The organism is Glycomyces rhizosphaerae, from assembly GCF_042647865.1.
Taxonomy (GTDB): Bacteria; Actinomycetota; Actinomycetes; order Mycobacteriales; family Micromonosporaceae; genus Glycomyces; species Glycomyces rhizosphaerae.
This window is the reverse complement of record NZ_JBHRWO010000021.1, coordinates 213090-439893: the sequence shown is the minus strand read 5'-3', so window position 1 is coordinate 439893 and position 226804 is coordinate 213090. Positions and strand designations below refer to the sequence as shown.

Genomic DNA, 226804 nt, shown 5'->3' with positions numbered 1-226804 from the left:
ACCTTGGACAGGAAGTCCTGGGCGCGCTCGGTCTGCGGGTTGTCGAAGAACTCGTCGGGCGTCGCGGTCTCGACGATCTGGCCTTCGGCCATGAACACGACCCGGTTGGCCGCGCGGCGCGCGAAGCCCATCTCGTGGGTGACGACGACCATCGTCATGCCCTCGCGGGCGAGGTCCTGCATGACGTCGAGGACCTCGTTGATCATCTCGGGGTCCAGCGCGGAGGTCGGCTCGTCGAACATCATGAGCTTCGGGTCCATGGCCAGGCCGCGGGCGATGGCCACGCGCTGCTGCTGGCCGCCGGAGAGCTGCGAGGGGTAGACGTCGGCCTTGCCGGTCAGGCCCACGCGCTCCAGGAGCTGGCGGGCGCGGGCGTCGGCCTTGGCCTTGGGCACGCGGCGGACCTTGATCGGGCCGAGCGTGATGTTCTGCAGCACCGTGAGGTGCGCGAAGAGGTTGAAGTGCTGGAAGACCATGCCGACGTCGGCGCGCAGGTGGGCGAGCGCCCGACCCTCGGCCGGGAGGGGCTTGCCGCCCACGGTGATGTCACCGGAATCGACGGTCTCGAGCCGGTTGATCGTGCGGCACAGGGTGGACTTGCCGGAGCCGGAGGGTCCGATGAGGACCACCACCTCGCCGTCCTCCACGGTCAGGTCGATGTCCTTGAGCGCGTGGAGGTCTCCGAAGTGCTTGTTCACACCGGAGATGCTGACCATCGGAGCCTTCGGCTGCGTTGATTCCATTCGTGTCCCTGTTGTCGTGTGCAACCCTCGACTGCTGCGGGGCGAGCGGATTGTCTTGAGTACCTGGAAATAGTAGTGTGACAGCTCACGCGCGGTTAGCGGGGCGGCCAGAGCCGCAACTAGTCGGCAATTAAGTAACAGCATCATAAAGAACGACCTGCGCATAACGGGTACGACGCTTCGATGGAACAACGGTGACGCATACGGCGTCCGGTGGCCGCGGGGGCGCTCGGAGGATTAGGGTCGATCCATGACCGCAACCGTGGGAATCGCGAGCGTCGCAGGCGGGAAGATCACCGTCGAACGGCGCGGCCTGGTGGACTACCAGGAGGCCTGGGACTACCAGAAGGAACTGCAGCAGCGGCGGATCGACGACGAGATCGGCGATACCGTGCTGCTCCTCCAGCATCCGAGCGTGTACACCGCCGGGAGGCGCACCGAGACGTGGGCGCTGCCGCAGGACGGCACGCCGGTCGTCACCGTCGACCGCGGCGGGCAGATCACCTGGCACGGGCCGGGGCAGATCGTGGGCTATCCGATCATCAAGCTGCGCAAGAAGACCGACATCGTCGGCTATGTGCGGCGGGTCGAGGACGCGATCGCGGCGGTCTGCCACGAGTTCGGGGTGGCCTCGGCGCGGGGCCGGATGCACGACCGCACCGGCGTGTGGCTCCCGGCGGACGACAAGGGCCCGGAGCGGAAGATCTGCGCGATCGGCGTGCGGGTGCGGTGGGCGACGACCATGCACGGCTTCGCGCTCAACTGCAACCCGGACATGAGCTACTGGGAGCGGATCGCGCCGTGCGCGATCACCGACGCCGATGTCACGAGCCTGTCGCAGGAGCTGGGCCGCGAGGTCACCGTGGAAGAAGCCATGCCGGTGGTCGAGAAGCACCTGGGACTGCTGCTCGAAAGCGAGTAGCGAGCGTTTGACTTGGCGGGCGCGGCCTTTGGGTCGCGCCCGTTTCGCTTGCCCGGGCGGCGTTTAGGAGCAGCCCTCGTAGGCTTCGGGCTGCTCGTCGGCGAGCTCGGGGGTCTCGTTCATGAGGACCTTGAAGATGTTGTTCCAGGCGTCGGACTCGGGGTAGAAGATCTCCGAGTGCGAGTGGACCCCTTCGACGGCTTTGCCGGAGAGGCCCTGGTCGGCGAGGCTCAGGCCGTAGTCGTCGACGGCGTCGGGCGCGTCCGAGAGGTAGCCGGTGACCAGGTTCCGGTTGCCGGGGAAGTCGTCGGGGTCGGCGCCGTGGCCGAGGAGCGGCACGTAGGGCATGCCCTGGACGTAGGAGATCGGGTCGCCGGGCCCGGTGATGGAGTAGCGGGGCCGGCAGGGCTCGGTGTAGTCCTCCGGGCTGTAGACGTCGTTGCCCATGCCGGCCGAGGCGATGTGGAGGACCTGGTCGGCCTCGACGTCGTAGGTCTCGGCGTAGCCGATGACCGCGCCGCCGTATGAGTGGCCGGCGAGGGTCAGCGGGGTGTCCTCGCCGATCTGGGACCGCAGGTCGGTGGTGAAGGACGCGAGGCTCTCGGCGGCGACCTGCGACCAGGAGGCCCAGGACTCCTCGATCCAGCCGGAGGGCCAGGAGGCGGCGGCCCAGACGACGATCGCGAGCTCGCCGTCGGCGGCATCCACAAAGGATTTCGCGCGGTTGTAGTAGAGCTCGAAGTTCTCGCTGGAGAGCACGGCGGAGCCGCCGGGGACGAGGACGGCGACGTTCTCGGCGGTGTCGAGGTCGCCGACGACCTCGATCCAGGAGCCGTCGCCGTTGTTGTTGTAGGGGTCGAGGTACAGGAACTGGCGGTCGGTGCCGACCAGCGCTTCGAGCTCCTCGCGGGCGGGGCGCTCGGCTTCGTCGGTCCAGGGCCGGTCGGGGCTGTCGTACGTGGTGGAGGTCGCGGTGGTGGCTTCGAGGATGAGCTTGTTCGCGGTGATGCGGGCGTCGAAGGGGGCGCCGGGCATCTCGGCGACGACCGAGGGGTAGAGGACGGCGAGCCACGCGGTGGCGTCCTCGCCGAGGTCGGTGAAGAAGTCGTTGACTTCGAGCGGGTCGAGGCCGCCGCCGGCGTCGTAGAGCGAGGCGAGCGCGGCGCCGAGCTCGCCGGAGTCGGCGGTGGGTTCGGCGGCGACGAGGGAGGCGGCGGTCGCGGGGTCGGCGAGGGCCGTTTCGAGGGCGGCGGCGGGGTCGTCGCCGGGGACGGGGGCGTCGGCGCGCAGGGCGGCGAGCTCGCCGGCCGGATCGGCGGCGAGGACGGGGACCGCTTGGAGCTGATCGGCCTCGGCCTCGCCGAGGCGGGTCAGGCCGACGAGGTAAACGAGCGCGAAAACGGCGACGGCCGTCACAACCGTCGATCGCCACCACCGAAATCTCACCGAGTCAGCCTAACCGAGGACGCCCAGGCCCGGCGAACGCTGCGCGTGTGAGCGCAGCCTCCGGCAGGTGAAAACGAGGGCAGGAGCCGAGCCGCTGAGGGCCGTGTTTCGGGCCCGGCTTCGGCGAAGCTTGCGAGCCGTAAATTGGCACGGTCGAAACCCTGACGCTCGAGTCCGACAGTTTCGTCCGGATTCGGGGCGAGGGTGGCGCGGTTCACGCCTGGTGGGTCAGGCCGCGGTGGCGGTGAAGCGGCTGCCGTTCGCGGTGAGGGTGAGCGGGAGGCCGAAGGCCTTGGAGAGGGTCTCCGAGGTCAGCGCCTCCTCGATCGGGCCCGCGGCGATCACGCCGCCGCCCGAGAGGACCATCGCGTGCGTGAACCCGGGCGGGATCTCCTCCACGTGGTGTGTCACCAGCACCAGGGCCGGGGCGGCCTCGTCTCGCGCGAGACCGGCGAGGGTCGCGACCAGCGCTTCGCGTGCGCCCAGGTCGAGTCCGGCCGCCGGCTCGTCGAGCAGCAGCAGCTCGGGGTCGGTCATGAGCGCCCGGGCGATGAGCACGCGCTTGCGCTCGCCCTCTGAGAGCGTCCCGAAGAGCCTGTCGGCGAGCTGTGCGACGCCGAGCCAGCGCAGCAGCGAGGCGGCGCGCTCGTCGTCCTGAGGGTCGTACTCCTCGCGCCAGCGGCCCATCATGCCCCACGCGGCGGTCCGCACCACGTCGAAGGACTTCTCGTCGTTCGGGATCGCGTCGGCGACCTGCGTGGTGGTCAGGCCGATGCGGGGCCGCAGTTCGAACACGTCGACGCGTCCGAGGCGCTCGCCGAGGATCTCCACCACGCCGGAAGTGGGGTGGTTGCGCGCGGCCGCTAGGTTGAGCAGCGTCGTCTTCCCGGCGCCGTTGGGGCCGAGGACGACCCACCGCTGGTCGGCGTCGACTTGCCAGTCGACACCGTCGAGGAGCTGGTTGCCGCCGCGTCGGACGGTGACGCCGGACAGGTCGAGGACGCGTTCAGACTGAGCCACGGGTCAATGAAACCACGGGCCCCGGACGAACGGTCGCGGGCGGCCCTCGGCGGCGGGAGTACGACACACGGACGAACGACCCGCCCGCGTCCCCAGCGCGGATCTCCGGATCGTGCAACGGCGCCGCGTCCGGCGGCGTCTGAACAAGAAACGCCGAAGGCGTCCCGCATACGGGAAACGTCCCGGCGCGCCGCGTAAGCGGCCGGTCACCCCGACCGATTTCCTCCTAACTGGAATGAGCACATGCCCCCCATCATCGAGATATCGGGGTTGAGGAAGACCTATTCGAGGGCCTTCCGTCAGCCGCACAACGCATTGGACGGCCTCGACATGGAGGTCACCGCGGGCCAGGTGCACGGTTTCCTGGGCCCCAACGGCTCCGGCAAGACCACGACCCTGCGGGCCCTGCTCGGCCTCATCCGCGTCAACGGCGGGACCATGCGGATATTCGGCGAGGAGGTGCCGCACCGGCTGCCCGAGGTGGTCCCGCGGATCGGCGCCGTGGTCGAGTCCCCGCAGTTCTTCAAGCACTTCTCCGGACGTCTGACGCTTCAGCTGCTCGCCGAGAGCGCGGGCGTCTCGAAGGCGCGGGTCGAGGAGGTCCTGGAGCAGGTCGGTTTGCGCGACTCGGCCAAGGGTGCCGTCAAGGGCTACTCGCTGGGCATGCGCCAGCGCCTCGCGGTCGCGCAGGCGCTGCTGAAGCAGCCGCAGCTGTTGATCCTGGACGAGCCCGCGAACGGGCTCGACCCGGCCGGGATCCACCACATGCGCGAGCTGCTGCAGTGGCTCGCGAAGTCCCAGGGCGTGACCGTGGTCGTCAGCTCGCACCTGCTCTCCGAGGTGCAGCAGTTGTGCGATTCGATGACGATCGTCTCCAGGGGGCGGCGCATCGTCGACGGCAAGGTGGCCGACATCATTGCCGGACATGGCGAGTCGAGCCTGAGCGTCCGTTTCCCGGACGTGGCTTCGCTGCCGGAGGCGGCCGAGGCGCTCAAGGCGGCTTCGGGGACGCTCGATGCGGCGAATGCCGCGGTGGAGGCCTCGGTCGACCGCGACCGGCTCGTGGTCAAGGGTGCGCCGGAGCCCGCGTGGGTGACGAAGACGCTCGCGGACGCGGGGATCTACCTGTCCGAGTTGCAGACCGAGACGAAGAACCTGGAGTCGGTGTTCCTGGAGTTGACCGGCACCGCGCCGGTCCCGGGCCAGACCGTCCAGATCGGGCAGTCGATCGAGGTGCCGCAGGCGCCGCCCGTGCCGGTCACCAGCGGTGAAATGACGATCGAGGTCGAATCGGAAGGGGCCGAGCGGTGAACCTGTTCAAGTCCGAACTGCGGCGCATCGCGCGCCGCCGCCTGTCGCTGGTCTTCGGCATCATCGCCGCGGCGGGGCTGCTGGTGCTGGCCGGGGTCTTCTGGTTCACCTCGAGCAAGGGCCCGACGGAGGCCGAGCTCGCTGAGGCGCAGGCCGAGGCGGACCGGATGAACGAGGAGAACTACGACTACGACGAATGCGTCGACGACGAGGCGTACTTCGAATCCGAGGAGTACAGCTGGATCGAAGGCGAGCCGTACTACGAGGACATGACCCACGAGGAGCTCTGCGCCGACATGTTCGGCATGTGGACCGCCGAGGACCTCATCTGGACTTACACGTTCGTGTTCGCCGACGAGAGCCCGCTGATCCTCATCGGCGTGGTGATCATCGCGGGCCTGATCATGATGATGCTCGGGTCCTCGGCGATCGGCGCCGAGTGGTCGAGCGGCGGGTTGTCGAACCTGCTGCTGTGGCACCCGAACCGGTTGAAGGTGTGGGGCGCGAAGCTCGGCGCGGCCTCCGTGGTGTGCGCGGCGGCGGTGATCGTGCTGCTGGGGCTCGCTTTCGGGTTGCTGTACGTGACCGCGGCCGCCCGCGGCGAGATCGGTGAGTTGAACTCGGCGTGGTGGGACGAGAACCTGCCGAAGTTCGCGCGCGCCGGACTGCTGTCGGTCGGCATGACCGTGCTCGGTGCGTCGCTTGCGATGCTGGGGCGGCACACCGCGATCTCGGGCGGCATCATCGCCGGCTATCTCATCGTCGGCGACATGCTGGTGCGGTTCGCGGGCATGGCGATGCAGATGCCGTTCTCTGAGCGCTTGTCGCTGTACACGTGGGTGACCGCGTGGATCGACGGGAAGATCGAGCTGGAGGACTGGAGCGACATGTACGCGCAGCAGCCGGAGATCATGGTGATCACCTCGAGTGAGGCCGGGCTGCTGCTGGGCGGGATCGTGCTCGCCTTCGCGGCCTTGGCGACCTGGGCGTTCCAGCGGCGCGACGTGTCGTAGCCGCCTAGGCGCGGTAGCGCGTGACGCGTGATATGCCACTGCGTTCCAGCGATTGAACCCGTTGGAGCCGTTCGAAAGTGGTGGTGCGTGATGCGTGCCGCGTGACATATCACTGTCTGAGTGAAGCGTGAGTAGACGCAGCACCGCCCGCGGCGATCCGCGGGCGGTGCTGCGTCGTGCTAATGGCGAGCGCGGGCGACGTTGCGCCTCTGGGAGGGCGAAGGCGGGCGAAGCGACAGCATGCGTCACCGCGGCACTCAATCGAAGCGAGTGTTTCGACGCGGGCGGCGCCGCGGCGGTCAGTCGAGGAGGCTTTCGCGGACGGCGTCGAGTCCGTGGAGGATCGCGCCGCGCATGACCGGTTCGTCCGTGACCGAGCCTGCGACCACCGAGGGGTTGACCGGGGCGAGCTGGGAGGTCTGGGCGGCGACGCGTCCGGCGAGTTCGAGCCCGCCCGAGTAGCCGACGGGGCCGCCGAGGACGACCACAGTGGGGTCGAGGAGGACGCAGACGGCGACGATGCCGAGGGCGATGCCGCGCGCGATCTCGTCGAGGCAGGCCGCGCCGTCCGGGCCGGCGGCGATGGCCGCGGTGAGGACGTCTTCGGGTTCGGTGGCTTCGAAGCCGTGCTTCGTGCCGATGTCGATCACCGCGTCGCCGCCGATGACGCGCTGGTAGGAGCCCTTGGAGAGACGGGTGACGACGCCGCCGGTGGGCAGTTCGCCGCCGGGCACGGGAAGGAACCCGATCTCGCCGGCCGCGCCGCTGGCGCCGCGGTAGAGCTGGCCGTTGAGGATGACGCCGAGGCCGAGGCCGCCGCCGAACCAGGCGTACACGAAGTCCGTGGCCCCGCCCGCGCCGCCGGAGCGCTGCTCCGCGAGGCACGCGAGGTTGACGTCGTTCTCGATGGTGACGGCGGGAGTGAACTCCTCGTCCAATGCGGTGCGCAGGCCGCGGTGCCAGGCCGGGAGGTTCCAGGAGAAGCCGATGTCGCCGCTGGCGGGGTCGATGACGCCGGGAGTGCCGAGGACGATCCGCTGCACCTTGGCCATCTCGACGCCGGCGTCGGCGACGGAGTCGGTGACGACGCGGCGGACCACGGCCACCGGGTCGGTCGAGTTCTCGACGTCGATCTCGGCGCGGCCGACGATGCGTCCGGTGAAGTCGGCGCAGGCCGCCTTGGTGGTCACGGGCCCGACTTCGACGCCGACGACGTACGTGAAGGTCGGCACGGCGGCATACAGCGACGCGTTGGGGCCGCGCCCGCCGGACTTGGAGCCGACGACTTCGACGAGGCCGCGGGACTGGAGTCGCTCCATCATCTGCGAGGCGGTGACCTTGGACATCGAGGTGCGCTCGGCGAGCTGGGCGCGGGTCTGGGGGCCGTCCTCCAGCAGGAGTTTGAGCGCGGCCTGATCGTTCAGGACGCGCAGCAGTTTCGGCACCCCGGGGGTGTGGCTCTTCGGCATTCGTACTTCCTTCTCCTCCGAGCCCACATTATCCACGGGGCCCCACAGGGCACGACTCCAGCTAGCGCGCGAAAGCCGAACGGGTGATCGGTAAACGCCCAGCAGACCACTCGAACGATCCACCACGGCCCGGCCGACCGAAGCCGACCGGACGAAAATGTCAGACCCTATGTCAGGGTTTTGACCGTGCCAATTGACGGCTCGCAAGCTTCGCCAGGGCCGGGCCTGCGATACGGCCTTCGAGGTCTCAGTCCCTGCCCATCAACCGCCGGCCATTATGGCCCGGCTCACGGTCGGGACCAAACTGTCGTACCCCCATGTCAGGGTTTTGACCGGGGGCCTGCGATACGGCGCTCAGGGCCTCGGCCCCTGCCCGCGAAACCCCCGGCCGCCAACGTCATTCGCCGTCGGTTTCGACCAGGCCTCGGATCTGGCGCAGCGACACCGACAGGACCGCGAGCTTCTCGTCCGATCGCTCGGCCTCATCCGTCGCCTCATGGATGCGCTCGATCTCGGCGGCGTTCCGCTCGGCCCACGAGTCGACCGCCTCGGCCGGGTCCGTGCCCGGCTTCGCCTGCAGCACACTGGCGGTCAGGCCCGCCATCGCCCCGTACAGGTCGTAGCGCAGCGCCGAGCGCGCGAGCGTCTGCCACCGGTTCGTGCGCGGCAGCGCCGAGATCTCGTTGAGGATCTCGTCGAGGTGCACCCGCGCCGCGATCCCGTAGTAGACCTCCGCCGTCTGCTCCAGGTCGGTGTCGTTCACCCGGGCGCACTCCACCACGTCGACCAGGCCGAATCCGAAGATCGGCGCCGAAGCGTCCCGCGCGATCTCGGCGGGCATGCCCTGCTCCTCCAGCTGTTCGCAGAACCGCTCGAACCCGACCGCCTCTGAATCGGTCAGCAGCTCCGGCAGCCGCGGCTGCAGCACCGCGAGCCCCGGGCGCAGCCGCTCGGTCTCGGCGGACACGTCCAACGTCCCGCGCCGGTGCTGCACGAGCCAGCGCACGCCCCGGTCGAGGAGCCTGCGGATCACCAGCATGCCCGCGATCTGCGCGTCCTGCGGCACCTGGTTGTCGAGCGCCTCGATGCGCCGCCACAGGCCCGGCAGGCCGAAGGCGTCGCGGATGATCACGTAGGCGCGGACGACGTCCACGACGTCGGCGCCGGTCTCGTCGGCGATGCGGAACAGGAACGTGGTGCCGGCGCGGTTCACGGCCTCGCCCACGACCGCGGTGGTGATGATCTCGCGGCGCAGCGGGTGGTCGTCCATGAGGTCGGCGTACGGTTCGCGCAGCGGCGCGGGGAAGTACTCGCGCAGGACCGGCGTGGTCCAGTCCTCGTCGGGCAGGCCGGAGTCGAGCACGGCGCGCTTGGCCCAGATCTTCACGTACGAGAGCAGCACGGAGAGTTCGGGTTCGGTGAGCGCAGTCCCGGTGGTGGTGCGTTCCTTGAGCTGCTTGTCGGTCGGCAGGCCCTCGATCTCGCGGTCGAGGCCGACGGTCTTCTCCAGGTGCTTCATCAGTCTGATGTGGACGGGCAGGAGGCGGGTGCCGAGGCGTCGGGCGTTGGCCAGGGCCATGTTCTGGCCGTAGTTGTCCGCGAGCACCGCGTCGGCGACGTCGTCGGCCATGTCCATGAACAGCCGGTCGCGGCTGCCGGGGTCGACGCGTCCGGTGAGCGCGGCCGAGCGCAGCAGGATCTTGATGTTCACTTCGTGGTCCGAAGTGTCCACTCCGGCCGAGTTGTCGATGAAGTCGGTGTTGCAGCGGCCGCCGACGTCTTCGGGGCCGCCGGCCAGCGCGTACTCGATGCGGCCGAGCTGGGTGAAGCCGAGGTTGCCGCCCTCGCCGATGACCCGGCAGCGCAGCTGCTCGCCGTTGACGCGCACGGCGTCGTTGGCCTTGTCCCCCGCGTCCGCGTCGGTCTGGACCGTGGCCTTGACGTAGGTGCCGATGCCGCCGTTCCAGAGCAGATCGACTGGGGCGGTGAGGATCGCGCGGATGAGTTCGGGCGGGGTGAGGTCCTTGACGTCGGCGTCGATGCCGAGCGCGGTGCGGACCTCGTCGGAGACGGGGATCGATTTCGCCGAGCGTTCCCACACGCCGCCGCCCGCGGAGATGAGCGTCGGGTCGTAGTCGGCCCAGGTCGAGCGCGGCATGTTGAACAGGCGGTTGCGTTCGGAGAAGGACGCGGCGGCGACGGGGTTCGGGTCGATGAAGATGTGCATGTGGTTGAACGCGGCGACGAGCCGGATGTGCTCGGAGAGCAGCATGCCGTTGCCGAAGACGTCGCCGCCCATGTCGCCGATGCCGACGACGGTGAAGTCCTGCGTCTGCGTGTCCAGGCCTTCGGCGCGGAAGTGGCGTTTGACGGATTCCCAGGCGCCCCTTGCGGTGATGCCCATCTTCTTGTGGTCGTAGCCGACCGAGCCGCCTGAGGCGAACGCGTCGCCGAGCCAGAAGCCGTATTCGGCGGCGACGGCGTTGGCGATGTCGGAGAAGGTGGCCGTGCCCTTGTCGGCGGCGACGACGAGGTAGGGGTCGTCGCCGTCGTGGCGGATCACATTGGGCGGGGGCACCACGGTGTTGTCGGCGTCGCGGTTGTCGGTGATGTCGAGCAGTGCGGAGATGAACTCCCGGTACCGGGCCACGCCTTCGGCCTGGTATTCGGCCCGGTCGGCGAACGCGCTGCGTTTGAGCACGAACCCGCCCTTGGCGCCCACCGGTGTGATGACGGTGTTCTTGACCTCCTGGGCTTTCACGAGGCCGAGGATCTCGGTGCGGAAGTCCTCCTTGCGGTCGGACCAGCGCAGGCCGCCGCGGGCGACCCGCCCGTATCGCATGTGGACGCCCTCGAAGTGGGGGGAGTACACGAACACTTCGAACATGGGGCGGGGCTTGGGCAGGAAGTCGATGGCGCGGGCGTCGAACTTGAACGCCACGTACTCCTTCGGGCGTCCTGAGGTCGCCCGCTGGAAGTAGGAGGTCCGCAGGGTGGAGCGGATCAGGGTGAGGAAGGCGCGGAGGATCCGGTCGGCGTCGAGGTTCGGGACGGCGGCGAGGCCGTCGGCGAGCGAGGCGTCGATGCGGGCGACGGCGGCTTCCCGGTCGGCGCCGACGCGCGGGTCGAAGCGGGCTTCGAAGAGCCGCACCAGGTTCGCCGCGATGGACGGGTAGGCGCCCAGTGTGGAGGCGATGAACGCCTGGGAGAACACGAACCCGCACTGGCGCAGGTATTTCGCGAGGGCGCGGAGCACCACGACCTGGCGCCAGGTGAGGCCGGCGGCGATCACGAGCTCGTTGAACCGGTCGGATTCGGCCTCGCCGGTCCAGGCGGCGCGGAAGGCGTTCTCGAAGCGGTTGCGCAGCTGCGGCACCGATTCGGCGGCGCGGCCGGGCAGTTGGAGCCCGAAGTCGTGCAGGTGGATCGTGCCGTCGTCGCGTTTGATGTGGTAGGGGCGCTCTTCGGAGACTTTGACGCCGAGGTGGCGCAGCACCGGCAGCGCTTCGGAGAGGCCGATCGCCTGCTCGAACGCGTAGATCTTGAAGTGGACGTCGTCGTCGTCGCCGCGGCGGCGGAACAGCTGCAGCTCCATGTCGCCGCGTTCGCGGAGCATCTCGAGCTTCGCGATGTCCTTGGCGGCGTCGATCGGCGGGTGCTCGGCCTTGTACGCGGGCGGGTAGGCGCCCGCGTAGGCCTTCGCGAGCGTGCGGGCCTGGCCTTCGCCGATGTGATGGTCGAGCTGGAGGACGAGGTCGGCGTCCCAGGAGCGGGTGGCGTCGGCGAGTTCGGCCTGGATCGACTCGACGTCGACGGGCGGGTGGTCGGCGAACGGGTCGATGCGCACGACGAAGTGCAGGCGGGCGAGCACCGACTCGGTGACGCGGGCGTCGTAGTCGATCTGGGCGCCGTGCAGGCGGCGGCGCAGGATCTCCTCGATCTTCTGGCGGTTCTCGGTGTTGTACCGGTCCCGAGGCAGGTAGACGAGGCAGGAGTAGAAGCGGCCGTATACGTCTCGGCGCGCGAACAGGCGCAGGCGGCGGCGGCCGGCGAGGCGCAGCACGCCCATCGCGGTGGTGTACAGGTCGTCGGTGCGGGCCTGGAACAGCTCGTCCCGCGGGTAGGTCTCCAGGGCGGTGACCAGGTCCTTCCCGGAGTGGGAGGAGAGGGTCACGCCGGAGCGGGCGAGCACGTCCTGCACTTTCCGTTTCACCACGGGCAGTTCGGTGACGCTGGAGAGGTATGCGGCGGAGGTGAACAGGCCGAGGAAGCGCAGCTCGCCGTCGGGTTCGCCGTCGGCGCCGAAGGTCTTCACGCCGATGTAGTCCATGAAGGACGTGCGGTGGACGGTGGAGCGGGCGTTGGACTTGGTGATCACGAGCAGGCGCTTCTCGCCGATCTGGGCGCGCGCGTCGGCGTTGAACGACGGGATCGGGCGCGGCGCGGCCGGGGCCTTGCGCAGCAGGCCCAGGCCGGTCTCGGCCAGCGGGGTGAGCGCCTGGTCGTCGCCTTCGCCCACGAGCCTGTACTGGCGGAACCCCAGGAACGTGAACTTGTCGTCGGCGAGCCAGCGCAGCAGTTCGACGGTGTCGTCGATGTCTTTGGGCGGCACCGGGATCGGGGTGGTGCCTTCGGCGCCGACGGCGGCGCGGTCGAGGTCCTCGGCGATCGAGAGGGCCTTGGCGCGCATGGCCTGCCAGTCGGTGACGCACGCGCCGACGTCCGAGAGGACTTCGCGGATGTCCGCTTCGAGCTCGGCGAGGAAGTCGGTGTCGGCGACGCGCTGGGTCTCGATGTGCATCCACGACTCGGTGCGGCCCTCGGCGGGGACTTCGAGGAGCACGCCGTCGTCGTCGCGCCGCACGGGGACGATGGGGTGGACGAACACGGAGATGTCGATGCCGTGCTTGTTGAACAGGCCGGTGAGAGAGTCGACGAGGAACGGCGAGTCGTCGCAGACGATGTCGACGCGGGTCGAGGAGGCGGCGTCGGGGCCGTCGGCGTCCTCGGGGCAGTCCAGTTCCAGGGCGACTTCGCCGGGGGCGCGGACCTCGGCCATGCGGCGGTGGTGGGCGGTGGTCTCCAAGAGCTGCTGGGCGCTGCGTCCGACGAGGTCGTCGTCGGCCACGAGACTCCAGTAGAGCTCGACCAGCCTCGCCAGCGATTCGTCGGAGCCGGCCAATCGGGCGGCCTCCTGGAGTAGTTCCTCCCGGTCGGGGAGGGTCTCGCGGAACTCTTCGTCGCCGATGAACGCCAACACGTCTCGATCTCCAGTCCGAATCGACTCGGTCCACCTCATCGTGGGCCGTCTACAGGCTAGATCTTAGGGATCCGAGTCGGCAGCTTAGGGTTCGCAGGTGACACGGCGGTTACACCACCGTTGCCAAGTTGGCGGTACAGTGACGTCAAGGAACCATCCCGCACTCACCATGTGAAGGCACCGCCATGACCCTCGTCGTCATCCTGCTCATCGTCGCCGCCGTCTTCGCCGGCTGGTGGCTGTGGCGCAAGAACTCCCGCAAGAGCGAACCGGCCCCGCCGCCGGGCCCCGTGGACCCGTTCGCCGACGCCGACACCGACGTGCTGCGCGGCGACCCCCGGCGGATCAAGGCAGCCGACCTCGTCGAACTCTACGGCAAGACCCTCGCCGTGCGCGGCACTCTGCGACTCTCCGAGGGCGACTACCAGTGGGCGGAGCACTTCCTCGACACCGGCACCGGCGTCAAGCGCTGGCTCTCGGTCGAGGCCGACCCTGACATCGAGATCGTCCTGTGGGAGGAGGTCACCGACACCGACCTCCAGCCCGGTCCGCGTGAACTCAGTCACGAGGGCGTGTCGTTCCGGTCGGACGAGAAGGGCAAGGCGAAGTACGTCAGCGAGGCGACGACGGGCCTGGCGCCCGCCGGCACGCTGCGCTACCACGACTACGCCGGGCCGCAGGGGCAGAAGCTCTCCTTCGAGGCCTACGGGGACGACGCCAAGTGGGAGGTGGCGAAGGGGCTTACCCTGGACCGCAACCAGATCACGATCTACCACCAAAGCGAAGCCTGACCCTCCGATCCCCCGTCCCCTTCAGGGAGCACACGCTGATAGCGCACATCGAGGTGCCGTACGCCGACGTCTCGGCCGCCTCGCTCACCTTCCGGCCCGACGCCCCGTCGATGCCGGTCCTCGACCTGCTCGAGCGCGACGCCGGGCCGCTGCGGCTCTCGCTGCGGCTGCTCGGCGCCAGCCACCAGGCCGTGGTCGCCACCCCCGACGGGCTCATCAGTGAGACCCTCGCCTACCGGACCGACCTCGCGCCGGACCTCCCCGAGGCGTTCAGCCAGCGCGTCGGCTCCTGGCGGCACCGCTACGAGTGCACTGTGGAGAAGCTCACGGTTCCCGAACTGCGCCAGCGGGTCCGGTCCTTGCGGGACCGGGCGGTGCTGCGCACCGTCGAGCCCGACCTGCTCGTCGGCGTGTTCGGCGAGGACCCGGACGCGCTCACCGCGCTGGAGGTCACCGGTACGGCGCCGCTGTCGTGGCGGACCGTCCACACCTACCCGCAGTACGGCGAGGTCGTGACCACGACCAGCACCGTCGCCTCCACCAGCGCCACCGGCACTGGCGTACCCAGGTAGCGGCAGCGCGACCGTAAGCTGAACCGACTCCCCGACAGGACGACCCGAGGACCACCGATGAGCAACCACCAGCAGCCCCCGCCGCCGCCCGCCACGCGCGGCCTGAACTGGAAGCACTGGACTGCGATCATTGTCGTGCTCGCCCTGTGCTGCGGCGGCGTGTTCCTGATGAACACGAACTTCTCGAACCCGACCGACACGATCCGCGACCACTACACGCGGGCCGCGAACCTCGACGAGGGCGGCGGGAAGGCGTACACCTCGAGCTCGTCCCCGGCGACGGTGGCCGACGAGATCGACGACGACGCCGAGGCCCGCGAGGAGCGCTCCTCGGGCGGCGTCTACTACCTCCAGTACTCCAAGCACATCGTCGCCGTCTCGCCCTACAACGGCGGCTCGAAGATCCTGCTGCACGATTACCGCAGCGGCTACAACCACTACTCCTCGGTGTTCATCCTGTGGGGCTGGTCGTCCTCGCCCCCTTCGCCGTTCCGCGGCGGCGGCCCCGGCTCCGGCAAGTAGCCCGAACCCAATCCAGAGAAGGAAAGGCAGCCCATCATGCTCGCACAGGTTGAAAATCAGCTGGGAGGGTTCGGGGGCGACGTCGCCGGCGCACTCGCCTACAGCGTCATCGGCATCGTGCTGATGGTGTTGGGGTTCTTCATCGTCGACTGGCTCACCCCCGGCAAGCTCGGGGAGCTCATCTGGACCCAGCGCAACCGCAACGCCGCACTCCTGTTGTCCTCCAACCTGCTCGGTGTCGGCCTCATCGTGGTCGGCGCCATCTGGGCCTCGGAGGGCAACCTCGTCGGCGGCGTGATCTCGACGTTCGTCTTCGGCGTCATCGGCCTCGGCGCCATGGCCGTGGCGTTCCTCATCCTCGACGTGATCACCCCCGGGAAACTGGGCGCGCTCGTCGTCGACGAGGAACCCCACCCGGCCGTGTGGGTCAGCTCGGCGATGCACGTCGCCCTGGGCGGGGTCATCGCGATGGCGCTGTCTTGACCACTGAGGTCGCCCCTCGAGCTGTGATGTCGGCGCGCCGGGTCCGCCTGGCGCGCTTCGGCCTGCTCGCCACCGCGTTCGCGGTCTCGGCGTGCGGCCTCGTGTACGAACTGGCGCTCATCACCTTGGGCGCCTACCTGGTCGGGAACACCGCGAAGCAGGCGTCGATCGTCCTGGCGGTCATGGTGTTCGCGATGGGGCTGGGGGCGTTGGCCGCGAAGCCGCTGCGCCGCTGGCCCGCGCTGTCGTTCGCCGCCGTGGAACTGGCGCTGGCGCTGCTCGGCGGGTTCAGCGTGATGCTGCTGTACGCGGCGTTCTCGTGGACCAACCTGTACAGCCTGCCGCTGGTGGTCGTGGCCGCGGCGATCGGTCTCCTGATCGGCGCCGAGATCCCGCTGCTCATGGAACTGCTGCAACGCATCCGGGAGCAGGCTGCGGGCGCGGCCGTCGCGGACCTCAACGCGGCCGACTACCTGGGCGGGCTCATCGGCGGCCTGGCGTTCCCGTTCCTCCTGCTGCCGTTCTTCGGGCAGATCCAGGGCGCGCTGCTGGTGGGCGCGGTGAACGCGGTCGCCGGGGTGCTGCTGGTCTGGATCCTGTTCAAGAACGACCTTTCCAAAATGGCGAAGCAGCTGCTCACGCTCGTGGCGGCGTTGACGGCGCTCCTCCTGGTCGCGGCCTTCGCCTACACCGACAAGTTCGAGACGCAGGCGCGCCAAGCGCTGTACGCGGCCCCGATCGTCTACAGCGAGGACAGCCGGTACCAGCAGATCGTGATGACCGAGGCGGCCTCGCCGTTCGGCGAGCAGGACCTGCGGCTGTACCTCAACGGCGACCTCCAGTTCTCCTCAGTGGACGAATACCGGTACCACGAGGCGCTCGTGCACCCGGCCATGAACGGCCCCCACGAGAACGTCCTGGTCCTCGGCGGCGGCGACGGCCTCGCGGTGCGCGAGATCCTGCGCTACCCCGACGTCGAGACGGTGACCCTCGTCGACCTCGACGGCGCCGTCACCGACCTGGCCCGGGAGTTCGACGACCTGGTGGCGCTCAACGACGACGCGATGAACGACCCCAAGGTCGAGATCGTCAACGCGGACGCGTTCACCTGGCTGCGGCAGCAGACCGGCACCTGGGACACGATCATCGTCGACATGCCCGATCCGGACGCGACGGAGACCGCGAAGCTGTACTCGGTCGAGTTCTACGGCCTCGCCACCGATCACCTCGATGACACCGGCAGGATGGTCGTCCAGAGCGGGTCGCCCTACTTCGCGCCCAAGACGTTCTGGACCATCAGTGCCACACTCGAAGCGGCCGGACACGCGACGAGCCCGTACTGGGTGAGCGTGCCCAGCTTCGGCGACTGGGGCTACCATCTCGTCCAGGCGGACGGCGAAGCCCCGGCCCTCGGCCTCGACACCTCGGTCGGGCCGTTCCGCTCCCTCACCCCCGAACTCATCGAAGCCGCCCAGGTCTTCGCGCCCGACCGGGCCCGCATGGACATGGAACCCTCGACCCTCATGCACCCGGTGATCCTGGACCGGGTCGAATCCGAGTGGCAGAACTATTGAGGCCGTCATGCACCCGCACGTGATCACCGTCCGCCACAACCCGGCCGTCGCCGGACTCCTCAGCGCCCTCGGTGCCGTGGTGCTCATCGGCGGGCTCGCGTTCATGTCGGGCCCGTCTGGGGTGATCGGCACGCTCGGGTTGGTGTTCTCGGGGGCCGTCTCGCTCACGATCGGCATCCTCCAGTTCGCGAAACCGTACTGCGTCTTCGAACCCGCCTCAGGGACCCTGCGGCTCGTCGACGTCTTCGGCTACAAGGACAAGCTCCACGGCGCCCCGGTCGACGAGCGCCTCTATTACAACGGCCGCAACATCATCTGCGTCCTCCCCGACGGTGCCCACCGTGCAGTGAAGACCTGGCCGGGCCACACCGCCGACCTCCCCCGCCTGTACGCGTCCGTCCCCTTCCACCCGGCCTGAACCGGACCGGGCGGGGGCGAGCCGGCCGACGGGTCGAATCAGAGTGGTAGCACTACTGAGATACCCTGACGCCCCCATCCCCGATAACTACAGGAACAACATGTCGCAACAGCAGAACCCCTACCGCATCGACGTCAAGTACAGCACCGCCCTCTCGGTCCTGAATGTGGTCGCCGGCGGCCTCCTCTTCCTGCTCGGCGTTCTCGCGCTCCTCGGCGGGAGGATCAGCTTCTGGCTCATCCTCGGACCGCTGCTCCTGATCATGGGGATCCTCTCGTTCTCCAAGCCCTACTGCACCTACGACACCGCGACCGGTGCCCTGGACCTGTTCCACCCCTTCGGCTACCGCATGCGCTCCTACGGGGCCCCGAAAGGCGAGCGCATCTACTTCGACCCGGCCAAGTCCAAGATCATGCGCGCCCGTCAGAACGGCGGCCCGCGCAAGGTCAGCATGGTCGGCATGAACAAGGACGAACTCGCCCGCCTCATCTCGGTCCTCCCCCAGGCTTAGACGCCGAATCCCCGACAACAGAAGGGCCCGAACGCCTCCGCGCTCGGGCCCTTCGTCGTTCACTGCCGCTATGCTGAAGGCCCTCCTGCCCCTCCCCCACAGGAGACGCGATGCCGTCGTCCCATGCCTCCCGCCACCTCGAGATCCGCTTCGCCCGCCGCTGGTCGGTCGTCATGTGCGCCATGGGCGTCGTGCTGCTGATCTGCGCGGCCCTGTCGCTGCTGATGCCGTTCGTGCCGACCATGGGCCCCTTCGCCCTCGCGGGCCTGGCGTTCCTGGCCGGCGGTCTGCGCTCGCTGTGCAAACCCCGGTACCGGTATGACACCGAAACCCGTGCGCTCACCGTGTACATGGCCGTCGGCCCCGGTACGAAAGGCATCGGCGCGCCGAAAGGCGAACGAGTCTATTTCGACGGCAAGAGGATCATGCGTGAACTCCCGGACGGAAGCCGCCGCCGCGTGAGCACCGTGGGCGCCAATAAAGACGATCTCGCACTGCTCATCGCCGCGCTTCCCCAGGGATAAGCCCGAATCAACACCCCAAAGTGGATCTTGGCACGAAATGTGCCAATCATCGATCCCGCCTGTCAAGGACCCGACAAACGCCATTCCTTGTACCGCCGCAGCGTCGCTTGCCGCCGACACTGAAACGGGTTCAATCGAATCCATCACCAAGCCCCAAACAAAGGCGATCAAGGCATGAAGAAGATCATCTTCGCAATGGCGGCCATCGCGGCCGCCGTCCTGCTCTCCCTTTCCTCGTCCGCCACCGCCTCGGCGGAGACCACCCCGGTGCCCACCGCTCCTGCGGGCACCTCGGTCTCGCCGACCGACGTCGACGTCCAGCAGACCTGCCGGGCCCGCTTCGAGCAGGCCGTCAACCACCGGGCCAGCCCGAACACCGGCTCCACCCGTCTCGGCATCGTCACCGCCAACACCTGGGTGCCCGCCGCGTGCAGCCGCACCGCCGGCGGCAGCTACACCGCCTGCGGCACCACCAGCACCTACTGGGTTCGCGTCTACTGGAACGGGGCTTGGGGCTACGTCGCCTGGTCCTGCATCCTCGACTGGGAGTACACCTCCTAGCGGATCGTCTTGACCGACACTGAACAGAGCACCGCGATGGGCGCCGACTCGGTCGACGCCCATCGTCGCGCCCGCCGAGTGTCGCCGCCGGTGTTCTCCACGGCCGCTTCCCGCCCGGCCTCGTCCATCCCCGACCAGGCCTCGGGAAGCTCGTAGCAGAGGCGCGCAGCCTCGCCTGTGGGACTCGCCCTCGAAGCAGCTCGATCCGCAACGGGCCCAAGGCTGCCAGACCAAGACCGCGATCCCCGAGGAGCATCGCGACGACCGCCGCGACACCGAGCGGCACCCACGCATCGTGAACCTGGCCACGAGCCTGCTCACCCGGCACTTCCTCATGAAGGGCCGCCAGGCCACCGAAGCGGTCATCCACGAGATCCTCGGCCAGATCGTGATGCCCCTGATCACCCCGGACCGCACCGCGACATGACGAAGGACCGGACGGCTTTCCGTCCGGCCCTTCGTCTTTCGATCCCTCGCCGATCAACCCTTGACACAGATGACCTGGCGCAGCCGCGCCACGATCTCCACAAGGTCCGACTGGGCCGCCATGACTTCCTCGATGTCCTTGTACGCGCCGGGGATCTCGTCGAGCACACCCGCGTCCTTGCGACACTCCACGCCCTCGGTCTGCGCGATGAGGTCTTCGACCGTGAAGCGCTTCTTCGCCGCGTTGCGACTCATCTTCCGCCCCGCGCCATGCGAAGCCGACTCGTAGGCCTCGCCGTTGCCCAAGCCGCGCACGATGAAGCTCGAAGCGCCCATCGAACCGGGGATGATCCCCATGTCCCCGAACCCGGCGCGGATCGCGCCCTTGCGGGTGACCAGGAGGTCCTGCCCGTAGTGCTTCTCTTCCGCCACATAGTTGTGGTGGACCGAGATCTCGGGCTCGAAGCGCGCCGTCGGGAACCGCTTCTTCACCACTCGGCGAAACAGCGCCATCATGACGGCCCGGTTCCGGCGCGCGTACTCCTGCGCCCAGAACAGGTCGCGCCGGTAGGCCTCCATCTGCGGCGTATCGGCGATGAACACCGCCAGGTCGGGGTCCGGCAAGTCCAAGTTGTGCGGCAGGCCCTTCGCCTTCTCGATGTGATGCTGCGCAAGGGCATTGCCGACGTACCGCGAGCCCGAGTGGAGCATCATCCAGACCTGTCCATCATCGGATAGACACAGCTCAATATAATGATTTCCAGATCCTAGCGTTCCGAGCTGCTTCATCGCCTTCGCCTCGGTCCGACGCGCCACCTGAGGCGCCAGTTCGCCGAAGCCCGACCAGAACTCGTGCCACCCGTGCAAACCCGTCTTGACGTGGCCGGTGTCGACCGAGCTCTTGTGCATCGCCTGGCCGACCGGAATGGCGGCCTCGATCGCCGAACGGAGCCGCCCGAGGTCGTCGGGCAGGTCGTCGGCGGTGAGCGAGGTCCGCTGCGCGGTCATGCCGCAGCCGATGTCGACACCGACCGCCGCGGGCGATACCGCACCGCGCATGGCGATGACCGAACCGACCGTGGCGCCGATCCCGTAGTGCACATCGGGCATGACCGCCACACCGTGGACCCAAGGGAGCTTGGCGATGTTGTGGAGCTGACCGAGCGCCTGCGGCTCGACCGAGTCGACATCGCCCCACAGGCGGATCGGAGCCGCATTCGACTTGAGATCGGTGAAGGACATGGAGGGGCTCCTCTCAGAGAGAACATTGTGGACAACCGGCCGAGCTGCGGTGTCAATGTTCCTACGAGAGAAGCCGAATGATCAACGCATTTATTGGAGGCTACTCGAGCCTCCAGGTGCATTCCCCGCTGAACTCCACGCCCGCATCCGAATCGGCGATCTCGATGCGGCCCTGGGAACCGCCGTCGATGTTGTCGTTCGCGATGATCTCGTCGAAGTCCATGCCGAAGCCCGCCAGCCGGGCCACGTAGCAGCTGTCGAGGATCCCGTCGCCTTCGGCTTCGGTGACATAGGTTCCCGGCGGCACTTCCGTGCCGACCTCCCAGACGCCGGGCCCCACTTCGCCTTCCGTTGCCGCCAGGGTCGCCTCCGTCGCCGGCAGCCACTCGCACCCGCCGGAGAACTCCACTCCGGCATCGTCCTCGGCCACCGTGATCCGGCCGCGGGCATCCGACGAGAGATTGGTGTTCGCGATGATGTCGTCGAATTCGCCGCTGAAGCCGGACAGCCGGGCGACGTAGCAGCCCATGAAGCCGTCTTCAGCCCAGGTCACGTAGGTTCCCGGCTCGATCTCCTCGCCGACCTTCCACTGGCCGTCCCCGATGCCGGCCGGTTCCGGCGGCTCCTCACTCGCCGTCTCTGCGGCCTCAGCCGGGTCCGCATCGGATGGTGCGGCCCCATCGGAGGCGCCGGTGATCTCGCCCGCATCGGTCTCCACCGAGCTCGAGGCGGTGTAGGTGACGAAGTTGACGAGGACGCCGAGGAGCAGCGCCGCGATGCCGAGACTCAGGCCGGCGATGGCTGAGGTCCGGTTCGTGGCCTTGCCGCCGTTGGCGTTCGCGATGCCGATCGCGCCGAAGACGATGGCGATGACGCCCGCGATCGCCCCGATGCAGCCGATGTAGGGAATGAGGGCCAGTGCGGCTCCGGCGATGCCGAGCACGAGTGCCGTCAGGCCCATGCCGTTCTTGGGGGCGAACGCCGGCGCCTGGACGACGGGGTACTGCGCGCTGGGCGAGAGGTACGGGTACTGCGGGACCTGGATGGTCGGCTGCGGATGCGTCGGCTCGGGCGCTGCTTCCGGTTGCGGCGCTTCGGGAGCGGGGTCGTTCGGGGCATCACCGCTGGGGGTGGGGTCACTCATCTCGGGCTGCTCTCTTCAGAGGAGTGCGGGGAGGGCTACTCCCTGTAGCGTAATGGTTTCCCTTCGCCGCCATATGGTCCGGACGGATCGAAAGCGACACCGTTTCGGTTGGAGGACTTCAGCAAAGGGTCGCTACTGCAGGGCTTCGACGAGGAGGTCGGCGAGGGCCTTCGCGTATTCGCCGTCGGGATCGTAGTCGGGGTCGAAGACGGTGAGGTCCATGCCGGCGCAGCGGTCGTCGGCGGCGCAGGTGGTGATGATCTGGCTGAGCTCGCCGAGGGAGATGCCGCCCGGGGCCGGGCCGTCGACGGCGGGCATCACCGAGGGGTCGAGGACGTCGGTGTCGACGTGGAGCCAGAACGTCGCCACCTCGCCCAGCGCGTCCAGCGCCCACTCCGCCGAGCGGCCTATCCCGTTGGCGCGCAATGCCGGGACGGTGCGCATCGACACGCCGGAGGCCTCCAGTTCGACCCGGTGCGCGTCGTTCGCGCGCAGGCCGAGCACCACGAGGTGATCGGTGTCGACATAGGGCCGCAGGCCGCCGATGTCGGTGAGGTCGGGCTGGCCGCGGCCGGTGGCCAGCGCCAGCTCCTCGGCCGCCGCGGCACCCACGTACTGCGAGTTCCCGGGGTGGCGGAAGTCGGAGTGCGCGTCGATGAAGACCAGGCCGCGGTCCCTGCGGTCCCGCTCGGTGCGGCGCCGGGCCGCGAGCGCGGGGCCGAGGAGGATCGAGCAGTCGCCGCCGAGGACGAGCGGGAAGCGCCGCTCCTGCCACAGGCGTTCCACGCGGTCGGCGAGGCGCCGCGTGTACTCGGCGATGGCCTTCGCCTGGCCGACGCCGTCGCCGGGCCGCCAGGCGGAGGCGTCGAAGCGCGGCGGGGTGAGGCATCCGGCGTCGACGGCGTTGAGGCGCGAGAGGAGCCGGTGGTCGCGCAGTGCCCCGGGGGCTTTGGCGCAACCGGGCACAGTGCTCGGGGTGGGCGGGCGCAGGCCCAGGTTGGAGGGCGCGTCGAGGACCGCGATGCGTCTCGCTCGAGTCGCTGGCAACGCTCACCTCCCACACTGCACCGGCCACGCTAGCTTGTCACAGCGGACCGCCCCGGCACCAGCTCTGGCCGTCCACCGAACGGCCGAACCTCCACGTCACGACGTGACGTGGAGGTTCGAAGTGCCTTGCGGCGCTGACTATCGGTGCAGTTAGAACAGGACGGCGCTGAGCTTGCGGCGGGCCTTGGCCACGACCGGGTCGTCGACGCCGGCGACGGTGAACAGTTCGACCAGACGCTTGCGCAGGCGCTCGCGGTCGTCGCCGAAGTTCGTTGCCACCAAAGCGATGAGGCGCTCGTAGGCGGCCTCGGCCTGGCCGGACAGGAGCTGGAGGTCCGCGGCGGCGAGGGCCGCGTCGATGCTGGTGGGGTCGGCGTCGGCGATGGCGACGGCGTTGTCGGGCAGGGCTCCGACGCGCCGCAGCATCCGCACCTGCGCGATCCCGGCTTCGGCCTCGCCGGAGGCCGGGTGGTTCTTGAGGTACTTGTCGTAGGCCGCTTCCGCGGCGTCGAGGTCGCCTTCGACCATGAGGTTCTCGGCGGCGGCGAGCTCGGGGTCGGTCGGCTGGGGCACGTCGAGCCCGGCGGCCTGGGTGACGCGGCCGAGCCACTGGCGCAGGCCCTGCTCGGACTGCGGGCCCTGGAGCAGGTCGAGCGGCCGGCCCTGCGCGAGGGCGACGACGGCCGGCAGCGACTGGAGCTGGAGGGCGGCGGCGAGCTGCTGGTTCTGCAGGACGTCGGCCTTCGCGAGGACCCACGCGCCGCCGGCCTCGGCGGCGAGGCGCTGGAGGGCGTCGCGCACCTGGAGGCTCTCGGGCACCTGGTCGGCCCAGAACGCGACGATGACGAGCGCTTCGAGGGAGCGTTCGAGCACTTCGCTCTGGACGGTCGCGTCGGTGACGTCGATCGCGAGGACGCCGCTGGGCACACCTGCCTGCTGCTGCGCGGCCTGCTGCTGTTGCGCGGCGGCGGCGAGGGTGCTGAGGTCGACGCCTCCGGAGAATCGTGACGGTACCTGGTCGCTCATGGTGGTGATTGTTCCATTCTCATCGTGGATCGGGAGCAGGGGCCGGGCGCGATGTGGGCCGCGCGGCTCGTGTTTCAGCGGCGTCCGGCGGCCTCGTCGCGCCCCTTGCCGGCGAGGCGGTCGGCGCGTTCGTTGCCGGGGTCTCCCGCGTGGCCCTTGACCCAGCGCCAGTCCACGTTGTGGCGGGCGGCGGCCTCGTCGAGACGGCGCCACAGGTCGGCGTTCTTGACCGGTTCCTTCTTGGAGTTGATCCAGCCGTTGCGCTTCCAGCCGTTCATCCAGGTCATGATGCCGTTGCGGACGTATGAGGAATCGGTGTAGAGCACGACGTCCATGGGGCGCTTGAGGGTCTCGAGCGCCTGGATCGCGGCCATGAGCTCCATGCGGTTGTTGGTGGTGGCCTTGTCGGAGCCGTACAGCTCCTTCTCGTGCTCGCCCCACTTGTAGTACACGCCCCAGCCCCCTGGCCCGGGGTTGCCGGAGCACGCCCCGTCGGTGTAGATGACGGCGGTGTCCACGTTCGCGTCCGTTTTCGGCATGACCGCCAGCTTAGTCCGCCAGCGCCGAGACGGCCTCGATGCCCAGCAGGACGCCGATCACGAGGAAGAGCGCGGAGGCGACGTAGCGGACGACCTTCGCGGGGATGCGCTTGGCGATCCAGGCGCCGGCGAAGACGGCGAGGAGGTCGGCGGCGAGCATGCCGGCGGTGCCGCCGATCCAGACGCCCCACGGGTTGTAGCTGGAGCCCATGCCCATGGCGATGATCATGGTCTTGTCGCCGAATTCGGCGAGGAACATGGCGGCGACGACGGTGAGCAGGCCGGTGCGGCGTTCCTTGATGGGGCCTTCGGCTTCGTCGTGCCCGTCCTTCTCGGGTTTGAGGCCCCAGAGGCCGAAGCCGATGAACATGATCGCGGCGGCGAGGCGGATCCAGTCGGTGGGGAGGAGGTTCCCGGCGGCGGCGCCGAGTCCGACTGAGATGCCGATGAGGGCGCCGATGGCGATGACGAGGCCGAGGATGACCGTGCGCATCCGGTACTTCGTGGCGAACGACAGGGCCATGAGCTGGCTTTTGTCGCCCATTTCGCCGAGGAATACAGCGCCGAAGGCGATGCCTGCGGCGATGAAGAGTGCGTCCATTGAGGGTGATCCTCCCAGTGTTCATGCCGGGAGGAGAGCAGTCGCGGACCTCGACCCCGGCGCATGCCAAAGACGAAGTCTCGCTCGTCTCGACGATCCGCGACCATGCGGAAGGATCTTGTGTGAGGTCGACACGGCGGTCCCAGCGTTGGGAGCTACTTCGTTCAAGCGAGGTCCACGGCGGCCCTCTTCACGAGGTTCCGCAGGTTGTAGGCAGCGTTGAGGTCGCGGTCGAGGACCGCGGCGTAATGCTCGCAGGTGAAGATCCGCTCGGACAGGCGCAGTTTGGCTTGCACCACGCCGCAGGCAGAGCAGGTCTTCGACGACGGCAGCCACCGGTCGGCCACCACCAGGTTGCCGCCGTTCCAGGCGGTCTTGTACTCCAGTTGACGACGGATCTCGCCGAACGCGGCATCGGCGATCCGCCGCGCCAATCGCCGGTTGCGGAGCATCCCGGCGACATGGAGGTTCTCGACCACGACCGTGCCGAGCGCCCGTGCGAGATCGGCGCATCCGGAGGCATATGCCTCCTTCGAGTTCTCACCCCACCACGGCGCGGTGTCGTCCCTGCGGGCGTTCCACTCCTTTCGAAGCCCGTAGGCCGACCAGTCCACGGACGGCGCTAGGTCGACTTCGGCGACGCCGTAGGACCGTTCGGCCTCCTGCTGCGACAAGTTCGCCTCCACCAGCGCGAGCATGTGATTAAGCGCGAACCGCTTTCCCCGCAATGCGACAGGAATGCCCGCTCTTGCCTTGCAGTGGGATCGAGCGCATATCGGCACGTCCGCACGACCTTCAAGGCCATATCCCCGTTCACTCGTGGTTCAGACGTTTCCTTCCTTGTTGCTTGTGCTAACGAGTCAGGCCCACAGGAGGTGACGGGTATTCGGAAGAAGTTCCCGCGGCCGGCCGGTTCAGGAGGCGGCGCAGAGTGAGCGGTCCGGCGAAGGCGGCGAAGGCGGCGAGCACCGTGGGGACGAGCAGGCCGGTCGTGATGCTGGTGGCCTCGCCGATGTACCCGATGGCGGCGGGGCCGATGAGGAGCCCGGCGGAGCCGGACATGGAGATGAGGGCGACGTTGGAGGGTGTGCCTCCGGCTTCGCCTATGGCGCTGAACAGGACCGGGACGATGATGGCGATGCCGCTGCCGGCGAGGAGCCAGCCGGTCCAGGCGAGGGGGAGGCCGCCGACTGCGCCTCCGAACGACGTGTCCGAGACGAGGACGAGGACGTAACCGGCGGTGGCGAGGGTGCCGGCCCACAGGAGGGTCGGGCCGGGGCCGAGCTTCGCGCGGATGGGGTCGCCGAAGAGCCGGAAGACGGTCATGGCGACGGCGAAGACGGTGTAGGAGAGGGGCGCGAGGGCGTCGTCGGCTTCGAGGGCGTTGGCGGCGTGAAGGTTCGCCCAGTCGATCGCGCCGGACTCGATGAGGTGCCCGCCGAGGCCGAGGATGAACATGGCGGCGAGGAGGATCGCGCCGATGCGGCGGACGGGGGCTCCGCTGCTGCCGCCGGAGTTGTCTCGACCCGGTGGCGGCAGCAGCGGACGGGTGAAGGCGGCCATGGCGACCGCGCTGATGAGGGCGACGGCGACGAGCACGCCCTGGCCGCCGAAGCCAATCCCCAGGGCGAGGGCGGTGACGGCGCCGGCGAGGGCGCTGCCGAGGCTCCAGAGGCCGTGGAACGCGGAGATGATGGGGCGCCCGTAGCGCTGTTCGAGCTCGACCGAGTGGGCGTTGATGCCGACCTCGATGAAGCCGACGCCGATGCCGTAGAGCGCGGCGGAGGCGAGGAGCGTCGTGTAGTTCGGGGCGAGGGCGGGCGCGATGAGCACCAGCTGCGTGGCCGGGGCGGTCCACAGGAGTAGCTTGCGGCTGGTCACGCGGTCGGCGATGCGGCCCGCGAGGACCATCGAGCCGAGGCCGACGAGCTGGATGAGCAGGAGCGCGGTGCCGAGTTTCGCCTCGCCGAGTCCGAGCCGGGCGTCGATGCCGGGCAGTGAGGCGGCCCAGGCGCCCATGACGAAGCCGGAGGTGGCGAAGGCGCCGTGGAGCCCGATGCGGGCGCGGCGCAGGACGAGCGGGTCCAGGATGTTCGTTGCGGTGGGCACAGCGGTTGGGGTCCTTGCCGTCTCGAAGGAGGCGGACCGATGGCGGCCCGACATTTTTGTTCTTGACACGAACATAACAAGGCTTCGACGGTGCCGTCAAGATTTATGTTCGAGCCGAGCACAAAAATTCGGCGTGACTGGCATAATCCCTGCATGCCCCAGACGATGACGAGCGCCGACCTCCGGATCCGCAACCAGGTCCGGCTGCTGCGCGCCGTCCACGACGCCACCGAGCCGTTCACCAGGGCCGAGGCGGCCCGGCTGCTCGGCATCGGCCGCAACACCGCCGCAGCGCTCGTCGGCGAACTCGAGCACGCCCGCCTCCTGCACGAGGTCCCGGCCGAGACCAGCGGGCGCGGGCGTCCCACGACACTGCTGGTCCCCCACCCTGAAGGGCCCCTCGCGTTCGCGGTCGACTTCCGGGAGGACGCGTGGACGCTCGCGTCGGTCGAGTTGGGCGGCACGATCACCGAGCTCGAGTCCGGCGAGCACGACCGCACCCCGGCGGCCTTCATCCAGATCCGCGCTGCCGTGGCGCGGCACGAGACGCCGCGGCTGGCGATGCTCGGGTTCGCCACTTCCGGCCCGATCCGCGACGGCCACCGGCTCCACATCTCGCACCTCGGCTGGGACGAGGTGGAGCTCGACTCGGTCCTCGGCGCGGGCTGGCCCCCCACGGTGATCGACAACGACGCCCGCCTCGCCGGGCTCGCCGAATCCCGTCGGGGGGCATTGCGGGGCATGGGGACCGCGATGCACTTCCACATCGATTTCGACATCGGCGGGACGCTGCTGCTGGGCGGTGACGCGCAGCGGGGCGGGCACAACATCGCCGGGGAGTTCGGGCACATGCCGCTCACCGGGTCCCCCCTGGAGTGCATGTGCGGGGTGCGCGGCTGCTGGAGCCTCGACGTGGGCGCGAACGCGCTGGTGCGGCGGTTCGGGAAGGAGCCGGGCTACGGCACCGGACGCGACCTGGCGCAGGAGATCCTGCGGCGGGCCGAGACCGGCGAGCGCGAGGCCGTGGCGGCCCTCGACGACAACGCGGCGGCGCTCGGCAAGGGGCTCGGCGCCCTCGCGAACGCGCTCGACCCGGAGGCCATCAGCCTGTCGGGCCTTGGGGTGGATCTGATCCGGCTGCGCCGCAACCTGATCGAGGAGAGCTGCCGCGAGCACTTGATGGCCTTCAGAAGAGACGAGCCGCCGCAGATCGTTGCGGGAACCGTCGGCGCGGCGGGACCCCTGACGGGTGCCGCCGAGATCGCCTGGGACGCGATCCTCGACCCCGTTTGGGTGAAGAACCGGATGTAGCGGCCGCGCGGCGGCCCATGTTGTCGGACCCCCCTGCCACGATCGGCCCAGGCTTCGGTCCCCTTTGGGTGGGTGGGGGCTCGGGATGGACGACCTTCCCGAACCCCCACCCTCCCCGGGGGTCCCAGCCTGGCATCGCGGTCCGACAGAAAACCGTGCCGAAGCCCCCGCCCTCCAAGAAATGCACCCGAACGAGTGAGGGGCGGGCCCCTGCGGGCCCGCCCCTCGGCGTCTCGTCTTGCGGCGCTTGCTAGATGCCGCCCTCGAGGTGGTGGTAGACCTGGTTCCAGCGGAGCTCCTGCTTGAACTCGCGCACGTTGGTGCCCTCGCCGATGGTCACCAGTTCGATCCCGGCGATCTCGGCGAAGTCCTCCATGACCTCGCGGCCGAAGGCCTGCGTGAACGAGGTGTGGTGGGGACCGCCGGCGGTCAGCCAGGACTCGGCGGAGACCTCCAGGTTCGGGCGGGGCTCCCAAACGGCGCGCGCCACCGGCAGGTTCGGCAGGTCCTCGTCGGGCTCGACCGCGTCGACCTCGTTGGCCACCAGGCGAAGCCGGGTGCCCAGGTCCATCATGCCGACGGTGATGCCGGCGCCGGGCGGGGCGGTGAAGACCAGGCGCACCGGGTCCTCCTTGCCGCCGATCCCGAGCGGGTGGATCTCCGCCTTCGGCTTCTCGGCCGCGATCGTCGGGCACACCTCGAGCATGTGCGCGCCCAGGATCTGCGGGGACTCCGCGCCCAGGTTGTAGGTGTAGTCCTCCATGAAGGACGTGCCGCCCTCAAGGCCCGTGGCCATGACCTTCATGAGGCGCACCAGGATCGAGGTCTTCCAGTCGCCCTCGCCGCCGAAGCCGTAGCCGTCGGCCATGAGGCGCTGCACCGCGATGCCCGGCAGCTGCTTGAGCGTGCCCAGGTCCTCGAAGGTGTCCGTGAACGCCTTCGCCCCGTGCTCCTCCAGCACCGAACGCAGCGCCAGCTCGATGCGCGCGGCGTCGCGCAGCGACTCGTGCCGCTCGCCGCCGACCCGCAGCTCGGGCACCACGTCGTAGGCGGTCTCGTACTCGGCGACGAGGCCGTCGACGGCCTTGTCCTCGATCTCGTCGACGCGCGCGGCCAGCTCGTTGATGCCGTAGGTGTTGACCTCGACGCCCAGCTTGATCTGCGCCTCGACCTTGTCGCCCTCGGTCACACCGACATAGCGCATGTTGTCGCCGAAGCGGACCAGCTTGAGGTTCTGGACCTCGTTCCAGCCCAACGCGGCACGCGCCCAGTTGCCGATGCGCGCCTGCACCTTCTCGTCGCCCCAGTGGCCCACGATCGTCTTGCGGCGGTGCCGCAGGCGGGTGAGCATGTACCCGAACTCGCGGTCGCCGTGGGCGGCCTGGTTCAGGTTCATGAAGTCCATGTCGATGTCGGCCCACGGCAGGTCGCGATTGTGCTGGGTGTGCAGGTGCAGCAGCGGCTTCTGCAGCACGCCGAGCCCGCCGATCCACATCTTCGAGGGCGAGAACGTGTGCATCCAGGCGACCACGCCGATGCACTCGTCAGCGGCGTTGGCCTCCAGCAGCACCCGCTTGATCTCGTCAGGCGTGGTCAGCACCGGCTTGGCGACCACCTTGACCGGGATCGCGGAGGCGCCGTCGAGCCCCGCCACGATGTCGGCCGAGTTCTGCGCGACCTGCTCGATCGCGTCGGGCCCGTACAGGTGCTGGCTGCCGGTGACGAACCACAGTTCTTTGGTTTCCATATGCTTACTGCTCCTTGGAGGACGGCTGCTGGCCGTAGACGTTCTGGTAGCGGTCGTAGAGCTTGTCGATGTCCGCCTGCGGGATCGGGACCGGCTCGCCGAGCTGGCGCGAGAGGTGCACGGTGCGCGCCACGTCCTCGGCCATCACCGCGGCCTTGACGGCGGCCTTCGGGTCCTTGCCGATCGTGAACACGCCGTGGTTCTGCATGATGACCGCCGGGGAGCGGTGCCCCTGCAGGGTCTCCACAATGCCCTTGCCGATGGCGTCGGAACCGATGCGCGCGAACGGGCCCAGCGGGATCTCCCCGCCGAACTCGTCGGCCATCGCCGTGATCACGCACGGGATCGGCTCAGCGCGAGCGGCCCACGCGGTCGCGTACGGGCTGTGCGTGTGGACCACGCCGCCGACCTCGGGCATCCGCTGGTAGACCACATTGTGGCTCTCCGCGTCCGAGGACGGCGCGAGCTCGCCGTCGAGGATCTTGCCTTCGAGGTCGGTCACGACCATCAGCTCGGGCGTGAGGTCGTCATAGGAGACGCCGCTCGGCTTGATGACGATCAGGTCGGTGCCCGGGACACGGCCCGAGACGTTCCCGCTCGTCCAGGTCACCAGGCCCCAGCGCAGGAGTTCGGCGTGCAGGTTGCACACCTTGACCTTCATCTCCTCGACGGCCGCGGTCGTTTTGAAACTCATCTGTGTTTACTCCGATTCGGGGAAGCGAGCGAAGCGAGCGGTGGGCGGGGCGACGGGCGCGGGCCTCATTTCGTCGCCTCCGTGGCGATCTTGTGCAGCTTGTGCAGTGCTCGCGAGCCGCCGCGACCGAAGTGGTCGTGCAGCTCCTCGTAGACGGCGTACAGCTCGTCGTACGCGTCGGCGCGGGCCTCGTCGGGGACGTAGGCGCGGCGCTCGACCTTGCCCATGGCCTCCGCGGCCGCGTAGATGTCCGGGTAGGCGCCCGCCGCGACGGCGGCGTGGATCGCCGAACCCAGGGCCGGGCCCTGCTCGGAGGTGAGCACCGTGATCGGCATGCGCAGCACGTCCGAGTAGGTCTGCATGAGCCACTTGTTCTTCAAGAGGCCGCCGGCCGCGACGAACTCCTCGATCGGGACGCCCGCCTTGACGAGGGTCTCGACGATCATGCGGGTGCCGAACGCGGTGGCCTCCACCAGCGCCCGGTAGATGTCCTCGGGCTTGGTCTGGAGGCCCAGGCCGAGGACGACGCCGTGCAGGTCGTGGTCGACCAGGACCGAGCGGTTGCCCGAGTGCCAGTCGAGCGCGACGAGGCCGTGCTGACCGACGGCCTGCTGCTCGGCGAGTTCGGTCAAGTACTGGTGGATCGAGATCCCGCGCTTCTCGGCCTCGGCGGTGTACTCGCCGGGGACGCCGTTCTTGGTGAACCACGCGAAGATGTCGCCCACGCCGGACTGCCCGGCCTCGTAGCCCCACAGGCCCTTGGTGATCCCGTCGCGGACCACGCCGCACATGCCCGGGGCCTCGGTCAGGTTCTCGCCGTTGACGACGTGGCAGGTGCTGGTGCCCATGATGGCGACCATCTGGCCGGGGCCGACGGCCTTCGCGGAGGCGGCGGTGACGTGCGCGTCCACGTTGCCGGCCGCGACCACGGTGCCGGCGTTCAGACCGGTCCACTCCGCGGCCTGGGCCGTGAGCTCGCCGGCCTTGTCGCCGAGCGGCAGGAGCGGGTGCTCCATCTTGGCGTTGAAGTCGACGAAGTCGGGGTTGAGCGCGGCCAGGTACTCGCGCGACGGGCGCTCGCCGTCCTGCACGATGCCCTTGTATCCGGCGGTGCAGGAGTTGCGGGTCTCCTCGCCGCACAGCTGCCACACGATCCAGTCGGCGGCTTCGATCCAGCGCTCGGCGCGGTCGTAGATCTCGCGGTCCTCCTCGAGGAGCTGGAGGCCCTTGGCGTAGGCCCACTCCGAAGAGATCTTGCCGCCGTAGCGCGGGAGCCACGACTCGCCGCGCTCGGCGGCGACGGCGTTGATGCGGTCGGCCTGGCCCTGGGCGGCGTGGTGCTTCCAGAGCTTGGGCCACGCGTGCGGGCGGGCGGCGAACTCGTCGAGCTCGCACAGCGGGGTGCCGTCGGCGGTGGTCGGAAGGATCGTGCAGGCGGTGAAGTCGGTGGCGATGCCGACCACCTGGTCGGCGCTCACACCGGCGGCGGCCAGCGCTGCGGGCACGGCGTTGCGGAGCACGTCGACCCAGTCCTGGGGCGACTGGAGCGCCCAGCTGCGCGGCAGGCGGACACCGGAGCCCGGGAGGGCCTCTTCGATGGCGCCGTGCGCGTAGACGTGCTCGGCACTGGCCAGCTCGCGACCGTCGGCCACCGATGCGACGACGGCGCGACCCGAGAGGGTGCCGAAGTCGATCCCGATAGCAACGGCATCCTTGTCGCTGCCAGTCATTGCGCCTCCTTGGGGGTGCTCGTTTGCAACTCGTTGTCGAGGTCGTTCAATAGTAAAAAGTGACCGCTCACATGCTGCTGTTCCACCACGTGAGGGCGGCGTATGCACAGAGTTGGATCCCCAACAACCTAACGCATTCACACGTTCGGTACCAGCAGCGGTCCGGGAAACGGGCGCCGGAACCGGAAATACCGGATCGAACGGACGCGGCCGAACCGGGCCACCGGGCTGGAATGTGACCGAGGTCCCTTCGAGTTTCGCACGCAGTACTTCGTACACCGTATTTCGTACGGCGCGCAAGAGGGCGGCCACCCTTGCACACTGTACGGCGTACGGGATTATCGGCGATCGACGGCGGGTATTCGATCGCCCGGGACTCGGTCGAGCCGCGACCGGGCGGAGCGAAAGGAAGGACCGATGGGAAAGCCGGGACAGCAGCAGGAACCTCCGGGCCTTACCGAGGCGATGAGCCCGAAGCCCAAGGACGCCATGCAGGGCTACGAGGGCCGCGGACTCCTCAAGAACCGCCGGGCGCTCATCACCGGTGGGGACTCCGGGATCGGCAGAGCCGTCGCGATCGCCTTCGCCAAGGAGGGCGCCGACGTCGCCATCGCCTACCTCGAGGAGCACGAGGACGCCGAACGCACCGCGGAACTGGTCGAGGCCGAAGACCGCAAGTGCGCGCTGCTCCCGGGCGACCTCGGGGACCGGGACCACTGCGGCGACGTGGTCGACCAGACGCTCAAGGCGCTCGGCGGCCTCGACCTGCTGGTCAACAACATCGCGACGCAGACGCCGGTGGACCGGCCCGAGGACATCAGTGATGAGCAGTGGGAGCACACATTCAACGTCAACATGCACAGCTTCCACCGCGTGACCAGGGCAGCGCTGCCGCACATGGTCGAGGGCGACGCGATCGTCAACTGCGCCTCGGTGAACGGGCTGCGGGGCAACAAGAGCCTCATCGACTACTCGGCGACCAAGGGCGCGATCATCGCCTGGACGTATTCGATGGCGCAGGCGCTCGCGCCGAGGGGCATCCGCGTCAACTGCGTCGCACCGGGTCCAGTGTGGACACCGCTCATTCCTTCGACGCTGTCGGAGGACCATGTGGAGGGCTTCGGCGAAAACGTGCCGATGGGCCGTCCGGCGGAACCGGACGAACTCGCGCCGTCGTTCGTGTTCCTGGCGTCCAACCGCATGTCGTCCTACATCACCGGCGAGGTCGTGGCCGCCCTCGGCGGCGAGACCATGCCCGGCTAGCAAGAGCGTTCAGACAGAGGCGGACCGGCGGGCCATGGCCCGCCGGTCCGCCGTTCTTGTGCCGCCTCAGCGGTGCGTCATGCGGCGCATGGCCTTCTTGCGCTGCTTCTGCACCGTCATTGCGGCGGAGCCGAAGGCGTCCTTCGCGGCGGCCCAGCGCTTGCGCGCGGCCTTCCGTGCCGCCTTGCGGCGGCGTTCGGTGGCCTTGATCGCTTCCCGCGCCGCCTCGCGGGCGGCCTTCGAGGACTTGCGGTGGTCGCGGAGGACGCGCACGCCGACGACCGCCGCCGTGGCCGCGCCCGCTGCCGCGATGGCCACCGTGAGCGGGTGGCGCCGCACCGGCGCGAAGGGCCCGTGCGCGTGCGCGGCGTCCGGGTCGAGGCCGAGCCGCGACCGGAGTTCGCGCACCGAGTCGTTGACCCGCGCGCGGGTCTGCTCGGCGTCCCGCTCCAGTTCCCGAGTGGACTTGTGCTGGTCCGCCTCGGCGTCCTCGACGGCCCAGTTGCGTTGGCGCGCCAGGTTCTCCTCCTCGGTGGGCAGCTCCACGTTCGGCAGGTACGGCATCGACACCGAAGGCGGCGGGGCGAGCCCGACCCCGGGCGGGATCCCTCCGGGCGGCTGCGTTTGCATACCGGTCATCGGTCCATCCTCCCTCGAAGCGCCCGGGCGTCTTCCCGGGCGTGCTCCATCGTCTCTTCGGGGATCGGCGGCATGGCGCTGCGCAGCTTGGCGCGACCCACGAGCGCGAAAATCCCCGCCACGGCGAGCAGCGCCACACCCATCACCAGCGCGGCCAGCCAAGCCGGCCACACGAGTGCGAGGGCGATGCCCGCGGCGAGCGCCAATGCGGCCCCGCCGTAGATCGCGATGACGCCGGCGAGGGCGAACATCCCGCCGCCGAACGCGCCGCGCTTGGCCTTGTCGGCGACTTCCCGCGCGGCCAGCTGGGCCTCGACGCGGGCCAAGTGCGCCACCTGCGACGTCAGGTCTCCCACGATCTGGCCGACCGAGCGGTCCTGCTCGTCCCAGTCGTGGCGGCGGCCCCAGCCGCGCCTGCTCCGTTGGGACCAGTCGCGGGCGTCTTGGTCGGCATCGGCCCATTCGCCGCGGTGCTCGCGCTCGGCTTCACGCATGGCCCGGGCCTCGGGGTCGTGTCGAACCTCCATGTCCTCACCTCTCTCCGCCGGGCTCAAGAGCGCTTCTCGAGGGCGCGTTGGAGCTCGGCCTTGTTCATCTTGGATCGGCCTTCGATGTTCTTGCGTCGGGCCTCCTGGTAGAGCTGCTCTTTGGTGCGGCCCTTGGGCCCCGAGTGCGACCGCTGGCCACCTCGTTTGGAGGACGACATGTCCTTGATGGAGGTGCGGCTCGCCGTCTTGGTCTCGCCTTTGCGGGCGCGTTCCTTGTTGACGGTGCGGGCGGCGAGTTCCTGAGCCCGGTCGTGGCCCATGCCGCGCAATTCGGCCTGGTGCCGAATGTGCCCGTACTGGCGTTCTTCCTTCTCGGTCCACTGCTGCTGCGGCATCGTTCCCTCACCTCCGCGGTGTCCGGTTTCGACCGGGTGCGATGGGGATCGGGTTCCCCGCCCGGCTCGGTGGAAACCTCGCAGACGGCGAGCGACCCCTGGTGGGAGGCGGCGCGCATACTTCCGCGGGCTCCGGGTAGCCCCCTCCGGCAGGCGAACGCCTGCGGGGACTCCCGTCGCCCGGTGCGGTTCGTAGAGGGCTGCCGTGCCGGGTCGGCGGAGAACCGCATGCGAGCGGTGCTTCGGGAATCCGTCCCGAAGCGCCGCTCCGCTTCGTGTCCGCGCGGTCAGCGGGCCGCGCCGCGGTTGGTCTCGCCGAAGTCGCCCTCCCCGCGGGCTTCGCTCTCGGCGGGGAGCTTGTTGTGCAGGAACAGGCCGAGCGCGATCATCGTCAGGCCGAGCACGAGGTGCAGCCAGTCGTCGGCGGTGTTCGCCGGCAGGAAGTTCCCCACGTGGTGGTCGGCGACGGGGAAGCCGTACATGCCCAGGAGGGTGTACAGGACGCCACCGCCGACGAGGTACCAGCGGGCCTCCTTCACGAACCAGGCCATGAACAGCCCCAGTAGGCCGAACGCGATGTGGATCAGGTTGTGCAGCACCGAGACCTGGAAGATCCCCAGCACGGCGGCCTCGGAGTCGGCCCCCGAGAAGGTCATGCTCGAGAAGTCGGTCGTGATGCCGGGCAGGAATCCGAGGACGCCGATCACCACGAACAGCAGGCCCACGGCGGCGGCGCCGTCCTGGACGGCCGTGGTGCGGCGGCGCTCGGCCTCCCACCAGTGATGCCCGCTCGCGGACATCGGGTGCGCGTTCATCGTTCACCCCTCCTTCAAGGACGTTGAAGCGCACCGCAGTGCCCCCTATGGGCATCGCCACCAGACGAGGCGGCACGCCGCGAGCCCCCTGGACCCGCAGTCGTCGGATACCCGCGAGAGCCGCTGCGACACGCGGTTTCGGGCCGGTGAGCGCGGGTAGCCCTGGCTTTCAGAGCCGAACGCCGGCACCGGACAACCAGGAGGAGCCGTGAGCGTCATCGAGGCCCGCACCAGCGACATCGCCGAGCTCGGGCAGCAGCTGCGCGTCGACGCGGTGCGCGCGTCGGCCCGCGCCGGCTCCGGTCACCCCACGTCCTCGATGTCGGCCGCCGACCTCATGGCCGGTCTCCTATCCGGGCACCTCCACTACGACTTCGATCATCCGCACCTGCCGGGCAACGACCGGCTCGTGTTCTCCAAGGGCCACGCCTCACCGCTGCTGTACGCGATGCTGCACGCGGCGGGCGCCATCGACGAGGAGCACCTGCTGACCTACCGCAGGCTCGGCTCCGACCTCGAGGGCCACCCGACACCGCGGCTGCCGTGGGTCGACGTGGCCACCGGGTCGCTCGGGCAGGGCCTGCCCATCGGCGTCGGGATGGCCTTGGGCGCCCGCCTGTCCGGCTCTCCCGCGCGCGTGTGGGTGCTGTGCGGGGACGGCGAGATCGCCGAGGGCTCCATGTGGGAGGCCTTCGCGGCCGCCGCCGACTTCGGGCTCGGGAACCTGTGCGCGATCGTCGACGTGAACCGGCTGGGCCAGACCGGGCCCACCCGCTACGGGTGGGACACCGGGGCGTACGCGACCCAGATCGGCGGGTTCGGCTGGCACACCGTCGAGATCGACGGCCACGACCCGGCCCAGATCGACCGGGCCTTCGCGGAGGCCGAGCACGAGGGCTCCCGGCCCACGGTGATCCTGGCGCGCACCCGCAAGGGCAAGGGCGTCGCCGCCGCCGAGGACAAGGAGGGCCTGCACGGCAAGCCCCTCGACGAGTCCGAGAAGGCCGTGGTGGAGCTCGGGGGCGTGCGCGAGGCGCGCGTCCACGTAAACGGGCCGCGTTCGAGCGAACCGCGGCAGAGCCGGCCGTCGACGTCGGTCCGGCGGCCGTCGTTCCCGGTGGGGAGCATGGCCGCGACCAGGGACGGCTTCGGTGCGGCCCTCGAAGCGCTCGGCGAGGCCAACCCGGACGTGGTCGTCCTCGACGGCGAGGTCGCCGACTCCACCCGCACGGCCGCGTTCAAGAAGGCCTTCCCGAACCGCTTCTTCGAGTGCTACATCGCCGAGCAGCAGATGATCGGCGCGGCCGTCGGGCTCCAGACCCAGGGGTGGATCCCCTACGCCTCCACGTTCGCCGCGTTCCTCACCCGCGCCCACGACTTCCTGCGCATGGCCGCCATCGGCGGCGCCGACCTGCGCGTCGTCGGCTCCCACGCGGGCGTCTCGATCGGCGCGGACGGCCCCAGCCAGATGGGCCTCGAGGACCTCGCCATGTTCCGCACGCTGTGGCGCAGCGTGGTCCTCTACCCGTGCGACGCCAACCAGTGCGCACACCTGACCGCGACCATGGCCGACCTGCCGGGCATCAGCTACCTGCGCACCACCCGCGCCGAGACGCCGGTGATCTACCGGGGCGACGAGCTGTTCCCCGTGGGCGGCAGCCGGACCCTCGTCGCCTCCGCGCACGACAAGGTCGTGATCGTCGCCGCCGGGATCACCGTCTCCGAGAGCCTCAGCGCGGCCGAGCGCCTCGCGGACGAGGGCCTCCCGGTGCGCGTCATCGACGCGTATTCGGTCAAACCGCTCGACGCCGCCGCGATCCGCCAGGCCGCCGCCGACACCGGCCGCGTCCTCACCGTCGAGGACCACTGGCCCGTCGGCGGGCTCGGCGACGCCGTGCTCGACGCCGTGGCCGGGCACATTCCCGACGTGCGCTTCCACAAGCTCGCCGTCCGCGGCATGCCCGGTTCGGCCGGGCCCGCCGAGCAGCTGGCCGCCGCCGGGATCGACGCGGCGGCGATCTGCAGGGCCGCGCAGCGGCTCATGGCCTGATGAGAACTCGCATAACGCCGCGCGAAACGAAGACGCGAACGATACTCGTGGCAACAGTACGAAAAAGGAGATGAGCAGCATGGCAACCGCACGCGACCTCATGCACACCGGGTGCACCTGCATCAAAAGCAACGACACGGCCGCGAACGCGGCCCGGCTGATGGCGGAGATGGACGTCGGTTCGCTCCCGATCTGCGGGGCGGAGGACGACAAGCTCCACGGCATGGTCACCGACAGGGACCTCGTCCTGCGCGTCATGGCGATGGGGCACGACCCCGAGACGTACACCGTCGACCGCCTTCCGCAGGGCCACCTGATCCTCGCGAAGGCCGACGAGGACGTCGACATCACCGTCGCCAAGATGAAGGAACACCAGATCAACCGGCTTCCGGTGCTCGACCAGGGCCGTCTCGTGGGCATCATCTCGCTCGGGGACATCGCCCACCACCTGCCGCAGTCGGTCACCGGTGAGCTGGTGGACCGCATCAAGTCCTGACCCCGGACGGGCCCGGCATCATCGGGCCGCAGGGCCACAGGGGGTGGAGGCGCCGCCGCGGGTACACCGCGGCGGCGCCGTATCCGTGCCCGGTCCGCGGCGCGCCCGGCAGGAGTCGCCGACCCGGTGCGCGGGTTTCACTCGCACCGCCCCGGGTATGCCGGGGGTCTAGCCGAGGAGGCAGCCATGACGCACGAGAACAACCTGATCAAGGTGCTCACGGAGGAGCACCGGACGATGGAGGGGGTCTTCGGGGAGCTCGAGTCCCACCACGGCTACTCGCGCGACCGGAAGGGCCTGGTCGACCACGCCCTCGCCGAGACGGTCCGCCAGTGGACCGCCGAGGAGCGGTACGTGTTCCCCGAGCTCCGACGGCAGCTGCCCGACGGCGAGGCGCTGGTCCGCCACGAGATCGACGAGCACCACCGGATCGACAGTCTCATGAAGGACCTCGAAGTGTTCGGGACCGGACACCCGCATTTCGAGCAGAAGCTCCGCGAGTTCATCGACGACTACCGCCACCACGCCCAGGACGAGGAGCAGAACCTCGTACCCCGTCTCCAGCAGTCATGCACCGAAGCGAAGCTCGAAGAGCTCGGCGACAAGCTGGTGCACGTCAGGGAGACCGCCCCGACCCGACCGCATCCGCAAGCGGCCGATGCGATCCCGGCCGACCGCATCCTCGAGCCCGGAGCGGGGTTCATGAACCGCATCCGCGATTCGATCCGCCCAGGCGCGATGTGATCACGACAGTCGGGCCGGTCCTCCCGGACCGGGCCTGACGCGTGCCGCACCAGGGTTTTGCCCCGCATCGCCCGGGTACGCCCTGAATCCGATCGATCGCACCAAGGAGGACCGATGCCGCATAACGAGGCAGACACCGACCTGATCGATGTCATCGTCAAGGACCACCGCGAGTTCGAGGCCGCCTTCGTCGAGCTCGAAAGCCACACCGGGCACGCAGTCGGCCGCAAGGAACTCGTCGACCACGTCATCGCCGAGATCGTCCGCCACGAGGTGGCGGAGGAGCAGTTCATGTACCCGGCCGCCAGATCCCGTATCCCCGAAGGGGACAGGATCGTCGACCACGAGATCGAGGAGCACGCCGAGGCCGAGGAGGTCATGAAGGACCTCGAAGGGCTCGGGCCGGAGAATCCGCACTTCGAGCAGCTCGTCAAGCAGATGATCGAGGACGTCCGGCACCACATGGACGAGGAGGAGCGGACCCTCCTGCCGCGGCTGCGCGAGGCCTGCGACGCGGAGGAGCTCCAGGACCTCGGCCACAAGGTGCTGGCCGCCAAGGAGTTCGCGCCGACCCGGCCGCACCCGAACGCACCCGACGAGCCGCCGGGCAACCTCATCCTGGGGCCCGGGATCGGCTTCATCGACAAGATCCGCGACACCCTGCGGCAACGCGAGGTCTGACACAGCCCTTCGGGGACGCAGCCTTCCGGGGGCGGAAGACCGGAGCGGCGGGCCTTTCGGCCCGCCGCTCCGGCGTGGTACTCCATTCTTCGGACAGCGTCCCTAATGGTCCCTAATGGGCGGTCCTGTCCAGTCCGTCGCGCAGATCCTCCAACGTGCGGTGGAGGAGCCGGGAGACGTGCATCTGCGAGATGCCCACCTCTTCGGCGATCTGCGTCTGCGTCATGTCGCCGTAGTACCGCAGCGCCAGGATCTTCCGCTCCCGTTGCGGGAGCTCCTGGATGAGCGGCACGAGCGACTCGTGGTTCTCGACGAGTTCGAGCGCGGCGTCCTCCTCGCCCACCGACTCGGCGAGCGTCGAGCGCTCCCCGTCGGCGAACGGCGGCTCGTCCAGCGAGACCGCCCTGTAGGCCTGCCTGGCCTCGTAGCCCTCCTGCACCTCGGCGACGGTGATGTCGAGGTGCTCTGCCATCTCCTCGTCCGTCGGCGGTCGACCGAGGCGCTGCGACAGCTCGCCGCCCGCCTGGTTCAACGCGATCCGAAGTTCCTGCAGCCGGCGCGGCACGCGCATCGGCCAACTCGTATCGCGGAAGTGACGGCGCACTTCGCCCATCACCGTGGGGACCGCGTAGGAGAGGAAGTCCGCCCCCTGGTCGGGGTCGAAGCGGTCCACGGCGTGAATGAGGCCCACGGAGGCGACCTGCACGAGGTCGTCCTTCGCGATCCCCTTGCCCGCGAACCGCTGTGCTATGTGCTCCGCCAGAGGAAGATGCCCGGTGACCAATTGCTCCCGGACCTCCGCCCGGCGCGGGTCGCCCTCGTCGAGGGAGGCCAGCTCCCGGAACAGCGGCGCCAGGTGGCCGTACTCGTCCGAACCCTGCCGCTTGCCTTCTGATCGATTGTCTGCCATGCGATCGCCCTCCTGCCCGTGTGGACATCGGTTGAAGCATGTCGCCCACTCGGGGCCCTGACGCTTCTCATTGTAAGACTGCTTGCGGGCCAAAGGCAATGATAGAAGGTAAATTCTGGATCACTAGGGAGATATAGCAATACATGGGACACTACGGCCGAATATCGGCGTAACCACTCGCTCGGGTACCCGCGGGAGCCCGATCCGAAACGTCGCACTGTGCCCATCGTCACCGGAACCAGAAAAACGTTGGCGCGCAGCCGAAACGTTCAGAGACCGGTGGTCTCGCGGTACTCGCCCCACTCCTCGCGCAGCGCGCCGCAGATCTCCCCGAGGGTCGCCTCGGCGCGGGCCGCCTCCAGGATCGGCTCGATGAGGTTCGCCGAACCCTTTGCGGCCGTGACGATGTCCGCTAGCGCGCGTTCGACGGCGGCGTTGTCGCGGCCCTCGCGGCGGCGTCCGAGCACGGCGTTCTGCTCGCGTTCGATGTCGCCGGAGATCCGCAGGATCTCCAGGTCGGGGGTGACGGTGTCGTGGAGTTCGGTGACGCCGACGATGTGCTTGGTGCCGTCTTCGAGCTGCTGCTGGTAGGTGAAGGCGGCCTCGGCGATCTCGGAGTTGAACCAGCCGTCCTCGATGCCGCGCAGGATGCCGGAGGTGACGGGGCCGATCTCGTGGCGATCGGCCGCTTCCCTCGCTACGGCGGCGGGGTCCTCCCCCGCTTCGCCGCCGAGGGCGAGGATCTGGAGGAAGATCTTCTCGGCCTCGGCCTCGATCTTGTCGGTGAGGGCCTCGACGTACCAGGAGCCGCCGAGCGGGTCGGCCACGTTGGTCACGCCGATCTCGTCGCGCAGCACCGACTGGGTGCGCAGGGCGATCTCGGCGGACTGGTCGGTGGGGAGGGCGAGGGTCTCGTCGAGGGCGTTGGTGTGCAGGGAGTTCGTGCCGCCCATGATGGCCGCGAGCGCTTCGACGGCGGTGCGCACGACGTTGTTGTAGGGCTGCTGGGCGGTGAGGGAGACACCGGCGGTCTGGGTGTGGAAGCGGAGCCATTGGGCGCGGTCGGTCTGTGCGCCGTAGACGTCGCGGAGCCAGCGGGCCCAGATGCGGCGGGCGGCGCGGAACTTGGCGATCTCCTCGAAGAAGTCGATGTGCGCGTCGAAGAAGAACGAGAGCCCGGGGGCGAAGGCGTCGACGTCGAGGCCGCGTGACAGCCCGAGTTCCACATATGAGAAACCGTCGGCGAGGGTGAACGCGAGTTCTTGCGCGGCAGTGGATCCGGCCTCGCGGATGTGGTAGCCGGAGACCGAGAGCGGCTTGTAGCGCGGGATCTTCTCGGCGCAGTAGGCCATGAGGTCGCCGATGAGGCGCAGGTGCGGCTCGGGCGGGAACAGCCACTCCTTCTGGGCGATGTACTCCTTGTGGATGTCGGTCTGGAGCGTGCCGTCGAGCTTGCCGATGTCGACGCCCTGCCGTTCGGCGGCCGCGAGGTACATGCAGAAGATGGGGATCGCGGGCCCGGAGATCGTCATGGAGGTGGTGACGCCGCCGAGGTCGATGCCGTCGAAGAGGCGGTCCATGTCGGTCGTGGAGTCGATCGCGACGCCGCAGTGGCCGACCTCGCCGAGGGAGGCGGGCTCGTCGGAGTCGCGGCCCATGAGCGTGGGCATGTCGAACGCGACCGAGAGGCCGCCGCTGCCCGATTTGAGGAGCATCTTGTAGCGGGCGTTGGTCTGCTCGGCGTTGCCGAAGCCGGAGAACTGGCGGATGGTCCACTGACGCCCGCGGTAGCCGGTCGGGTAGAGCCCGCGGGTGAAGGGGAATTCGCCGGGCCAGCCGATGCGCTCCATGCGGGGGTCGGCGACGCCGTCGGGCGGGCCGTAGACCGGTTCGGTCTCGAGCCCCGAGAGCGTGGTGAAGTCGGCCTCGCGCTTCGCGGCCGACGCATAGCGCTTCGCCCAGCGCTCTCGGCCTTCGGCGATCGACTCAGCGTCCACGGTGACACCCCATTTTTCGCTCGTTCCTGCCGCATCCGCCTCGCCGCGGCCGCGGGCTCGTGGCCCGCGGACTCCGATGAGACCGCTTCGGCGAGCCCGGTCGGGCTCAAGGCCCATACTAGTCAAGTGACCTCCGGTTAATCTGGAGGTTTGTACCTCGTCCGTCGTCGCTGGCTGCGACGTGGTCGGGTAGATCGCAGCCGCCGTCAGGCGGCTGCTCGGGACCCTTCACAAACGGCCCAAGCCATCCGTCCACGTCTTCGGACGTTGACGGCGGCTATGACGTCGGCCGGTCCAGCGAGACCGCACCCACGACAACAGAACTCATCTCTTGATCTTCGATTGGCGCGTTCGGTGTGGTGGCACAGCGGGCACATCTGGCTCGTGTGTCGGGCGTCGACGGTGACCACCGCGACCCCGGCGCGCTTCGCCTTGTACGCGATGTGCTGCGCCAGTTGATGGAACGGCCATTGGGAGATCCTGCCGCGCTGGGACCGGGTGAGCCGTACCCGCTCGCGGATGCCCTCGAGGTCTTCAAGGGCGATGCCGCGACCGGTGCGTTCGGCCGCCGACACGATCTCTTTCGCTATCTTGTGATTCACATGCGTCGCATGCCGCGCCTCCCGACGCGACCGCTGCTTCAGCTTCTGCTTTGCGGCCCTGGACCCCTTGGCCTGCAACTCGGCCCGCGCCCTGGCCATGCGACGTCGGTAACGCTCGAGGTCCTTGCCTTGGAAGTTCACGCCGCCCGAGGTGGTCGCGAGGTTGACGATGCCGCGGTCGACACCGATGAAATCCACCGGGTCGACAGGCTCGGCCTCGGGAATCTCGACCGTCGCGGCCAGATACAACTCGCCGCCACGCGCGAACAGGTCCGACTCGCCTTTCCGGTACGCGCGAAGGGCCGCCAGATCCCGCTTCGAGCAGGCGAAGGCGATCTCCTTGACCCGCCCGGCCACCGTCCGGATCGACACCGTCCGGACATCGAGGTCCCACGACAGGCACCGGTCGTCGAACGGTTGCGCGGCTCCTTCCTCGAACGCGACCGGCTTGCCAAGCGCCTTTGCCGCCCGCGCCCCACGCAGCATCCCCGTTCGGCATTGGGCGTAGACGACCGTGTAAGCATCACGGACTTTCTTGACCGCGTGCTGGGCAAGTTGCGACCCAATCCCGGTCGCCTTCGCCTCGGCGTACACCCGGCCCCGCAGCGCGTACTCCCGCTCCACCTGCCCGGTCGCCTTGTCGCGGTGCGCGAACGCGACTTTCGCGATCCGGTTCGCCTCCGCATTGCAGACCCGCAGCGTCTCGACCAGTGCCGCACGCGATACCGCGTCCGGGACCAGTTTCACCACCACAACCTGCTTCACACCAACGACGTTAGGCCACGGGTACGACACTCCCCGGACACGACACGCACTCAAGGTGAAACGTGATCAAACCCATGCTCACGTAACGCCAGTCGACCGTGCCCGAGGCTCGCCCAGCCCCGCTCCGCGGGACGGCGAACAGGCAATCGCCCCGAACTCCTCCGAAGGCTGAAGCCCCGGGGCTCCTCCGGGAGGACTACTGAACGATCGTTCAGGCGCACAGGATCGAGAAGGTCAGTCGATGTCCCTCCATGCGCGGAACGCTTCGAGCTCGACGGCCACGATCTGGCCGGGGTGGAAGAGGCCGCTCACGATCACCACGGTCGCGGTCGGGCGGACGACGCCGAAGAATTCGCCGTGGACCCGGCCCACCGGGTCAGCGTGGGCCTGGTCGGTCACGTAGAGGCGCGAGCGCACGACGTCCGAGACGCCGGCGCCGGCGTGGACCATCGCGTCCAGGGCGGTCCGGAAGGCCTCGCGGGCCTGCCCGGCGGCGTCGTCCTTCAGGTGCGGCCGCGCCTCGAGATCGGCGGTGCAGGCACTGGTGAGCACCAACGGCCCCACAGCGACAGCGCGCGAGTAGCCGTAGAGCTGCGCCCATGGACCGGTCTCCGGTACCCGTTCGACCAATGCCATGCGCGCCTCCCCGGTGGTTACAGTCCCTTCAACAGGTTCAACGCCTCAGCGACCGTGAAGTTACGCTCGTACAGCGCCGTTCCCACAATGGCACCTTCGACGCCGATGCCCGTCAGGCCCGCGAGGGCGCGCAGGTCGTCGAGCGAGGAGACGCCGCCGGAGGCGATCACGGGCTTGTCGGTGACCTCGCAGACCGAGCGCAGCAGGTCCAGGTTCGGGCCCGAGAGCATGCCGTCGCTGTTCACGTCGGTCACGACGTACCGCTCGCAGCCGGCGCGCTCGAGGCGCTCCAGGACCGCGAAGAGTTCGCCGCCCTCGCGGGTCCAGCCGCGCGCGGCCAGGTGCCCGCCCTTGACGTCGAGGCCGATGGCGACACGGTCGCCGTACTCGCCGCAGATGCGGTCGCACCATTCGGGGTTCTCGAGCGCGGCGGTGCCGATGTTGACGCGACGGGCCCCGGAGTCCAAGGCGCGCTTCAAGGTCTCGTCGTCGCGGATGCCGCCGGAGATCTCCACCCGCATCTCGACCTTCGACGCGACCTCGGCGAGCAGCTCGTGGTTCGTGCCGCGCCCGAAGGCCGCGTCGAGGTCCACGAGGTGCAGCCATTCGGCGCCCTGGCGCTGCCATTCGAGGGCGGCCTCGATCGGGTCGCCGTACTGCTTGCCGGAGCCCGCGACGCCCTGCACGAGTTGAACGGCCTTGCCGCCGGTGACGTCGACGGCGGGCAGGAGTTGGAGTTCGGTCATTTTATGCCTTTCAAGCAGCAAGGTCCTTGATCCAGTTGGACAGCAGCGCGTACCCGGCGTCGCCGGACTTCTCGGGGTGGAACTGGGTGGCCGCGGCCGAACCGCGTTCCACGGCGGCGATGAACGGCTCGTCGTGCGTGCACACCGCCGCGAGCGCGCCCGGGGGCGTCGCCTTGGCGGCGTAGGAGTGCACGAAGTAGAACCGCTCCTCCGGGTCGATGCCCGCGAACAGCCGCATGCCCTCGTCCACGGCCACGGTGTTCCAGCCCATGTGCGGGACGCGCTGGGCCGCGAGGAGTTCGACACGGCCTTCGAAGACGCCGACGCCTTCGGTCTCGATGCCGTGCTCGACGCCTTCGGTGAACAGCACCTGCGCGCCGACGCACACGCCGAGCACCGGGGCGTCGGCGGCGACGCGCTCGCGGATCACCGTGTCGAGGCCGTGCTTGACGACCCCGGCCATGCACGCGGCGAACGCGCCCACGCCGGGCACGAAGAGCCCGTCGGCGCGGCGGGCCGCGTCCAGGTCGCTGGTGAGCTCCACTTCGGCGCCGGCACGTTCCAAGGCGCGGAACGCGGAGCGGAGATTGCCTGAGCCGTAGTCGAACAGGGCCACACTGGGTTTGGACATCAGGCCTCCCTAGCCGTAGATCAGGTAGGCGCCGCCAAGGAAGGCGGCCACCGCGAGGACCGCGACGACGATCGCGGCGGCGTACTTCTCGCTCTTGCGCAGGCTCATCGAGCCGCCGAGGAGGATCCCGGCGAGCGCCATGAGCAGGATCGGCCCGGCGTAGCTCACAGGATGCCCTTGGTCGACGGGATGTCGGTGCCGTCGATCCGCGTGGCGTACTTCAGGGCCCGCGCGAGGGCCTTGAACTGGGCCTCGATCACGTGGTGCGCGTCGGGCTTCTGGCCGGGGTTCGCGGCGCGGAGCACGGTGACGTGCAGGCAGATGCGGGCGTGGTAGGCGAAGGACTCGAGGATGTGGCGGGTCATCGAGGTCGGGTAGTTCGTGTTGATCATCGGCGCGATGTCCATCGGCTCCTCGTGCACCATGTACGGGCGGCCCGAGAGGTCCACGACGGCGCGCGCGAGCACCTCGTCGAGCGGCACCGAGGCGTCGGCGAAGCGGACCACGCCGGCCTTGTCGCCCATGGCCTCGGCGAAGGCCTGTCCGAGGGCGATCGCGGTGTCCTCCATGGTGTGGTGGGCGTCGATGTGCAGGTCGCCCTTGACGGCGATCTTGAGGTCGAAGCCGCCGTGCTTGCCGAGCTGGTGGAGCATGTGGTCGTAGAAGCCGACGCCGGTGGCGATGTCGACGACCTTCTCGGTGCCGTCGAGGTCGACGTAGACGTCGACGCTGGTCTCGCCGGTGGTGCGGACGATGTGCGCGGTGCGGCTCACGGTTGTTGCTCCTGTTGCAGTTCAATAGCGCTGTCGAACAGCTCGGGTCGTTGCTGGAGCGCCTGGTCGAAGGCGTCGAGCAGCGCGGTGGTCTCGTCCTCGGTCCCGGCGGTGATCCGCAGGCGGCCGGGGAGGCCGACGTCGCGGATGAGGACGCCCCGGTCCAGGATTGCGCGCCAGACGCCCGCCGCGTCGCGCAGGCCGCCGACGAGCACGAAGTTCGCGTCGGAGTCGGCGACGGGGAGTCCCTTGGCGCGCAGGTTCTTGACGATGCGGTCGCGCTGGTGCTTCAGTTCGTCCACTTCGGCCTGGAGCTGGGCGGCGCACGCGAGCGCGCCGCGCGCGGCGGCCTGGGTGATGCTCGACAGGTGGTACGGCAGGCGCACCAGCAGGAGCTTCTCGACGAGCTCGGGGTCGGCGGCGAGGTAGCCGACGCGGGCGCCGGCGAACGCGAAGGCCTTGCTCATGGTGCGGGTGACCACGAGGCGCGGCCGTCCTTCCAAGCGGCCCAGCGCGGTCGAGCGCGGGTCGCGCGCGAACTCGGCGTAGGCCTCGTCGACGATCACGATGCCGCGGGCGGCCTCGTAGGCGGCGTCGATGACCGCGTCGTCGAGTGCGGTCCCGGTCGGGTTGTTCGGCGAGACGAGGAAGACCAGGTCGGGATCGTGCTTCGCGATCGCCTCGCGCACGTAGGCGGGGCTCAGCGTGTAGTCGGCCTCGCGCCCGGCGTCCACGAAGGTGGTCCCGGTGCCGCGGGCGAGCAGCGGGTGCATCGAGTACGAGGGCATGAAGCCCAGCACGGTGCGCCCCGGCCCGCCGAAGGCCTGGAGCAGCTGCTGCAGGATCTCGTTGGAGCCGTTGGCGGCCCACACGTGGTCGACCGTGAGGCCGTGGCCACCTTCCTTTTGAGCGAGGTACGTGGCCAGGTCGCTGCGAAGCAGCGTCGCGTCCCGGTCCGGGTAGCGGTTGAGGCCGCGCAACTCGCGCCCGATGAACTCGGCGACCTTGGCGGCCACCTCGTCGGGGATCGGGAACGCGTTCTCGTTGGTGTTCAGCTGCACCGGCACCTCGAGCTGCGGCGCACCGTACGGCGACTGCCCGCGCAGGTCCTCGCGGAGCAGGTTCTCGATCTCGCTCATTTCGCCTCGAATCTCGCCGAGACCGCTTCGCCGTGCGAAGGCAGGTCCTCGGAGTTGGCGAACGCGACGACGTCCGCGGCCACGACTTCGAGCGCTTCGCGCGAGTAGTCGATGATGTGGACCGCGCGCAGGAACGTGTGCACGCTCAACCCGGCCGAGTGGCGGGCGCAACCGCCGGTGGGCAGCACGTGGTTCGACCCGGCGCAGTAGTCGCCCAGGGACACCGGCGAATAGGCGCCGACGAAGATCGCCCCGGCGTTGCGCACGCGCAGCGCCACCTCGCGGGCGTTCACGGTCTGGATCTCCAGGTGCTCGGCGGCGTAGGCGTCGGCCACGGCCAGCGCCTCGTCCACGTCGGCGACGAGGATCGTCCCGGACTGCTCCCCCGCGAGCGCGGTCGCGATGCGCCCGGAGTGGCGGGTGTCCGGCACGCGGCGCACGAGTTCGGCGTCCACCGCGTCGGCTAGGGCAGCCGAGCTCGTGATGAGCACCGAGGCGGCGGCCGGGTCGTGCTCGGCCTGGCTGATGAGGTCGACGGCCACGTGGGCCGGGTCGGCCGTGGCGTCGGCGATGACGGCGATCTCGGTTGTCCCGGCCTCGGCGTCGATGCCGACGAGGCCGCGCACGGCCCGCTTGGCGGCGGTGACGTAGATGTTCCCCGGGCCCGTGATCATGTCGACCGGGACGCATTCGTCGGTCCCGTACGCGAACATGCCGATGGCGGCCGGTCCGCCCACGGCGTAGACCTCGTCGATGCCGAGCATCCCGGCGACGGCGAGGATGCCCTGGTCGGGCAGGCCGCCGTTGTTCTTCTGGGCCGGGGAGGCGAGGGCGATCGAGGCGACTCCGGCGATCTGGGCCGGGACGGCGTTCATGATCACGGAGGAGGCGAGCACGGCGAGGCCGCCGGGCGCGTACAGGCCGACGCGGCCCACGGGCAGGTACCGCTCGGTGACGGTGCCGCCGGGCGCGACCTCGGTGACGACCTCGGGGAGGCGCTGGGCCTCGTGCGCGGTGCGCACCCGGTCGATGGAGGTCTGGTAGGCGCGGCGCAGCTCGGGGTCGAGCTCCTCGACGGCGGTCTTGATCGCGTCGGCGGGGACACGCAGGTGCTCCAGGCGCACGTGGTCGAAACGCTCGACGATCTCCACGACCGCGGCGGTCCCGCGATGGGCGATGTCGTCGATCAGCGGCTGGACCGAGCGCAGGGCCTCGTTGACGTCGAAGGCGGCGCGCGGCATCAGCTCGCGCAGGGCGCGGGCCGAGTAACCGGGTACTTCTCCTGAAAGATCGATGCGTCTGAGCACGGTCCAAGCGTAGTTGCCCGGCTTTCCAGCTCAAAGGGCATACCGCTATTCGGGAGTGTCCGTTCGAAGGCTGGGCCGACGTGACCAGCCTGCGCAGACGGTGTAAGTGAAGGTCGCGGCGAGGGCCATGACCGCCAGGGCCCCGAGTTGGAGGGCGTCGAGGGCCGTTGTGAAGTTCCCGACCTTCAGGGCGGCCCACGCGGCGGCGGGGTCGAGCTGGACGAACAGGACCGACGGCGGGCGCCACATGTGGGCGCCGACGGGGGCGCGTTCGACCCCCTCCCAGAACTGCTCCCATTCCTTCGCCCCGATCTTCCAGGCCACGACCTGGCAGCCGACCGAGCCGATGACGAGGCCGAGGAGGAGGAGCGGGCCGCGCCGTGCACGCATGGCGTTCCAGGCGACGAGCGCGGCGAGGATGCCGAGGACCAGGCCGATCCCGGCGAACATGAGGTCGCCTTCGACGTAGCCGCTCGGGTAGGTCTCGGTCGAGGCCCAGCCGCCTTCGACGATGACGAACTCCACGCGCGGGGTGATGATCTGCCACAGCATCGCGGCCGGGAACCCGGTCGCGGTGAGGATGACGGCGAGGACCCCGGCCGCGAGCAGGTCGCGTCCCACGGTCCGTTCGGAGCGGCGGGCGCGGCCGTACACGTGCGGGTCGTCCTGGTGCCCGGTCTGCCCGCCGGGGGGCGGGGCCACGCCCGCACCGGGCTGGACCGGACCGTCGTCCGGACGGAGGTTCACGGTGCGCTCGGCGTCGTCTGTCACGACTGGAATCCTGCCACAGCGGTGCCAGGCGCCATCGGGGATGTGCGGGAGCGGACTGCCCGAAAGGCTTTCGCTACAGACCGTCGACAATGGTCGCGGCGGCCTCGAACCAGGCCGCGCGGGTCTCCGGCCGCAGCGCCGAGAACTCGATCTTCGCGCCCGGTTCGAGCGACGGGTCGTACGGGACCACCGCGCAGGCGCGGGTGCGCTGCGAGAAGTGCCGCTGGAGGTCGTTCAGGAGCGGCCCCGGGTTCGGGGTCGGCATCGACAGGAGCGTGACCGCGTTCTTCACGAGGTTCCCGTAGCCGCCCTCTTCGAGGTGGTCGAGCATCCAGTCCGCGGAGAACGCGGCGTCCTCGCGCGGCACGGTGGTGACCACGAGCCGGTCCACCGAGGAGACCACGGTGCGCCAGTTCGGGGACTCCACGTTGTTGCCGGTGTCGATGCAGACGATGCCGTGGGTGCGGGTGAGGATGTCGAGCACCCGCAGCACGGTGGTCGGGTCGAGGCGGCGCTGCAGCTTCGGGTCCTCGTCGCCGGCGAGCACGTCGAAGGAGCCGTCGGCGGAGTGGCGCAGGAACTCGTCGAGGTGCTCGGGCAGGTGGACGCCGGCGGCCTCGACCTGGTCGAGGTGCTCCACGAGGTGGCGTATGGTGCGCCCGTGCCGGGCCGAACCGGCGCGCAGCCCCAGGGTGCCGCGCAGTTCGTTGTCGTCCCAGGCGATCACGCCGCCGTTGCGGGCGGTGCCCATCGCGGCGGCGGAGAGCACGGTGGCGGTGGTCTTGTGCACGCCGCCTTTGGGGTTGATGAAGGCGATGACCCGGCTGCGGCCCAGGTCGCGGCGCAGGCGCTGCAGCGCGACGGGGCTCGGCTCGGTGTGCTGCGGCTGGCGGGGCTGGGGCGGGAGCCCCTGCTGCGGCGCACGCACCTGACCGGTGATCTGGGCGGCGCTCGGCGGGGTCTGCGTGGCGACCGGAGGGCGGCGGCCCGCGGTGGGCACCGAGTAGTGCGCCTGGCCGGGCGGGGGCCCGGCCGACGGCTGCGAAGGAGGGTGGGCCTCGCGCGGCGGGGGCGTCGGGGTCTGCTGTGCGCCACCGGCGCGGCCGCGACCGCGTCCCAGGAGCTTCTGCCACCGGGAACCGTCTGACCGGTCGTTGTTCCAAGCTTCGGGCGTGTTCACTCGCAACCTCCTCTCGGGCGGACCAATCCGCGGCCTGCAGCTGCGCTGAAGCCGACTGAAGCGTCGCCACCCCGACCGGAAACCAATTACCACCCGCGACTATTAGATCACGACGATCCCTCAAGGCCCGTTGCGAATCGCGGGCCCTCTGGCCCGGGGGTGAGGCGTGCGTTACGCCCGAAGCCTCTCTGCGGCGAGCGTCTTCTCAGAGTCTAATGGCTAACTAGGAGTCGGCTCGCAACCGCGCCAGTGCCGTTTCGAGGTCGGCCGGGTATTCACTCGCGAAGGTGACGGTCCCGCCGCGGGTCGGATGGACGAACTCCAGCCGGTACGCATGCAGCCATTGCCTGGTCAAGCCCAGTTTCTCGGCCATCGTGGGGTCGGCGCCGTAGGTCAGGTCGCCCACGAGCGGATGTCCGAGGGCCGAGAAGTGGACCCGGATCTGGTGGGTCCGGCCGGTCTCCAGCCCGACGTCCAGCAGGGACGCGCCGGGGAAGACCTCGATCGTGTCGTAGTGCGTGACGCTCGGCTTGCCGTCGGCCACGATCGCCCACTTGTAGTCGTGGCGCGGGTGCCGCCCGATCGGCGCGTCCACGGTCCCCGACAGCGGGTCCGGGTGCCCCTGGGCCACAGCGCGATACCGCTTGGAGACTCGGCGTTCCTTGAAGGCGCGCTTGAGTTCGGAGTACGCGGCCTCGCTCTTGGCGACCACCATCAGACCCGAGGTGCCCACGTCGAGGCGGTGCACGATCCCTTGGCGCTCATCGGGTCCGTGGCTGGAGATCCGGTACCCGGCGGCGGCGAGCCCGCCGGTGACGGTGGGACCCGACCAGCCCGGGCTCGGGTGCGCCGCGACGCCCACGGGCTTCATGACCACCACGATGTCGTCGTCGTCGTAGAGCACGTCGAGCCCTTCCACGGGCTCGGTCGACTGGACCAGCAGGTCCTCCGGCGGCGGCGGGAGCACCACTTCGATCCAGGCCCCCGCGCTCACGCGCTCGGACTTGGTCTGGCAGGGCTTCCCGTCGATCTCGACGTCCCCGTCCGCGACCAGCTCGGCCGCGACGGTCCGGGACAGGCCCAGCAGGCGCGAGACGACCTGGTCGATCCGCTGGCCCTCGAAGCCCTCGGGGATCGGCAGCGAGCGGGTCTGGCGCGCGGCTGCTGCACTCATGCCGCAGCCTCCTGCTGCTTCGCGCCGTTGCGGGATTCGGGAGAGAAACCGTGCCCGGTCAGTTCGAGCAGCACGATGAGCACCACGCCGCAGCACAGCGCCGAGTCGGCGATGTTGAAGATCGGGAAGACCTCCGCGAACGGCCTGAACACGCTGATGAAGTCGATCACGTGCCCGTGCGCGAACCCCGGCTCGCGGAAGTACCGGTCGACGAGGTTGCCCGCGGCGCCGCCCAGGACCAGGCCGATCGCGATCGACCAGGCCGGGTAGACGATCTTGCGCGACAGGACGATCAGGAAGACCACCACCGCCGAGGCGATGATCGTGAAGATCCACGTGTAGCCCGTGCCGAGGCTGAACGCCGCACCCGAGTTCTTGGTCAGGCTCAGGTAGACGAGCCCGCCGAGGATCCGCACCGGCTCCTGCGGGTCCAGGTTCGCCACGGCCAGGAACTTGGTCCACTGGTCCAGGCCGATCGCGAACGCCGCTATCAGCAGTGCCGCGATCATCAACCCGGGCCTGGGGGCGGGATTCTCAGGGGTGGTCGTCTCGTCGGTCCCGGGTCCGTCCGCGGGGGCGGTCCCGGGCTGCGTGTCCTCGCTCAGCGTCGCTCCTCCAGCTGTTTGCAACCGACGTCGAGCGTAGCCGACGGGAACGCGGCCAACCGCGCCGCCGGGATCGGTTTACCGCACTTCTCACAGAAGCCGTAAGTGCCTTCGTCGAGCCGTTCGAGCGCGTGGCTGACCTGCCGGATGCGCTCGGAGAGCGAATCGGCCACCGCGACCTCGTGCTCGTGCTCGACGGTCTTCGAACCGGAGTCGACCTGGTCGTCCCCGGCGGTGTCGCTCAACCGCTCGCGCTGGGCGAGGGTGATCGAGTCGCTGTACCGCTGCTGCTCCTCGACGAGCTCGTCCAGGCGCTCCTTGAGAGCGGCGCGCAGTTCGGCCTGCTCGCTCTCGGTGCGCAGCTGCTGGGCCTCGGTCTCCTCCGCGGACGCCGGCGCTGCGGGCGCCGCCTTCTTGGCGGCCTTCTTCGCCGCGGGCTTCGCGGCGGCCTTCTTCACCACCGCCTTCTTGGCCACAGCCTTCTTGACCGCCTTCTTCGCGGCCTGCTTCTGGGTCTTCTTCGCTGGACTCATGACGCGCCTCTGGAGGGGTATAGCGGCTCGGGTTCCGGTGGCGTCAGGGCACGGCGGCGCCGCTGCTGCGGCCCCCATCGGGTGTTCGGCATGGCGGCTCCCGAAATCACGTAGTCCTGACGACCTCGTCGAAACGAGGACAATGCGCGTCAGGCCCCGCCGAGGCGGGGGCCTGCCGCGCAATTAAGCACACAGGATACGCAAGTCCTGCAAGTAGGTCAATTACTTCGGGAACTTGTGTCCGGACAGCGGGTAACTGTGCCGAATGATGGCTCGCAAGCTTCGCCAAGACCGCCGATCAACGGCCCGCAAGCTTCACAAAGGCCGCAAAGGTGTGGCGCGCAGGTCAGCGGCCGGCCACGGGCACCAGGAGCAGGCGCGACACCGGTTCGCAGATGGCGCAGGGGGTGAACCCCAGTTCGAGGGCCTCGGCGACGGGCAGCGGTTCGAACTCGCGTCCGGACAGGTGGGCACACGCCGGGTGGTGGAAGCGGGGGCGGCCGTCGACGACCGCGACCTCGGTGTCCAGGCGCATCAGGGCCGCAGCCTCGATGCTGGACATCCGCTGCTGGGACGGCTCGTCGGACGTGGAGTCAGGGGCGCGGTGGCGGCGGTTGACGGCCTCGCCGCGGCTCTGTCGCGGCGGCGCGTCCTCGAACCGGAGTTCGGGATCGCGGTCCACCGCGTAGTCCATGGGCTCGAAGACCTTGCCTTCGAGGAGCGGCATCTCGGTGGTCGGGGTGTCGTCCATCCCGATCCGCCGGAATTGCTGGGTGTCGTCATCGGCGACGGCCTGGCGCGGGGTGAGGCGGGGGCGCTTGGCGCCCCGGCCGCGGATCCCGACGTACAGGGCCACGCTGGCGGCCAGGCTCGCCGCGATGGACGAGACCAGCAACTGGTTGTTCCCGGAGATCATGCCGATGACCAGCAAGACCGCCGCGGTGACGAGGATCAGCAGGCTGCTGACGATCACGTCGAGTCCTCCCCTGCGCGAGATGCGGGGCTCTCGCGCGGTTCTACGCGGTCCCTGTGGGGACCGCAGCATCGTTGAAGCATGGTGCGGCGGTGAGGGCGGCGGTTCGACCCGCGCCCTCACCCGCTCAACCATGATTAACGAGGCGATCCCCGTTCAGGTTATGGCTCGGCGCAACCATTCTGTGCGGTGCGCCGCGCCTACCGGAGGGAGTGTCCCGGGGAGGAGCGGGAGGGGTTACCCGCGGCCGCCCTGCATCACGAACGCCGACCTGGCACCGGTGCGATCGTTCGCTGTCTGCTGCGGGGCCTCCTCGAAGGCCTCGTCCTCGGTGCGTCCCTGCTGACCGTTGAGGTCGCGCAGCTGGCTCTCGAGGTAGAGCTTGAGGCGAGTGCGGTACTCGCGCTCGAAGGTCTTCAGCTCCTCGATGTTCTTGAGCAGCGACGAACGGGAGTCCTCCAGCTGGCCGATGACCTTCTGGCGCTCCTGCTCGGCTTCCATCTCCATGCGCTCGGCCTTGTCGCGGGCCTGTCCCACCAGGTCCTCGGCCGCCGCACGGGATTCCGAGACCATGGTCTCGGCCTCGCGCTGCGCTTCGGTCATCATGGTCTTCGACTCGTGCTGGGCCTCGGCCATCATCGACTTCGACTCGCGCTGGGCCTGCGAGACCATCGTCTGCGCCTCGCGCTGGGCCTCGGTGACCATCGACTGGGCCTCGCGCTGCGCCTCGCCGAGCACGGAGTCGGCCTCCCGGCGGGAGTCCTCCAGGTGCTCGTCGGCGGTGCGCTGGGCGACCATGAGGAGGCGCAGGGCCTCCTGCTCGCCGCCGCCGGCGGGGGCCGGGGCCTGCTGCTCCGGTCCGCGCTGCGCCAGTTCCTGCTGGAGCTGCTGTGCCTGCTGCTGCGCGGCCACCATCTGCTGGTGCATCTCGTGCAGTTCGGCGTCGAGCTCCTGGAGCTGCTGCTCCATGGCGTGCTTCTCCCGCTGCACTCGGTCGAGTGCGGCGGCCATCTCGGCGTGATCGGCGGCTCCGGGGGGAGCACCGGCGCGGAGACTTTCGAGCTGAGAGCGAAGTTCGCCGTTCTCATCGCTGAGGCGGGCGAGTTCTCGCTCGACCTCATCGAGGAAACCGTCGACCTCGTCCTCGTCGTATCCGCGCTTTCCGAGCATGGGTTTCTTGAACGTGACGTTGTGAACGTCTGCTGGGGTCAGCGGCATTCGAAACTCCTTCTCAGCTGTTCGCCTGGCGCACAAGGCTGCTCAACACGATAACCCTGTCTCGCACCCCCGCCCGGAGCTGCTCAGGAGATGTTTCTCCCGACGACGAAGTCCATCAGGATCCACACGATCAAGAGCAGCGCCAGGAACGCCAGATCAATCGATACAGTACCAAGCCTGAGAGGGGGAATCACCTTCCTCAACCCCTTCAGGGGAGGGTCGGTCACGCTGTAGACCGTCTCCAGAAGGGCCGCGGCCCTCGGTCCGGGCTCCCAGCGGCGTGAGAACTGCACCACGACGCTGCTCACCAGACGAGCGAGGAGGAAGAGGTAGAAGGCGAAGAGCGCCAGATAGATCAGCTGTAGTGCCAGGTTCACGGTTCGCAGTGTATCCCTCAGGTCAGGACTGGTTGAAGAACCCGCCCTCGGCGATCTTGGCCTTGTCCTCGGCAGTGACTTGGACGTGCGGCGGCGAGAGCAAGAACACGCGGTTTGTCACCCGCTCGAAGGACCCGCGGGTGCCGAAGATGAGGCCCGCCGCGAAGTCGACCAGACGCTTGGCGTCGGCCTCTTCCATCTCCGAGAGGTTCATGATGACCGGGGTGCCGTCGCGGTAGCGCTCGCCGATGGTCCGCGCCTCGTTGTACGTGGTCGGGTGCAGCGTGGTTATGCGGTAGTTCGCGTGCGACTCCTCCTCCGCCGGGACCGGCCGCACGGTGGCGGGCTCGGCCAGGGCGAGATTGTCGCGGGTGAGATTGTCACGCGACAGCGGGGTCACCGAACCGGAGCCGCGGTTGAGCTGGCGGACGGGGCTGCGGTCCTCGACGCTCCGGCCGACCCGGCCGGTGGTGCGCTGCGCGCCCCGCACCCGCTGGGGTGCCTGCTGCTCCTCGGCGAACTCGTCGCTCTCTTCGTAGCCGTTGCTGTAGCCGCGATCGTCCTCGTCCTCGATGAGGCCGAGCCAGATGCCTGCCTTCCGCATCGCGCCCATCGATCGTGCTCCCTCCTCGGGCCGCCCCTGTTGAGTCAGGTACGCGGTCTCATCCTAGCGCCGACTCCTTACACGGATGTGTTTTTGCCCGACTAATCAGACGTCGTCGTGTGGCCGTATTCCCACTTCTGCCCCATACCTTACGCCATCGATTCACGTTCGCCGAGCACGTTTCTGCCCAGTCTGACCATTGTGGCCCCAGCCGCGATGGCGGCCTGGTAGTCGCCGCTCATGCCCGCCGAGATCTCGACCGCACCGGGGTCGGTGCGCTTGACGGTCTCGGAACATTCGGCAAGCAGCGCAAAGGCTTTGGCGGGCTCCCAGCCGATCGGGGCCACCGCCATGACCCCTTTTAGGTGAATCGAGGGCGCGTCGGCGATCCGCTCGGCGAGGCCTTCGAGGTCGGCGACGAGCACCCCGCCGCGCGAGACGTCGCCGTCGAGGCTCACCTGGATGAGCGCGTTCAGGTTGCGGCCGTGAGCGGTCGCCGCGGCGTCAAGTGCACTCGCAAGGGTGATGCGGTCGACCGAGTGGACCCAGTCCGCGTAGGACGCCACGGACCGGGCCTTGTTGCGCTGGAGCTGCCCGACGAAGTGCCACACCGGTTCCAAGCCTCGGGCGGCGAGGTCGACGGCCTTCGGATGGGCCTCCTGGTCGCGGTTCTCGCCGAGATCGGTCTGGCCGAGCTCGACGAGAGCGGCGGCGTCGGAAGCCGGGAACGTCTTGGTGACGGCGATGAGGCGGACCGAGTCCGGGGAGCGGCCGGCGTCGACGCAGGCGGCCGCGATGGCCTCGCGCGTCCGGTTCAGGTTCTCCTGCAACTGGACTCGACGCGATTGGGTGGTCAAGAGAGTGGTCCTAGCCGGTTGGCGGTGGTGTCGGCTGCGGGCGACGGTCCGTCGAGATCGGTACCCCCTTGAGGGCCATATCGTCTCGACGGTCCGTCACCGCTAGAAGCCTTCTTTGAGGAAGGAGGGAACGTCCACGTCGTCGAACAGGACCTTGCCGTTGCCCGACTCGCGCTCGGGCTCGGGCTTGGTCTCGCGCACCGGCTCGGGCTTCTGCTCGGGCAGCGCCGTGATCCGGGTGGGCTGGGCCAGTTCGAATTCGGCCTCGTCCTCCACGTCGAACCCGGCGGCGATCACCGTCACGCGGGCTTCTTCGCCGAGGGCGTCGTCGATGACCGCGCCGAAGATGATGTTCGCGTCCGTGTGCGCGCAGTCGGAGACGAGCTCGGCCGCGTCGTTGATCTCGAACAGGCCGAGGTCCGAACCGCCTGCGATGGAAAGGAGCACGCCGCGCGCGCCCTCCATGCTCTGCTCCAGCAGCGGCGACTCGATCGCCGCGCGGGCGGCCTCGACGGCGCGGTTCTCACCGCGGGCCGAACCTATGCCCATGAGCGCCGAACCCGCTCCGCTCATGACGCTCTTGACGTCCGCGAAGTCGAGGTTGATGAGGCCCGGTGTGGTGATGAGGTCCGTGATGCCCTGGACACCGGACAGCAGCACCTGGTCGGCGAGGCGGAACGCGTCCATCATGGAGATGGTGCGGTCGCCGAGGTGGAGCAGGCGGTCGTTCGGGATGACTATGAGGGTGTCGCACTCATTGCGCAGATCCTCTATTCCCGACACGGCCTGGGTCTGGCGGCGCTTGCCCTCGAAGGCGAACGGCCGAGTGACCACGCCGATCGTGAGCGCGCCGAGCTTGCGGGCGATGTTGGCGATGACGGGCGCGCCACCGGTGCCGGTGCCGCCGCCCTCGCCGCAGGTCACGAACACCATGTCCGCTCCCTTGAGGACTTCTTCGATCTCGTCGCGGTGGTCCTCGCAGGCCTTGGCGCCGACCTCGGGGTTGGCGCCCGCGCCGAGCCCTCGGGTCAGTTCGCGGCCCACGTCGAGCTTGACGTCGGCGTCACTCATCAAGAGCGCCTGAGCATCGGTGTTGATGGCGATGAACTCGACGCCCTTGAGGCCCGCCTCGATCATCCGGTTGACAGCATTGACGCCGCCGCCTCCGACTCCAACGACTTTGATCACGGCGAGGTAGTTGTGCGGTGGTGTCATCGCTGCTGCCTTCCTTCCCCTTCGGCCCTGGGTACGGCAAACGGGATGTGCGTGCACACCCGCTCCCCCCTTAACGCTAACTCACAGTGGGGGCATCTGGTGCGCTGACATCGACATGTTCGTACCCCCCTGCCAACAATCGATCGGCGACCTCGGCTTTCTGCTCGCTTTCAGAGCCGTCGCCCCATCGCAGCGTCCGTCCATCATCGAGATACAGGGTGACCCCGGCCGGGGACGGCGAGGCCACGTGTTCCACCTCGTCGGCGATACCGGACGGGAGTGCCTGCAGCACTGTGAGGGTCTCGATCGTGGCCAGGTCGTCGGGTCCCGGATCCTCGAGCTCGACCCTCCAAATAGTTCCCGGAGCGGACGCGGTCTCGTCGAATACCACACCTTCTGAATCGACCATGAGAAAAGTCTCGTCATCCACCGGAACGGCCATATAAGGCTCGCGTTCGGTGACGGCGACGCTGACCGCATCGGGCCACGAGCGGGTCACGTCCACGGATTTGACGGGAGCGAGTGCGGCGACCGCGTTCGCGATCGCGTCGAGATCGGCGCCGAGCACCGAGCGCCCCAGCGAGTCCCTGCCGAGCGCGGCGACCTCTTCGGGTTCGAGCACAGAGGTGCCGGTGACCTCGATCCGCTTCACCTCGAACAGGGGCGTGGTCCACACGATCACGAAGGCCAGCACGAGAACGGCGAGCATGCCGATCGTGATCCACCGCAAGCGCCGATTGGGCAGTCTGCGGCGCATCACGTGGACGAGCCGCCAAGGGCCGGGCTCGGAGGTGTTCTCTGGGCCGCGCATGGGTCGATGATTCCACGTCCCGGCCATGCGACGGTGGCGGCACGCCCGACCCTTCAGATAAGGTAAGGCAAACCTTATTACCGAGGAGGAGTGCCGAGTGGCGACACAGACTGAGGAACAGACCGGGACCGCCGTCCGACCCTTCGAGCTGTTCCCCGTGAAAGTGCAAGCGCTGCAACGGTTGAGCCCCTCCTTCATACGGGTCACCTTCGCGGGCGCCACGCTCGCCCACTTCGCCGACAACGGCTACGACCAGCGTTTCAAAGTGATCTTCCCGGCCCCGTCCTGCGGCTTCGACAAGATGCCCACGAGCGACCGGTGGTACTCGGAACTGCGCGCGCTGCCAGAGGAAGAGCAGTGCGGCGTCCGCACGTACACCGTCCGCGCGGTCCGCCGGACCCTCGGGGAGGTCGACGTCGACATGGTGGTGCACGAGGCGCACAGCGACGACGAATGCGGCCCGGCGCTGCGCTGGATCCGGGACGCGGCGGTCGGCGACGAACTGCTCCTGCTCGGCCCGGACGCCCGCTGGGACGGCCCGCACGGCGGCATCGACTTCTATGCGCCCGAAGGGGCCCAGCTCCTCATCGCCGGCGACGAGACCGCCGCTCCCGCGATCGCGGCGATCCTCGAAGACCTCCCGGTCACCGCGCGTGGCAAGGTCTTCATCGAAGTCCCCGAGGCCGCGGACGCCCTCGAGCTCGACACCCCGGCCGACGTGGAGGTCGTGTGGCTCCCCCGCGAGGGCGCGGTGTGGGGCGACCGCCTGATTCCCGCGGTCACCGAAGCGGCGCGCGCGATGGACTTCGCCAAGAGCTCGCAGTTCGAAGAGAACGAAGACGAGATGATCTGGGAGGCACCGGAAGCGGTCGCCGAGAGCGACGCCTACGTCTGGATCGCCGCCGAGACCGGCGTGGTCAAGACCCTGCGCTTCACCATCCGCAAGGAACTGGGCCTGCCCAAGGAATGCGGCGCGTTCATGGGCTACTGGCGCAACGGCCGCCCCTGGGACTTAGTCAGACCTGATTGCGTTTGAAGGCAGTGTCGAGTTCGAAATCGAAAGGTTCGGGAATGCGGACGGACAGACCGAATTCAACGGCGACCTGCGTCTGATAGCCCCGCCGCTCCGAGGGATCGGAATAAACGGTGAGCACCTGTTCCTTCATGTCGAACAGCAGGTAGACCGGTACGCCCGCGCGCCCGTAGATGGCGACCTTCTCATTGAGATCATTGTCGCGCGTGGCAGGCGAGGTCAATTCTCCGACCAGAGACAGAGCCTCGCCGGGCAACCGATTCGAGTCGATATCGATCAGGTCGACATCGGCGACCCAGATGTCCGGACCGAAAGCGCCCGCGTGCTCCGGGAAGACGAAGAGGAAGGGTTCGGTACCGGCTTCGTACCCCTCGGACGCGTGCCGGTCCAACTGGCGGGCCACCGATCGTATCGGCTTGTGGTACTTGCCCTTCGACCACGGGCTGTCACCGACATGCCACGTCAGGTTGCGCGGGACCGGTCCCGCGCGATCGCATTGCGCCCGAATCGGTGACGGCCCGGTCAACGGCTCGAGATCGCTGCCGTGAACCGGGCCTGTCCGCAGCTCAGCGCAGCAGGTCGTCCGGCATCAGCTGAACGGGCGGGGCGCCCATGGTGACGACCACGTCGCCTTCGGCCGCGAGGGCCTTCACTGCGGCGGGCACGTCGTCCCATTCGGCGACGAAGACCTTGTCCTCGTCGGGGAGGTCGATGATGTCGGCGAGCTTCTGGCCGCCTTGGCCTTCGGGGATGGCCTCGCCGGGGCCGAAGATCTCCATGACCACGGCCTTGTCGGCCAGGGCGAGCGCTTCGGCGATGTCCTCGCGCATCTCGACGGTGCGGTAGACGCGGTAGGGCATGAAGACCACGATGAGCTTGCCGGGGGCGGCGACCTCTTTGAGGGTCTTGATGGCCTCGGTCATCGCCGTCGGGTGGTAGGCGTACTCGTCGAAGACCGCGTAGCCGTCGATCTCACCGCGCTTCTCGAAGCGGCGCTTGACGCCTCCGAAGGCGGCGATGCCTTCGGCGACGGCCTCCGGTTCGAGGCCGACGTACAGGCCCACGGCGATCGCGGCGGCCGAGTTGAGCGCGATGTGCTTGCCGGGCATCGGGAGGTGGAAGCGGCCGAGCAGCTGGTTGTGGGCGAGCACGGTGTAGTCGACGCCGTCCTTGCCCGATTCCACTTCGCCGAGCTGGATGTCGGCGCCGTCCGAGAAGCCGTACGTGGCGACGGTGCGGCCTTCGCCGCGGAGGGTCTTCGCGAGCGCGAGCGTGCCGGGGTTGTCGGCGCAGAGGACGAGCAGGCCGTCCTTGTCCGTGTTGCGGCAGAAGCGCTCGAAGGCCTCCGTGAGGGAGTCCATGTCGCCGTAAGTGTTCAGGTGGTCGACGTCGATGTTGGTGACGATGCCGATCTCGGGGCGGAAGCGCAGGAACGAGCGGTCGGATTCGTCGGCCTCGGCCACGAAGTACTCGCCGTTCCCGTGCGCGCCGGTGTGGGCGCCGATGTTCTCGCCGCCGTTCACATAGGACGGATCGAGACCGGCGTGCGCGAGCATCTGCGAGATGATCGCCGTCGTGGTGGTCTTGCCGTGGGTGCCGGTGACGACGATGGAGCGGCGGCCGGTCATCGCGGCCGCGAGCGCCTCGGAGCGGTGGTAGACGCGGATGCCGCGCTCACGGGCTTCCACGACTTCGAGGTGCTTGTCGTTGATGGCAGTGGAGCGGACCACAGTGTCGATGCCGTCCAAGTTGGACTTGACGTGCTCGCGGTGGAGCGTGACACCAAGGCGTTCGAGTTCGGGCAGGCTCGGCCATTCCTTGGTCTCAGAGCCGGACACGGGCAGGCCGCGGGTCGCATAGAGCCGGGTCAGGCCGTTCATGCCGACGCCGCCGACACCGATGAACAGCGTGCGGCCGAGGTCCTCTGCGGTGATGCCCTCGTCGATGGGGCTCGTCAGGTCGTTTGGATCGCTCATGCCTGCTCCAGCACTTTCAATGTGTAGTTGCGCAGCGCCTCGTCGCCGGTGCGGCTGCCGAACGCGGCCGAGGCCCGGGACATCGCCGCGACCCGGTGCGGGTCGGTGATGACCGGGATGAGGTTCGCCTCGATCCAGGAGGGGTTGAGCGCTTCGTCGTCGCAGAACATCGCGCCGCCGGCCTCCACCACGGGACCCGCGTTGCGGTACTGCTCCTTGTTGCCCCAGGGCATCGGGACGAAGACGGTGGGCACGCCGAGGGCGGAGACTTCGGCGACGGTCATGGAGCCGCCGCGGGCGAGCACCATGTCGGCGGCGGCGTAGCCGAGGTCCATGCGGTCGAGGTAGGGCAGCGTCCGGTACGGGACGGGCAGGCCCTCGGGGATGTGGATCGGTTCGTCGCGGCGCGCGCCGGTGATGTGCAGGACCTGGACGCCGCGGTGCGTGAGCGCTTGGGCCGCACCGGAGACGGCGTTGTTGATCGACGCCGCGCCTTGGGAGCCGCCGTAGACGAACAGCACGGGGCGCCGCGGGTCGAGCCCGAAGTACTGGCAGGCCTGGGCGCGCATGGCGTTGCGGTCGAGGTGGCTGATCTCGGGTCGCAGCGGCACGCCGGTGACGGTGCCGTCGGCGAGGATCGGCGAGGCCTGCGGCAGGTGCGGGAAGCCGAGCGCGAGGTTGTCGCTGAACTTGAGGGCCATCTTGTTGGCGACGCCGGGCGGGTCGTTGAACTCGAAGATGACCATGGGGGTCTTGCGGCGCCAGGCGGCGAGGTAGGCGGGGACGGCCACGTAGCCGCCGAAGCCGATCACGACGTCGGCCTGGACCTCGTCCATGACGTCGCGGGTGGCCTTCATGGCCTTGAGCATGCGGGGCGCGGTGAGCAGCAGGTCGATGTTCACCTTGCGGGGCAGCTGGTGGGCCGGGACGTTGCGCAGGTCGTAGCCGGCCTTGGGGATGAGGTCGTTCTCCAGGCCCTTCTCCGTGCCGAGGCACGTGACGCGGACGTGGGGGTCGTGTCGGCGCAGGCAGTCGGCGAAGGCCAGGAGCGGGTAGATGTGGCCGCCGGTGCCGCCGCCGGCGAGGACGACCGATCGAAGCTGAGGCAACGTCATGTCTTTCTGGTCGTAGTTTTCTTGGAGGTCTCGGAGTCGGACTCCGAGCGGGGTGCGGGCGGCAGGGGGGCCCACAGCAAGCGTACGAGACGCGAGGGATTGCGGGCCCGCAGCGCCTGGGCCGCGTCGGGTTCGGCACGCGCGAACCCGGCGAGCATGCCCACGGCCGCGAGCACGACGACGAGCGCGGTGCCGCCGTCGGAGATGAACGGCAGCGGGACCCCGGTCATGGGGATGAGCCCGAGGACGCCGCCGATGTTGATGAAGGCCTGGCCGGCGAGCCAGATGGTGACGCCCGCGGCGACGAGCGCCCGGAACGGGTCGTCGGAGCGGCGCGCGATGCGGAAGCCCGTGTAGACGAGCACGGCGAACAGCGAGAGGATCACCAGGCAGCCGACGACGCCGAGCTCCTCGGCGATGAGCGCGAAGATGAAGTCGTTGTGGCCGTTGGGGAGCCATTCCCATTTCTGGCGGCTCTCGCCGAGCCCGACGCCGAACCATCCGCCGTCGGCGATCGCGTAGTAGCCCTGGATGGCCTGGTAGCCCCAGGTGTCGGCGAAGTCCTCGGGTCGCGAGAAGGAGATGATGCGCTGCATCCGGTAGCCCTCGAACGCGATGAGGACGGCGGAGCCGAGCAGGCCGATGCCGAGGAGGACGCCGAGGATGCGCAGCGGCACGCCCGAGGCCCACAGGAGTCCGATGAACATCGCCAGGATGATGAGCATGGTGCCGAGGTCGGCGTAGCCGATGACGATCATCAGGGCCCCGGCGATCGGGAACATCGGGATCGCGAGCTCGCGCCAGGAGGCGATGCGCGGGCCGAGGCGCACGAGCGAGTCGGCGGCCCACAGGAGCAGCGCGAACTTGGCGATCTCGGCGGGCTGGAACTGGACGGGCCCCAGGTCGATCCACAGCTGGTCGGTGGCGAGGCCCCCGGTGCCGTCCCCGCCGGCCGCCTCCTGCTGCTTCTGGCGGATCGACATGACGACCAGCACGAGGCCGAGCAGCATCGAGACGACCAGGAGCGGCCGGGATATGGCCCGGTAGGTGCGGGACGGGAGGCGCTGGGCCACCCAGAAGCAGACGAGGCCCACCACGGCCCAGATCACCTGCTGGAGGATGATCGCGAACGCGGTGCCGGTGGCCCGGTACGACTCGACCATGGTGGCCGAGAAGACCATCACGAGCCCGATGGTGAGCAGCAGCGCCGAAGAGGAGAGCAGCAGGTAGTACGAGGCGAGCGGCCGGTCGAGCAGGCCGCGCAGCAACTCGGTGAACCCGCTCCTCACTCGGCCTCACCCTCAAGCAGTGCCCTTGCGGCGGCGGCGAACGCGTCGCCGCGGTGGGCGTACGAGGTGAACATGTCGTAGGAGGCCCCGGCCGGGGACAGGAGCACCGTGTCCCCCGGTTCGGCGAATTCCACGGCGCGGGCGGCGACTTCGGTCATGACCGCATCGTCGCGGCCGTCGAGCACGACCACCGGGAGGTCCGGGGCGTGTCGCGCCAGCGCGTCGGCCACGAGCGCCCGGTCCTGTCCGATGAGGACGGCGGCGCGCATCTTGGGGGCGTACTGGGCGACGAGGCCGTCGACGTCGACGCCTTTGAGCTGGCCTCCGGCGACCCACACGATCGAGTCGTACGAGGCGAGCGCGGCGGCGGCGGCGTGCGGGTTGGTGGCCTTGGAGTCGTCGACCCAGGTGACCCCGCCGGATTCGGTGATGGTGACGTTGCGGTGCGGTTCGGGGACGTACTTGCGCAGGGCGTCGCCGATCTCCTGATGGGAGACGCCGACCTGGCGCGCGAGCGCGGCGGCGGCGAGGGCGTTCGCGACGTTGTGCCAGCCGGCCGGGCGCACGTCGTCCACGGAGCAGATCTGGACCGGTTCGGGGCCGGTGTAGTCGACGAGGAAGCCCAGGGCCACACCGAACTGGCCGGGTTCGGGGTGGTTGAGGGTGAACCCGGTGACCTCGGCGTCGACGTGCTTGGCGAGGGCGACGACGGACGGGTCGTCGAGGTTGACGACGGCTTTGCCGCCGCGCCAGACGGCGGCCTTGGCTTCGGCGTAGGCGTCGAAGCTGCCGTGCCAGTCGAGGTGGTCGGGCGCGAGGTTGAGCACGGCCCCGGCGGTGGGGGCGAGCTCGGAGGACCAGTGGAGCTGGTAGCTGGAGAGTTCGACGGCGATGACGTCGAAGGGGCCGTTGGCGGCACGCACGAGCGGGACGCCGATGTTGCCGAGCGCGGCGGTGCGCAGGCCGGCGGTCTCGAGCATCGCGGCGAGCATCGTCGTGGTGGTGGTCTTGCCGTTGGTGCCGGTGACGGCGAGCCAGCGCGCGGCGCCGGGTTCCCTGAGGCGCCAGGCGAGTTCGGGTTCGGAGAACGTCTCGATCCCGGCGACCGCGGCGGCGCGGGCGATGGGGTGGTGCGGCGGGAAGCCCGGGGAGAGGACGACCTGCTCGATGCCGTTGAGCAGTTCGATGTCGAACTCGTTGGCGATGATGCAGGTCGCGCCGCGGGCGGCGAGCGCGTGGAGCCGTTCGGAGTCGTCGCGGTCGTAGACGGTGACCGAGGCGCCGCGTTCGAGGAGGACTTCGGCGCACGCGGACCCGGCGACGCGGGCCCCGGCTACGAGCACGTTGTCGGCGATCCTCATCCCTAGCCCGCAATCCGCAGGAAGTCGGCGAAGAAGAAGCCGAGGGCGAGCGCGGTGCAGATGCCGGCGATGATCCAGAAGCGGACCACGATGGTGACTTCGGACCAGCGGTTCTCGCCGATTTCGAAGTGGTGCTGGATCGGCGACATCCTGAAGACGCGCCTGCCGGTGAGTTTGAAGCTCGTCACCTGGATCATGACGCTGGCGGTGGTGATGACGAACAGCGCGCCGAGGATCGGCAGGAGCAGGATCGTCTTGGAGGCGAACGCGAGTCCGGCGATGAGCGCGCCGAGGCTAAGGGACCCGGAGTCGCCCATGAAGATCTGGGCGGGCGAGGTGTTCCACCACAGGAAGCCGAACATGGCCCCGGCCGCGGCGCCGGCGATGAGGGCGATCTCAAGGGGATCGCGCACGTCGTAGCAGAGGTTGTCGGCGGGCTGGGCGCCGCCGCACCAGTGGCGGTACTCCCAGAAGCCGATGACCACGAACGCGACGAAAGCCATCATGGAGGCGCCGGTGGCGAGGCCGTCGAGGCCGTCGGTGAGGTTGACGCCGTTGGCGGTGGCGTTGACGAGGAGGACGATTAGCACGACCATGCCGACCTTGGTGAGGTTCGGGCCGATATCGCTGGTGAAGGAGAGGTACGGGGTGGCGACGGTCTCGGAGATCTCCTTGGAGTCGATCGAGCCGGTGTAGTAGACGGCCATGAAGCCGAAGGCGGTGGCGGCAATGGTGAGGCCGACGACCTTGGCCTTGCCGGAGATGCCGCCGGAGTGCTTGCGGCGGATCTTGAGCCAGTCGTCGATGAAGCCGACGAAGCCGCAAGTGACGAACAGTCCGATGAGGACGATACCGGTGGCGGTGAATCCGGTCGGGCGGTTGAGGGTGATCCCGTCGACCTCTTCGGGCAGCGCCATGAGGACGAGGTGGCCGGCCACGTAGGCGAGCACGGTGGTGAAGATGAAGACGACGCCGCCCATGGTGGGGGTTCCGGCCTTGGCGAGGTGGGTCTGGGGGCCGTCGCTGCGGATGGGCTGTCCCGCCTTCAAGCGGCGGAAAAGCTTGGCCGCGAGGGGCGTGAGCGCCATGGTGAGCGCGAACGCCACGAACGCGGCGACGATTACTGCTCTCACTGGTCTTGGTCCTCCTTGGCGCGCAGGTAGTCGGCGACGTCCCAGGTCCGGTATCGGGAGCCCTTCACCAGGACGGCGTCGCCGGGGCGCAGCCGGCTGCGCAGCAGCGCGATGGCTGCGGCTTGATCGGGTACGTGGGTAGCGGTGACGCCTTCGGCACCTTCGACGATGGGTTCGGTGCCTTCGGCGACGGCGATGACCTCGTCGATGCCGGCTTCGCGGGCCTGTTCGCCGAGGCGGCGGTGGCAGGTCTCGCTCTGCTCTTCGAGGTCGGCCATCAGGCCGAGGACCGCGATGCGGCGGCCCTCGGTGGGGAACTGCCCGAGGGTGCGGACGGCCGCGCCCATCGAGGCGGGGTTGGCGTTGTAGGAGTCGTCGATGACGGTGGTGCCGTCGGGGCGGGTGAAGACGTCCATGCGGCGCTCGGAGAGCCGACCGGCGCGGGACAGGCCCTCGGCGATCTTCTCGGCGGTCTGGCCGAGCTTCCACAGGACGCCGGCGGCGGCGAGCGCGTTGTAGACGTGGTGGTCGCCCCACAGCCGCAGTTGGACGCGGGCGCGGCCGTCGGGGGTGACGAGGGTGAAGGCGTGGCGGCCGTCGCCGGGTTCGACCTCGACGGCGGTGATGTCGGCGTTTCCTTGGAGGCCGTAGCGGTAGGCGGTGGCGCGGGAGACGTCCGCCATGCGGTCGACGCGCGGGTCGTCGGCGTTGAGGAACACCGTGTCGTCGGCGCCGAGGAAGCCGGGCAGCTCCGACTTCGCCTTCGCGGTGGTCTCGATGGAGCCGAACCCGTCGAGGTGGGAGATGCCGACGTTGAGGACCACGCCGATCGTGGGCGGGGCGATCTCGCACAGCTGCGTGATGTGGCCGAGCCCGCGGGCGGCGAGTTCGAGGACGAGGTACTCGGTGTCGGGCGTGGTGCGGCAGACCGTGTACGGGTGGCCGAGCTCGTTGTTGAAGTTGCCTTCGGTGGCCACGGTGGGCCCGAGGTCGGCGCACAGCTGACCGATGAGGTCCTTGGTGGAGGTCTTGCCGTTGGAGCCGGTGATGCCGATGATGGTCGCCTTCGACGCGGCGGCGACGTGCTTGGCGAGTTTCGTCAAAGCGTCGATGCCGTTGTCCACGTAGATCGCGGGGCTGTCGATCGGGCGGGTGGCGATGGTCGCGAGCGCCCCCTGGGCGCGGGCCTTCGCGGCGAAGTCGTGGCCGTCGACCTTGTCGCCGGGGATCGCCAGGAACAGTCCGCCGGGCCCGGCTTTGCGGGAGTCGTACTCGACGCCGCCGGTGACGACCGCTTCAGGATCGGCCGTCTCGCTGAGCTTGCCGTCCATGACGGCGGCGACCTCGGCCAGGCTCATGGGGATCACGCGGCTGACTCCTCCTGTTGTGGGTGCGGGCGGTGTACGGGACTATCACGCTTCAACGTTGTGCGCGGGTTTCAGTGAGACGTCCCGCAATGCGTCGGCCAGGAGCACCCGGTCGTCGCTCGCCACCGGCCCCGCGGCGGTCTCGGTGACGGTCTCGTGGCCCTTGCCGAGGAGGGCGATGGTGTCGCCGGGGCGGGCGAGGGCGGCGGCCTCCAGAACGGCGGCCTCCCGTCCCGGGATATTACGGCAGGGCACGCCCTGGACGGCGGCGGCCACGTCGTCGCGGATGCACGCGGGGTCTTCGGTGCGGGGGTTGTCGTCGGTGACGATGACCAGGTCCGCGGCGTGCGCGGCGGCGGCGCCCATGAGGGGGCGCTTGGAGCGGTCGCGGTCGCCGCCGGCGCCGAGGATCGCGATGACCTTGCCGGGGGTGGAGTCGCGGAGGGTCTCGAGGACGGCGGTGATGGCCTCGGGCTTGTGGGCGTAGTCGACGACGCCGCGCACCGGGTTGTCACCGGAGACCAGTTCCATGCGGCCGGGCACGCCGGTGCAGGAGGCGACCCCGGCGAGGGCGGTCTCGGTGTCGACGTCGGCCGCTTCGAGGAGGGCGACGGCGAGCGCGGCGTTGGCGACGTTGTGGCGGCCGGGCATGTTGACGAATCCGTCGCCTTGGCCGCTCGGGGTCTTGAGGTGGAAGGTCTGGGTGAAGCCGTCGGAGACGAGGTCCGATACGAAGTAGTCGGCGCCCGGGTCGGTCAGGGAGAAGTCGAGGTTCTCCCTCGTGGCGAGGGTCGCGACGCGCTTGTCGTCGGCGTTGAGGACCTCGATCTCGGCGCGGCCGTCGAACAGCCGGGCCTTGGCCTCGAAGTAGTCGTCGAGGTCGGAGTGGAAGTCGAGGTGGTCGGTGCCGAACATGGTGAATCCGGCGGCGCGGAAGCGGCAGCCTTCGACGCGCCCGAGCACGAGGGCGTGGCTGGAGACCTCCATGACCACGTCCGTGACGCCCTTCTCGACGGCGACGGCGAGCAGCGACTGCAGTTCGGGGGCTTCGGGGGTGGTGCGCGCGGACTCGATGCGCTCCCCGGCGATGCGGGTCTCGACGGTGCCGATGATCCCGGTGGTGCGCCCGGCATAGGACAGGCCGGCCTCGACCAGGTAGGCGGTGGAGGTCTTGCCGTTGGTGCCGGTGATCCCGAGGAGGTTCAGGCGCTCGGACGGGCGGCCCCAGACGCGGGCGGCGACCTCGCCGGTCAGCGTGCGCGGATGCTCGGTGACGAGGACCGGAAGGAGGCCGCCGACGAGTTCGGCGCCGCGTTCGTCGGTCAGCACGCACACCGCGCCGCGTTCGAGGGCCTGTGCGGCGAACTCGGCGCCGTGCCGGTTGGCGCCGGGCAGGGCCGCGAAGAGGTCGCCGGGCTCGACGGCGCCGGCCGCGAGGCTCACCCCGGTGAGGGCGAAGTCCAGGTCCTTGGCCTCGGGGAGCAGGTCGGCGAGGCCGTCGACTCGGTAGGGGACGGTCGTCTCAGGACGCGGAAAGCTCGGCACGGCCTGACCCTACACCGGCACGCACCGTCTGCGAGTCTTACACCGGCGGGGCGCACCGAAAGCGTTTACGCGCTCTCCGGGCCCCGATGGCCGGGATGGCCGATCGGGTTGCGGTCGTGGTCGTCGAGGTTGTCCGACCAGGTGCCCAGGAGCTTGTCGAGCTCGGCGGCCTGGTCGCAGTTGATCGCGTCGAGGAACAGCTCGCGCACCAGCGTGAGGATGCACGGGGCGGCCTTCTCGAGGCGCTCGGCACCGGCCGCGGTGAGCTTGACCCAGACGCCGCGGTTGTCGCGGTCGCACTTGTGCCGCTCGACCAGGCCCATCTCGGAGAGCTTGTTGACCTGGTAGGTGACCGCGCTCTTGGCGGTCACGATGCGGTCGGCGAGGTCGCTCATGCGCGCCGCGCGTTCGTCGCTGTCGGCCAGGCGCACGAGGATCTCGTACTGGGTGTGGGTGATGCCGTGCTGCTCCTGGAGCCGCCGGTCGATGTGGTGCTCGAGGCGGTGGGTGACCGTGAGGAAACGGGTCCAGACGGCGTTCACGTCGGGAGCGAGCCAGCGGCTCTCGAAATCGCCCGCGCTCATCGGCGGCCCCTCCTCTCCTCGTGTTCGGCACCCGCCCGGACGGCTGGTTCGAATTCGAACAATCCTAGCAGGCGGAACGAAGATGAACGGCCCGCAAGTTAGCCACGCCATAACGCAAACCGAATACCGGTGATTCGACGACTACCAGCGGTAACGTCGAATGACCCGATGCGACTGAGGAATCTTCCCGTTCTACGCTGTACGCCGACCATCCCGTCCACTCGGCTCCGAGCAACCGAAGGACCTCAAGCCTTGAACGCCGGTACTTCCTCCAACGCGCGCGGCAGCGGCGCACCCTCGTTCCTCAGCGGCGCGAAGCGGGTGCTCTCGCTCCCCATCGTCGCACTGGCAGGCGTGGTCTTCCTGGTCGCGCCCGCCTCGCAGTCCGCCGCGCAGGAGGGCGAGGAAGGCGCCTCGGCCGAGCTCAGCGACGCCATCGCCGCTTACCTCGACGCGCAGGACGAACTGGACTCGCTGAAGCAGGAGCAGGAAGACCTGGAGCAGGAGCTGGCCGACTCCGAAGTCGAGGCCGCGGCACTCCGGGTCGAGCTGGAGGAGTACGCCTACGTCGCGTCCACCACCTCCGACCTCCAGTCCACGACCGCGCTCATGGCCTCGGGTAACCCGCAGGACGCCATCGCCGCCATGGAGCTGCTGCAGTTCCTCGGCGAATCCCGTGCCGTCCGGCTCAAGGACCTGCTCACGCGGCTCGAGGAGATCGAGGCGACCCGCCAGACCCTCGCGGACAACATCGAGCAGCAGGAGGACACCGCCGCGGAGATGGAGGACGCCCGCGACGAGGCTGCCCGCGAGCTCGCCGCCAGCGGCGGCGACGACGCCAACGGCCCGACCGCCTCCGACGCCCCCGCGGCCGAGCCGTTCGAAGGCGACGACGGCGGCTGCACCGAGGACGACCCCACCCCGGCCGACGGGTGCCTCACCCCGCGCACCCTCCACGCCTTGGAGCAGGCCCAGATCGCCGGGTTCACCCGGTTCGTCTCCTGCTACCGCCCGTCCGGCTCCGGCGAGCACCCCAAGGGCCGGGCCTGCGACTTCTCCTCCGAACCCGGCGGTTTCGGCGGCGACGCCGGAGGCGACGACTACGACTACGGGCAGAACCTCGCCGCCTGGCTCATCGAGAACTCCGACGCACTGGGCGTGCAGTACGTCATCTGGTACCGCCAGATCTGGTTCCCCGGGAACGGATGGAAGTCCTATACCGGCGCCTACGGCGACCCCTCCTCCGACCACACCAACCATGTGCACCTGAGCATGCGCTGACCTGCGGCCGCTCCGCGGAGCCGCAGAACTCACAGGTGCGAAGTAGACAGCGTGTCGCCGCCCCTGTGTAACTTGGGTTCATGACGTTCGGACGATCCTCTCTCACCCGCCGCGGCGCGCTGGCCGCCGGCGGCCTCGCAGCTGTGGGCCTCGCGGCGGCCTGCACGAAGGAATCCGGCACCATCGGCGGGGACGGCGAGTCCGCCGAGGAACCGCAGAGCGCCGCGAAGGTGCAGATCACGCCCGCCGACGGCGCCACCGACGCGACCGCGGCGACCGAGATCGCCTGGACCGTCGAAGCCGGCGAGTTCAAGGAGTTCAAGCTCACCGACGCCGACGGCGCCGAGGTCGAAGGGGCCATGCACCCCGACGGGACCACCTGGGTCCCGAGCAGCCCGCTCGCGTGGGAGGGCACCTACACGGCCACCGTGACCGCCGACGACGCGGAGGGTCTCACGGCCACCGCGACCTCGACGTTCACCACGATCGCCTCTCCGGGGAACCGGGTCACGATCGAGAACTACCTGCCCGGGCAGGACTCCACGGTCGGGCAGGGCGCGATCCTCGCGTTCCGCTTCAGCGACTACGAGATCCCCGAGGACAAGCGCGCCTCGGTCGAGCGGCGCCTCTTCGTGACCTCCGAACCGGCGCAGGAGGGCTCCTGGCACTGGATCACCGGGCGCGCCCTGGAGTACCGGCCGAAGGAGTACTGGCAGCCGAACACCGCCGTCTCGGTGCGGCTCGCCCTCGGCGGCCTCGACCTCGGCGACGGCCGCTACGGCGAGTTCGACGCCGAGACCTCCTTCGCGACCGACGCCGAGGCGCGGTACCTGGAGGCGGACGACGAGACCAAGCAGATGCGGGCCTTCCGCGACGGCTCCATCGTGCAGACCATCCCGATCTCCTTGGGCGCCAGGGAGATCGACGGGAACGACGCGCGTTCGTTCTCCGGCACCATGACCATCATGAGCCGCGAGGAGGAGTCGACCTTCGTCTCCGACCTCTACGACTACGAGACCGACGTCAAGTGGGCGATGCGCCTGACCTTCTCGGGCCAGTTCATCCACGGCGCGCCCTGGGCGGCCGACCGCCTCGGCGTCTCGAACGGCTCCCACGGGTGCCTCAACGTCTCCGACGAGATGGGCGAGTGGCTCTACAACTTCGTGCGCTGGGGCGACCCGGTCGTCGTGAAGAACACCGGCATCGACGTGCCGCAGGGCGACGGGTTCACCGCCTGGAGCCTCGACTGGGACACGTTCAAGGCCGGGTCCGCCCTGCAGGTCTGAGAGAACGAGTAAAGCCCGGCGACCGTTCGCCGGGCTTTTTCGCTGCCGCTCAGACGCTCTCTTCGGTCCGGATCTTCGGGTCGGCGGCCTGCGGGTGCTCCGCGAGGATCTTGCGGTGCGCCCAGCGCTCCACGAAGAACGAGTAGACCGGGATCGTGCCGCCGAGCATGAGGCCCACCGTCTGCGGCCAGAACTTCCAGCCCGCCTGCTGGGTGAGGTGGAAGGCGAGCACCAGGTAGACCATGTAGCAGAGGCCGTGGATCGGGCTGATCGCCGTCACCAGGAAGTCGTTGCCGCCGAAGTACTTGAGCGGCATCGCCACGAACATCAGCAGGATCAGGAACGTGCCGACGATCCAGGCGACGATCCGGAAGCGTTTCAGAGCGGCGTTCATGCGTGGCTCCCCTGGGATTCGATTTCGGTGCGGGCCTTGAGAATGTCGCTCTCGAAAGGCGAGATCATCGGCGGCGGCTCGGGCTTCCCGCGGCGGGGCCCCTCGTCCTCGGGACGGTCCTTGCGCAGTTCAAGGCGCATCTGCCGAATCCACAGCGCGAGCGTGAACAGCGCGAACAGCGGCCACTCGAAGGCGTAGCCCCAGCTGATGGCGTTGCCGCCCTGGGCGCGGGAGAGCTGCCACCAGCCGAGCAGCCCGAAGGCGACCGTCAACACCACCGCGAAGAAGTGGAGGACGAGCCATGGGGGCGTCAGCAACCGTCGCACAAAGCCCAGACTAAGGTGACCGACCCGATGTTGCCGCCGGGGGTCTCGGCGTGGTGACATAGGCCGGTGACTCAGGACCTGCCGCAGCCCGGCGCCGTCAAGGCGTACCCCGAGCCCGACGCCGCCGACGTTTCCGAACTCCTCCTCGGCTGGTGCGGGGCCGACGCAGAAGACGCCGACGACGCCGTGAAGGCCCTCGGTGCGCTCGACGACGACGCGCGCGAACTGGCCGACCGGCTCTACCAGTCGATCGCCGCCGACATGGGCGGGAAGAAATGGCTCTCGTGGCCCAAGGTCACCGAGCCGCACTCGCTGCTGGGCCTGTACCCGCTGCTCGCGGCCGTCCCCGACATGCTCGCGTACCACCGCGAACGCGGCATCGACGAGGACCTCTCGCGCAAGGTCCTGGTCGACGTCGGCGAGAAACTGCGGCTCAACCGGCGGATCTACGGCAGGGCCGGGCTCGACGTCGCGAACTGGTTCACCGGTCACGTGCGCGGGGCGCTCTACCAGCTCGGGCGGCTCCAGTTCTGCGTCGAGGGACCCGACCCGGAGCCGTTCGTGGGCATGCACATCCGCGGCGAAGGCGGACCGCTCACCCTCGACGCCGTACGCGACTCGACCGAATGGGCCCTGGAGTTCTTCCCGGCGGTCTTCCCCGAGCGCTACGACGGGCCCGAGGAGCTGGTGTTCAAGTGCGACTCGTGGCTGCTCGACCCGCAGCTGCGCGACTGGCTGCCCGAGCGGTCGAACATCCCCGGTTTCGGGGCCCTGTTCGACCTCGAAGGAGACGGCGGCCCGGTGGGCAACCGGACCGACCTGTGGCGCTTCGTGTTCATGCGAACCGAGGACACCCCCGTCGAGGAACTGCCGCAGGACAACACCCTCCAGCGCTCGGTGCTGGCCGGGATCAAGGCCGACGTGCCGTGGCGCAGCCGCCTCGGCACCTTGAACCTCAACAGGCTGGGTCTCTAGAGCTAAGCCAACGGCCGCACCACTCAAGTTGGTGCGGCCGTTCGGCGTCTACTCCCCCGAACGGGCGCGCTGCCATGCCTCGCTGGCGACGTAGTGGTTGTCGTACCGCTCGCCCGAAGCCGGGATCTCGGCCGGGTCTGCTTCTCCTGCGTTGACGCGTTCGAGGAGCCGGTAGTAGTCGAACCGGTCGGCGGCCGGGGTGAACACGGCGAGGACGTCGGCGTCGTGCCCGGCGGCGGCACCGAAGGCGTGCGGCAGGCCCGGCGGGATCGTCACGAAGTCCCCCGCCTCCAGGACGATGACCTCGTCGCCGGTGAGGACCTGGAGCCGCCCGGAGATGACGAACAGCGATTCGCTGGCGTCGGTGTGGAAGTGCGAGGGCGCGCCGTCGCCGCCGTTCGGGAAGGTCGAGCGGTGGACGGAGAGGGCCCCGCCGGTCTCCGAGGAGTCGGCGAGCAGGGTCATGACCGACTGCTGGGCGTGGGCGAGCCGCTCGGCGGTGGCGGCGCGGGCGACGACGGGCGCGGGGATGGTGCTCATGCTGTGCTCCTCTGGTGCTGTTCCGGCATCCGCCGGAACTCATATCTAGATATTACATGTCTAGATAAAGATCCGCAACCGAGGGCCGCATGCCGAAACTCATGCCCAGACAGGGAACACTAGACAGGCACCCACCCCTAACCAGGACAGCTAAGATCGAGATTATGAAGATCAGCGAAGGCGTCGAATGGGCCGCGCACTGCTGCCTCCTCCTAGACTGGATGGGCGTCGACGCGCCCGTCTCCACTGCCCGGCTCGCCGCCGGGTACGGCCTGCCGCCCGCATACCTCAACAAGCAGCTCCAACCGCTCGTCAAAGCCGGGATCCTCACCTCCACCGCGGGCAAGAAGGGCGGCTTCCGCCTCGCCAAGAGCCTCAAGGACATCACCCTCATGGACGTGCTCACCGCGATCGAAGGCCCCGCCGAGGCGTTCCAGTGCGCCGAGATCCGCCAACACGGAGTCTGGGGCGACGAACCCGCCTCGACCTTCCGCGCCCCGTGCGCGATCGACACCGCCATGCGCGGCGCCGAACTCGAATGGCGGCGGGCACTGGCCGCGCAGACCCTCGCGGCGATCCAGCAGAACGCGGAACTGCAGGCGCCGAATCTCCGCACCCAGGTTCAAGACTGGTACCGCGAGCCGAGGCCATAGGCTGTGGGTATGCGGATCGTCATCGCCGGGTCGAGCGGCTATCTCGGCAAGTCCCTGATGAAGGCCCTCGAAGGCCTGGGCGAAGGCCACGACCTCGTACGGCTGGTGCGCCACCGTCCCGACGAGGAGAACGAGATTCGCTGGGACCCTTATAAAGAGGCCCTCGACCCGGAGGTCCTCGACGGGGTTGACGCGGTCGTGAACCTCTGCGGCATCAACGTGGGCGGCCAGCGCTGGAACGCCGCCTACAAGAAGCGCATCGAGGCGAGCCGCGTGATCCCGACCAGGGTCCTCGCCGAAGCGGTGGCGGCGGCCAAGGTCCCGGTGATGGTGAACGCCTCGGCGGCGGGCTGGTACGGCGACCGCGCGGACGTCGAAGTGGACGAGTCCACCCCGGCCGCGGCCGACTTCCTCGGGCGCCTCTGCCTGAAGTGGGAATCGGCGACGGCCCCTGCGGAGGAGTCGGGCGCCCGAGTCGCGCGCCTGCGCACCGGGCACGTGCTGGGTCCGGAGAGCGTCCTCCTGGATCGGTTCGTCCCTTTTTGGAAGTGCTTCCTAGGAGGCCGCTTCGGCAGCGGACGCCAATATCTGCCGTGGATCTCCCTGCGCGACTGGGTGGGCGCCGCGGTGACCGCGATCGAGGACGAGACGATCCGCGGCCCCGTGAACATGGTCGGCCCCAACCCTGCGACGAACCGCGAGTTCACCAAGGCCCTGGGAGCGGCCCTCCACCGCCCGACCCCCTGGATCATCCCCGGCTGGGCGGTCAAGATCGTCGCCGGAGAGGCCGCCGTCGAGCTCCTGCGAGGCGCGAAGATCAAGCCAGGAGCCTTGCAGGCCAACGGCTACCAGTACCAAGACGAGACGGTCTTCGAGGCCTTGAGGTACGCCCTCAGCTCCTGACCACCGCACCACCCGAACGGCTCCGCCCAGGCGCGGGGCCGTTTTGGTGTGCCCGCCAGGAGGCGGGCGCAGCTCACAGGGATCCACTCTTCCCACTAAGGGCCGACACGAGCTAAGTTGAACATGTTCAATCTTGAACACGTTCAATTAGCCTTCATGAACGGACCCCCATGGAACCAACGCCCCCTGCCCCAGACCCCGACCGCGAGCCGGAGACGGCCGCATTCGATCCCGAGTCGCCGATCCTGCTTCGGCCCGTACCCAGTCCCGATTGGCCGAAGGCCATCAGCACCATGCGGGTCCTCACCGGGGTGCAGGTGGTGCTGGTCATGATCTGCGGGAACTGTTCATTCGGATTTCCGCTCCTCGCCGCGATCTCCTGGGCTGCCGAGCGATTCAACTGGAATGAGGATGCCGCCGGGTTCGCGATCCCCTTGGCCTGGGCCGTCGGCTTCGCCGCGATCTTCACCTACGCCTACTTCACCAACCGCTGGGCCGGCCGGGCGGACCGCCGAGCGCGGACCACGATAATCATCGGAACGTCGGTGCTGGTCGGCTTCACCGCTGTGACCATTCCATTCACGACTTGGGCGCCGGGCCTGATAATGATCATCCTCGGCGCCGCCGCACCTTCCCTCATCATCCAGGCGATCGTCCTACGGTGCGTCTACGGCCGGGAGGGCCGCCGCTGGTTCGACAGCGGCGAGGCGGCTCGGATGGACGGGTCTGCTTAGACTGGGTGACCCCGCCTTCGAAGGACCCGCCCATGTACACGCCGCCTGCCACGCCGCTGCCCCCCGACTTCCTGCACCGCAAGCCCGGGACCGTGACCGCCGCGCAGGTCATGCTCTGGCTGCAGTTCTCGTTTCTGATCTGCTGCGGGGCGGGCGGGGGGATGACCGCGTTGTTCTGGTCGTCGGCGCTCGATCTCGAGGACTTCGAGCTCACCCGCGACTTCTCCGAAGGCATCGAGGACCTGGCCGCGGTGGTGACCGTGGTGGTCGCGGCGACCATCGCGGCGGTGATCCTCATCGGGATCCTCGCTGTGAAGATCGGCGCTGGCCGCCGCTGGGCGCAGGTGACCACGATCGTGATCATGCTGCTGGCCTTCGTGTTCGGCTTCATCGGGATCTACACCGGGTTCGAGGCGGGCAGCCAGGCGGGCGCGCCGGCCGACGGGTCGCGCCTGATCTGGACGCTGCTCAGTCTCACGATGCCGCTGGTGACGCTGCTGTGCCTGTTCACGGGCTCGGCGAACCAGTGGTTCCGTCAGAAGGGCCGCGAGCCCCTCAAGTCGATGCAGCCGCCGCTGCCGTTCCAGCCGTACCGCTGAGCAGCGCGCCGAGCGCGGCGATGTTGTCCCCCACCGCTTCCGGGTCCCCGGTGCCTTCGACCATGAGCAGTTGCCTGCGGACGCCGGTCTTCTCGGCGGACGCGGCGAGCCGCTCGGCCACATGGTCGGCGGGCCCGACCGCGTGCCGCTCGATCATCCAGTCCACATAGGCGGCATGGTCGCGGGCACCGCGCCCCGGCTTGAGACTCACGTACTGTCCGACGCCCCTGGTCAGCAGCTCGGTGAGCGAGGTCCGCAGGAGATCGACCGTGGCCGGCCGCTCGGCCACCTGCGCCAGATGCGTCGAGACGTGTTCGGCGGCATCGGGATCGAACCCCGCAGCCTCGGCCTCATGCCGCCAGGCGTTGACGAGCGCCACGTGGTCGTCGTCTTCGGCGTGCATGCCGAGCAGAAGCGGCAGGCCGAGCCGCCCGGCGAGCCGGGCCGTGCCTTCGCCGGTCGCCGCGACCCACAAGGGCCCTCCGGCCCCGGGCGGCATCACGCGCACGGGCAGGACGTCGAAGAACTCCCCGGAGTGGGCGACCTCAGCGTCACCGGAGAGCCAGCGCGTCAGGAGCGCCAGTCCCTCGTCGAATCCGCGTTCGTAGCGGTCGAGGCTGGAGCCGAAGACGTCGAGGTCGATCCAGGGGCCGCCGCGGCCGACGCCGAGGCGGAAGCGCCCGGGGGCGAGGGCGTCCAGGGTGGCGGCCTCCTCCCCCAGCGCGACGGGGTGCCGGTTCGAGAGGACCGCGACGGCGGTGCCGATCTGGATCCGCTCGGTGGCGGCCAGGAGGTGGGCGGCCATCAGCGTCGCGGAGGGGCTGGCGCCGTATTCGATGAAGTGGTGCTCGGCGGTCCACACGCCGTCCAGGCCGGCCGCTTCCGCTTGCCGCGCGTAGGAGACGACTCGGCGGAGCGCCGCCGCCGGCGCGATGCCGGGGAACACTCCGCCGAGGAGGAACAGATCGTGTGCGCTCATGCGCTCACTCTATGGCTTTTCGTTAGTGGCGCAGCATCTCCGCGACGAGGAACGCGAGTTCGAGCGACTGCTGCGTGTTCAGGCGCGGGTCGCAGGCGGTCTCGTAGCGGTCGGAGAGCTGGTCGTCGCGGATCTCCTGGGCGCCGCCGACGCATTCGGTGACGTCCTCGCCGGTGAGCTCGATGTGGATGCCGCCCGGGTGGGTCCCGGTCTGGCGGTGCACCTCGAAGAAGCCGAGGACCTCGTCGACGACCTGGTCGAACGCGCGGGTCTTGTAGCCCGAGGCGGCCTCGTAGGTGTTGCCGTGCATCGGGTCGCACTGCCACACGACCTTGCAGCCGGCGGCCTGGACCTTCTCGACGATCGGGGGCAGGACGGTGCGGACGTTCTTGTGGCCCATGCGGGTGATGATGACGAGCTTCCCGGGGACGTTGTCCGGGTTGAGCTTCTGGCACATCTCGACGACCCCTTCGGGCGTCGCGGTCGGGCCGATCTTGCAGCCGACCGGGTTCGCGACGCGGGAGAGGAAGTCGACGTGGGCGCCGTTCAGCTGACGGGTGCGTTCGCCGTTCCACAGCATGTGGCCGGAGAGGGCGTAGGCCTTGCCGTCGTAGATGCGGGTGAGGGCCCGGTCGTATTCGATCGCGAGCATCTCGTGGGAGGCGAAGACCTCGGCGGTGTGGAGGTTCTCGTCTTCGACGCCGCAGGCGGCCATGAAGCGCACGGCGCGGTCGATCTCGCGGCCGATGGCCTCGTAGCGTTCGCCGGCCGGGGAGTTGCGGACGAAGTCCTTGTTCCAGTCGTGCACGGCCATGAGGTCGGCGAGGCCGCCGCGCAGGTAGGCGCGGAGCATGTTCATGGTGGCGGCGGAGTTCGCGTACGCGCGGATCATCCGCTGCGGGTCGACGACTCGGGCCTCTTCGGTCGCTTCGAGCGAGTTGAACATGTCGCCGCGGTAGACGGGCAGGCCGAGCGAGTCCTTGGCGGCCGAGCGCGGCTTGGAGTACTGGCCGGCGACGCGGCCGACCTTGATGACCGGGAGGGAGGCGCCGTAGGTGAGCACGACCGCCATCTGGAGGAGCGTGCGCATGTTGGCGAGCACGTGGTGCTCGGTGTTGTCGATGAAGGTCTCGGCGCAGTCGCCGCCCTGCATGAGGAAGGCGCGGCCTTCGCAGACCTCGGCGAGGAGTTCGCGGAGGTGGTCGACTTCGTACGGAGCCACGATCGGCGGGACGCCGGCGAGCACCCCGGCGACGTCTTCGACCTCGGCGTAGTCCGGCCACGGGGGAACCTGCTCGCGGGGCAGGTTCCGCCAGGCGTCGAGCTGATAGCGCTCGGCTTCCTCCGCGTCGGCGACGACGGGGACGAGGCCAGGGTTTCGCAGATCATGCCATTGGCGGTTCACGCGATAATCGTACGTGGCGGCGCCTCGAAGGCACCACGATGATTTGCGTGTCTCAATGGGTGAACCCTCACAGTCCCGGTCGGGGCGGCGGCGCCCGATGCGACACACCGGGACGTGCGCAGACATCCCACGTTTGGGGACGCGTCTAGGCTGGCCGGGTGCGTAAGACGACTGTTGAAGACTGGCTGACCGACCTCGCCTCGGAGCTTCCGGCGCCCGGCGGCGGCGCCGCGGCGGGAGTGAGCGCGGCCATGGCCGCCGCCCTGGTGTCGATGGTGTGCAACCTGACCATCGGCAAGCCCAAATTCGCTGAACACGAGGCGGTGATGCGAGAGGCCTTGGCCGACGCCGAGCGGCTGCGGCTGGAGGCGCTCCAGCTGGCGGAGGACGACGCGGAGGCGTTCTCGGGCGTGATCGCGGCCTACAAGCTGCCGAAGTCCTCGGACGAGGAGAAGGCGGCGCGGACCGCGGCGATCCAGGCGGGCCTGGTCGACGCCGCGGCGGTGCCGTTGGCGGTGGCGAAGGTGTCGGCCGAGGTGATCCGGCTGTCCGGGCGGATCCTGGAGGGGTCGAACCCGAACGTGCTCTCGGATGTGGCCGTGGCGGCGTCGGCGGCGAAGTCGGCGCTGGAGTCGGCGGCGCTGAACGTCGACATCAACGTGGTCGCGATCAAGGACCCGGCCGAGCGGGAGCGGCTCGCGAGCACGCTCAACGAGGCGCTTCAGTCGAAGGTGCAGGCTGAGGCGATCATGCAGATCGTGGCGAAGAGGATTCGGGCATGAGTGACATCGACGGGCGCGCGGTCGCCAAGGCGCTGCGCGCGGAAGTCGCCGCCGAAGCGGCGCGGCTGCGCGCGGAAGGCATCGTGCCGACTCTGGCGGTCGTGGTGCCGACGGACGACGAGGGCACGGCCTGGTACGTGCGCTCGATCAGGAAGGCCGCCGAGAAGGAGGGCATCGACTGCAGGGTCGAGCACCTCAAGGCTGCGCCTCCGAACAGCGTCGGCTTGGACGAGATCGTCGCGAAGCTGCAGGAGCTCTCGGCGGATCCGGCCGTCCACGGCGTCATCTGCCAGACGCCGCTGCCGGAGGGCGTGACGCTCTCCCAGGTCGGCGGGTACATCAGCCCGTTCAAGGATGTTGACGGGGCGAACTCGGAGAGCTTGGGGCGCCTCGCCGCGGGCCTGCGGACGTTCGCGCCCGCGACGGCGGCGGCGGTGCTCGAGCTGCTCAAGCGGGAGGATCTGACGCTTGAGGGCGCGAAGGCGGTCGTGGTCGGTCGGTCCACTGTGGTGGGCAAGCCTGCTGCGCTGCTGCTGCTGAACGAGTCGGCGACGGTGACCGTGTGCCACTCGCGCACGAAGGACCTCGCGGCAGTGTGCCGCGAGGCTGACGTGCTGGTCGCGGCCGTGGGCCGCGCGGGCATGATCGGCGCGGACTTCGTGAAGCCGGGCGCGACCGTGATCGACGTGGGCACCAACCCGACCGAGGACGGCGGCCTGGTGGGCGACGTGGACTACGAGGCGGTCGCCCCGATCGCCGGAAGGCTGACCCCGGTGCCGGGCGGCGTGGGCCCGGTGACGACGGCCCTGCTGCTGCGCCACACGGTGGTGGCGGCCGAACTGACGAAGACGCACGGCTGAGCGCAAGCGCCCCTAGAACTCGAGCGAAGGCCGGCCTCCGGACATGGAGGCCGGCCTTCGCCGTGCACGCCGAAAGCACCTCGCACCTCTGGGTTTGGGTCCCCGGTTTTCCAAGGTAGCGGGCGGTACCTGAATGGGAGCTGAATTGTGACCCGTTCGGCCGCACGCCGAAAGCTCGCCACACCTCTGGGTAAGGGCCCTCGGTTTCAAAGCTAGCGGAGGAAACCTGAAGGGAAGCTGAAGCACCCGCCGCCTCGTGCCGTCTCAGACGCGGTCGAGGCAGTCGGCCAGTGCCGGTAGGAAGTCCATGAAGCGGGCACGCTGCTGGTGGGTGTCGGCGCCGGTGCCGTCGCTCTTCCAGGTCACGAGCCAACCGTCCTTCGCGGCCCACGACCAGCGGAACAGGTCCAGACCCGCGATCTCCGCGGTGGCGGCGACCGCCGCTGCGAACGCCGGGTCGTCAGTGTGGAGCCGCCGCGGCACCGGCCGGAAGAACCGGTCGAGGGCGTCCGCAGTGAAGCGTCCGATGCGGCCGCGCTGGCGCGCTTGCGGGCGCGGCAGGTCGGGCAGCGCGACCGTCCGATAGCGCACCCGGTTCGGATGCCAGGTCCCGGCCATCGACGAGTCACCGTCGAGGAGGCGGTGCTGCACCACGTCAGGTCCGTTGCGCCGCAGTCGAACGGCGTTGCACCGCAGCTGGTAGATCGAGCCCGCCGCGGTCGCGTCCAGCGCGTTGAACCCGAAGCACGGCCGGTCGCCCCAGTCCCCCTGCGTCCATCCACGCACGCGCGCAACCGGGAGTCCCAGGCGCCCAAGGGAAGCCAGGACCTCCGCGGCCTCGCCGCCGAGGTCTTCGGGATGAAGCTCAGCGCGGAACGCGAGCCGGTATTTGCGAGCGAACTGCTGCCAGCCCGCGAGCGCGACGCGCGCCTCGCGCTCGGCCGCGGGATCGAGCCCGCCGTCGGGCTCGAGTAGAGCACCCGCCCAGTCGATGCCGCTCTGGCCGACCTGACCCACCACAGGTTCCTCCCACCGTCGATTCACGAGCACTGTATGGCGGCGCGGCAAGGCCGGCCTCCCCCAATTCGTGCCGCGATCCGGCCCGCCGCGGCCCGCCGCCCCGCCCCTGCCCGGCACTGGCGCCGTGGCCTCGGGAAACAACTCCAAGTGGCGGATACCCGACAGACATGCACGATTACTGGACGTAACGTTAAGGCTTCCACGCAGAGGAGGTTGCGTATGACACGTCGACTCGCATTCGTGGCGACCGTCGCCGCCATGATCGTCTCGGTCTCGAGCCCGGCCATGGCATTCCAGCACGACAGGGTCCAGAACCCGGTGGTGCACTGGGCACTCGACATCGCGATCCTCGCCATAGTGGTGGCTCCGATCTGGACAGCGCTGCTGTGGGGCAAGGGCCGCAGCACGTGGTTGCTGGTGGGGCTGATCGGCCTCGTCCAGTTGCCGGTCGCGATCCTGGGCTTCTCACCGACCGCCTCGGCACTGTTCGCCGGCAGCGGGCTGTTCCTCGGCCTGGCGATCACGACAGCCGCGATCGTCTACACCCGCCGCCTGGCGCGTCAGGAGCTGGCGCGGGCCCGAGAAGAACTTCCGGGCGAGACCGCCTGAGCCGAGCTCGAATCCGCGGAGTCGGCTGCCTTCGAGCAGCAGCCGGATTTCGGGGCAGCCGCGGAAGGGCCCGTCGAATCCACCGGTCGCGGGGTTGCGGTAGGCGTGCCATGAGCAGTGCGCCTCGCCGACCCAGCCCCAGGCCCGGTGCGTCTCTTCCCCGCCGAAGCGGTACACGCCGACGCTGAGCAGGCGGGGGCCGACCGGGCGGCGGTAGAAGTCGGCGTCGAGGCCCGGGACCGGGATCGCATCGAAGTCGATGTCCGGCAAGGTTTTGTGATACGTGAAATCGGCGAGATGCGGGATCTCGCCGATTTCCTCTTGATAAGCCAAGGGCACGCCCGGTCTAACGACCGGGCGTGCCCTTGGTTGCGCGATTCGGACAGTCGTTACACGCCGAAGAAGACCTCGGCGTCGGCGTAGCGCTCGACCGGAACGGTCTTGAGCACGTCGGTGCCTTCGTGGATCGGGATGCGGACGACATTGGTGCCCTGGATCGCCATCATCTTGCCGAAGTCGCCTTCCTGGACGGCCGCGGCGGCCTCCAGGCCCAGGCGGGTGGCGAGCACGCGGTCGAACGCGGTCGGGGTGCCGCCGCGCTGCAGGTGGCCGAGGATGATCGCGCGCGTCTCGATGTCGGCGCGCTCCTTGATCTCCTTGGCGACCCAGTCGCCGACGCCGCCGAGCTTGACGTGGCCGAACGCGTCGACCTCGCCGTCCTTGAGGACCATGCCCTCCTGGGCGTGCGCGCCCTCGGAGACGGCGACGATGGTGGCCTTGCCGGCCTCCTTGCGCTCCGCGACGAAGTTCGCGACCTTCTCGATGTCGAAGGCGACCTCGGGGATGAGGGTCACGTTCGCGCCGCCGGCGATGCCCGCGTGGAGCGTCATCCAGCCGGCGTGGCGGCCCATGATCTCCACGACGATGCAGCGGTCGTGCGAGTCGGCGGTCGTCCACAGGCGGTCGATCGCCTCGGTCGCGATGTTCACCGCGGTGTCGAAACCGAAGGTGTAGTCGGTGCCCGAGAGGTCGTTGTCGATGGTCTTCGGCACGCCGACGCAGTTGACGCCGTCGGCCGTCAGCTTCGTCGCGACGCCCAGGGTGTCCTCGCCGCCGATCGCGATGAGCGCGTCGACGCCCAGCGCGGCCATGTTCTTCTTGATGGCCTCGACGCCGCCCTCGATCTTGTAAGGGTTGGTGCGCGAGGAGTGGAGGATCGTGCCGCCCTGGTCGAGGATGTTCTCGACCGAGTCCCAGTCCAGGGGCTGGGTGATGCCCTCGATCGGGCCCCTCCAGCCGTAGCGGAAGCCCACGAACTCGTGGCCGTATTCCTTGGTGCCCTTACGGACCGCGGCACGGATGACCGCGTTGAGACCGGGGCAGTCACCGCCGCCGGTGAGCACGCCAATGCGCATGTGATTACTCCCTGGAGTGAGGACTCTGTTAACTGGGCGGCCTCATTGCCGAAACACCGCCCACCCTATATCGGGGTCGGACCGCGGCTACCAGGGGTTCCGGGACGTGTCTAGCGGTGGGAATCGACCGGTCCGTACGCGGAGCGCTCACGGCGGGCCGATTCGAGGGCCTTCCAGCGCTCGAGGTTGAGCTTCGCGTCGGTGAGGGCGTCGTGCATGTCCGCGTCGGGGGTCGTCGGCAGTTCCGGCTTGCCGAGGTCCTCCCAGCGCTGGCGCAGGTCCTTGGTCATGCGCGGCAGCGCCCGCGGCAGGTCGGGCATCGTGCCCCACAGCTGCGCGAGGACGACGTGGTCGTACGCGCCGATCCAGGCCCAGAGCTCGACACGCTCCCCCGGGTGCGTGCCGGTCTTCCTGCGCACCGGCGACACCAGGAACTCGTACAGCTCGTCGCGGATCGTGGCGCGGTCCTTCCACAGCGGGCTGGCCGGCGCCGGGAGTTTGTCGAGGACGTTGCGGCGCACCCAGTCGATGGCCCGGGACGGGTCGAACTCGGTCGACACGGCGTAGTACTCGCGCCCTTGCTCATCGACGACCGCGATCGAGACCAGTTCGATCGTGCGACCGTCCTCGATGAACTCGCAATCGTAGAAGTATCGGTACGCCACGCATCGGCCTTTCGTATGATCACGGGCGGTCTTTTCGACCGTTCTTGGACCCCACCCGTATGTCGCCGGACTGGAGTCGACGCTACGCCATACGATCATGCAGCCAGAATCTGACCTCGCGGTCCGCACGCGGGCGCCGCGATACCGGACAATCGACGCGAAAGCACGTAGACTTGATCGTACATTCGACCGAGTGACAAGTGCGCCGTCTGGACACACGGCCCAACGGAGCGTGAAGTTTCCGACACTGGGCTCTGTACAACGACGGAAAAGACAGCGATCATCGGAGGGAACCCGCGGACCCGGGACCCACCGAAGGGGGAGAACTATGGGTGTCAGCCCATCTGAAGACCCGCTTGCAGGCGTCGCCATGTTCGCCGGCCTCGACCCGCAGGCACGGCGGCAGATCGCGGGGGTGGCGGTACAACGCCACTACCGGCGTGGGCACCTCCTGTTCTTCGAAGGCGAGCCGGGCGAATCGCTCATCATGATCCGGTCGGGGGCGGTGAGCGTCTTCCGGACCGCGGCGACCGGCGAGCGCGCGATGCTCCATGTCGCCCGTGCGCCCGAAGTGCTCGGTGAGGTCTCCCTCCTGGACGGATCGCCCCGGTCGGCCAGCGCGGAGGCGCTCGAGGACACGTCGGCGCTGGCGCTGGCGCGGTCGTCGTTCCTCGAACTGGTGCATGGGAACCCCAAGATGCTCGACGCGGTGCTGCGTTCGATGGGCATGATCGTGCGCCGGTTGACGGAGCAGTCCTCCGACCACGTGTTCCTGGATCTGCCGGGACGGGTGGCGAAGACGCTGGTGCGGCTCGCGGAGCAGCACGCTTCGCCGATGACGACGATCGAGTTGAACCAGACACAGCTGGCGGAGATGGCCGGCGGTTCGCGTCAAAGCGTCAACCAGGCGATCGGGATCTTCGCGAACCGCGGCTGGCTGCGCACCGAGGGCCGCAAGATCGTCGTGGTGGACCTGCCGGCGCTCCGACGGAGGGCCGGCTTCGGGGGACCCGAATAGATGGCGGAGTGGGGGACCCGAATAGATGGCGGAGTGGGGGACCCGAGTGGTTACTGCTTTCCCTGGTCCTTGAACTTCGCGGCGTACTCGTCGACGTAGTCCTGCCCGGACAGGGCGCGGAGGGCGTCCATGACCTCGTCGGTGACGGCGCGTTCGATGAAGCGGTCGCCCACGAGGTCCCGGTAGCGGTTGAAGTCGAGCGCGGGCCCGAACTTGATGCGGACGCGACCCATGCGGGGGATGCGCCTGCCGATCGGCTGCAGCTCACCGGTGTTGAGCATGGCGACGGGGACGACCACGGCCCCGGTCTGGAGCGCGAGGCGGGCGACGCCGGTCTTGCCGCGGTAGAGGCGGCCGTCCGGGGAGCGCGTGCCCTCGGGGTAGATCCCGAAGAGGCGCCCTTCGGACAGGACGCGCTTGCCGGTGTCGAGCGAGGCGCTGGCGGCGTCGCCGCCGGCCCGGTCGACGGGGATGGCGCCGACGGCGCGCATGAATAGGCGCACGAACCGGCCTTTGAAGCCCGTGCCGGTGAAGTACTCGTTCTTCGCGATGAACGTGACCCGGCGCTTGACGACCAGGGGCATGAAGAAGGAGTCGGTGACGGCGAGGTGGTTGGAGGCCAGGATCGCAGGGCCGTCTTCGGGCACGTGTTCGAGCCCTTCGACCTGCGGACGCCACACGGCCCACAGCAGCGTGCCCAACGTCGCCTTCAACACCCAGTAGATCACGGACTCAAGCGTATCGGTACCGGTCAATCCCCAGCGCGTGGAACGCTCGCGGCTGCTCGAACCTGCGCGGTGGGGCCCAACAGCGGTGGCAGCGGTCGGCCGCCGCGTGCGAGAATGGGCACGCAGCGCGAAACGGGACCGTCCGGGCGGCGGCGGAGCTTGCGAGCCGTCAACGAGCCCATGCGGTTCCCGTGCCCCTTCATTCAGCTAGCCGGGAGGCGACGTGACGAACGATTCCGAGGAGTTCACGTTCGACCTCGGTCCCGATGCCAAGGCGACCATGCTGCTGTGCCACGGGTTCACCTCGGATCCGGCGAGCATGCGGCCGTGGGGCGAGCATCTGCGGGACGCGGGGTTCAACGTGGTCTCCCCGCTGCTGCCGGGCCACGGCGAGACGTGGCAGGTGCTGGCGAAGGCGACGTGGCAGCAGTGGTACGCCAGGCTCGAAGAGGCCTTGGACGCGGCGCTGGCGCTGGGTCGGCCGGTGTTCGCGGGCGGCCTGTCGATGGGCGGTTCGCTGTCGCTGCGGCTGGCGGAGCAGCGCGGCGGGGATCTGGCGGGCTTGGTGCTGGTGAACCCGGCGATCTTCGACGACAAGCCGCACGGTTTTCTGGCCCCGGCGCTGCGGTATGTGATGCCGAGCGTGTCGTCGATCGGCTCGGACGTGAACAAGCCCGACGTGCGGGAGAAGACGACGTCGCGCACGCCGGTTGCGGCGTATGCGTCGCTGCGGCAGTTGTGGAAGGTGACGCGGCCGGAGCTGGCGCGGATCACGGTGCCGCTGCGGATCTTCACGAGCGCCGAGGACCATGTGGTGAGCCCGCGCAACAGTGCGGTCATCCGGGCGGGTGTGCGTTCCAAGGACGTCGAGGCGACGGTGCTGCCGCGCAGTTTCCATGTGGCGACGCTCGACTACGACGCCGAGACGATCTTCTCCGGGAGCGTCGAGTTCATGAACCGGCAGTTGGCCCGGGCGCGGAGCGGCCCGCAAGCGCAGACCCGAGGTGTCCATGACTGACCGCAGTGAGCAGGAGGGCAACGGCGAGCCCGACAGCAGCGAGCAGGACGACGGGAAGCACGAACCCGAAGAGCTGCGCCCTGAGGACGTCGACCGTCGCTTCAACGAGCTCGTCAAGGGTCTGGGCGCGCCCGATCCCGGGATCGTGAAGGGGCCGGGCGAGGAGTACCCGTCGGAGCCCGTGCCGCCGCCGGTGGCGTCGTCGACGACGGATGACGAGCCGACGCTCTTGGAGTTGTGGGACGCGGAGCTGCCGGACGACGAGGAGGACGACTACGAGCCTCCGGAACCGCCGCCGGTGCCGTGGCCGAGCCTGCCCGCCGTCGCCGGGGTGCTGCTCATCATCGGCGGTCTCGCGCTGCTGGTGAATCCGAGCATCGCGCCGCTGGGGACGAGCCCCGGCCGGCTGGTCGGGTTCGTGGGGTTCCTGCTCGGCGTGTGGCTGCTCATCAGCCGCCTGCGCCCGGACAAGGAACCGGACGACACCGACGACGGCGCGGTGGTCTGACCGCAAGGCCCGACCCGAACGGGTGAACCGCCGGGGCGGTACGCCCAGCCGGATGCGGCTTCAGCTTGGCTTCAGGTTCCCCGCGCTAGCTTCGAAACCGGGGGTCCTTCCCATCGCCGACACGGACACTCGGCGTGCGCCGGAACGGTTCCCGCTTCCTGTCGCCTTCAGCTCGGCTTCAGGTTCGCCCCGCTACCGTGGAAAACCGGGGAACCGAACCCAGCCCGCAGCAGGGCTTTCGGCGTGCGCCGCGGCGATCACTTCTGGCCGTCGAGCCAGGACAGGATCGCGTCGAGCAGGCCTTCGGCGGTGCCGCCCTTGAACACGTCGTCGGGTGCGCCCGCGAACGTCAGCGGCGTGACGCCGTACGCCTCCGAGACCGCCTGGACCTCCTTCGACTGCGTCTCGGACTCGCTCACCACCAGCAGGACCGGCGGGCCGCCGACCGGCTTCGGAGACTGCTTCGGGAACCGCTGCGGCGACACGAGCACCAGGCCCGCCGCCGGGTAGCGCCCGGCGGCCAGGGCGGCCCAGGCCGCGCCCTCGCCGTGTCCGATGAGGACCGCTTGGCGGGGCACGGTGACCGCGGCCTGCACGACGTCGTGGGCGCGGGCCTCGGGGCCGCCGTCGGCGGCGGGCGTGCCGCCCTGGCCGCGGACGCTCACGGCCGCGGCGTACCGCCCGGAGGTGGCGATCCGCTTGAGCCACAGGGCGTTGAAGGCGGCGGCGCCGGCCGGGTCGCCGGTGCAGCACAGCACCGGGTTGGTCTCGGGGTTGTCCTTGATCTCGATGTCGAAGAGGTCGGCGGGCTCGAAGACGGCGATCTCGCGTCGGACCGGGACCGGCTCGGGGGTGCGGGCGCGCCGGACCCAGGCGGTGAGGCTCATTTGGCGGGCTCCTGTTCGAGGGTGTCGATGATGCGGCCCAGGCTGGCCAGGTACTCCTCGGCGTCCACGGCGAGCCGGTGGCGCGGCGAGGACCCGTCGGGGCGGGCCGTGTCCTGCTCGGCTTCGCTGCGCACCTGGCTCTTGAAGTTCGTGGCGCGTTCGGGGTCCTCCTTGCGCACCTGCAGCCAGTGGGAGATCGCGTGGGTCTGCCAGTGGACGATCGGCAGGACGCCGACACCGGGTTCGACGAGTCCGGCGACGGCGAGGGTCTCCATCATCGGGGAGAACATGCGCGCGAACAGGTTCGGGTGCGGCGCCTCGTCGGTGCCGCCGAGCAGGTGCGGGGAGACGCAGGTGATCTTCGGGTGGTAGCCGGTGGCGAGGACGACCAGGTCGGGTCGCATTTCGGTGCCGTCGGCGAACGCGACGTCGTAGCCGTCGAAGCGGGCGACCTCGCCGCGGCGCCGGATCGATCCGTCGCCGACGTGCTCGAGGTAGCGGCCGTTGCGGACGGGTTCCTCTTCGCCAGGGCGGTGGCCGGGCGTCTCGATGCCCATGCGCTCGGCGAGTCGCTTGGGGCCCTTGAGGATCCGGTCGGCGAGGAAGCGGCGAAGGAACTTCGGGCGGGAGCCGAGGCGGGCGAGCGCGTAGTCGGCGGGTTCGCCGCCGAGGTACTTGGGCAGGTGCCAGGTGCCGCGGCGCACGGAGTGGACGCAGCTGGCGGCGTTCACGGCGGCTTCGCAGGCGATGTCGACGCCGGAGTTGCCGCCGCCGATGACCAGTACGTGCTTGCCGCGCAGGCGCGAAGGGTCTTTGAGCTGCGAGGAGTGCAGGACGGTGCCGCGGTACTCCTCTAGGCCGGGGTAGGTCGGCAGGTTGGGCGCCCAGTGGTGGCCGGTGGCGATGATGACCGCGCCGTAGCGCAGGCGCCGGGCGGCGTTCCCCGCGGCGGGCTTGACGACGACTTCGAAGCGGGAGCCCTCGACCGGTTCGAGGTGGGAGATCTCGGAGCCGTACCAGATGTGCTCGGAGAGGCCGAAGTGCTTGGCGTACGCGGTCAGGTAGTCGAGCATCTGGGCCGCGGACGGGTAGTCGGGCCAGTCGTCGGGCATCGGGAAGTCGGGGATCTCGGTCTGGGACCGGGAGGTGACGAGGTGGGTGTTGGGGTAGAGGGGGCTGTGCTGGTTCTGGGGGTTCCACAGGCCGCCGAGAACGGTGTCCCGCTCGTAGCAGTCCACTTCGAAGCCGTTCTCGCGGAGGTTCTTGACGGCGATGAGGCCGGACGCTCCGGCGCCGATCACGCAGACGGCCTCGCCGCGGTCGTAGGCGGCTTGGGAGGAGTACTCCTGCAAGGGACGGTCTCCTTCGGTGGGCATTCAGTCAGGTGCCGGACGGCTCTCCGCGATGCGACCGCCAGGGACGGTTGCGGTGCGGGGCGCCGAAAGACTGAGAGCAGATTACCGTGAACGGGACTCGTACTTTCGGGGGAGGTAGGCTGCGCGCGTGCTCTTCGAGCTGTGGAAACATCCCCGACCCACTGCCGCGGTATTCCGCCGCGACGGGCAGGTCGTGGTGTCTTCGCACCGTCTCGCCAAACAGGTGCTGGCCGATCGGGAGCGGTTTTCGGCGGCGAACGCGCTCGACGCGGTCACTCCGATCCCGGCGGCCTCGCTGCGGGAGTTGACGCGGCACCGGTTCCGGCTGCCCGCTACGTTGGCGAACAACGACACCGAGTCACATGAGCGGTTTCGGGCGGGTTTCGGGGAGGTCTTCGCGCCCGCGAAGGTGGAGGCGCTGCGCCCTTGGCTCCACGGCCTCTCCCGCCGTGCCGCGGCCGGGGTCGCATGGCGGCTGCGTGCGGGCGAGACGGTCGACGTGGACGCGGCGGTGTCGTCCGAGATTCCGCTGGCGGCGCTCGCGCGGCTGCTGGAACTGGACGTCGATGCCACCGGCGAGGTCAAGCGGTTCAGCCGGGCGGCCCTCGAACTCTTCTGGGGCGACCCGAGCGCCGAACGCCAGCGCGAACTGGCGGCGGTCGTGGGCCCGTTCCACACGCTGCTGCGCGGCTGGGCGCGCGAATCGACCGGTGCGACAAGGGAACTCCTGGACTCCTACGGAGAAGACGCCGCGACCGCGGCGCTGTTCTTCCTGCTCGTGGCGGGCCAGGAGACGACTTCGCAGTTCTTGACGCTGCTGCTGCACCGGTTGGTCGAGGAGCCGGACCTGCTCGCTTCGGAACCGGCCGCGATCGTGGAGGAGGGCCTGCGGCTGCTGCCGCCGATCACGTCGTGGCGGCGGGTCGCGAAGCGGGACACCGATATCGGCGGCTTCGAGGTGCGGGCGGGCGAGTCGGTCCTGGTGTGGCTGGCGGCCGCGGGCGTCGATGAGGACGTGGCCGAATGCCCCATGAAGATGGTCCCGGGCCAGCGGGGTTCGCGGCGGCACTTGGCGTTCGGCGCGGGTGCGCACCGGTGTCTGGGGAGTCAGTTGTCGCGCATGGAGGCCGAGGTGGTCGTGGCCGAGCTGGCGCCGCTGCTCCCCCGGTGCGAGGTCGTGCAGGCGCCGGTGAGCGAGCCGAACCTGTCGTTCCGGATGCCGAGTCCGCTGCTGGTGGCGCTGCGCTGACAGGCCGGGTCGCGTTGTGGACGCGGTCGAAACCCGATTGCCGCCGTTGGCTTTCCTTGCGAGGCTGGCGGGATGCGCGAATTCCTGGACTTCCGTCAACGTGCCGCCGCCTATGTCCTGCGGTGGCTGCCTGAGCGCCCCGAGATCGAGGTCCTGGTGATCCTCCACCGCGACGCCCCTGAAGCGGGCGTGCAGATCCCCGGGGGCGGGGCGCTTGTGCACGAGACGATCGGTGAGGCCGCCGTGCGCGAAGCGCGCGAGGAGACCGGCGTCGAGGAGCCGGCCTTCGGAGAGGCCCTGGGGAACTTGCTCTTTCGCGGCCCGATGTACGAGTACGGTCACCAGGTGACGAGTTACTGCTGGCTGCGGACCGCGGACACGCGGGACGTCTGGGACCACACGGTGGTCAGCCATGACGAGGACGATGGCCTGCGGATGCGCTGCGAGTTCCGTCCGGTCGGGGCAGCGGACATCGGCTTCGGCATGGACCGCTTCCTGCCGATGGCCGCCGCTCGCTTTACCGCCGCGCTTCCGGTTGCGGCCGGGCCGGAGGCTCCTGCGGAGACCGCGATGCGGGCGCCGGGGGTAGGGGCGCCCGCATCGCGGTGATTCGGCGCCTATTGGGCCGATTCGCAGCCAATGTATTGGAGTGTGTCCACTGCGGTGGGCGGGCGTGGGGGCCGGTGTTCAGAAGCGGCGAAGGTCCTCGTCGAGGTCGAACCATTCTTCGGCGCTGAGGCGGAAGACCTCGGGCGGGAGGTCAGCGGCACCGGCGGGGATCCAGCCGATGCGCTGGCCCGGCAGGTCTTTGAGGTTCTCGTACTCGGCAAGGCCCGGTTCGATCGGCCACGCTCCGATGAGGACGGCGGCGTCGATGCCACGGCGTTCCAGGGCTTCGAGGGTCAGGGCGGTGTGGTTGAGGGTGCCGAGCCCGGCCCGGGCGACCACGACCGCCGGGCAGCCGAGTTCCACGGCGAGGTCGCGGGCGGTCCAGCCGCCTTCGCCGAGCTGGACGAGCAGGCCGCCGGCGCCTTCGAGCAGGACCACCTCGGACTTCGCTTCGAGGATCGTCTCGGCGACCTTGTGGAGATTGAGCAGCGGCAGGCCGCTGCGGCGCGCGGCGGTGAAGGGCGCCAAGGGATCGGGGTAGAAGGCAAGGGTGCGGGCCGGTGCGCCGGAGAGGCGGGTGACCTCGGCGGCGTCGTCATCGTCGCCGGTCTGGGCGAGCTTGACGACCTCGACGCTACGGCCCTGCCGCATCAGGTAGGCGGCGAGCGCGGCGGTGGCGACGGTCTTGCCGACCCCGGTGTCGGTGCCGGTCACCAGGACCGGTCCTTCGAAGGCGATCACGGGTTCAACCTAACTGCCGCAGCAGCGGCGCTTCGGGCCGCGGCCGGTTGACCGCGCGTGCGTGACGAGGACCAACTATGTGACATGTGATATGGCACAACGCTGCAGGCGCGAGGCGCGAGGCGCGAGGCGCGAGGCGCGAGGCGCGAGGCGCGAGGCGCGAGGCGCGAGGCGCGAGGCGCGAGGCGCGAGGCGCGAGGCGCGAGGCGCGAGGCGCGAGGCGCGAGGCGCGAGGCGCGAGGCGCGGCAACCGGATTGTCGGCACCCCTGGCCATCATTGAGTCGGGGGGTTCTGCGAACCGACACACCCGACCTCGGGCGCGGCCTCGCGCCGGCGATGTCGGACCCGCCGGGCACCCTTGTGATCGGGGGCGTCCGATGGCGACTCACCCGACCTCGGGGGCCGGTCGCGTCGCTTCGATGACGTCGAGCGCCCGCTCGAAGTCGGCCGCCGGGACGCCGGTGTTCACGGTGATCCGCAGCCGCGACCGGTGGTCCGGTGTCGACGGCGGGCGGAAGCAGCCGACCGCGATGCCTTCGGCCGCACAGCGTTCGGCCCAGGCCGCGGCGGCGCGGGCGTCGCCCGCCGGCGGCGAGAGCACTCCGGCAGCCGGGATCGGGGCGTCGAGCAGCTTCGCGGCGCGGGCGGCGCGGCGGACGAGTTCGGTTCGGGCGCTGTCGGATTCGCGCGCGATCGCGAGGGCGGCGCCCGCCCCGGCGATGACCGCGGGCGGCGGCGCGGTGTCGTAGATGAAGGTGCGACCGGTGTCGTGCAGGTGGCGGCGCAGCACGGCCGGACCGGCGATCACACCGCCCGCCGCACCGAGGGCCTTCGAGAGCGTCGCGGTGAGGACGATGCCGGGATCGCCCGCGAGACCGGCGGCGGCGACGCCGCCCGCGCCTTGCGGGCCGATCGTGCCGATGGCGTGGGCCTCGTCGACGAGGAGCAGCGCGCCGTGGGCGCTCGTGAGAGCGTGGAGTTCGCGGAGCGGGGCCGCGTCGCCCAGGACCGAGTAGACCGACTCGACGGCGACGAGCGCGGGCCGCAGCGTCCGGAGCCGGTGTTCGAGGTCCTCGAGGTCGTTGTGCGCGAATGTGTCCGAACGGCCTCCCGAGAGGCGGGCCGCGTCGTGCAGGGACGCGTGGGCGTGGGCGTCGAGCAGGACCGGTCCGGCCAGCGCGGCCACCGCGCCGAGGTTGGCGAGGTAGCCCGAGGAGTACAGGACCGCGGTCTCGGTGCCGGTGTGGCGGGCGAAGTCCGCTTCGAAGGCCTCGTGGAGGCCGGTGGTGCCGCGCACGAGGCGCGAGCCGCCGGCGCCGAGCCCGTGCTCGGCGAGCGCGGCAGCGGCGGCGGTCAGGACGCCGGGGTGGCGGGAGAGCCCGAGGTAGTCGTTCCCGGCCAGGTCGATCGCGGTGGAACGGGGTCGGGCGGTGCGGGTGAGTCCGGCCTTGGCGCGGAGGTCCGCTTTGCGCGCCAACCGGTTCCAGATGGCGGCGGCATCGGGATCCGACACGGTGCGGCCGGAGTCGGACACCGCATCGCCGGCGAGGCCTGGCTCCGGCGCTTCGCCATCGGGCGCACGCTTCGCCGTGGCGGCCGCCTCCGTTTCAGCGTCGCGGGACCGGCGGATCGGTTGCGCGCCTTGCCCTGTGCTCATGCGGTGACCTCGTCGACCGCCTCGGCGAGGGCGTTCACGAGGAGGTCGGTCTCGTCGTCGCCGAGGGTCAGCGGGGGCATCAGCACGACCGTGTCGCCCAGCGGTCGCAGCCACACGCCGCGCTCGCGCGCGGCCTGGCAGACCGCGAAGCCCGTGCGGTCGCCGCGCGGCGCCACCTCGACGCCGATCATCGTGCCGAGCTGGCGGATCTCGACGACGCCTTCCTTGGCGCCCACCGGTTCCAGGAGCTTCGCGAGCCGTTCGCCCAGGCGGGCGGCCTGGCCGATCACGTCCTGCTCCCCCATCACCCGCAGGTTCGCCAGTGCGGCGGCGCAGCACAGTGGGTTCGCGGTGTAGGTGTGGCCGTGGAAGAACGTGCGCGGCGTCGTGTCGCCGGGCCGGGTCAGGAAGGCCTCGTAGACGTGCTCGGCGGCGAGCACGGCCGACAGCGGCAGGTACCCGCCGGTGATGCCTTTCCCGCAGGTGAGGAGGTCGGGGACGACGCCGGCGTGCTCGGCGGCCCACATCTTCCCGGTGCGGCCGAAGCCGGTCGCGACCTCGTCGAAGATGAGGAGCGCGCCGTAGGCGTCGGCGAGTTCGCGGGCGGCGCGCAGGAACGAGGCGTTGTAGTCGAGCATGCCCGCCGCGCCCTGGATCATCGGTTCGACGATGATCGCGCAGACCTGTTCGCCCGCACGGCGCATCACCGATCCCAGCTCGGCGATGGCGATCGCGTTGCGGTCCTCGCCGAGGGCCCGGTCGCCTGGCGAGCTGACGCCGATCGTCTCCAGCAGCAGCGGCTTGTACGCCTGGTGGAACAGGTCGTGGCCGCCGACGGCGACTGCGCCGAGGGTGTCGCCGTGGTAGGCGTGGTTCAGGCGCACGAACGTGGGTCGGGATTGGCCGGTCTGGGTCGAGTACTGGTAGGCGATCTTGAGGGCGGCCTCGACCGCGGAGGAGCCGTCCCCGGCGTAGAAGACCTTCGTCAGCTTGGGTCCGTCGCCCTTGGGCGCCAAGGCGATGAGCGCTTCGGAGAGTTCGATGCCCGGGGTGTGGGTGGTGCCGAGGAACGTGGAGTGGTCGAGCTTGGCGAGCTGCGCGGCGATGGCGGCGTTGATGTCGGGGTGGCCGTGCCCGAGCGTGGTGGTCCACAGTGAGGAGACGCCGTCGAGGAGGCGGCGGCCGTCGACGTCGATGAGCCAGGGGCCTTCGGCGCGGTCCACGACGACGGGCCGGTCTTCGGTCCAGGCGGCGTGCTGAGTGAAGGGGTGCCACACGGCGGAGGCGTCGCGGGCGATCCATTCGGCGCTGGCGGTCATCGCTCGACTCCTTAGACGGTTCCTACAAGGCGTATTGGAGGATACCGTCAGCGCCGGTTGATCTGACAAGGGCGCGCGGTCGTCCCGAGACCGGCCGTACCCCTCGGCTTCACCGTTATACGACCGAGGCCGCCGCAGTGTTCTTGATACGTGAGGCGTACTTTTGTGCGATCGCAACGGACCCACCGGCTCCGTCCTGGTTTTTACACTTTGAACACAGTGGGACGCTTGACAACCACTAACGCCACGGGCAGACTGGTGACACTTGCGGCAATCGCGGAGGATTGTCACTTACCGCCCTTCCGGTATCGCATCCTCGGCAAACCCCCTGCGCCGATGCGGCCACGCCCGTGCTCGACGTCGGCGGCGCCCTACCCGACCCCGCGGTGGTCACCTGCAACGATGCCGGTCGGCACCCAAGGCGGACGCTCGCGGAGCCGAGAACGAGGAAGGCCCTGTGTCGAACCAGAACCCCCCACCGGCTCCCGCCGAGCCCGCCGACGACGCGACTGAGGCCGACCGCAAGCCGAACTTCTCGGAGGTCTTCGGCAACAAGGAGGCCGCCGGCTTCCTCCTCGCGTTCTGCATCTCGAACGCCGGCGCGATGCTCAACCGCGTGGCGGTCACGTTCCTCGTCTTGAACAGCACCGGGTCCGAGGCGCTCGCCGCCGCCTCCTTCGCCATCAGCTTCGCGCCTTACCTGGGTCTGGCCCAAGTTCTCGGCGCCATTGTGGACCGATACGCCTACCGCAGCGTCATGATCGTGTGCGACCTGCTGCGCGCCTGCCTCATCGCGCTGCTGCTCATCCCGGACCTGCCGGTGTGGGCGATGATCGCGGTGGTCTTCGCCGTGGCCGCCGTCCAGCCCGCGTACAACGCCGCCCGCGTCGCCACCCTCGCCCAGATCCTCACCGGCGACCGCCTCTCGGTCGCGATCGCGCTCACCTTCAGCGCCGCCGCCGTCGCGCAGATCATCGGCTACCTGGCCGGGGGCCTGCTCTCGGCGCTCGACCCGCACACGGCCCTCGCGATCAACGCGGCCCTGTTCGCGTTCAGCGCCGTCGCGATCACCGGCCTGGTGCGGCACCGGCCCTCGGTGAACAAGCGCGACGAGCGCCGCCACGTGCTCACCGAGACCGGCGACGGCATCAGGATGCTGCGCGACAACAAGGTCCTGCGCACCGTGTCCTTCGGGATCTGGGGCCTGTTCGCGCTCTCCGCCGTCCCCGAAGGCGTCGCGGTCCTGTGGTCGGCGCACCTGGGCGGCGACTCCAAGACGCAGGGCATGATCATGGCCGTCGACGCCGCCGCCGCGGTCGTCGCGACCCTGCTCTTCACGCGTTTCGTACGGCCTTCGGTGCGCGACAGGCTCATCCGGCCGCTCGCGTTCATCGGCCCCGTGGTGCTGACGGCCGCGCTGCTCGACCCGCCGCTCGCCGGCGTCCTGCTCATCGCCGTCGGCGCGGGCGTCGCCAACATGATCATGGCGCCCATGAACGCGACCCTCGCGCAGTGCATCCCCGACGGCTGGCGCGGCCGCGTGGTCTCCGCCGTCAACTCCGGGCTGCAGCTGTGCCAGGGCGCCGCCATCGCCGGGGTCGGCCTGGTCGTCCAGTTCGGGGTGCCCGTGCCGTATGTGGTGGGCGCCTGGGGACTCGTCGGCTTCCTCATCCAGTTCCTGGTGACCCGCAACTGGCCCAGCACCGCGGAGATCGACGCGGCCAAGGCGGCCGCCGCCCCGCCGCCCGTCGCCACCACCTGACCACTCGTCCCCCGCACGGCGGAGTCCGCCACTGCGCTCCGGTCCCGAGAGCTAGGCTCGTCTCGGCGTCGCCGGACCGCAGCGCGGGCCGACGGGACGCCACCGAGGCCGGGAAGCAACAGGAGCACCAAACGTGGAACACGCAAAGACCGTCGAGCTGCGCGGACACCTCATCGACCAGGGCGTCTTCGCCCGCGTCATGGACGACGTCCTCGAATACTCGGGGGCCTACACGATCGACCGCTTCGACGTGGGACGCCACCACACCGACGAGTCCTACGTCCAGCTCACCGTCTCCGCCGAGACCCCCGAGCTGCTCGAACGCATCGTCATGCGCCTCCAGACCCACGGCGCCAACCCGCAGGACCCCGGCGTCGCCACCCTCAAACCGGCCCCGCGCGACGGCGTCTTCCCCGAGGACTTCTACTCCACCACCAACTTCGACACCCAGATCCGCCTCAACGGCGCCTGGATGGACGTCCAGAACTCCGAGATGGACTGCGGCATCATCGTCAGCGAGGACCGCGCCTCCGCCTGGACCCTCCCGGTGTCCGACGTCAAGGCGGGCGAGCTGGTCGTCTGCGGCGGCGAGGGCGTCAAGGTCCTCCCGCTGCCCGAGCCCGAGCGCAAGAGCCCCGAGTCCTCGAACTTCGAGTTCATGAGCGGCGGCGTCTCCTCCGAACGGCCCCAAGCGCTCCAGGTCCGCCAGATCGCCGAGCGCATGCGCGAGGTCAAGGCCCGCGGCGAGAAGATCCTGTGGGTCGGCGGGCCCGCCATCGTCCACACCGGGGCCGGGCAGGCCCTGGAGGCGCTCATCAACGAGGGCTACGCGGACGTCATCTTCGCCGGGAACGCCCTCGCCGCGCACGACATCGAGTCGAACCTGTTCGGCACCTCGCTCGGCGTCGACCTCGACAAGGGCCACGGCGTGCCCCACGGCCACGAGCACCACATCCGCGCCATCAACAAGATCCGCACCTGCGGGTCCATCGCCGAGGCCGTCGAACAGGGCGTCCTCAAGGGCGGCATCATGCACGCGATGGTCAAGAACAAGAAGGACTTCGTGCTCGTCGGGTCCGTGCGCGACGACGGCCCGCTGCCCGACGTGTACACCGACGTCATCGAGGGCCAGCGCGCCATGCGCGCCGCGCTCCCGGGCGTGGGCTTCGCGATCATGGTCGCGACCATGCTGCACTCGATCGCGACCGGCAACATCCTGCCCGCGAAGGTCCCGCTGGTGAGCGTGGACATCAACCCCGCCACGGTCACCAAGCTCGCCGACCGGGGCTCGGCCCAGGCGATCGGCGTCATCACCGACATCGGCCTGTTCTGCGAGCAGCTCGCCGGTGAGCTCGTGGTGGGTTACAAGCGCGAGTAGCAGAGTGATCGCGAAGGGCGGCCTGGTTCCCGGCCGCCCTTCGCCGTGTCGTCCGGAAATGGCCTGATTCGGGCGGGGGTAGCGCTTTCCAAATCGGCATCCGCCCGCTATGATCCCATTAAATCGATTCATGTCGATGTATTAATTGAATCGTTTCACCGGCACCACTTTCTAGGAGCAGCAATGTCCCTCTCCCCCAAGCGAAGACTCCGCGTCCTCGTCGCGACCGCCGCCGCCGTCATCGCGGGCGCCGCAGGCGCCGTCGCCCTCCCCGTCCTCGACGGCGCCGCCGTCGCCCAGACCGCCTGCGGCGCCAACTCGCCCCACGCCACGGTCACCGGCTCCAGCGGCGCCTACGTCACCAAGGAGGGCTCGACCACGGTCTACTCCGGCAGCGACTACCGCGCCGCCGTCCAGGCCGGGGTCGACACCATCTCCAGCGGCCAGCGCGTCGCCGTCATGGCCTCGGGCAACATCGGCGCGAACACCATCACGATCCAGAGCGGCAAGACCTTCGAGGGCTGCGGCATGATCACCGTGGGCAACCGCTCCGGGCGCGGCGCGATCGAGGCGATCAACACCACCGACGTCAACATCGCCTTCCTGAAGATGAGCGGCAACCCGTACTTCGGCCTCCGGTTCTCCGGCACCAACGGCCTGAAGCTCGGCGACATCGACCTCACCCTCAGCGGCGGCCTGGGCATCCGCTTCGACCGCGACGCGGCGTGGAACTACAACGTGACGATGAACGACGTCTACGTGTCGGGCGCCGGCAGCCATGCCGTGGAGACCTGGAACATCGACGGTTTCAACATCACCAAGGTGACCGCGCGGAACGTCGGCGAGTCGGGCCTGCTGATCCAGAACTCGAGGAACGGCTGGGTCGGCACCGTCGACGGCAACAACGTCGGCGCCGGCACCGGCTATGCGACGTTCCGGATGGCCAACACCAACGGCAAGACCGCGAGCGGCGGCTACGCCACCAACATCTGGGTCGACAACGTGATCTCCCGAGGCGGCGGGCGCGGGATCTTCTGCGTCTCGCAGTCCGGCGGCGTGGTCATCAAGAACGTGGACCTGGCGAGCAACGGGAACAACTCGGTCCTGATCGAGAACTGCTACAACGTGTCGATCAGGGGCGGGACCGTCAACGGCGGCGGCGAGGTGCGCCTCGCGGCCCGCACGGAGTTCGCCAACAACAAGGACATCTGGATGATCATGACCGTGAACAACACGTCGGTGCGGGAGTCGCCCTGCGGCGAGAACACCAACTGGACGATCAGCGGCAACGCGTCCGTGAACGTGTGCTGACAGGGGCATGGCGAAGGGCCGGAGTCGTCACTCCGGCCCTTCGTGCGTTCGGTGTCTCTAGGGGACGACCTCGCGGTGGCGGGCGAGGTCGGACGCGCCGATGACGCCGGCCTTGGAGCCGAGCTCGGCGGCGCGGACCTCGGCGACGGGCACCTTGGCCCGGTTGCCCAGGGCCTCCTGGTAGTGCCTGCGGATCGGGTCGAGGAGCAGGTCGCCCGCGTCCACGACGCCGCCGGCGATGAGGATGACGCCGGGGTCGATGAGGTTGACCATGTCCGCGGCGGAGTTGCCGAGGTAGTAGCCGATGAAGTCGAAAGCGCCCAAGGCGACCTCGTCGCCCTGGCGGGCGGCCTCGGTGACCTGGCGTCCGGTGATGGACTCGGGGTCGCCGCCGGCGAGCTTGAGGAGGATCGCGGCCTTCGCGGGGTGCTCGGCGGCGCCTTCCTGGGCGGCGCGGGTCAGGGCACGGCCGGAGGCGTACTGCTCCAGGCAGCCGTGGCGTCCGCAGCCGCACTGGCGGCCGTCGGGCATCACGGAGCGGGTGTGGCCGATCTCGGCAGCGACGCCGTTGGTGCCGCGCAGGAGGTTGTCCTTGACGACGATGCCGCCGCCGACGCCGGTGCCGATCGTGTAGAGCACGGAGGAGCGGTGGCGCTTGGCGGCGCCGTACTTGTGCTCGCCCCAGATGGCGACGTTGGCGTCGTTCTCGACGACGACGGGGAGGTCGATGGCCGCGGCGACCTTGTCGCGCAGCGGCTCGTTCTGCCAGGAGAGGTTGGGGGCCAGCATGACCGTGGAGCGGTCGGAGGAGATCCAGCCCGCCGCGCCGATGCCGACGGCCTCGATCTCGCGGCCTTCGCGCAGCTCTTCGACGACTTCTTTGACCGCCTGGATGACGCCGGGCGTGTCCTCCGCTGGGGTGGGGCGCCGGGTCGTGGCGAGGACGTTGCCGTTCTCGTCGACGACGCCGCCGCCGACTTTGGTGCCCCCAATGTCGACACCGATAGTCAGACTCACTGCTGTACCCTCCAGCGGTTCACGGTTTGAGGCGTTGGATGCCGCGCGACGCTGCGGGCCTCCGAGGACTTTACAGCGCGATGACCTGGAGATGAAATCGGCCGTTCCGTCCTACTCGGCGAAGGTATCACCGAGGGGCTGCGGAGAGACCTTCTCGCGTGACTGCGTGCAACGGTCGCTCGCCATTCGAACCCCTGCTCCGCTAAGCTGCCCTTAGCATCATGGTCTGCCTCACAGTCCCTCTTCCATCGGAAGTTGACCCACCGGTAACATGATCTGTGAGCCACTTTACAAAGCCGTGAACATGGCGTCTTGAACGGAGCCTTATCCATGCGCGAGTTCGCCGTCCCCCCCGTGGTGACTGTGCCCGACGAAGACAACACCCTCTCCGCGCTGTGGGACGCGGCCGAGAACCACCCCTCCTCCATCCTTTTCATGCGCACCTTCGATGACGGCGCCACCTGGCAGGACGTCACCTCGGTCGAGTTCCGCGAGCAGGTCATCGCCGCGGCCAAGGGCTTGGCCGCCGCCGGGATCCAGCCCGGCGACCGGGTCGCGCTGATGTCCGCCACCCGCTACGAGTGGACCCTGCTCGACTACGCGATCTGGGCCGCCGGGGCCGTCACCGTGACGATCTACGAGACCTCCTCGGCCGACCAGGCGAAGTTCATCCTCGAGGACTCCGGCGCCGTCGCGGTGATCGTCGAGGACGCCGAGATGACCGCGATGGTCGAAGGCCTGGGCACCCAGGTCAAGCACGTGTGGACCATCGACGGCGACAAGGGCGCGATCGTGTCCCTCGACGAACTGGGGGCGGGCGCCGACATCGACATCGAGGAGCGCCGCACCTCCCGCAAGGCCGACGACCTCGCCACGATCGTCTACACCTCCGGCACCACCGGCCGCCCCAAGGGCTGCATGCTCACGCACCGGAACCTCTTGGCCGACATCCGCAACGTCATCCCCGAGGTACCCGGCGTCCTCTACGACGGCGCCCGCATGCTGCTGTTCCTCTCTCTCGCGCACGTGCTCGCGCGCATCCTGCAGCTCGCCGGCATGGAGTCGCGCACGACCATCGCCCACGCCGACCGCACCAAGCTCACCGCCGTCATGCCCGTGGTCAAGCCGACCACGCTGCTGGCGATCCCCCGCGTGTTCGAGAAGGTCTACGCCGGCGCGTACCAGAAGGCCGTCGACGGCGGCAAGGGCCACCTGTTCGAGAAGGCCACGGTCTGCGCCAAGGAGTACAGCCGCGCGCTCGACAAGCCCGGCGGGCCCGGCCTCGGCCTCAAGCTCCGCCACAAGCTGTGGGACGTGCTCGTCTACTCCAAGATCCGAGCCGCGATCGGCGGCGAGTGCAACTCCGCGGTCTCCGGCGGCGCGGCCCTCGGCCCCGAACTGGGCCACTTCTTCCGCGGCGCGGGCGTCACCATCTACGAGGGCTACGGCCTCACCGAGACCTCCCCGGTGCTCTCGCTCAACCTCGAGACCGCCATCAAGGTCGGCTCCATCGGCCGCCCGACCCCGGGCACCGCCCTGCGCGTCGCCGACGACGGCGAACTCCTGGCCAAGGGCCCGCAGGTCTTCCCCGGGTACTGGAACAACGACGCCGCCACCGCCGAGGTCCTCGACGCCGACGGCTGGTTCTCCACCGGCGACATCGCCGAGATCGACGACGACGGGTACGTCACCATCACCGGCCGCAAGAAGGACATCATCGTCACCGCGGGCGGCAAGAACGTCGCCCCCGGGCCGCTCGAGAAGATCCTCGACGCCCACCCGCTCATCGCCTACGCCATGGTCGTCGGCGAGGGCCGCCCGTACATCGGCTGCCTCATCTCGGTCGACGGCGACATGCTCCCCGACTGGCTCTCCCGCCACGGCAAGGACCCGAAGACCCCGATCGAGGACCTCACCGAGGACCCCGAGCTCCTCGCCGAGCTCCAGGAGAAGGTCGACGAGGCCAACCTGACGGTCTCCCGCGCCGAGCAGATCAAGCAGTTCCGGGTCATTCCTGTTGAGTTGTCCGAGGATGCCGGGGAGATCACCCCCTCAGTCAAGGTCAAACGGCACGTTGTCATGGAAAAATACTCAAGCGAGATCAACGCGCTCTACGACACGGCGAAGGCGCGACGAAACGAGTAAGCGAGGTGCCCGCATGGGCGATGAGGCGGTGCTGGAGCGCCAGTGGCGACTGCCCGCCGTCGCGCTGCGAGGCGTGCTGTTCGCGCTGGTCGCGGTCTTCGGTTGGGCCTCGGAAGGGCTCGCCGACGCCGCGACCTGGTGCGGCATCCTCGCCCTCGCGGCGCTCCCCGGCGTGGTCCTTCCCCGGCACCGGCTCCTGGCACCCGCCGGGCAGCTCGCCGAGGTCGTCGTCGTCGTCCTCGGCACCCTCGCCACCGACGGCCTCCCCGCCTGGATGCTCCCCTACCTGATCGCGCCCTTCGCGACCGCCGCGTTCGACGCCGCCGAGCAGGACGAGGGCCGCTACTCGCGGCTGCGCTCCTGGGTGCCGCCCGTGCTCGTGGCCGTCGCCGCGGTCGGCCTCATCGCGCAGGCCCCGCGCGTGTCCGCGTACGACCGCGGTACTTACGTGACCACCGTGGCCGTGGCGCTCGCCTTCGGGCTCGCCTCGGCCGTCGGCGCCTGGTGGCTGCGCCGCTCCCGGTCCTCGGACCTGCACCACTCGCAATTGCCGTACGCGGAAGCGGCCGCGCTGCTCACCCAATTGCGCGTCGTCGCCCGCCAACTCCCCGGATCCACACTGGACCCGGGCGGGATCGCGACCGAGATCGTCGACACCGCTTCGCGCATACCGGGAGTCGCCCGCGCCGCCGTGCTCTCCGCGGCCTCCGGGCGGCGCCTGGTCGTGCTCGCCCAGCACGCCGACGAACGCGTCGACTGGGAGACCTCCCCCCAGATGAACTCGCTCCTGGCCGACGCCTGGGCCGGGCAGAAACCGCAGGCCGGGCAGGTCCCGCTCTCGCGCTCCACCCAAGGACCCGTCGCCTCCCTCGTCATCCCCCTCGTCGCCGAGGGCCGTACCGTCGGCCTCGTCGCGATCGAATCCGACGACCCGGCCGCGTTCGGCCCCGAGGCCATCACCGCCGCCGAGGACCGCACCAAGGGCGCCGCGCTCCGGCTCGAGACCGCGCTCCTGTTCGAGGACGTGCGGTCCATGGCGACCACAGAGGAACGCCAGCGCCTCGCCCGCGAGATCCACGACGGCATCGCCCAGGAGCTGGCGATGCTCGGCTACGGCATCGACAACGCCATGGCGATCCTGCCGCCCGAGGCCGACGAGGCGAAGGGCGAGCTGGAGGACCTGCGCTCCGAGGTGACGCGGCTCGTGACCGAGCTGCGGTTCTCTCTGTTCGAGCTCCGCTCGAACGTCGACCGTCAGGGCGGGCTGGCCTCGGCGATTGCGGACTATGCTCGTACTGTGGGCGCTTCCGCCGGCCTCAGGGTGCATTTGTCGCTCGACGAGGGCGGGGCGAGGCTCCCCGCCAGTACCGAAGCGGAGCTGCTGAGGATCGCACAGGAGGCGATCACCAATGCCCGCAAGCATGCCCGGGCCGAGAATCTGTGGGTGACGTGCGAGGTGGACCCGCCTTACACGCGCATCGAGGTGACCGATGACGGCCAGGGCCTCTCAGGCGAGGCCCCGGAGGGACGCTACGGGCTGGCGATCATGAGCGAGCGGGCCGAGCGGATCCGCGGGTCACTGGAGATCCGCCCGCACCAGCCGCACGGGACGACGGTGGCGGTGGTGCTCAACGCGGGGGCACGGCCGACGCCGCGGGCGGAGACCCCCCGCCCGGGATCGGCGGCCTGGGCGGCCGCCGACCGCACATCGAGAACTGAACAGCCGGCACGACGGCCCGGCCGCGAGAAGAATTTAAGGCTTGCAAGCTGCGCCTTGAGCGGCCGTGGCAGCCAACGAGGAGAGAGACGACATGAACGCTGAGGCCCAGGAGACGACCGGTCAGACGACCGTGCTCATCGTCGACGACCACGACCTGATCCGCAAGGGTCTCCGGCATGCCTTCGACCGCGACCCCGAGTTCGAGGTGGTCGGCGAGGCCGACACGGCCGCGGACGCGCTGCGCCACGCGGCTTCGCTCATGCCGTCGGTCGTGATCATGGACCTGCGCCTGCCCGACGGCTCGGGGCTGGACGCGACGCGCAAGCTCCGCAAGGCCCACCCGAACATGGGGATCGTGGTGCTGACGATGTACGCGGGCGACGACCAGCTGTTCGGCGCCCTGGACGCGGGCGCTTCGGCGTTCGTTCCGAAGTCGGCCCCGGCGAACGACGTGGTCTCGGCGGCGCGGCACGCGGCGGCGAACCCGACGGCGTTCAGCGCCGCGGACCTGGCCGAGGCGATGCAGCGGCGCCTGACGCCGACCGGCCCGCAGCTCTCGCCGCGCGAGTCCCAGGTGCTGAAGCTCCTCGCGGACGGCCTCTCGGTGGCCGGCATCGCGAAGCAGCTGTACGTGTCGGAGTCGACGGCGAAGACGCACATCTCGAAGCTCTACGAGAAGCTCGGCGCCGGCAACCGCGCCCAGGCCCTCATGACCGCCCTGAAACTCGGCCTCCTGGAAGCCCCCGACCAGCCGAAGTTCTAACCGGCGCGGGCACCCGCGCCCGCGTCGAGTTCCGCTCGGAGCGGTCCCTCCGGCTGAACCGGTCCTTGACCAGCGAAGACACCGGACTGCCGGACCCTCGCGAGCGGGTGGTCCTTTTCGGTTGGTCGGAGGCGGACGCGGGTTGGAAGGGCCATGCCCTATCTCGCGTCGGCGGATCGCCGACGCCTTCGGCCCGCGCCGTTCAGACCGTCTCGCCGTAGAGCATGCCCTCGAGCCTGCCGGCCTGGCGGTCCCAGGTCCATTCGCTCAGGGCCCATTCGCGACCGGCCTCGCCGAACTTGCGCGCCAGCGCGGGGTCGGCGAGGACCTGCGTGAGCCGGAAGGTGAGTTCGCCGAGGTCGCGGCCGTCGACCACCCAGCCGGACCGGTCGTGCAGCACCGTGTCCGGCGCCCCGCCCGAATCGCCGGCGATCACCGGCAGCCCGGTGGCGGCCGCCTCGAGGAACACCGCGCCGAGTCCTTCCACGTCGAGACCGCGGCGCCGGGTCCGGCACGGCATGGCGAAGACGTCCCCGGCCGCGAAGTGCGCGGCCAGCTCGGATTCGGGGACGCCGCCGGTGAAGACGACCTGCTTCTCGACCCCGTGCTCGCGTGCCATGGCGCGCAGCCGCGCCTCATAGGGGCCCTGGCCGACGATGAGGAGCCGCACGTCCCCGCCCACCTGCTCTCTCACGTGCGGCAGGGCCGCGATGAGCATGTCCTGGCCCTTGCGGGGCACCAGGCGCGAGACGCACACGATGACCGGCAGGCCCGCGAGGCCGTGGCGTTCGCGCACCGGCGCGCCGTCGACGCCGGGGTGGAAGGTCTCGGCGTCGATGCCGAACGTCAACTGCTCCAGCCGGGTCAGGTGCCCGGCGACCGGTGCGATGCGCCGGTGCGTGTAATCCCCCAGGTAGGTCATGACGTCGAGCGATCCGGCGATGCGCTGCAGGGCGCTGCGCGTGCCCGGCATCATCGCCCAGCCGACCTCGTGGCCGTGGGTGAGGGCGATCGCGCGTTCGATGCCGGTGTCGTGCTTCAGGCCCGCGGCGAGCAGGCCGAGGGGGGCGGCGGCGCCGAACCAGACGCGGTCGCAGCGGTGCTCGCGGGCGAGGTCGGTGACGGCGCGGGCGACCCTCGGGGTGGGCAGCAGCATCGCGGAGCGGTCGCGGACCACGGTGAAGGGCTGGGCGGCGTCGAACGCGGCCCAGTCGGGCGAGGTAGAGGTGTAGACCACCAGGTCATCGGAGGGCAAGCGCAAGGCCATGCCGTGCACAAAGGTCTGTATGCCGCCCCGGCGGGGCGGGAAGTCGTTGGTCACCAGCAGCGTCCGGCTCATCATGACCCCCTTCATGATCCGACCAGTCTGACACGCGGGCCCGGTCGTGCGCGGGGATCCGCGATGACCGGCGGTGGAACACCTGCGGTCGGCAGTTTCGGTCTGTGACCACGGTGGCACACTGGTGCCTATGTTGAGCGGCCAGGCAAGCGGCGACGAAGGCCCTGAACCCGGCGCTGCCGGGGACGGCGGCACCGCAGAAGGACCCTCCGAAGAGGACCCCGCCGAACCGGGTCCGGCCGGGGACGGCGCGGCGAACGCCGACGGCGTCCCGGCCGTGTTCCTCTCAGAGCCGGTGCGGCGCAGGGCCGTCGAGATCGCCGCGGTCGCCATGCCGGGGCTCGGGCAGGGGAAGGTCCCGGCTCGGCTGCGCCGCTTCCTCAAGTTCAGCCCGGTCAAGCGCGCGAAGCTCGCGAAATCGGAGCTCGCGGTCGCGCTCGCCTCCGACGCCGCGTTCCGCGAGGGCCTCGCCGAGGTGCTCACCGCGACCGACTCGCCCCTCATCGAGGCGATCGCCACCGGCGGCGAGGTCTCGCCGATGGCCGACCCGGCCGAGGTCGCCGCGCTCGCCTATCTGCTGCGGCCCGAGGGCTGGCGCGAGCTCATCGCCACCGCGGTGCAGGCGATCCCCGAGCCCGCCGAGGCCCCGGCCGCGGAAGCGCCCGACGAGGCCGGCCTGAAGCGGTTGGCGGCGTTGGAGAAAGAGAACGGAAAGCTCCGCGCGGCCCTCGCCGAGCAGCGCTCGGCCGCCACGGTCCTGCAAGAGGACGTGCGCCGCGCCCGCCGCGAACTCAAGGAGATCGAGGAGCGGGCCGCGAAAGCGGCCGGTGACCTCGCCGCCGAACGCGGCCGTCTCAAGCACCTCGACGCGGAGCGGCGTTCCGAGCGCCGCCGCCTCGAATCCGAAGTGGAGTCGCTGAAGGAGCAGCTCGATCGGATCCGCAAGGCCGACCGGGAGCACGAGCGGCTCGCCTCCTCGCGGTTGTGGCTGCTCATGGAGACCCTCTCGGGGACGACCACGGGCCTGCGCCGCGAGCTCGGGCTCGAACCGGTCCCCGACCGTCCCGCCGACTACATCTCCGACGAGCTCTGCGCCGAACCCGAGCAGCGCACCGCCGAGGGTTCACGGGGCCTGGAGCAGACCGACCCGCAGCGCCTCGACCATCTCCTGTCGCTGCCGAACCCGCACCTCATCGTCGACGGCTACAACGTGACGATCTCAGCCTGGGGCGAGACACTGACGCTCGAGCAGCAGCGCAACCGGCTCGTGCAGGGACTGGGCACCGTCGCGGCGCAGACGAACGCGGAGATCACGGTGGTCTTCGACGGGGCGGACGCGATCTTCGGCGCCAAGCCGAGCGCCCGCGGCGTGCGGGTCCTGTTCAGCGCCAAGGACCAGATCGCCGACGACGTGGTGGTCGAGCTCGCCCGGGTCGAGCCCGAGGGCCGGCCCGTCGTCGTCGTGTCCTCGGACCAGGAGGTCGCGATGCGGGCGCGGCGCGAAGGCGCGTTCCCGGTGCCGTCGCCGGTCCTCGTCCGCTGGCTGCAGCGCAGCTAGCGGACTTTCAGCATCACCGAGCCGGCCGCCAGGTCGTGGAGTCCGCGGTGGTACGGGTGGGCCAGCGCGGTCAGGGCCGGGAGCAGGAGCGAGAGCAGCACGGCCCGCACCAGCGCGCGGACGAAGCCGATCCTGCCGCCGTGGTCGGACGAGACGCAGGCGATCCGCATGAGCGCCATGCCGAGGGTCTGGCTGCCGGCGGCCAGCGCGAGCGTGTAGTAGACCGCGAACAGGACCGAGGTGACGAGGTTCGCTCCGGCGACCACGAGTTCGAAACCGGTGGCGAATTCGAGGAGGTAGGAGAAGACCAGGCAGGCGGTCCAGTCGATGAGCAGCGCGACGAAGCGCGAGCCCAGCGCTGCCAGATCTTGGCCGGAGCCGGTGGTTTCGGGGGTGTTCGCACCGCGTTCGCTGGTCATGGAACGAGTCTACGGGTGAGCCCGATTGGCGGCGTGTGCACCGTCCTGAGCAGTGGTTTCGATCAATGTGGAACAGACCTGAACAATGCAAGTAACACGCATGAAACATTTGATTTACGGTGGGGCAATTGACCGGGGCTAGCGTTTCGGCTAATAAGCTTAGGTGTCGACAGCGAGGTCGGCCTGACTTGACCAGAGGGCTGCAGTACGGGTCCTCCGGCACTCACCTACCGAGAGGAATACCTTCGTGTTCTCCAGCCCTGAAGAGCTCCTCGGCTACGTCCGCGACAACGACGTGAAGTTCATCGACGTCCGGTTCTGCGACCTGCCCGGCGTCATGCAGCACTTCAACATCCCGGCCGAGTCCTTCGACAACGACCTCCTCGAGGAGGGCCTCGCGTTCGACGGCTCCTCGATCCGCGGATTCCAAGAGATCCACGAATCGGACATGCTGCTGCTGCCCGACGTCGCGACCGCGTTCGTCGACCCCTTCCGCGAGCAGAAGACGCTCGCCCTGAACTTCTTCGTCCACGACCCGTTCACCCGCGAGGCCTACAGCCGCGACCCGCGCAACGTCGCGAAGAAGGCCGAGCAGTACCTGGCCGGCTCCGGCATCGCCGACACCGCGTACTTCGGAGCCGAGGCCGAGTTCTACATCTTCGACTCGATCCGCTTCGACCAGACCGCGAACCAGGCGTTCTACGAGATCGACTCGATCGAGGGCGCGTGGAACACCGGCGCCGACGAGCCGGGCGGCAACCTCGGCTACAAGCCGCGCCACAAGGGCGGGTACTTCCCAGTCGGCCCGGTCGACCACTTCGCGGACCTGCGCGACCGCATGGTCACCAACCTCATCGACGGCGGCCTCACCATCGAGCGCGCCCACCACGAGGTCGGCACCGCGGGACAGTCGGAGATCAACTACCGCTTCGACACGCTGCTGCACTCCGGCGACGACGTCCAGAAGTTCAAGTACATCATCAAGAACACCGCCACCCAGGCCGGCAAGACCGTGACCTTCATGCCGAAGCCGCTGTTCGGCGACAACGGCTCGGGCATGCACACCCACCAGTCGCTGTGGGCGAACGGCGAGCCGCTGTTCTACGACGAGACCGGTTACGCCGGCCTCTCGGACACCGCCCGCCACTACATCGGCGGCCTGCTCAAGCACGCCCCGAGCCTGCTGGCCTTCACCAACCCGTCGGTGAACTCCTACCGCCGCCTGGTGCCGGGCTTCGAGGCCCCGGTGAACCTGGTCTACTCGCAGCGCAACCGCTCCGCGTGCACCCGCATCCCGGTGACCGGCTCGAACGCGAAGGCCAAGCGCGTCGAGTTCCGCGTGCCGGACCCGTCGAGCAACCCGTACCTGGCCTTCTCGGCCATGCTCATGGCGGGCCTGGACGGCATCAAGAACAAGATCGAGCCGCCGGCGCCGGTCGACAAGGACCTGTACGAGCTCGGCCCGGAGGAGTACGGCGACATCGCCCAGGTCCCCGGCTCGCTCGACGAAGTCCTGAACCACCTCGAGGCGGACCACGACTTCCTCACCGAGGGCGGCGTGTTCACGCCCGACCTCGTCGAGACGTGGATCCAGTACAAGCGCGAGAACGAGATCGACCCGATCCGCCTGCGCCCGACGCCGCACGAGTTCGACCTGTACTACGAGGTCTAAGGGATTAGCGCGCAAGGGGCGCGACCGGTGTGATGCACCGGTCGCGCCCCTTGAACGTTTGTTCACCACAGGAGCCGCGAGGGATACTCGCCCGGTGCCTCCCCGCTTCCTTCCCGAACGCGATCGGGACCTCTACCGCGACGCGTCCGCGATGTCGATCGGCATCTGCATAGTCGGCGTCTCCTTCGGCGCCCTGGCCACCTCGGCCGGGCTGCCCTGGTGGATCCCGGTCGCCATGTCCTTCCTGACGTACGCGGCCACCTCCCAGTTCGCGATGCTCGCCGTCGTCATGGCCGGAGGCGGCGTCCTCGCCGGGCTCGCGGCCGGGGTGCTCGTGCACCTGCGGCACATCCCCTACGGACTGGCCGTCGGCAACCTCTACTGGGACAAGTGGTGGACGCGCGTCCTCGGCACGTTCACGCTCATCGACCAGTCGACCGCGTTCGCGCTGGCGGCGGGCGACGACCGGCGGCGTGCGAAGGCCGCGTACTGGATCACCACGACGATCATGTTCGTCGCCTGGAACGTCGGCACCGTGATCGGCGTCCTCGCGGGCGGGTTCATCCCCGACCCGAACGTGTTCGGCCTCGACGCGGCCTTCCCGGCGCTCCTGCTGGCGCTGGTGATGCCCGCGCTGAAGGACCGCGACACGCTCCTGGCGGCCCTGGTGGGCGCGGCGATCGCCGCCGCCACGGCGCCGTTCCTGCCCACGGGCATCCCGGTCCTGCTGGCGCTCGCCGGGCTCCTCGCGACCTGGCCGCGCCGCAAGCCGAAGGAGGACGCGGCATGACCATGACCGCCGTACTCGCCCTGGCCGCGGGCGTCTTCCTGGTCCGCCTCGCCGGTCCGCTGATGCGCAGCCGCATCGACGTCTCCGAGCGGACGGAGACGCTGATGAAGCGCGGGGCCATCGTGGTGCTCGCGGCGCTCGTGATCACCGGCGCGCTGTTCGCCGACGGCGGCTTCGCGGGCTGGGCCCTCCCGGCCGGCGTCCTCGTCGGCGGGCTCCTGGCCTGGCGTAAAGCCCCGATCCTCGTCGTCGTCGTCGCGGCCGCCGCGACCACGGCGCTGCTGCGGCTGGGCGGGATCGCTTAGCGGGCAAGGGAAAGGGCCGCACAGTTCGCACTGTGCGGCCCTTCCTCTACTCAGCTAGGAGTCCTTGTCCCGCAAGGGGTTCGGACCCGGCATGCCGATCTACCAGTCCTGCGCGGCGCGGCGGCGGCGCATGATCAGGAAGATGGCGGCGGCGGCCACGATGAGCGCGGCGGCCGAGCCGATCATGATCGTCATCGAGCTACCGGTGGTGGGCAGCTGCGGCTGAGCGGACGGGGTCTCGCTCGGCGAGGGGGTCTCCTCGTCGCACGGGATCCACTGGACGCCGCCGTAGGTGGCGTCCTTCTGGGTCTCGATGTAGTAGTCGACCCAGAGTTCCTCGTCGCCCTCGGCCTTGAAGGTGTGGGTCTCCGACTCGCCCGGGGCGAGCTCGACGGTGATCGGCTCCTCGCTGAGGCTGGTCCAGAGCTCGAAGGTGGCCGCCTCGCCGTCCGCAGGCACGGTCAGCGTGAAGATCAGGCCCTCGCAGTCGGCTTCGACCGAGACGTAGCTGCACAGCTCGTTGCTGGTCCACTCGATGGTGTCGAGCAGTTCCTCGCCGGCGTAGACCTCGACGGACAAGGCGTCAGTGGCTTCGTCCAGAAGGAAGTAGTGGCTGAAGATGTCGCCGACCTCAGGGGTGCCGGAGACCTCTTCGCCGTCGCTGGAGACGAAGGTGAACTCTTCGAGCGCCTCGGGGTTCTGGTTTTCGGCCCAGACCCAGATGCCCACGCAGTCGACCTCGCTGCCGACCGCGGTCACGGGCTCGGGGTCGGCCGGCTCGCCTTCGCAGCCGCCCTCGGGCTGCGAGACGGTGACCGGCGTGCCCTGGTTGGTCTGACCGTTGTCCCAGCGCCCGTTCAGGCTGAGCGTGGCGGTCTCGTCGTCGAGGCTCAGCACCTGGGTGCCGGTCAGCGGCGTCGACGAGCCGAACTCGGGCAGCTCGGCGTCCGGCACGGCGAGGTCACCGGTCAGCTCGCCGTTGGCGACATAGTCGACGACGTAGCCTTTGCCGACCTCGGCGGGCTTGCCCTCCCAGTCGGTGGCCTCCCACTTGACGATCCAGCCGTCGTCGGTGCATTCGGGAACGCCCGAGTAGGTGACGTGGTGCGCCTGCGCCGCAGAGGCGAAGGTGACCGCTCCGGCGAGGCCGAGCATGACGCTTCCGGTCAGCCCCAGCACCCGCTTGAGGGTACGGTTCATGGTTCTCCTAAGGATGGCATTGCATTGGGGGGATTCAGGGCCGGGCGATCAAGGGTGTGAGGGCTCGACCGACTTCGGCAACTTACCAAAAGAGACACGCCGCCATGCGAGGAGAGGTCGCATAACAATCGGGTAACGGGGCTACTGCATACGGAAGTGCCGCAATGAGACTCGAAGACGAGAACCGAACGGCACAGCGAAACGGCCGGGCGTTCGCCCGGCCGTCGCCGTAAGTCACCGCGTGCTCAGCCCTCGTCCGGCGGGGCGTTGTCGATCGCGTCCTCGGTGACGTAGCCCGAGTCGACGACCACCTCCTGGTAGTTCTCGACGGTCACGTCGACCGGCGGCAGCAGGAAGGAGGGGATGAACTTGAAGCCGTTGTCGTACGTGCCGCGGTCGTTCACCTCAGGGGTCGAGCCGTCGACGATGGTCTTCACCATCTCCACGGCGACCCCGGCGAGGAGGCGGGTGTCCTTGAAGACCGTCTCGGTCTGACCGGTGTTGTTCTTGATCGCCTTGAGCGACAACAGCTCGGCGTCCTGGCCGGTCACGACCGGGAAGTCGGCCGTGCCGGGCTCGTAGTCGGCCTCGACCAGCGCCTCGACGATGCCGCGGCTGATGCCGTCGTAGGGGGAGAGCACGGCGTGAAGCGGCTCGTCCTTGTAGTACGTGTCGAGCAGTTCGGCCATGCGATCGCGCGCGATCGTGCGGTCCCAGCGCTCGGTGGCGGTCGGCTCCTGCTCGGTCTGGCCCGAGGGGATCACGACCGAGCCGCCGTAGATGTACGTCTCGAGGGTGTCGAGGCCGCCTTGGAAGAAGTACTGGGAGTTGTTGTCGTCCAGGGAACCCGAGAACAGCTCGATGTTGTAGGTCTCGGTGGTGTCCGAGGAGAGGCCGAGCTGCTTGATGATGTGCTTGGCCTGGAGCACGCCGACCTGGTAGTTGTCGAACGAGGCGTAGTAGTCGACGTCGGGGGTGTCGAGGATGAGGCGGTCGTAGGAGATGACCGTGACGCCCTTGTCCTTGGCGTTGCCGAGGACCTCGCCGAGGGAGGTGTTGCCGATGGCGCCGACGATGAGGAACTCCACGCCCTTGTCGACCATCGCCTGGATCTGCTGGATCTGGGTCGGGATGTCGTCCTCGCCGTATTCCAGGATCGTCTTGTAGCCGAGGTCCTTCAGCCGCGCCTCGAGGTCGGCGCCCTCGACCACCCACCGGTCGGAGGTCGTCGTGGGCATGGCGATGCCGGTGTAGCCGGTGAGCTGATTCGGCGACTCGCCCACGCCGCAACCGGCGAGCGATACGGCTCCGACGCCTGCCGTTCCGTACAGCAGGCCGCGACGACTGAGGTGCATGGGGGAGGTACTCCTTCGTACATGTGCGGGGTTCATTTCACCCTCGAAACTTACACGAGTGGAAAGTTCGCCAACCGGGTCATTCCGTGACCGAACCGTGTCCTGGAAGGAATGACGAAACGGGATTCCAGGCGCATTACGCCTGGTCCCCCGGTGCGCTCCAGGATCGTGATCGAACATTCTGCAACCATCCTCAACGAACGTAGAACGTGAGGGTAGCGCGCTCTCCGGCGGCCCCTCACCGAAGCGACGCGTCTCGCTCCCGGAATAACGCGTCGATCACCGTCGATATGAGCGCGCGCGGTCCGCATACCATTGCGGGCATGAGCAATCGATGGATCGAAGTCGCCCCGCGGGTGTGGGTGCGGCGTCTCGAAGAGCTGGACCAGACCCTGGGACTCGTCATCGGCGACGACAGCTGCCTGGTGATCGACACCGGCATCAACGCCGAGGCCGGGTACGAGTTCGCGACCGCGATCCGCGAGAAGACCGACCTGCCGTGGCAGGTCGTCTACACGCACGACCACTTCGACCACTGGTTCGGGACCTCCGCGTTCGGCGAGTCCGCGATCTGGGCGGTGGCGGACGGCGCGCACTACGTCGGCTTCGGCGACGAGCAGCGCAAGGCCTGGGCCGCGCGGTACCGCCGGGACGGCCGGGAGGAGGACGCCCGCCGCATCGCCCGGACGAAGCTCGTCCCGCCGAACTGCCGCGTGAACGGCGCGGTCGGGCTGAACCTGGGCGGGCGCACCGTGGTGCTGCGCCAGGTCGGCTTGGCGCACAGCGACAACGACCTGGTCATCGAGGTGCCCGACGCGGGCGTCCTGTTCGCCGGCGACCTCTTGGAGAACGGCGCGCCGCCCTCGTACGACGGGGCGTTCCCGTACGAGTGGCCGCAGGCCGTTGAGTACCTGCTGAGCTGGAAGCCCCAGGTGGTCGTGCCGGGCCACGGGGACCCGGCGGACTACTGGTGGGCGCGGGCGCAGGCGCGGGACCTGGCCGAGATGGCGCGACTGTGCAGCGAGGTGGCGCAGGGGTTCCTCACCGAGGCGGAGGCCTTGGCGCACAACCCGTTCGGCGAGGCGACCATGAAGTCGGCGCTCAAGCGCTGCAAGGAGTTGACCCCTCCCCCGCCGGAGCCGGCCCCGCAGGCGTCCGCTCCTGCGTCGGCGGCGACCCTGCCGCAGCCGGTGATCGTGTACGACATCTTCGACTACAACGTCGACTTGACAGGGCGCTGATTCACGGCCCGGCCCTTCGGCGGATCACTCGTCGAATGGCTGGTCCTCGAACCCGTGGTGCAGCTTGCGCAGCAGCGCCCCGAGCTGGGTCCGCTCCTCCTCGCTGAGCACCGACAGCGTCTCGAGCTGTAGGTCGATCCCGGTGCGCACCGCTTCCTCGATGACCTCGCGCCCGCGTTCGGTCATGCGGACCTTCAGCCCGCGCCGGTCCGCCGGGTCGGGCAGCCGCTCGACGAATCCCGCGGCCTCGAGCTTGTCGAGCCGCCCCGTGAGCCCGCCCGAGCTGAGCATCAACGTCGCGCCGATCTCCTTGGGCGACAGCGTGAACGGCTCCCCCGACCGCCGGATCGAGGCGAGCACGTCGAACTCGTTGCGGCCGAGTCCCTGCTGAGCCCGGAGCCGGTGCAGGCGCGCGCCGAGCTTCTGCGAGATGCGGTGGATGCGCCCGTAGAGCGCCATGGATTCGAGTTCGAGGTCGGGCAGCTCGCGGTGCCACTGCTCGACGATCTTGTCCACGGCGTCGCGGTCCGCGGCGTCTTCGGTCATGGGAGACATTCTGGCCCACTTTCCGGCGTAGAAGTACCTCAGAGTGATCTAACTCAAGAACAAGTATCTTGACATTAAGTAGCTTGAGACTAAGCTACTTGTAGACAAGCTACCCCAGGGAGTCTCGATGAACCGCAGCACGAAGGACCTCCTCCTCACGGCCCTCGCCCCCGTCATGTGGGGCACCACCTACGTGGTGACCACCGAATTCCTTCCCGCGGACCGCCCGTTCCTCACCGCCATGCTCCGGGCGCTCCCCGCCGGACTCCTGCTCATCCTCCTGTCACGAAGGCTGCCAAGGGGTTCCTGGTGGTGGAAGTCGGCCGTGATCGGCACGTTGAACATCGCCGCGTTCTTCGCCCTGCTGTTCATCGCGACCTACCGCCTGCCCGGCGGCGTCGCGGCGGTCGCCAGTGCGGTCGGTCCCCTCGTCACGGCCGCCGCGACGATGCTCGTCCTCCACCAGAAGGTCCGCCTGCGCACGTGGCTGCTCGGCCTGACCGGGGTCGCGGGCGTGGCGATGGTGGTTCTCACCGCCGAAGCGAAACTCGACCTCATCGGCGCTCTGGCCGGCATCAGCGGCGCGGTCTCGATGGCGATCGCGGTGGTCCTGACGAAGCGCTGGGGCATCCCGAAGGAGGCCGGGCCGGCGGCCCTGGCCGGCTGGCAGCTGACCGCGGGCGGCCTCCTGCTCATCCCCCTCGCGTTCGCGGTCGAAGGGGCCGTCCCGGCCCTCACCGGCACCAACGTCCTCGGCTACCTCTACCTCGGCCTGGTGAACACCGCGCTCGGCTACTGGCTCTGGTTCCGCGGCATCGGCCGGCTCTCGGTGGTGCCCTTGAGCTTCCTGGGACTGCTCTCCCCGCTCACCGCGGCGACGGTCGGCTGGATCGCCCTGGGCGAGACCTTCACGGCCTGGCAGAGCGCGGGCTTCGCGGTGGCTTTGGCGGCGACGGTGACCGCCCAGCTCCAGGCCCGGCCGAAGACCCCCGAGCGCACGCCCGCACCGAAGAAGACTCTCGCCCACGTCTGACCCGCGAACCAACCGTCTTTGAGAGGACACCATGCGCATCATCATCTTCGGAGCCGCAGGCAGCGTCGGATTCCGCACCGCGGTAGAGGCCCTGTCCCGGAGCCACGACGTCACGGCGGTCGTCCGGAGCCCGAACCGCGAACTCCCCCAAGGTGTCGCGGTTGCGATCGGGGACGCCGGCGACCCGGCCCAAGTCACTGAACTGGTCCAAGGCCACGACGTGGTGGTGAGCGCGGTCCGAGCCCCGAACGGCCGCGAACACGAACAGGTCGAGGCCACCGACGCTTTGCTCAAGGGAGTCGCCAAGTCCAGTGTGCGACTCCTGATCGTGGGAGGCGCCGCAACGCTTCGAGTCCCTGACAGCGGCAGGCAGGTCCTGGACGACCCCCGGTACATCTCGGAGGAATGGCGGGCAGTGGCCGAAGCCAGCGCGGCCCAACATCGCCGCTGCATGGAGGAACAGGAAGCCGACTGGACCTACCTGAGCCCGCCCGCGATGCTCGTCCCCGGGGTGCGAACCGGCGAGTACCGCTCGGGGACCGACGAGCTCCTGGTGGACACCGAAGGCGTCTCCCGGATCTCGGTCGAGGACCTCGCGGTGGCCATCCTGGACGAACTTGAGGTGCCGAAGCACCGAAGGGCCCGCTTCACTGCGGCCGCTTGACGAAGGGTCGCCCGATCGGTTGGGCGGCCCTCAACGATGCCAGGGCACGGCTGATCGAATTCGACTCGAACCACAGCAGCCGCGGCTTCGAATCAGGCCACCTGATGCTGCGAAAGCCTGAGACCACCGAGGAATTGAGCTGAGCATCGTCCGCCCGCGGGACCGACGCGCACGCAAGACCCAGACCTGGCTCTCATCGCGGCAGTCAGCGGAGTGTGGGTCGAGCTTAGAGCGGGCAGCGACAAAGGGGTCTGATGCTCCTCGGGGTGCGCAGTGCGGCTGTCGGGCGTTGGATTCCCGAGGCGCGGAACGCCGAGGAACGAGCGGTTCCCTTGCGGCACAGGCCGACTGTGACGGAAGATCGATACACCTCAATGGACTATTCACCCTATTGGGCGATGACAACACCCTTGTCATGTGTCACCATTGAGATACGAACAAGGAAGCGAAATCAGCTAGATCATTCGAGAACAGCGGAAGGGAGGCGAGACCCCGATGAGCCACTGCACCACCACCCCGATCACCACCCCAGTCACCGCCCCAGTCGCATCGGACCGCCGCTCCCAGGCCCAGGCCCTCCGCTCCACCCTCGACCAAGCCGCCGAGGCGATCAACTCCCACCACGCCCAGGTGCTGGCCGCGGTGATCGAGATGAAGACCTCCGGGCTGCATCGGTCCGAGTTCGGGTTCTCCGCCCTCCGGGACTTGTTGTTGTCGCAGTTCGACTTCACGTTCAACACCGCAGGATCCATCGCCGCCATCGCCAGGCTTGCAGGGAAGTTCCGTCTCCTGGCGCAGGCGGCTACGACGGGGAAGGCCCGGATCGACCAGGTCGCCTTCGCCGTACGCCAGTTGGACAAGACCCCCGCGATGCGCCTGTTCGCCCGCACCCCCTTCACGACACCAGTCCCCTCCCCCTTCGACCCCGAGACCCTGTGCGCGACACCTGAGGCGATGGTCGCCCAGTACTGCGCCCATGCTTCGTTCAAAGACCTGCAACGCCACCTCGACGAACTCTGGGCCTCCATCGCCGAAGAAGCCGAACTGCTGGACGAGTTGGGTGCACAGTCCCTGCAGCGCCTGGAGTTGATGCCGCAAGACAACGGCATGTGGAGCCTCTCGGCGGAACTCTCCGACACCACGGGCCGGTTGTTGGACAAGTACCTGCAGACCGCCTGCCCGCCCCCGCGTCAAGAAGACCAAGACAGCGACGGCCTGCTCCCACCCCAGGAGCACCGGCACGCCGAAGCCCTCCACCAGTTGCTCGCCGGCTACGGTTCCTCCCCACAGGCAGCGACCCGCCACGGGCACACCGCCACCCTCGATCTCACGGTCGATATCGAGACGCTGCAGGGCAAGGACACCGGCCGCCTACCCCTGCTGGAGGGCGACCCGATCTCGGTTCCCAGGGCGCGCCTCCTGGCTTGCGAAGGCGTGGTGATCCCCTCGGTGTTCAACTACGCCACAGGCGAAGCAGTCGAACTCGGCCGGGCACTGCGCCTGCCGAACACGGCCCTGCGCAGGAAGCTGGAGCTTGAGCAGCCAGGAGGTTGCGCCTGGTCCGGGTGCGGGCGCCCGGTCGCCTGGACCGAAGCCCACCACATCCAGCACTGGGCCGACGGCGGCCCCACGATCGCGGAGAACCTGATCCTGCTCTGCCGGTTCCACCACGGCCGCATCCACACCACCGGCTGGACCGTGGAGAAGACCGGACCCGGCCAAGCCATCATCACCCACCACGACGGCCACCACACCTCCAGCATCGCGAGCGCCCCCGATGGCAACACCGGGTGCGGCTGCTCCGACTGGCGCACCGACCACGACATGGACACTGAGCACCACGGCACCGACTGGGATGTCTTCCCCACCGGGCTCTACCGGACCGAATGGTCCGAGACCATGAAACCCGACCTCGATGCCCTGGCCGAGGCCATCGACCGAGACCGCGCCCTCAAAGCCATGAAGGCAGCGAGAGCGAAATGCCGAGCGAAGTTCACGACACCGAACCAGGCAACACCGACACCGACACCACCGATCACGCCACCGATCGGCAAGGCCCCCAAGCCTTCCGAACCGATCGAAGCACCCAGGACCCAGAAGGTGATGGCTGGTGAGACCGGTGAGGTCGACTACGGGGAGCCTCCGTTCTTACGCTGCCCTCAGCGGGCGACTGCTGAGGGGAAGCGCCGCAACACCAAGCAGCGCAGCCCGACACCCGCAAGGGTTCGGGCCCCTCGCCATGCCCAAGGAAGAAACCCACCCAGGCAAGGACCCGAAACAGGCACCGCCTATAGCCGAAGAGCGAGCCCAGCCCGCCACGCACCCCTTTGTCGCTGCCGGCCTGAACCAGAACCCAATCGACCCCGCAGGCCGAAGAACTCGCCCGGGTCGACACCACCTCGTTGTCGCTGCCCGCCTGAACCAGAACCTGATCACGCCCCGAAGGTCGAAATCACGGTCCCGACAAGAGAAGACCTATTTATCGCTGACTGCCTGAACCGCAAGAGAATCGGCTCGCGAAGGTGAGCACCGGGTCTGACCGGGGCGGCGGGCGGCCGTGCCTGGTTCAAGCGGCAGCGCGGTAGGCGGATACAAGCCAGCTTCGGACCTCGGCGTCGACTTCTCCAGGCTCGTGGAGTTCGAGGTGGTGCATCCAGCTCTTCGGCGACGGATGCGCCACCTCCTTGAACCGCTCGGAGTCGAGACGTTCCGGTAGTGCTATCGACAGGACCGCCGGCACTTTGGAGTCGATGTATTGGCCGGGCCGCCACACGAATGCGAAGCCTTTGCGGCGGCGGAACGCGATCTGGCTCTTGGTGGTCCGCACCTCGGCCTCACCGATGGCGGCGACCGCCGCGGCCACGGCTTCGTAGAGCGCGAATCCGTCCGGGTGGCCCTCGAAGAGGGCGCCCGGGTCCGTCCCGCCCCCGACCAACGCGTGGTCCTCTCAGACCATCTTCCGTCGGTAGGCGCGCATCGCCAAGGGAGCCGTGATGGCGAAGATCGCCACGGCCCAGACGAAGGTCCACATCAGCGGTTCGGTGATGGGGCCGAATGAGAGGAGGCCTCTCATGGCGTCGGCGAGGTGGGTGATCGGGTTGACCTTGGCCCAGGCCTGCATGAAGCCGGGCATCGTGTTGATGTCGACGAAGGCGCTCGAGGTGAAGGTCAGCGGCATGATGATCACGAAGGCGTAGATCTGCACCTTCTCCTCGGAGTCGGCCACCACGCCCATGAGCACCGAGATCCAGGAGATCGCCAGCGCGAACACCACGAGGACGAGGGCCGCGAGCAGTGCGCCTGCGACGCTGCGGAGTTCGAAGCCCATGAGGAGGCCGAGCCCGAGCATGACCACGATCGACCAGACCTGCTTGAACATGTCCGCGAAGATCTTCCCCGCCAAGGGCGCGGAGCGCGCGATCGGGAGGGATCGGAAGCGGTCGTAGACGCCCTTGCGGAGGTCGGCGTTGATGCCGGTGCCGGTGTACATGGTCAGGAAGATGGCGTTCTGGGCGATGAGGCCGCCGAGGACGTACTGCAGATATTCCGAAGTGGATCCGGCCATCTGGCCGCCGAAGACGTAGACGAACAGCAGCAGGAACATGATCGGGCTCAAGCTGAGGTCGACGAGTTCGAACGGGTTGTGCTTGATCCGGACCATCTGGCGCCAGGCCATGGAGAGGGTCTGGCTGACGGTGGATCCGAGGCCGGGACGTCCGGTCGTGGGGACGGGTGCCTCGATCGTCGCGGCGGTCATTCGGCAGGCTCCTCGGTCGCGTCGGGCTCTTCGGTTTCGGTGCGGCGCCCGGTGAGGGTCAGGAAGACCTCGTCGAGGCTGGAGAGGCCGAGGTGGAACTCGGTGAGCGCGATGCCGCGGTCGCGGAGGTCGGCGGCGAGGGCGGGCATGATGCCGTCGTCGTTGACGCCGATGGTGATCGCTCCGGCCTCGACGACGGGGTCGAGGTCGGGGAAGCGCTCGGCCACGAGGTCGCGCACCGGGTCGAGTTGGGCGTGGTCCTCCGGTTGGATGCGGAGGGACTGGCCGCCGATCTTGGCTTTGAGCTGGGTCGGCGTGCCGGAGGCGATGGCCTTGCCGTGGTCGATGACGACGATCTCGTGGGCGAGCTGGTCGGCCTCCTCAAGATATTGCGTGCAGAGCAGCACGGTGGTGCCGTCGGCGACGAGGCCCCGGACGAGGCCCCAGAGTTCGCCGCGGGCGCGCGGGTCGAGGCCGGTGGTGGGTTCGTCGAGGAAGAGGATCTTCGGCCGGCCGACGAGGCTCGCGGCGAGGTCGAGGCGGCGGCGCATGCCGCCGGAGTAGGCCTTGGCGGGCTTCTCGGCGGCGTCGGAGAGGTTGAACTGCGCGAGGAGTTCGCGGGCGCGGGCCTTGGCGTCCCTGGTGGGCATGCCGATGAGACGGCCGATGAAGCGCAGGTTCTCCTCGCCGGTGAGCAGTTCGTCGACGCCGGCGAACTGGCCGGTGAGGCCGATGAGGGTGCGGACGGCGGCGGCGTCGCGCACGATGTCGTAGCCCCCGACGCGGGCGGTCCCGGCGGTCGGCTCGGAGAGGGTGGCGAGCATGCGGACCATGGTGGTCTTCCCCGCGCCGTTGGGGCCGAGGACGCCGAGGACGGTGCCGGTGCGGGCGGCGAGGTCGACGTGGTCCAGGGCGACCAGGTCGCCGAAGTTCTTGGTCAGGCCCTCTATTTCGATGGCGTTGTCTTGCGACACTTCGTCCTCCTTTGGAGTGGTGTCGATGCAAAGGGTTCTGGTTTCCGGGACACAGCTGTGCCCGAAATCATGATGTCACACTGATGCCCACTTGACATCACCTCTGTGTGGACGATGCGCCGTACCGTGCGCGGCGTACGCCAGAACTCGATCATGCACCCGGGGTCCGACATTCGCGATCGCTTTACCCCAACGAAGGCCCGCCGCCCGGCTTCACGCTCGCGCGGACGGGAGTGTCAGCGCACGTCGGGACGCGGGTGGCCCGCGGCCTCGCACCGGTCCTCGAAGCCGATCGGCAGCCAGTCGCCCGAGCGCCAGCGCGGGTGGTTGGGAAACGTCGTGTGGGCCGCGAGCGCGAAGATCAGCACCGCCCACATGGTCTGGAACTGCACCACGGTGTCGCGCCCGTTGTCGACGCCCTTGTAGCGGAACATGACGGTGTCGGGCCCGGTCAGGTCGATCATGTCGAGCCCCGCCCAGTAGAGGCTGTAGGTCTCGGTGTGGCTCCAGAACAGGGCGCGGGTGGGCGAGACCATGACGACGCCGGGCGGGGCGGGCATCCAGCGGCGCTCGAGGTCGGCCTGGGCCTTGCGCTTCGCGGCGCTGTTGGCGATGGCGTTGACGGCGAACGCGCCTGCCACGAATCCCGCGCTGCCGAAGGCGAACATGCCGGAGGTGGTGTAGCTGCCGTCCCCGGCGGCCTGGAAGTACATGGGGACCGCAGGGCCTTCGGCGAGCGGCAGTTCTCCGGGGTCGGTGCGGGCCATCGTCGGGATCGGGTTCCAGCCGCGGAGGCCGGTCTGGCGGAGGTCCTGGATCGCGGCGCAGGCGTAGTGCAGGTGGGCGTCGTAGGAGGTCCATTCGACGACCGGCTGGTCGTCACCGAGGGGTTCGAGTTCGTTCGCGGGGCTCATGTGCGGACTTCCTGGGCGTCGAGTGGGTGCTGCCGTGACCGGTCGCGCCCATTCTAAAGCAGCCCGGCACTGTTGCGGCCGTAAGCGATCCCTCGTCAGAGGGACTGGAGGATCTTCCGGATGCGCTTCTCGCTCACCTGGTAGCGGGTGCCGAGCTGCTGCGCGAAGAAGCTGACGCGGAGTTCCTCGAGCATCCACCGGACCTCGCGGCCTTCGCCGGCGCGAAGCGCCGCGGGGCGGGTGCGCGCCAGAGCGTCGCGTTCGGCTTCGAGGGCTTGGACGATGTCCATCTTGCCCTTGTCCCCCGCGACGTCGGCGACCGCGCGCTTGGCCCGGAAGCTGATGCCCTTGACGTAGCGGTGCAGGTCGTCGAGGCGCCACCAGCCGGTCGAGCCGACGAAGCCGTCGGTGCCGACGAGCCCTTCGAGCTGGCGGCGCATGTCGCTCAATGCGGGGAGCGCGCGCAGGTCGAACTTGCCTTCGAGGAGGCGGGCGGCCTCGCGGGCCTCGGTCAGGACGGCCGCGACCTTGCGGGCCACAACGGGCGACTCGCCCGCGACCTCGGGCTTCGCGCGCTTGAGCAGGGCCTCGAAGCCTTCGCGGTCCCAGGCGGGGCCGCCGCCTTCGATGAGGACCTTGTCGAGGACGGTGCGTACGCAGTCGGCAAGGAGCGCATCGACATTGGTGTACGGGCCGGTGGCGAGCGCGAGCTGCTCGTTGCGGGTGAGGGCGCCCTTCAAATGTTCAGGCTTCAGGCGCGGGTCGGGGATGTTCAGGCGCAGGAGCCTGCGGGTCCCGGCCCACATGTTCGCCGCCTGCGAGCCCGGGTCGGGGAAGGCCTTGACGCCGACGGAGCCGCCTTCGTCGACCAGCGCCGGGTAGGCCTTCGCGGTGTAGCCCTTGCGCGGGGTCTCGTGGAGCTTCGGCAGGGCGTCGAGGTCCCAGGTCTTGAGGCCGGTGCGTTCGAGCTCGAAGGCCTCGGACGCGGCTTCCTGGGCCTTGGGGGCGAGCTGGCGTTTGAGCGCGCCGAGTTCCTTGCCCTCGGCGAGGACCGTGCCTTCCTCGTCCTTCACCTGGAAGGTGACGAGGAGGTGCCCGGGGACCTTGGTGAGGTCGAAGGCGTCCTCGGGGACGTGCACCTGGGTCATCGACTTCAGCGTGTCGGCGAGCGCGGCCATCATCGGCCGGCCGGGCGCCGGGGCCATGCGCGCGACGGCGGCCTTCGCGAAGTCGGGTGCGGGCACGAAGCTGCGGCGCAGGGACTTGGGGAGGCTCTTGATGAGCGCCTCGGCGAAGTCGGCGCGCAGGCCCGGGACCTGCCAGGTGAAGGCGTCCTGGTCGAGCTGCTGGAGTGCGGGGAGCGGGACGGCGACGGTGACGCCGTCCCGGGCCGAGCCGGGCTCGAACTCGTAGTCGAGTTCGAGGTCGGCGCCTTCGGAGGTCCACACCTCCGGGTAGGAGTCGGCGGCGACGCCTTCGGCGCGGTCGCCGAGGAGCAGGGCCTCGTCGAAGTCGAGGAGGGTCTTGTCCTTCTCCTTCTTCCACCAGGAGTCGAAGTGGCGGCCGGAGACGATGTCGGCGGGGAGCCGCTCGTCGTAGAAGTCGAAGAGGGTCTGCTCGTCGGCGAGGAGGCCGCGCTGGCGGACCCGGTTCTCGAGGTCCTCGACCTCGCTGATCTTGGCGAGGTTCTGCGCCAGGAACTTGTGGTGGGTGTCCCATTCGGCTTGGACGAGGGCGTGGCGAATGAACAGTTCGCGGCTGGTCTCGACGTCGATGCGTCCGAAGTTGACCTTGCGGCGGGCCACGATCGGGACGCCGTACAGCGTGACGCGTTCGAACGCGAGCACCGCACCGGCCTTTTTCGACCAGTGCGGTTCGGAGTAGGTGCGTTTGCTGAGGTGCTCGGCGAGCGGCTCGACCCATTCGGGTTCGATCTTGGCGCACACGCGGCCCCACAGGCGGCTCGTCTCCACGAGCTCGCCCGCGACGACCCAGCGCGGCTGCTTCTTGGCGAGTCCGGAACCGGGGAAGATCGCGAACTTGGCGTTGCGCCCGCCGAGGTACTCGCGGGTGTCGGCCTCCTTCACGCCGATGTGCGAGAGGAGCCCGGCGAGGAGCGCGGTGTGGACGCTCTTGGGGGCGGGCGTGATGTCGGGCGATTCGACGGGGATCTTCAGGCTCTTGAGGACGCCGAGGATCTGGCGCACCAGGTCCTGCCATTCGCGGATGCGCAGGTAATGCAGGTACTCCTGCTTGCACATGCGGCGGAACGCGCTCGAGGAGCGGGACCGGCGCTCGTCCTCCAGGTACCGCCACAGGTTCAGGTACGCCGAGAAGTCGGAGTCGGGGTCGTTGAAGCGCGCGTGGGACTGGTCGGCCTGGGCCCGCTTGTCCGCCGGGCGCTCCTTCGGATCCTGGATGGACATGGCGGCGGTGATGACCGCGACCGCGTGGACGCAGTTCTCCTCGCGGGCCTGGAGGATCATCCGGGCCAAGCGCGGGTCGATCGGCAGCCGCGCGATGTCGCGCCCGGCCTTTGTCAAGCGCCGCTCGCCGTCGCGCACGTCCTCGAGGGCCCCGAGCTCCACCAGGAGGTCCATGCCGTCCTTGATGTTGCGCGAATCGGGGGCGTCGACGAACGGGAAGGTCTCGACCCGGCCGAGCTTCGCGGCGGTCATCTGCAGGATGACGCTCGCGAGGTTGGTGCGCAGGATCTCCGCGTCGGTGAACTCGGGCCGCGCGTTGAAGTCGTCCTCGGAGTACAGGCGGATGCAGATGCCCTCGGCGACGCGGCCGCAGCGGCCCGCGCGCTGGTTCGCACTGGCCTGGCTGATCGCCTCGATCGGGAGGCGCTGCACCTTGGTGCGCGCCGAATAGCGGGAGATGCGCGCGTACCCGGCGTCGATCACGTACCGGATGCCCGGCACCGTCAGCGACGTCTCGGCGACGTTGGTGGACAAGATGATCCGGCGCCCGGTGTGGGAGGAGAAGACCCGGTGCTGCTCCTGCGCGGAGAGCCGCGCGTACAGCGGGACGACCTCGGTGTGGCGCAGCTTCGCCTTCTCGAGCGCATCGGCGGTGTCGCGGATCTCCTGCTCGCCGGAGAGGAAGACGAGGATGTCGCCGTCGCCGACGCGGCCGAGTTCGTTCACGGCGTCGAGGATGCCGTCGGTCTGGTCCCGCTGCTCCTCGCCGTCCTCGCCCTGCAGCGGCCGGTACCGGACCTCGACGGGATAGGTGCGACCCGAGACTTCGAGGATCGGGGCCGGGCCGGACTCGCCCGCGAAATGATTGGAGAAGCGCTCGGGGTCGATGGTCGCCGAGGTGACGATGACCTTCAGGTCCGGGCGCTTGGGGAGGATCTGCCGCAGGCACCCGAGGATGAAGTCGATGTTGAGACTGCGCTCGTGCGCCTCGTCGATGATGATCGTGTCGTAGGCGCTCAGGAGCCGGTCGTGCTGGATCTCGGTGAGCAGAATGCCGTCGGTCATCAGCTTGACGTAGCTGCCGTCCGACACCTGGTCGGTGAAGCGGACCTTCCAGCCCACGGCCTCGCCCAGCGGCGAACCCAGCTCGTCGGCGATGCGCTCGGCCACCGCGCGGGCGGCGATCCGCCGCGGCTGCGTGTGGCCGATCATGCCGCGCACCCCGCGGCCGAGTTCGAGGCAGATCTTCGGGATCTGCGTGGTCTTGCCCGAACCGGTCTCACCGGCGATGATCACGACCTGGTTGTCGCGGATCGCCTCGAGGATGTCGTCCTTGCGCTGCGACACCGGCAGCTCTTCGGGGTAGACGATCTTCGGGACGCCGGCCGCGCGGGCCGCCAGCGCGGCCTCCTTGCGGTCGACCTCGGCCTCGAGCTTCGCGAAGGCCTCGGACCGGGCCGGGCCTTCGAGCTCGCGGGCCTCGCGCATACGGCGACGCAGCGCACGCTGATCGGCCGTGCGCAGCGCGAAGACGCGCTCGCGCAGGCTGGGACGGGAGTTAGAGACGCTGCTGGGCATGACGATGGTCAAGGATACGTGGGCGACCCGGCCGGTCGCCACGCAGTTTCGGCGGAGCCGAAGTAAGGAGAACAGTCGGCGGCAGTGGCGCAGGTCCGGTCAGTCGTCTTCGAGGTCCCCGCACAGCACCCGGTCGGAGTCGAGGCCTTCGGACCCGGTGAGCGACTCAGGGGCGTGGACGACGACGCTTTCGGCCCGGTCGTCGAGTATGAGGTCGCTCGAGACCGTGGCCGAACCGACGCCCGTGTCGGACGTCGTGAAGGACAGCTCGATGATGTTCCCGGCCGCGTCCTCACCGTCCGGGTCGGACAGCCAATGGCCGCCGCCGGGCGGGTCCTCGTCGCAATCGCCGTCGTGGACGTGCGCCATGTACTCGGTGCTCGGAGCGAGGCCGGCCACGGCGAGCCGCACGGAGGTGCTGCCGGTGGAGGAGACGTCGGCCGTGCCGGTCGCCTGCGGAGCCGCGGCGCGCCAAGTGGTCGTGACGGCGAGCGTGGCGGTCCAGGCCCCGCCCAGGTCATCGTCCTTCGGGTCGTCGCCGCAGCCCGCGAGGGCCGCGGTCAGGACGACCGCGGCGGCGGTCGCGGCTCGGATGGACGGCATCGGCGTTCCTCCAGTGATCGGTCCGATCAGTATCGGCCCGCCGATGCCGCATGCCCGGGATTCACACCCGCGACTCCACAGGCGTGTCCAGCACGATCCCCTCCCCGCGAGTCAGCTCGACCCGGCGCGTCAAGCCCAGCCCTTCGAGGAACGCCTCGTCGTGGCTCACCACCACCAGCGCCCCCTGGAACGCCGTCAGCGCCTGCTGGAGCTGCCGGATCGAACTCATGTCGAGATTGTTCGTCGGCTCGTCGAGCAGGAGCAGCTGCGGCGCGGGCTGCGAGGACAGCACCGTGGCGAGGGCCGCCCGCAGGCGCTGGCCGCCCGAGAGCGTCGCCACCTGCTGGAAGACCGAGTCGCGTCGCATCCCGAAGCGGGCCAGGCGGGTTCGCAGCAGCGACTGGTCGGCCTCGGGAGCTTTGGCGCGCACGTTGTCGAGCACGCTCGCCTCGTCGTCGAGCAGTTCCAGCCGCTGAGTGAGGAACCCGTGCGGGACGCGGGCCGCGTCGGCGATCGCGCGCAGCAGCGTGGTCTTGCCCGAGCCGTTGTCCCCGGTGACCGCGACCCGCTCCGGACCGCGCAGGTGCAGTCCGAGGCCTTCCCCGTAGAGGTCGCTCACTTTGAGCCCCTTGATGATCGCGATGTCTCGGTGCGTTGAGACGCTCGTCTCGGGCAGGTCGACGCTGATCCCGCCGCCGTCGCGCAGGGACTCCTCGGCCTCGTCGAGGCGCTCCCGAGCCTCGGCCACGTCTTCGAGCTTCGCGTTGAGCAGCTTCGCCGACGACACTTCCCCGGCGTTCTTCTTGGCGTTGAGCAGTATTTTCGGCGTGCCGCCCCGAGCCTGCTCACGGCGCCAGGACGAGGCGCCCCGGTCGTTCTGGGTCCGTGCGGCGATGAGCTCCTTCTTCTGGCGGGTGAGGTCCTGCTTGGCGTCGCGGACGGCGCGCGCGGCGGCCTCCTGCTCTGCGGCGATGACCTCCTCGTAGACGCTGTAGTTGCCCTCGATGATCCTGATGTGCCCCTTGTGGAGTTCGCCTACGGCGTCCACGTGCTCCAGCAGCGCCCGGTCGTGGCTGACGACCACGAGCGTGCCGTTGAACCGCCGGATCGCCTGGTACAGGCGCTTTCTCGCCGAGCCGTCGAGGTTGTTCGACGGTTCGTCGAGGAGCAGCACGTCCGGGCGGCGCACGAGGCGGCCGGCCAGGCCCACGAGCATCGACTCGCCGCCAGAGAGGGTCCCCACGGTGCGGTCGAAGTCCACGTGGTCGAGGCCGAGCTCGTCCAGGGCGACACGGGATCGGTCCAGGAAGTCCCAGTCCTCGCCGATCACGTTGAAGTGCGTCTCGTCGACGTCCCCGGCCTCGATGGCGGCCAGCGCCCGGCGCTTCCCGGCGATGCCGAGCAGGTCGGACACGGTGTCGCCCAAGCGGAGCGGCAGTTCCTGCGGCAGGTACTCGATGAGCCCGGAGGCCGTGATCGATCCGGACTCGGGCCTCAGGAGCCCGGCCACGAGGCGCAGCAGCGTGGACTTTCCGGTGCCGTTGTCGCCGATGAGTGCGGTGCGGCCGTCAGAGAAGACGACGTCGAGGCCGTCGAAGACCTGATCGCCGTCAGGCCATAGGAAGCGGAGCTGTTGGACGTTGATAAAGGTGGTCATGAGACCTCTCTCAGGTCGATGCTGAACGGAATCGAGATGAGAGACATCGCGCCAGAGCGGCGAAAAGGGACTGAACCCGGAAAATGGGCACCCTCTCGATCGAAGACACACCGAACACGTGCACAGAGACGTGGTGGCGCGATGTCTACGACCTAGAGCTTCAAGTGAGTGCCTAACGTCGGGAACAAGGACGCCGTCAAGGTTATGCCAGAGGGCCGACAGCGTCAAGCGAGATGAGCGCCACGGGCCGCCCTGCGGGGAATGCGGGCGGCCCGTGGCCGGTGTGTGGAAGGTCTTTCGGCTAACAGGCCGCGGTCTGCTTCCAGACGCCCCATTCACCGGTGGTGCCCGGCTCCTCGCCGGTGGTCCACCAGCCGGCGCGGTAGGCGATCCCGTCGTGGGTCACCTCGTCGCCGGCGGTGTACACGGCCGCGGTGTCCCAGACGGAGGCGTCGCAGCCGGTCGGCTCGTCCGTCGGCGCGTCCGTGGTCGCCGCGTCGGTCGGGGTCTCCTCGCCGCCGCCCGAGTCGCCGCCGAAGTCGACGTCGACGCAGGAGTAGAAGGCGTTCACGGTGTCAGCGATGTTCCAGACGCTGAGGATCATGTGCCGGCCGCTGCGCTCGGGCAGGGTCACGTCGTGGGTCATCGTGTGGTCGGGCCTGGCGCCGCCCATTTCGATGGAGGCGATGGGCTCCAGGTCGAGCATGTCGCGGGTCAGCGGCTGCGTCGGGTCGTAGTCGTCGTTGGTGATGTAGTAGTCGAAAGTGGCCGTGGAGTGCGCGGCGGTCATCGTCCACGTGAACGTCTGGGCGCCGGCGTCCACCGTGGTGGCGGGCCAGTTGCCGCCGCGCGGGTCGTCGAGTTCGGCGAACTCGGCGTGCCCGGCGGAGCAGATCGAGCCGTCGGCGGGGCCTGCGGCGGGGAAGCCCTTGGGGCCTTCGACGCTCTGGGGTTCGTAGGAGATGGCGCCGCAGTCGGTGACGTCACCTGTGGCGCACAGGGCCGAGCGGCTCGGCGGGTCGGAGGTGTAGCCGTGGCCCCAGGCCAGGGCCGCCATGGAAGCCGAGACCGCGAGGGTTCCGGCGCCGGCGATGGACAGGATGATTCTGCGCGACTTGCGCATCTTCGTCTCCTATCGACGATGGGTCAGCAGGGTTTCGGTGTACCGGTGGGACCGGCTCGGGGAACCGAATTAAAAAGGAACCTAACAGTTAAGTTTCCTCGGCACAAGGGGCGGGCGCGGACCAATCCCGCGAATCCGAATAAGCGTGCTCAATTCGCACACAACGACAATGGCCGCACACGAACCGTGTGCGGCCACAAGTGGCGGATCGGCTGCTCAGGCGGCCGCCGCAGCCGCCTCTTCGACCCGCTCGGGGATCGGGCGGCGGTAGAGCACCGCGGTCATGACGACGCCGAACAGGATCATGGCCCCTCCGACGCCCCAGTTGATGTAGATGAGCTCGTTCGGCACGTCGGGATCCGACAGATCGGCGATCTGGCCTTGGATGCTCTTGTAGAGGGTGTAGACGAGCACCACCGCGGTCAGCGCCAGGCACGTGTACCAGACATTGCCGAGCTTGAGCATCGACGTGCGGTTCGCCTCGGCCGCAAGGGCTTTGATCTTGCCGGTGGCGAAGGCCAGGACGATCGTGGCGAGACCGCCGAGGACGAGGCCGTACCCGGAGACGGCGAAGTCCACCGCATCCACCATGGACGATCCGTTCGCGGTCGGGTAGATCAGGAGGGAGAAGGCCGCCATCGGCAGGCCCAGCACCAGCACACTCTTCTTGCGGCTCCAGCCAAAGCGGTCCTCGAAGGAGCTGAACGGCACGATCACCATCGAGATCAGCGAGGTGATGCCCGCGACGACCAGGGTGGCGAAGAACAGCACACCGATGAAGGCGCCGCCGGGCATCTGGCTGAGGATCGTCGGGAAGGTCACGAAGGCGACGCCGCCGCCGGTGCCGACCAGCTGGTCGATCGGGACGTCGGCCTCGCCCGACATGAAGCCGAGGACCGAGAACACCCCGATGCCGGCCAGCAGCTCGAACGAGGAGTTCGCGAAGCCCACCGTCACCGCCGTCGTCGACAGTTCGCTGTGCTTCTTCAAGTAGGACGAGTAAGCGATCATGGTGCCCATGCCGATCGACAGGGAGAAGAAGACCTGCGCATAGGCGGCGAGCCAGATCTCATAGTCCCCGATCTTGTCCCACTGCGGCGTGAAGAAGGCGTTCAGGCCTTCGGCGGCCCCTTCGAGCGTCAGCGCGCGGACCACGACGACGCCGAACAGCACCAGCAGGAGCGGGATGCAGATCCGGTTGGCGAGTTCGAGTCCCTTGCGGACGCCGCCGGCCATGATCAGCAGCACCACGGCCCAGACCGCGGCCAGCGCGCCGAGCATCGCCGGGCGGTACTCGAAGAAGTCGAGCGGCTCACCCGCCCGGAGGTATTCGACGCCGAAGAACGCCCCTGCGTCGTCACCCCAGGCGAGGCTCGGCGAGAAGAACACGTAGCTGAGAGCCCAGGCGATGATGACGGCGTAGAAAGTCGCCAGGAAGAACGCGATCGCGTTCTGCCACCAGCCGATGCCCTCGGCGGGCCGGTAAATCGAGCGGAACGCCGAAGGCGGCCCCAGCCGGTACTTGCGGCCGATCGTGTATTCGAGCAGCAGCAACGGGATGCCTGCGGTGAGGATCGCGAACAGATACGGCAGCAGGAAGGCCCCGCCGCCGAACTCGTAGGCCTCACCGGGGAAGCGCCAGATGTTGCCCAGGCCGATCGCCGATCCGGCCGCGGCCAGGATGAACCCGGCGCGGGTCCCCCAGGTCTCTCTCGTCTTCATGGGAATGCGTCCTCTGTAGATGTCTCCTGCGGAGGGGGCGCAGGGCGAAGGGGCCGATCCGGGGATCGGCCCCTCTGCGGGCGGTTACTCGTCGGGCTGCTCGGGGTGGGTCATCAACGTGATGGCCGAGACGACCAGGCCTCCGAAGATGACGACGACCGCGACGATCATCATTGCCACTGCGCTTCCGCTCATTGGATCTCCTCCTTCCCACCGGTCAGGGTGGCTTCGCCTTCGACCTCGGCTTCGTCCACGAGTTCGGGGACGTCCTTGCGGCGCAGGATCAGCGCCATGAGAATGCCGAACGCGAGCGCGCCGCCGGCGACGCACCAGCCGTAGATGAGCGTGGCCCGGTCGACCCCGGCCTCGTTCTCGATGGTGGTGCGGATGTTGTCGACGAGCATCCAGCCCAGGATCACCGGTGTGATGACGCCGAGGCAGGCGAGCCACACGAAGCCGACCTTGTACGTCGAGGTCCGGTTGGCGTCCGTGCGCAGCTCGCCCCACTTCCATGCGATCCAGACGACGCTGACGATGCTGACCAGCGCCGCGACGGTGATGCCGTAGCGGTTGATGAAGCCGTCGGCGGTGTCGAGCAGCCACAGGCCGTTGGTGGCCGGGAACAGGATGATCGACACCAGGGCGATGCCGCCGCCGACGAAGATCGTCCCCTTGAGGCGGTTGATCCCGAAGCGGTCCTCCACCGCGGCCACCGGCACCTGAATGATGCTGATGAGCGAGGTGAACCCGGCGATGGTCAGACTGGCGAAGAACAGCACCCCGAACAGGCCGGCGGCGTACGGCAGCGTGTTGACGATGGTCGGGAAGGCCACGAAGGCCAGGCCGACGCCGTCGGTGACCTGCTCATCGATCGGCGTGCCGGCCTGGAGGGCCATGAAGCCGAGGGCCGAGAACACACCGAAACCGGCGAGCACCTCGAACGACGAGTTGGCGAAGCCGACGGTGAACGCCGAGGTCGTGATGTCCGACTTGCGCTTCAGATAGGAGGCGTAAGTGACCATGATGCCGAAGCCGACCGACAGCGAGAAGAAGATCTGGCCGTAAGCGGCGACCCATACCCCCGAGTCCTTGAGCGCCTCCCAATCGGGCGTGAAGAACGCGTCCAGGCCGGCTGTGGCGCCGTCCAGCGTCAGCGCCTGGACCACCAGCACGCCGAACATGACCACCAGCAGCGGGATGAAGATCTTCGCGCTGTTCTCGATGCCCTTGCGGATGCCGGCGCCGATGACGAACAGCGTCACGAGCCACACGGCGATGAGGACCAGCAGCAGGTTCGGCAGCCATTCCCCGAATTCGAAGGTGCCGACGTTCGTGCCGTCCGTGTTCACCGCGCCGAGGAAATCGACGAACAGGAAGCTGTCGGGCGCGTCGCCCCAGGTCTGGCCGATCGAATAGATCGTGTACATCGCCGCCCAGGCGATGATGACGGCGTAGTAGACGGAGATGACGATCGAGATCGCCACCTGCCACCAGCCGATGAACTCGGCGTTCTTGTTCAGGCGGCGCATCGCGACCGGAGCGGAGCCCTTGAAGCGCCGACCGATCGTGAACTCCATGATGAGCAAGGGGATACCGGCGGTCACGAGGGCCACCAGGTACGGCACGAGGAAGGCGCCTCCGCCGTTTTCGTAGGCTACCGCGGGGAAGCGCCAGATGTTGCCGAGTCCGACCGCCGAGCCGATGGCGGCCAGGATGAACCCGACTCTGGTCCCCCAGTTCTCTCTGATCACTCGTTCTTTGACCACTGCACTTCACTCCAGTCACGCCGACGCCGAGCACATAACGCGCTAACCCTAATGGGACGTGAGTACCGGGTCAAATGCTCGTTATAGGTGCGTTACCTATGTTCACATGTCGAGACAGGCGTTGTGAGCACAACGTCTGAGGTCAGAGCCTGCGATCACGTTCACGCTCTGAACGAGACGAAGCAGCCTCGCAGGAGCTAAGCTTTTTCAGTTGCGCCGTTCCACGGTCTCGGCGACGCTGGCGAGCCATTCTTCGCAGCGCCCAGGCATTTCGCGCACCGTCGCCTTGAATCCCGTCCGCTCCGCATCAGAGGAGAGCCGTGTCCGCTGCCATCACTCCGGCCGCCCAGTTCGAGCAGCAACGCCTCGACGGCCTGTACGCGCGCCTCGACCGCCTCCGCGACGAGAGCGCCGACCGGCTCGGCGAGTCGCGGCGCAAGCACGTGGAGAACGACCAGGAGCGCTCGCAGCGCGACGCGGAGACGCACCTGTACCGCCACCGCATCGCCCAGCTCAACGCCGTCGAAGAGGGCCTGTGCTTCGGACGGCTCGACTACATCGAGACCGATGAGCCGATGTACCTGGGCCGCATCGGCATCCATGCCGAAGGCGGGGAGCAGCTCCTCGTCGACTGGCGCAGCGAGGCCGGCCGCCGGTTCTACCTGGCGACCGCCGCGTCCCCGGCCGGTGTGCGCCGCAGGCGTCACCTGCACACCAAGGGCCGGCGCATCCGGCACGTCAACGACGAGGTCCTGGACCTCGACGCCGCGGGCGACTCGGACTCCACGATCGGCTCCGAGGGCGCGCTCATGGCCGCGCTCGACGCGGCCCGGGGCGAGGCGATGAAGGACATCGTCGCCACGATCCAGGCCGAGCAGGACCGGATCATCCGCGCACCTCTCGAAGGCATCATGATCGTCGACGGCGCGCCGGGCACCGGCAAGACCGCCGTCGCCCTGCACCGCGCCGCCTACCTCCTGTACGAGCACCGCGAGCAGCTCAAGCGCCGCGGCGTGCTCATCATCGGCCCCGGCAAGCAGTTCCTGCGCTACATCTCCGAGGTCCTGCCGGGCCTGGCCGAGACCGACGTCCTGCTGCGCACGCCCGCGCAGCTGTTCCCCGGCGTGGTAGCCGACCGGCCCGAGACCGAGGCCGTGGCAGCCCTCAAGGGCCGGGCCGTGATGGCCGGCGTCATCGCCAGCGCGGTCGCCGACCGCCAGGTGGTGCCGCGCGAGCCGCTGCCTGTGGACTTCGAGGGCCACGAGCTGTACCTGCGGCCGGAGAAGATCACGGCGGCGCGGGACGCGGCGCGCGAGACGGGCCTGCCGCACAACGAGGCCCGCGAGACCTTCCACAAGCGCGTGATCGCCGACCTGGCGACGCAGTACGCGGATGTCATCGGCGAGGACCCGCTCGGCGGGGAGAACCTGCTGGGCCTGGCGGACCGGGCGCAGTTCGCGGTCGAGATCGCGACGGACCCGGTGATCCGGGGCCAGATCGAGGTGCTGTGGCCGCAGTTGTCGGCGAAGGAGCTGCTGGAGGACCTGTTCTCGTCCCGGGAGCTCATCGCCTCGGCGGCGGCGGTGCTCAAGAAGGAGGAGCGGGCGCTCCTGCACCGGCAGCCGGGCGGCTGGAGCGAGGCGGATGTGGCGCTGCTCGACGAGGCCGCGGAGCACTTGGGCGAGATCGAGACGAAGCAGCGTCCCGGCGAGCTGACGGCCGAGCAGATCGCGTACGCGCAGGACGTGCTGACGATCGCGGCCGGTTCGGCCTCGTTCGACTTCGAGGACGAGGAGTCGGAGATCCTGCAGGCCACCGACATCATCGACGAGTTCTGGCTCGGCGAGCGTCAGGTCGACGAGGCGTTCGTCTCCGTGGCGGAGCGGGCTGCGGCCGACCGGCGGTGGATCTTCGGGCACGTGATCGTCGACGAGGCCCAGGAACTGTCCCCTATGGAGTGGCGGGCGCTGCTGCGGCGCTGCGTGACGCGGTCGTTCACCGTGGCCGGTGACCTCGCGCAGGCCGCGGGTGCGACGGCGCCCTCGAGCTGGGGCGAGGTCTTCGGGAACTCGGGGCTCGACTGGCGGGCCGAGCAGTTGACGGTCTCGTACCGGACCCCGGCGGAGATCATGGAAGTGGCGACGCGGGTGCTCGACTCGATCGACGTCGAGGCGGCCCGGCCGCGCTCGGTGCGCGAATCGGGCCACCGGCCCTGGCTGGAGATCGCGCAGGTCGACCTGGACGGCAGGGTCGAGGAACTCGTCGCGGCCGAGAAGGCCGCGGTGGGCGAGGGCAGCGTCGCGATCGTGACCACGGCGGAGCGGGCCGCGGGTCTCGCGGGGATCGCGGATGCGTCGGTGCTCACTGTCAAGCAGGCCAAGGGACTCGAGTTCGACAGCGTGATCGTGGTCGACCCGGACGCCATCGCGGCCTCCGGCCTGCGGAACCTCTATGTGGCACTCACGCGGGCGACGAAGCGGCTCGGCGTTGTGGCGCCCGACAAGCCCGTGTTCCCCGGGGCAGAGGTCCTGTAAGAGTCGTATCAAGCTCTTACACTGTTCACCAGATGTAGGGGCGCGGCGCCCGCTTGCCAGCCGTAAATGAGTGAGGTGCGGGTTGACAACGACGACAGGGGACCTGACCGGTGCGCGCGTCGACGGGCGCTATCGGCTCCAGCGACTCATCGCGCGCGGCGGCATGGCCGATGTCTACGAGGCGCACGACGAGCGCCTCGACCGCACCGTGGCGGTGAAGATCATCACGAACGCGGCCGTGGCCGGGTTCGACATGAAGGCCTTCGCGAACGAGGCCAAGACCATCGCGCGGCTCTCGCATCCCAACGTGGTGGCCGTGTTCGACCAGGGCGTCCACGAGGGACTGCCCTATGTCGTGATGGAGTACGTGCCCGGCACGACCCTCCGCGACCTGCTCAACCGGCGGCGGCGCCTGCGCATCGAGGAGGCCGTGGAAGTGTGCGGGCAGCTCCTCGACGGGCTGCAGGCCGCCCACGACGCCGGGCTCATGCACCGCGACATCAAGCCCGAGAACATCCTGCTCAAGAAGGGCGGCCGGGGCGACCGCGTGAAAGTGGTGGACTTCGGTCTGGCCGAAGCGGTCCACGGCGACCGCGACACCGCCGGTCCGCTCGTCGCCACCGCCGCCTATGTCGCCCCCGAGCTCGTGAACGGCAAGCCCGCGACGACCGCGAGCGACGTCTACTCGACCGCGATCCTGCTGTACGAGCTGCTGACCGGAGAAGTGCCGTTCGACGGCGCGGACTCTGGTGCGGTGGCGCGCAGGCACGTCGACGAGGACGTGCCCTCCCCGCAACTCAAGGCCCCCGACGTGCCCGACAGCCTCGCAGAGCTGGTGACCACGGCCGCGGCGCGGCGTCCGGGCTCGCGCCCGGTCGACGCAGGGGCGTTCCTGCGGCGGCTCCAGGCCATCGACGTCAAGCCCGCCCCGAACTCGACCGGGAAGGTCCCGCGGCCGACCCGCGTCGTGCAGACCACGATGGTCGTCGACTCGCCGAGGTCGAAGCGGTCCTGGAAGGCGCTGCTGACGCTCGGGCTCATCGCCGTGCTGCTGGTCGGCGTCGCCGCGGCCGGGTGGTGGATCGGCATCGGCCGGTACACCTCCACCCCGTCACTGCTCGACCAGACCCAGGAGTCCGTGGGGGCGTACGCCGAGGACCAGGGTTTCGAGGTCGACCTCGTCGACGGCTACAGCGAGAGCGTCCCCGTCGGACAGATCGTCTCGCAGGACCCCGGTGTGGGCGACCGGATCCGGCGCGGCTCCACGATCACCGTGGTGATCTCGCAAGGACCCGAGCGGTATCAAGTGCCGAACCTGGCCGGGATGACCGAGGACAAGGCCCAAGGGGAACTGGCGAAGTTCGACGCCGAAGTGAAGGTCGACCACGAGTACAGCGTCGACATCCCGGCCGGCGAGATCACGCGCACCGATCCGCCCGCGGGCGAGGAGGTCAAGGCCGGCACCCCGGTGACGCTCTTCGTCTCCGACGGATTCCCGCCGCTCCAGGTCCCTGACGTGGTGGGCCGGAGCGAGGACGACGCCGTCTCGGAACTGGACGCCGAGGGCCTGGCGATCGGCGAGATCACCCGCAGCAACAGCGACACCATCGACGCGGGGCTGGTCATCTCGCAGACCCCGGCCGCGCAGGCACCGGCGGGACCGGGCGACACGGTCGACCTCGTGGTGAGCGACGGGCCCGAGCCGGTCGAGGTCCCCGACGTGCTCGGCATGGACATCGAGGAGGCCACCGAGAAGCTGGAAGGACTGGGCTTCAAGGTGAAGACCGCGCAGATCTGGTTCACCGGCACCGTGTTCGACCAGTCCCTGGACGCGGGCACCGAGCACCCCAAGGGCTCCGAGATCTGGCTCTGGGCGCGTTGACCGAGCAGTAAGGGGGCGGACGCCGTGGCGTCCGCCCCCTTCTTTCGCTTGTCCCGTCTGGTTACTTGGCCCCGGCGGCTTTCAGCTCGGTCATCGTGAACAGCGGCTGGAGCTGCACTCCGGCTTCCGCCAGGTTCTTCAGCCCGCCCGATTCGCGGTCGATGACGCACACGCCCGCTTCGACGATCCCGCCGCGGCTCCGGAGCTCCCCGAGGGAGTCCAGGATCGCGCCGCCCGAGGTGACCACGTCCTCGACGATGAAGAGCCGCTGCCCATCGACCTCGCCGCCTTCGGCGAGGCGGCACGTGCCATAGGTCTTGGCCTCCTTGCGCACGAACAGCGCCGGAATCCCCGTGACCTGCGAAAGCATCGTCACGATCGGGATGCCGCCCATCTCCATGCCCGCCAGGGCGTCCACGCCGTGCGCGGGCACCAGCGGTGCCAGCGCCTCGGCGATGCGCCGCAGCAGCACCGGGTCGGCTTCGAACTGGTACTTGTCGAAGTACTCGTGCGCCACCACGCCGGACCGGAGTTGGAACTCCCCGGTCAGGTGCGCGCGGTTGTAGATGTCGCGAGCCAGGTTGGAGTCGTTGCTCATGCGGACTAGCCTGCCATCTTTCCCCGTTACGGGCGCAGCGGCGGGTAATCCGGGTCGAGAAGGTCACGCTCGGCCAGCCAGTTGTACAGCGGCGTCTCCTTCGGCCAGTGGCCCCAGCCGTGGTCGCCGGTGGCCATGTGGCCGCCGAGCAGCTGCTGCTGCACCGGGTCGAGGTCGTTCCACCAGGACTTCGAGGGCAGGTCCTCGACGAGGTCGCGGGCGCGGATCCACCGCGGCGTGAACCCGAAGAACGCGACCTTGCGGGTCAGGTCCGAGTAGTTGTCGCTGCGGGCGTGCCAGATCCGGCGGTCGAAGAACATGACGTCGCCGGCGTTGCCGGTGACCTCGATGGCGCCTTCCGGGTCGGGCCACGCCATGTCGCGGCGCGGCGGGCCGTCGATCCGGTTCCACTTGTGGGAGCCGGGGATGATCTTGGTGTTGCCGCGGCCTTCCTCGGCGAGGTCGGTGAAGAAGTACGCGAGCTTGACCGACAGGCGCGGACGCGGGTCGGTCTCGGTCTCGCGGTTCTGGCGGCCGCCGTCCTGGTGCCATTCGAAGCGGAACGGGCGCTCGCCCTTGATCGGCGGGTGCTTGTCCACGTGCGAGTGGTAGACGTGGAAGTTCCAGCCCAGGATCGACCACACATAGTGGAAGGTCTTGGGGTGGTTGAGAAGGAACGCGAGTTCCGGGCAGGAAGTGACGGCGTCGAGGCGGTGCATCGCGCCTTCGGGGCTGAGCCGGCCCGCTGCTTTCTCAATTTCGTACACGCGGTCCAGAGCGTCGGAGCAACGCTGAAGCTCCTCGGCGTCGAGGGCGCCGCGGATCATCAGATAGCCGTCGCGATCGAAGGCTTCACGCTGCTCAGGGGTGAGAGCTGCGGCACCGACCGATGTCAATGCGGTCATCTCAATGCCTTTCCGGTTTCCAAGGGGATGTGTCGTCTATCTAGACACTCATCCGCCTTGCTCGGTTGCACCGCGGAACTCGGAAGATCAGGCAAGAGTCCCGCGGCTTTCGTTACCGGGAAGCGTAGTTGCCATCACTTCAGGTGCGCTGGAGAAAGTCTCGAAGTTCCGTAAGAAGTCGCAGAAAATCGCGCACGTGCCGCCTTCGGGGTAAACCGCTACTCTCCGAAAAGGTCGGTGATCCAATCGAACCAGCCGAAATCGAGAGAGATCCAGTTCCAGCTCAACTGGTCGAGGTAGCTCATGCCGACCATGAACAGGAAGACGCCGGTGGCCAGGTGCGCGAGCCGCGCCGACTTCCGCTTCGCGTGCAGCCAGCGACCCCACAGGATTCCCCCCGCCACGCGGATCAGGAAGAACACGCCGACGGCCACCGCGAGCACGAACAGGTAGCTGAACACCTGGCTGCGCACCGTCTCCATGCCCTGCTGGATCGCCCAGATCAGCCACATGATGAGCGAGAAGAGCCCGCCGATGACCGAGAGCTCGAAGCCTTTCGAGAGCGACCCGGGCGGGCCGAGCAGCGGCGGACGGTCGGCCTTGTCGAGCTCGCGTTCGCTCGGTTCTTCAGGGTCGGTGGAGAGTTTCAGGCGCGGCAGCGGGCCGCGGCCCGGAGGCGGACCGGCCGAGCGGCCGTGCGAGAACGCGCCGTCCTGGCTCTGGTCCTGACTGGGGACGCGGACGCGGCCGGCGACCGGCCTCTCCTGCACGGCCTTCGTCGGCGAGACGCCGGCCTCCATGACGCGGGTGCCATCCGCCCCGGCCGCGGGCGCGACCTGGGTGGGCGGCGAGCCGACCGGGGCGACCGGACGGTCGAGGCGGCGGGTCGCGGCGGTGTCGAGCGGGACGCCCATCGGGGCCGAATGCGGGCCGCCGGTGTGCTGGGTGTTCCAGTCGACGCCCAGGTCGGGGAGGTTCGAGCGGGAGACGACGGCGCACAGCTCGCCGATCCAGCGCGGCAGCTCCTCGGTGCGGGGCCGGTTCTCCGGGTTGTCGTCGAGCGGCGCGGTGAGCAGCTCGCGCAGGCGCGGGTTCGACTCCAGGACCGGGTGCTTGCGCAGCCGCGCCCACGGCACCGACTGCTCCTGGCCGGGCGAATCGGTGCGGGCGCTGGCGCCGGTGACGAGGTAGAACGCGATCGAACCGAACCCGTGCACGTCGTAGGCCGGGCCCACGCTCCCTTGGTGCGCTTCGGGACCGGCGGTCTCGCGGGTGTAGGCGATCGTGGTCAGGTGCGCCGGCGTGTAGTACCGGGCGCCGGTGAAGTCGATGACCTTCGCCGAGCCGTCAGGGCCGATGATCACGTTCGCGGGCTTGAGGTCCATGTGCAGCACCGGGTGCGCGCCCTGCGGCGGGTGGTGCATCGCCTTCATGACGTCGACGACCGACTTGAGCGTGCGGGCGGCGTCGACGCGGCCGAGCCGCCACTGCAGCAGTTGGCGCAGGTCGTGGCCCGGGAGGTATTCGAGGACCTGGAACGGGACCGGCTCGCCCTGCGGGGCCTGGCCGGGAGGGTGCGGCAGGCGGCCGTAGAAGGCGTCGATGCGGCGGCAGATCGCACCCACGTCGCGCCCGTGGAGGTCCATGAGGACCGCGTCGCCCTTGTCCCAGGATCGGAACTGGTGCTCGCGGGTGTCTTGGGGATTGAGCCGGAGGACCTTGACGCTCAGGGGTGCGGAGGCGACCCCCGCCGAGATCCGAACGGCCTGGTACACGTCGGCCTGCCCGCCGGAGCCGAGCAGGCCGGTCAGCCGGTAGCTCTGCTCAGACCCCGGGAGGGGGTCGGCCGGGCCGCAGACGAGGTCGACGGTGGCTTGCGACATGAGGTGGTCCTTCGCGATGAATAACTCCGAGTCCATAGCGTAACGCCCGGAATCCACCTCCCACGGCCCCCAGAGGCGGTGCTGTTCGCAGCGTCTCAACGAGCAACCACCGCCCGCCGGGATCGGTCAGCGGCCCGAACCCCAGGGGCTGCCGGCCTGAGGCGAGGACGTCGGCGTGATGCCGCCCGCCGAAGGCTGGCCGTAGGAGCTGGCCGGCGGCGCGGGCGCGGCCGTGGAGTGCATCGGCTCGAAGGCCCCGCCGGGCTGCTGCTGCGGCTGCGACGGAACGGCGGGGGCCTGCACGCGGTCGAACGTGCCGGTCGAAGCCGGCGCGGCGTGCCCGCCCGCGCGGCTCAGCGACCACAGGGCGGGAGAGAGCGCCAACGTGAGGACGCCGAAGCCGATGGCCCACAGCTCGACCGGTGCGGCGTCCTCGGCGAGGCCCGTCAAATCGAAGTCGGCGATGTACCACAGCAGCGAGGAGGCCAGGAACAGCAAGGTCCCGAGCAGACCGATCGTCTGAAAGATCTGGAGGAGAACGCGAAAACCCTTAGACATGTACTGACGCTACCAACACACGTCCAATTACTCCAGATCCGATGTGCCGAATTCGCCTGGTTTTCGGCTACGGCAAAGGGCCCGGGCGAAAGCCCGGGCCCCTGCTCTGCTTCATTGCCGCCTAGGGCAGTTCGGGCAGCTCGTGAGTGGCCTCCCACTCGGTCAGCATGTCGATGCGGCGCTGGTGGCGCTCGGCCCCGGAGAAGGCCTCGTCCACGAACGCGTCGGCGAAGCTCGTGGCCTCGTCGAGCGAGTGCATGCGGCCGCCGATGGCGACCACGTTCGCGTCGTTGTGCTGGCGGCCGAGCTTCGCGGTCTCCACGCTCCAGGCCAGGGCCGCACGGCAGCCGGGGACCTTGTTCGCGGCGATCTGCTCGCCGTTGCCCGAGCCGCCGACGACGATGCCGAGGCTGCCGGGGTCGGCGACGACCTGCGAGGCCGCGTTGAGGCAGAACGGCGGGTAGTCGTCCTCGGCGTCGTACTGGTGCGGACCCACGTCGACGACCTCGAAACCGCGACCGGCCAGGTGCTTCACCAGGTGGTCCTTGAGTTCGAGGCCGGCGTGGTCGGAACCGAGATAAATGCGCACGATGGGACCTTAGCCTTTCGGGAGCTCGACGATGGCGAGACCGGCGCGGGCCTTGGGCACGAACCAGGTCGACTTGCGCGGCATCTTCAGCCGCTGGAGGTTCACGTCGATGAAGTCGGGCACCGTGACCGGGGCGATGAGGATCGCCAGGTCCGCTTTGCCCGCGTCCACCTGCTCGGCGAGCCAGGACGCCGGGTAGTCGCCGCCGACGTACGTGATGCGCTTGTCCCCCGCGTCCCAGCCGAGCAGACCGGTGAAGACCTCGTTCTCGACCTGCGTGTGGTCGAGCCGGTCCACCACGGAGCCCTCCTTGGAGGGGAACGCGATCTCCCAGGTGCGGCCGCGGCCGTAGACGACCACGGTGCCGCCCTCGGACGGCGTCTCGGGAGGCCCGTCGGTCTCGATGACGCTCGCACCGATCTGGCCGATCTGCTCGACCAGTTGCGAAGCCGAACCCGGCAGGCCCTTGACGAGCCGGTGGTAGGGCCGGATGACGACCGACTGCGGGGTGGTGATCACCGCGAGGAACCGGTCGAGCCCGCCCACCTGCGCGGCGAGCGAACGGTGGTTGCCGTCGGCGACGATGAGGTCGCCGTCCCCGGCCAGCGCGGTCAGGGCCTCGCCGGCCTCGCCGCCGATGGCCCAGATCTCGTGGGCGCGGCCGGCCTCGTCGACGTCCTTCGCGACCGGGTCGCCCGCTTCGGCGATGGCGGCCGCGATCGCGGCGTGCAGTTCCTCGCCGCGGCTCGACTGGAGCAGCAGGACGGGGCTGAGCAGGTGGCGCAGGCGCTGGTTGAGCTCGTTGCGCTGCTTGACCTTCTCGATGAAGACGTCCTCGTTGCGGATGACCTTGCCGGGCTCCTCCGCGGAGGAGGAGATCTCGGCGGTGTCGACCAGGCAGAACACGCCGTACGCGGTGGGCTCTTCGCCGCCGGAGATCCGGTAGGCGACGGCCACGTCGCCGAACGCGGCGAAGCGCCCGGCCTCTTTGAGCGCGGCGAGGCGCTCGGCCGCGGCGGGCAGGGCCTGCTCGAACGTGAGCCCCGCGGACACCGCCTCGGGCGTGTGCGCGGGCATCTCGACGCCCAGCATGCTCGCGGGATTGGCCTCGATGATCCGCGTGATCTCGGTTTCGTCGGGGAACTCGTCGTAGTTCTTGGCGCCAGTGTGCCCGGTGGAAAGCCAGGCCTGGTCGATCGGGTGTGCAGCAGTCACGCCACGAGCGTAATCGACCCAGTTCGGCCCCGCCGTGGCCACCGAGTGAACTCCCGGGATGTGACACACTTCTTTCATATCCGAACCCTTGCGACTGGAGGCACCGTGGCGGCAACCCACATCCTGACCCGAGACGAGGCTCAGCGACGCGCTGAGCTGCTGAGTGTCGACTCCTACACCGTGGAGATCGACCTGACCGGGCACGAGCAGGGCGACACCTTCGGCTCGCGCACTGCCGTCAAGTTCTCCTGCACCGAACCGGGTGCGGAGACCTTTATCGAGATCGCCGCCGAGCGCATCGAGGAGGCCTTCCTCAACGGGGAACCGGTCGACCTCACGGCCTTCGACCCCAAGGCCGGTCTGAAGATCACGGGTCTCGCGGCCGAGAACGAGCTGGTCGTCAACGCGGTCTTCGCGTACTCCTCGGACGGGCAGGGCCTGCATCGCATGGTCGACCCGGTCGACAAGGAGACGTACCTGTACTCGCAGTTCGAGGTGGCCGACGCCCAGCGCGTGTACGCCTGCTTCGACCAGCCCGACCTGAAGGCCGCCTTCACGTTCCAGGTGCGCACCCCCAAGCACTGGACCGTGATCTCGAACATGCCCGCCGAGACGGAGACCGTGGTCGAGGAGGTCAACCTGAAGGTGACGCTCTTCGAGCAGTCGGTGCGGATGAGCCCGTACATCACCGCGATCTGCGCGGGCCCGTACTTCGGCGTGCACGAGGAGCACGACGGCATCGACCTGGGCCTGTACTGCCGCCAGTCCATGAAGGACTACCTGGACCCCGAAGGGGTCTTCGAGGTCACCCGCCAGGGCTTCGACCACTTCCACGAGCACTTCGGCGTGCGCTACCCGCTGCCGAAGTACGACCAGGTCTTCGCCCCCGAGTACAACTTCGGCGCGATGGAGAACTTCGGCTGCATCACGATCGCCGAGGCCTCGTTCCTGTTCCGCAGCCAGGTCACCGACTTCGAGCTGGAGCAGCGCGCCAACGTGATCCTCCACGAGATGGCGCACATGTGGTTCGGCGACCTCGTGACCATGCGCTGGTGGGACGACCTGTGGCTCAACGAGTCCTTCGCGGAGTGGGCCAGCCACTGGGCGAACGTGGAGGCCACGCGCTTCGACGGCGCCTGGACGACGTTCCTGTCGGCGCGCAAGAACTGGGGCTACGGCGCCGACCAGCAGCCGACCACGCACCCGGTGTACACGGCCGCGGGCGACACCGAGGAGATCCAGGCCAACTTCGACGGCATCACCTACTCCAAGGGCGCCTCGATCCTCAAGCAGCTCGTCGCCTACGTCGGGATCGACCCGTTCCTGGCCGGGCTGCGCGCCTACTTCGCCAAGCACCAGTTCGGCAACGCGGTCTTCCAGGACCTGCTGGGCGAACTGGAGACCGCGAGCGGCAAGCCGCTCCAGGAGTTCGCCGACACGTGGCTGCGCACGGCCGGGGTCTCGACTCTCTACCCGATGGTCGATGTCGACGAAGAGCAGAAGTACAAGAAGGTGACCGTGATCCAGACGGTCCCGGCAGAGCACCCGACCCACCGCACGCACCGCATCGCGATCGGTCTGTATGACCACGAGGGCGACGCGTTGGTGCGCCGCGACCGGATCGAGGTCGACGTCTCCGGTCCGGAAACGGAGATCCCTGAGCTCGTTGGCGTCAAGCAGCCCAGCCTGCTGCTGATCAACGACGACGACCTCACCTACGCGAAACTGCGTCTGGACGACACCAGCCTCTTCACGGCCATCGAGCACACTTCGGCCCTGGAAGACTCGCTCTCCCGGGCGCTGATCTGGGCCGCCGCGTGGGACATGCTCCGAGATGCCGAGCTTGGTGCGTCGCTCTTCGTCAAGCTCGGCGTTAGCAGCCTCCCCACCGAGGACGACATCAACATCGTCACCGTCGCGCAGCGCCAGGTCGGCGGGGCGCTCGCCTACGCCGACCCCGCGAACCGGGCCGCGCTGCGCGAGTCCTGGGCGCAGGCCGCGAAGGCCGCCATGGAGGCCGCCGCGCCGGGTTCGGACCCGCAGCGCTCCTGGGCGAAGGCCTACGCGTCCGCGTCGCGTTCGGAGGCCGACCTGGGCCGCATCGCCGGATGGCTCGAGGGCCGCGAGGTCCCCGAAGGCCTGGCCGTCGACGCCGACCTGCGGTGGGCCCTGCTCACCGGGCTCGTCGGCAACGGGGCCGTCCCCGAGGACGCCATCGACGCCGAGCTCGACCGCGACTCGACCGCCGACGGCCAGCGCCTGTCGTTCGTCGCCCGCGCGGTGGTGCCGGACCCCGAGGCGAAGCAGCGCGCCTGGGAGCGGATCACGGACCCGAACACGGAGAACTGGATCCGCCGCTCCTCGATGCTCGGCTTCGCCCCGCTCGACCAGGCCGACCTGGTCCGCCCGTACCTGCAGCAGTACCTGGACGCGGTGCCGGAGCTGTGGGAGAAGCTGGGTGCCCAGCAGGCGGTGGAGTTCTCGAAGCTCGCGTTCCCGTCGAACCTGATCGAGGCCGAGACGCTCGAGCTCCTCGACGTCTGGCTCGCGGAGGACCGGCCCGCGCCGGTCAAGCGCGGCGTGGCCGAGGGCAGGGCCGACGTCGCCCGGGCCTTGAAGGGCCGCGAACTGGACAAGTCCGCTTAATCTCGGATCGAGCCTCGCAGGGGCTCCGGGGCCGCCGCGCACAACAGCGGTCCCGGAGCCCCGAGTGCTTTTCACACCGTTGATAAGCTCGCCGTATCCGCCCCCTGTGCCTCCCCAGGCGATCCTGCGCTTTCGAAAAAGAGGAGAGAGCCGTCTTGTCCGCGCTTTTGCCGGTGGCCGTTCTGAGCGCCACCTTGGTCGCGTTGTTCGGAATCGTCCTGCCGCTCTTGCTGCTCGGGCCCGTGCTCGCCTCGCGCACCCGGCCGCAGCCGCAGCAGTTGATGTTCGCCGTCGTGCTGCTCATCCCGACCGTGCTCATCGGGTCGGGCTTCATGGCCTGGTGGGCGGTCGACTGGCTGCGCCGCTATGACGTGCCCGCACCCGAGATGGCAGGGATCGCGCTGGTCGCGGCGGCCGTGATCGGGTTGATGGCGCCGCTGCGCCTGCCGGGTGGCAACGGGCCGTTCTGGCTCAAGCCGCTGCTGGGTCTGGCTTCGGGCGTGCTCGTCCCGATGTCGGTCATCTGGTCGGTCGAGGCGGGTCTGCACGAGGTCGCCGCGGGCGGCATCGGCGTGCTCGTCCTCGCCGCGCTCGTCGTGGTCTTCCGGATCGTCGCGAAGCCCCTCGCCGACCGGCGCCAGGTCAAGCAGGTGCGCAATTCGGTGCGGCGGTTCCAGGGCCAGCTGGTGGACGTCACCGACGCGGCCTGGAGTCTCTCGAGCGCGCGCGGCGACGCGAACCGGATCGTGCTCACGTACAACGGCGAGTCCGGCGGGAAGAAGCTCGGGGCGGCTCTGATGCTCAAGCGCGACATGGAATGGGTGCCGAAGGCCAAGGAGAACGAGTCGGCGGTGTTCGAGCTCGCGAAGGGGCTCAACGGCCAGCCGACCGAGGCCGTCCTGGCGCAGAAGCAGCTCGGTGCGCCTTCGACGTTGACGATGCGGATTCCGGGGACGACGATCCTGTCGATCCGCGAGACCGTGGCCGATTCGCTCTCGTGGGTCGAGTTCATCGGGAAGCTCGAACTCACCGATGCGGACGACCTGCTGAAGCGCCAGTTCCCCGAGAAGGTGGGGAACGGCGACGCGAAGTAGGCGGTAGACGAAAGACGGTGGCCCGGAAGCCGAAGCTTCCGGGCCACCGTTGTCTCTAGGTCTAGCGGCTCGCGGCGGTCTCCGCGAGCATGCGCAGGCCGGTGATGATGCCGCCGGCCAGCTGTCCGGCCCCGAAGGAGGCCTCCATCGAGAAGACCACGAGGGCCGCGGAGCGGTCCGGGATCTTCTCCTGGGCGAGCTTGCCCGTCACGATCTCCATCTGCCGCTGCTCGGGCGAGACGGCGATGAGGACGGAGCGGTCGGGGTCGGCGAGCTTGTCGTGCAGCGCCTCGGCCGCGCCCCGGATCGGGTCGTGCAGCGAGCCGACGTAGACGCTGTAGTGCAGGCCGCCTCCGTCGCGCTCGGCCACGGAGAGGGCCTCGTCGATGTGCAGCAGTTCGCGGGTGTCGAAGGGGCCTTCGAGGACGGCCGGCTGGACGTCCTCGGGGCTCTTGTCGACGCCTTCGACGATCGCGATCTGGTTACCACTTGCCATGCGAGCCTCCCTTGGGTCCACTGGCGACGGTCTCGGCGCCGTGCGCGCCGGATTCGAGTTCGGCCAAGCCGGACTCGCCTGCCACCGCGCCATTGCGGGCGACGAACCACACCGGTTTGAAGTTGTAGGGCTCACCCGCGCGGTAGCGGGACTGCGGCCTCGGGTGCCGCAGGAAGATCACGGCGAAGACCGCGACCACAACCAGGATCGGGGCGCCGAAGAGAATCAGCAAGTCCTGGAACGTCATGTTGCTCCCCTAAATACAGGTACAGGGTGACCGGCCGATTGACGGCTGGCAAGCGGGCGCCGTGACCGGCCATTTTGCGGCTGGCGAGCGGACACCGCCACCATGCCCCACAGACTAATCCAATTACGCCCCTCACATCGCCGCAGGTGGTAACTCCGTGCGTCCGGTCGCACGACGGCGGAACCCGTTGGCGCGAAGGGTCTTGCACGCGAACGGGGCCCGCCGACGGTCCGAGGACTTCATCGGCGGGCCCCGTTCGTCCGATGGCGGCGGGGGGGTGCTTGCGGGCCCCCTACGAGAGCCGCGCGCGCTCCCTTCCGTGGCGGGGAAGCCAGGCCTCCCACGCCGGGTCGGGACGCCGTTGACCGCGGAACCCCCGCAGCTGCCAGCCCGAGGGCGGCCTGGGCGCCCGGGGCAGTCGCCAGCCCATCTCGGCCAGCGACTTGTCGCTCTTGCGGTGGTTGCAGGGCGCGCAGGCGGCCACCACGTTGTCCCACGTGTGCGTCCCGCCGCGCGAGCGGGGCACCACGTGATCGATGGTCTCGGCCGCCGCGTTGCAGTACACGCACCGCCAGTCGTCGCGGGCGAACACGCCGCGCCGCGAGGGACTGGAGCCGACCTGCCTCGGGATCGGTACGTACCGCTTGAGGCGCACCACGGAGGGGATCGGGATGTGCATGGTTTCGGAGCGCAGAAAACCGTCACCAGGAGTGACGGTTTCGGCTTTGCGGGTGAGCAGCAGCACCGCCGCCCGTTTGACTGGTATCACGCACAGCGGCTCGTAGCTCTGGTTCAGGACGAGGGCGGAGCCCAGCGTGGCAGCATTGTGCGTGAACGGGTTCGGGAGCACCCCTGGGGCAGGGTCAGCGCCGTCGAGCGTGCTCCTATGTCGAGGACCTATCACGGTGATGTACCTCCAAGCCATCGGTCCCGTCAAGTTTGACCTAAATCTCAGAAAATTGCACCCTGGTTGCGTGGGATCTTGGATGGCGCGCGAATATCGTCTGTGCGAACCCTGAGTGACACCGGATCGGACAGACGTCCGTAAGGGTGCTCCAGGCCGTGAACGAGGCGGCCGCGCGACTATGACCTTGAGAAGGACGAACGTGGAACTGCTTGCCGCCACCGAGGAGGCTTCGCCCTGCGACGCGGGCTTCAACTCCTGCTCACTGCTGTGGAACATCTCCGGCAACGACGGATTCGCCGTGGACGGCGGCGCCGTGCTCGACAAGATCGGCCAGGTCCTGCTCATCATCCTGGCGGCCTTCTTCCTCCGCTGGCTGGTCAACCGCGCCATAGGCCGCATCATCAAGCAGGTCACCTCGATCAAGGGCCCGCAGTCGATCGCCGACCTCGCCGACAAGCTCGGTTCCGGCAACGCCCGGCGGGATGAGCTGCTGGGCGACCGCAGCGACAAGCGGGCCGAGACCCTCACCGGCGTGCTCCAGCACGTCTCCGGGATCGTCATCATGACCGTGGCGTTCATGCTGGTGCTCAGCGCCTTCAACGTGAACCTCGCGCCGATCCTCGCCAGCGCGGGCATCGCGGGCATCGCGATCGGCTTCGGCGCGCAGAACCTCGTGCAGGACTACCTGGCCGGGATCTTCATCCTCATCGAGGACCAGTACGGCGTGGGCGACAACGTCGACGTGGGCGACGCGACGGGCACCGTGGTGGACATGGGCCTGCGCGTGACGACGCTGCGGTCGCTGGACGGCACGCTCTGGTACGTGCGCAACGGCCAGATCCTGCGGGTCGGCAACTCGAGCCAGAGCTGGGCGTATGTGGTAGTGGACACACCGCTGCCGCCGACGGCGGACATCGACCGGGCCGGGGAGATCATCACCGAGGTCGCCGCGTCGTTCGTCGACGACGAAGAGTGGAGCGACAGCATCCTCAAGGAGCCCGAGTACCTCGGCCCGATCGAGATGACGATCGACGAGATCAAGGTGCGCCTGGGCGTGCGGACGACCTCGGACCAGCAGTGGGCGGCGGGCCGTGAGCTGCGTCGCCGTGTGAGCGAGGCGCTGCGCGAGGCGGGTGTCACCGACCTGGCCGCGAGCGGGCGGATCTACGTGCCGCGCACGGCAGCGAACCGCGGGGCCGCTGGTGCGGCCGGTGCAGCCGGGACGAATCCTTAGGTGATGTGCGGCCCATTCGGTGTGACGCGTGCCGGATCGGCTTCCCAGTCGGTCCCGCCCTTGGCACGATTGGGAGATGCCTAGTGACAGCCCGCGCGCAGTCGTGCCCCTGACCCCGACGGGTCAGCCCGCGCCGACCCAGTCCTTCTACGAGGCTGTGGGCGGCGAGGAGACGTTCGAGCGCCTGGTGAACGCGTTCTACGCGCAGGTGGCCGACGACCCGATCATGCGGCCCATGTACCCCGAAGAGGACCTGGCCCCGGCCGCGCGGCGGCTGAAGATGTTCCTGGAGCAGTACTGGGGCGGGCCGCACACGTACTCCGAGGAGCGGGGCCACCCGCGCCTGCGGATGCGCCACGCCCCTTATTCGATCGGCGAGCGCGAGCGCGACGCCTGGCTGCGCTGCATGCGCCATGCGATGGACGAGGTCGCGCTGGCCGACGAGTACGACAAGGTCATGTGGGAGTACATGGAGCGGGCCGCGGACTTCATGCGGAACAACTAGACGGAACCTGTTCCGCGCCAAGGCGACTGAACATGAACGGAGCGGCGGGGGTACTCCCCCCGCCGCTCCGTTTCTCGTTGCTCTGCTCAGATCAGGCGAGGCACTGGCGTTCGACCTCGTCGTAGAGCTCGTCGTGGGCTTGGGCCCATTCCCGGTATTCGTCGCTGGCGAGGTCTTCGAGGGTTTCGATGGTGCCCGGGTACTCGTCGTCGATCAGGATGTCGAGCGCGTCGGAGCAGACCTGGCGCTGGTCGGCCTCCTCCTGGAGTGTGTCGCGCTCGAGTTCGAGGGCCACGATCTCGTCCTCGAGCTCGTCGCGCTGCGTCGAGGTCTCCTCGAGTTCCGCGCTCGTCGAGTCGTACTCGTCGGACTTCTCCGAGAAGAGGACGCCGAGGGTCGCCGCGGCGGCCCCCAGCGCGATCGCGATCACGGTGAGGACGATCGCGGGCACGTTGCGGCGCTTGGGCGGGAGCATCAGCACGGGACCGGTCGGCGGCCCGACGAGCGGGCCGGTGGGCGGGCCCATCGGCGGCGGGGTCATCGTGTAGCCCGGCGCGGGCTGGGCGACAGGCGACAGGTTCGGCTGCGGCATGGCGCCGGGCTGGGCGGGCGGGGCTGGGTAGGCCGAGGCCGGCTGCGCGGGCGGCGCCTGCAGTTCTCGAGGCGCGGCCGGGGCCTGGGCCGCCTGCTCGGCGAGCAGGTCGGAGGTCGGTTCGGCCGGGGGCTGCGACGATGCGGCCGGGACCATCTTCACGGTCGTGTCGGCCTCGGGTTCGAACGCGGACTGGGACGGTTCGGCGGGTGTCGGGACGGCGATGCCCACGGCTTCCGGTTGCGGTGCTTGGGCTTCGGGCTGCGGAGTGAGGGGGCTTTGAGGCGCGGGGACCGGGGTCGGGTCCTGGGCGCCAGGGGGTTCGAGGGTCATGGGGAATCCATCCGATTTGGAGTTGTGGGTTCCTCACGATCGTACCGGTCCAAAGGGGAGAGCACCTGCTCAAAACGTCGCCCCGGGCTCCGATGGGAGCCCGGGGCGAGGTGCAGAACGGTTGAACCGGGAAGGTCTAGAGCAGTTCGCCCTCGAGCCACTCGACGAATGTGCCCGATATCGCAGTGCCGCAGTCGATGAGCTCTTCGAGCAAGGCGGTGGTGATGCCGGGGCGCACGGGGACCTGGATCTCGCCGAAGACCGGGAGCGCGCCCGATTCTGTCGGCTCGCCGAGGTAGGCCTTGAGGAAGCGGCGGGTGCGGTTCCACTCGTTCATGGCCGCGTAGCCGCGCTCGGCCCACTCGCGCGGGACGGTCTGGTAGGCGCGGGCGCGCAGGACCAGTATGTCGGCGTCGGGGCCTTCGGCGCGGACCTGGACGATGTGGCGCTCCCAGAGGGCCACGATGCCGCCGTTCTCGTCGACGAGGTAGCGGATGTCGAGGTTCTTCAGGGCCGCGATGATGCGGTCGGAGTCGAGCGGGCCGGTCTCGTCGGCGGCCTCGGCAGCCGCGTCGGCGGCGATCTGCTCGAGGTCGGTGATGAACTCCGGGTCGATCTCCTCGAGGTCCCGCTTGATCAGGTGCCAGCGGTCGACCTCGGAGATCTGCTCCTGCTCGGGGCCGATGAGCAGTTGCTCGGCGGTGAGCTCGTGACGCAGCTCCCTCGAGGCGTACTCGAGCTCGACGTCGTACTCCTCGGTGTCGTCCTCGGCGTCCTCGTGCCGTTCGGCGCGCGGGTTCGGGACCGCGCTCGGTTGGCTGCCGCGCGCCTGGGCGCGTTCAGCCGCTCCACCGAGCTCGCTGTCGGCTTCCGCGACCGCCTCGGCGATCGACTCTTGCTGTGCGTCGCGTTTTCTGCTGCGCCACCATGCCATGGTGTTGTCCGCCTTCCCACCCAAAATGCGAATCACTGGCAGTGCTTGGGTAATACGTTGGCATTCATGCTGAGCTGAACCATTGATTGTGATTGGTTGTGCTTCGCGGGGGCATAGCCAAGTTACGTCGTGTTGCAGTGAGCAGACTAGGACTCGGGACCGACATGGCACAACCGTCAGGCAATCCTGACCAAAAGTATGAACCGTCGCGCGTTTGTTCGCAGGCCCGTACGGGGTACTGTCACCGGTTTCATATGTATCAGAACGGGAAGGCCCGTCCCATCCTCCGGACGTCGGTTATCCGTCACCGAATAGCGTGACGTCACCGTGTGTTCCGAATCGGTCACAGCATGGGCAGGCCGCGGTCGCGGTCCCAGACGGCGCCGTAGGTGGCGGCGAGGCCGACGCGGCGCCCCGCCCTGAGGACCCGCACGGGGTCCTCGCCGAGGAACCCCATGCGGCACAAGGCGGCCACGAGTCTGACCTCGACCGGATAGATCCGGCCTTCGTGCTCCACGCGCAGGGCGACGTGGTCGAGCATGGCGTCCCGCAGGCGCCGGTCGCCGATGCCCTGGCCGCGCCGTTCGCGCAGAGCCTGGGCGGCCTTGCGGTCGATGTCGGCGATGTCGGCCGCCGGGACGGACTCGACGGCCGTCCACGGCTGCTGCGGCAGCCGCCCGCGCCATGCGGCCACGGGCTTGGCGACCGGGGCGTCTTCGGCGGCGAGGTCACCGGCGCGGTAGACCCCCTCGGGCAGGTCGCTGGCGGCCTCGCGCACGGCGAGGGCCCCGATGGGCAGGGCGGCCCAGAGTCGGCCGCCCTGCACGAGCACAGGGGCGTCGGGATCGAGCCGGGCGGCGCGGGCGGCGAAGGCCGCTACGTCCCCGGCGGACGTTCCGTGGTTCATGGAGGCGTCAGTCGGTCCACTGCTCGAGGTACGCCCGCTCCTCCGCGGTGATGCGCCTGGGCCGCTGGGTGGCGACGTCGAAGGGCACCATCACGGTCTTGGCGCGCAGCGCGAGCTTGTCGTTCGCGGTGAGCTCGTAGGCGAAGCTGAACGAGGAGTTCCCGATCCGCTCGACCCAGAGCTCGACGCGGGTCTCGGCGGGCACGACCACGGGCAGCAGGAAGTCCACCTCGTGGCGGGCCACGACGACGCCTTCGCGGAAGCCCGGGATCCCGGATTCCGCGGCGGCGGAGAACATCATCGCGACCCGGGCCTCTTCGAGCAGCACCATGAACTTGTTGTTGTTCACGTGCCCGAAGGCGTCCATGTCCGACCAGCGCAGGGCGACATCGGTCTTGAAGCGCGCCACGGCTAGTCCCGGGTGAGCTTCCGGTGCGTGACGCGGTGCGGGTTCGCCGCGTCGGGGCCGAGGCGCTCGATCTTGTTCTTCTCGTAGGACTCGAAGTTGCCCTCGAACCAGAACCACTTCGGCAGGCCGTCCTCGCCCTCGCCCTCCCAGGCGAGGATGTGGGTGGCGACCTTGTCGAGGAAGGCCCGGTCGTGGCTGATGACCACGGCGCAGCCGGGGAATTCGAGGAGCGCGTTCTCCAGGCTGGAGAGGGTCTCGACGTCGAGGTCGTTGGTGGGCTCGTCGAGCAGGAGGACGTTGCCGCCCTGCTTGAGGGTGAGCGCCAGGTTCAGGCGGTTGCGCTCGCCGCCGGAGAGGACCTTCGTGGGCTTCTGCTGGTCCGGGCCCTTGAAGCCGAACGCGGCGATGTAAGCGCGCGAAGGCATCTCGACCTTGCCGACCATGAGGTAGTCGAGGCCGTCGGAGACGGTCTGCCACACGGACTTGTCGCCCGCGAGGCCCTGCCGGTTCTGGTCCACATAGGAGATCTGGACGGTGCCGCCGATGTCGACCTTGCCCGAGTCGGGCTTCTCGAGGCCCACGATGGTCTTGAACAGCGTGGTCTTGCCGACGCCGTTGGGGCCGATGATGCCGATGATGCCGTTGCGCGGCAGGTTGAAGTCCAGGCCGTTGATGAGCGTCTCGCCGTCGAAGCCCTTGACCAGGTCCTTGACCTCGATGACGGTGGAGCCCAGGCGCGGGCCCGGCGGGATCTGGATCTCTTCGAAGTCGAGCTTGCGGGTCTTCTCGGCCTCGGCGGCCATCTCCTCGTACCGGCCGAGGCGGGCCTTGGACTTCGTCTGGCGGCCCTTGGCGTTCGAGCGGACCCACTCGAGCTCGTCCTTGAGGCGCTTCTGGAGCTTGGAGTCCTTGCGGCCCTCCACCTTCATGCGCTCGGCCTTCTTCTCCAGGTACGTGGAGTAGTTGCCCTCGTAGGGGTAGGTGCGGCCGCGGTCGAGCTCGAGGATCCACTCCGCGACGTTGTCGAGGAAGTACCGGTCGTGCGTGATGGCGATGACGGCGCCGGCGTAGGCGGCCAGGTGTCGCTCCAGCCAGAGCACGGACTCGGCGTCCAGGTGGTTGGTGGGCTCGTCGAGCAGGAGCAGGTCGGGCGCCTCGAGCAGCAGCTTGCACAGCGCGACGCGGCGGCGCTCGCCACCGGAGAGGTTGACGACGGGCCAGTCGCCGGGCGGGCAGCGCAGGGCGTCCATGGCCTGTTCGAGCTTGGAGTCCAGCTCCCACGCGTTCGCGGCGTCGAGCTCCTCCTGGAGGCGGCCCATCTCGGCCATGAGCTCGTCGGTGTAGTCGGTGGCCATCTCCAACGCGATCTCGTTGAAGCGGTCGAGCTTCGCCTGGATCGGCGCGACGGCCTCCTGGACGTTCTCCATGACCGTCTTCGACTCGTTCAGCGGCGGCTCCTGCGCGAGCATGCCGACCGTGGCGCCGTTGGCGAGCTTCGCCTCGCCGTTGGAGACCTGGTCCTGCCCCGCCATGATGCGCAGCAGGCTCGACTTGCCCGCGCCGTTGGGGCCGACCACGCCGATCTTCGCACCCGGGTTGAAGTACAAGGTGACGTCGTCGAGGACGACTTTGTCACCGTGCGCCTTACGCGCCTTTTCCAAGGTGTAGATGAACTGCGCCACGCTGATCCTTCGCTTTGGGACGAGCCGTACTGAACTGACCGGTCTCAATGATGTCAAGTCCCGGGGGCGAACCGCCAATCGGGCCGTCACGGGGCCCGTCTGCGTCACCGCGACCGTTCGACTACCGGCCCCGGTAGGCTTGCGAAAAGGAGGAAATACGAATTGAGCAACGCATCCTTCATTGTCGTAGCCAACCGCCTCCCCGTCGACTCTGTCGTCGACGACGAGGGAAACCGAACCTGGCGCCGATCCCCTGGCGGCCTCGTCACCGCCCTCGAACCAGTCCTCCAGGCCAATCGCGGCACCTGGATCGGATGGGCCGGCACCGCCGGCGAAGCACCCGACGCCTTCGAATCCGACGGCGTGACCCTCATGCCGGTCGCGCTGAGCGAGGAGGAGGTCCTGCGCTACTACGAGGGCTTCTCGAACGCCTCACTGTGGCCGCTCTACCACGACGCGGTCGAACCCCGCGTCTTCCGCCGCTCCTGGTGGAAGTCCTACTACGAGGTCAACGAGCGCTTCGCGGAGGTCTGCGCCCGCGAGGCCGCCCCCGGCGCGGTCGTGTGGATCCAGGACTACCAGCTCCAGCTCGTCCCGGGAATGCTGCGCGAGCGGCGCCCGGACCTGCGGATCGGCTTCTTCCTGCACATCCCCTTCCCGCCCGTGGAGCTGTTCATGCAGCTCCCGCACCGCATGGAGATCCTCAAGGGCCTCCTCGGCGCCGACCTGGTCGGCTTCCAGCGGCCGCTGGCGGCGCAGAACTTCCTCGCGCTCACCCGGCACCTCCTCGGCTACCGGCCACGGGGCCACTACGTCACCGTCGACGACCGGCTCGTGCGCGCGGACGCCTTCCCCATCTCGATCGACACCGCTCACAACGAAGAGATCGCCGGCACCGAACGAGTCCGCCAGCGCGCCAAGGAGATCCGCGCCGAGCTCGGCGAACCCGAGACGATCATCCTCGGCGTGGACCGACTCGACTACACCAAGGGCATCGAGGTGCGCCTCAAGGCGTTCCGCGAGCTCCTGGAGGACGGCCGGCTGCAGGTGCCGAACGCGGTGATGGTCCAGGTCGCGACCCCCAGCCGCGAACGCGTGGACCAGTACAAGGCGCTGCGCGAACGCGTCGAACGCCAGGTCGGGCGCATCAACGGCGAGTACGGGCAGGTGGGCCTGCCCGCAGTGCACTACCTGCACCAGTCCTTCGACCGCTACGAGCTGGCGGCGCTGTACCAGGCGGCCGATGTGATGGCGGTGACACCGTTGCGCGACGGCATGAACCTGGTCGCGAAGGAGTACGTCGCGAGCCGTGTCGACAACCGCGGCGCGCTCGTCTTGAGCGAGTTCGCCGGTGCCGCAGGCGATCTGCGGCAAGCGTTCCTGGTGAATCCGCATGATTTGACCGATTTGAAAGACGGATTTGTGACAGCGGTGAATGCGCCGCTCGACGATAAGATGAAGAGGATGCGCGCCATGAGGCGATATTTGCGCAAGCACGACGTGAGTCGTTGGGCCCGCAGTTTCCTCACAGCGCTAGGAGTTCCGGAGCGCAGCGCGGCGTACAATCCGGGCAGCCCGCCTGCCGAAGTCTGATACCCGGCGGTCGGGCGGCAGGCACAGACATTTTCGCAACGACGGTGTTGGAGAGATACGCCACGATGACCGCACCAAGCCTTGAGGGCCACGCTCCAGACAGCGCGTCGGAGGACTTCAGCTCCTCCGACGAGCTGCGCTCGGCCCTCACCTTGCTCGCACGGGTTCCGCAGCTGCTGATCGCGTGCGACTACGACGGCACACTCGCGCCGATCGTCACCGACCCCTCGCAGGCCATGCCGCTCCCCGAATCGGTCTCGGCCCTGCGGACGCTGGCGAACCTGCCGCAGACGAAGGTCGCGGTCATCTCCGGTCGTGCCCTGCGCGACCTGGCGGCGCTGTCCCGCCTGCCCTCTGAGATCCATCTGGTCGGATCCCACGGGTCCGAGTTCGACGTCGGCTTCACCCGGGCGCTCTCCAGCGAAGACCAGCGGTTGCGCGACAAGCTCGTTGCCGAGCTGTCGGCGATCGCGGAACGCTATTCGGGCGCCCGGGTCGAGCCCAAGCCCGCCGGTTGCGCACTGCACGTCCGGGAGTGCTCGGAGCAGGACGCGCGGCGCGCCGTCGAGGACGTCCACGAAGGACCGTCCACTTGGGACGGCGTGCAGACCACGGAGGGCAAGGCGGTCGTCGACCTGTCGGTGGTCACCACCCACAAGGGCGACGCCCTCGACAAGCTGCGCCACCAGCTGGGGGCTTCGGCGGTCCTCTTCCTGGGCGACGACGTGACCGATGAGAATGCGTTTGCGCACTTGCATGGACCGGATGTCGGCGTCCGCGTCGGCCCCGGCCCCACCCGCGCCGCCTACCGCATCGGCGACCCCGAGGACGTGGCCAAACTCCTCGCCCGCCTCGTCGACACCCGCCGCGCCTGGCTCCAGGGCGAATCGGCCCAGCTCATCGAGCGGCACACGATGCTCGCCGACGGCGCCAACCACGCGCTCCTCACACCCGAGGGCCGCGTCACCTGGATGTGCCACCCGAAGCCCGACTCCGGCTCGGTCTTCGCCGACCTTCTGGGCGGCGAGCACGCCGGCCACTTCAGCGTGCAGCCGGTCAACGCCGGCATCCCCCTCGGCCAGCGCTACGTGTCCGGGACGATGACCGTCGAGACCCGCTGGCCGGGCCTGTCGGTCACCGACTGGCTCGACTCCGCGCCGCGCCGTCGCGGCGACCTCAACGCCACGGTCCTCGTGCGCGAGATCAACGGCGAGGTCCCCGTCAAGATCACGTTCGCGCCCCGCCCCGAGTTCGGGCAGCTGCCCGTGCAGCTCCAGCCCGTCGGCGACGACGGCCTGCAGGTGCTCGGCGGCCGCGAGCCGATCTGCCTGCGCTCACCGGGCGTGGACTGGCACATCGAGTACGACGGGCAGCACTCGCTGGCCGTCGCGGTCGTCGACCTCGCCGCGATCGGCGGGTCTCTGGTGCTCGAGATGCGCGCCGGCACCGCCAACCTCGGCGAATGGTCGCCGGCGGTCAAGGTCCGCCGCCGCACCACCGAGGCCGGATGGCGCAACTGGTCCGACTCGCTGCGGCTCCCCCGCGTGGAGACCGAGATGGTCACGCGCTCGGCCCTGGCGCTCAAGGCCCTCTGCTACCAGCCCACGGGCGCGATCCTCGCCGCCGGCACCACCTCGCTCCCCGAGGAGCTGGGCGGCGTCCGCAACTGGGACTACCGGTTCTGCTGGATCCGCGACGCCGCGATGACGGCGAACGCGCTGGTCGACCTCGGCTCGCTCCAGGAGGCGGAGTCGTACTTCGCGTGGGTCGCGGGGATCATCGAGCGCACCGCCGGGCACCCCGAGCGGCTCGCGCCGCTCTACGACATCGAGGGCATGCCGCCCTCGCCCGAGGCGATCATCGACACGCTCCCCGGTTACGCCGGGGCGCGCCCGGTGCGCATCAACAACGCCGCGTCGAACCAGGTCCAGCTGGACGTGTTCGGCCCGGTCGCGATGCTCGTCGAGGCCGTCGCGCAGCGCCGCGGGCACCTGACGGACTTCGAGCAGCAGGTCATGGGCAGCATGGTCGAGGCCGTCGCGAAGCGGTGGCACGAACCCGACCACGGCATCTGGGAAGCCCGCCAGGCCCCGAGGCACCACGTGTACTCGAAGGTCATGTGCTGGGTGACCGTCGACCGCGCGATCAAGGTCGCCGACCAGTTCGGGATGGAGTCGGGCCCGGACTGGCACGAGCTGCGCGACCAGATCGCGAAGAACGTGCTGGAGCTGGGCTGGAACGACGAGGCCGGGGCCTACACGGCCGCGTACGGTCACGACGACCTCGACGCGGCCTCGCTGTGGGTGGGCCTGTCGGGGCTGCTCGCGGCGGACGACCCGCGGTATCTCAAGACCGTGCTCAAGATCGAGGCCGGGCTGCGTTCGGGCCCGACGGTCTACCGATACCACCGCGACGACGGCCTGCCGGGCACCGAGGGCGGGTTCATCATCTGCGCCGCATGGCTGGCTGAGGCGTACTTGCAAGTGGGCCGCCGTACCGACGCCGAGGAGCTGTTCGAGCAGATCCTCGCGTGCGCCGGGCCGACGGGCCTCCTGCCCGAGCAGTGGGACCCGATCGCCGAGCGCGGCCTGGGCAACCACCCGCAGGCGTACTCGCACCTGGGCCTCATCCGGGTCGCGAATCTGCTGAACGGCCAAAGCGGACGCATCTGAGGCATCCTCAAGGCGAGGGCTACTCTGTTCAGGACGACAACTGCCTCCTGACAGGATGCCCTCGCCTTGAGCTCCTCCACTCCTGCCATCCCCGGCTACCGCGACTTCGAGATGGTCGCGCACGGGTCGACCGCGTTCGTCTACCGCGCCGTCCAGGAGCGCCTGGACCGGACGGTCGCGGTCAAGGTCCTGCTCGTCGACGACGACATGACCACCGCCGACTCGGTTGAGAAGGAACTCGAAGCGACCGTAGCGGTCTCGAACCACCCCCACATCGTCTCGATCATCGACACCGGGCACACCGACACGGGCCAGCCGTACATCGTCATGGAGTACTGCGAGGGCGGTTCGTACTCGGCGATCCTGAAGGCCGGCGGCCCGATGCCGGTCGACGACGTCATCGACGTCGGCGTCAAGATCGGGCAGGCCCTGCAGGCCGCCCACAACGCCGACATCCTCCACCGCGACGTCAAGCCCCAGAACATCCTGCGCGGCCAGTACGGGCCCGCCTTGGCGGACTTCGGCATCGCGCGCACGCCCGCGTCCCTGGCCGCGACCGCCGCGATCGACAAGCTCACGCCGCTGCACGCCTCGCCCGAGGCGCTGCTGCGCCAGGCGCAGACGTCGGCGAGCGACCTGTTCAGCCTCGCGTCGAGCATGTGGCACCTCCTCGCCGGGTACGCGCCGTTCGCGAACCCCGAGGGCGGGACCGACCCGGACACGCACCGCGAGCGGGTCACCTCTGACGCGCCGCCGCCGAAGCTCCCCCGCGAGGACGTCCCGGAGTGGCTGGAGGGCCTGCTCGTGCGCGCCCTCGCGCGCGACCCGGCCCGCCGCCAGGCCTCGTGCCAGGCATTCGCCGAGGAACTCCAGCGCGGCATGTACGGCGGCGGAGTCGGCAAAGCCGCGGCTCCCGCGGTCATCGGCGACGTGAGCAACGAGGAGACGGTCTACCGGCCCGAGGTCGCCTCGCGCGGCACGAGGGCGCCACTGGACCCGTTCGCGCCCGTGCAGCCGATGCCGCAGCCCGAACGGGGCGGCACCCTCGGCAGCGGCGTCACGGGCGGTGGCACCGGCGGCTACGCCTCGGAGCTCGGCCACGCGATCGACCCGCGGTACGCGCAGCTCGACGGCGGCACGCACGGCGGGCCGATTTCAGCCGCACCGTTCTCGGGCGCCCCCATGAGCGTGCAGCCGTTCTCGGGGGCGCCGCAGATCGCCCCGTATTCGGCGCCGCCGCAGGCGCCGGTGAGCATGCAACCGCCGCCGGCGATCTGGACGAAGTACCCGACGGAGCCTCCGCGAGGCGGCTACCAGACGACGATGGAACCGAACACCCCCAACGTGCGGGACCAGCCGGTGCCGGTGCAGCAGGTGGTGTTCGCGCCACCGGTGATCGGCCGCGACGGTGCGAAGCAGCGCAAGACCAAGGCGTACAAGGCCCCCAAGCAGATCCAGCCGCGGCAGAAGGACGAGCGGAGCCTCAAGTCGTACGTCTACCTCGGGCTCGCGATCACGGTGCTGCTCGGCGGGATCATGACCATGTGGCTGTGGCTGCTGACGCCGAACAAGGGCGGCGAGGACCTCGACCAGGCGAACACCGACGGTTCCGGTGCGGCCCAGGAGGTCGTGATCGAGTCGTGGAACGAGGGCGAGGTGTCGCTGACCTGGTCGGCCGCCGAGGACAGCGAGAACCTCCGGTACATCGTCTTCGCCCAGCGCGTCGGCGACGAGAAGGCCGAGGCGCTCAACCCCGACGGCACCACGGAGACCGCGTTCACGGCGGCGGGCCTGATCCCCACCGAGGACTACTGCTTCACCGTGGGGCTGCTGCGGAGCGTCGACGACGTCCCGATGTCCCAATCGGTGTGCACCGCGGATCTGGCGGATTAAACCGCTCACCCCAATGGGGATCGTCCGATCGGGGGAGGCGCACGCCTTCAAGGGGCTTATTCGGAGTGCCTTCGAAAAAGCGTCGAATGGCCATTGTCGAACAGGCGATCGAGCAATTCCATCACTCGAAGACCGACGCCCTGCCGCGCCCGCCCGCCGGCCGCGAATGGGCAAGAAAAATGCGCCCCACGCCCTCTCGGGCATGGAGCGCGAAGTTCGCGGGTGCGAAACCTAGGCGGCGACGGCCTCGGCGGCGAACGCGTCCGCCTCTTCGAGGGTCTTCAGGGTGGTGTCCCAGCCCTGCTCCGCGGGGAGCTTGGCCGCGAGGCCCTCGATCTCGGCCTTGATCTTGGCGCCGTGACCGGCGGCGGCGAGGGCCTTGACGGCCTCGGTGAACGCCTCGGAGCCGGTGGCCAGGTGCAGGGTCTTGCCGTTGGTCAGGTTGCGCAGGTACACGTGCTTCCCGTTGTTGAGCGGGATCAGGTACTTGAACTCGCCGAGGACGTTGAGTCCGCCAGCGGAGCCGCCCTTCTGGCCGGCCTTGACGGAAGCGCGTGCTGTCTTGGAAGTGTTGGCTGCCACGCCGGTCTCCTCACCATGTCGTTACGACGTATCTTCGGCCCGGCGCAGGGAGAGCAGCTCGAAAGGCGGGCTCTGAACCTGGGTTGGACCACAAAAGAAAACCGACAGTCCGCCGGTCATGCGCAAGTCTAGCTCAGGTGCGCGCTGCGGCGACTAGCACACGTACCGGGTGTGACGCATCGAATGATCGAAAAAGTGAGCCCGCGGAGCGGTTTAAGCCTAGCGCGATGCTTTCGAAGCTGTCAGTATGTAACTGAGCGGAATAGCGCGCCGGGTTCGAGTTCATCCCACTCTCATCCCGGCCGATGCTCGTTGCACGACTTCAAGTCGTGTCGAAATGACCACAAGGAGTGAGCCAGTACTCAGAGACGCCGATTCCCAAGGAGGTGCGCGATGCAGACACGCGGCGTGATCTACATCCACTCCAGCCCGCCCGCGGTGTGCCCGCACGTCGAGTGGGCGATCGGCCGTGTCCTGGAACGCTCCGGCTCTGCCGCGAACCACGGTGTGAAGCTGGGCTGGACTCCGCAGGACGCCGAGCGCGGCACCTTGAGCGCCGAGCGCGCGTGGAGCGGCTACGCCGGCATGGGCGCCGAGTTCGCGAAGGCCCTCGCACAGTGGCCGATGCTGCGCTTCGAGATCACCGAGGACCCGAGCGCGGGCGTCGACGGCGAGCGCATCATGCACGTCCCCGGCCGCGGCGTCTACCGCGCCGCGATGAGCGCCGGCGGCGACATCATGATCGCCGAGGACCGCATCCGCGCCCTGCTCGCGACCACGACCAGCGCCGAGGCCCTGCGCAACGGGCTGGACCAGCTGCTGGGTCTGGAGTGGGACCGCGAACTGCGGCCCTTCCGCCAGGCCGCGGGCGGCACCGAGCAGTCCTGGCTGTCCCAGGTCGGCTGAACGAGACGGAGTTCGGGCCCCGCGCGGATCGCGCGGGGCCCGACGCATTGTCATACCCGCGCCCCGCGCCCCGCGCCCCGCGCCCCGCGCCCCGCGCCCCGCGCCCCGCGCCCCGACGGATTGTCGTACCCGCGCGTCATCGTTGATTCGGGGGCGATCGCATTCGGACACACCCGACCCCGGGGGCCGGTCCCCCGCGCTGACGCGACTCACCCGGAAACGCCGATGCCCGCAACGCCATGCGTTGCGGGCATCGGCGTTCGTGCCGCCCTAGAGGTCGGCGGTGAGGTTGTCGAAGTTCGGGCCTTCGGTGCGCGAGCGCTTGAGCTCGTAGAAGCCCGGGGTCGTGGTCACGGCGTAGACGCCGTCCCACAGCTTCGCGGCGGCCTCGCCCATCGGGGCGGGGGTGACCACGGGGCCGAACAGGCCGACCTGCACGCCTTCATCGTTCTCCACCGCCACCACCGGAGTGCCGACGTCGGTGCCGACGAGGCCGATGCCGCGCTGGTGCGAGGCCTTGAGCTTCTCGTCCCATTCCTCGGTCTTGCCGGCGTCGGCCAGCTCGGCCGGGAGGCCGACGGCCTCGAGCGCGGCGGGGATGTAGACCTCGGCGTCCTTCTCGCCGCCGAGGTGGATCCGGTTGCCGAGCGCGGTGTAGAACCGCCCGAGGGTCTCGTTGTCGTACTGCTGCGCCACAGCGGTCGCCACCCGCACCGCGGGCAGGGTCTTCGGCATGAGTTCCTGATACTTCTCGGGGAGCTGGTCGAGGTTCGGCTCGTTGAGCACGTAGAGGCTCATCACGTTCCAGCGCACCCGGATCGGACGGAGTTTCGCGGCCTCGATGATCCAGCGGGAAGTCATCCACGCCCAAGGACAGGCGGGGTCGAACCAGAAGTCGACGGTCTTGGTTTCAGCCATGGGCCTACACTACTTCAAATTTAAACAAGTTCGAAGGCGGCTCGACCCTATGATCGAGAGACACAATGGAACCACGATAAACGGGATAAACTTGCCCTCGATGCTGGTGAATACGCGACAAGATGACATAACGGGCCGCCACTTCGCGCCCGCTTCGGAGCCGGCCCCGTACGACGGCCGCGGCCCTTCGATCGAGATCCTCACGCTCTCGCGGCTGCGCGCGAGCGGGGCCGCACCCGATCTGGCCCGACCGTTCCGGTCTGACCGGCACTGCTTGCTCACCCTCACGTCGGGCGCCATGCGGCACGCGGTGGACTTCGCCGAGCACGCCGTCGCCCCCGGCCAATGGCTGTGGGCGCGCCCCGGGCAGGTGCAGCAGTGGACCGGACTCGACCGAGCCGAGGGCACTGTCATCCGCTTCGCGACCGAGTTCTTGGATCCTGACACGGCCATCGGCGTGTGCGTAGACGACCCGCACGCCCCGGTGCTGCGCGCCCCGGCGAGCGAGGACCACGCGCTGCTGCGCGCGGCGACCACGCAGTTGCAGTGGGAGCACTCGGCCGACAAGCTGCCGCTGGACACCCGGTTGCAGGTGCTGCGGCATCTGCTCGCCGTGCTCGTGCTGCGTGTGGCGAGCCTGCCGACGCCGCAGGCCGGACCCGAACCGAGCGAGGTGTACCTGGCGTTCCGCGACGCGGTGGAGCGGGACTTCGCGAACTCGCGCCGCCTCAGCGACTACGCCGAGTCGCTCGCCTACTCCCCCAGGACGCTCTCGCGCGCGACACTCGCGGCGGCCGGGATCCCCGCGAAGGAGTTCATCGACCGGCGGGTCGTGTTGGAGGCCAAGCGAATGCTGGCCTGCTCGCCAATCCCGGCGGCACGCATCGGCGAACGGCTCGGCTTCAGCAGCGCCACGAACTTCAACAAGTTCTTCGCCCAGCGAACGGCCCAAACCCCGATCGCCTTCCGCGCCTCAGTCCAACACCAAGGGCGCTGAACAGCGCCATCGCTCGAATGTCGAACCGCCACTGAACTGCGGCAACGCTCGAATGTCGGACCAGTGTGGGAGTGTGGTCCTTTTCGGTTGGTCGGAGGCGGATGCGGGTGGGAAGGGGCATGCCCTATGTCCGAAGCCGCCCGCGCGGCGCGCATGAGACTCCTCGCCGAACACCAGCCGGCGCGACCTCAACTCGCGGCGGCGAACACCGTCTCAGGCTTAGCCTGGTCGCCCTTCTCGATCATGACCGCCAGCAGATCGCCGTTCTCACCGAGCACGGCGTAGCGGCCTTCGATACCGGCCGCTTCAAGGGACTTGCCGTACGACAGCGCCTTGGCCTCCGCCTCGGTCGCCGTCCGCGTCGGCATGAGCCGCGCGGCGGCCTCGCCCATCGTGAGCGCCCCGAGCGGCTCCCCCGCCGCAGAGCGCTCGGCGAGCGTCTCGAGCGTCGCCGCCGTGTCGAGGCCGAAGCCGCCGATCCTGGTGCGGCGCAAGGCGGTCAGGTGCCCGCCGACGCCGAGCGCGTCGCCGAGGTCGCGGGCGATGGCCCGGATGTAGGTACCGGAGGAGCAGGAGACGTCGATGTCGACGTCGATGAACGCGCCTTCGCGGCGGATCGCCTCGATCTCGATGGCGGCGATCGTGATCCGCCGGGCCTTGAGCTCAACGGTCTCGCCGTCGCGCACCCGCTTGTAAGCGCGCTGGCCGTCGATCTTGACGGCGCTCACGGCGCTCGGCACCTGGTCGATCTCGCCGGTCATCGCCGCGAGACCCTCATGGATCGATGCATCGGCAATCGCGGACGCGTCGGCGCTCGCGGTCACGTCGCCTTCGGCGTCGTCGGTGACCGTGGCCTGTCCGAGGCGGATGGTCGCGGCATAGGACTTGTCCAGGCCCGACACATAGGTCAGCAGTTTGGTGGCCTTGCCGACGGCGACGATGAGCACGCCGGTCGCCATCGGGTCGAGCGTGCCGCCGTGGCCCACCTTGCGGGTGCCGCAGATGCGGCGCATCCGGGACACCACACCATGCGAGGTGATGCCCTGCGGCTTGTCGACGACGATGAGGCCCGGCTGCACGGGCTGAGCGTTGGTCACGGTCGTAGAGGCTAATCGCGCCCCGGACCGCGATCGTCACACGGGTGGCTACTGGTGTCGGTCGAGCGATTCCTGCAAGGCGCGCAGGGCCTCCGCCTTCTCCTCGTCCCAATTATCGGGACGGGCACGGCGCTTCCGTCGAGTCGATGAATCAGTCTTCATCCTCGACACCTTAACGAAGGTTCAGGTGCCGGATCGCGCACAATTCACATAGTGGGATGAGAACTTTCAGGAGCGCTCGGCCCCGGTGACGGCCCACTCGCCCGAGCGCAGCCGCCAGAGGATGAGCCCGAAGCGCACGAGCATGTACACCGCGATGCCACCCCAGATCCCCGTCAGGCCCCAGCCGAAGACCAGGGTGAGCCACGTGAACGGCAGGCCGCTCGCGATCGAGATGACGGTCATGTTCCGCATGAACCGCAGGTCGCCCGCGCCGATGAGCACGCCGTCGAGCGCGAAGACCACGCCGGCCACCGGCAGGAGCAGCACGAGCCAGGGCCAGACGTAACCGAGCTGGTCATGCACCGCCGTGTCGGAGGTGAACAGGTCGGGCAGGACCGGCAGCGAGACGAGCACGACGAGGAGGAAGAGCACGCCGTAGCCGAGGCCCACGATGGTCAGGCGCTTCGCCGAGGCCCGCGCGGCATCGGGCCGACCGGCGCCCAGGTCGGCGCCGATGAGCGCCTGCCCGGCGATGGCCACCGCGTCGAGGGCCAGCGCCGCGAAGAACCACAGCTGCATGCCGATCTGGTGCGCGCCAAGGGCAGTCGTCCCGACCCGGGCGGCCACGGCCGCTGCCGAGAACGAGCTGACCTGGAACGCGACGCCGCGGATGATCAAGTCGCCGTTGGCGACCAGCTGCTTCGACATGAGCGGCCAGTCGACGCGCAGTGGGACGCGTTCGCGGCGCAGCGCGAGGAGGAAGAGCACGCCGGAGATGGCCTGTGCGACGGCGTTGGCCCACGCTGAGCCGACCAGGCCGAGCCCGACCGGGTAGACCAGGATCGGCGCGAGGGCCGCCGAAACCAGGAAGGACGCGGAGACGAACCACATGGGGCGCTTGGTGTCCTGCACGGCGCGCATCCAGCCTTGGCCGGCTCCGGCGACGAGCAGGAACGGCGCGCCGAGGACCGCGACGCGCAGCCATTGGGCCGCGGCGGCCTCCACGGCCGGGTCGTCGCCCATGAGTCCCGCGATCGGGCCGGCGAGGAACTGGAAGGCCACGACCATGGCCAGGCCCGCGGCGAGCGCGAGCCAGGTGCCTTGGACGCCTTCGGCGACCGCGCCGGGCCGGTCCCCTGCGCCGAAGCGGCGGGAGGCCCGGGCGGTGGTGCCGTAAGCGAGGACCGCGCCGATGAGCGGCGCGAGGCCCATGATGACGCCGCCGAGGGCGAGGCCGGCGAGCGGCACGGCGCCGAGATGGCCGACGACGGCCGTGTCGATGAGCAGGTAGATCGGCTCGGCGGCGAGCACGACCAGTGCGGGGATCGCCAGGGACGCGATGCGCCGGTAGGAGGCGGGGGCCGGGCGCGCCTCGGCGTCCCGGCTCACCGAGCGGACTCTTCGGAGTCCGCCTCCTCGTCCTTCTCTATGTACGGGTTCTCGTCGCCGGCGTAGGCGGCGCCTTCGGCGATCTTGTGGACTTCGGCGTCGGCGGCGGCGGCCTTGGCGAGGAGTTCCTCGATCCGGTTTGCCTGGTCGGGGACGGTGTCGGCCACGAAGGCGATGGACGGCGTGTGGCGCATGCCGAGGGCGCGTCCGACGGTGGTGCGGAGGTGCCCGGTGGCGCGCTCCAGGCCGACCGCGGACGCCTTGACCTGCTCGTCGTCGCCGAGGACGGTGTAGAAGACCGTCGCTTCGCGGAGGTCGGGTGTCATGCGGGCGTCGGTGATGGTGACCATGCCGACTCGGGGGTCCTTGAGTTTGCGCACCGCCTGGGCGGTGAGCTCCATGACCCGCTTGGCCACTTGGGCCCGCTTCGCTGCGTCTACCATCGCATTCCTGCCTTCCGCTTCACACGCACCTCAGATCGGATGCGCCATATTCACTTACGGCTCGCAAGCTTCGCCGAGGCCACTCATTTGGAGCTCGCAGCGTTACCGAGGCCGCTCTGCCGCGCGCCGTATCGGCGCGCCGCTACTGGTTCTTACTCTCCCGCTCGCAGGCTATTCGTCTTCTGGGCCGAAGACGCGCCGCCTGACGCTCAGGAGTTCCACTTCGGGGCGACCCGCGATGTGGTGCTCGCAGGCGTCCAGAAGTTCCTGGACATGCCGGTTCTCGCCCGCCACGGCGGCGACGCCGATGGTGGTGCGACCGTGAACGTCCTGGTCGCTGACTTCGGCCACCGCCACCTCGTACTTCCGCAGCGAGGCGACGATAGGGCGCACATAGGAGCGCTTGGCCTTCAGTGAGCGGGAGTCCGGCGGGAGGAGGAGATCGAATTCTGCGCATCCGGTGAACACTGCTCTAGATTACGCGCCGCCCCCGACATCCCCAATATCTTTTAGCCCGCCCGAAAACACCGGTTTCGCGACCTCCATCACGGGTAACTGCCACCATGAGGCCCAGATGCGAGCCGAACCGATCGGTTCGCGGGCTTCGCCGAGAGGGAGGAATCATGTCGGCACCGCAGGACGGCTGGGCCGGGAACCAGGACCCGACGAGGCGGTACCCGTCGGCGGCCGAGCCGCAGCGTCCGTCGGTCGACGCGGGGAAGCTGTGGGCGGGCGGGTTCGGCACCGCCGTGGTCGCCGCGCTGGTCGCGCTCGTGGGCATCCTGCTCGTGCGCGGGGTCCTCGGCATCCACATCCTCTCCCCGTCCGACGCCGGGGCGTACGGCGACGCGACCACCACGACCTATGCGTTCGGCGCGTTCGCCGTCGCGATCCTCGCGACCGGGGTCTTGCACTTGCTCCTGCTGCTCATGCCGCGGCCGATGAGCTTCTTCATCTGGATCATGCTGCTGGTGATCGCGGTGGGCGTGCTCATCCCGTTCACCATCCTCGCCGCGCTGGAATCGCAGATCGCGACCGCCGCGCTCAACTTCGTCATCGGCATCTGCATCATGAGCCTGCTCAACTCGGTGGCCTCGATCGCCACGCGCGAGCCGCCCCCACCAGGGGCGGGAACAGTCCGAGGGTAGGGCTGTCCCCACCTAGAAGACACAGGACGGCCGGGTCGCGGTGGCGACCCGGTCTTTCTAGTGTTGTCGTATGCGAAAAACCCTGCGGCAACTGGGCATCGACACCGGCTATCTGCTGTCGATGTTCTTCATCGCCTTGCCCGCTTTCATCATCGGCGTGGTCGGCACGGTGCTCGGCTTCGGCACCGCGGTCATCTGGATCGGCGTGCCCATCGCCGCCGCCACGCTCTTGGCAATGCGCGGCATGGCCGCCGCCGGCCGTTCGATGCTCCCCGCTGTGCTGCGCCGCGAACTGCCGCGCCCCCGCTACAAGCGGGCCCGCGAGGGCGCCTCGGGCCTGCGGCGGTTCCTGACCGTCCTCACCGACGGGCAGTCCTGGCTCAACGTGCTGTGGGCGGTGGCGGTCCTGCCGATCGCCATCGCGGGCTTCGCGATCGCCATCGCGTGGTGGTGCGCGACGGCCGCGACCCTGCTGTACCCCACGTACACCTGGATCATCGAGGCCGCGACGAACGGCAGCGACGACGGCCTCCACTACGCCACGGAGTGGCTCGGCTGGGGAACCTCGTACTTCGCCCGGTCGGTGCTCGCGATGCTCGGCGGCGTGATCATGGCCCTGACCCTGGTTCCGGTCCTGCGCGGCATGGCGCTCGCTCAGGCGTATGTCGGCAAGGGGATGCTCACGTCCATCAGCGGCCTGCACCAGCGGATCGACCAGCTCGAGGAGTCGCGGAACGCCGCCACCTCCGCTGAGGCCGACGCGCTGCGCCGGATCGAGCGGGACATCCACGACGGCCCCCAGCAGCGGCTCGTGGGCCTGGGCATGGAGCTGGCCCGCGTCAAGCGCCAGCTGGCGACCAATCCCGAAGCGGCCCAAGAGACCCTGGAGGCCGCGATCGCGCAGACCCGGGAGACCATCGACGAGCTCCGTTCGCTCTCGCGCGGCATCGCCCCGCCGATCCTCACCGACCGGGGCCTCGCGGCGGCGCTCGCGGCCCTCTCGGCGCGCTCGCTCGTGCCGGTCGAGCTGGAGACGAATCTCAACGGCCGCTACAAGGCCAGCGTCGAGAGCACGGTGTACTTCGTGACCGCCGAGTGCCTCACGAACATCGCCAAGCACTCGCAGGCGACGAAAGCGACGGTGTCGGTCGAGGACTGGGGCGATAGGCTGATGCTCTCGGTCGGCGACAACGGGATCGGGGGCGCGCACGTCTCGAAGGGACACGGGCTCTCGGGTCTCACCGACCGAGTCAAAGCCGTTGAGGGGCAGTGGACCATCGACTCCCCCGACGGCGGTCCGACCGTGATCGTCGTGGAGGTTCCGTGCGTGTAGTGGTGGCCGATGACGCAGTGCTCATCCGTTCGGGGCTGGTCAGGCTCCTGGAGGAGTTCGGCTGCGAAGTGGTCGCCGAGGTCGGCGACGGCGACGCCCTCGTGGAGGCCGTCGCCGAGCACAAGCCCGACGTGTCGGTGGTGGACGTGCGGATGCCGCCGTCCTTCACCGACGAGGGCCTCAGAGCCGCCACCCGCGCCCGGGAACTCGTTCCGGGCGCGCCCGTGCTCATCCTGAGCCAGTACGTGGAGGTCTCCTATGCGGACGACCTCCTCGCCGACGCCCGTGGCGCGGTGGGCTACCTGCTGAAGGACCGCGTGATCGACGTGGACGACTTCATGGACTCCCTGAAGCGGGTCGCCGGCGGCGGCACCGTCTTCGACCCCGAGGTCGTCAGCCAGCTCATGGTGCGCCGCAGGAAGAACGACCCGGTCGCGACCCTCACTCCCCGCGAGAAGGAGGTCCTGGGCCTCATGGCCGAGGGCCACTCCAACAAGGCGATCGGCAAGAAGCTCTTCATCTCCGACGGCGCCGTGGAGAAGCACATCCGCAACATCTTCACCAAACTCGCGTTGAGCAGCGAGGACGGCGACCACCACCGCCGGGTCAAAGCGGTCCTGGCCTACCTCCGGTCCTAGCGCCCCTCGGCGGGATCGTCAGGCATGCACCGCATGCGGCAATCGATCACGCGACGAGCAGGAAGCCGCGTTCGAGGAGGCGTCGGATCACGGGGTAGAGCTGGGCGTAGAGCATCGCCGGTTCCGCCCCGTAGGTGTCGGCGAGGAGCTGCACCTGAAGGCGCACTTCGGCTTCGCCGTTGCAGCCGCCCATGAACGCGACGACCAGCGGGTCCAGTTCCTCGGCGTAGCGCATGCCGTCGGCCTGCTGGAGCCATTGGCGGTCGACGTCCCAGCCCTCGTCGCCGTGGCCCGCGGTCTGCTGCAGCACCACGTCTTCGGCGACGCGGAGCTTCGCCTGCCACAGCGTTTCCGGTTCGAGGTCCTTGTCGCGCAGGGCGAACCAGGCCTCGACGCGGTCGCGCCAGGGTGTCTCGACCGCGTGGCGGGCCTCTTCACAGACGATTTCGGTGGGGCCGTCGATGCGGCGGACGTTGACGAAGCCGAAGCCCACGCCCGTGACGCCCGCGGACTCGAACCAGTCGAGCCATGCGGCGGCCTGCTCGGCGTCGTGGCTCTCGCCCGAGTCGCGCTGCCAGGTGCGCACGTAGTCGAGCGGGTCGAGTTTCTCGCGCTCCACCGCCCAGACCCGCACGCCCGCGTCGGGGAACCAGCCCGCCACGCGCTCGGCCCAGTCCCCGCCTTCGAGGTGCAGCCAGTTCGCGAGGAACTGCATCGTGCCGTTGGGATTGAGGAGTTCCGCCGAGGCCGCCGCGAGCTCGGCCGCGATGCCGTCGGCCTCCCGGCCGCCGTCCCGGTAGGTCCAGCCGCCGCCCGGCGTCGCGATCACGAACGGCGGGTTCGCCACCACGAGATCGAAACGCCGACCCGCTACGGGCGCGAGCAGGTCGCCTTGCAGGAGTTCGAGTGCCGCTCCGTTCACGGCGGCGTTCAGCTCGGCGAAGGCCACCGCGCGCTCGCTCAGGTCGGTCGCGGTCACGGTCTCGGCGTGCTCGGCCAGGCCCAGGGCCTGCACGCCGCAGCCGGTGCCCAGGTCCAGGGCGCTGCCCACCGGGTGCCGGAGGGTCGCGTCCATCAGGAGTTTCGAGGCGCCGCCGACCCCGAGCACGTGCTCACGGGTGCGACCGCCCGTCGTGTTCGGGAGCTGGTCCGAGAACAGCAGGCGCTCATCATCGAACTGGGCGCCCCAACCGGCGGCGAGTTCGTCGTCGCCGACGAGGAGGCCGCAGGCGAGCGCTTCATCGATCCCAAAGGGCGCGAAGGCTTCCTCAGCAGCCGCGCGGGGCACGGGCACGCCGATCACGAACAGGCGGGTCCACACCCCCAGCCGGTCGTCCCCCGCCAGCTGCAGCAGGGCCCGGTAGTCGCCGCGGTCCGCCGCGGCCATCGCTGATCGACCGTAGACGGCCGACAGCGCGGCTCGGCTGAAGCCCTTTCGGGCCTCGCCGAGCCGCGCTGCGGCTTCGGTCTCGAGGAGCCGCACTTACGCGCGCGGCTTCTCGCGCATCTCGAAGGCTTCGATGACGTCGCCCTCTTCGATGTTGTTGTAGTTCTTCAAGGTGAAACCGCACTCGAAGCCCTCGCGGACCTCGGTCGCGTCGTCCTTGAACCGGCGCAGCGTGGCGATGGTGGTCTCGATGACGACGTTGCCGTCGCGCATGAGGCGGACCTTCGCGTTGCGCTTGATCGAGCCGCTCGTGACGAGCGCACCGGCGATGTTGCCGAGCTTCGAGGAGCGGAACACCTCTCGGATCTCGGCGGCACCGAGTGCCACTTCCTCGTACTCGGGCTTGAGCATGCCCTTGAGCGCGGTCTCGATCTCCTCGATCGCCTGGTAGATGACCGTGTAGTACCGGACGTCCACACCTTCGCGCTCGGCCATGTCGCGGACGCGACCCTCGGACCGGACGTTGAAGGCGATGATCGTCGCCGACTCGCCGTCGCCCGCCGCAGCGAGGTTGACGTCGCTCTCGGTGATCGGACCGACGCCGCGGTGGATGACCTGCAGGTGCACTTCCTCGGGGATCTCCAGAGCGACCAAGGCCTCTTCGAGGGCCTCGACCGAACCGGCGCCGTCACCCTTGATGATGAGCGAGAGCGTGGTGCGCTCGCCTTCGGCGATCTTGTCCATGAGGTTCTCGAGCGTGGTGCGCGAGACGCGGGACGCCTGCTGAGCCGCGCGGCGGCGAGCCTGGCGCTGCTCGGCGATCTGGCGGACCATGCGGTCGTCGTCAGCGGCGAGGAACACGTCCCCCGCCATCGGGACGGTCGAAAGACCCTGCACCTGCACCGGGAACGACGGAGTCGCCTCGGTGACCTTGTTGCCGTCGGCGTCGTGCATCGCACGGACGCGGCCGTGGGCCCCGCCGGCGACGATCGAGTCGCCGACGCGCAGCGTGCCCTTCTGGACCAGGACGCTGGCGACCGGGCCGCGGCCCTTGTCGAGGTGCGCCTCGATCGCGATGCCCTGCGCGTTGCCGGCCTCCGACGCTTCCAGTTCAAGGGAGGCGTCGGCGGTGAGCAGCACCGCTTCGAGCAATTCCGCGATGCCGATGCGCGGCTTGGCGGCCACGTCGACGAACATGGTCTGCCCGCCGTATTCCTCGGCGACCAGGCCGTACTCGGTCAGCTGCTGGCGGACCTTGCCCGGGTTGGCGTCCGGCAGGTCGGTCTTGTTGACCGCGACCACGACCGGGGCGCCGGCGGCGCTGGCGTGGTTCAAGGCCTCGACGGTCTGCGGCATGACGCCGTCGTCCGCCGCGACCACGAGCACCACGATGTCCGTGACGTTCGCACCGCGAGCACGCATGGCGGTGAACGCCTCGTGGCCCGGGGTGTCGATGAAGGTGATCGCGCGGTCTTCGCCCTCGTGCTCGACGTGCACCTGGTACGCGCCGATGTGCTGGGTGATGCCGCCCGCTTCGCCGGCGACGACGTTGGTGTGCCGGATGGCGTCCAGCAGCTTCGTCTTACCGTGGTCGACGTGGCCCATGACCGTGACGACGGGGGGACGCGCGACGTAGGTGTCCTTGTCCTCCTCGTCGAGGTCGATGCCGAACTGCGAGAGCAGCTCGCGGTCCTCTTCCTCGGGGGACACGATCTTGATGTCCCAGTCGAGGTGGGTGCCGAGCAGCTCGAAGGTCTCCTCCGACACGGACTGCGTCGCGGTCACCATCTCGCCCAAGCCGAACAGCTCCTGAACGAGCGTGCCCGGCAGGGTGCCGATCTTGTCGGCGAAGTCGGAGAGCGACGCGCCGCGTGCGAGGCGAATGGTCTCGCCGTTGCCGCGCGGAGCGCCCGACTGCATCCTCGGCGCTGCGAGGTTGTCGAACTCCTGACGCCGCTGACGACGCGACTTGCGGCTCTTGCCCCGGGGGCCGCCGCGACCGAACGCACCGGCCGCACCGCCACCGCGGGCCTTGCCGCCGCCGCCTGCGCGACCGCCGCCACCGCGGTACGGAGCCGGCGTGCCGGTCGAAGGACCGGAACCGCCCGCACCACCGGCGCCGCCGCCGGCACCGCCGCCAGCACCACCGAAGGTGCCGCGGTAGTTGCCGCCGCCGCCACCGGGACGACCGCCGCCGCCACCAGGACGACCGGCGCCGCCACCGGGGCCGCCGCGACCGCCGCCGCGGGCCCCGCGGGGACCGCCGCCGTCACGACCGCCGCCGGCCGGACGACCGGGCATCATGCCCGGGTTCGGCCGCGGAGGCATCATGCGCGGGCTCGGACGGGGACCGCCCGGGCGCTCGGCGCCGCCTTCGGCGGCCGGGCGCGGCTTGGCACCGGCGTTGCCGACGCCGAACGGGTTCTTGGGGCCCGGCTTCGGGCCGCCGGGACGGGCGGCCGGAGCGGGCTTCGGGCCGGGCTTCGGTGCCGCCGCGGCGCGCTTGGACGCCTCGGCCTGCTCCTGCTGGCGCTTGACCAGTTCCTCGGCGCGCTTCTGCTCCGCGGCGACCTCGATGTCTCGGGCGCTCGTGGGCTTGACCTCGGCCGCGACCGGAGCGGGCGCGGGTGCCGGGGTGGCGACGGGCGCCGCCGGTCCGGGCTTGCGGGACGCGGGAGCGGCCGCACCCGGCTTCGGGGCGGCCTTCTTCGCGGCCTTCTTGGCTTCGGCTTCGGCCTTCGCCTCGGACTTCGCGTCCTTGGCGTCGACCTTGGCCCGCATGATCTTCGACGGGCTGGGAGCCGCCGGGCGCGGACCCTTGGGGACCGCCGCCTTGGCGGGTTCGGGCGTCGGGGACGCAACGGTCCCTGCCGACGCCGCCGGTGCGCCCTGTGCCGCGTCGTACTCCTGGCGCAGTCGACGCGCCACAGGCGCTTCGACCGTGCTCGACGCTGACTTCACGAACTCGCCCATGTCACCGAGCTTGGTGAGCAATTCCTTGCTCGTCGTGCCCAGTTCCTTGGCAAGTTCATGTACGCGGGGCTTTGCTGCCACTGCACTCCTCAATTCGAGGTCGTACGGGCAGCGCCCGCCGACCTTATCTATCGACTAGCAACGTGTTCATTCGAAGAACTTCATCGCGTGGTCTTCATTCGGTCTCTACCTGCTTCGTGTGCGGGAGTCGGCCTCTCGGCCGACTCCGACTCGACATGGGTTCGCACCGCTGCAACATCCACCGGCCCCTCGATTTTCAGAGCCCGGGCAAACGCACGCTTACGAACTGCCTGGTCAAGGCAGTTCGTGTCGTGGTGCACATGGGCTCCGCGGCCGCTGAGGCGGCGCTGCGGGTCCGGAATCAAGCGATTCTCGGAACCCTCAGAGCGTGGAACGACGACGCGCAGCAGCTCAGAAGCCGGAGCGCGTCTGCGGCATCCCACACAAGTGCGGACTACCACTGCGTCACGTTGCGATCCAATGATCAGTCTACCTCCCGGACCGCCGACCGCCACCGGCCGGGCCGGTCTCCTCCTTCGCTCCACCGGAGACGTGCGCATCGGATTTGATGTCGATGCGCCATCCGGTGAGACGCGCCGCGAGGCGGGCGTTCTGGCCTTCGCGGCCGATCGCGAGCGAAAGCTGATAGTCCGGGACGATCACCTCAGTGGAGCGCGTGGACTCATCGACCACCCGCACCGACAGGGTCTTCGCCGGAGAAAGGGCGTTCGCGACGAACCTCGCGGGGTCGGCGTCCCAATCGACGATGTCGATCTTCTCGCCGCCGAGTTCGCTCATGACGGCGCGCACGCGCGAGCCCATCGGGCCGATGCAGGCGCCCTTGGCGTTGACGTCCTTCGTTGTGGCGCGCACCGCGATCTTGGAACGGTGACCGGCTTCACGCGCGATGGCCGGAATCTCCACGGCGCCCTCGTCGATCTCGGGCACCTCGAACGCGAAGAGCTTCTTCACCAGGGCAGGGTGGGTGCGGGACAGCGTGATCTGCGGGCCGCGGGCGGTGCGGTTCACCTGGATGACGATGGCGCGGATCCGCTTGCCGTGCTCGTAGTTCTCGCCGGGCACCTGCTCGTTGAGGGGGAGGGTGGCTTCGATCTTGCCGAGGTCCACAGTGACGATCCCGCGCTCGTTGCGCTCCCCGTGGGCCTGGACGACGCCGGTGACGATGTCGCCTTCCTTGCCGGAGTACTCGCCGTAGTTGACCTCGTCGGCGGCCTCGCGGAGCCGCTGCAGGATGACCTGCTTGGCGGTCTGGGCGGCGATGCGGCCGAAGCCCTCGGGGGTGTCGTCCCGTTCGGAGACGACCTCTTCCTCTTCGTTCAACACTGGCACTAGGACATTGGCGATACCGCTGTCGCGGTTCACCACTACGCGCGCGCGCTCATCGGCCCCGGGGGTGTGCTTGTAGGCGGTCAGCAGCGCCGATTCGATAGCGCCGAGAATGGTCTCGAAAGGGATGTCGCGCTCGCGTTCCAGCGACCGCAGAGCGGCCAGGTCGATATGCACCCGTTCTCCTTAAGTCTTGAATTGTCCTCACCGCGGCCGTTCAAGGCGTGCGAGCCACGTCTTCGAGCAGACGCTCATCTCAGCTCGATCTGCACCTTGCCGGGCCCCAGCTCGGCATAGGTAGCCGAGCGGCGCACGCCGTCGGCTTCTAGTTCGATCCCCCGCTCGCTGGCGGCCGTGACGCGCCCGATGACGGGCTCCTCCCCGATGTGCACGGCTACCAAGCGCCCAATATTACGCCGCCAGTGCCGAGGCTCGGTCAGCGGACGGTCCACGCCTGGCGAGGACACTTCCAGGGTATATGCGGCATCGGCGAAGGGCCCACCCGTGGACTCCGTCGCGTCCAGAGCCCTCGAGCAGGCTTTGGAGACAACGGCCACATCGTCCAGACTGATCCCACCGTCCTTGTCGACGAGGACACGAACAAGCAGCCGCCGGCCGGCCTTGGTGACCTGCAGACCTTCGAGGTCGTAACCCGCCTCGGCGACGGCCGGGGCCACGATCGCCTCCACTTCGGCTTGCCGCTCAGAACCCATGCGCATTTCCCTCCAGTTGCCTGTTCGGCCGAGATTAACCGCCCGAGGACAGAATGGAAAGGCAGCCTGGGAAACTGGGTGGGTGTTCACGACCCGACGCGGACTCCTGGTCGGGGCGGCCGTTCTCACGGCCGCCGGATGCACCCGGGAGACGGCGCAGATCATCACGTCAGACGCGGACCTCACCACCGCGCTCCGCACCGCGCGCTCGCTGGCCCAGGCCGCCGACGCCTTGGGATTCGGCGAGATCGCCGAAGACCACCTGACCCACGTCGCCACTTTGGAGCGACTACTGCGGCCCAATGTGGTCGCCGAGGAGACCGCCGAGGTCCCGGCCGACACCGCGGGCCTCGCCGAGGCCGAGTCCGCGGCCAGCCGCGAGGCCGGCAGCGCCTGCCTCTCCACCGAATCGGACTACGCCGTGCTGCTCGGCGAGATCGCGGCCTGCCGCGCGGCCCACGCGGCGGTGCTCGCATGACCGTCGTCGACACCGGCCTCGCCGCCGAGTACGCGGCGATCTACGCCTACAGCGCCGCGACCGTGCACCTGGACGGCGATCCGCGCTGGATCGCCGAGGAGCTCGAGGCGGCGCACCGTTCGCGCCGCGACACGCTCCTGGACTTCTACGACGAGCACGGGCTCGAAGCGGCCCCGCCCGAGGCGGGCTACGACATCGACCCGGTCGCGGACGCCGCCGCGGCCCAGGAACTGCTGCTCGCCATCGAGGAGAACGTGACCGCCACCTGGCGGGCCGGCGTTGCCGCGACCGAGCCGCACGAGCGCGAGATGTGCCTGCTCATGTACGGCGAATCGGCGGTCACCCTGGCCCGCTGGCGGCTCGGCATCGGCCAGTCCGTCGCCGACCCCTGGCCGGGCCGCCCGGAGTAGGAGACCGCCGCTCTCACCTGCGCGCCACCGAATTGCCATACCCTGTATCCCCGCTATGCATACCTGTTATGCCATACTCGGTATCTCTTCACATGAAGAGGACAAGTAGCGATACGAGGTTGCGCATGAGCGTCAAACACAGCCTCCTGGCGCTGCTCGAACGGGGACCCGCGTACGGCTACCAACTGCGGGCCGCCTTCGAGAGCGCCACGGGCAACACCTGGCCACTCAATATAGGACAGGTCTACACCACCCTCAACCGGCTCGAACGCGACGCGCTCGTCGAGGCCATGCCGGAGAACGACTCCGGCCAGCGCCCCTACCGGATCACCGAGACGGGCCGCCACCACCTGGCGGGCTGGTTCGCCTCGCCGGTCCAGGCCGCCGACCGGCCCCGGGACGAGCTCACGATCAAGCTGGCCCTGGCGGTGACCACGCCGGGGGTGGACGTAGCGGACGTCATCCAGCGGCAGCGGGGGGCGACCCTGCGCCTGCTGCAGGAATACACGCGGCTCAAGTTGGCGGAGGAGCACGCAGAGCTGGCCTGGCGCCTGGTACTGGAGTCCATGATCTTCCGCGCCGAGGCCGAGATCCGCTGGCTCGACCACACGGAGGCCGTCGTGGCCCGAGCCGATCTGCCGACACCGTCCCCTTTCGCAGTCGGCGAGCCGGACTCGGCCGAAGCGAACCCTGAACTGCACACCTTCCGAACCAACTGAGAGAAAAACGGTACCCCCCATGACCGTCCTGCACCTCAAAGGCGTGAGCCGTGTCCACGGCACCGGCGAGAACGCCGTCCACGCCCTCGTCGACGCCGACCTCACGATCAAAGAGGGCGAACTCGTCGCCATCATGGGCCCCTCGGGGTCCGGCAAGTCCACACTGCTCAACCTCGCCGGGGGGCTCGACGCCCCGACCTCAGGCGAGGTCCTCGTCGAGGGCACCGTCCTCGCTTCGCTGAACAAGAAGAAGCTGGCGGCGCTGCGGCGGCGCAGCGTCGGGTACGTGTTCCAGGACTACAACCTGGTGCCGAGCCTGACGGCGGCCGAGAACGCGGCCCTGCCGCTCGAACTCGACGGGCTCGCGGCGGGCAAGGCGCGCAAGCTGGCGCTCGCCGCGCTGGAGGAGGTCGGGCTCGATGTGAAGCAGGCCGACCGCTTCCCCGACGAGATCTCGGGCGGGCAGGCGCAGCGCGTCGCGATCGCGCGGGCGCTCATCGGCGACCGGCGGCTCGTGCTCGCCGACGAGCCGACCGGGGCGCTGGACTCCGCGACCGGTGAAGAGGTGCTGAAGCTGCTGCGCCGTCGCGTGGACGCGGGCGCGGCGGGCCTGCTCGTCACGCACGACGCACGGCACGCGGGTTGGGCGGACCGGGTGGTGTTCCTGCGGGACGGCCGCATCGTCGACTCGTCGGCGCCGCTGGCCGGGGCCGAGACGCTCCTTGAAGGGGCCGCTTGATGTTCGCGACTCAGCGACTGGCCTTCCGCATCGCGCGCCGCGAGGCGCTGCGTTACAAGGGCAGATCGGTTCTGTCGATCACCCTGCTGGGACTCCCGCTCCTGGGCGTCGCCATCGGCGCGAGCGCCTACGACACGACGACGCTGTCTCCAGAGGAGACGGTGGTCCAGCACATCGGCGAGAACGACGCGTTCCTCCGCGCCGACTACCCGGGCCAGGCGATCAACCAGTACGAGTGGGACACGCAGTGGGCGTGGACCGAGCCGACGGACGACGAGGCGTTGACGGAGGACCCGCCGGGGTCGCTCTCCGATCAGCAGATTCTCGCCTCGCTCCCGTTGGGGTCGCGGATCACCCCGTACAACATCGACGGCGAGCGGGAGTCGGCCCAGGTCGAGACCCCCGACGGGCTCGGCGATCTCGAGCTGCTCGGCTACGACTTGAGCGATCCGGCCTACGGGGCCGCCGGGCTGGAGTTCCTCGAGGGCTCGGCTCCGATCCGGGACGAGGTGGCCCTCAGCGATGAGGCGGCCAAATACCTGGAGGCGGGCGTCGGCGACACCGTCACCATGGCGAACGGTTCCTCCACTGAGGAGTTCGAGGTCAGCGGGATCATCGAGATCCCGTGGGACATCAACGGCCGCTTCGCGATCGCCTCGTTCTTCCCCGACACCTCCGATGGGTGGCTGCTGGACACCCCCGAGGAGCTCACCTACGACGACGCGCTGAAGCTCAACGAGATCGGCATGAGCGTGTGGGCGACCTCGCTGATCGACCGCCCGGCGACGATCCCCGCCGAGTACGGCTACACCGAAGCCTATGTAGACGAAGCGATGATCACCATCTACGTGCTCATCGTGGTGGCCGTGATCATGGAGGTCGTACTCCTGGCGGGTCCCGCCTTCGCGATCAGCGCGCGGCGGCGCACCCGCGAGTTCGCCCTCATGAGCGCCACGGGCGCGACCCCCAGGCAGATCAGGGCCACGGTCCTGGCCGGAGGCGTGCTGTTCGGGCTCATAGCGGCCTTCGTCGCAGTCGCCCTCGGCATCGCGCTGGTCGCCGTGGGCATGCCGTGGCTGGAGCAGATCGTCGGCTACCGCACCCCCGGACTGCGGGTGCTGCCGTGGCTGCAGGCGGCGCTCGTCGGCGTCGCTCTCGGCACCGGGCTGCTCTCGGCCCTCGCCGCCGCGATCAGCGCTTCGCGCATCAACGTGGTCGCGGCCCTCATGGGCCGCACGCCCGGCCGCAAGGGCTCGAAGCGCTGGCTGGTGATCGGCCTGGTCATGGTCGGGGCCGGCGTCGCCGCGGGCTTCGGGGGCATCACCATCTGGAGCATGCCGCTCATGGCGAGCGCGATCGTCCTGCTGCAATTGGGCCTGGTCGCCTGCACGCCGGCGCTGCTCGCGCTGACGGCGCGACTCGGCCGCTGGCTGCCGCTGGCACCGCGCATGGCGCTGCGGGAGGCCGGTCGCAACCGCGGTTCGGCCGCCCCGGCCATCGCCGCGGTCCTGGGCGTCGTCGCGGCCGGCATGGCCTTCAGCATGATCCTCGCCGCCAACAATGTACGAGGCGAATCCCTTGAGGCGCACACGCTGCCGCAGGGGGCCCTCACGCTGACCCTGTACAACAACGCCGATTGGGACCCGGAGACCGGAGAGCTGATCGGCGAGCCCGCTTGGGAAGAGGGGATCGCCGAATCCGAGGCGAGGCTCGGCGTCCACCTCTCCGACCTGGAACTCACCAAGATCTCGCTGTTCGATCCCAGTCCCACCTGCGGTCAGGATGCGGAGGGCTCCGACCCGGAGAACGCCTACTGCAGTGTGACGCCGATCAGGCCGGAGGAGAACGTCTGCTCGTACTGGAGGGCCGCCCCGGAGACCGAAGCGGAGAACCGGGAGGCCTTGATCGCGGCCAGGGAGGACCCCAACTGCGACGAGATCGTCAGCTACACGGGCGACGGTTTGTACGAGGTTCCCACTTCGAGCGATCGGGATGTGGTCTCGGCCTATAGCGAGCTCGAAGGCAGCGAGCTCGACGCGGCGTTGGCGGTGCTGGAGGACGGCGGCATCCTCACTTCGGATCCGCTGGCGCTCACTGACGAGGGCACTGTGGTCTTCGAGCAGCTGCTCAGCACCTTCGACGAGGAGACCGGCGAGGAGAGCGAACCGGTGCGGCACGAGGTCGCACTGCCCGCGATGGCCGTCGACAAGGGCCTGCTGGGCTCTGCCGGGATCCTCCTCAGCCCTGGTGCCGCCGAGCAGCTCGGCATGATCGAGTCAGAATGGAGTCGGCAGTACTTCGTGGAGTCCTCCACCGTCGTCGACGACGCGCTCGACCAGGCCATTTCGGCGGACATGAACGCCGACATCGCCGACGGCACCGTCGCAGCGAATTTCAGCGTCACCGACTACACCGATCTCGGCTCGTTCTACATGTTGCTGGCCGTGTCAGCACTGTGCGCGCTCATCACGCTCGGCTCGACGGCGGTCTCCACCGGGCTCATCATCGCCGAGCAGCGCGGCGACATGACCACGCTCGGCGCGGTCGGCGCGGCGCCGGGGCTGCGCAAGCGGTTCGCGATGTGGCAGACCATCATGATCGCGATGTTCGGCGCCACGCTCGGCACGATAGCCGGGATCATCGGGTACGCCCTCATCCGGCAGGCTCTCAACCGGCCCTTGATGAACACTTACCCGTTCGAGGTGCTCTACACCTGGGAACTGCCGTGGGTGAACTTCGCGATCATGCTGGTGGCCGTCCCGGCCATCGCCGCGATCGGCGCCCTGGTGTTCACCAAGGCGAAGCTCCCCAGCGAGCGTCGACTGACGTAACCCTCCAAGGATGCGAAGGGCCCCAGCACATTCGTGCTGGGGCCTTTTGCCCGCTCGTGGAGTCAGCCCTTGCCTTCGGGGGTGCCGGCCGGGATGCCGCTGGAGGGCATGGTGAGGACCTCGAAGCCGTCGTCGGTCACGAGCAGGGTGTGCTCGAACTGGGCGGTCCACTTTCCGTCGCGGGTGACGGCGGTCCAGTCGTCGGCCCACATCTCGTGGTCGGCGGTGCCGAGGTTGATCATCGGCTCGATCGTGAAGGTCATGCCGGTCTCGATCTCGACTTCGAGGCTCGGGTTGTCGTAGTGCGGCACGTAGAGGCCGGAGTGGAACGCGGTGCCGATGCCGTGGCCGGTGAACTGGCGGACCACGCCGTAGCCGAAGCGGTTCGCGTAGCCCTCGATGACCTTGCCGACCACATTGAGCTGGCGGCCGGGCTTGACGGCCTTGATGCCGCGCCACGTGGCCGTCCAGGTGCGCTCCACGAGGTCGCGGGCCTCCTGGGAGACGTCCCCGGCGAGGAAGGTGGCGTTGCAGTCGCCGTGGACGCCGCCGATGAAGGCGGTGATGTCGACATTGACGATGTCGCCGTCCTGCACCACCGTGGAGTCGGGGATGCCGTGGCAGATGACCTCGTTGAGCGAGGTGCAGCAGGACTTCGGGTAGCCGCGGTAGCCGAGGGTCGAGGGGTAGGCGCCGAGGTCGCACAGGTACTCGTGGACGACGCGGTCGAGCTCGTCGGTGGTGACGCCGGGGGCGACGGCCTTGCCCACGGTCTCCAGGGCGTCTGCGGCGATGCGTCCGGCGATCCGCATCCGCTCGATGGTCTCGGCGTCCTTGACCTCGGAGCCGTGGAACGGCGAAGGCGCGGGCTTGCCGACGTACTCGGGCCGCTCGATGGTTTCGGGGACGCTCCTGCGGGGGCTCTGCCTGCCTGGGCGCAGCGCGGGACGGGAATTCATCCGGCAAGCCTAGCCCGAGCGGCGAGCGCGAACGGTACGGCTCCGTTACGGAGTAGACGCCGAGAAAGCGGCTCGGCCGCGGCGAAAACCTCTTGTGTTTCTCCTCGGCAAGCAGCATTCTGGGATCACCGGCGCGCCGCACCGAGCCCTGCTCAGGCTCACCAAAAAGGCGGCAGGCCGGGACCCCACGAAGGCCTCACTTACCGAGCCGACGCGGGGCGCGGCTCCTGCGGAGTTCCGCGGCTCGGCTCCGGCCGGACGCGCGGTGTACGACACCTCCCGCGGTCGAGCGCCCCGCCTGTCCAACCCAGGCGGCGTGCAGTCGCCCCGCGTCGGCTCACCAACCTAATCCCCCCGCGCACACGAAGGCCCGCAACCCCTTTCGGGCGGCTGCGGGCCTTGCGAGAATCGTGTTACGCGGCTTCGAGTTCCTTGGTGGGTTCCTCGGCGTCGGACTCGGCGGCCGCGGCCATCGCGTCATCGCCGCCGACCTCCTGGGCGAGCCGCTCCCAGAGCATGCCGCCCGAGTGGGCGAGCGCGCCGATGATCGAGGGCACGAACGGCAGCACCCAGTCGGCGAGGAAGCCCTGGTGCGGCATGTTGAGCACGAGCATGGCCGAACCGGCGCACAGCAGGCCTTGGAGCGTACCGCGCCAGGCGGCGCGGGTGCCGTCGATGACGGCTTCGCGGCGCTCGGAGGCAGGGTCGTGGAACTCGGAGAGCCCGGCGGCGTCCCGGCGGCCGAGGTAAGCGCCGACGACCGCCTGCACGGCGGTGCCCGCGACGACCGCGGCGATGAGGCTGTTCTTGGTGACGACGTAGATCAAGACGAAGAGCAGGCCGCCCCCGAGAAGCGTGAGCGCGCCCCTGATCCAGTCGATCTTCTCGCCGGGGTACCAGTAGTACTTGGTGACGCCCTCGGAAATCTGTCGTTCGATCTTCCCCATGCCGGTCGCTCCCCTTTCGCGGACGCAGCCGTCGAGCTGCGCTGGACTCGCACGGAAGTCATTATGCGGGGCGCCGAACGGCGGACGAGCGGAATCCCATCGAGTCACGTTTGTGGAATATCGCACAAGATGAGCGTGATGTCGGATTTCAGGGGGTTCCGGAGCGCCTTCAACTGCCACTGCGCACCAGCGTAGCGACCGGACCGCCGACGGTGAGTCGGCGATCCGACACTCGGGTCAGTGGACTTGGACGACCGGACCCGCGAGGCCCTTGAGCTCCTCGGGCAGGTCCGCGCCCATCGCCTCGGCCAGCTTGATGGCCTCCTCGATGAGGGTCTCGACGATCTGCGACTCCGGCACGGTGCGGATGACCTCGCCCTTGACGAAGATCTGGCCCTTGCCGTTGCCGCTCGCGACGCCCAGGTCGGCCTCGCGGGCCTCGCCGGGGCCGTTGACGACGCAGCCCATGACCGCGACACGCAGCGGCACGGGCAGGCCCTCGAGCCCGGCGGTGACCTGCTCGGCGAGCGTGTACACGTCCACCTGGGCGCGGCCGCACGAAGGGCACGAGACGATCTCGAGTCCGCGTTCCTTGAGGCCCATGGACTCCAGGATCTGGTTGCCCACCTTGACCTCCTCGACCGGCGGGGCCGAGAGGGAGACGCGGATGGTGTCGCCGATGCCCTCGGCGAGCAGCGCGCCGAACGCGGCGGCGGACTTGATGGTGCCCTGGAAGGCGGGCCCGGCCTCCGTGACGCCCAGGTGCAGCGGGTACTCGCACTGCTGGGACAGAAGCCGGTAGGCCTTGATCATCACGACCGGGTCGTTGTGCTTGACGGAGATCTTGATGTCGCGGAAGTCGTGCTCCTCGAACAGCGAGGCCTCCCACAGCGCGGACTCGACCAGCGCCTCCGGAGTGGCCTTGCCGTACTTCTTGAGCAGGCGCTTGTCGAGCGAGCCGGCGTTGACGCCGATCCGGATCGGCGTCCCGGCGTCCTTCGCGGCCTTGGCGATCTCCCCCACGCGGTCGTCGAACTGCTTGATGTTGCCGGGGTTGACGCGCACGGCGGCGCAGCCGGCGTCGATGGCCGCGAAGACGTACTTCGGCTGAAAGTGGATGTCCGCGATGACCGGGATCTGCGACTGCTTGGCGATGATCTTGAGCGCGTCGGCGTCGTCCTGGGTGGGACACGCGACGCGCACGATGTTGCAGCCGGTGGCGGTGAGCTCGGCGATCTGCTGCAGCGTCGCGCCGATGTCCGAGGTCCGGGTGGTGGTCATCGACTGGACGCTGATGGGCGCGCCACCGCCCACGAGCACGCCGCCGACGTTGAGCTGCCGCGTGAGGCGGCGCGGGGCGAGCGGCTCGATCTCGTGGTCGTGGCGCTTGGTGGGGATACCGAGGTTCACTGCGGTCATGTGGCTAGTTTCCACCTAGATTCGCGGGTTAATTGAAGATAGTGATCGGGTTGACGATGTCAGCGGTGATCGTCAGCAGCATGAAGCCGCCCAGGAGGACGATGACAGCGTAAGTCAGCGGCATGAGCTTCATGTAGTCAACACGCCCCGGGTCGGGGCGGCCGCGCTTGGCCGCCACCCAGGAGCGGACCTTCTCGTACCAGGCGATGGCGATGTGTCCGCCGTCCATCGGCAAGAGCGGCAACAGGTTGAAGATGCCGATGAAGTAGTTCAGGACCACCAGCAGCATGACGAACATGGCCCACTGGTCGTACTGGACCATCTCGCCGCCCAGTCGCGAGGCGCCGACGACGCTCACGGGGGTGTCGTCACCGCGCTCGCCGCCCCAGATCGAGTCCCACAGCGGCGGGATCTTCGAGGGCAGCTGGCCGAGGGCGATGAACGTCTCTTTGAACATGTCGCCGGTGGTGGTGAAGGTGTCGCCGATGCCGTCGATGGGGCCCACGCCGGAGGCGGCGTAGGGAATCGCCGGGTCGACGTAGACGACGACGCCCAGGCGGGCCACGGTCTCGATCTCGCCGTCCGCGTTCTCGGCCTCGGCAGCGTAGGGGGTGACCTCGACGGTCTTCGCGGTGCCGTCGTGGTCGACGGTGACGGCGACCGGCTCGTTGGGGGTCAGCTCGGAGACGGTGGCGACGAGGGAGTCCCAGTCGGTGACGGCGGTCCCGCCGACGGAGGTGATCTCGTCGCCGTTCGCGATCCCGGCGGCGTACGCCGGGCCCTCGATCTGGCCTTCGGGGCAGTCCCCGGTGGTCGCTTCGGTGTCGGTGGAGGCCACGCATTGGGCGACCTCGACGGCGACGCGGTCCTCGGACGCGGCGGCCGCTTCGGCATAGGCGGGGTTGAGCCCGATGCCGACGAAGGAGACGAGGATCCACAGGGCGACGAAGCCGAGGATGAAGTGGGTGATCGAACCGGCCGCGAGCACCACGGTGCGCTGCCACAGGGGCTTGCGCCAGAAGACCCGCTTCCTGTCCGCCTCGGTGATCTCCTCCTCGTCCTCCTCGAGCGGCGTCATGCCGACGATCTTGACGAAGCCGCCGAGCGGGATGCCCTTGAGGCCGTATTCGGTCTCGCCCTTGTGGAACGACCACAGGGTGGGGCCGAAGCCCACGAAGTAGCGGGTGACCTTCATGCCGAAGCCCTTGGCCGTGAGCATGTGGCCGAATTCGTGCAGGCTCACGGAAATGAGGATCGCCAACGCGAACAGGACGATCCCGGTGATATAGGCCAGCAAGTCGGTCTCCTTCTAACGCTCGGACGCGTCCAACACTAGCCGCCGGGCGCACGCACGCGCCCAGTTCTCCGCCTCGAGTACGTCTGCGACACTGGAGGGTCGCCCGAACTCCGGACTGGCGGCGAGGACGGCCTCGATGGTGTCGACGATGCCGAGGAACGGGAGCCGCCCGTCGCGGAAGGCGGCGACGGCTTCCTCGTTGGCGGCGTTGTAGACGGCGGGCATGAGACCGCCGGCGCGCCCGGCGGCCTTGGCGAGGGCGACCGCCGGGAAGGCGGTCTCGTCGAGCGGCTCGAAGTGCCAGTCGGCGGCCTTCGTCCAGTCGACGGGCTTGGCGGAACCGGGGAGGCGGTCGGGCCAGGCGAGGGCGTGCCCGATCGGCAGGCGCATGTCGGGCGGAGAGGCCTGGGCGATGGTGGAGCCGTCGGTGAACTCGACCATCGAGTGGATCACCGACTGCGGGTGGACCACGACCTCTAGCCGCTCGTAGTCGACGCCGAAGAGCTCGTGGGCCTCGATCACTTCGAGGGCCTTGTTCACCATGGTCGCGGAGTTGATGGTGACGACCGGGCCCATGGCCCACGTGGGGTGGGCGAGGGCCTGGTCGACCGTGACCTCGGCGAGCTGCTCGCGGTTCTTGCCGCGGAAGGGACCGCCCGAGGCGGTGAGGATGAGTTTCGCGACGCGTTCCATGGCGCCCGAACGCAGGCACTGGGCGAGCGCGGAGTGCTCGGAGTCGACCGGCACGAGCTGGCCGGGCTTCGCGAGCTCGCGCACCAGCGGGCCGCCGGCGACGAGCGACTCCTTGTTGGCAAGGGCCACTTGGCGTCCGGCTTTGAGGGCGGCGAGCGTCGGTTCGAGGCCGATGGAGCCGTTGATGCCGTTCAGGACGGTGTCGCAGGGCCAGGCGGCGAGCTCGGTCATGGCCCTGCGCCCGGCGATGAGCTTCGGAATCCGGGCGTCGCCGGAGGTCCAGCCCGCCTTGGTGGCGGCGGCGAACAGCCGGAGCTGGACGTCCTCGACGGACTTGGCGTCGGCGACCGCGACGACGTCGACCCCCAGTTCGATCGCCTGCTCGGCCAGGAGCGCCGGATTGCCGCCGCCCGCGCCGATGCCGACGACGCGGAAGCGGTCGGGGTTCGCGCGGACGATGTCGATGGCCTGAGTCCCGATGGAGCCGGTGGACCCCAGGAGCACGATCTCGCTTAGGTCAGTCACGGAGGTCATTATCCGCTAACGGAAAACCACCGTCTTGGTGCCGTTGATGATGACGCGGTCGTCCAGGTGGGCGGCCAGACCGCGGGCGAGGCAGGTCGATTCGAGGTCGCGTCCGGCGGCCACGAGCTCCTCGGGGCTGTGCGCGTGGTCGACGCGGGCGACCTCCTGCTCGACGATGGGGCCCTCGTCGAGATCGGCGGTCACGTAGTGGCAGGTCGCGCCGATGAGCTTGACACCGCGGTCGTGCGCCTGGTGGTAGGGCTTGGCGCCCTTGAAGCTCGGCAGGAACGAGTGGTGGATGTTGAGGATCTTCCCCGGGAGCTTGGCGCAGAAGTCCGAGGAGAGGATCTGCATGTAGCGGGCCAGGACCACCGTGTCGATGCGCTCCTCCTCGATGATGTCGAGGATCCGCTGCTCCTGCGCGGCCTTGCCCTCGGGGCCGACGGGAAGGTAGTGGAACGGCACGCCCGAGGAGGCGGCGAGGTCGGCCCAGTCGGGGTGGTTCGAGACGACCGCGGCGGCCTCGCCGTGCAGGGCGCCGATGCGGAAGCGGTACAGCAGGTCGTTGAGGCAGTGGCCCTGCTTGGAGGCCATGATGAGGACGCGGCGCTTGACGGCGCGGTCGTGGAGCTGCCAGTCCATGTCGAATTCACGGGCGACCTCGGTGAAGCCCACGGCCAGCTCGTCGCGCTGCGCTGCGGTGTTGAACTCCACGCGCATGAAGAAGCGGCCGGATCCGTGCTCGGAGAATTGCTGGGAGTCCTCGATGTTGGCGTCGCGGCGGGTCAGGAAACCCGAGACGGCGTACACGATGCCGAGGCGGTCGGGGCACGAGAGCGTGAGCACGAACTGGCTGGTCATCCTACCAATGATACGGAGGTGCCGGGAGGAGCGGCAATCGACGTCGGTCACGGATGGGTTGTCACGTCGTGTCGCTTTCGCCCGGGCCTGCTCCGGGCATAGAGGAAGGGCGGACTCTTGCAAGTTCGCCCTTCGACCTTTAGCATACCTCACTCAGAGTGAAATGCAAGTCACTCTAAGCGCCAATCGCGGCGTTCAGCTGCTCGATGAACGACTTGGTGCTGTCCTCGACGGTGACGTCGCCGAAGATCATCGACTCGAACACGCCGAGCATGATGTCCGCGGCGCCGCCCGAGCCGACCGGCGGCACCGGCGGGCCCTCGGCGAGCTCGGGGGTGATCGCCGCGATGAAGTCGGCGCCGAGCTTCTGGTCCGCCGGGAGGTTCGGCAGGATCCGGTCGCGCTGCGCGGTGTTCGAGGGCACGCCCCGGTCACCGAGCATGAGGTCCAGCGACGCGTCGTCGTTGATCAGGAAGTCCACCAGCTTCGCGGCGGCGGCCTGGTCCGAGGTGGTCCGCGAGATCGACCAGTACATGGCCGACTTCAAGTACAGGCCCGGCTGGGTGCCGGTGCTCTCGCCCGGGACGCGCAGCAGGACCAGGTCCGAACCGAGCACGGACTGGATCGCGCCGATCTGGTTGGTCCAGTAGAACTCCGTGACGCCGGTGCCGGTCGCCAGCGGCGCCTGGTCCTGGCCCGCGGCGAAGGCCTCGACGATCTTGCTCGCCTCGGGGATCGCCCCGGCGTCGCGCAGGTCGACGACCATCTGCCACCACTCGTTCATGGTGGCCTCGGTGAAGCCGAGCTTCCCGTCCGCGGTGTAGAGGCTCTCGCCCTTCTGGCGCGCGAAGATGTTGAACAGCGACTCGTTGCTGAAGGAGATCGCCGAGTTGCCGATCGCGTCGCCCTTCGCCGACAGGTCGGTGATGAACTGCGAGAAGTCCGCCCAGGACCAGGTCTTGTCGTCGGGCATGGCCACGCCCGCCGCCGTCACCAATGCCGGGTTCACCAGCAGGGACATCGCGTTCACACCGGTGGCGATGCCGTAGGTCTCGCCGTCGAGCTGACCGGTCTGGAGGGTGCCCTCCTCGATCTTCGACAGGTCGATGCCGATGTCGTCGAGGGGCAGCAGGGCGTTCTTGTCCGCGTAGTCGCGCAGGTACCGCTCGTCCTGCTGGAGGACGTCGGGCGCGTTGTTGCCCGACACCGAGACGTTCAGGGCGTCCCAGTAGGCGTCGAACTCGTTCGGGCTGGGCTTGATCGTGATGCCTTCGTTGGCGGCGGTGAAGGCGTCGACGATCTTCTGGGTGTACTCGTGGCGCGGGTCCGAGCCCCACCACCAGAAGTCCAGTTCGCCGTCGCCTTCGCCACCGCCGCCGTTGCCGTCGTTGCCACAGGCCGCGAGGAGGGGTGCGGCGGCGGCGCCGAAGATTCCGGCCTTGGCGAGCGTTCTCCGAGAGACGCCCGAGGGGTTGGATGACTTCATTGTCTCGGTCCTTTCAGGACTTTGTGAGGGTTGTTTGCCGGTTTATTTGATGCCGGTCGTGGCGATACCCCTGACGAGGTAGCGCTGGCCGGCGAGGAAGAATCCGAAGATGGGGCCAAGAGCCACAATAGACATGGCGAAGAGGGCGCCCCAGTTGGTGGTCCCCGTCGAGTCCATGAACAGTCGCAGCGCCAGCGGCACGGTCTGGAGGTCGACGTCGCGCAGGTAGATCAGCTGCGAGTAGAAGTCGTTCCAGGTCCAGATGAACGTGAAGATGGCAGTGGTCGCCAGCGCCGGCATGCACAGCGGCATGATGATGCGCAGGTAGGTGCCCCAGTAGCCGCAGCCGTCGATCGAGGCGGCCTCGTCGAGTTCCCGCGGCAGGCCGCGGATGAACTGGACCATGAGGAACACGAAGAACGCGTCGGTCGCCAGGAGCTTCGGCACGATGAGGGGCCAGAAGGTGTCGACCCAGCCGAGGTTGTTGAACAGGATGTACTGCGGGATGATCACGACGTGGATCGGCAGCATGATGGTGCCGAGCATGACCGCGAAGAGCATGCCGCGCATGGGGAACCGGAGCCGGGCGAAGGCGTAGGCGGCCATGGAGCAGGACACCAGGTTGCCGATGATGGAGCCCGCCACGATGAGCATCGAGTTCCAGATGTACTTCTCGAACGGGTGCGGCAGGGCGTTCCAGCCCTCCGCGTAGTTGCCCCATTCCCAGCTGGACGGGAGGAGACCGGGGTCGGCGAAGATCTCGTCGATCGGTTTGAGGCTGGCCGAGAGCATCCACAGCAGCGGGTAGATCATGATCATCGCCGCGACGATCAGCACCAGGTGGAAGACGAAGCGGCGGAGTCCGACTGCGGCGACGCTGCGCTCGGCGCGGCGGCGGGTCGGGGCCGGGGCCTTGGTCTCAGTCATTGTCGCCATAGAACACCCAGAATTTCGACATGAGGAAGTTGAGCGCGGTGAAGATCGCGATGATGGCCAGCAGGAGCCAGGCGATGGCCGAGGCGTAGCCCATGTCGAACTGGGTGAAGCCCTGGTCGTAGAGGTACAGCGTCAGGAACATCGTGGAGTCGGCCGGGCCGCCCTTGCCGCTGGAGATGATGAACGCCTGCGTGAAGGACTGGAACGAGTTGATGATCTGCAGGACGAGGTTGAAGAAGATGATGGGGGTCAGGAGCGGCAGGGTGACGCTCCAGAACCGCCGCAGCACTCCTGCGCCGTCGATGGCGGCGGCCTCGTAGTACATGGTGGGGATCTGCCGCAGGCCGGCGAGGAAGATGATCATCGGTGAGCCGAAGGTCCACACGTGCAGGATGATCAGGGTTCCGAGGGCGTAGTCGGGGTGGGAGACCCAGCCTTCGCCTTGGATGCCGAAGATGGCGAGGACCTGGTTGACGAGGCCTTCGGTGCCGAAGACCTGCCGCCACATGATCGCGATGGCGACGGAGCCGCCGAGCAGCGAGGGCAGGTAGAAGATCGAGCGGTAGAAGGCCATGCCGCGCAGGCCCCGGTCGAGGACGATCGCGAGGAGCAGCGCGGCGGCCAGCTGCAGGGGCACTGACACGAAGGTGTAGACCGCGGTGACCTTGATTGCGTTGGCCAGTCGCGGGTCGTCGAGCATCCGCGCGTAGTTCTCGCCGCCGACCCATTCGCCGTAGCCGAGGCTGTAGTCGGTGAACGAGAGATAGAACGAGGCGATCATGGGGCCGATGGTGATGGCCAGGAGGCCGATCAGCCATGGCGACAGGAAACTCAGTGCGGCCCATCGCTCGCGGGAGCGGATGGACCCGCCGTTTCTCCTGCGGGCCCGGTCCGGGCCCGGAGAGGGCGCTGCGGCGGCGGGCCCGGGGGGTGCTCCCGAGCTGCGCTGCTTCGGGCGCACCACAGCGACATCGTTGTCGGTCATAAGGTTTTGGGACCTTTCGGAGGGGGTTGGCTCCTAGATCACATCAGGCTATGCAACCGCTTGCCTCTTGTCAATGCTTCAACTTAAATTCCTGGATATCTTTCGGACTTCGATCCGACGACTTTCCAAATCAACGCAATCGCCACTCCCACAACGGAAACGGCCCGCCCGGAAAATTCCGGGCGGGCCGCTGGTTCCCCAGTGGAAGGGCTGCGGTCAGACTCGCGCGTGTTTCCGTTCATCAACGGGCGCAACGGAGTCGTCGGACTCTTTGATGCCGTACTTGGAGTAGAGGCGCCCAAGCGGGCCCGGGACCCACCAGTTGGCGCGGCCGAGGAGGCGCATCGTGGCCGGGACGAGGAGCATCCGCACGACGGTGGCGTCGAGGAAGATCGCGATCGCCATGCCCAGGCCGATCATCTTCATGAACGTGATGCCGCTGAAGGCGAACGCGCCCACCACCACGATGAGGATCAGGGCCGCGGCGGTGATGATCGAGCCGGTCGACTGCATGCCGCGCAGGACGGCGGTGCGGTTGTCGGCCCCGTGGTCCCATTCCTCGCGCACCCGCGAGAGCAGGAAGACCTCGTAGTCGGTGGCGAGGGCGAACAGCAGCGCGATCATGAGCAGCAGGTTCGACGGGTCGATGAAGCCCGAGGGCGTGAAGTCGAGCAGGTCGGAGAGGTGTCCCTCCTGGAAGATCCACACGACGACGCCCAGCGCCGCGCCGAGCGAGACGGCGTTCATCAGGACCGCCTTGATCGGCAGCACGATCGACCCGAAGGCCAGGAAGAGCACGATCATGGTGACGATGACGATGTAGCCGAGCATGTAGGGCAGGCCCTCGCCGATGGCGTCGAGCATGTCGACCCGGTCGGAGGCGCCGCCGGTGATGTACAGCTCCGCGCCGGCGACCTCGAGGTCGCGGGCGTCCTCGATGAGGGCGCGGGCCTCGGCGCTGAACGGGTCGAGGTCGTAGGAGACGTTGTAGAGCATCGCGTCCGCGGTCGGCTCGTCGGCCGGCTGCACGTCGTCGACGTTGTCGAGCCCCAGGAGCGCGGTCTCGGCCGCGGCCCACGCTTCTTGGCCACCGGTGACCATGACTTGGAACTGCTCCGCGTCCCCGCCGGGGAAATCGGCGGCGATGGTCTCGGTGACGACGCGGGACTCCGAGTCCTTCGGCATGTCGCGTTCGTCGACGCCGCCGAACTGCAGGCCCAGGATCGGGCTGGCGAGCAGCGCCATGAACGCGAGGACCGGCAGCAGGACGAGCACCGGACGGCGCATCACCCCGGCCGCGAGGCCGTGCCAGAAGCCCGTGTCGGTCTTCGGCTCCTTGTTCCTGCGCCAAGGCAGGCGGCCCTTGTCGACGCGGTTGCCGAGCAGGTAGAGGAGCGCGGGGAGGGCCACGAGCGCCGAGAGCATCGCGACGCCGACGGCGGACATGACGCCGAAGGCGATGCCGTGCAGGAACGGCACGTCGACCAGGAGCAGGCCGACCATCGACAGCACGATGATGACGCCCGAGACCATGACGGTGCGGCCGGCGGTGGCGACGGTGTTGAGCACCGCGGCGCGCTTGCCCCGACCCGTCGCCATCTCCTCGCGGAACCGCCGCAGGACGAACAGCGAGTAGTCGATGGACATGCCCAGGCCGATGATGGTGATGACGTTGGCCGCGAAGACCGACACGTCGGTGAACTCGGTGATGACCCGGGTGATCGCGAAGCCGCCGAGGATCGACATGCCGCCGATGAGCAGGGGCAGCGAGGCGGCCACGAGGGCGCCGAAGACCACGATCATGATGAGCAGCAGGAGCGGCATCGAGATCATCTCGGCGATCTCGAGGTCGTGCTGGACCTGCTCGTTGAGGTCGGCGAAGACGGCCGCGCCGCCGCCGAGGGAGACCTCCAGGTCACCGGTGCTTCCGGCGTCGCGCAGCTGGTCCTCGATCGCGGCGAACTCGTTGGCGCGCTCCTCCTCGGAGGACCCGGCGAGCGAGACGGCCGCGTAGGTCGCGTGCCCGTCCTCGGAGACGAACGAGGGCAGTCGCGTGTCGTAGTAGGACGTGACGCTCTCGATCTCGTCGATCGCGTCGATGTCGGCGACGGCGCTCTCGACGGCCTCGGCGAAGGCGGGATCGTCGGCCGTCATCGTCTCGGACTCGTACAGGACCACGACATCGGCGCCGATGGAGCCGAACTCCGCCTCGATCGCCTCGGCGTCGCGGACCGACGGCGAGTCCTGGGAGACGTAGCCGCCGTCCGTGAACTCGTCGAACACGCCGAGGCCCCAGGTGGCGCCGATGGCGAAGACCGCCGCGATACCCGCCACGATGAACCATCTGGCTTTGATCGTCGCTCGTCCTAGCAGGGAATACATGTACTGCTCCTATTGGGGAGGCGTCGGCCGCTGGTGCGCGAGGGGCGCACGACGGTACGATGGTGAGCGTTGATAATAAAGCTAACGGTGTTCACTTTAATAAACGCCCATAGATCAGTCAACACCGTTAACCAAGTTGTAGCCTGAGGAGAGCAGTGACCTCGAACACCGCGGGAAGCCCGTCCCGTCGCGAACGGATGCGTGCCGAGACGATCGCCGAAATCAAGGCGAGCGCCAGGAGCCAGTTGCTGCAGCACGGCCCGAGCGGGATCTCCTTGCGCGCCATCGCCCGCGACGTAGGTGTCACCGCCGCCGCGCTGTACCGCTACTTCGACAGCCTCGACGCGCTCCTCATCGAGCTGGTCTGCGACCTCTACGACGAACTTATCTCCGCGACCCGCAAAGCGATGGACGCATCGCCGCCAGAGGCGCATCTCGAACGGATGAAGGCCTGGGTGTGGGCCTTCCGCGACTGGGCCGTGGGCAACCGGCGCGAGTTCGAGCTTATGATCTCCTACCCCGAGGGCAACAGCTCCATGTCCGTCGACGGCCGCATCCTGGAGCAGTCCCCCGGGAACCTCGACCCCATCACCCTCAAGTCCCTCGAGCACTCGCAGATGTGCGGGCGGGAGATGGCCGCGTTCTACCGCCAGACCGAGAACGGCGAAACCCCGGCCGCCGGCCCCATCGAGATGCCCGAGATCTCCGACTCCCTCAAAGCCGAGCTCATGGACAAATGCGCCGTGTTCATCGTCGGCGAACCGATCCCGCTCGAATGGATCTTCACGTTCACCTCGGCATGGGTCCGGGTGTTCGGCCTCGTCGTCATGGAGGCCTTCGGCAGCCTCCCGGTGCAGGACAACGTCGACGAGTTCTACAAGACCCAGATCCTGGCGATGATGCGCGAATTCGGCATCGATTCCTGACCGAAGTCCGATATCGGACTCGACCCGCGAGCCCCTGCGCCGCGGTACGCGAGCGCCCATCCTGAATGCGGCCCGGTGACGACTCCGGGCCCTGACGGAGGGAACTCATCATGCGACGAAGCATGGGCAGGCTCGGGCTCGCGATCGCGGCGGCATTCGCATTCACGCTGGTGCCCGCGCCCGCATCCGCGGCACCGGTGGAGCAGGACTGCGTGGCGGCCACCTCGGTCGACAACCTCCACGTGAGGACCGGGCCGGGCGGTTCGTTCGACAGCCTCGGCAAGATGCAGCCCGGGGTCGACTACGAGTGGAACTGCCTGTACATCGGCGGCGAGCTGTACACCGCCTGCGGCGTCACCGACGACATCTGGCTCGGCATCTGGTTCCACGACCAGTGGGGCTTCGCCGCGGCGGCCTGCCTCCACTGACGGACGGCGCAAGGCAGGACCGCAGGAGCGGCCCCGGCCTCCGCACGTCGCGTCACTCGGCGGGCGCTTCGGCCCTGCCGCTTCGGATGTCGTGCCCGACCGACGTCATGCACTTGCCGGACTTGAGGTTCCACTTCCAGCCGTGCATCTGGCAGGTCAGGACGCCCTCCTCGATCTTGCCGAAGACCGACAGGTCCGCCTTGAGGTGCGGGCAGCGGCGCTGGACCTGCCAGCCGTTCATGACGATGTCCTCGTCGTCGGGGCGCTGCTCGGCGTACCAGCCCTCCGCGTACTGCAGCCGCTCCTCCGACAGGCACTTGAAGAACGCGTACACGTACTCGTTGTACTGGCCGATGCGCGCGGCCGTGAACCGGCATGACAGGAACAGCGAGTTGACCCAGTCGACCTCGCGGATGTGCAGCAGGTGCTCGATGAGGCGCCGCTCGGTGCGGAAGCGGTAGCGGACCTTCGCGCCGTCGTCGGGGTAGATCCTGCGCTCGAGGAAGTCGAAGACGATCGACTCGACCACCTGGTCGGAATCGGGCGCGGTCAGGTCGAAGCGGACCGGGCCGCCGATGCCGGTGGCGATGTGCTCGGCCGACTCCATGAGCGGCTCGATGCGCTCGCGCAGCGTCTCCAGGACGTCGATCTCCGGGTGCGACCAGGAGGCCTTCTCCGCCTCGAGGCGCGGCTGCATCCGCTCCTTGTACTCGTCGAGGTGCTGCTTCTTGTTGTCGAACCAAGCACGCAGGTCGTCCACGGGGTGCTCGACCGAGGCCGAGCCGTCAGCGCTGATCTCCGCCACCGAACCGGGCAGCAGGATGATGTTCTGCTTGCGACCCTGCTCCTCCAACCAGTCCACGTAGGACATCTGGTCGGGGAAGATGTTCCCCTCGTCGCCGAAGACGTCGTTGAACTCGTACAGCGCGTCGTCCAGGAAGCAGGGCGGGCCCGCGATCGGGAACACCCAGTCGCCCTTGACGTCGTCGATGTACCGCAGCGAACGGTCGAAGCCGCGCTCGCGCTTCTGCTTCCCGAAGGCGCGCTTGGCGGAGTCGGGCAGCTCGTAGACCATCGGGAACCAGATCGCGCCCGAGAACTGCAGCAGGTGGGCGTGGATCTTGCCGTGCTGCAGGAACACGCTCATGTCCGTGGGCCGCGCGTCGTTCTGGTTGAGCATGCGGGTGCCGTCGGCGTCCTCGACCCACAGCGACGAGTCGCCGATCGGGCCGTCGGTGGGACTCGTGAGTGCCTGGATCATGACCTTCACGCCGCCGGGGAGCTCCACGATCTCCTCGGAGACGGTCTTGATGAACTTGTGGAAGCCCAGGGCCCGCAGCTCCGACTCCAGTTCCGCAGTGGGGTACTCCGGCAGCAGGACGGTCGTGTCCTTGCTGATGTGCTCCGTGAAGTTCTCCTCGTCGAAGTGGTCCCGGTGCAGATGCGACACGTACAGGTAGTCGGCCTGCCCCAGCGTGTCCCAGTCGAGCTGCGAGTTGTCGGGGAAGGGGAACCAGGACGCGAAGTACGCGGGGTTCACCCAGGGATCGCACAGGATCGACCCCGCGGCGGTCTCGATGAACATGCTGGCGTGGCCAGTACCGGTGATTCGCACAGTGACCCTTCCGGACAAGAGGACGACGACGGCTCAACTCTACAAGTCACAGCCTGGACGGGGCCCGGACGTTCGGGCTTGTGGCGTGGGAGACTGTGCCCGAACAACGGAGAGGTCGGAGGAAGTCACATGGCCGCAGAAGAGCAGGTGCTCTCACCCGCGCAGCGCAAGCCCACGAGCCGCAAGGCCCTGTACACCGCGCTGACCGTCGCCATCGTCGTCAACCTGGCGTATCTGTTCGGCAACCACCAGGGCTGGATCGAGGACGTCTTCATCGGCATCACCGTCGTGGTGCTCCTCGGCGTCATCGTCTCCGACGTCTGGCTCCGCAAGACCGGCCTGCGCTAGGCGACACCCCCGAGGCACGGCCCGCCCGGCCGCCTCGGGACTCGAACATGAAGGGGGCGGGTCCGCGATCGCGGACCCGCCCCCTCCCTCGTCTGCGTACAAGGGCGTGTTGCGAAAGTGGATCAAGGCCGTGGATGATCACGTTTCGTGGGGCGTGGAGATCTGACGAACGGCCAGTGGGCCCGACTAGAACCGTTGTTGCCGACGGGAAAGAAGCCGGGCCGTCCGCAGACGTGGACGCGGCGGCAGCTGATCGACGGCATACGGTGGCGGACCAGGGCCGGTGCGCCGTGGCGCGACGTGGCTCGCGCGGCGGTCGGCCGCCGAAGTTCGACAAGGCCGACTACAAAGAGCGTCACACGGTGGAGTGCGGGATCAATCGCCTCAAGCGTCACCGGGCTGTGGCTACGACATACGACAAGCTCGCCGTCCGATACGAGGCAACCGTGCTGGTCGCAGCCATCAACGAGTGGCTGTGACCCTCACACGGCACGCTCCATGCACACCAGTTGATCCCGTTCCTCCCACGATTCGGCGACGGTGAAACCGAGCCGCTCGTACAGGGCGATGGCACCTGCCCGCCACTTCCATACCGACAGCCGTACCGTGCTGACGCCGCTTTCCGCGGAATGCGTAAGCGCGGCGCTGACCAGGCCGGACGCGATGCCCCGGCTCCGGAATGCCGGGTCTGTCCAGAGCCTCTTGACCTCTGACCGGCCGCCGACGGGGGCGGTCACCACCAAGCAGCCCACGGCTGTGTTGCCGCTCAGAGCCATCAACACAACATCGTCGGCGAACGCGGCCCGCGGGTCCAAGACTTCTGCCCTGTAGCGGTCCGGCAACCCGTCCACATCGACAACTGCCTCGCCCTTCTCTGCCTCCGTCCGCAGATGGTACGCCGCCAGCAACTCGGCCAACCGATCCACGGAAGGGCCCTGACCTGGCCAGCGGACGATGACAACCTTGCGTTGATCAGTCATTGCGCCAGCATCACACGACAGGTACCAGACACCGAACGAGCCCCTTGATCCACTTTCGCAACACGCCCTAGTGCATCATGCCGCGGCGGGCGAACATCTCACGCACCTCGCGGAGCGCCGAGTCCACTTCGGCCTCGAAATACCCGCCCTGCACCAGGGAGAACTGGCTCGTGTCGAGCTCGCGGTCCGACAGCGGGACGGGGTTGCGCCCGGTCATCGCGTTCAAGACCGCGTCGAACATCTGGTCCACCTGGCTCGGGTCGTAGCCCGAACCGAAGCGCCGCGGCTGGAAGGCCCGGCGCATCTGCTCGAGACGCTGCACGTCGTCCGGGGTGAACGGGGAGTCGGACGCCCGCATCTCGGTCGTCATCTCCTCGCGGCCATGGCGACCGGGGGCCTCGAACGAGCCGCGGCCCTCGTAAGGGTTGCGACGGCCGAAGTCCGGCGGGGTGGCCGCGCCGCGCGGGGCGGCCTGGCCGAATCCGGTGTCGGCAGGCGGAGCGGGCGGGGGCGCGAAGCCCTCGGCCGGCCCGGGAGGCGGTGCGGAGGGAGCGCCGAAGCCGCCCGTCTGCTCATGCTGCATACCGCGGTCGAAACCCTGCTGCTGCATCGGCGGACTCGGTGCGGCCGCACGGCGACCGTAACCGGTGTCCTCCTGCGGCTGCTGCCCGAAACCGCCCTGACCGTACTCGCGGCCGCGCGGGCCGCCGTACGGGTCGGACTGCTGCGGCTCGGGACGGCCCATCGGACCCTGTCCCATGCCCTGCACCAGGTTCTGCGGGATCGCCTGCGTCGGCGCCGCGGGCGGGACCGGCTCGGGGTCGGGCTGGTTGTAACGCCCTGCCTGCGGAATCGCGCCGGACGGCGGACCCTGTTGGTGCCCGCCCTGCATCGGCGGCTGCTGCATCGGGGGTTGCGGTTGCGGGGGCGGCTGCGGCATCCCGCGGCGGCTCCCGGTGTCGCTGAACTCGTCGTCGTACGCCGCACCGAACCCGGGCGCAGGCTCGGGAGCGGACCGCCGGCCTTGGCCGTAGACGCCGGGAGCGTCATTGGGCGCATAGCCGCCGGGACCGTCGTTGGCGGGGAAACCGCCGGGGGCGTCGTTCGGAACGAAACCGCCAGGGCCGTCATTCGGAGCAAAGCCGCCGGGACCCTCGTTTTGACCGAAGCCGCCAGGCGACTCGTTCTGACCGAAGCCACCGGGGCCGTCGTTCGGCGGGAAACCGCCGCGCCGGGGATCGGACTGGAGCGGGAGCTGCTCGGTGGCGCCGTGCGGCACCGGACCGGCCTGCGGCCCGTCGTGCATCGGCATCCCCGCGCGAGGCACCGCCTGCGTGGGCGGAGCGAAATCGCCGCGCACCGGCTCGGGACCGCGGGGGGCGCCGTACTCGTTGCCGAACGGGGCCGGCTCGGGGGCGCCGCCGCGGGGACCGAAGCCGTTGTTGCCGTTGGGACCGCGCTGGCCGCCGAAGTCGCCCTGGCCCGGACCGAAGTCGTTCTGGCCCTGGCCGAAATCGCCTTGGCCGGGGCCGAAGTCGCCCTGACCGCCGCGACCGAAGTCGCCTTGGCCGCCGCGACCGAAGTCCTGGTTCGCGCCGTTGCGCTTGGCGAACGGGTCGTCGTAGTCGTCGTCGGGAGGGCCGGCGAGGAAGCCGAAGCCCTCGTCGTCACCGCCGCGCAGGTCGCCGAAGCCTTCGTTGTCCGGCGGGGGGGCCGCCGCGCCGCGGGGGGCGGGGCCGCGTCCGCGGCCGACCGGTTCGGGGGCGGGGGGCGGGGGCGCCATCTCGCGGGCGGCCATCACCTCGCGGGGGATCGCTTGCGTCGCAGCGGGGATGACCTGCGTGGCCTGTGCCGCCTCGGGGGCGCGTCGCGTCCCGGGAGCAGCCTGCATCGGGGGAGCCGGGGCCGCGTGGGCCTCGGCCTTGCCGTAGTCGGGGGCGGGAGCGGTGCCGAGAACGCCGCGCTCCTCGAGCTCGGCGAGCTGGCGCGCGACCCGGTCGAGGTAGACGTCCACCTGCCACTCGTCGTAGCCGCCGAAGCGGACCCTGAAGACGACGTCGTCGACCTCGTCGGCCGACACGGGGCTGCCCACCGGTTCCCCGGAAAGGGTCGCCTCCACGCGGTCCAGGAACGCGTCGACTTCATCGACCTTGTAGCCCCGGCTCAACGCCCGGCGCCGGAACCGGTCACCATGACTCGCCACTACCAAGCCACCCTTCTCCGCCTAATCCTCGGCACCGGGGGCGCCGAGCGGCTTCGCACCGGCTGGGCCGGGTGTCCCGGCCTCCCGGACCGAAGCGGCCAGCTGCCCGCAGGCGCCGTCGATCTCTTGGCCGCGCGTATCGCGCACCGTCGTGGACACACCCGCGGCACGCAGCCGCCGTACGAACTCCTCTTCGACCGGCTTGGGACTGGCGTCCCAACGGCTTCCCGGAGTCGGGTTCAATGGAATCAGGTTGACGTGCACGAGTTTGCCCGCGAGCAGTTTGCCCAGGAGGTCCGCCCGCCACGGCTGGTCATTGACGTCCCTGATCATCGCGTACTCGATCGAAACACGACGTTTTGTCACCCGAGCGTACTCCCAGGCCGCGTCGAGCACTTCGGCGACCTTCCAGCGGGTGTTGATCGGGACGAGCTCGTCGCGGAGCTCGTCGTCCGGGGCGTGGAGCGAGACCGCCAGCGTCACCGGCAGGCCCTCCTCCATGAGCTTCTTGATGGTCGGCACGAGACCGACCGTGGAGACGGTGATGTTGCGGGCCGAGAGCCCGATCCCGTCGGGCACCGGCGAAGTGATGAGGTGGAGGGCGCTCTTGAGGCGCGCCCAGTTCGCGAGCGGCTCGCCCATGCCCATGAACACGATGTTCGAGAGCCGCCCCAGGCCGCGCTCCTCGGAGAGGCGCGCGGCGGCGACCACCTGGTCGACGATCTCGGCGGTGGTGAGGTTGCGGGTCAGGCCGCCCTGGCCGGTGGCGCAGAACGGGCAGGCCATGCCGCACCCGGCTTGGGAGGACACGCAAGCGGTCACCCGTCCGGGATAGGCCATGATGACGCTCTCGACGAGCGCGCCGTCGTAGAGGCGCCAGACGGCCTTCACGGTCTGGCCGTCGTCGCAGGAGTCGACGCGCACCGGGTCGAGGAGCCGCGGAAGCAGCGCCTCGCCGATGGCCTCGCGTGAGGCGGCCGGCAGGTCGGTCATGAGGGACGCGTCGCCGACGTGGCGGCCGAAGTACTGCTGGCGCAGTTGCTTGGCGCGGAAGGCGGGCTGCCCGATCTCGGAGAGAACGGACTGGCACCCGGCCAGATCGAGGTCGGCGAGGTGTCGCGGCGCAGCCTTGCGGGGGCGCGGTTCGGTCAACGTGAGTGCTACAGACATGTCACGACCTAGTCTCGCATGACAGGACCGGAACCCGCCAACCCCGGATCATGGAATTCACCCCGGGCCCTCCTTCAACGGATACACCAATCAGGACACATCACCCGAGCAGGTAACGGAACCATACATAGGCCACCGGGGCGACCATGAGGATCGAGTCGAGCCGGTCCATGACCCCGCCGTGGCCGGGAATGAGATTGCTCATGTCCTTGATGCCGAGGTCCCGCTTCAGGAGCGAGACGGACAGGTCCCCCAACGTAGCGGCCAGGGCCACGCACACGCCGAACGCCACGCCCATCGGGAAGGGCACGTCGAAGAACAGCCACAGGGTGACCGATCCGCCTATGGCGGCGAGCACGATCGAGCCGCCGAGGCCCTCCCAGGACTTCTTGGGGCTGATGCGCGGCGTCATCTGGTGGCGGCCGAACAGGACACCGGCGGTATAGCCGCCGGTGTCGGAGCAGACCACGGTGAACAGCGCGATGAGGACCTGCGCCGCGGCCCCGTCGATCCAACGCGCCGAATCGTTCTCGGCGGTGGCCAGGAGCATGATGAACCCGGCCAGGAACGGGACCTGGACGAGCACGAGCGCGGCGGCGGGGATGTCGGTCCGGTAGCCGGTGGCGCCCTCGGAGAGGCGCCACACGAACAGTGCGGCCACGCCGACGGCGGTGCCGAGCAGAAGCCCGGAGGCACCGCCGAACCAGGCGAGGACCACGATGAGCGCGCCGGCGGCGGCCAGCGGGAACACCGGGACGTTCCTGCCGCCCTTGCGCATCGCGGTGCCGGTCTCCCAGCACGCGACGCCGACGGCGACAGCGGCGACGCCGAGGAAGGCCATCGGCCAGATCAGCACCGAGGCGATGACGACCGCGGCCATGCCGAGCCCGGCGCCGATGGCGACGGGCAGGTTCCGGCCGGCCTTGGGCTTCCGGTCTTCAGGGTCGGTCTCGGCGGCTCCGGGCCCTCGCCCGTCCGGCGACGGGTGGGGGCGACGACCGGGCGAACCGTCGGGAAGGGCACTCATCAGATCTCGAGCAACTCGGACTCTTTGGAGCTCATGAGCTCGTCCACGTTCTTGACGAAGCGACCGGTGAGGTCGTCGAGTTCCTTCTCGCCGCCGTGGCCCTCGTCCTCGGAGATCTCGCCTTCCTTGACGGCCTTGCCGATCTCGTCCTTGGCCTTGCGGCGGACGTTGCGGATGGCGATCTTGGCGTCCTCGCCCTTGGTGCGGGCCACCTTGATCATCTCGCGGCGCCGCTCCTCGGTCATGGGCGGCAGGTTCAGGCGCAGCTGGGTGCCCTCGTTGGAGGGGTTGACGCCGAGGTTCGAGTTGCGGATCGCGTCCTCGATGTCCTTCATCTGGGAGGCATCGAAGGGCTTGACGATGACCATGCGCGGTTCGGGGATCGCGATGGAGGCGACCTGCGGGATGGGGGTGGGCGCACCGTAGTAGTCAACCGTGATCCGGTTGAACATCGAGGAGGAGGCGCGGCCGGTGCGAATGGCGGCGAATTCCTCCTTGGCGTGCTCGATGGCCCGCTCCATCTTCTCCTCGGCTTCGAGGAGGGTGTCGTCAATCACGGCTTTCTCACAATCTCTCGCGGCCTGACAGCACTTCTGACCGTACCGTCCCGGCGGCGTGGCTCGGTGGCGTGGATGTCCTCGAACGCGGGTTTCGGGGGCTGCGTCCGCTCGGGTCAGTCCTCGGCGGCGTGGATGAGGGTGCCGAGCTGCTCGCCGACGATGGCGCGGCGCAGGTTGCCGTCGTCGTCGGCGCCGAAGACGAGCATCGGCAGGGCGTTGTCCTTGCAGAGGCTGAAGGCGGCCTGGTCGACGACCATGAGCTCGCGCTTGAGGGCCTCGTCGAAGGTGATGTCGTCGAGGCGCTGCGCGTTGGGGTCGGTGCGCGGGTCGGCGGTGTAGACCGCGTCGACGCCGTTCTTGCTGACGAGCACGACCTGCGCGCCGATCTCCAGGGCCCGCTGGGCGGCGACGGTGTCGGTGGAGAAGTAGGGCATCCCCGCGCCGGCGCCGAAGATGACGACGCGGCCCTTCTCGAGGTGGCGGATGGCGCGCAGCGGCAGGTAGGCCTCGGCGACCTGGGCCATGGCGATGGCGGTCTGGACGCGGGTGTCGACGCCTTCCTTCTCCAGGAAGTCCTGGAGGGCGAGGCAGTTCATGACGGTGCCGAGCATGCCCATGTAGTCGGCGCGGGCGCGGTCCATGCCGCGGCGCTGGAGTTCGGCCCCGCGGAAGAAGTTGCCGCCGCCGACGACGATGGCGACCTGGACGCCCACGGCGACGCCGGCCGCGATCTGGCGCGCGACCGCTTGGACGACATCGGGGTCGACGCCGACGGCGCCGCCGCCGAAGGCCTCACCGGACAGTTTCAGCACGACCCGGCGGTACGTGTCTTGACTCATGGCGCTCCCCTGCTCTGACGTGTCCCTCGGTGGCTGCGATGCCGTTGACCGTACTGCGCTGTTGCGGCCCTGCTCGCTCCGGCCGGGTCTCACCCGGCGGTGCGTTCGCCCGTGCTTTCTCCGGGCATGGAACGGGGCGGCGGCCTGCGCCGCCGCCCCTTCCATGCGAATTTACCGCTCGCAAGCTTCGCCGAGAAGGCTTACGGCTGGAGCAAGTGTAGTCCGCTTGCGCGGACCGCTCGCTACTCCTGGCCGACTTCGAAGCGGATGAAGCCGGTGACCTCGGTGCCCGCCTCGGCGAGCACCTGCTTCACGGACTTCTTGTTGTCGAGGACCGAGGTCTGCGACAGCAGCGCGAAGTCGCGGTAGTACGCGTTGACCTTGCCTTCGACGATCTTGTCCCAGGCGCGCTCGGGCTTGCCCTCTTCTTTGGCGGTCTCGAGAGCGACGCGCTTCTCGGCCTCGATGATGTCGGCCGGGACCTCGTCGCTGGTGAGGTACTTCGGTCGCATCGCGGCGGCCTGCATGCCGACCTGGCGGGCGGCTTCGGCGTCACCGGTGTACGAGACGATGATGCCGACGGCCGGCGGAAGGTCGGCGGCCTTGCGGTGCATGTAGACCGCGACATCGCCCTCGAGCGAGCCGACGCGGCCGAGAGCGAGCTTCTCGCCGAGTTTCACCGATTCCTCGGCGACGACCTCGGCGACGGCCTTGCCGTTCAGCTCGGCCTTGGCGAAGGCCTCGGCGTCCGCGGGGCGGACCTCGTCGGCCAGCTCGACCAGAGTCTGGGCGAGTTCGATGAACGCGCCGTTCTTGGCGACGAAGTCGGTCTCGCAGAGCAGCTCGAGCAGCGTGTTGCCGGACTGGGCGACCAGGCCCTGGGCGGTGGTGCGCTCGGCGCGCTTGCCGACGTCCTTGGCGCCCTTGATGCGCAGGGCCTCAAGCGCGGTGTCGTAGTCGCCGTCAGCCGCTTCGAGGGCCTTCTTGACGTCCATCATCCCGGAGCCGGTGGCTTCCCGGAGCTTCTTGACGTCAGCCATCGTGAAGTTGGCCATTGCTCCCCTTCTTACTTCTCGTCTTCGACGGTCTTCTCGCCGGACGGCTCGACGACCTTCACGGAGTCTTCGGTGGTCTCTGCAGCTTCGACGGCGGCTTCGACGCCGTCGGTGGTGAGGAGTTCCTTCTCCCAGTCGGCGAGGGGCTCGCCCTCGCCCTTCGCGACCTGGCCGCCGGAGCGGGCCATCAGGCCTTCGGCAGCGCCGTCGGCGATGATCTTGGTCAGGAGCGCGACGGAGCGGATCGCGTCGTCGTTCCCGGGGATCGGGAAGTCGACCTCGTCCGGGTCGCAGTTCGTGTCGAGGATCGCGACGACGGGGATGCCGAGCTTGCGGGCCTCGTCGACGGCGATGTGCTCTTTCTTGGTGTCCACGATCCAGATCGCGGCCGGGGTCTTCTCCATGTCGCGGAGGCCGCCGAGCGTGCGCTCGAGCTTGTCCTTCTCGCGCATGAGCTGGAGCATTTCCTTCTTGGTGCGGTTGGCCGCACCGTTGGCCTCGATGATCTCGAGTTCCTTGAGGCGCATGAGGCGCTTCTGGATGGTCTGGAAGTTGGTGAGCATGCCGCCGAGCCAGCGGTGGTTCACGAAGGGCATCCCGACGCGCTGGGCCTGCTCGGCCACGGCTTCCTGGGCCTGCTTCTTGGTGCCCACGAACAGGACCTCGCCGCCATCGGCGACGACGTTCTTGACGAAGTCGTGGGCCTTGACCGCGTAGTCGACGGTCTGGCGCAGGTCGATGACGTAGATGCCGTTGCGGTCGGTGAGGATGAACCGCTTCATCTTCGGGTTCCACCGACGGGTCTGGTGGCCGAAGTGCACGCCGCTCTCAAGCAGCTGCCTCATGGTGACAACCGACACGGTTGTATTCCTTTCGTTCCCTGGTTCATTCGCGGGAGGCGCCCGAAGTCCGGGCGTCCCGCGCCTGGCGCTCGCCTCCGGCGATCTGCAACCGGGAAGTCCCGGACCTGGGAGATCGCTAGGGCCGGACCGCATCCACCGCAGTGCGCCCTTGACGGGCGAGCGATGGAGGTCGGGCCGCGGCGAGCGCGCGAAGTCGGTTCGGCGCACAAAGGTGCCGTACCGCTCCGATCAGTGTACTCAGCCCCCCGTGCGCGCCACGAACGCGGTGGACTGCAGTGACAGACGCAATGGACTCCGCAGGCCGAACCCTGTCGCCGAAACACTCAGGGGGTTCGATATGACACCAACCATCGAGGCAGGCAGCAACCGGACGAACAAAGTTATCCACAGGCAGAAAACTTCTTCTTGCCGAAACCGGGCACCCGCGTCAGCATTGAGTCATGCGACAACTACACAACGCAATGGTCCTCGGTCTCATAGCCGCATCGCTACTTGCCGCAGCAGCCGTCCTCACACCCACACTCGCCAAGGCCGAACCGCCCTCCGCCGCCCCGACGAACGCTCCGCCCTCGCCCGCTTCCGGTCCCTGGCAATCCCCGGTCGGCGGCCTCGACCTCCTCACCCGCTTCGACCCGCCGCCCGAACCGTGGCTGGCGGGCCATCGCGGGGTCGACCTCGCCGCGGGAGACGACCTCCCCGTCACCGCCGCGGGTTCCGGCACGGTGGTGTTCGCAGACGACCTCGCCGGGCGAGGCGTGATCAGCATCGTCCACGCGAACGGCCTGCGCACCACGTACGAACCGGTCGAACCCCTGGTTGCCGCCGGCGATGCGGTCACCGCGGGCCAGACCATCGGGCACCTCCAACCGGGCCACGCGTCCTGCCCCGGCCAGGTCTGCCTCCACCTCGGCCTCAAACGCGGCCCGCTCTACCTGGACCCGATGCTGCTCTTCGGATCCGGCAAGGTCCGCCTGCTCCCCCGCCCCGGCAAGGACCACGCTGGAGCCCGGCCATGAACCGCCCCGCATCGACCGCCGTCGCACCGGCATCAGCGCAGCGCACCGATCCCCCACCGCCGCCGACCGAACCCACGGTGAACCTGCGACGTCTCAGCCCGCACCAACTCGGCCGGCTCGGCGAGCGGCTCGCCGCGGCGCATCTCCAGCGCGACCGGATGCAGATCCTCGCCCGCAACTGGCGGCACCGCCTCGGCGAGCTCGACCTCATCGCCCGATCGGCCGACACCGTGGTCTTCTGCGAGGTCAAGACCCGCCGCTCCGGGCGGTACGGCGGCCCACTCGGCGCGGTGGACGGCGAGAAGCTCCATCGGATCGAACGGCTCGCCCGGGCCTGGCTCAAGGAGCACTGCAGGACCGACCAGCCCTGGCGGGTCGACCGCCTCGCGCTCACGGTCACCGGCGTGCGCCGCCTCGCACTCGAACACCGTCAGGGGAACCGACATGGGTTACGCACGCACCAACACCGTCTGCATGATCGGCGCGACCGCCGTCGCGGTCACCGTCGAGGCCTCGGTGTTCAAATCCTCCGCGAAGGGCACTGACACGGTCCGCATGTCCGGCCTGCCCGACAGCGTCGTCAATCAAGCCCAGACCCGCGTCCGGTCCGCGATGGCGAACTCCGCGCTGCGATTCCCGGACAAGTCCGTCTCCGTGAACTTCGGCCCGGCCTCGATGCCGACCACCGGCTCGGCCGCCGACCTCGCACTCGCGCTCACCATCATGTGCGCCGACGACACCCTGCCGACCGAGAAGCTGCACGAAACGGTCCTGCTCTCGGAACTCGGTCTCGACGGCACCCTCCGGGCCGTGCCCGGCACGCTCCCCGCGCTCATGGAGGCCCGCAAGTCCGGGATGCGGACGGCGATCGTCTCCCCGGAGAACGCCGCCGAAGCGTCCCTCGTGGACGGCCTCGCCGTCTACGCCCCGCACGACCTCGCGACGCTCGTCGCCTGGCTGTTCGGGCAGACCACACTCGACCCGGTGATGCGGACGGCGCCCGACGCCGCCCCACCGCTACCGGACCTCGCCGATGTCCGCGGGCAACCGGCCGCTCGCCGGGCATTGGAGATCGCGGCTGCGGGAGGCCACCACATGCTGATGGTCGGACCTCCAGGAGCGGGCAAGACGATGCTGGCGGAACGACTGCCGTCGATCCTGCCGCCACTCACCGACGCGGAGGCGGTCGAGGTCACCTCGCTCCATTCACTGCGGGGCCGCTTCTCCGGCGGCGCGGCGACACTCATGCGCCACGCCCCGTTCGAAGCCCCGCACCACTCGATCACCATGCAGGCCTTGGTGGGCGGCGGCAGCGGACATGTGGGCCCGGGCTCGCTCGCCCTCGCGCACCGCGGGGTCCTGTTCGTGGACGAGGCCCCCGAGTGGAAGCGCTCGGTCCTCGACTCGCTGCGCCAGCCGCTGGAGAGCGGCGAAGTGCGCATCAGGCGGGCGAACACGTCGATCTCATACCCGGCCAAGGTCATCCTGGTCCTGGCGGCGAACCCGTGTCCCTGCGCGCCCAACAAGCCGTGCGACTGCACCTGCACACCGCAGATGAAACGGAGCTACCTGCCGCGGATCTCGCGGCCGCTGATGGACCGGATCGACCTCCGGGTGAACCTGCCCGCGGTGCCGCCCTCGGCGATCCTCTCCGAACTCTCGGAGGCCGAGCCGTCCGAACAGGTCGCGAAGCGAGTGGCCAAGGCCAGGGAGGCGGCGACCGCGCGATGGGCCGAGTCCGGAGCGGGGTGGCAGTGCAACAGCGAAGTCCCCGGGCCCGCATTGCGATCCGAGCGGTGGCGGCTCCCGCCGCCGGTCAGGAAGAGCGTGGACGACCTGCTGATGAAGGAGCGGATCACCGCGCGCGGCTACGACCGGATCTTGAAGCTCGCCTGGACGATCGCGGATCTACGGGAGCACGACGGCCCGACCGCCGACGACATCACCATCGCCAGCGAACTGCGCATCGGCTACACGCTCAGCTGAACCCACGACCACGACCACGACCACGACCACGACCACGACCACGAAGCACCGCACCAAGACTCCCCCGAACCACGTCGACACACCCACCGCACGAGGAGGAACCGTGACGAATCTGCCCGATGATCCCCGCCTCGCCCTCATGCTCCTGTCCTCGATGATCGAGCCCGGCGACGCCGAACTCGACGACCTCCTCGGCGACATCGGCCCGATCGAAGTCGTCAAGCGTCTCTGGGAAGGAGAGGTTCCCGAACGGCTGCGGCGCCTCACGAGCGCGATCGTCGCCTGCACCCACGACCCGGCCGACCGCGCCGCCCAGATCGACTCCGCCACGAAGGCCTGCGGCGCCCGCGTCCTGATCCCCGGCGATCCCGAATGGCCGGACCAGCTCCGCGACCTCATGCTCGTCTGCGACGCCGACGAACCGCACATCCGACCGCCGCGCTGCCTCTGGGTGCGGGGCGAGCAGGACCTGGCGCGCTTGTGCCGCCGCTCGGTGGCGATCGTCGGCGCAAGAGCCGCAAGCGAATACGGCCAGCACCTCGCTGACGACCTCGCGGCCGATCTGACGGAGGCGGGCTGGGTCATCGTGTCCGGCGGCGCGTTCGGGATCGACCGGGCCGCGCATCTGGGGGCGCTGGCTCGCGGCGGTTCGACGGTCTCGGTGCTGGCCTGCGGGGTGGAGTCGCCGTATCCGAAGGCGAACGCCTCGATGTTCAGCCTCATCGCCGAGCGGGGCCTCATCATCAGCGAGTGGCCGCCGGGCACGGGCGTCATGAAGCATCGCTTCCTGACGCGGAACCGAGTCATAGCGGCCCTGACCGCCGGCACGGTGGTCATCGAAGCCGCGCACCGCTCGGGCGCGCGCAACACGGCCCGGTACGCGGCGGAACTCGGCCGCGTCCTGATGTTCACGCCGGGCCCGGTGACCTCCTCGATGTCGGCCGGGGTTCACCAACTGGCAAGGGAGCCATGGGAAGCCCGGCTGGTAACGCGGGCGGAAGAGGTGATCGAAGACCTCACGGGCATCGGCGGTCCCCTGGCGACGCCACCACCGTCGGAGCGCCGCCCCTTCGACCGCTTGACGGAGATCGAAGCCCGCCTGGTCGAGTCCTTGCCGAGGGGCTACGTGGTCGAAACGGCCCGCCTCGCGGCCGCTGCCGGCGTCCCGACTGAGATCGCAGCCGAGACACTCGGTCACCTCCTCCGGACCGGCTGGGTGGACCGCATAGACAACCGCTGGCGACTCTCGAGAGGAGGCCACTCCTGACCACGAACCGAGCCCGGGCCCTCCCAGTCGCGGGTCAGCAGGAGGCGGGGTGGTTGCCGTTCGGGTAGTCGACCAGCACCACGTGGGGGTTCTCGAGTTCGGCGAGCGGGGCCCAGCATTCGTAGACGCCGCGCTCGACACAGGTCGCGTCGGTGGTCATGATCGCCTCGATGTCCGGCTGGCTCAGGCGCAGCCGCACCCAGTCCTCGTTGCGGCCCAACGCGAGCACCTCGATGTCGCGCCAGCGCGCCCGTGTGTAGAAGCGCTGCGGGCGGGTGACGGGGCTGCGGCTGGTGGCGCCGCGGGCGTAGACGCTGAACCCGTGGCCGGGGTCGGCCGTCACCGGGACCCGCGCGCCTTCGTGTTCGCCCATCAGTCCAGCGTGGACCGACGGGTTGGTCCGGAAGAGCGCGCGGCCGGTCTCGAGGCCGGGAATGCGGTTCACGAGGTCACGGTGCCGGGCGCCGGCCATGCGGTCCCATACGTTCGTCTGCGGCTGGTATTGGAACAGCGCGACCTCGTTGCCGTCGGCCGTGTACGCGAGGATCTCGGCGCGCGCGGTGAGCGGCAGGTCGGCGATGCCGGCCGTGACGAATTCGGGGATGAGGTGGGTGCCGCTCGGCAGGAACCCGGTGCCCAGGACCATCGATCCGCGCCGTTCCCGTCCGGGGACGCCGACCAGGCCGGGGAAGTGGGAGGCCTCGGTGCTCTGGTAGTCGCAGGCGCAGATCGCCTTCCAGCGCAAGGCGAACGAGGTGTCGCGGGCGTCGTCGGGGTCGGCGGCGAGCACCACTCGGTCTTCGGGGGTGCGCAGGTGGGCGACGTCGAATTCGCGGAAGCACACGCCGCTGACCACGGGTGCGGAGGTCAACTGCCGGGCGACCTGGTGGCGGCTGAGCGGCTTGACCATGCGGGTGCCGACTGTGATGAACGCGGTGGCGCGCACGGCTGAGACGAGCGCGCGTTCGGCGGGGCCGATGCGCGGGTTCTGGCTGTAGCGGTGGACGGTGGCAGGGTCGGCCCCGGGCATGACCGGGATCGACACCGGCGCGACGCCGGCAAGCAGCAGTTCACCTCCGGGGCTGGTCACCTCGGAGGCGTGAACGAATCGATGGAAGGAACTGCCGGTGGGGTGGAATCCGTCTTCGCGGCTGTCCGCGTAGAGCTCGAATGCGGCGCCGCCCGCGATCGCACGCGCCCGGTATCGCCGTTCGTGCCAGACGATTTCGGTGGTGCCGGTAGGCGCGGTTGGTGTTGCCTGCATGACGGAGAGTTTACGGAATCGGGTGAACATCTTGGTGAACCGAAGGTGAACACCCGTTTCCCTACGCCTGCCTAGCTGGGCTCACACCGTCTCCGTGACTTTCTTGAGACCGCGTGGGGCATCGGGGTTCTCGCCCCGTTCGATCGCCAAATGGAGCGCGAGTTGTTGCAGCGGAAGGATGTCGAGGAGTGCGGCGATCCTTTCGTCCACAGCGGGGGTGGCGAGTCGGGCGGTCTGGCCCGGGACGTCGGCGGCGCCGACGACGACCACGTCCGCGCGCTGCTTGCCCAGTTGTGTGAGGACGTTCCACATCGCATGGCCACCGGGGCCGGAGCCGACGACCGCGAGCACGGGCACGCCGGGGTCGGTCATGGCGAGGGGGCCGTGGAGGAGGTCGGCGCCGGAGAACGCGAGCGAAGGGAGGTACGAGGTCTCCATGAGCTTGAGCGCGGTCTCGCGGGCGGTCGGGTACGCGTAGCCGCGTCCGGTGGTCACGAAGCGGGAGGCGAAGCGGTAGCGGCCGGCGAGTTCGGCGGCGCCGGCGTTGGCGAGCACGCCGCGGGCCAGTTCGGGGAGCTTGCCGATGGCCGCGGCTTCGGCGGAGTCGAGGCGGCCGGTGCCGGTGCGGATGCCCTCGATGAGGAGCAGGAGCGTGAGCAGTTCGGCCGTGTAGGTCTTGGTGGCTGCAACGGCGCGTTCGTGTCCGGCGCGGATGTCGAGGTGGAGTTCGGCTTCACCGGCGAGGCGGGAGTCGGGGTTGTTGGTCACGGCGAGGGTGAGGGCGCCGGAGGCGCGGGCGGCGGCCAGGACCTGGGCGAGGTCGGGTGATCCGCCGGACTGGGAGACGGCGATGACGAGGGAGTCGGACCAGTCGGGCCGGGCGTCGTAGACGGTGACGACCGAGGGGCTGGCGAGGCCGGCCGGCAGGCCGAGGCGGATCTCGGTGAGGTAGGCCGCATACAGCGCGGCGTGGTCGGAGGTGCCCCGGGCGGTGAAGACCACCGAGCGCGGCCGCCGTTCGGCGATGATCGCGGCGATCCGGGCGATCTCGGCGGCGCCGTGGTCGAGCACGTCGGCGTACACATCGGGCTGCTCGGCGATGTCGGCGGCCATGCCGATACCGGGCTGCTCGTCGGCGCTGGGCTTGTCGGTGGCGCCGACCTGGGGCTGGTTCACTTGACGCTCCTTGTGAAACGGATACCGCTAAAATATTAAACAAACCTTTATAATGAAGCGTAGTCGACCGTCACCACGCCCGTCCACCGCCTTCGCACCTTTCCGAACGGCGGCTACCTCGCTTCCAACCCTGCTACGGGTTGACGCACTCGTCAATGAAGTGTGTCCACTGCCCTCCGTACACCCGCGCAGGTGCCGGTAAGGTTGACCCCTGAATTCCCGACCGACCTAGGAGTAGCCGTGGCGAAAGCAGCCCGCAAGCGCAAGTCGCGTAAGAAGAAGTCCGCGAACCACGGGAAGCGGCCGAACAGCTAGCGCGCGGCGGGGCAGGTGGCTCAGGCCGCAACTGCCCCGCAATCGCACTGGACACCCGGCGCAGAACGAGACTTGCCCACATGACCGAAGCGCCGCGCGAAGCGCGCGAGCAGCAACAGCCGAGCACCCGAGAGCGGATCCAGCAGACCGCGATCGCGCTCTTCAGCGAGCACGGCTACGAACACACCTCTCTACGGGAGATCGCCGAGCAACTCGGCGTCACCAAGGCCGCGCTCTACTACCACTTCAAGACGAAGGAAGACATCGCGGCGAGCTTCTTCGACTCCTACGCGGAGGACGTCGACCGCATCTGCGAGTGGGGCGACTCCCGACCCCGCGATCTTGAGACGCGCACCGAGCTGTTGCGCCGCTACGCGGAGGTCATCCGCGCGCACGTGCCGGTGCTCAAGTTCATGCAGAACAACCAGGCCGCACTCACGCGCCTGGACCGCATGTCGGTGTTCCGGATGCGCCAGCGCCGCCTGCACGCACTGCTGGCGGAGGCCGACTCGCCGCTGATCCATCGCTTGCGGGCGTGGGACGCGCTGACGACGCTCTACAGCAACTGGATCACCTATCCGCGCAGTGACGACTCCGAGCAGGAGATCCGTGACGCGTCGCTGCAGATCTCGATCGGCATGATCGAGGCGAACGCGGCGGGCGCGTAAGCAATTTGAGAAGTGGCGTCGGCGCGGTCGCGTTCAGCGGTCGCGCTCGGCGACTTCGCTGAAGATCTCGCTGACCTGCTCGATCGCACTGAGCTTCTGGCGCAGGCGGGCCTTGACCTCGTCGGGTGCCTTCTCCTTGCTGCAGCAGCGGTGCACGATGGTGCGCACCTCCTGCTCGATGCCGTATTCGGAGAGGCACGGCGAACATTCTTCGAGATGGTCGCGGATGACGCCGCGGCGGCGGTCGGAGCACTCGTCGTCGAGGTAGAGGTAGACCTCTTCGAGGACCTCTCGACAGTCGAGTTTGGGCTTCCCCGGTTCGGCGGTCACTGCTGTACCTCCCGTGCGGGCGACAGGCCGCGGTCGGCGGCGTACGAGCTCAACAGCTGGCGCAGTTGCCGCCGGCCCCGGTGCAGGCGGGACATGACGGTGCCGATGGGCGTACCCATGATGTCGGCGATCTCCTTGTAGGAGAATCCTTCGACGTCGGCGAGGTAGACCGTGAGGCGGAAGTCCTCGCCGAGCTGCTGGAGGGCGTCCTTGACGTCGGAGTCCGGCAGGTGGTCGAGCGCCTCGGTCTCGGCCGAGCGCAGTCCTGAAGCGGAGTGCGATTCGGCGTCCGCGAGCTGCCAGTCGGTGATCTCGTCTGTCGGCGAGGTCAGGGGCTGGCGCTTCTTCTTGCGGTACGAGTTGATGTAGGTGTTGGTGAGGATCCGGTACAGCCACGCCTTGAGGTTGGTGCCCTCGCGGAACTGGTGGAACTTCGAGTAGGCCTTGAGGAACGTCTCCTGGACCAGGTCCTCGGCGTCGGCGGGGTTGCGCGTCATGCGCAGCGCGGCACCGTAGAGCTGGTCGATGAGGGGCATCGCGTCGCGTTCGAACCGCGCGCGCCGCTCCTGGGTGTTCTCGTCGCCTGCCTCGGTCACCGTCTCCCTCTCGTAGCCGACCATTTCCGAGCCTACGGCAGCGGTGTCAGTGGGGGCGGAGGAAATACCGGCGGTCGTGACGCCGCTGACCGGGCGTTCGCCGTTCGGTGACGGGGACCATTCGGGGCCGCTCAGGAGCGCGGCGAGGCGCTGGTCTTCGCGTCCGCGGAGGGTGGTGGTCATGCGTTGGGCTCCTTGCTAGACAGACTTCGTGGCCCGCGAGTCCCTTCGCCGCAGGATGCGTGGCGGTTGGCCGGCACGCGGGGCGGGAGACTCGTCCCGAACAACAGCGTCCGGCACGGGTTCATTCCGCCCTCGGCGAAACCGCCCGAGTCGTATCCGCCACATCACAGTCGGAGGCCGAAGGCCGGACGGAATTTCGAATGAAGTGTGCGAAATTCGGGGAATCACCCGCAATTACTACTTACTGGATAGAAACGGTAACTTTCGGTGCGCGGGGTCGTTATCGTGTGTGGACCCGGAAGGGTCCTGATCGCGTCGGGTGACCGGCGCGTGAACTCCCAGTACCTGCCTCGGGCCGGCGGACAATGACACCGCCGCCGGTCCGGGGAGGTTCAACTCCCCGATGCACGACTCCTGAGACGACGAAAAGCCGCGACCTTCGCTGGAGCCAGCGGTCGCGGCTTTCGGTTCGGCGGGCTCGGCTAGGCGCCGATGGCCAAGGGGTTGATGTCCTTCCAGACTTCGATCATCGCGCGGCGCTCGCGGGGCGCGGTGGCCCCCCAGACGCCATGGCGGTCACGGGCCTCCAGTGCTCGGACCAGGCAGGGCGTGCGCACAGGGCAGGCGGCGCACATGGCGAGCGCCTGGTCGATGGGCTCGCGGGGTTCGGGGTACATGACGTCGGGCTCGGCGTCGGCGCAGTTGCCCTGGCGGAGCCAGGCGTCGCCGCTCATCCGGTAGGCGCCTCTGATGATCTCGTTGCGGTATTCGGCGGCATCGAGCAGCCGGGGGTCTCTCCGGGCTCGAGCTACCTCGTCGGGGCGGATTCGCCGCATTGCTGCCTCCCTCTTTCTTTCCGCCGCAGGCCCTTCCGGTGTCGATCACCTCGACGCGGGAAGCGGTTCCCTTCAGCCGACGGCGGCTTGTACACGAAAGACCGCTGACATGGGGTACAGATACGTTCGAACGATAGTGATTGACTTCACAATCCGGGGATGGTGGAGCTGTCCTCCTCGGTGTCGATGGGGCGGATGAGTTCGGGGCCTTCATTGTCGGCGCGGCCCACGGCCCGGCCGACCTTCCGGATCTCCAGATCCTTCGGCAGCGACGGGGCCGGGCCGGCGAGCAGCTCGCCCTCGTCGGCGTCCTCCTCCCCCAGCCAGGCCGCGTACCGCTCGGGCGGCAGCACGTACGGCATCCGGTCGTGGATGGTCTCGATCGCCTCGCTTGCGGCCGGGCAAGTGAGGATCGTGAAGCTGACCAGGGTGAGGTCGCTGTCCTTCCAGGTCTCCCAGAGACCCGCGAAGACCACGCCGCCGGGCTGGGTGAAGTAGTAGGGCTGCTTGCCGCCGCCGGGGAGCTTCCGCCACTCGTACCATCCGTCGGCGGGAATGAGGGCCCGCCGGGACGCGAACGGGCGCTTGAACGCCCGCGAGCTCGCCACGGACTCAATGCGCGCGTTGAACATGCGGGTGCCGATGCTCGGATCGGAGGCCCACCATGGGACCAAGCCGAAGCGGGCGAGCTCGACAACGCGCTCGTCGCGCGACTTCGAGCGGCGGACCACGGGGGCCTGGGTCGTGGGCGCGATGTTGTACTTCGGCTCCCAGGCCCCGGCGATGAGATCCTCGGCGTCGAAGAGCGCTGCCATATCCGGACTCGACTTGCTGTTGGCGTACCTTCCGCACATGCCCTCACGGTAACCCCCGCCACCGACACTCCGGCTCATCAATTCCGGACGCGACCGCCGTTGGCAACGGCAATCGAGGCCCACCCTGCCCGGTTTCGGACCCGATGCGGTGCCGCAGTGCGCCACCCCGGTGCGCCGACCTTCGAGTGCGCAGCTCGCGGGCCTCTAGAATGGCGGCGTGAACGCAACCGCCGCCCCCAAGAAGCGCCGCTGGCACGCCCCGTACGCGGAGGCCGAGCTCGACGCGCTCGTCCGCGTGCCCGGCTCGAAGTCGATGACCGCCCGCGCCCTCATCCTCGCCGCGCTCGCTTCCGGACCCTCCACGATCCGCCGTCCCCTCATCGCCCGCGACACGCTGCTCATGGTCGAAGGGCTGCGGTCCATCGGCGTCGCCGTGGACACGACCGATGACGAACGCTGGACCGTGACGCCGGGGTCGTTCAAGGGCGACACCGCGGTCGACTGCGGGCTCGCCGGGACCGTCATGCGGTTCCTGCCTCCCGTGGCGGCGCTCGCCGACGGCCCGGTCGCGTTCGACGGCGACCCGCACGCCCGCCAGCGCCCCAACGACGGCGTCATCAAAGCGCTCAGGGATCTCGGCGTCGCGATCGAGGACGGCGGCCGCCTCGCGTTGCCGTTCACCGTGAACGCCACCGGAAGCGTCAAGGGCGGTGTGCTCGAGGTCGACGCCTCGAAGACCTCGCAGCTCGTGAGCGCGCTCCTCATGGCCGCGCCCCGTTTCGAGCAGGGCCTGGACCTGCGCCACATCGGCGACAAGCCGGTCCCGAGCCGCCCCTACCTCGACATGGTCGTCCAGATGCTCCGCGAAGCGGGTGCCGAGGTCGACGACTCGGAGCCGAACCGCTGGCGCGTCGCGCCCGGCGAGCTCCAGGGCCGCGAGTGGGTCATCGAACCGGATCTGCAGAACGCCGCGCCGTTCCTCATCGCCGCCGTGGCCGTCGGCGGGCGCGTCACCGTCGAGGGCTGGCCGACCGAGACCACGCAGGCCGGGGACAAGATCCGCGACATCCTCACGCAGCTCGGCTCCCGGGTCGAGTGGAGCCGCGACGGGCTCACCGTCGTCGGTTCGCCCTCGGTGCTGCCGGTCGAACTCGACCTCGCCGACGCCTCCGAACTGACGCCCTCACTGGCGGCGCTCTTCGGTGTCAACAAGGGGCCCTTCACGATCCGCGGCGTCGCTCACATCCGCGGCCACGAGACCGACCGGATCTCTGCCCTGGTCACCGAACTGCGCAAGATCGGCGCCGACGTGGACGAGTTCGAGGACGGCTTCCGCGTCAACAAGGGCGGGCACCTCACGGGCACCTGGGCCACCTACGCCGACCACCGCATGGCCCACGCGGGCGCCGTCGCCGGCCTGGTGATCCCCCGCCTGGTGCTCGACGACGTCGCGTGCGTGTCCAAGACCTGGCCCGACTTCGCCGAAGTCTGGGAGCGGGCCGTCCGCGGCGAATCCAGCGAAGGAGCTGACGCCTAGTGCCGCAACCGGACTGGGACGTCGATATCGACGACGACGAGGACGACTGGGACGAGGACGACGTCCGGGTCCGGCCCAACCGCCGTTCCCGGCCGCGCACCAAGATCCGCCCCAAGCACGAGCACGCGCAGGAAGGCTTCGTCACCGCCGTCGACCGCGGCCGCTACACCTGCATCGTCGACGGCGTCACCGTCACGGCGATGAAGGCCCGCGAGCTCGGCAAGCAGTCCATCGTGGTCGGCGACCGCGCCGCCCTCGTCGGCGACCGCTCCGGCAACCCCGGCACGCTCGCCAGGATCGTCAGGATCGAGGAGCGGCACGGCGAACTGCGCCGCTCGGCCGACGACGAGAACGCCACCGAGCGCGTCGTCGTCGCCAATGTGGACCAGCTCGTGGTCGTCGCCAGCCTCATCGACCCGCCGCTGCGCTACGGCTTCGTCGACCGGTGCCTCGTCGCCGCCTACGACTCCGGCGTCGCCCCGGTGCTGTGCCTGACCAAGCACGACCTCGCGCCCGAGCTGGTCGAGGAGGTCCGCTCCTACTACTCCCAACTCGACCTGACGATCGTGACCACCGAACCGGACGCGCCGCTGGAGGAACTCACGGCGCTCCTGCGCGACAAGGAGAACGTCTTCTTCGGCCACTCCGGGGTCGGCAAGTCAACGCTCGTCAACCGCCTCGTTCCCGGGGCCGGACGCGTCGTCGCCGAGGTCCGCTCGATCGGCAAGGGCTCCCACACCTCCACCAGCACCGTCTCCTTCCCGCTGCCCGAGGGCGGCTGGGTCATCGACACGCCCGGCGTCCGCTCGTTCGGGCTCGCACACGTCACCGCCGACTCGATCCTCAAGGCCTTCCCCGAGCTCCTGGAGGTCGCCGAGGACTGCCCGAGGGGCTGCACGCACACGCCCGAGATCGGCGACTGCGCCCTCGACGCCGCCATCGGCCCCGACGACCCGCGGGCCGGGCGCCTCGCCTCGTTCCGGCGGGTGCTCGCGTCCCTCCACGAGGCCGACACCAAGAACTAGCCATGCAAATTGACGGCTCGCAAGCTTCGCCGAGGCCGCTCGTTCACCTGTTCGTCGCCTCGCTGGTCGTGGGCCCCTTCGCGGGCTCAGTAGGATGAGCCCATGCCCACCTCCAGCTACAACGACGATCTCGGCCTCGCGCACCTGCTCGCGGACAGCGCCGCCCAGATCGGCAACAGCCGGTTCCGCTCCTCCGACCTGCGGGTCTCCTCGAAGCCGGACATGACCGAGGTCACCGACGCGGACACCACCATCGAGGAGGTGCTGCGCTCGACGCTCGGGCGCGCCAGGCCCCGCGACGGGATCTTCGGCGAGGAGTTCGGCGACAACCCCGGGGCCTCAGGCCGCAAATGGGTCATCGACCCGATCGACGCCACCCGCAACTACGTTCGCGGCGTGCCGATCTGGGCCACGCTCATCGCCCTGTTCGACCGGGGCGAGCCCGTCGTCGGCGTCGTCAGCGCCCCCGCGCTGGGACGGCGCTGGTGGGCCATGAAGGGCGCGGGCGCGTTCGCCGGCCGCGACCAGCGCGCGGGCAAGCGGATCCACGTCTCGAAGGTCGGCAAGCTCTCCGACGCCTCGGTGAGCATCTCCTCGATCACCGGCTGGGCCAAGCTCGACCGCCAGGGTGCGATGCTCGGGCTGCTCCACGAGGCCTGGCGCGAACGGGGCTTCGGCGACTTCTACTCGTACTGCCTGCTCGCCGAGGGGGCCGTGGACATCGCGGCCGAACCCGAAGTGGCCCTGTGGGACCTGGCGCCGCTCGCACTGATCGTCGAAGAGGCGGGCGGGACCTTCACTGACTTGCGCGGGCGCGCGGGCCCCGACGGCGGCTCGGCTCTCGCCACGAATGGGCTCCTGCACGAGCAGGCCTTGGAGCGCTTGAAGATCCGGGAGCTCTAGAGCATCGAGAAGGGGGCGCGACCGGACCGGTCGCGCCCCCTCTCGCTTGCTCTCTAGCGGTGTTCGGCGAGGAATTTGAGGTGCTCGCCGCGCTGGAGGATGCCGCCGCCTTCGTGGCCGTTCCACGGCCACACGGTGATCCGCTTCTCGCCCTGCCAGCGGTTGTACGCCGCGAACACGGTCGAGGGCGGGCAGATGTCGTCCATGAGGGCGACCGAGTAGAGCGCGGGGGCGGTGCCGCGGGCGGCGAAGTTGACGCCGTCGAAGTAGTCGAGGGTCGCGAACGCCCGCTCCTCGCTCAGGCGCTGGCCGGCGAGGAACTCGCCGATCTCCTTGTAGGGGAAGGAGTCGGTGATGGTGGTCGCGCGGCGGAAGTAGGTCAGGAAGGGCACGTCGATCATCGCGCCCGCGAGGTCGTCGCGCAGGCCGCCGACGGCCTGGGCGATCCCGCCGCCCTGGCTGCCGCCGGCGACGACGATCCGGTCGGGGTCGATCCCGTCGAGGCCTTTCGCGACGTCGACCGCGCGGACGGCGTCGGTGAAGACGCGCCGGTAGTAGTAGTGCTCGGGGTCTTCGAGGCCCTGGGTCATCCAGCCCTTGTTGGTGGGACCAGTGGTGCCGTAGGGGTCGCCGGTGTCACCCGGCTGCCAGTGGCCGAAGCCCTGCCCGCGGGTGTCCATGACGAAGTGGGCCCAGCCCGCGGCGGGGTACGTGGTGTGCGACTCCGGCAGCGAGCGGCCGCCGGAGTAGCCGATGAACTCGACGACGCAGGGCAGCGGGCCTTCGACGCCCTTGGGCTTGACGAGCCAGGCCTTGATGGGGTGGCCGCCGAACCCGGCGAAGGTCACGTCGATCACTTCCAACATGACCATGTTGGTCGCGAACGGTTCGAGCCGGACGTCGAGGTCGTGGGCGGCCGCGTCAGTGAGCGTGGACTTCCAGAACTCGTCGAAGTCGGCCGGTTCGGGCACCTCGGGACGGTATTCGCGGAGTTGTTCAAGGGGAAGGTCGAAAAGAGCCATGGAGAGTTTGTAGCACGACCAAACGAACTATTGCAATCGCAACCGCTTGCCTTGCCATCCTTGCCGGGTTAGCATATCGATTCATTTCCATGCATTCTCGGCAAATGCCGAGAATGTGACGATCCGACAACCGAGAGGAACAACAGAGTGAGCACCAACCCGGCAGTTCCGCGAATCAAGCGGCGCGTGCTCCTGGCCTCCAGTGCGGGGGCAGCGGCGGCCGCGAGCGGCCTAGGCGTCTGGGCGACCCAGTACGCCGGAGCCGAAGAGGCCCCCGCAGACCAGGCCGCAGGCAACGCCCCCGGCGCGCAGCAGGACGGCCCCGTGGGCTGGGCCGGCCAGAACGGCGGCGTCACCGGCGGCTCCGAGGAGGTCAGCGTCTCCAGCGCCGACGAGTTCCTGGCCGCGATCGGCGAAGGCGGGCTCATCGTCCGCGTCGCCGGCGAGATCGCCATCTCAGGCATGAACGACGTCGCGTCCGACACGACGATCGTGGGCGACTCCGGTGCCCGGATCACCGGAGGCGGCCTCGACGTCTCGGAGCAGTCCAACGTCATCATCACCAACCTCCAGTTCGACGACTGGGACGATGACGCGATCAACGTCCAGGAGGGATCCACGAACATCTGGGTCCACCACAACACCTTCGGGGTGGGCTACGACGGCTGCCTCGACATCAAGCGCGGCTCGGACTTCGTCACCGTGGGGTGGAACGTCTTCAACGGGCACGACAAGAACATGCTCCTCGGCCACTCCGACGACAACGGGAGCCAGGACACCGGCCACCTGCGGGTGACCTACCACCACAACCTGTTCAACGGCACCAACCAGCGCAACCCGCGGGTGCGCTTCGGCGAGCAGGTGCACGTGTTCAACAACCACTACAAGGACGTCGGCTCCTACGGCATCGCGACCACGATGGACGCGGGCGTGATCGTCGAGGCGAACTACTTCGAGAACGTCGCCGAGCCGACCCACATCGGCGAGGGCGAC

At 69.1% G+C, this 226804-nt stretch carries 214 protein-coding genes and 3 pseudogenes (2 of these 217 only partly in view); 84 read left to right on the top strand and 133 right to left on the bottom strand.

Annotation, left to right across the window (positions count from 1 at the left end; all coding sequences use genetic code 11):
- Positions 1-743, bottom strand: the 5' portion of a protein-coding gene (locus tag ACFO8M_RS22370; RefSeq protein WP_387979742.1) for an amino acid ABC transporter ATP-binding protein. The gene continues 13 nt to the left of window position 1, outside the view; 743 of the gene's 756 nt are visible here — the first part of the coding sequence; the start codon lies at positions 741-743; the stop codon falls past the left edge of the window.
- Between the two features lie 250 nt (positions 744-993).
- On the opposite strand from ACFO8M_RS22370, the gene lipB reads away from it, so the two are divergent.
- A complete protein-coding gene (gene lipB / locus ACFO8M_RS22365) occupies positions 994-1665 on the top strand; it encodes a lipoyl(octanoyl) transferase LipB (protein ID WP_387979740.1) in 672 nt (223 codons plus the stop codon).
- 63 nt (positions 1666-1728) lie between these two features.
- Here lipB and ACFO8M_RS22360 read toward each other — a convergent pair whose 3' ends face one another.
- Together ACFO8M_RS22360 and ACFO8M_RS22355 are read right to left on the bottom strand one after the other, a co-directional pair.
- Positions 1729-3111: an alpha/beta hydrolase gene (locus ACFO8M_RS22360; RefSeq protein ID WP_387979738.1), complete on the bottom strand. Its 1383-nt coding sequence runs from the start codon at positions 3109-3111 to the stop codon at positions 1729-1731.
- Positions 3112-3339: 228 nt separating this feature from the next.
- Entirely contained in the window at positions 3340-4131 is a 792-nt protein-coding gene (locus ACFO8M_RS22355; protein ID WP_387979736.1) for an ABC transporter ATP-binding protein, read from the bottom strand.
- A gap of 243 nt (positions 4132-4374) precedes the next feature.
- Between ACFO8M_RS22355 and ACFO8M_RS22350 the strand changes: the two genes are divergently transcribed.
- Positions 4375-5442 carry an ABC transporter ATP-binding protein gene (locus ACFO8M_RS22350; RefSeq protein ID WP_387979734.1) on the top strand — a complete coding sequence of 356 codons (1068 nt, stop codon included), beginning with the start codon at positions 4375-4377 and terminating at the stop codon, positions 5440-5442.
- Positions 5439-6455, top strand: a complete 1017-nt coding sequence (locus tag ACFO8M_RS22345) for an ABC transporter permease subunit (protein ID WP_387979732.1) — start codon at positions 5439-5441, stop codon at positions 6453-6455. Before ACFO8M_RS22350 ends, ACFO8M_RS22345 begins: the two co-directional genes overlap by 4 nt.
- 299 nt (positions 6456-6754) lie before the next feature.
- Here the strand turns inward: ACFO8M_RS22345 and ACFO8M_RS22340 are convergent, their stop codons facing one another.
- Together ACFO8M_RS22340 and ACFO8M_RS22335 are read right to left on the bottom strand one after the other, a co-directional pair.
- On the bottom strand, positions 6755-7924 hold the full coding sequence (locus ACFO8M_RS22340; protein WP_387979730.1) for an ROK family transcriptional regulator: 1170 nt from the start codon (positions 7922-7924) through the stop codon (positions 6755-6757).
- A gap of 397 nt (positions 7925-8321) precedes the next feature.
- Positions 8322-13184: an NAD-glutamate dehydrogenase gene (locus tag ACFO8M_RS22335; RefSeq protein ID WP_387979728.1), complete on the bottom strand. Its 4863-nt coding sequence runs from the start codon at positions 13182-13184 to the stop codon at positions 8322-8324.
- A gap of 185 nt (positions 13185-13369) precedes the next feature.
- On the opposite strand from ACFO8M_RS22335, the gene ACFO8M_RS22330 reads away from it, so the two are divergent.
- The 11 genes from ACFO8M_RS22330 (at position 13370) to ACFO8M_RS22280 (ending at position 19567) form a co-directional block, all read left to right on the top strand.
- Positions 13370-13975: a DUF4178 domain-containing protein gene (locus tag ACFO8M_RS22330; RefSeq protein ID WP_387979726.1), complete on the top strand. Its 606-nt coding sequence runs from the start codon at positions 13370-13372 to the stop codon at positions 13973-13975.
- Between the two features lie 53 nt (positions 13976-14028).
- A complete protein-coding gene (locus ACFO8M_RS22325) occupies positions 14029-14547 on the top strand; it encodes a DUF2617 family protein (protein WP_387979725.1) in 519 nt (172 codons plus the stop codon).
- Between the two features lie 57 nt (positions 14548-14604).
- Entirely contained in the window at positions 14605-15069 is a 465-nt protein-coding gene (locus ACFO8M_RS22320; protein WP_387979724.1) for a DUF4247 domain-containing protein, read from the top strand.
- Between the two features lie 36 nt (positions 15070-15105).
- Positions 15106-15552 (top strand): DUF350 domain-containing protein, encoded by a 447-nt coding sequence (locus ACFO8M_RS22315; RefSeq protein WP_387979722.1) that lies wholly within the window; start codon positions 15106-15108, stop codon positions 15550-15552.
- Between the two features lie 26 nt (positions 15553-15578).
- The gene (locus ACFO8M_RS22310) at positions 15579-17126 is read left to right on the top strand and encodes a polyamine aminopropyltransferase (protein ID WP_387980780.1); all 1548 of its coding nucleotides are present in this window, start codon (positions 15579-15581) and stop codon (positions 17124-17126) included.
- Positions 17127-17133: 7 nt separating this feature from the next.
- Positions 17134-17544 carry a hypothetical protein gene (locus ACFO8M_RS22305; RefSeq protein ID WP_387979721.1) on the top strand — a complete coding sequence of 137 codons (411 nt, stop codon included), beginning with the start codon at positions 17134-17136 and terminating at the stop codon, positions 17542-17544.
- Positions 17545-17644: 100 nt separating this feature from the next.
- Positions 17645-18055 (top strand): hypothetical protein, encoded by a 411-nt coding sequence (locus ACFO8M_RS22300; RefSeq protein WP_387979719.1) that lies wholly within the window; start codon positions 17645-17647, stop codon positions 18053-18055.
- A 110-nt stretch (positions 18056-18165) separates the two neighbouring features.
- Positions 18166-18579 (top strand): hypothetical protein, encoded by a 414-nt coding sequence (locus tag ACFO8M_RS22295; protein ID WP_387979717.1) that lies wholly within the window; start codon positions 18166-18168, stop codon positions 18577-18579.
- Positions 18580-18753: 174 nt separating this feature from the next.
- On the top strand, positions 18754-19140 hold the full coding sequence (locus ACFO8M_RS22290) for a hypothetical protein (protein ID WP_387979715.1): 387 nt from the start codon (positions 18754-18756) through the stop codon (positions 19138-19140).
- Positions 19141-19149: 9 nt separating this feature from the next.
- Positions 19150-19296: a hypothetical protein gene (locus tag ACFO8M_RS22285; RefSeq protein WP_387979713.1), complete on the top strand. Its 147-nt coding sequence runs from the start codon at positions 19150-19152 to the stop codon at positions 19294-19296.
- Positions 19297-19435: 139 nt separating this feature from the next.
- The gene (locus tag ACFO8M_RS22280) at positions 19436-19567 is read left to right on the top strand and encodes a hypothetical protein (protein ID WP_387979711.1); all 132 of its coding nucleotides are present in this window, start codon (positions 19436-19438) and stop codon (positions 19565-19567) included.
- Positions 19568-19620: 53 nt separating this feature from the next.
- Here the strand turns inward: ACFO8M_RS22280 and ACFO8M_RS22275 are convergent, their stop codons facing one another.
- From ACFO8M_RS22275 to ACFO8M_RS22240, 8 genes and pseudogenes are all read right to left on the bottom strand, one after another.
- Complete coding sequence (locus ACFO8M_RS22275) at positions 19621-20808, bottom strand: RtcB family protein (RefSeq protein WP_387979709.1); 1188 nt, start codon at positions 20806-20808, stop codon at positions 19621-19623.
- A 100-nt stretch (positions 20809-20908) separates the two neighbouring features.
- Complete coding sequence (locus ACFO8M_RS22270) at positions 20909-21952, bottom strand: DUF308 domain-containing protein (RefSeq protein ID WP_387979708.1); 1044 nt, start codon at positions 21950-21952, stop codon at positions 20909-20911.
- Positions 21953-22084: 132 nt separating this feature from the next.
- Positions 22085-22999, bottom strand: a complete 915-nt coding sequence (locus ACFO8M_RS22265) for an arginase family protein (protein WP_387979707.1) — start codon at positions 22997-22999, stop codon at positions 22085-22087.
- 150 nt (positions 23000-23149) lie between these two features.
- The gene (locus tag ACFO8M_RS22260) at positions 23150-24025 is read right to left on the bottom strand and encodes a co-chaperone YbbN (RefSeq protein ID WP_387979705.1); all 876 of its coding nucleotides are present in this window, start codon (positions 24023-24025) and stop codon (positions 23150-23152) included.
- 74 nt (positions 24026-24099) lie between these two features.
- The gene (rnhA, locus tag ACFO8M_RS22255) at positions 24100-24564 is read right to left on the bottom strand and encodes a ribonuclease HI (protein WP_387979703.1); all 465 of its coding nucleotides are present in this window, start codon (positions 24562-24564) and stop codon (positions 24100-24102) included.
- Positions 24565-24574: 10 nt separating this feature from the next.
- Positions 24575-25165 (bottom strand): TMEM165/GDT1 family protein, encoded by a 591-nt coding sequence (locus tag ACFO8M_RS22250; protein ID WP_387979701.1) that lies wholly within the window; start codon positions 25163-25165, stop codon positions 24575-24577.
- A gap of 191 nt (positions 25166-25356) precedes the next feature.
- Positions 25357-25668 (bottom strand): annotated as a pseudogene (locus ACFO8M_RS22245) (RNA-guided endonuclease TnpB family protein); the annotation flags it as partial.
- A 349-nt stretch (positions 25669-26017) separates the two neighbouring features.
- Positions 26018-27274, bottom strand: coding sequence for an MFS transporter (locus ACFO8M_RS22240; RefSeq protein ID WP_387979699.1), 1257 nt, complete (start codon positions 27272-27274; stop codon positions 26018-26020).
- A 153-nt stretch (positions 27275-27427) separates the two neighbouring features.
- Here ACFO8M_RS22240 and ACFO8M_RS22235 point away from each other — a divergent pair, with 153 nt between their 5' ends.
- Positions 27428-28585 (top strand): ROK family transcriptional regulator, encoded by a 1158-nt coding sequence (locus ACFO8M_RS22235; protein WP_387979697.1) that lies wholly within the window; start codon positions 27428-27430, stop codon positions 28583-28585.
- Positions 28586-28835: 250 nt separating this feature from the next.
- Here ACFO8M_RS22235 and araA read toward each other — a convergent pair whose 3' ends face one another.
- The 3 genes from araA to araB all read right to left on the bottom strand — a co-directional run bounded on the left by araA (position 28836) and on the right by araB (position 32756).
- Positions 28836-30332, bottom strand: coding sequence for an L-arabinose isomerase (gene araA / locus ACFO8M_RS22230; protein ID WP_387979695.1), 1497 nt, complete (start codon positions 30330-30332; stop codon positions 28836-28838).
- A gap of 4 nt (positions 30333-30336) precedes the next feature.
- Positions 30337-31026 (bottom strand): L-ribulose-5-phosphate 4-epimerase, encoded by a 690-nt coding sequence (locus ACFO8M_RS22225; RefSeq protein ID WP_387979694.1) that lies wholly within the window; start codon positions 31024-31026, stop codon positions 30337-30339.
- Between the two features lie 65 nt (positions 31027-31091).
- The gene (gene araB, locus ACFO8M_RS22220; protein ID WP_387979692.1) at positions 31092-32756 is read right to left on the bottom strand and encodes a ribulokinase; all 1665 of its coding nucleotides are present in this window, start codon (positions 32754-32756) and stop codon (positions 31092-31094) included.
- A 417-nt stretch (positions 32757-33173) separates the two neighbouring features.
- Here araB and ACFO8M_RS22215 point away from each other — a divergent pair, with 417 nt between their 5' ends.
- Positions 33174-34019 (top strand): SDR family oxidoreductase, encoded by an 846-nt coding sequence (locus ACFO8M_RS22215; protein ID WP_387979691.1) that lies wholly within the window; start codon positions 33174-33176, stop codon positions 34017-34019.
- A gap of 66 nt (positions 34020-34085) precedes the next feature.
- Here ACFO8M_RS22215 and ACFO8M_RS22210 read toward each other — a convergent pair whose 3' ends face one another.
- From ACFO8M_RS22210 to ACFO8M_RS22195, 4 genes are all read right to left on the bottom strand, one after another.
- Positions 34086-34658 (bottom strand): hypothetical protein, encoded by a 573-nt coding sequence (locus tag ACFO8M_RS22210; RefSeq protein ID WP_387979689.1) that lies wholly within the window; start codon positions 34656-34658, stop codon positions 34086-34088.
- Positions 34655-35185 (bottom strand): phage holin family protein, encoded by a 531-nt coding sequence (locus tag ACFO8M_RS22205; protein WP_387979687.1) that lies wholly within the window; start codon positions 35183-35185, stop codon positions 34655-34657. Before ACFO8M_RS22205 ends, ACFO8M_RS22210 begins: the two co-directional genes overlap by 4 nt.
- A gap of 23 nt (positions 35186-35208) precedes the next feature.
- The gene (locus ACFO8M_RS22200) at positions 35209-35541 is read right to left on the bottom strand and encodes a plasmid stabilization protein (protein ID WP_387979685.1); all 333 of its coding nucleotides are present in this window, start codon (positions 35539-35541) and stop codon (positions 35209-35211) included.
- A 287-nt stretch (positions 35542-35828) separates the two neighbouring features.
- Complete coding sequence (locus ACFO8M_RS22195; RefSeq protein WP_387979683.1) at positions 35829-36356, bottom strand: DUF4383 domain-containing protein; 528 nt, start codon at positions 36354-36356, stop codon at positions 35829-35831.
- 208 nt (positions 36357-36564) lie between these two features.
- Between ACFO8M_RS22195 and ACFO8M_RS22190 the strand changes: the two genes are divergently transcribed.
- The 4 genes from ACFO8M_RS22190 to ACFO8M_RS22175 all read left to right on the top strand — a co-directional run bounded on the left by ACFO8M_RS22190 (position 36565) and on the right by ACFO8M_RS22175 (position 40327).
- A complete protein-coding gene (locus tag ACFO8M_RS22190; protein ID WP_387979681.1) occupies positions 36565-38406 on the top strand; it encodes a transketolase in 1842 nt (613 codons plus the stop codon).
- A 79-nt stretch (positions 38407-38485) separates the two neighbouring features.
- Positions 38486-38902 carry a CBS domain-containing protein gene (locus tag ACFO8M_RS22185; protein WP_387979679.1) on the top strand — a complete coding sequence of 139 codons (417 nt, stop codon included), beginning with the start codon at positions 38486-38488 and terminating at the stop codon, positions 38900-38902.
- Between the two features lie 186 nt (positions 38903-39088).
- A complete protein-coding gene (locus ACFO8M_RS22180) occupies positions 39089-39646 on the top strand; it encodes a hemerythrin domain-containing protein (RefSeq protein WP_387979677.1) in 558 nt (185 codons plus the stop codon).
- Between the two features lie 114 nt (positions 39647-39760).
- A complete protein-coding gene (locus ACFO8M_RS22175) occupies positions 39761-40327 on the top strand; it encodes a hemerythrin domain-containing protein (RefSeq protein ID WP_387979675.1) in 567 nt (188 codons plus the stop codon).
- Between the two features lie 112 nt (positions 40328-40439).
- Here the strand turns inward: ACFO8M_RS22175 and ACFO8M_RS22170 are convergent, their stop codons facing one another.
- From ACFO8M_RS22170 to ACFO8M_RS22065, 22 genes and pseudogenes are all read right to left on the bottom strand, one after another.
- Positions 40440-41237 carry a SigB/SigF/SigG family RNA polymerase sigma factor gene (locus ACFO8M_RS22170; RefSeq protein WP_387979673.1) on the bottom strand — a complete coding sequence of 266 codons (798 nt, stop codon included), beginning with the start codon at positions 41235-41237 and terminating at the stop codon, positions 40440-40442.
- Positions 41238-41506: 269 nt separating this feature from the next.
- A complete protein-coding gene (locus ACFO8M_RS22165; protein WP_387979671.1) occupies positions 41507-43234 on the bottom strand; it encodes an acyl-CoA mutase large subunit family protein in 1728 nt (575 codons plus the stop codon).
- A 206-nt stretch (positions 43235-43440) separates the two neighbouring features.
- The gene (locus tag ACFO8M_RS22160; RefSeq protein ID WP_387979669.1) at positions 43441-44601 is read right to left on the bottom strand and encodes an RNA-guided endonuclease InsQ/TnpB family protein; all 1161 of its coding nucleotides are present in this window, start codon (positions 44599-44601) and stop codon (positions 43441-43443) included.
- Between the two features lie 234 nt (positions 44602-44835).
- Positions 44836-45237, bottom strand: a complete 402-nt coding sequence (locus ACFO8M_RS22155; protein WP_387979667.1) for a Rid family hydrolase — start codon at positions 45235-45237, stop codon at positions 44836-44838.
- A 17-nt stretch (positions 45238-45254) separates the two neighbouring features.
- The gene (priA, locus tag ACFO8M_RS22150) at positions 45255-45983 is read right to left on the bottom strand and encodes a bifunctional 1-(5-phosphoribosyl)-5-((5-phosphoribosylamino)methylideneamino)imidazole-4-carboxamide isomerase/phosphoribosylanthranilate isomerase PriA (RefSeq protein ID WP_387979665.1); all 729 of its coding nucleotides are present in this window, start codon (positions 45981-45983) and stop codon (positions 45255-45257) included.
- 10 nt (positions 45984-45993) lie between these two features.
- Complete coding sequence (gene hisH / locus ACFO8M_RS22145) at positions 45994-46614, bottom strand: imidazole glycerol phosphate synthase subunit HisH (protein WP_387979663.1); 621 nt, start codon at positions 46612-46614, stop codon at positions 45994-45996.
- A 9-nt stretch (positions 46615-46623) separates the two neighbouring features.
- Positions 46624-46782 carry a hypothetical protein gene (locus tag ACFO8M_RS22140; RefSeq protein WP_387979661.1) on the bottom strand — a complete coding sequence of 53 codons (159 nt, stop codon included), beginning with the start codon at positions 46780-46782 and terminating at the stop codon, positions 46624-46626.
- Positions 46779-47387, bottom strand: coding sequence for an imidazoleglycerol-phosphate dehydratase HisB (hisB, locus tag ACFO8M_RS22135; RefSeq protein WP_387979659.1), 609 nt, complete (start codon positions 47385-47387; stop codon positions 46779-46781). The genes ACFO8M_RS22140 and hisB overlap by 4 nt, the downstream gene beginning before the upstream one ends.
- On the bottom strand, positions 47384-48526 hold the full coding sequence (locus ACFO8M_RS22130) for a histidinol-phosphate transaminase (protein WP_387979657.1): 1143 nt from the start codon (positions 48524-48526) through the stop codon (positions 47384-47386). Before ACFO8M_RS22130 ends, hisB begins: the two co-directional genes overlap by 4 nt.
- Entirely contained in the window at positions 48523-49833 is a 1311-nt protein-coding gene (hisD, locus tag ACFO8M_RS22125) for a histidinol dehydrogenase (protein ID WP_387979655.1), read from the bottom strand. Before hisD ends, ACFO8M_RS22130 begins: the two co-directional genes overlap by 4 nt.
- 45 nt (positions 49834-49878) lie before the next feature.
- Entirely contained in the window at positions 49879-50604 is a 726-nt protein-coding gene (locus tag ACFO8M_RS22120) for a DUF2567 domain-containing protein (RefSeq protein ID WP_387979653.1), read from the bottom strand.
- A gap of 73 nt (positions 50605-50677) precedes the next feature.
- Positions 50678-51784: a MinD/ParA family ATP-binding protein gene (locus tag ACFO8M_RS22115; RefSeq protein ID WP_387979651.1), complete on the bottom strand. Its 1107-nt coding sequence runs from the start codon at positions 51782-51784 to the stop codon at positions 50678-50680.
- A gap of 223 nt (positions 51785-52007) precedes the next feature.
- Entirely contained in the window at positions 52008-52958 is a 951-nt protein-coding gene (locus ACFO8M_RS22110) for an RluA family pseudouridine synthase (protein WP_387979649.1), read from the bottom strand.
- Positions 52955-53587 carry a signal peptidase II gene (gene lspA / locus ACFO8M_RS22105; RefSeq protein ID WP_387979647.1) on the bottom strand — a complete coding sequence of 211 codons (633 nt, stop codon included), beginning with the start codon at positions 53585-53587 and terminating at the stop codon, positions 52955-52957. Before lspA ends, ACFO8M_RS22110 begins: the two co-directional genes overlap by 4 nt.
- Positions 53560-54024 carry a TraR/DksA family transcriptional regulator gene (locus ACFO8M_RS22100; protein ID WP_387980778.1) on the bottom strand — a complete coding sequence of 155 codons (465 nt, stop codon included), beginning with the start codon at positions 54022-54024 and terminating at the stop codon, positions 53560-53562. The genes lspA and ACFO8M_RS22100 overlap by 28 nt, the downstream gene beginning before the upstream one ends.
- Positions 54025-54442: 418 nt before the next feature.
- A complete protein-coding gene (locus ACFO8M_RS22095) occupies positions 54443-55069 on the bottom strand; it encodes a hypothetical protein (RefSeq protein ID WP_387979645.1) in 627 nt (208 codons plus the stop codon).
- A gap of 237 nt (positions 55070-55306) precedes the next feature.
- Positions 55307-56287, bottom strand: a complete 981-nt coding sequence (locus ACFO8M_RS22090) for a DivIVA domain-containing protein (protein ID WP_387979643.1) — start codon at positions 56285-56287, stop codon at positions 55307-55309.
- An 83-nt stretch (positions 56288-56370) separates the two neighbouring features.
- Positions 56371-56664: a YggT family protein gene (locus ACFO8M_RS22085; protein ID WP_387979642.1), complete on the bottom strand. Its 294-nt coding sequence runs from the start codon at positions 56662-56664 to the stop codon at positions 56371-56373.
- Between the two features lie 22 nt (positions 56665-56686).
- Complete coding sequence (locus ACFO8M_RS22080) at positions 56687-57277, bottom strand: cell division protein SepF (protein ID WP_387979640.1); 591 nt, start codon at positions 57275-57277, stop codon at positions 56687-56689.
- 140 nt (positions 57278-57417) lie between these two features.
- Positions 57418-58125 carry a YggS family pyridoxal phosphate-dependent enzyme gene (locus ACFO8M_RS22075; RefSeq protein ID WP_387979638.1) on the bottom strand — a complete coding sequence of 236 codons (708 nt, stop codon included), beginning with the start codon at positions 58123-58125 and terminating at the stop codon, positions 57418-57420.
- A 269-nt stretch (positions 58126-58394) separates the two neighbouring features.
- A pseudogene (ftsZ, locus tag ACFO8M_RS22070) lies at positions 58395-59340 on the bottom strand (cell division protein FtsZ); the annotation flags it as partial.
- A gap of 76 nt (positions 59341-59416) precedes the next feature.
- On the bottom strand, positions 59417-60151 hold the full coding sequence (locus tag ACFO8M_RS22065; RefSeq protein WP_387979637.1) for a cell division protein FtsQ/DivIB: 735 nt from the start codon (positions 60149-60151) through the stop codon (positions 59417-59419).
- 97 nt (positions 60152-60248) lie between these two features.
- Between ACFO8M_RS22065 and ACFO8M_RS22060 the strand changes: the two genes are divergently transcribed.
- A complete protein-coding gene (locus tag ACFO8M_RS22060; protein WP_387979635.1) occupies positions 60249-61187 on the top strand; it encodes a siderophore-interacting protein in 939 nt (312 codons plus the stop codon).
- Here ACFO8M_RS22060 and ACFO8M_RS22055 read toward each other — a convergent pair.
- The 9 genes from ACFO8M_RS22055 to ACFO8M_RS22015 form a co-directional block, all read right to left on the bottom strand.
- Entirely contained in the window at positions 61168-61587 is a 420-nt protein-coding gene (locus tag ACFO8M_RS22055) for a Uma2 family endonuclease (protein ID WP_387979633.1), read from the bottom strand. The genes ACFO8M_RS22060 and ACFO8M_RS22055 overlap by 20 nt on opposite strands.
- A 163-nt stretch (positions 61588-61750) precedes the next feature.
- Entirely contained in the window at positions 61751-63160 is a 1410-nt protein-coding gene (gene murC, locus ACFO8M_RS22050; protein ID WP_387979632.1) for a UDP-N-acetylmuramate--L-alanine ligase, read from the bottom strand.
- Positions 63157-64269, bottom strand: coding sequence for a UDP-N-acetylglucosamine--N-acetylmuramyl-(pentapeptide) pyrophosphoryl-undecaprenol N-acetylglucosamine transferase (locus tag ACFO8M_RS22045; protein WP_387979630.1), 1113 nt, complete (start codon positions 64267-64269; stop codon positions 63157-63159). Before ACFO8M_RS22045 ends, murC begins: the two co-directional genes overlap by 4 nt.
- 2 nt (positions 64270-64271) lie before the next feature.
- Entirely contained in the window at positions 64272-65564 is a 1293-nt protein-coding gene (gene ftsW, locus ACFO8M_RS22040) for a putative lipid II flippase FtsW (RefSeq protein ID WP_387979628.1), read from the bottom strand.
- Positions 65561-66925 (bottom strand): UDP-N-acetylmuramoyl-L-alanine--D-glutamate ligase, encoded by a 1365-nt coding sequence (gene murD / locus ACFO8M_RS22035; protein ID WP_387979626.1) that lies wholly within the window; start codon positions 66923-66925, stop codon positions 65561-65563. Before murD ends, ftsW begins: the two co-directional genes overlap by 4 nt.
- Before the next feature lie 2 nt (positions 66926-66927).
- Positions 66928-68058: a phospho-N-acetylmuramoyl-pentapeptide-transferase gene (gene mraY, locus ACFO8M_RS22030; RefSeq protein WP_387979624.1), complete on the bottom strand. Its 1131-nt coding sequence runs from the start codon at positions 68056-68058 to the stop codon at positions 66928-66930.
- Positions 68055-69425 carry a UDP-N-acetylmuramoyl-tripeptide--D-alanyl-D-alanine ligase gene (locus ACFO8M_RS22025; RefSeq protein WP_387979622.1) on the bottom strand — a complete coding sequence of 457 codons (1371 nt, stop codon included), beginning with the start codon at positions 69423-69425 and terminating at the stop codon, positions 68055-68057. Before ACFO8M_RS22025 ends, mraY begins: the two co-directional genes overlap by 4 nt.
- A 45-nt stretch (positions 69426-69470) precedes the next feature.
- Positions 69471-70970: a UDP-N-acetylmuramoyl-L-alanyl-D-glutamate--2,6-diaminopimelate ligase gene (locus ACFO8M_RS22020; RefSeq protein ID WP_387979620.1), complete on the bottom strand. Its 1500-nt coding sequence runs from the start codon at positions 70968-70970 to the stop codon at positions 69471-69473.
- 65 nt (positions 70971-71035) lie between these two features.
- On the bottom strand, positions 71036-71554 hold the full coding sequence (locus tag ACFO8M_RS22015; RefSeq protein WP_387979618.1) for a MarR family winged helix-turn-helix transcriptional regulator: 519 nt from the start codon (positions 71552-71554) through the stop codon (positions 71036-71038).
- 252 nt (positions 71555-71806) lie between these two features.
- Between ACFO8M_RS22015 and ACFO8M_RS22010 the strand changes: the two genes are divergently transcribed.
- Positions 71807-72835, top strand: coding sequence for a hypothetical protein (locus ACFO8M_RS22010; protein WP_387979616.1), 1029 nt, complete (start codon positions 71807-71809; stop codon positions 72833-72835).
- Positions 72836-72915: 80 nt separating this feature from the next.
- A complete protein-coding gene (locus tag ACFO8M_RS22005) occupies positions 72916-74121 on the top strand; it encodes a L,D-transpeptidase (protein ID WP_387979614.1) in 1206 nt (401 codons plus the stop codon).
- A gap of 49 nt (positions 74122-74170) precedes the next feature.
- Here ACFO8M_RS22005 and ACFO8M_RS22000 read toward each other — a convergent pair whose 3' ends face one another.
- Complete coding sequence (locus ACFO8M_RS22000; protein WP_387979612.1) at positions 74171-74515, bottom strand: DUF3817 domain-containing protein; 345 nt, start codon at positions 74513-74515, stop codon at positions 74171-74173.
- Positions 74512-74841 carry a hypothetical protein gene (locus ACFO8M_RS21995; RefSeq protein ID WP_387979610.1) on the bottom strand — a complete coding sequence of 110 codons (330 nt, stop codon included), beginning with the start codon at positions 74839-74841 and terminating at the stop codon, positions 74512-74514. The genes ACFO8M_RS22000 and ACFO8M_RS21995 overlap by 4 nt, the downstream gene beginning before the upstream one ends.
- Positions 74842-74907: 66 nt before the next feature.
- Between ACFO8M_RS21995 and ACFO8M_RS21990 the strand changes: the two genes are divergently transcribed.
- On the top strand, positions 74908-75816 hold the full coding sequence (locus ACFO8M_RS21990) for an acyltransferase domain-containing protein (protein WP_387979608.1): 909 nt from the start codon (positions 74908-74910) through the stop codon (positions 75814-75816).
- A 48-nt stretch (positions 75817-75864) separates the two neighbouring features.
- Here the strand turns inward: ACFO8M_RS21990 and ACFO8M_RS21985 are convergent, their stop codons facing one another.
- A complete protein-coding gene (locus tag ACFO8M_RS21985) occupies positions 75865-76356 on the bottom strand; it encodes a cupin domain-containing protein (protein ID WP_387979606.1) in 492 nt (163 codons plus the stop codon).
- Between the two features lie 164 nt (positions 76357-76520).
- On the opposite strand from ACFO8M_RS21985, the gene ACFO8M_RS21980 reads away from it, so the two are divergent.
- From ACFO8M_RS21980 to ACFO8M_RS21965, 4 genes are all read left to right on the top strand, one after another.
- Positions 76521-77009: an RrF2 family transcriptional regulator gene (locus tag ACFO8M_RS21980; RefSeq protein ID WP_387979605.1), complete on the top strand. Its 489-nt coding sequence runs from the start codon at positions 76521-76523 to the stop codon at positions 77007-77009.
- 9 nt (positions 77010-77018) lie between these two features.
- Entirely contained in the window at positions 77019-77912 is an 894-nt protein-coding gene (locus tag ACFO8M_RS21975; protein ID WP_387979603.1) for a TIGR01777 family oxidoreductase, read from the top strand.
- Positions 77913-78082: 170 nt separating this feature from the next.
- Positions 78083-78646: an MFS transporter gene (locus ACFO8M_RS21970; protein WP_387979601.1), complete on the top strand. Its 564-nt coding sequence runs from the start codon at positions 78083-78085 to the stop codon at positions 78644-78646.
- Positions 78647-78678: 32 nt separating this feature from the next.
- The gene (locus tag ACFO8M_RS21965; RefSeq protein ID WP_387979599.1) at positions 78679-79245 is read left to right on the top strand and encodes a hypothetical protein; all 567 of its coding nucleotides are present in this window, start codon (positions 78679-78681) and stop codon (positions 79243-79245) included.
- On the opposite strand, the gene ACFO8M_RS21960 is transcribed toward ACFO8M_RS21965, so the two are convergent.
- Positions 79202-80224 (bottom strand): LLM class flavin-dependent oxidoreductase, encoded by a 1023-nt coding sequence (locus ACFO8M_RS21960; protein WP_387979597.1) that lies wholly within the window; start codon positions 80222-80224, stop codon positions 79202-79204. The genes ACFO8M_RS21965 and ACFO8M_RS21960 overlap by 44 nt on opposite strands.
- A 22-nt stretch (positions 80225-80246) precedes the next feature.
- The gene (locus ACFO8M_RS21955; RefSeq protein ID WP_387980776.1) at positions 80247-81608 is read right to left on the bottom strand and encodes a class II 3-deoxy-7-phosphoheptulonate synthase; all 1362 of its coding nucleotides are present in this window, start codon (positions 81606-81608) and stop codon (positions 80247-80249) included.
- A 179-nt stretch (positions 81609-81787) separates the two neighbouring features.
- Here ACFO8M_RS21955 and ACFO8M_RS21950 point away from each other — a divergent pair, with 179 nt between their 5' ends.
- Both ACFO8M_RS21950 and ACFO8M_RS21945 read left to right on the top strand, forming a co-directional pair.
- Positions 81788-82411 (top strand): cyclodeaminase/cyclohydrolase family protein, encoded by a 624-nt coding sequence (locus ACFO8M_RS21950; RefSeq protein ID WP_387979595.1) that lies wholly within the window; start codon positions 81788-81790, stop codon positions 82409-82411.
- A complete protein-coding gene (locus ACFO8M_RS21945) occupies positions 82408-83271 on the top strand; it encodes a bifunctional 5,10-methylenetetrahydrofolate dehydrogenase/5,10-methenyltetrahydrofolate cyclohydrolase (protein WP_387979593.1) in 864 nt (287 codons plus the stop codon). The genes ACFO8M_RS21950 and ACFO8M_RS21945 overlap by 4 nt, the downstream gene beginning before the upstream one ends.
- Positions 83272-83535: 264 nt before the next feature.
- On the opposite strand, the gene ACFO8M_RS21940 is transcribed toward ACFO8M_RS21945, so the two are convergent.
- The gene (locus ACFO8M_RS21940) at positions 83536-84288 is read right to left on the bottom strand and encodes a hypothetical protein (RefSeq protein WP_387979591.1); all 753 of its coding nucleotides are present in this window, start codon (positions 84286-84288) and stop codon (positions 83536-83538) included.
- A 222-nt stretch (positions 84289-84510) separates the two neighbouring features.
- Here ACFO8M_RS21940 and ACFO8M_RS21935 point away from each other — a divergent pair, with 222 nt between their 5' ends.
- Positions 84511-84900, top strand: coding sequence for a hypothetical protein (locus ACFO8M_RS21935; protein ID WP_387979589.1), 390 nt, complete (start codon positions 84511-84513; stop codon positions 84898-84900).
- Positions 84901-85017: 117 nt separating this feature from the next.
- Positions 85018-85323: a hypothetical protein gene (locus ACFO8M_RS21930; protein WP_387979587.1), complete on the top strand. Its 306-nt coding sequence runs from the start codon at positions 85018-85020 to the stop codon at positions 85321-85323.
- Here ACFO8M_RS21930 and ACFO8M_RS21925 read toward each other — a convergent pair.
- Both ACFO8M_RS21925 and ACFO8M_RS21920 read right to left on the bottom strand, forming a co-directional pair.
- Positions 85290-86315, bottom strand: coding sequence for a 6-phosphofructokinase (locus ACFO8M_RS21925; RefSeq protein ID WP_387979585.1), 1026 nt, complete (start codon positions 86313-86315; stop codon positions 85290-85292). The two genes, ACFO8M_RS21930 and ACFO8M_RS21925, sit on opposite strands and share 34 nt — an antisense overlap.
- Positions 86316-86425: 110 nt before the next feature.
- Complete coding sequence (locus ACFO8M_RS21920; protein WP_387979584.1) at positions 86426-86980, bottom strand: polyadenylate-specific 3'-exoribonuclease AS; 555 nt, start codon at positions 86978-86980, stop codon at positions 86426-86428.
- 328 nt (positions 86981-87308) lie between these two features.
- Here ACFO8M_RS21920 and ACFO8M_RS21915 point away from each other — a divergent pair, with 328 nt between their 5' ends.
- A complete protein-coding gene (locus tag ACFO8M_RS21915; protein WP_387979582.1) occupies positions 87309-87998 on the top strand; it encodes a Crp/Fnr family transcriptional regulator in 690 nt (229 codons plus the stop codon).
- A gap of 50 nt (positions 87999-88048) precedes the next feature.
- Here ACFO8M_RS21915 and ACFO8M_RS21910 read toward each other — a convergent pair whose 3' ends face one another.
- The gene (locus ACFO8M_RS21910) at positions 88049-88726 is read right to left on the bottom strand and encodes a lysophospholipid acyltransferase family protein (RefSeq protein WP_387979580.1); all 678 of its coding nucleotides are present in this window, start codon (positions 88724-88726) and stop codon (positions 88049-88051) included.
- 223 nt (positions 88727-88949) lie between these two features.
- Between ACFO8M_RS21910 and ACFO8M_RS21905 the strand changes: the two genes are divergently transcribed.
- Positions 88950-89744 carry an alpha/beta hydrolase gene (locus ACFO8M_RS21905; RefSeq protein WP_387979578.1) on the top strand — a complete coding sequence of 265 codons (795 nt, stop codon included), beginning with the start codon at positions 88950-88952 and terminating at the stop codon, positions 89742-89744.
- Positions 89737-90252 (top strand): hypothetical protein, encoded by a 516-nt coding sequence (locus ACFO8M_RS21900; RefSeq protein WP_387979576.1) that lies wholly within the window; start codon positions 89737-89739, stop codon positions 90250-90252. Before ACFO8M_RS21905 ends, ACFO8M_RS21900 begins: the two co-directional genes overlap by 8 nt.
- A gap of 257 nt (positions 90253-90509) precedes the next feature.
- Here ACFO8M_RS21900 and ACFO8M_RS21895 read toward each other — a convergent pair whose 3' ends face one another.
- Positions 90510-91139: a hypothetical protein gene (locus ACFO8M_RS21895; RefSeq protein WP_387979574.1), complete on the bottom strand. Its 630-nt coding sequence runs from the start codon at positions 91137-91139 to the stop codon at positions 90510-90512.
- On the bottom strand, positions 91136-92515 hold the full coding sequence (locus ACFO8M_RS21890) for a flavin-containing monooxygenase (protein ID WP_387979572.1): 1380 nt from the start codon (positions 92513-92515) through the stop codon (positions 91136-91138). Before ACFO8M_RS21890 ends, ACFO8M_RS21895 begins: the two co-directional genes overlap by 4 nt.
- Before the next feature lie 127 nt (positions 92516-92642).
- Between ACFO8M_RS21890 and ACFO8M_RS21885 the strand changes: the two genes are divergently transcribed.
- Positions 92643-93764, top strand: coding sequence for a cytochrome P450 (locus ACFO8M_RS21885; protein WP_387979569.1), 1122 nt, complete (start codon positions 92643-92645; stop codon positions 93762-93764).
- Between the two features lie 72 nt (positions 93765-93836).
- Positions 93837-94373, top strand: coding sequence for an NUDIX domain-containing protein (locus ACFO8M_RS21880; RefSeq protein WP_387979567.1), 537 nt, complete (start codon positions 93837-93839; stop codon positions 94371-94373).
- Between the two features lie 78 nt (positions 94374-94451).
- Here ACFO8M_RS21880 and bioD read toward each other — a convergent pair whose 3' ends face one another.
- From bioD to bioA, 3 genes are all read right to left on the bottom strand, one after another.
- Complete coding sequence (gene bioD / locus ACFO8M_RS21875) at positions 94452-95114, bottom strand: dethiobiotin synthase (RefSeq protein WP_387979563.1); 663 nt, start codon at positions 95112-95114, stop codon at positions 94452-94454.
- A gap of 386 nt (positions 95115-95500) precedes the next feature.
- Entirely contained in the window at positions 95501-96772 is a 1272-nt protein-coding gene (locus tag ACFO8M_RS21870; RefSeq protein WP_387979560.1) for an aminotransferase class I/II-fold pyridoxal phosphate-dependent enzyme, read from the bottom strand.
- Positions 96769-98091, bottom strand: a complete 1323-nt coding sequence (bioA, locus tag ACFO8M_RS21865; protein WP_387979557.1) for an adenosylmethionine--8-amino-7-oxononanoate transaminase — start codon at positions 98089-98091, stop codon at positions 96769-96771. Before bioA ends, ACFO8M_RS21870 begins: the two co-directional genes overlap by 4 nt.
- A 457-nt stretch (positions 98092-98548) precedes the next feature.
- Between bioA and ACFO8M_RS21860 the strand changes: the two genes are divergently transcribed.
- The 3 genes from ACFO8M_RS21860 (at position 98549) to ACFO8M_RS21850 (ending at position 102542) form a co-directional block, all read left to right on the top strand.
- Positions 98549-99853: an MFS transporter gene (locus ACFO8M_RS21860; RefSeq protein ID WP_387979554.1), complete on the top strand. Its 1305-nt coding sequence runs from the start codon at positions 98549-98551 to the stop codon at positions 99851-99853.
- Positions 99854-99986: 133 nt separating this feature from the next.
- Positions 99987-101231 carry an ornithine cyclodeaminase gene (locus ACFO8M_RS21855; RefSeq protein ID WP_387979552.1) on the top strand — a complete coding sequence of 415 codons (1245 nt, stop codon included), beginning with the start codon at positions 99987-99989 and terminating at the stop codon, positions 101229-101231.
- 183 nt (positions 101232-101414) lie between these two features.
- Entirely contained in the window at positions 101415-102542 is a 1128-nt protein-coding gene (locus ACFO8M_RS21850; protein WP_387979549.1) for a hypothetical protein, read from the top strand.
- Between the two features lie 57 nt (positions 102543-102599).
- On the opposite strand, the gene ACFO8M_RS21845 is transcribed toward ACFO8M_RS21850, so the two are convergent.
- Positions 102600-103559, bottom strand: coding sequence for an ROK family glucokinase (locus tag ACFO8M_RS21845; protein ID WP_387979546.1), 960 nt, complete (start codon positions 103557-103559; stop codon positions 102600-102602).
- 330 nt (positions 103560-103889) lie between these two features.
- On the opposite strand from ACFO8M_RS21845, the gene ACFO8M_RS21840 reads away from it, so the two are divergent.
- From ACFO8M_RS21840 to ACFO8M_RS21830, 3 genes are read left to right on the top strand one after another with little or no spacing between them, the layout of a single operon-like run.
- Positions 103890-105704: an AMP-dependent synthetase/ligase gene (locus ACFO8M_RS21840; RefSeq protein WP_387979543.1), complete on the top strand. Its 1815-nt coding sequence runs from the start codon at positions 103890-103892 to the stop codon at positions 105702-105704.
- 13 nt (positions 105705-105717) lie between these two features.
- Entirely contained in the window at positions 105718-107526 is a 1809-nt protein-coding gene (locus ACFO8M_RS21835; protein ID WP_387979540.1) for a sensor histidine kinase, read from the top strand.
- A complete protein-coding gene (locus ACFO8M_RS21830; protein ID WP_205324017.1) occupies positions 107516-108187 on the top strand; it encodes a response regulator transcription factor in 672 nt (223 codons plus the stop codon). The genes ACFO8M_RS21835 and ACFO8M_RS21830 overlap by 11 nt, the downstream gene beginning before the upstream one ends.
- 202 nt (positions 108188-108389) lie before the next feature.
- On the opposite strand, the gene ACFO8M_RS21825 is transcribed toward ACFO8M_RS21830, so the two are convergent.
- Complete coding sequence (locus ACFO8M_RS21825; RefSeq protein WP_387979536.1) at positions 108390-109526, bottom strand: glycosyltransferase family 4 protein; 1137 nt, start codon at positions 109524-109526, stop codon at positions 108390-108392.
- A 130-nt stretch (positions 109527-109656) separates the two neighbouring features.
- Between ACFO8M_RS21825 and ACFO8M_RS21820 the strand changes: the two genes are divergently transcribed.
- Positions 109657-111084, top strand: a complete 1428-nt coding sequence (locus tag ACFO8M_RS21820; RefSeq protein WP_387979533.1) for an NYN domain-containing protein — start codon at positions 109657-109659, stop codon at positions 111082-111084.
- On the opposite strand, the gene ACFO8M_RS21815 is transcribed toward ACFO8M_RS21820, so the two are convergent.
- Complete coding sequence (locus ACFO8M_RS21815; protein WP_387979530.1) at positions 111081-111503, bottom strand: RDD family protein; 423 nt, start codon at positions 111501-111503, stop codon at positions 111081-111083. The two genes, ACFO8M_RS21820 and ACFO8M_RS21815, sit on opposite strands and share 4 nt — an antisense overlap.
- A 247-nt stretch (positions 111504-111750) precedes the next feature.
- Here ACFO8M_RS21815 and glnA point away from each other — a divergent pair, with 247 nt between their 5' ends.
- The 3 genes from glnA (at position 111751) to ACFO8M_RS21800 (ending at position 114270) form a co-directional block, all read left to right on the top strand.
- Positions 111751-113175, top strand: a complete 1425-nt coding sequence (gene glnA, locus ACFO8M_RS21810) for a type I glutamate--ammonia ligase (RefSeq protein ID WP_387979527.1) — start codon at positions 111751-111753, stop codon at positions 113173-113175.
- 94 nt (positions 113176-113269) lie between these two features.
- On the top strand, positions 113270-113965 hold the full coding sequence (locus ACFO8M_RS21805) for an AzlC family ABC transporter permease (RefSeq protein WP_387979524.1): 696 nt from the start codon (positions 113270-113272) through the stop codon (positions 113963-113965).
- Positions 113962-114270 carry an AzlD domain-containing protein gene (locus ACFO8M_RS21800; protein WP_387979521.1) on the top strand — a complete coding sequence of 103 codons (309 nt, stop codon included), beginning with the start codon at positions 113962-113964 and terminating at the stop codon, positions 114268-114270. The genes ACFO8M_RS21805 and ACFO8M_RS21800 overlap by 4 nt, the downstream gene beginning before the upstream one ends.
- A gap of 99 nt (positions 114271-114369) precedes the next feature.
- Here ACFO8M_RS21800 and ACFO8M_RS21795 read toward each other — a convergent pair whose 3' ends face one another.
- On the bottom strand, positions 114370-115470 hold the full coding sequence (locus ACFO8M_RS21795; protein WP_387979518.1) for an LPXTG cell wall anchor domain-containing protein: 1101 nt from the start codon (positions 115468-115470) through the stop codon (positions 114370-114372).
- Positions 115471-115715: 245 nt separating this feature from the next.
- Entirely contained in the window at positions 115716-116825 is a 1110-nt protein-coding gene (locus ACFO8M_RS21790) for a substrate-binding domain-containing protein (RefSeq protein WP_387979516.1), read from the bottom strand.
- A gap of 323 nt (positions 116826-117148) precedes the next feature.
- On the opposite strand from ACFO8M_RS21790, the gene ACFO8M_RS21785 reads away from it, so the two are divergent.
- Complete coding sequence (locus ACFO8M_RS21785; RefSeq protein WP_387979513.1) at positions 117149-118066, top strand: MBL fold metallo-hydrolase; 918 nt, start codon at positions 117149-117151, stop codon at positions 118064-118066.
- A gap of 24 nt (positions 118067-118090) precedes the next feature.
- Here ACFO8M_RS21785 and ACFO8M_RS21780 read toward each other — a convergent pair whose 3' ends face one another.
- The gene (locus ACFO8M_RS21780) at positions 118091-118612 is read right to left on the bottom strand and encodes a MarR family winged helix-turn-helix transcriptional regulator (RefSeq protein ID WP_387979511.1); all 522 of its coding nucleotides are present in this window, start codon (positions 118610-118612) and stop codon (positions 118091-118093) included.
- A 127-nt stretch (positions 118613-118739) separates the two neighbouring features.
- Here ACFO8M_RS21780 and ACFO8M_RS21775 point away from each other — a divergent pair, with 127 nt between their 5' ends.
- The 3 genes from ACFO8M_RS21775 (at position 118740) to ACFO8M_RS21765 (ending at position 122835) form a co-directional block, all read left to right on the top strand.
- Positions 118740-119645 (top strand): EamA family transporter, encoded by a 906-nt coding sequence (locus ACFO8M_RS21775; protein WP_387979508.1) that lies wholly within the window; start codon positions 118740-118742, stop codon positions 119643-119645.
- Positions 119646-119676: 31 nt separating this feature from the next.
- On the top strand, positions 119677-120309 hold the full coding sequence (locus ACFO8M_RS21770) for an NAD(P)-dependent oxidoreductase (protein WP_387979505.1): 633 nt from the start codon (positions 119677-119679) through the stop codon (positions 120307-120309).
- A 495-nt stretch (positions 120310-120804) separates the two neighbouring features.
- Entirely contained in the window at positions 120805-122835 is a 2031-nt protein-coding gene (locus ACFO8M_RS21765) for an HNH endonuclease signature motif containing protein (protein WP_387979502.1), read from the top strand.
- Between the two features lie 40 nt (positions 122836-122875).
- On the opposite strand, the gene ACFO8M_RS21760 is transcribed toward ACFO8M_RS21765, so the two are convergent.
- The 11 genes from ACFO8M_RS21760 to ACFO8M_RS21710 form a co-directional block, all read right to left on the bottom strand.
- On the bottom strand, positions 122876-123244 hold the full coding sequence (locus ACFO8M_RS21760; protein ID WP_387979500.1) for a DUF5655 domain-containing protein: 369 nt from the start codon (positions 123242-123244) through the stop codon (positions 122876-122878).
- A gap of 12 nt (positions 123245-123256) precedes the next feature.
- Complete coding sequence (locus ACFO8M_RS21755; protein WP_387979497.1) at positions 123257-124066, bottom strand: ABC transporter permease; 810 nt, start codon at positions 124064-124066, stop codon at positions 123257-123259.
- Entirely contained in the window at positions 124063-125040 is a 978-nt protein-coding gene (locus tag ACFO8M_RS21750; RefSeq protein ID WP_387979494.1) for an ATP-binding cassette domain-containing protein, read from the bottom strand. Before ACFO8M_RS21750 ends, ACFO8M_RS21755 begins: the two co-directional genes overlap by 4 nt.
- 236 nt (positions 125041-125276) lie before the next feature.
- Positions 125277-125954 carry a hypothetical protein gene (locus ACFO8M_RS21745; protein WP_387979491.1) on the bottom strand — a complete coding sequence of 226 codons (678 nt, stop codon included), beginning with the start codon at positions 125952-125954 and terminating at the stop codon, positions 125277-125279.
- Between the two features lie 95 nt (positions 125955-126049).
- Positions 126050-129958 carry an ATP-dependent RNA helicase HrpA gene (gene hrpA, locus ACFO8M_RS21740; protein ID WP_387979488.1) on the bottom strand — a complete coding sequence of 1303 codons (3909 nt, stop codon included), beginning with the start codon at positions 129956-129958 and terminating at the stop codon, positions 126050-126052.
- Between the two features lie 99 nt (positions 129959-130057).
- A complete protein-coding gene (locus ACFO8M_RS21735; protein WP_387979486.1) occupies positions 130058-130561 on the bottom strand; it encodes a hypothetical protein in 504 nt (167 codons plus the stop codon).
- Positions 130562-130622: 61 nt separating this feature from the next.
- The gene (locus ACFO8M_RS21730; RefSeq protein WP_387979482.1) at positions 130623-132218 is read right to left on the bottom strand and encodes an ABC-F family ATP-binding cassette domain-containing protein; all 1596 of its coding nucleotides are present in this window, start codon (positions 132216-132218) and stop codon (positions 130623-130625) included.
- Between the two features lie 301 nt (positions 132219-132519).
- Positions 132520-133341: a lytic polysaccharide monooxygenase auxiliary activity family 9 protein gene (locus ACFO8M_RS21725; protein WP_387979479.1), complete on the bottom strand. Its 822-nt coding sequence runs from the start codon at positions 133339-133341 to the stop codon at positions 132520-132522.
- A gap of 216 nt (positions 133342-133557) precedes the next feature.
- Positions 133558-135063 (bottom strand): sodium-dependent transporter, encoded by a 1506-nt coding sequence (locus ACFO8M_RS21720; protein ID WP_387979476.1) that lies wholly within the window; start codon positions 135061-135063, stop codon positions 133558-133560.
- An 84-nt stretch (positions 135064-135147) separates the two neighbouring features.
- Positions 135148-135258, bottom strand: coding sequence for a methionine/alanine import family NSS transporter small subunit (locus ACFO8M_RS21715; RefSeq protein WP_387979473.1), 111 nt, complete (start codon positions 135256-135258; stop codon positions 135148-135150).
- Positions 135255-136829: a sodium-dependent transporter gene (locus ACFO8M_RS21710; protein ID WP_387979470.1), complete on the bottom strand. Its 1575-nt coding sequence runs from the start codon at positions 136827-136829 to the stop codon at positions 135255-135257. The genes ACFO8M_RS21715 and ACFO8M_RS21710 overlap by 4 nt, the downstream gene beginning before the upstream one ends.
- A gap of 320 nt (positions 136830-137149) precedes the next feature.
- Here ACFO8M_RS21710 and ACFO8M_RS21705 point away from each other — a divergent pair, with 320 nt between their 5' ends.
- Complete coding sequence (locus ACFO8M_RS21705) at positions 137150-139363, top strand: HelD family protein (RefSeq protein WP_387979467.1); 2214 nt, start codon at positions 137150-137152, stop codon at positions 139361-139363.
- An 82-nt stretch (positions 139364-139445) separates the two neighbouring features.
- Positions 139446-141245 (top strand): Stk1 family PASTA domain-containing Ser/Thr kinase, encoded by a 1800-nt coding sequence (locus tag ACFO8M_RS21700; RefSeq protein ID WP_387979464.1) that lies wholly within the window; start codon positions 139446-139448, stop codon positions 141243-141245.
- Positions 141246-141306: 61 nt separating this feature from the next.
- Here ACFO8M_RS21700 and pyrE read toward each other — a convergent pair whose 3' ends face one another.
- The 6 genes from pyrE to ACFO8M_RS21670 all read right to left on the bottom strand — a co-directional run bounded on the left by pyrE (position 141307) and on the right by ACFO8M_RS21670 (position 146993).
- The gene (gene pyrE / locus ACFO8M_RS21695) at positions 141307-141843 is read right to left on the bottom strand and encodes an orotate phosphoribosyltransferase (RefSeq protein WP_387979461.1); all 537 of its coding nucleotides are present in this window, start codon (positions 141841-141843) and stop codon (positions 141307-141309) included.
- A gap of 26 nt (positions 141844-141869) precedes the next feature.
- A complete protein-coding gene (locus ACFO8M_RS21690; protein ID WP_387979458.1) occupies positions 141870-142748 on the bottom strand; it encodes a phytanoyl-CoA dioxygenase family protein in 879 nt (292 codons plus the stop codon).
- Positions 142749-142966: 218 nt separating this feature from the next.
- Positions 142967-144631 carry a serine/threonine protein kinase gene (locus ACFO8M_RS21685; protein WP_387979455.1) on the bottom strand — a complete coding sequence of 555 codons (1665 nt, stop codon included), beginning with the start codon at positions 144629-144631 and terminating at the stop codon, positions 142967-142969.
- 126 nt (positions 144632-144757) lie between these two features.
- Positions 144758-145189: a hypothetical protein gene (locus ACFO8M_RS21680; protein WP_387979452.1), complete on the bottom strand. Its 432-nt coding sequence runs from the start codon at positions 145187-145189 to the stop codon at positions 144758-144760.
- Between the two features lie 121 nt (positions 145190-145310).
- The gene (locus ACFO8M_RS21675) at positions 145311-145778 is read right to left on the bottom strand and encodes a ribose-5-phosphate isomerase (RefSeq protein ID WP_387979450.1); all 468 of its coding nucleotides are present in this window, start codon (positions 145776-145778) and stop codon (positions 145311-145313) included.
- A 9-nt stretch (positions 145779-145787) separates the two neighbouring features.
- Positions 145788-146993 carry a DUF1015 family protein gene (locus ACFO8M_RS21670; protein ID WP_387979448.1) on the bottom strand — a complete coding sequence of 402 codons (1206 nt, stop codon included), beginning with the start codon at positions 146991-146993 and terminating at the stop codon, positions 145788-145790.
- A gap of 105 nt (positions 146994-147098) precedes the next feature.
- On the opposite strand from ACFO8M_RS21670, the gene pepN reads away from it, so the two are divergent.
- Together pepN and ACFO8M_RS21660 are read left to right on the top strand one after the other, a co-directional pair.
- Complete coding sequence (gene pepN, locus ACFO8M_RS21665) at positions 147099-149639, top strand: aminopeptidase N (protein WP_387979445.1); 2541 nt, start codon at positions 147099-147101, stop codon at positions 149637-149639.
- A 155-nt stretch (positions 149640-149794) separates the two neighbouring features.
- Positions 149795-150733, top strand: a complete 939-nt coding sequence (locus ACFO8M_RS21660; protein ID WP_387979443.1) for a hypothetical protein — start codon at positions 149795-149797, stop codon at positions 150731-150733.
- Positions 150734-150794: 61 nt separating this feature from the next.
- On the opposite strand, the gene ACFO8M_RS21655 is transcribed toward ACFO8M_RS21660, so the two are convergent.
- From ACFO8M_RS21655 to ACFO8M_RS21645, 3 genes are all read right to left on the bottom strand, one after another.
- The gene (locus ACFO8M_RS21655; protein WP_387979440.1) at positions 150795-151229 is read right to left on the bottom strand and encodes a DUF5130 family protein; all 435 of its coding nucleotides are present in this window, start codon (positions 151227-151229) and stop codon (positions 150795-150797) included.
- Positions 151216-151476 (bottom strand): aa3-type cytochrome oxidase subunit CtaJ, encoded by a 261-nt coding sequence (ctaJ, locus tag ACFO8M_RS21650; protein ID WP_387979437.1) that lies wholly within the window; start codon positions 151474-151476, stop codon positions 151216-151218. Before ctaJ ends, ACFO8M_RS21655 begins: the two co-directional genes overlap by 14 nt.
- Before the next feature lie 292 nt (positions 151477-151768).
- The gene (locus ACFO8M_RS21645) at positions 151769-152290 is read right to left on the bottom strand and encodes an HNH endonuclease (RefSeq protein WP_387980775.1); all 522 of its coding nucleotides are present in this window, start codon (positions 152288-152290) and stop codon (positions 151769-151771) included.
- 292 nt (positions 152291-152582) lie between these two features.
- On the opposite strand from ACFO8M_RS21645, the gene ACFO8M_RS21640 reads away from it, so the two are divergent.
- Together ACFO8M_RS21640 and ACFO8M_RS21635 are read left to right on the top strand one after the other, a co-directional pair.
- Positions 152583-153617, top strand: a complete 1035-nt coding sequence (locus tag ACFO8M_RS21640; protein WP_387979435.1) for a mechanosensitive ion channel family protein — start codon at positions 152583-152585, stop codon at positions 153615-153617.
- A 76-nt stretch (positions 153618-153693) separates the two neighbouring features.
- Positions 153694-154122 (top strand): globin, encoded by a 429-nt coding sequence (locus ACFO8M_RS21635; protein WP_387979432.1) that lies wholly within the window; start codon positions 153694-153696, stop codon positions 154120-154122.
- A gap of 91 nt (positions 154123-154213) precedes the next feature.
- On the opposite strand, the gene ACFO8M_RS21630 is transcribed toward ACFO8M_RS21635, so the two are convergent.
- From ACFO8M_RS21630 to ettA, 5 genes are all read right to left on the bottom strand, one after another.
- Complete coding sequence (locus ACFO8M_RS21630; RefSeq protein WP_387979430.1) at positions 154214-155047, bottom strand: hypothetical protein; 834 nt, start codon at positions 155045-155047, stop codon at positions 154214-154216.
- A 136-nt stretch (positions 155048-155183) separates the two neighbouring features.
- On the bottom strand, positions 155184-155981 hold the full coding sequence (locus ACFO8M_RS21625) for a type III secretion system chaperone family protein (RefSeq protein WP_387979427.1): 798 nt from the start codon (positions 155979-155981) through the stop codon (positions 155184-155186).
- A 343-nt stretch (positions 155982-156324) separates the two neighbouring features.
- Complete coding sequence (locus ACFO8M_RS21620; RefSeq protein WP_387979425.1) at positions 156325-156888, bottom strand: hypothetical protein; 564 nt, start codon at positions 156886-156888, stop codon at positions 156325-156327.
- Positions 156889-156895: 7 nt separating this feature from the next.
- Positions 156896-157297 (bottom strand): acyl-CoA thioesterase, encoded by a 402-nt coding sequence (locus tag ACFO8M_RS21615; RefSeq protein WP_387979423.1) that lies wholly within the window; start codon positions 157295-157297, stop codon positions 156896-156898.
- A gap of 2 nt (positions 157298-157299) precedes the next feature.
- Positions 157300-158979, bottom strand: coding sequence for an energy-dependent translational throttle protein EttA (gene ettA / locus ACFO8M_RS21610; protein ID WP_387979422.1), 1680 nt, complete (start codon positions 158977-158979; stop codon positions 157300-157302).
- A 162-nt stretch (positions 158980-159141) separates the two neighbouring features.
- Between ettA and ACFO8M_RS21605 the strand changes: the two genes are divergently transcribed.
- From ACFO8M_RS21605 to ACFO8M_RS21595, 3 genes are all read left to right on the top strand, one after another.
- Positions 159142-160572: an alpha,alpha-trehalose-phosphate synthase (UDP-forming) gene (locus tag ACFO8M_RS21605; protein WP_387979420.1), complete on the top strand. Its 1431-nt coding sequence runs from the start codon at positions 159142-159144 to the stop codon at positions 160570-160572.
- 65 nt (positions 160573-160637) lie between these two features.
- Positions 160638-163244 (top strand): trehalose-phosphatase, encoded by a 2607-nt coding sequence (otsB, locus tag ACFO8M_RS21600; protein ID WP_387979418.1) that lies wholly within the window; start codon positions 160638-160640, stop codon positions 163242-163244.
- Between the two features lie 66 nt (positions 163245-163310).
- Positions 163311-165137: a protein kinase domain-containing protein gene (locus ACFO8M_RS21595; protein ID WP_387979416.1), complete on the top strand. Its 1827-nt coding sequence runs from the start codon at positions 163311-163313 to the stop codon at positions 165135-165137.
- Between the two features lie 231 nt (positions 165138-165368).
- Here ACFO8M_RS21595 and ACFO8M_RS21590 read toward each other — a convergent pair whose 3' ends face one another.
- Positions 165369-165719, bottom strand: a complete 351-nt coding sequence (locus ACFO8M_RS21590; RefSeq protein ID WP_360414250.1) for a hypothetical protein — start codon at positions 165717-165719, stop codon at positions 165369-165371.
- Between the two features lie 393 nt (positions 165720-166112).
- On the opposite strand from ACFO8M_RS21590, the gene ACFO8M_RS21585 reads away from it, so the two are divergent.
- Complete coding sequence (locus ACFO8M_RS21585) at positions 166113-166625, top strand: DUF3145 domain-containing protein (RefSeq protein ID WP_387979414.1); 513 nt, start codon at positions 166113-166115, stop codon at positions 166623-166625.
- 270 nt (positions 166626-166895) lie between these two features.
- On the opposite strand, the gene ACFO8M_RS21580 is transcribed toward ACFO8M_RS21585, so the two are convergent.
- The gene (locus tag ACFO8M_RS21580) at positions 166896-167543 is read right to left on the bottom strand and encodes a mycothiol-dependent nitroreductase Rv2466c family protein (protein ID WP_387979412.1); all 648 of its coding nucleotides are present in this window, start codon (positions 167541-167543) and stop codon (positions 166896-166898) included.
- A gap of 100 nt (positions 167544-167643) precedes the next feature.
- On the opposite strand from ACFO8M_RS21580, the gene ACFO8M_RS21575 reads away from it, so the two are divergent.
- Positions 167644-168540: a helix-turn-helix domain-containing protein gene (locus ACFO8M_RS21575; protein WP_387979410.1), complete on the top strand. Its 897-nt coding sequence runs from the start codon at positions 167644-167646 to the stop codon at positions 168538-168540.
- Between the two features lie 188 nt (positions 168541-168728).
- On the opposite strand, the gene truB is transcribed toward ACFO8M_RS21575, so the two are convergent.
- From truB to ACFO8M_RS21555, 4 genes are all read right to left on the bottom strand, one after another.
- Positions 168729-169637, bottom strand: a complete 909-nt coding sequence (truB, locus tag ACFO8M_RS21570) for a tRNA pseudouridine(55) synthase TruB (RefSeq protein ID WP_387979408.1) — start codon at positions 169635-169637, stop codon at positions 168729-168731.
- A gap of 228 nt (positions 169638-169865) precedes the next feature.
- The gene (locus ACFO8M_RS21565; protein ID WP_387979406.1) at positions 169866-171188 is read right to left on the bottom strand and encodes an MATE family efflux transporter; all 1323 of its coding nucleotides are present in this window, start codon (positions 171186-171188) and stop codon (positions 169866-169868) included.
- Complete coding sequence (rbfA, locus tag ACFO8M_RS21560; protein ID WP_387979404.1) at positions 171185-171631, bottom strand: 30S ribosome-binding factor RbfA; 447 nt, start codon at positions 171629-171631, stop codon at positions 171185-171187. Before rbfA ends, ACFO8M_RS21565 begins: the two co-directional genes overlap by 4 nt.
- A gap of 171 nt (positions 171632-171802) precedes the next feature.
- Positions 171803-172099, bottom strand: coding sequence for a DUF503 domain-containing protein (locus ACFO8M_RS21555; protein WP_387979402.1), 297 nt, complete (start codon positions 172097-172099; stop codon positions 171803-171805).
- 155 nt (positions 172100-172254) lie between these two features.
- Here ACFO8M_RS21555 and ACFO8M_RS21550 point away from each other — a divergent pair, with 155 nt between their 5' ends.
- The 3 genes from ACFO8M_RS21550 (at position 172255) to ACFO8M_RS21540 (ending at position 174750) form a co-directional block, all read left to right on the top strand.
- Positions 172255-172779, top strand: coding sequence for a DUF6069 family protein (locus ACFO8M_RS21550; RefSeq protein ID WP_387979401.1), 525 nt, complete (start codon positions 172255-172257; stop codon positions 172777-172779).
- A gap of 70 nt (positions 172780-172849) precedes the next feature.
- Positions 172850-174112: a sensor histidine kinase gene (locus ACFO8M_RS21545; protein ID WP_387979399.1), complete on the top strand. Its 1263-nt coding sequence runs from the start codon at positions 172850-172852 to the stop codon at positions 174110-174112.
- On the top strand, positions 174103-174750 hold the full coding sequence (locus tag ACFO8M_RS21540) for a response regulator (RefSeq protein WP_387979397.1): 648 nt from the start codon (positions 174103-174105) through the stop codon (positions 174748-174750). Before ACFO8M_RS21545 ends, ACFO8M_RS21540 begins: the two co-directional genes overlap by 10 nt.
- A gap of 46 nt (positions 174751-174796) precedes the next feature.
- On the opposite strand, the gene ACFO8M_RS21535 is transcribed toward ACFO8M_RS21540, so the two are convergent.
- The 5 genes from ACFO8M_RS21535 to rimP all read right to left on the bottom strand — a co-directional run bounded on the left by ACFO8M_RS21535 (position 174797) and on the right by rimP (position 181191).
- Positions 174797-176233 carry a DUF7782 domain-containing protein gene (locus tag ACFO8M_RS21535; RefSeq protein ID WP_387979395.1) on the bottom strand — a complete coding sequence of 479 codons (1437 nt, stop codon included), beginning with the start codon at positions 176231-176233 and terminating at the stop codon, positions 174797-174799.
- Positions 176234-179191 carry a translation initiation factor IF-2 gene (gene infB / locus ACFO8M_RS21530; RefSeq protein ID WP_387979393.1) on the bottom strand — a complete coding sequence of 986 codons (2958 nt, stop codon included), beginning with the start codon at positions 179189-179191 and terminating at the stop codon, positions 176234-176236. It abuts the gene before it with no gap.
- A gap of 80 nt (positions 179192-179271) precedes the next feature.
- Complete coding sequence (locus ACFO8M_RS21525) at positions 179272-179691, bottom strand: YlxR family protein (protein ID WP_387979391.1); 420 nt, start codon at positions 179689-179691, stop codon at positions 179272-179274.
- Positions 179621-180655, bottom strand: coding sequence for a transcription termination factor NusA (nusA, locus tag ACFO8M_RS21520; protein WP_387979389.1), 1035 nt, complete (start codon positions 180653-180655; stop codon positions 179621-179623). Before nusA ends, ACFO8M_RS21525 begins: the two co-directional genes overlap by 71 nt.
- A 74-nt stretch (positions 180656-180729) precedes the next feature.
- The gene (gene rimP, locus ACFO8M_RS21515) at positions 180730-181191 is read right to left on the bottom strand and encodes a ribosome maturation factor RimP (protein WP_387979387.1); all 462 of its coding nucleotides are present in this window, start codon (positions 181189-181191) and stop codon (positions 180730-180732) included.
- A gap of 82 nt (positions 181192-181273) precedes the next feature.
- On the opposite strand from rimP, the gene ACFO8M_RS21510 reads away from it, so the two are divergent.
- The 5 genes from ACFO8M_RS21510 (at position 181274) to ACFO8M_RS21490 (ending at position 186368) form a co-directional block, all read left to right on the top strand.
- Positions 181274-181669 carry a hypothetical protein gene (locus tag ACFO8M_RS21510; RefSeq protein ID WP_387979385.1) on the top strand — a complete coding sequence of 132 codons (396 nt, stop codon included), beginning with the start codon at positions 181274-181276 and terminating at the stop codon, positions 181667-181669.
- Positions 181666-182079, top strand: a complete 414-nt coding sequence (locus ACFO8M_RS21505) for a DUF4439 domain-containing protein (RefSeq protein ID WP_387979383.1) — start codon at positions 181666-181668, stop codon at positions 182077-182079. The genes ACFO8M_RS21510 and ACFO8M_RS21505 overlap by 4 nt, the downstream gene beginning before the upstream one ends.
- Positions 182080-182204: 125 nt before the next feature.
- Complete coding sequence (locus ACFO8M_RS21500) at positions 182205-182798, top strand: PadR family transcriptional regulator (RefSeq protein WP_387979381.1); 594 nt, start codon at positions 182205-182207, stop codon at positions 182796-182798.
- A gap of 19 nt (positions 182799-182817) precedes the next feature.
- Positions 182818-183537 carry an ABC transporter ATP-binding protein gene (locus ACFO8M_RS21495; protein WP_387979379.1) on the top strand — a complete coding sequence of 240 codons (720 nt, stop codon included), beginning with the start codon at positions 182818-182820 and terminating at the stop codon, positions 183535-183537.
- Positions 183537-186368 (top strand): FtsX-like permease family protein, encoded by a 2832-nt coding sequence (locus ACFO8M_RS21490; RefSeq protein ID WP_387979377.1) that lies wholly within the window; start codon positions 183537-183539, stop codon positions 186366-186368. The genes ACFO8M_RS21495 and ACFO8M_RS21490 overlap by 1 nt, the downstream gene beginning before the upstream one ends.
- A gap of 62 nt (positions 186369-186430) precedes the next feature.
- On the opposite strand, the gene map is transcribed toward ACFO8M_RS21490, so the two are convergent.
- The 10 genes from map to ACFO8M_RS21440 all read right to left on the bottom strand — a co-directional run bounded on the left by map (position 186431) and on the right by ACFO8M_RS21440 (position 198858).
- Complete coding sequence (gene map / locus ACFO8M_RS21485) at positions 186431-187327, bottom strand: type I methionyl aminopeptidase (RefSeq protein WP_387979375.1); 897 nt, start codon at positions 187325-187327, stop codon at positions 186431-186433.
- Between the two features lie 413 nt (positions 187328-187740).
- Positions 187741-188274: a hypothetical protein gene (locus tag ACFO8M_RS21480; RefSeq protein ID WP_387979373.1), complete on the bottom strand. Its 534-nt coding sequence runs from the start codon at positions 188272-188274 to the stop codon at positions 187741-187743.
- Between the two features lie 237 nt (positions 188275-188511).
- The gene (gene ispG, locus ACFO8M_RS21475) at positions 188512-189693 is read right to left on the bottom strand and encodes a flavodoxin-dependent (E)-4-hydroxy-3-methylbut-2-enyl-diphosphate synthase (RefSeq protein WP_387979371.1); all 1182 of its coding nucleotides are present in this window, start codon (positions 189691-189693) and stop codon (positions 188512-188514) included.
- A 28-nt stretch (positions 189694-189721) separates the two neighbouring features.
- Positions 189722-190987 carry a M50 family metallopeptidase gene (locus tag ACFO8M_RS21470; protein WP_387980774.1) on the bottom strand — a complete coding sequence of 422 codons (1266 nt, stop codon included), beginning with the start codon at positions 190985-190987 and terminating at the stop codon, positions 189722-189724.
- A 15-nt stretch (positions 190988-191002) separates the two neighbouring features.
- Complete coding sequence (gene dxr / locus ACFO8M_RS21465) at positions 191003-192208, bottom strand: 1-deoxy-D-xylulose-5-phosphate reductoisomerase (RefSeq protein WP_387979369.1); 1206 nt, start codon at positions 192206-192208, stop codon at positions 191003-191005.
- Between the two features lie 15 nt (positions 192209-192223).
- Entirely contained in the window at positions 192224-193069 is an 846-nt protein-coding gene (gene purU / locus ACFO8M_RS21460; RefSeq protein WP_387979367.1) for a formyltetrahydrofolate deformylase, read from the bottom strand.
- A gap of 175 nt (positions 193070-193244) precedes the next feature.
- A complete protein-coding gene (locus tag ACFO8M_RS21455) occupies positions 193245-194555 on the bottom strand; it encodes an ABC transporter substrate-binding protein (protein WP_387979365.1) in 1311 nt (436 codons plus the stop codon).
- Between the two features lie 42 nt (positions 194556-194597).
- Entirely contained in the window at positions 194598-195491 is an 894-nt protein-coding gene (locus ACFO8M_RS21450; protein WP_387979363.1) for a carbohydrate ABC transporter permease, read from the bottom strand.
- Positions 195475-196476 carry a carbohydrate ABC transporter permease gene (locus tag ACFO8M_RS21445; RefSeq protein WP_387979361.1) on the bottom strand — a complete coding sequence of 334 codons (1002 nt, stop codon included), beginning with the start codon at positions 196474-196476 and terminating at the stop codon, positions 195475-195477. Before ACFO8M_RS21445 ends, ACFO8M_RS21450 begins: the two co-directional genes overlap by 17 nt.
- Positions 196477-196692: 216 nt before the next feature.
- Complete coding sequence (locus tag ACFO8M_RS21440) at positions 196693-198858, bottom strand: MMPL family transporter (RefSeq protein WP_387979359.1); 2166 nt, start codon at positions 198856-198858, stop codon at positions 196693-196695.
- Between the two features lie 155 nt (positions 198859-199013).
- Here ACFO8M_RS21440 and ACFO8M_RS21435 point away from each other — a divergent pair, with 155 nt between their 5' ends.
- Together ACFO8M_RS21435 and ACFO8M_RS21430 are read left to right on the top strand one after the other, a co-directional pair.
- Positions 199014-199784, top strand: coding sequence for a TetR/AcrR family transcriptional regulator (locus ACFO8M_RS21435; RefSeq protein WP_387979357.1), 771 nt, complete (start codon positions 199014-199016; stop codon positions 199782-199784).
- A gap of 110 nt (positions 199785-199894) precedes the next feature.
- Positions 199895-200212, top strand: coding sequence for a hypothetical protein (locus tag ACFO8M_RS21430; RefSeq protein WP_387979355.1), 318 nt, complete (start codon positions 199895-199897; stop codon positions 200210-200212).
- A gap of 52 nt (positions 200213-200264) precedes the next feature.
- Here the strand turns inward: ACFO8M_RS21430 and ACFO8M_RS21425 are convergent, their stop codons facing one another.
- Positions 200265-201827 carry a Rieske 2Fe-2S domain-containing protein gene (locus tag ACFO8M_RS21425; RefSeq protein ID WP_387979353.1) on the bottom strand — a complete coding sequence of 521 codons (1563 nt, stop codon included), beginning with the start codon at positions 201825-201827 and terminating at the stop codon, positions 200265-200267.
- Positions 201828-201956: 129 nt separating this feature from the next.
- On the opposite strand from ACFO8M_RS21425, the gene ACFO8M_RS21420 reads away from it, so the two are divergent.
- The gene (locus ACFO8M_RS21420; RefSeq protein ID WP_387979351.1) at positions 201957-202175 is read left to right on the top strand and encodes a hypothetical protein; all 219 of its coding nucleotides are present in this window, start codon (positions 201957-201959) and stop codon (positions 202173-202175) included.
- Positions 202176-202322: 147 nt separating this feature from the next.
- The gene (locus ACFO8M_RS21415) at positions 202323-202688 is read left to right on the top strand and encodes a transposase (protein ID WP_387979349.1); all 366 of its coding nucleotides are present in this window, start codon (positions 202323-202325) and stop codon (positions 202686-202688) included.
- On the opposite strand, the gene ACFO8M_RS21410 is transcribed toward ACFO8M_RS21415, so the two are convergent.
- The 8 genes and pseudogenes from ACFO8M_RS21410 to rpsB form a co-directional block, all read right to left on the bottom strand.
- The gene (locus tag ACFO8M_RS21410) at positions 202658-203155 is read right to left on the bottom strand and encodes a GNAT family N-acetyltransferase (RefSeq protein WP_387979347.1); all 498 of its coding nucleotides are present in this window, start codon (positions 203153-203155) and stop codon (positions 202658-202660) included. The genes ACFO8M_RS21415 and ACFO8M_RS21410 overlap by 31 nt on opposite strands.
- A 1951-nt stretch (positions 203156-205106) precedes the next feature.
- A pseudogene (locus tag ACFO8M_RS26590) lies at positions 205107-205358 on the bottom strand (DivIVA domain-containing protein); the annotation flags it as partial.
- Positions 205359-205379: 21 nt separating this feature from the next.
- The gene (rlmN, locus tag ACFO8M_RS21400; RefSeq protein ID WP_387979343.1) at positions 205380-206528 is read right to left on the bottom strand and encodes a 23S rRNA (adenine(2503)-C(2))-methyltransferase RlmN; all 1149 of its coding nucleotides are present in this window, start codon (positions 206526-206528) and stop codon (positions 205380-205382) included.
- A gap of 100 nt (positions 206529-206628) precedes the next feature.
- Complete coding sequence (locus ACFO8M_RS21395; protein WP_387979341.1) at positions 206629-207555, bottom strand: phosphatidate cytidylyltransferase; 927 nt, start codon at positions 207553-207555, stop codon at positions 206629-206631.
- Positions 207555-208112: a ribosome recycling factor gene (gene frr, locus ACFO8M_RS21390; RefSeq protein ID WP_387979339.1), complete on the bottom strand. Its 558-nt coding sequence runs from the start codon at positions 208110-208112 to the stop codon at positions 207555-207557. Before frr ends, ACFO8M_RS21395 begins: the two co-directional genes overlap by 1 nt.
- 116 nt (positions 208113-208228) lie before the next feature.
- Positions 208229-208954: a UMP kinase gene (pyrH, locus tag ACFO8M_RS21385; RefSeq protein ID WP_387979337.1), complete on the bottom strand. Its 726-nt coding sequence runs from the start codon at positions 208952-208954 to the stop codon at positions 208229-208231.
- A gap of 242 nt (positions 208955-209196) precedes the next feature.
- Entirely contained in the window at positions 209197-210009 is an 813-nt protein-coding gene (gene tsf, locus ACFO8M_RS21380; protein ID WP_387979335.1) for a translation elongation factor Ts, read from the bottom strand.
- Between the two features lie 11 nt (positions 210010-210020).
- Positions 210021-210869, bottom strand: coding sequence for a 30S ribosomal protein S2 (gene rpsB, locus ACFO8M_RS21375; protein ID WP_387979333.1), 849 nt, complete (start codon positions 210867-210869; stop codon positions 210021-210023).
- A gap of 443 nt (positions 210870-211312) precedes the next feature.
- Between rpsB and ACFO8M_RS21370 the strand changes: the two genes are divergently transcribed.
- The 4 genes from ACFO8M_RS21370 (at position 211313) to dprA (ending at position 215141) form a co-directional block, all read left to right on the top strand.
- The gene (locus tag ACFO8M_RS21370) at positions 211313-211888 is read left to right on the top strand and encodes a murein hydrolase activator EnvC family protein (RefSeq protein ID WP_387979331.1); all 576 of its coding nucleotides are present in this window, start codon (positions 211313-211315) and stop codon (positions 211886-211888) included.
- On the top strand, positions 211885-212433 hold the full coding sequence (locus tag ACFO8M_RS21365; protein WP_387979329.1) for a YraN family protein: 549 nt from the start codon (positions 211885-211887) through the stop codon (positions 212431-212433). Before ACFO8M_RS21370 ends, ACFO8M_RS21365 begins: the two co-directional genes overlap by 4 nt.
- The gene (locus ACFO8M_RS21360) at positions 212333-213874 is read left to right on the top strand and encodes a YifB family Mg chelatase-like AAA ATPase (protein WP_387979327.1); all 1542 of its coding nucleotides are present in this window, start codon (positions 212333-212335) and stop codon (positions 213872-213874) included. Before ACFO8M_RS21365 ends, ACFO8M_RS21360 begins: the two co-directional genes overlap by 101 nt.
- Positions 213875-213977: 103 nt before the next feature.
- A complete protein-coding gene (gene dprA / locus ACFO8M_RS21355; protein WP_387979325.1) occupies positions 213978-215141 on the top strand; it encodes a DNA-processing protein DprA in 1164 nt (387 codons plus the stop codon).
- Positions 215142-215175: 34 nt separating this feature from the next.
- On the opposite strand, the gene ACFO8M_RS21350 is transcribed toward dprA, so the two are convergent.
- Entirely contained in the window at positions 215176-216405 is a 1230-nt protein-coding gene (locus ACFO8M_RS21350; protein WP_387979323.1) for a hypothetical protein, read from the bottom strand.
- A gap of 81 nt (positions 216406-216486) precedes the next feature.
- Complete coding sequence (locus tag ACFO8M_RS21345) at positions 216487-217518, bottom strand: SIS domain-containing protein (RefSeq protein ID WP_387980772.1); 1032 nt, start codon at positions 217516-217518, stop codon at positions 216487-216489.
- A gap of 303 nt (positions 217519-217821) precedes the next feature.
- On the opposite strand from ACFO8M_RS21345, the gene ACFO8M_RS21340 reads away from it, so the two are divergent.
- Both ACFO8M_RS21340 and ACFO8M_RS21335 read left to right on the top strand, forming a co-directional pair.
- Positions 217822-217896: a 50S ribosomal protein bL37 gene (locus ACFO8M_RS21340; protein WP_373897052.1), complete on the top strand. Its 75-nt coding sequence runs from the start codon at positions 217822-217824 to the stop codon at positions 217894-217896.
- An 80-nt stretch (positions 217897-217976) separates the two neighbouring features.
- Positions 217977-218564, top strand: a complete 588-nt coding sequence (locus ACFO8M_RS21335) for a TetR/AcrR family transcriptional regulator (protein ID WP_387979321.1) — start codon at positions 217977-217979, stop codon at positions 218562-218564.
- Between the two features lie 33 nt (positions 218565-218597).
- Here the strand turns inward: ACFO8M_RS21335 and rsrA are convergent, their stop codons facing one another.
- The 4 genes from rsrA to ACFO8M_RS21315 all read right to left on the bottom strand — a co-directional run bounded on the left by rsrA (position 218598) and on the right by ACFO8M_RS21315 (position 221363).
- Positions 218598-218894, bottom strand: coding sequence for a mycothiol system anti-sigma-R factor (rsrA, locus tag ACFO8M_RS21330; RefSeq protein WP_387979319.1), 297 nt, complete (start codon positions 218892-218894; stop codon positions 218598-218600).
- A complete protein-coding gene (locus ACFO8M_RS21325) occupies positions 218891-219673 on the bottom strand; it encodes a sigma-70 family RNA polymerase sigma factor (RefSeq protein WP_387979317.1) in 783 nt (260 codons plus the stop codon). Before ACFO8M_RS21325 ends, rsrA begins: the two co-directional genes overlap by 4 nt.
- Before the next feature lie 482 nt (positions 219674-220155).
- The gene (locus ACFO8M_RS21320; RefSeq protein WP_387979315.1) at positions 220156-220509 is read right to left on the bottom strand and encodes a WhiB family transcriptional regulator; all 354 of its coding nucleotides are present in this window, start codon (positions 220507-220509) and stop codon (positions 220156-220158) included.
- 146 nt (positions 220510-220655) lie between these two features.
- A complete protein-coding gene (locus tag ACFO8M_RS21315) occupies positions 220656-221363 on the bottom strand; it encodes an SOS response-associated peptidase (RefSeq protein ID WP_387979313.1) in 708 nt (235 codons plus the stop codon).
- 178 nt (positions 221364-221541) lie between these two features.
- On the opposite strand from ACFO8M_RS21315, the gene aroA reads away from it, so the two are divergent.
- The 3 genes from aroA to hisN all read left to right on the top strand — a co-directional run bounded on the left by aroA (position 221542) and on the right by hisN (position 224789).
- Positions 221542-222861, top strand: a complete 1320-nt coding sequence (gene aroA / locus ACFO8M_RS21310) for a 3-phosphoshikimate 1-carboxyvinyltransferase (RefSeq protein WP_387979311.1) — start codon at positions 221542-221544, stop codon at positions 222859-222861.
- Entirely contained in the window at positions 222861-223886 is a 1026-nt protein-coding gene (rsgA, locus tag ACFO8M_RS21305; protein WP_387979309.1) for a ribosome small subunit-dependent GTPase A, read from the top strand. The genes aroA and rsgA overlap by 1 nt, the downstream gene beginning before the upstream one ends.
- Positions 223887-223988: 102 nt before the next feature.
- Positions 223989-224789 carry a histidinol-phosphatase gene (gene hisN / locus ACFO8M_RS21300; RefSeq protein ID WP_387979307.1) on the top strand — a complete coding sequence of 267 codons (801 nt, stop codon included), beginning with the start codon at positions 223989-223991 and terminating at the stop codon, positions 224787-224789.
- A gap of 53 nt (positions 224790-224842) precedes the next feature.
- On the opposite strand, the gene ACFO8M_RS21295 is transcribed toward hisN, so the two are convergent.
- Positions 224843-225811: an acetylxylan esterase gene (locus tag ACFO8M_RS21295; protein WP_387979305.1), complete on the bottom strand. Its 969-nt coding sequence runs from the start codon at positions 225809-225811 to the stop codon at positions 224843-224845.
- 147 nt (positions 225812-225958) lie between these two features.
- Here ACFO8M_RS21295 and ACFO8M_RS21290 point away from each other — a divergent pair, with 147 nt between their 5' ends.
- Positions 225959-226804 carry the 5' portion of a pectate lyase family protein gene (locus ACFO8M_RS21290; RefSeq protein ID WP_387979303.1) on the top strand. 159 nt of this gene lie beyond the right edge of the window, so 846 of the gene's 1005 nt are visible here — the first part of the coding sequence; it begins with the start codon at positions 225959-225961; its stop codon lies off the right edge, out of view.

What these genes read in the sequence shown, in the direction of transcription:
- ACFO8M_RS21970 (WP_387979601.1), top strand. Translation starts at nt 78,083, where the DNA reads ATGGAACCAACGCCCCCTGCCCCAGACCCCGACCGCGAGCCGGAGACG.
- ACFO8M_RS21830 (WP_205324017.1), top strand. Translation starts at nt 107,516, where the DNA reads ATGAACGCTGAGGCCCAGGAGACGACCGGTCAGACGACCGTGCTCATC.
- ACFO8M_RS21315 (WP_387979313.1), bottom strand. Translation starts at nt 221,363, where the DNA reads ATGTGCGGAAGGTACGCCAACAGCAAGTCGAGTCCGGATATGGCAGCG.
- ACFO8M_RS22175 (WP_387979675.1), top strand. Translation starts at nt 39,761, where the DNA reads ATGCCGCATAACGAGGCAGACACCGACCTGATCGATGTCATCGTCAAG.
- ACFO8M_RS21545 (WP_387979399.1), top strand. Translation starts at nt 172,850, where the DNA reads ATGCGAAAAACCCTGCGGCAACTGGGCATCGACACCGGCTATCTGCTG.
- ACFO8M_RS21495 (WP_387979379.1), top strand. Translation starts at nt 182,818, where the DNA reads ATGACCGTCCTGCACCTCAAAGGCGTGAGCCGTGTCCACGGCACCGGC.
- otsB (WP_387979418.1), top strand. Translation starts at nt 160,638, where the DNA reads ATGACCGCACCAAGCCTTGAGGGCCACGCTCCAGACAGCGCGTCGGAG.
- ACFO8M_RS21445 (WP_387979361.1), bottom strand. Translation starts at nt 196,476, where the DNA reads ATGACCGACAACGATGTCGCTGTGGTGCGCCCGAAGCAGCGCAGCTCG.
- araA (WP_387979695.1), bottom strand. Translation starts at nt 30,332, where the DNA reads ATGGAAACCAAAGAACTGTGGTTCGTCACCGGCAGCCAGCACCTGTAC.
- ACFO8M_RS21790 (WP_387979516.1), bottom strand. Translation starts at nt 116,825, where the DNA reads ATGCACCTCAGTCGTCGCGGCCTGCTGTACGGAACGGCAGGCGTCGGA.
- ACFO8M_RS21420 (WP_387979351.1), top strand. Translation starts at nt 201,957, where the DNA reads ATGGCCGCAGAAGAGCAGGTGCTCTCACCCGCGCAGCGCAAGCCCACG.
- pyrE (WP_387979461.1), bottom strand. Translation starts at nt 141,843, where the DNA reads ATGAGCAACGACTCCAACCTGGCTCGCGACATCTACAACCGCGCGCAC.
- ACFO8M_RS21980 (WP_387979605.1), top strand. Translation starts at nt 76,521, where the DNA reads ATGAAGATCAGCGAAGGCGTCGAATGGGCCGCGCACTGCTGCCTCCTC.
- tsf (WP_387979335.1), bottom strand. Translation starts at nt 210,009, where the DNA reads ATGGCCAACTTCACGATGGCTGACGTCAAGAAGCTCCGGGAAGCCACC.
- pyrH (WP_387979337.1), bottom strand. Translation starts at nt 208,954, where the DNA reads ATGAGTCAAGACACGTACCGCCGGGTCGTGCTGAAACTGTCCGGTGAG.
- ACFO8M_RS21890 (WP_387979572.1), bottom strand. Translation starts at nt 92,515, where the DNA reads ATGCCCACCGAAGGAGACCGTCCCTTGCAGGAGTACTCCTCCCAAGCC.
- ACFO8M_RS21925 (WP_387979585.1), bottom strand. Translation starts at nt 86,315, where the DNA reads ATGCGCATTGGCGTGCTCACCGGCGGCGGTGACTGCCCCGGTCTCAAC.
- ACFO8M_RS21945 (WP_387979593.1), top strand. Translation starts at nt 82,408, where the DNA reads ATGAGTGACATCGACGGGCGCGCGGTCGCCAAGGCGCTGCGCGCGGAA.
- ACFO8M_RS22080 (WP_387979640.1), bottom strand. Translation starts at nt 57,277, where the DNA reads ATGGGCGCGATGCGGAAGGCAGGCATCTGGCTCGGCCTCATCGAGGAC.
- ACFO8M_RS21525 (WP_387979391.1), bottom strand. Translation starts at nt 179,691, where the DNA reads ATGCGCACGTCTCCGGTGGAGCGAAGGAGGAGACCGGCCCGGCCGGTG.
- map (WP_387979375.1), bottom strand. Translation starts at nt 187,327, where the DNA reads ATGAATTCCCGTCCCGCGCTGCGCCCAGGCAGGCAGAGCCCCCGCAGG.
- ACFO8M_RS22225 (WP_387979694.1), bottom strand. Translation starts at nt 31,026, where the DNA reads ATGAGTTTCAAAACGACCGCGGCCGTCGAGGAGATGAAGGTCAAGGTG.
- ACFO8M_RS22090 (WP_387979643.1), bottom strand. Translation starts at nt 56,287, where the DNA reads ATGCCGCTGACCCCAGCAGACGTTCACAACGTCACGTTCAAGAAACCC.
- ACFO8M_RS21685 (WP_387979455.1), bottom strand. Translation starts at nt 144,631, where the DNA reads ATGTCGCAAGCCACCGTCGACCTCGTCTGCGGCCCGGCCGACCCCCTC.
- murC (WP_387979632.1), bottom strand. Translation starts at nt 63,160, where the DNA reads ATGAGCGATCCAAACGACCTGACGAGCCCCATCGACGAGGGCATCACC.
- ACFO8M_RS21395 (WP_387979341.1), bottom strand. Translation starts at nt 207,555, where the DNA reads ATGAGTGCCCTTCCCGACGGTTCGCCCGGTCGTCGCCCCCACCCGTCG.
- araB (WP_387979692.1), bottom strand. Translation starts at nt 32,756, where the DNA reads ATGACTGGCAGCGACAAGGATGCCGTTGCTATCGGGATCGACTTCGGC.
- rlmN (WP_387979343.1), bottom strand. Translation starts at nt 206,528, where the DNA reads ATGTCTGTAGCACTCACGTTGACCGAACCGCGCCCCCGCAAGGCTGCG.
- ACFO8M_RS21455 (WP_387979365.1), bottom strand. Translation starts at nt 194,555, where the DNA reads ATGAAGTCATCCAACCCCTCGGGCGTCTCTCGGAGAACGCTCGCCAAG.
- ACFO8M_RS21915 (WP_387979582.1), top strand. Translation starts at nt 87,309, where the DNA reads ATGGGTGTCAGCCCATCTGAAGACCCGCTTGCAGGCGTCGCCATGTTC.
- ACFO8M_RS22275 (WP_387979709.1), bottom strand. Translation starts at nt 20,808, where the DNA reads ATGTCCTTCACCGATCTCAAGTCGAATGCGGCTCCGATCCGCCTGTGG.
- ACFO8M_RS21795 (WP_387979518.1), bottom strand. Translation starts at nt 115,470, where the DNA reads ATGAACCGTACCCTCAAGCGGGTGCTGGGGCTGACCGGAAGCGTCATG.
- ACFO8M_RS21410 (WP_387979347.1), bottom strand. Translation starts at nt 203,155, where the DNA reads ATGACTGATCAACGCAAGGTTGTCATCGTCCGCTGGCCAGGTCAGGGC.
- ACFO8M_RS22215 (WP_387979691.1), top strand. Translation starts at nt 33,174, where the DNA reads ATGGGAAAGCCGGGACAGCAGCAGGAACCTCCGGGCCTTACCGAGGCG.
- ACFO8M_RS21505 (WP_387979383.1), top strand. Translation starts at nt 181,666, where the DNA reads ATGACCGTCGTCGACACCGGCCTCGCCGCCGAGTACGCGGCGATCTAC.
- priA (WP_387979665.1), bottom strand. Translation starts at nt 45,983, where the DNA reads ATGACCGAACTCCAACTCCTGCCCGCCGTCGACGTCACCGGCGGCAAG.
- ACFO8M_RS21730 (WP_387979482.1), bottom strand. Translation starts at nt 132,218, where the DNA reads ATGACCACCTTTATCAACGTCCAACAGCTCCGCTTCCTATGGCCTGAC.
- ACFO8M_RS21965 (WP_387979599.1), top strand. Translation starts at nt 78,679, where the DNA reads ATGTACACGCCGCCTGCCACGCCGCTGCCCCCCGACTTCCTGCACCGC.
- ACFO8M_RS21720 (WP_387979476.1), bottom strand. Translation starts at nt 135,063, where the DNA reads ATGAAGACGAGAGAGACCTGGGGGACCCGCGCCGGGTTCATCCTGGCC.
- ACFO8M_RS21430 (WP_387979355.1), top strand. Translation starts at nt 199,895, where the DNA reads ATGCGACGAAGCATGGGCAGGCTCGGGCTCGCGATCGCGGCGGCATTC.
- ACFO8M_RS21820 (WP_387979533.1), top strand. Translation starts at nt 109,657, where the DNA reads ATGTTGAGCGGCCAGGCAAGCGGCGACGAAGGCCCTGAACCCGGCGCT.
- ACFO8M_RS22310 (WP_387980780.1), top strand. Translation starts at nt 15,579, where the DNA reads ATGTCGGCGCGCCGGGTCCGCCTGGCGCGCTTCGGCCTGCTCGCCACC.
- murD (WP_387979626.1), bottom strand. Translation starts at nt 66,925, where the DNA reads ATGAGGATCGCCGACAACGTGCTCGTAGCCGGGGCCCGCGTCGCCGGG.
- ACFO8M_RS21780 (WP_387979511.1), bottom strand. Translation starts at nt 118,612, where the DNA reads ATGACCGAAGACGCCGCGGACCGCGACGCCGTGGACAAGATCGTCGAG.
- ACFO8M_RS21360 (WP_387979327.1), top strand. Translation starts at nt 212,333, where the DNA reads ATGGGTTACGCACGCACCAACACCGTCTGCATGATCGGCGCGACCGCC.
- ACFO8M_RS22250 (WP_387979701.1), bottom strand. Translation starts at nt 25,165, where the DNA reads ATGGACGCACTCTTCATCGCCGCAGGCATCGCCTTCGGCGCTGTATTC.
- ACFO8M_RS22015 (WP_387979618.1), bottom strand. Translation starts at nt 71,554, where the DNA reads ATGAGCGCGGGCGATTTCGAGAGCCGCTGGCTCGCTCCCGACGTGAAC.
- ACFO8M_RS21735 (WP_387979486.1), bottom strand. Translation starts at nt 130,561, where the DNA reads ATGCCGTCCATCCGAGCCGCGACCGCCGCCGCGGTCGTCCTGACCGCG.
- ACFO8M_RS21755 (WP_387979497.1), bottom strand. Translation starts at nt 124,066, where the DNA reads ATGACCGCCGCGACGATCGAGGCACCCGTCCCCACGACCGGACGTCCC.
- ACFO8M_RS22315 (WP_387979722.1), top strand. Translation starts at nt 15,106, where the DNA reads ATGCTCGCACAGGTTGAAAATCAGCTGGGAGGGTTCGGGGGCGACGTC.
- ACFO8M_RS21850 (WP_387979549.1), top strand. Translation starts at nt 101,415, where the DNA reads ATGTCCCTCTCCCCCAAGCGAAGACTCCGCGTCCTCGTCGCGACCGCC.
- ACFO8M_RS22170 (WP_387979673.1), bottom strand. Translation starts at nt 41,237, where the DNA reads ATGGCAGACAATCGATCAGAAGGCAAGCGGCAGGGTTCGGACGAGTAC.
- ACFO8M_RS22155 (WP_387979667.1), bottom strand. Translation starts at nt 45,237, where the DNA reads ATGGCATTGGTCGAACGGGTACCGGAGACCGGTCCATGGGCGCAGCTC.
- ACFO8M_RS22110 (WP_387979649.1), bottom strand. Translation starts at nt 52,958, where the DNA reads ATGAGTGCAGCAGCCGCGCGCCAGACCCGCTCGCTGCCGATCCCCGAG.
- ACFO8M_RS21680 (WP_387979452.1), bottom strand. Translation starts at nt 145,189, where the DNA reads ATGTCTAAGGGTTTTCGCGTTCTCCTCCAGATCTTTCAGACGATCGGT.
- rbfA (WP_387979404.1), bottom strand. Translation starts at nt 171,631, where the DNA reads ATGGTAGACGCAGCGAAGCGGGCCCAAGTGGCCAAGCGGGTCATGGAG.
- ACFO8M_RS22180 (WP_387979677.1), top strand. Translation starts at nt 39,089, where the DNA reads ATGACGCACGAGAACAACCTGATCAAGGTGCTCACGGAGGAGCACCGG.
- ACFO8M_RS22290 (WP_387979715.1), top strand. Translation starts at nt 18,754, where the DNA reads ATGAAGAAGATCATCTTCGCAATGGCGGCCATCGCGGCCGCCGTCCTG.
- ACFO8M_RS21690 (WP_387979458.1), bottom strand. Translation starts at nt 142,748, where the DNA reads ATGACCGCATTGACATCGGTCGGTGCCGCAGCTCTCACCCCTGAGCAG.
- ACFO8M_RS22330 (WP_387979726.1), top strand. Translation starts at nt 13,370, where the DNA reads ATGACCCTCGTCGTCATCCTGCTCATCGTCGCCGCCGTCTTCGCCGGC.
- ACFO8M_RS21585 (WP_387979414.1), top strand. Translation starts at nt 166,113, where the DNA reads ATGCAGACACGCGGCGTGATCTACATCCACTCCAGCCCGCCCGCGGTG.
- ACFO8M_RS21765 (WP_387979502.1), top strand. Translation starts at nt 120,805, where the DNA reads ATGAGCCACTGCACCACCACCCCGATCACCACCCCAGTCACCGCCCCA.
- ACFO8M_RS21295 (WP_387979305.1), bottom strand. Translation starts at nt 225,811, where the DNA reads ATGGCTCTTTTCGACCTTCCCCTTGAACAACTCCGCGAATACCGTCCC.
- rimP (WP_387979387.1), bottom strand. Translation starts at nt 181,191, where the DNA reads ATGGGTTCTGAGCGGCAAGCCGAAGTGGAGGCGATCGTGGCCCCGGCC.
- ACFO8M_RS22235 (WP_387979697.1), top strand. Translation starts at nt 27,428, where the DNA reads ATGCCCCAGACGATGACGAGCGCCGACCTCCGGATCCGCAACCAGGTC.
- ACFO8M_RS21960 (WP_387979597.1), bottom strand. Translation starts at nt 80,224, where the DNA reads ATGAGCGCACACGATCTGTTCCTCCTCGGCGGAGTGTTCCCCGGCATC.
- ACFO8M_RS22340 (WP_387979730.1), bottom strand. Translation starts at nt 7,924, where the DNA reads ATGCCGAAGAGCCACACCCCCGGGGTGCCGAAACTGCTGCGCGTCCTG.
- ACFO8M_RS21370 (WP_387979331.1), top strand. Translation starts at nt 211,313, where the DNA reads ATGCGACAACTACACAACGCAATGGTCCTCGGTCTCATAGCCGCATCG.
- ACFO8M_RS21895 (WP_387979574.1), bottom strand. Translation starts at nt 91,139, where the DNA reads ATGAGCCTCACCGCCTGGGTCCGGCGCGCCCGCACCCCCGAGCCGGTC.
- lipB (WP_387979740.1), top strand. Translation starts at nt 994, where the DNA reads ATGACCGCAACCGTGGGAATCGCGAGCGTCGCAGGCGGGAAGATCACC.
- ACFO8M_RS22065 (WP_387979637.1), bottom strand. Translation starts at nt 60,151, where the DNA reads ATGCGCGGCCCAGAGAACACCTCCGAGCCCGGCCCTTGGCGGCTCGTC.
- ACFO8M_RS21745 (WP_387979491.1), bottom strand. Translation starts at nt 125,954, where the DNA reads ATGAGCCCCGCGAACGAACTCGAACCCCTCGGTGACGACCAGCCGGTC.
- ACFO8M_RS21770 (WP_387979505.1), top strand. Translation starts at nt 119,677, where the DNA reads ATGCGCATCATCATCTTCGGAGCCGCAGGCAGCGTCGGATTCCGCACC.
- ACFO8M_RS22295 (WP_387979717.1), top strand. Translation starts at nt 18,166, where the DNA reads ATGCCGTCGTCCCATGCCTCCCGCCACCTCGAGATCCGCTTCGCCCGC.
- ACFO8M_RS21630 (WP_387979430.1), bottom strand. Translation starts at nt 155,047, where the DNA reads ATGACCCTCGAACCCCCTGGCGCCCAGGACCCGACCCCGGTCCCCGCG.
- ACFO8M_RS21365 (WP_387979329.1), top strand. Translation starts at nt 211,885, where the DNA reads ATGAACCGCCCCGCATCGACCGCCGTCGCACCGGCATCAGCGCAGCGC.
- ACFO8M_RS21725 (WP_387979479.1), bottom strand. Translation starts at nt 133,341, where the DNA reads ATGCGCAAGTCGCGCAGAATCATCCTGTCCATCGCCGGCGCCGGAACC.
- ACFO8M_RS21345 (WP_387980772.1), bottom strand. Translation starts at nt 217,518, where the DNA reads ATGGCCGCCGACATCGCCGAGCAGCCCGATGTGTACGCCGACGTGCTC.
- ACFO8M_RS22185 (WP_387979679.1), top strand. Translation starts at nt 38,486, where the DNA reads ATGGCAACCGCACGCGACCTCATGCACACCGGGTGCACCTGCATCAAA.
- ACFO8M_RS21575 (WP_387979410.1), top strand. Translation starts at nt 167,644, where the DNA reads ATGCTGGTGAATACGCGACAAGATGACATAACGGGCCGCCACTTCGCG.
- hrpA (WP_387979488.1), bottom strand. Translation starts at nt 129,958, where the DNA reads ATGCCCAGCAGCGTCTCTAACTCCCGTCCCAGCCTGCGCGAGCGCGTC.
- ACFO8M_RS21975 (WP_387979603.1), top strand. Translation starts at nt 77,019, where the DNA reads ATGCGGATCGTCATCGCCGGGTCGAGCGGCTATCTCGGCAAGTCCCTG.
- ACFO8M_RS21325 (WP_387979317.1), bottom strand. Translation starts at nt 219,673, where the DNA reads ATGACCACCACCCTCCGCGGACGCGAAGACCAGCGCCTCGCCGCGCTC.
- ACFO8M_RS21985 (WP_387979606.1), bottom strand. Translation starts at nt 76,356, where the DNA reads ATGAGCACCATCCCCGCGCCCGTCGTCGCCCGCGCCGCCACCGCCGAG.
- ACFO8M_RS22260 (WP_387979705.1), bottom strand. Translation starts at nt 24,025, where the DNA reads ATGAGCGACCAGGTACCGTCACGATTCTCCGGAGGCGTCGACCTCAGC.
- ispG (WP_387979371.1), bottom strand. Translation starts at nt 189,693, where the DNA reads ATGACCGCAGTGAACCTCGGTATCCCCACCAAGCGCCACGACCACGAG.
- ACFO8M_RS22005 (WP_387979614.1), top strand. Translation starts at nt 72,916, where the DNA reads ATGACGTTCGGACGATCCTCTCTCACCCGCCGCGGCGCGCTGGCCGCC.
- ACFO8M_RS21440 (WP_387979359.1), bottom strand. Translation starts at nt 198,858, where the DNA reads ATGTATTCCCTGCTAGGACGAGCGACGATCAAAGCCAGATGGTTCATC.
- ACFO8M_RS22300 (WP_387979719.1), top strand. Translation starts at nt 17,645, where the DNA reads ATGTCGCAACAGCAGAACCCCTACCGCATCGACGTCAAGTACAGCACC.
- ACFO8M_RS22270 (WP_387979708.1), bottom strand. Translation starts at nt 21,952, where the DNA reads ATGAGTGACCCCACCCCCAGCGGTGATGCCCCGAACGACCCCGCTCCC.
- bioA (WP_387979557.1), bottom strand. Translation starts at nt 98,091, where the DNA reads ATGACCGCCAGCGCCGAATGGATCGCCCGCGACGCCTCCGCCGTGTGG.
- ACFO8M_RS21840 (WP_387979543.1), top strand. Translation starts at nt 103,890, where the DNA reads ATGCGCGAGTTCGCCGTCCCCCCCGTGGTGACTGTGCCCGACGAAGAC.
- ACFO8M_RS22000 (WP_387979612.1), bottom strand. Translation starts at nt 74,515, where the DNA reads ATGAACGCCGCTCTGAAACGCTTCCGGATCGTCGCCTGGATCGTCGGC.
- hisN (WP_387979307.1), top strand. Translation starts at nt 223,989, where the DNA reads ATGCCCACCTCCAGCTACAACGACGATCTCGGCCTCGCGCACCTGCTC.
- rnhA (WP_387979703.1), bottom strand. Translation starts at nt 24,564, where the DNA reads ATGCCGAAAACGGACGCGAACGTGGACACCGCCGTCATCTACACCGAC.
- ACFO8M_RS21800 (WP_387979521.1), top strand. Translation starts at nt 113,962, where the DNA reads ATGACCATGACCGCCGTACTCGCCCTGGCCGCGGGCGTCTTCCTGGTC.
- ACFO8M_RS22210 (WP_387979689.1), bottom strand. Translation starts at nt 34,658, where the DNA reads ATGACCGGTATGCAAACGCAGCCGCCCGGAGGGATCCCGCCCGGGGTC.
- ACFO8M_RS21480 (WP_387979373.1), bottom strand. Translation starts at nt 188,274, where the DNA reads ATGGGGAAGATCGAACGACAGATTTCCGAGGGCGTCACCAAGTACTAC.
- ACFO8M_RS22320 (WP_387979724.1), top strand. Translation starts at nt 14,605, where the DNA reads ATGAGCAACCACCAGCAGCCCCCGCCGCCGCCCGCCACGCGCGGCCTG.
- ctaJ (WP_387979437.1), bottom strand. Translation starts at nt 151,476, where the DNA reads ATGACGTTCCAGGACTTGCTGATTCTCTTCGGCGCCCCGATCCTGGTT.
- ACFO8M_RS21450 (WP_387979363.1), bottom strand. Translation starts at nt 195,491, where the DNA reads ATGGCGACAATGACTGAGACCAAGGCCCCGGCCCCGACCCGCCGCCGC.
- ACFO8M_RS22130 (WP_387979657.1), bottom strand. Translation starts at nt 48,526, where the DNA reads ATGAGCGAGATCGAGAACCTGCTCCGCGAGGACCTGCGCGGGCAGTCG.
- ACFO8M_RS21620 (WP_387979425.1), bottom strand. Translation starts at nt 156,888, where the DNA reads ATGAACCACGGAACGTCCGCCGGGGACGTAGCGGCCTTCGCCGCCCGC.
- ACFO8M_RS21815 (WP_387979530.1), bottom strand. Translation starts at nt 111,503, where the DNA reads ATGACCAGCGAACGCGGTGCGAACACCCCCGAAACCACCGGCTCCGGC.
- ACFO8M_RS21350 (WP_387979323.1), bottom strand. Translation starts at nt 216,405, where the DNA reads ATGCAGGCAACACCAACCGCGCCTACCGGCACCACCGAAATCGTCTGG.
- ACFO8M_RS22350 (WP_387979734.1), top strand. Translation starts at nt 4,375, where the DNA reads ATGCCCCCCATCATCGAGATATCGGGGTTGAGGAAGACCTATTCGAGG.
- ACFO8M_RS22205 (WP_387979687.1), bottom strand. Translation starts at nt 35,185, where the DNA reads ATGGAGGTTCGACACGACCCCGAGGCCCGGGCCATGCGTGAAGCCGAG.
- ACFO8M_RS21880 (WP_387979567.1), top strand. Translation starts at nt 93,837, where the DNA reads ATGCGCGAATTCCTGGACTTCCGTCAACGTGCCGCCGCCTATGTCCTG.
- ACFO8M_RS22195 (WP_387979683.1), bottom strand. Translation starts at nt 36,356, where the DNA reads ATGAACGCGCACCCGATGTCCGCGAGCGGGCATCACTGGTGGGAGGCC.
- ACFO8M_RS21335 (WP_387979321.1), top strand. Translation starts at nt 217,977, where the DNA reads ATGACCGAAGCGCCGCGCGAAGCGCGCGAGCAGCAACAGCCGAGCACC.
- ACFO8M_RS21870 (WP_387979560.1), bottom strand. Translation starts at nt 96,772, where the DNA reads ATGAGCACAGGGCAAGGCGCGCAACCGATCCGCCGGTCCCGCGACGCT.
- ACFO8M_RS21320 (WP_387979315.1), bottom strand. Translation starts at nt 220,509, where the DNA reads ATGCGGCGAATCCGCCCCGACGAGGTAGCTCGAGCCCGGAGAGACCCC.
- ACFO8M_RS22305 (WP_387979721.1), top strand. Translation starts at nt 17,134, where the DNA reads ATGCACCCGCACGTGATCACCGTCCGCCACAACCCGGCCGTCGCCGGA.
- ACFO8M_RS21825 (WP_387979536.1), bottom strand. Translation starts at nt 109,526, where the DNA reads ATGAGCCGGACGCTGCTGGTGACCAACGACTTCCCGCCCCGCCGGGGC.
- ACFO8M_RS21775 (WP_387979508.1), top strand. Translation starts at nt 118,740, where the DNA reads ATGAACCGCAGCACGAAGGACCTCCTCCTCACGGCCCTCGCCCCCGTC.
- ACFO8M_RS21655 (WP_387979440.1), bottom strand. Translation starts at nt 151,229, where the DNA reads ATGGCAAGTGGTAACCAGATCGCGATCGTCGAAGGCGTCGACAAGAGC.
- ACFO8M_RS21550 (WP_387979401.1), top strand. Translation starts at nt 172,255, where the DNA reads ATGTCGGCACCGCAGGACGGCTGGGCCGGGAACCAGGACCCGACGAGG.
- ACFO8M_RS21490 (WP_387979377.1), top strand. Translation starts at nt 183,537, where the DNA reads ATGTTCGCGACTCAGCGACTGGCCTTCCGCATCGCGCGCCGCGAGGCG.
- ACFO8M_RS21625 (WP_387979427.1), bottom strand. Translation starts at nt 155,981, where the DNA reads ATGGCATGGTGGCGCAGCAGAAAACGCGACGCACAGCAAGAGTCGATC.
- ACFO8M_RS21835 (WP_387979540.1), top strand. Translation starts at nt 105,718, where the DNA reads ATGGGCGATGAGGCGGTGCTGGAGCGCCAGTGGCGACTGCCCGCCGTC.
- ACFO8M_RS21635 (WP_387979432.1), top strand. Translation starts at nt 153,694, where the DNA reads ATGCCTAGTGACAGCCCGCGCGCAGTCGTGCCCCTGACCCCGACGGGT.
- ACFO8M_RS22200 (WP_387979685.1), bottom strand. Translation starts at nt 35,541, where the DNA reads ATGCCGCAGCAGCAGTGGACCGAGAAGGAAGAACGCCAGTACGGGCAC.
- purU (WP_387979367.1), bottom strand. Translation starts at nt 193,069, where the DNA reads ATGACCAGCCAGTTCGTGCTCACGCTCTCGTGCCCCGACCGCCTCGGC.
- ACFO8M_RS21785 (WP_387979513.1), top strand. Translation starts at nt 117,149, where the DNA reads ATGAGCAATCGATGGATCGAAGTCGCCCCGCGGGTGTGGGTGCGGCGT.
- ACFO8M_RS21580 (WP_387979412.1), bottom strand. Translation starts at nt 167,543, where the DNA reads ATGGCTGAAACCAAGACCGTCGACTTCTGGTTCGACCCCGCCTGTCCT.
- ACFO8M_RS21715 (WP_387979473.1), bottom strand. Translation starts at nt 135,258, where the DNA reads ATGAGCGGAAGCGCAGTGGCAATGATGATCGTCGCGGTCGTCGTCATC.
- ACFO8M_RS21500 (WP_387979381.1), top strand. Translation starts at nt 182,205, where the DNA reads ATGAGCGTCAAACACAGCCTCCTGGCGCTGCTCGAACGGGGACCCGCG.
- hisH (WP_387979663.1), bottom strand. Translation starts at nt 46,614, where the DNA reads ATGTCCAAACCCAGTGTGGCCCTGTTCGACTACGGCTCAGGCAATCTC.
- ACFO8M_RS21900 (WP_387979576.1), top strand. Translation starts at nt 89,737, where the DNA reads ATGACTGACCGCAGTGAGCAGGAGGGCAACGGCGAGCCCGACAGCAGC.
- ACFO8M_RS21935 (WP_387979589.1), top strand. Translation starts at nt 84,511, where the DNA reads ATGACACGTCGACTCGCATTCGTGGCGACCGTCGCCGCCATGATCGTC.